The 228,644-nt window shown below is 72.6% G+C and carries 200 protein-coding genes, 6 tRNA genes, 1 other RNA gene and 1 riboswitch (1 of these 208 running past the window's edge); of the genes, 94 read left to right on the forward strand and 113 right to left on the reverse strand.

All coding sequences use genetic code 11. From position 1 onward, the window contains the following. Positions 1-110 precede the first annotated feature (110 nt). The 3 genes from ACGFT1_RS27440 to ACGFT1_RS27450 form a co-directional block, all read right to left on the reverse strand. Positions 111-995 (reverse strand): acyl-CoA thioesterase, encoded by an 885-nt coding sequence (locus ACGFT1_RS27440; protein ID WP_373911667.1) that lies wholly within the window; start codon positions 993-995, stop codon positions 111-113. Between the two features lie 36 nt (positions 996-1,031). Then, on the reverse strand, positions 1,032-2,189 hold the full coding sequence (locus tag ACGFT1_RS27445; RefSeq protein WP_356816556.1) for an acyl-CoA dehydrogenase family protein: 1,158 nt from the start codon (positions 2,187-2,189) through the stop codon (positions 1,032-1,034). Between the two features lie 267 nt (positions 2,190-2,456). Continuing rightward, positions 2,457-3,053 carry a TetR/AcrR family transcriptional regulator gene (locus tag ACGFT1_RS27450; RefSeq protein ID WP_373911668.1) on the reverse strand — a complete coding sequence of 199 codons (597 nt, stop codon included), beginning with the start codon at positions 3,051-3,053 and terminating at the stop codon, positions 2,457-2,459. 98 nt (positions 3,054-3,151) lie between these two features. Here ACGFT1_RS27450 and ACGFT1_RS27455 point away from each other — a divergent pair, with 98 nt between their 5' ends. From ACGFT1_RS27455 to ACGFT1_RS27505, 11 genes are all read left to right on the forward strand, one after another. Continuing rightward, a complete protein-coding gene (locus tag ACGFT1_RS27455; protein WP_373911669.1) occupies positions 3,152-4,768 on the forward strand; it encodes a carboxyl transferase domain-containing protein in 1,617 nt (538 codons plus the stop codon). Positions 4,769-4,779: 11 nt separating this feature from the next. Then, complete coding sequence (locus ACGFT1_RS27460) at positions 4,780-6,720, forward strand: acetyl-CoA carboxylase biotin carboxylase subunit (RefSeq protein WP_373911670.1); 1,941 nt, start codon at positions 4,780-4,782, stop codon at positions 6,718-6,720. 17 nt (positions 6,721-6,737) lie between these two features. Beyond that, positions 6,738-7,661: a hydroxymethylglutaryl-CoA lyase gene (locus ACGFT1_RS27465; RefSeq protein ID WP_373911855.1), complete on the forward strand. Its 924-nt coding sequence runs from the start codon at positions 6,738-6,740 to the stop codon at positions 7,659-7,661. 5 nt (positions 7,662-7,666) lie between these two features. Continuing rightward, the gene (locus tag ACGFT1_RS27470; protein ID WP_373911671.1) at positions 7,667-8,827 is read left to right on the forward strand and encodes an acyl-CoA dehydrogenase family protein; all 1,161 of its coding nucleotides are present in this window, start codon (positions 7,667-7,669) and stop codon (positions 8,825-8,827) included. A gap of 174 nt (positions 8,828-9,001) precedes the next feature. Further along, a complete protein-coding gene (locus tag ACGFT1_RS27475) occupies positions 9,002-10,048 on the forward strand; it encodes an ABC transporter substrate-binding protein (RefSeq protein ID WP_373911672.1) in 1,047 nt (348 codons plus the stop codon). 112 nt (positions 10,049-10,160) lie between these two features. Next, on the forward strand, positions 10,161-11,027 hold the full coding sequence (locus tag ACGFT1_RS27480; protein WP_373911673.1) for a siderophore-interacting protein: 867 nt from the start codon (positions 10,161-10,163) through the stop codon (positions 11,025-11,027). A 111-nt stretch (positions 11,028-11,138) separates the two neighbouring features. After that, entirely contained in the window at positions 11,139-12,581 is a 1,443-nt protein-coding gene (gene desA, locus ACGFT1_RS27485) for a lysine decarboxylase DesA (RefSeq protein WP_373911674.1), read from the forward strand. Further along, a complete protein-coding gene (locus ACGFT1_RS27490) occupies positions 12,565-13,845 on the forward strand; it encodes a lysine N(6)-hydroxylase/L-ornithine N(5)-oxygenase family protein (RefSeq protein WP_373911675.1) in 1,281 nt (426 codons plus the stop codon). Before desA ends, ACGFT1_RS27490 begins: the two co-directional genes overlap by 17 nt. Then, the gene (locus ACGFT1_RS27495; protein ID WP_373911676.1) at positions 13,842-14,366 is read left to right on the forward strand and encodes a GNAT family N-acetyltransferase; all 525 of its coding nucleotides are present in this window, start codon (positions 13,842-13,844) and stop codon (positions 14,364-14,366) included. Before ACGFT1_RS27490 ends, ACGFT1_RS27495 begins: the two co-directional genes overlap by 4 nt. Continuing rightward, entirely contained in the window at positions 14,363-16,132 is a 1,770-nt protein-coding gene (locus ACGFT1_RS27500; RefSeq protein ID WP_373911677.1) for an IucA/IucC family siderophore biosynthesis protein, read from the forward strand. Before ACGFT1_RS27495 ends, ACGFT1_RS27500 begins: the two co-directional genes overlap by 4 nt. Before the next feature lie 275 nt (positions 16,133-16,407). Further along, a complete protein-coding gene (locus ACGFT1_RS27505; RefSeq protein WP_373911678.1) occupies positions 16,408-18,585 on the forward strand; it encodes a BTAD domain-containing putative transcriptional regulator in 2,178 nt (725 codons plus the stop codon). 56 nt (positions 18,586-18,641) lie between these two features. Here ACGFT1_RS27505 and ACGFT1_RS27510 read toward each other — a convergent pair whose 3' ends face one another. From ACGFT1_RS27510 to ACGFT1_RS27575, 14 genes are all read right to left on the reverse strand, one after another. Beyond that, positions 18,642-19,121 carry a LysE family translocator gene (locus ACGFT1_RS27510; RefSeq protein WP_373911856.1) on the reverse strand — a complete coding sequence of 160 codons (480 nt, stop codon included), beginning with the start codon at positions 19,119-19,121 and terminating at the stop codon, positions 18,642-18,644. A 109-nt stretch (positions 19,122-19,230) separates the two neighbouring features. Continuing rightward, positions 19,231-20,505, reverse strand: coding sequence for an ATP-grasp domain-containing protein (locus ACGFT1_RS27515; protein WP_373911679.1), 1,275 nt, complete (start codon positions 20,503-20,505; stop codon positions 19,231-19,233). Beyond that, a complete protein-coding gene (locus ACGFT1_RS27520) occupies positions 20,492-21,448 on the reverse strand; it encodes an alpha/beta hydrolase (RefSeq protein WP_393734140.1) in 957 nt (318 codons plus the stop codon). Before ACGFT1_RS27520 ends, ACGFT1_RS27515 begins: the two co-directional genes overlap by 14 nt. Positions 21,449-21,517: 69 nt before the next feature. Beyond that, complete coding sequence (locus tag ACGFT1_RS27525; RefSeq protein WP_373911681.1) at positions 21,518-22,822, reverse strand: MFS transporter; 1,305 nt, start codon at positions 22,820-22,822, stop codon at positions 21,518-21,520. Further along, complete coding sequence (locus tag ACGFT1_RS27530; RefSeq protein WP_373911682.1) at positions 22,822-24,069, reverse strand: ATP-grasp domain-containing protein; 1,248 nt, start codon at positions 24,067-24,069, stop codon at positions 22,822-22,824. Before ACGFT1_RS27530 ends, ACGFT1_RS27525 begins: the two co-directional genes overlap by 1 nt. A 132-nt stretch (positions 24,070-24,201) precedes the next feature. After that, positions 24,202-24,573 (reverse strand): Rieske 2Fe-2S domain-containing protein, encoded by a 372-nt coding sequence (locus tag ACGFT1_RS27535; protein ID WP_373911683.1) that lies wholly within the window; start codon positions 24,571-24,573, stop codon positions 24,202-24,204. After that, positions 24,570-25,982: an iron-containing redox enzyme family protein gene (locus ACGFT1_RS27540; protein ID WP_373911684.1), complete on the reverse strand. Its 1,413-nt coding sequence runs from the start codon at positions 25,980-25,982 to the stop codon at positions 24,570-24,572. The genes ACGFT1_RS27535 and ACGFT1_RS27540 overlap by 4 nt, the downstream gene beginning before the upstream one ends. A gap of 70 nt (positions 25,983-26,052) precedes the next feature. Then, positions 26,053-27,138, reverse strand: coding sequence for a 50S ribosomal protein L11 methyltransferase (locus ACGFT1_RS27545; protein WP_373911685.1), 1,086 nt, complete (start codon positions 27,136-27,138; stop codon positions 26,053-26,055). A 260-nt stretch (positions 27,139-27,398) separates the two neighbouring features. Continuing rightward, positions 27,399-28,229: a 2OG-Fe(II) oxygenase gene (locus ACGFT1_RS27550; protein ID WP_373911686.1), complete on the reverse strand. Its 831-nt coding sequence runs from the start codon at positions 28,227-28,229 to the stop codon at positions 27,399-27,401. Positions 28,230-28,321: 92 nt separating this feature from the next. Then, positions 28,322-28,921, reverse strand: coding sequence for a methylated-DNA--[protein]-cysteine S-methyltransferase (locus ACGFT1_RS27555; protein WP_373911687.1), 600 nt, complete (start codon positions 28,919-28,921; stop codon positions 28,322-28,324). 42 nt (positions 28,922-28,963) lie between these two features. Then, positions 28,964-29,764, reverse strand: a complete 801-nt coding sequence (locus ACGFT1_RS27560; RefSeq protein ID WP_373911688.1) for an MGMT family protein — start codon at positions 29,762-29,764, stop codon at positions 28,964-28,966. After that, complete coding sequence (locus ACGFT1_RS27565; protein ID WP_373911689.1) at positions 29,761-30,357, reverse strand: RNA polymerase sigma factor; 597 nt, start codon at positions 30,355-30,357, stop codon at positions 29,761-29,763. Before ACGFT1_RS27565 ends, ACGFT1_RS27560 begins: the two co-directional genes overlap by 4 nt. 64 nt (positions 30,358-30,421) lie before the next feature. Further along, entirely contained in the window at positions 30,422-32,023 is a 1,602-nt protein-coding gene (locus ACGFT1_RS27570; RefSeq protein ID WP_373911690.1) for a beta-N-acetylhexosaminidase, read from the reverse strand. 347 nt (positions 32,024-32,370) lie between these two features. Then, entirely contained in the window at positions 32,371-33,936 is a 1,566-nt protein-coding gene (locus ACGFT1_RS27575; protein WP_373911857.1) for a purple acid phosphatase family protein, read from the reverse strand. Positions 33,937-34,101: 165 nt separating this feature from the next. On the opposite strand from ACGFT1_RS27575, the gene ACGFT1_RS27580 reads away from it, so the two are divergent. Both ACGFT1_RS27580 and glmS read left to right on the forward strand, forming a co-directional pair. After that, positions 34,102-34,359: a hypothetical protein gene (locus ACGFT1_RS27580; protein ID WP_373911691.1), complete on the forward strand. Its 258-nt coding sequence runs from the start codon at positions 34,102-34,104 to the stop codon at positions 34,357-34,359. Positions 34,360-34,404: 45 nt separating this feature from the next. Beyond that, complete coding sequence (gene glmS / locus ACGFT1_RS27585; RefSeq protein WP_373911692.1) at positions 34,405-36,222, forward strand: glutamine--fructose-6-phosphate transaminase (isomerizing); 1,818 nt, start codon at positions 34,405-34,407, stop codon at positions 36,220-36,222. Positions 36,223-36,479: 257 nt separating this feature from the next. Here the strand turns inward: glmS and ACGFT1_RS27590 are convergent, their stop codons facing one another. Then, positions 36,480-37,007 (reverse strand): universal stress protein, encoded by a 528-nt coding sequence (locus ACGFT1_RS27590; protein ID WP_373911693.1) that lies wholly within the window; start codon positions 37,005-37,007, stop codon positions 36,480-36,482. Positions 37,008-37,327: 320 nt separating this feature from the next. Here ACGFT1_RS27590 and ACGFT1_RS27595 point away from each other — a divergent pair, with 320 nt between their 5' ends. From ACGFT1_RS27595 to ACGFT1_RS27625, 7 genes are all read left to right on the forward strand, one after another. After that, positions 37,328-37,597 (forward strand): hypothetical protein, encoded by a 270-nt coding sequence (locus tag ACGFT1_RS27595; protein ID WP_373911694.1) that lies wholly within the window; start codon positions 37,328-37,330, stop codon positions 37,595-37,597. Between the two features lie 378 nt (positions 37,598-37,975). Further along, positions 37,976-39,196: a helix-turn-helix domain-containing protein gene (locus ACGFT1_RS27600; protein ID WP_373911695.1), complete on the forward strand. Its 1,221-nt coding sequence runs from the start codon at positions 37,976-37,978 to the stop codon at positions 39,194-39,196. A 131-nt stretch (positions 39,197-39,327) separates the two neighbouring features. Beyond that, positions 39,328-39,930, forward strand: a complete 603-nt coding sequence (gene orn / locus ACGFT1_RS27605) for an oligoribonuclease (RefSeq protein WP_373911696.1) — start codon at positions 39,328-39,330, stop codon at positions 39,928-39,930. Between the two features lie 125 nt (positions 39,931-40,055). Further along, positions 40,056-40,128 (forward strand) — tRNA-His (locus tag ACGFT1_RS27610). 381 nt (positions 40,129-40,509) lie between these two features. Continuing rightward, positions 40,510-40,713, forward strand: a complete 204-nt coding sequence (locus ACGFT1_RS27615) for a cold-shock protein (protein WP_077060004.1) — start codon at positions 40,510-40,512, stop codon at positions 40,711-40,713. 348 nt (positions 40,714-41,061) lie between these two features. After that, positions 41,062-42,540 (forward strand): DEAD/DEAH box helicase, encoded by a 1,479-nt coding sequence (locus tag ACGFT1_RS27620; RefSeq protein WP_373911697.1) that lies wholly within the window; start codon positions 41,062-41,064, stop codon positions 42,538-42,540. Positions 42,541-42,586: 46 nt separating this feature from the next. Then, on the forward strand, positions 42,587-42,916 hold the full coding sequence (locus tag ACGFT1_RS27625) for a CBS domain-containing protein (RefSeq protein WP_373911698.1): 330 nt from the start codon (positions 42,587-42,589) through the stop codon (positions 42,914-42,916). A 613-nt stretch (positions 42,917-43,529) separates the two neighbouring features. Here ACGFT1_RS27625 and ACGFT1_RS27630 read toward each other — a convergent pair. Further along, positions 43,530-44,585, reverse strand: a complete 1,056-nt coding sequence (locus ACGFT1_RS27630) for a LacI family DNA-binding transcriptional regulator (protein WP_373911699.1) — start codon at positions 44,583-44,585, stop codon at positions 43,530-43,532. 311 nt (positions 44,586-44,896) lie between these two features. Between ACGFT1_RS27630 and ACGFT1_RS27635 the strand changes: the two genes are divergently transcribed. The 4 genes from ACGFT1_RS27635 to ACGFT1_RS27650 all read left to right on the forward strand — a co-directional run bounded on the left by ACGFT1_RS27635 (position 44,897) and on the right by ACGFT1_RS27650 (position 49,687). After that, complete coding sequence (locus ACGFT1_RS27635; RefSeq protein ID WP_373911700.1) at positions 44,897-46,225, forward strand: ABC transporter substrate-binding protein; 1,329 nt, start codon at positions 44,897-44,899, stop codon at positions 46,223-46,225. Then, on the forward strand, positions 46,222-47,247 hold the full coding sequence (locus tag ACGFT1_RS27640; protein ID WP_373911701.1) for a carbohydrate ABC transporter permease: 1,026 nt from the start codon (positions 46,222-46,224) through the stop codon (positions 47,245-47,247). Before ACGFT1_RS27635 ends, ACGFT1_RS27640 begins: the two co-directional genes overlap by 4 nt. Continuing rightward, positions 47,244-48,140 carry a carbohydrate ABC transporter permease gene (locus ACGFT1_RS27645; protein WP_373911702.1) on the forward strand — a complete coding sequence of 299 codons (897 nt, stop codon included), beginning with the start codon at positions 47,244-47,246 and terminating at the stop codon, positions 48,138-48,140. Before ACGFT1_RS27640 ends, ACGFT1_RS27645 begins: the two co-directional genes overlap by 4 nt. 113 nt (positions 48,141-48,253) lie before the next feature. Next, positions 48,254-49,687, forward strand: coding sequence for a GH1 family beta-glucosidase (locus ACGFT1_RS27650; RefSeq protein WP_373911703.1), 1,434 nt, complete (start codon positions 48,254-48,256; stop codon positions 49,685-49,687). A gap of 81 nt (positions 49,688-49,768) precedes the next feature. Here ACGFT1_RS27650 and ACGFT1_RS27655 read toward each other — a convergent pair whose 3' ends face one another. From ACGFT1_RS27655 to ACGFT1_RS27665, 3 genes are all read right to left on the reverse strand, one after another. Continuing rightward, positions 49,769-51,211 carry a cellulose binding domain-containing protein gene (locus ACGFT1_RS27655; RefSeq protein ID WP_373911704.1) on the reverse strand — a complete coding sequence of 481 codons (1,443 nt, stop codon included), beginning with the start codon at positions 51,209-51,211 and terminating at the stop codon, positions 49,769-49,771. A gap of 135 nt (positions 51,212-51,346) precedes the next feature. Beyond that, positions 51,347-52,750: a sensor histidine kinase gene (locus ACGFT1_RS27660; protein WP_373911705.1), complete on the reverse strand. Its 1,404-nt coding sequence runs from the start codon at positions 52,748-52,750 to the stop codon at positions 51,347-51,349. Beyond that, positions 52,747-53,454 (reverse strand): response regulator transcription factor, encoded by a 708-nt coding sequence (locus ACGFT1_RS27665; RefSeq protein WP_373911706.1) that lies wholly within the window; start codon positions 53,452-53,454, stop codon positions 52,747-52,749. Before ACGFT1_RS27665 ends, ACGFT1_RS27660 begins: the two co-directional genes overlap by 4 nt. Before the next feature lie 98 nt (positions 53,455-53,552). Here ACGFT1_RS27665 and ACGFT1_RS27670 point away from each other — a divergent pair, with 98 nt between their 5' ends. Next, the gene (locus tag ACGFT1_RS27670; protein WP_373911707.1) at positions 53,553-54,080 is read left to right on the forward strand and encodes a hypothetical protein; all 528 of its coding nucleotides are present in this window, start codon (positions 53,553-53,555) and stop codon (positions 54,078-54,080) included. Positions 54,081-54,104: 24 nt separating this feature from the next. On the opposite strand, the gene ACGFT1_RS27675 is transcribed toward ACGFT1_RS27670, so the two are convergent. Together ACGFT1_RS27675 and ACGFT1_RS27680 are read right to left on the reverse strand one after the other, a co-directional pair. Continuing rightward, a complete protein-coding gene (locus tag ACGFT1_RS27675) occupies positions 54,105-54,974 on the reverse strand; it encodes a spermidine synthase (protein ID WP_373911708.1) in 870 nt (289 codons plus the stop codon). 34 nt (positions 54,975-55,008) lie between these two features. Next, a complete protein-coding gene (locus ACGFT1_RS27680; RefSeq protein WP_373911709.1) occupies positions 55,009-55,404 on the reverse strand; it encodes a hypothetical protein in 396 nt (131 codons plus the stop codon). A gap of 276 nt (positions 55,405-55,680) precedes the next feature. Here ACGFT1_RS27680 and ACGFT1_RS27685 point away from each other — a divergent pair, with 276 nt between their 5' ends. Next, a complete protein-coding gene (locus ACGFT1_RS27685) occupies positions 55,681-57,153 on the forward strand; it encodes a hypothetical protein (protein ID WP_373911710.1) in 1,473 nt (490 codons plus the stop codon). A 164-nt stretch (positions 57,154-57,317) separates the two neighbouring features. Here ACGFT1_RS27685 and ACGFT1_RS27690 read toward each other — a convergent pair whose 3' ends face one another. Then, on the reverse strand, positions 57,318-57,914 hold the full coding sequence (locus ACGFT1_RS27690; RefSeq protein ID WP_373911711.1) for a histidine phosphatase family protein: 597 nt from the start codon (positions 57,912-57,914) through the stop codon (positions 57,318-57,320). 239 nt (positions 57,915-58,153) lie between these two features. Here ACGFT1_RS27690 and ACGFT1_RS27695 point away from each other — a divergent pair, with 239 nt between their 5' ends. The 7 genes from ACGFT1_RS27695 (at position 58,154) to ACGFT1_RS27725 (ending at position 64,398) form a co-directional block, all read left to right on the forward strand. Then, positions 58,154-59,098, forward strand: a complete 945-nt coding sequence (locus ACGFT1_RS27695; RefSeq protein WP_373911712.1) for a phosphatase PAP2 family protein — start codon at positions 58,154-58,156, stop codon at positions 59,096-59,098. A gap of 1 nt (position 59,099) precedes the next feature. Beyond that, a complete protein-coding gene (locus ACGFT1_RS27700; RefSeq protein WP_373911858.1) occupies positions 59,100-60,182 on the forward strand; it encodes a hypothetical protein in 1,083 nt (360 codons plus the stop codon). Next, the gene (locus tag ACGFT1_RS27705; protein ID WP_373911713.1) at positions 60,173-61,762 is read left to right on the forward strand and encodes a hypothetical protein; all 1,590 of its coding nucleotides are present in this window, start codon (positions 60,173-60,175) and stop codon (positions 61,760-61,762) included. Before ACGFT1_RS27700 ends, ACGFT1_RS27705 begins: the two co-directional genes overlap by 10 nt. Beyond that, on the forward strand, positions 61,759-63,120 hold the full coding sequence (locus tag ACGFT1_RS27710) for an AAA domain-containing protein (RefSeq protein ID WP_373911714.1): 1,362 nt from the start codon (positions 61,759-61,761) through the stop codon (positions 63,118-63,120). Before ACGFT1_RS27705 ends, ACGFT1_RS27710 begins: the two co-directional genes overlap by 4 nt. Before the next feature lie 134 nt (positions 63,121-63,254). Beyond that, a complete protein-coding gene (locus ACGFT1_RS27715; protein WP_373911715.1) occupies positions 63,255-63,623 on the forward strand; it encodes a hypothetical protein in 369 nt (122 codons plus the stop codon). A gap of 135 nt (positions 63,624-63,758) precedes the next feature. Beyond that, positions 63,759-64,334, forward strand: coding sequence for a bifunctional DNA primase/polymerase (locus tag ACGFT1_RS27720; protein ID WP_373911716.1), 576 nt, complete (start codon positions 63,759-63,761; stop codon positions 64,332-64,334). Continuing rightward, positions 64,325-64,398, forward strand: a tRNA-Lys gene (locus ACGFT1_RS27725). The genes ACGFT1_RS27720 and ACGFT1_RS27725 overlap by 10 nt, the downstream gene beginning before the upstream one ends. Positions 64,399-64,472: 74 nt before the next feature. On the opposite strand, the gene ACGFT1_RS27730 is transcribed toward ACGFT1_RS27725, so the two are convergent. Next, a complete protein-coding gene (locus tag ACGFT1_RS27730) occupies positions 64,473-65,777 on the reverse strand; it encodes a M6 family metalloprotease domain-containing protein (protein ID WP_373911717.1) in 1,305 nt (434 codons plus the stop codon). A 275-nt stretch (positions 65,778-66,052) separates the two neighbouring features. On the opposite strand from ACGFT1_RS27730, the gene ACGFT1_RS27735 reads away from it, so the two are divergent. Next, complete coding sequence (locus ACGFT1_RS27735; RefSeq protein WP_373911718.1) at positions 66,053-67,858, forward strand: putative bifunctional diguanylate cyclase/phosphodiesterase; 1,806 nt, start codon at positions 66,053-66,055, stop codon at positions 67,856-67,858. Here ACGFT1_RS27735 and ACGFT1_RS27740 read toward each other — a convergent pair. Beyond that, entirely contained in the window at positions 67,837-68,934 is a 1,098-nt protein-coding gene (locus ACGFT1_RS27740; protein WP_373911719.1) for an LLM class flavin-dependent oxidoreductase, read from the reverse strand. The genes ACGFT1_RS27735 and ACGFT1_RS27740 overlap by 22 nt on opposite strands. 126 nt (positions 68,935-69,060) lie before the next feature. Next, complete coding sequence (locus ACGFT1_RS27745) at positions 69,061-69,792, reverse strand: decarboxylase (RefSeq protein WP_373911720.1); 732 nt, start codon at positions 69,790-69,792, stop codon at positions 69,061-69,063. Between the two features lie 239 nt (positions 69,793-70,031). Between ACGFT1_RS27745 and ACGFT1_RS27750 the strand changes: the two genes are divergently transcribed. The 3 genes from ACGFT1_RS27750 to ACGFT1_RS27760 all read left to right on the forward strand — a co-directional run bounded on the left by ACGFT1_RS27750 (position 70,032) and on the right by ACGFT1_RS27760 (position 72,283). Further along, positions 70,032-70,976 carry a D-2-hydroxyacid dehydrogenase gene (locus ACGFT1_RS27750; RefSeq protein WP_373911721.1) on the forward strand — a complete coding sequence of 315 codons (945 nt, stop codon included), beginning with the start codon at positions 70,032-70,034 and terminating at the stop codon, positions 70,974-70,976. A gap of 381 nt (positions 70,977-71,357) precedes the next feature. After that, on the forward strand, positions 71,358-72,110 hold the full coding sequence (locus ACGFT1_RS27755; protein WP_373911722.1) for an IclR family transcriptional regulator: 753 nt from the start codon (positions 71,358-71,360) through the stop codon (positions 72,108-72,110). Positions 72,111-72,209: 99 nt separating this feature from the next. After that, positions 72,210-72,283 (forward strand) — tRNA-Lys (locus ACGFT1_RS27760). Positions 72,284-72,346: 63 nt separating this feature from the next. Here the strand turns inward: ACGFT1_RS27760 and ACGFT1_RS27765 are convergent. The 3 genes from ACGFT1_RS27765 to ACGFT1_RS27775 form a co-directional block, all read right to left on the reverse strand. Next, entirely contained in the window at positions 72,347-72,811 is a 465-nt protein-coding gene (locus ACGFT1_RS27765) for a DUF3592 domain-containing protein (protein ID WP_373911723.1), read from the reverse strand. Positions 72,812-72,929: 118 nt separating this feature from the next. Continuing rightward, entirely contained in the window at positions 72,930-73,535 is a 606-nt protein-coding gene (locus ACGFT1_RS27770) for a lytic polysaccharide monooxygenase (protein WP_373911724.1), read from the reverse strand. A gap of 113 nt (positions 73,536-73,648) precedes the next feature. Then, positions 73,649-74,785 carry an SPFH domain-containing protein gene (locus tag ACGFT1_RS27775; protein WP_373911725.1) on the reverse strand — a complete coding sequence of 379 codons (1,137 nt, stop codon included), beginning with the start codon at positions 74,783-74,785 and terminating at the stop codon, positions 73,649-73,651. Between the two features lie 375 nt (positions 74,786-75,160). Here ACGFT1_RS27775 and ACGFT1_RS27780 point away from each other — a divergent pair. After that, positions 75,161-75,234, forward strand: a tRNA-Lys gene (locus tag ACGFT1_RS27780). 72 nt (positions 75,235-75,306) lie between these two features. After that, a complete protein-coding gene (locus ACGFT1_RS27785) occupies positions 75,307-75,996 on the forward strand; it encodes a FadR/GntR family transcriptional regulator (protein WP_373911726.1) in 690 nt (229 codons plus the stop codon). An 8-nt stretch (positions 75,997-76,004) separates the two neighbouring features. Here ACGFT1_RS27785 and ACGFT1_RS27790 read toward each other — a convergent pair whose 3' ends face one another. The 5 genes from ACGFT1_RS27790 to ACGFT1_RS27810 form a co-directional block, all read right to left on the reverse strand. Further along, complete coding sequence (locus ACGFT1_RS27790) at positions 76,005-76,676, reverse strand: class F sortase (RefSeq protein WP_373911727.1); 672 nt, start codon at positions 76,674-76,676, stop codon at positions 76,005-76,007. Positions 76,677-76,684: 8 nt separating this feature from the next. Next, complete coding sequence (locus ACGFT1_RS27795; RefSeq protein WP_373911728.1) at positions 76,685-77,239, reverse strand: hypothetical protein; 555 nt, start codon at positions 77,237-77,239, stop codon at positions 76,685-76,687. A gap of 142 nt (positions 77,240-77,381) precedes the next feature. After that, positions 77,382-78,161, reverse strand: a complete 780-nt coding sequence (locus tag ACGFT1_RS27800; RefSeq protein WP_373911729.1) for an HAD-IIA family hydrolase — start codon at positions 78,159-78,161, stop codon at positions 77,382-77,384. Between the two features lie 408 nt (positions 78,162-78,569). Then, the gene (locus tag ACGFT1_RS27805; protein ID WP_373911730.1) at positions 78,570-79,574 is read right to left on the reverse strand and encodes a hypothetical protein; all 1,005 of its coding nucleotides are present in this window, start codon (positions 79,572-79,574) and stop codon (positions 78,570-78,572) included. A 403-nt stretch (positions 79,575-79,977) separates the two neighbouring features. After that, positions 79,978-81,141: an ROK family protein gene (locus ACGFT1_RS27810; protein WP_373911731.1), complete on the reverse strand. Its 1,164-nt coding sequence runs from the start codon at positions 81,139-81,141 to the stop codon at positions 79,978-79,980. 48 nt (positions 81,142-81,189) lie between these two features. Between ACGFT1_RS27810 and ACGFT1_RS27815 the strand changes: the two genes are divergently transcribed. Further along, on the forward strand, positions 81,190-82,263 hold the full coding sequence (locus tag ACGFT1_RS27815) for a Gfo/Idh/MocA family oxidoreductase (RefSeq protein WP_373911732.1): 1,074 nt from the start codon (positions 81,190-81,192) through the stop codon (positions 82,261-82,263). Then, positions 82,263-82,748, forward strand: a complete 486-nt coding sequence (locus tag ACGFT1_RS27820) for a heme-degrading domain-containing protein (RefSeq protein ID WP_373911733.1) — start codon at positions 82,263-82,265, stop codon at positions 82,746-82,748. Before ACGFT1_RS27815 ends, ACGFT1_RS27820 begins: the two co-directional genes overlap by 1 nt. Before the next feature lie 10 nt (positions 82,749-82,758). Here the strand turns inward: ACGFT1_RS27820 and ACGFT1_RS27825 are convergent, their stop codons facing one another. From ACGFT1_RS27825 to ACGFT1_RS27835, 3 genes are all read right to left on the reverse strand, one after another. Next, positions 82,759-83,616, reverse strand: coding sequence for a fumarylacetoacetate hydrolase family protein (locus tag ACGFT1_RS27825; protein WP_373911734.1), 858 nt, complete (start codon positions 83,614-83,616; stop codon positions 82,759-82,761). 210 nt (positions 83,617-83,826) lie between these two features. Next, positions 83,827-84,537 (reverse strand): membrane protein insertase YidC, encoded by a 711-nt coding sequence (yidC, locus tag ACGFT1_RS27830; protein ID WP_373911735.1) that lies wholly within the window; start codon positions 84,535-84,537, stop codon positions 83,827-83,829. Positions 84,538-84,634: 97 nt separating this feature from the next. Next, positions 84,635-84,946, reverse strand: a complete 312-nt coding sequence (locus tag ACGFT1_RS27835; protein ID WP_373911736.1) for a DUF6412 domain-containing protein — start codon at positions 84,944-84,946, stop codon at positions 84,635-84,637. Positions 84,947-85,300: 354 nt separating this feature from the next. Here ACGFT1_RS27835 and ACGFT1_RS27840 point away from each other — a divergent pair, with 354 nt between their 5' ends. After that, the gene (locus tag ACGFT1_RS27840) at positions 85,301-86,314 is read left to right on the forward strand and encodes a hypothetical protein (RefSeq protein ID WP_373911737.1); all 1,014 of its coding nucleotides are present in this window, start codon (positions 85,301-85,303) and stop codon (positions 86,312-86,314) included. On the opposite strand, the gene ACGFT1_RS27845 is transcribed toward ACGFT1_RS27840, so the two are convergent. The 3 genes from ACGFT1_RS27845 to ACGFT1_RS27855 all read right to left on the reverse strand — a co-directional run bounded on the left by ACGFT1_RS27845 (position 86,311) and on the right by ACGFT1_RS27855 (position 89,266). Then, positions 86,311-87,360 carry a YDG/SRA domain-containing protein gene (locus tag ACGFT1_RS27845; protein WP_373911738.1) on the reverse strand — a complete coding sequence of 350 codons (1,050 nt, stop codon included), beginning with the start codon at positions 87,358-87,360 and terminating at the stop codon, positions 86,311-86,313. The genes ACGFT1_RS27840 and ACGFT1_RS27845 overlap by 4 nt on opposite strands. A gap of 667 nt (positions 87,361-88,027) precedes the next feature. Further along, positions 88,028-88,507, reverse strand: a complete 480-nt coding sequence (locus ACGFT1_RS27850) for a DUF2267 domain-containing protein (RefSeq protein ID WP_373911739.1) — start codon at positions 88,505-88,507, stop codon at positions 88,028-88,030. 333 nt (positions 88,508-88,840) lie between these two features. Then, positions 88,841-89,266: an Hsp20/alpha crystallin family protein gene (locus ACGFT1_RS27855; protein ID WP_373911859.1), complete on the reverse strand. Its 426-nt coding sequence runs from the start codon at positions 89,264-89,266 to the stop codon at positions 88,841-88,843. 185 nt (positions 89,267-89,451) lie between these two features. Here ACGFT1_RS27855 and ACGFT1_RS27860 point away from each other — a divergent pair, with 185 nt between their 5' ends. Further along, complete coding sequence (locus ACGFT1_RS27860; RefSeq protein ID WP_361990519.1) at positions 89,452-89,754, forward strand: hypothetical protein; 303 nt, start codon at positions 89,452-89,454, stop codon at positions 89,752-89,754. A gap of 66 nt (positions 89,755-89,820) precedes the next feature. Here ACGFT1_RS27860 and ACGFT1_RS27865 read toward each other — a convergent pair whose 3' ends face one another. Continuing rightward, entirely contained in the window at positions 89,821-90,777 is a 957-nt protein-coding gene (locus tag ACGFT1_RS27865) for a GlxA family transcriptional regulator (RefSeq protein WP_373911740.1), read from the reverse strand. Positions 90,778-90,929: 152 nt separating this feature from the next. Here ACGFT1_RS27865 and ACGFT1_RS27870 point away from each other — a divergent pair, with 152 nt between their 5' ends. Then, a complete protein-coding gene (locus ACGFT1_RS27870) occupies positions 90,930-91,457 on the forward strand; it encodes a hypothetical protein (RefSeq protein ID WP_373911741.1) in 528 nt (175 codons plus the stop codon). 41 nt (positions 91,458-91,498) lie between these two features. Here ACGFT1_RS27870 and ACGFT1_RS27875 read toward each other — a convergent pair whose 3' ends face one another. Next, entirely contained in the window at positions 91,499-92,974 is a 1,476-nt protein-coding gene (locus ACGFT1_RS27875) for an MFS transporter (protein ID WP_373911742.1), read from the reverse strand. A 182-nt stretch (positions 92,975-93,156) separates the two neighbouring features. After that, the gene (locus ACGFT1_RS27880; RefSeq protein ID WP_373911743.1) at positions 93,157-94,470 is read right to left on the reverse strand and encodes a DUF445 domain-containing protein; all 1,314 of its coding nucleotides are present in this window, start codon (positions 94,468-94,470) and stop codon (positions 93,157-93,159) included. A gap of 195 nt (positions 94,471-94,665) precedes the next feature. On the opposite strand from ACGFT1_RS27880, the gene ACGFT1_RS27885 reads away from it, so the two are divergent. Both ACGFT1_RS27885 and rdgB read left to right on the forward strand, forming a co-directional pair. Then, the gene (locus ACGFT1_RS27885) at positions 94,666-96,009 is read left to right on the forward strand and encodes an SGNH/GDSL hydrolase family protein (RefSeq protein WP_373911744.1); all 1,344 of its coding nucleotides are present in this window, start codon (positions 94,666-94,668) and stop codon (positions 96,007-96,009) included. A 26-nt stretch (positions 96,010-96,035) separates the two neighbouring features. Then, the gene (rdgB, locus tag ACGFT1_RS27890) at positions 96,036-96,638 is read left to right on the forward strand and encodes an RdgB/HAM1 family non-canonical purine NTP pyrophosphatase (protein WP_373911745.1); all 603 of its coding nucleotides are present in this window, start codon (positions 96,036-96,038) and stop codon (positions 96,636-96,638) included. Between the two features lie 57 nt (positions 96,639-96,695). Here the strand turns inward: rdgB and ACGFT1_RS27895 are convergent. Beyond that, positions 96,696-96,779: transfer RNA gene (locus ACGFT1_RS27895), tRNA-Leu, on the reverse strand. Between the two features lie 115 nt (positions 96,780-96,894). Continuing rightward, positions 96,895-97,362, reverse strand: a complete 468-nt coding sequence (gene bcp / locus ACGFT1_RS27900; RefSeq protein WP_356823852.1) for a thioredoxin-dependent thiol peroxidase — start codon at positions 97,360-97,362, stop codon at positions 96,895-96,897. A gap of 93 nt (positions 97,363-97,455) precedes the next feature. Between bcp and ACGFT1_RS27905 the strand changes: the two genes are divergently transcribed. The 3 genes from ACGFT1_RS27905 to ACGFT1_RS27915 all read left to right on the forward strand — a co-directional run bounded on the left by ACGFT1_RS27905 (position 97,456) and on the right by ACGFT1_RS27915 (position 98,684). Further along, on the forward strand, positions 97,456-97,785 hold the full coding sequence (locus tag ACGFT1_RS27905; protein ID WP_373911746.1) for a DUF3618 domain-containing protein: 330 nt from the start codon (positions 97,456-97,458) through the stop codon (positions 97,783-97,785). 55 nt (positions 97,786-97,840) lie between these two features. Next, a complete protein-coding gene (locus tag ACGFT1_RS27910) occupies positions 97,841-98,200 on the forward strand; it encodes a co-chaperone GroES (protein ID WP_373911747.1) in 360 nt (119 codons plus the stop codon). Positions 98,201-98,254: 54 nt separating this feature from the next. Continuing rightward, a riboswitch (guanidine-III (ykkC-III) riboswitch) is annotated at positions 98,255-98,327 on the forward strand. A 36-nt stretch (positions 98,328-98,363) separates the two neighbouring features. After that, a complete protein-coding gene (locus tag ACGFT1_RS27915; protein ID WP_373911748.1) occupies positions 98,364-98,684 on the forward strand; it encodes a multidrug efflux SMR transporter in 321 nt (106 codons plus the stop codon). Positions 98,685-98,686: 2 nt separating this feature from the next. Here the strand turns inward: ACGFT1_RS27915 and ACGFT1_RS27920 are convergent, their stop codons facing one another. Then, positions 98,687-101,488, reverse strand: a complete 2,802-nt coding sequence (locus ACGFT1_RS27920; RefSeq protein WP_373911860.1) for a transglycosylase domain-containing protein — start codon at positions 101,486-101,488, stop codon at positions 98,687-98,689. A gap of 1,121 nt (positions 101,489-102,609) precedes the next feature. Here ACGFT1_RS27920 and ACGFT1_RS27925 point away from each other — a divergent pair. The 4 genes from ACGFT1_RS27925 to ACGFT1_RS27940 are packed head-to-tail and all read left to right on the forward strand — an operon-like array spanning position 102,610 to position 106,013. Next, entirely contained in the window at positions 102,610-103,410 is an 801-nt protein-coding gene (locus ACGFT1_RS27925) for an ABC transporter permease (RefSeq protein ID WP_373911749.1), read from the forward strand. Next, positions 103,403-104,248 (forward strand): ABC transporter permease, encoded by an 846-nt coding sequence (locus ACGFT1_RS27930; protein ID WP_373911750.1) that lies wholly within the window; start codon positions 103,403-103,405, stop codon positions 104,246-104,248. The genes ACGFT1_RS27925 and ACGFT1_RS27930 overlap by 8 nt, the downstream gene beginning before the upstream one ends. 1 nt (position 104,249) lies before the next feature. Next, positions 104,250-105,212, forward strand: a complete 963-nt coding sequence (locus ACGFT1_RS27935) for an ABC transporter ATP-binding protein (protein ID WP_356947562.1) — start codon at positions 104,250-104,252, stop codon at positions 105,210-105,212. Between the two features lie 9 nt (positions 105,213-105,221). Further along, complete coding sequence (locus tag ACGFT1_RS27940) at positions 105,222-106,013, forward strand: DUF1707 domain-containing protein (protein ID WP_373911751.1); 792 nt, start codon at positions 105,222-105,224, stop codon at positions 106,011-106,013. 48 nt (positions 106,014-106,061) lie between these two features. Here ACGFT1_RS27940 and ACGFT1_RS27945 read toward each other — a convergent pair whose 3' ends face one another. Beyond that, positions 106,062-106,469 (reverse strand): hypothetical protein, encoded by a 408-nt coding sequence (locus ACGFT1_RS27945; protein ID WP_373911752.1) that lies wholly within the window; start codon positions 106,467-106,469, stop codon positions 106,062-106,064. 178 nt (positions 106,470-106,647) lie between these two features. Here ACGFT1_RS27945 and ACGFT1_RS27950 point away from each other — a divergent pair, with 178 nt between their 5' ends. Further along, positions 106,648-107,016, forward strand: a complete 369-nt coding sequence (locus ACGFT1_RS27950) for a carbohydrate-binding module family 20 domain-containing protein (RefSeq protein WP_373911753.1) — start codon at positions 106,648-106,650, stop codon at positions 107,014-107,016. A gap of 177 nt (positions 107,017-107,193) precedes the next feature. Here the strand turns inward: ACGFT1_RS27950 and rph are convergent, their stop codons facing one another. Both rph and ACGFT1_RS27960 read right to left on the reverse strand, forming a co-directional pair. Next, entirely contained in the window at positions 107,194-107,931 is a 738-nt protein-coding gene (gene rph, locus ACGFT1_RS27955; protein WP_373911754.1) for a ribonuclease PH, read from the reverse strand. Between the two features lie 92 nt (positions 107,932-108,023). Further along, positions 108,024-108,257, reverse strand: coding sequence for a PTS glucose/sucrose transporter subunit IIB (locus tag ACGFT1_RS27960; RefSeq protein WP_356823861.1), 234 nt, complete (start codon positions 108,255-108,257; stop codon positions 108,024-108,026). 186 nt (positions 108,258-108,443) lie between these two features. Between ACGFT1_RS27960 and ACGFT1_RS27965 the strand changes: the two genes are divergently transcribed. Both ACGFT1_RS27965 and ACGFT1_RS27970 read left to right on the forward strand, forming a co-directional pair. Next, the gene (locus tag ACGFT1_RS27965) at positions 108,444-109,754 is read left to right on the forward strand and encodes a PTS transporter subunit EIIC (RefSeq protein ID WP_373911755.1); all 1,311 of its coding nucleotides are present in this window, start codon (positions 108,444-108,446) and stop codon (positions 109,752-109,754) included. 182 nt (positions 109,755-109,936) lie between these two features. Next, positions 109,937-111,205 carry a PTS transporter subunit EIIC gene (locus ACGFT1_RS27970; RefSeq protein WP_373911756.1) on the forward strand — a complete coding sequence of 423 codons (1,269 nt, stop codon included), beginning with the start codon at positions 109,937-109,939 and terminating at the stop codon, positions 111,203-111,205. Positions 111,206-111,274: 69 nt separating this feature from the next. Here ACGFT1_RS27970 and ACGFT1_RS27975 read toward each other — a convergent pair whose 3' ends face one another. Beyond that, positions 111,275-112,027, reverse strand: a complete 753-nt coding sequence (locus ACGFT1_RS27975) for an MBL fold metallo-hydrolase (protein WP_373911757.1) — start codon at positions 112,025-112,027, stop codon at positions 111,275-111,277. Between the two features lie 235 nt (positions 112,028-112,262). Here ACGFT1_RS27975 and ACGFT1_RS27980 point away from each other — a divergent pair, with 235 nt between their 5' ends. Continuing rightward, complete coding sequence (locus ACGFT1_RS27980) at positions 112,263-112,721, forward strand: type II toxin-antitoxin system PemK/MazF family toxin (protein WP_373911758.1); 459 nt, start codon at positions 112,263-112,265, stop codon at positions 112,719-112,721. On the opposite strand, the gene ACGFT1_RS27985 is transcribed toward ACGFT1_RS27980, so the two are convergent. From ACGFT1_RS27985 to clpS, 8 genes are all read right to left on the reverse strand, one after another. After that, the gene (locus ACGFT1_RS27985) at positions 112,718-113,167 is read right to left on the reverse strand and encodes a hypothetical protein (protein ID WP_373911759.1); all 450 of its coding nucleotides are present in this window, start codon (positions 113,165-113,167) and stop codon (positions 112,718-112,720) included. The two genes, ACGFT1_RS27980 and ACGFT1_RS27985, sit on opposite strands and share 4 nt — an antisense overlap. A 71-nt stretch (positions 113,168-113,238) precedes the next feature. Next, on the reverse strand, positions 113,239-114,189 hold the full coding sequence (locus tag ACGFT1_RS27990; protein WP_373911760.1) for a PLP-dependent cysteine synthase family protein: 951 nt from the start codon (positions 114,187-114,189) through the stop codon (positions 113,239-113,241). A gap of 17 nt (positions 114,190-114,206) precedes the next feature. Further along, positions 114,207-114,485: a MoaD/ThiS family protein gene (locus tag ACGFT1_RS27995; protein ID WP_373911761.1), complete on the reverse strand. Its 279-nt coding sequence runs from the start codon at positions 114,483-114,485 to the stop codon at positions 114,207-114,209. Between the two features lie 119 nt (positions 114,486-114,604). Next, positions 114,605-114,700 (reverse strand): putative leader peptide, encoded by a 96-nt coding sequence (locus ACGFT1_RS28000; RefSeq protein ID WP_328363763.1) that lies wholly within the window; start codon positions 114,698-114,700, stop codon positions 114,605-114,607. A gap of 95 nt (positions 114,701-114,795) precedes the next feature. Further along, the gene (locus ACGFT1_RS28005) at positions 114,796-115,227 is read right to left on the reverse strand and encodes a Mov34/MPN/PAD-1 family protein (RefSeq protein ID WP_373911762.1); all 432 of its coding nucleotides are present in this window, start codon (positions 115,225-115,227) and stop codon (positions 114,796-114,798) included. A gap of 154 nt (positions 115,228-115,381) precedes the next feature. Then, positions 115,382-116,818: an amino acid permease gene (locus tag ACGFT1_RS28010; protein ID WP_373911763.1), complete on the reverse strand. Its 1,437-nt coding sequence runs from the start codon at positions 116,816-116,818 to the stop codon at positions 115,382-115,384. 327 nt (positions 116,819-117,145) lie between these two features. Then, positions 117,146-117,751: a DUF2017 domain-containing protein gene (locus tag ACGFT1_RS28015; RefSeq protein WP_373911764.1), complete on the reverse strand. Its 606-nt coding sequence runs from the start codon at positions 117,749-117,751 to the stop codon at positions 117,146-117,148. Between the two features lie 13 nt (positions 117,752-117,764). After that, the gene (clpS, locus tag ACGFT1_RS28020; protein WP_130436552.1) at positions 117,765-118,082 is read right to left on the reverse strand and encodes an ATP-dependent Clp protease adapter ClpS; all 318 of its coding nucleotides are present in this window, start codon (positions 118,080-118,082) and stop codon (positions 117,765-117,767) included. Between the two features lie 55 nt (positions 118,083-118,137). On the opposite strand from clpS, the gene ACGFT1_RS28025 reads away from it, so the two are divergent. Continuing rightward, positions 118,138-119,484, forward strand: coding sequence for a nicotinate phosphoribosyltransferase (locus ACGFT1_RS28025; RefSeq protein ID WP_373911765.1), 1,347 nt, complete (start codon positions 118,138-118,140; stop codon positions 119,482-119,484). Positions 119,485-119,585: 101 nt separating this feature from the next. After that, positions 119,586-120,173, forward strand: a complete 588-nt coding sequence (locus ACGFT1_RS28030; RefSeq protein WP_356823873.1) for a nicotinamidase — start codon at positions 119,586-119,588, stop codon at positions 120,171-120,173. Positions 120,174-120,187: 14 nt separating this feature from the next. On the opposite strand, the gene ACGFT1_RS28035 is transcribed toward ACGFT1_RS28030, so the two are convergent. Both ACGFT1_RS28035 and ACGFT1_RS28040 read right to left on the reverse strand, forming a co-directional pair. Then, on the reverse strand, positions 120,188-120,514 hold the full coding sequence (locus ACGFT1_RS28035; protein WP_373911766.1) for a hypothetical protein: 327 nt from the start codon (positions 120,512-120,514) through the stop codon (positions 120,188-120,190). 121 nt (positions 120,515-120,635) lie between these two features. Next, the gene (locus tag ACGFT1_RS28040; protein ID WP_373911767.1) at positions 120,636-122,993 is read right to left on the reverse strand and encodes an immune inhibitor A domain-containing protein; all 2,358 of its coding nucleotides are present in this window, start codon (positions 122,991-122,993) and stop codon (positions 120,636-120,638) included. A gap of 360 nt (positions 122,994-123,353) precedes the next feature. Between ACGFT1_RS28040 and ACGFT1_RS28045 the strand changes: the two genes are divergently transcribed. Then, positions 123,354-123,590: a hypothetical protein gene (locus ACGFT1_RS28045; RefSeq protein ID WP_373911768.1), complete on the forward strand. Its 237-nt coding sequence runs from the start codon at positions 123,354-123,356 to the stop codon at positions 123,588-123,590. Positions 123,591-123,657: 67 nt separating this feature from the next. On the opposite strand, the gene ACGFT1_RS28050 is transcribed toward ACGFT1_RS28045, so the two are convergent. Both ACGFT1_RS28050 and ACGFT1_RS28055 read right to left on the reverse strand, forming a co-directional pair. Continuing rightward, positions 123,658-124,236, reverse strand: coding sequence for an RDD family protein (locus tag ACGFT1_RS28050; RefSeq protein WP_373911769.1), 579 nt, complete (start codon positions 124,234-124,236; stop codon positions 123,658-123,660). Positions 124,237-124,311: 75 nt separating this feature from the next. Then, complete coding sequence (locus ACGFT1_RS28055; RefSeq protein ID WP_373911770.1) at positions 124,312-126,240, reverse strand: RDD family protein; 1,929 nt, start codon at positions 126,238-126,240, stop codon at positions 124,312-124,314. Positions 126,241-126,483: 243 nt separating this feature from the next. On the opposite strand from ACGFT1_RS28055, the gene ACGFT1_RS28060 reads away from it, so the two are divergent. Further along, complete coding sequence (locus ACGFT1_RS28060) at positions 126,484-126,897, forward strand: SsgA family sporulation/cell division regulator (RefSeq protein ID WP_373911771.1); 414 nt, start codon at positions 126,484-126,486, stop codon at positions 126,895-126,897. 14 nt (positions 126,898-126,911) lie between these two features. Here the strand turns inward: ACGFT1_RS28060 and ACGFT1_RS28065 are convergent, their stop codons facing one another. Next, positions 126,912-128,318 carry an FAD-binding oxidoreductase gene (locus ACGFT1_RS28065; RefSeq protein WP_373911861.1) on the reverse strand — a complete coding sequence of 469 codons (1,407 nt, stop codon included), beginning with the start codon at positions 128,316-128,318 and terminating at the stop codon, positions 126,912-126,914. A gap of 92 nt (positions 128,319-128,410) precedes the next feature. Here ACGFT1_RS28065 and ACGFT1_RS28070 point away from each other — a divergent pair, with 92 nt between their 5' ends. Then, positions 128,411-129,910 (forward strand): tetratricopeptide repeat protein, encoded by a 1,500-nt coding sequence (locus ACGFT1_RS28070; RefSeq protein WP_373911772.1) that lies wholly within the window; start codon positions 128,411-128,413, stop codon positions 129,908-129,910. Positions 129,911-129,914: 4 nt separating this feature from the next. Here ACGFT1_RS28070 and ACGFT1_RS28075 read toward each other — a convergent pair whose 3' ends face one another. Together ACGFT1_RS28075 and hppD are read right to left on the reverse strand one after the other, a co-directional pair. Continuing rightward, positions 129,915-130,763 (reverse strand): Teichoic acid biosynthesis protein C (Precursor), encoded by an 849-nt coding sequence (locus ACGFT1_RS28075; RefSeq protein WP_373911773.1) that lies wholly within the window; start codon positions 130,761-130,763, stop codon positions 129,915-129,917. Positions 130,764-130,798: 35 nt separating this feature from the next. Beyond that, positions 130,799-131,947: a 4-hydroxyphenylpyruvate dioxygenase gene (gene hppD / locus ACGFT1_RS28080; RefSeq protein WP_373911774.1), complete on the reverse strand. Its 1,149-nt coding sequence runs from the start codon at positions 131,945-131,947 to the stop codon at positions 130,799-130,801. A gap of 122 nt (positions 131,948-132,069) precedes the next feature. Here hppD and ACGFT1_RS28085 point away from each other — a divergent pair, with 122 nt between their 5' ends. Beyond that, positions 132,070-132,540: an Lrp/AsnC family transcriptional regulator gene (locus ACGFT1_RS28085; protein WP_373911775.1), complete on the forward strand. Its 471-nt coding sequence runs from the start codon at positions 132,070-132,072 to the stop codon at positions 132,538-132,540. Positions 132,541-132,646: 106 nt separating this feature from the next. Here ACGFT1_RS28085 and ACGFT1_RS28090 read toward each other — a convergent pair whose 3' ends face one another. From ACGFT1_RS28090 to ACGFT1_RS28105, 4 genes are all read right to left on the reverse strand, one after another. Beyond that, positions 132,647-133,438 (reverse strand): S16 family serine protease, encoded by a 792-nt coding sequence (locus ACGFT1_RS28090; RefSeq protein ID WP_373911776.1) that lies wholly within the window; start codon positions 133,436-133,438, stop codon positions 132,647-132,649. A 591-nt stretch (positions 133,439-134,029) separates the two neighbouring features. Beyond that, positions 134,030-134,671, reverse strand: a complete 642-nt coding sequence (locus tag ACGFT1_RS28095; RefSeq protein ID WP_121788513.1) for an IclR family transcriptional regulator — start codon at positions 134,669-134,671, stop codon at positions 134,030-134,032. A gap of 292 nt (positions 134,672-134,963) precedes the next feature. Continuing rightward, positions 134,964-136,763 (reverse strand): DEAD/DEAH box helicase, encoded by a 1,800-nt coding sequence (locus ACGFT1_RS28100; RefSeq protein ID WP_373911777.1) that lies wholly within the window; start codon positions 136,761-136,763, stop codon positions 134,964-134,966. 258 nt (positions 136,764-137,021) lie between these two features. After that, positions 137,022-138,464, reverse strand: coding sequence for an MFS transporter (locus ACGFT1_RS28105; protein ID WP_373911778.1), 1,443 nt, complete (start codon positions 138,462-138,464; stop codon positions 137,022-137,024). 177 nt (positions 138,465-138,641) lie between these two features. Here ACGFT1_RS28105 and ACGFT1_RS28110 point away from each other — a divergent pair. Next, positions 138,642-138,713, forward strand: a tRNA-Cys gene (locus ACGFT1_RS28110). Positions 138,714-138,794: 81 nt separating this feature from the next. Here the strand turns inward: ACGFT1_RS28110 and ACGFT1_RS28115 are convergent. The 13 genes from ACGFT1_RS28115 to ACGFT1_RS28175 form a co-directional block, all read right to left on the reverse strand. Further along, the gene (locus tag ACGFT1_RS28115) at positions 138,795-140,075 is read right to left on the reverse strand and encodes a tyrosine-type recombinase/integrase (protein WP_373911779.1); all 1,281 of its coding nucleotides are present in this window, start codon (positions 140,073-140,075) and stop codon (positions 138,795-138,797) included. Between the two features lie 80 nt (positions 140,076-140,155). Then, positions 140,156-140,374: an excisionase family DNA-binding protein gene (locus tag ACGFT1_RS28120; protein ID WP_373911862.1), complete on the reverse strand. Its 219-nt coding sequence runs from the start codon at positions 140,372-140,374 to the stop codon at positions 140,156-140,158. Positions 140,375-140,834: 460 nt separating this feature from the next. Beyond that, complete coding sequence (locus ACGFT1_RS28125; protein ID WP_373911780.1) at positions 140,835-142,310, reverse strand: ATP-binding protein; 1,476 nt, start codon at positions 142,308-142,310, stop codon at positions 140,835-140,837. A gap of 3 nt (positions 142,311-142,313) precedes the next feature. After that, on the reverse strand, positions 142,314-143,201 hold the full coding sequence (locus ACGFT1_RS28130) for a bifunctional DNA primase/polymerase (RefSeq protein ID WP_373911781.1): 888 nt from the start codon (positions 143,199-143,201) through the stop codon (positions 142,314-142,316). Between the two features lie 88 nt (positions 143,202-143,289). Next, positions 143,290-143,544, reverse strand: coding sequence for a hypothetical protein (locus ACGFT1_RS28135; protein ID WP_373911782.1), 255 nt, complete (start codon positions 143,542-143,544; stop codon positions 143,290-143,292). A gap of 16 nt (positions 143,545-143,560) precedes the next feature. Next, positions 143,561-144,025 carry a hypothetical protein gene (locus tag ACGFT1_RS28140; RefSeq protein WP_373911783.1) on the reverse strand — a complete coding sequence of 155 codons (465 nt, stop codon included), beginning with the start codon at positions 144,023-144,025 and terminating at the stop codon, positions 143,561-143,563. Positions 144,026-144,228: 203 nt separating this feature from the next. Further along, a complete protein-coding gene (locus ACGFT1_RS28145) occupies positions 144,229-146,358 on the reverse strand; it encodes an FtsK/SpoIIIE domain-containing protein (RefSeq protein ID WP_373911784.1) in 2,130 nt (709 codons plus the stop codon). A 152-nt stretch (positions 146,359-146,510) separates the two neighbouring features. Further along, on the reverse strand, positions 146,511-146,684 hold the full coding sequence (locus ACGFT1_RS28150) for a pRL2-8 (protein ID WP_373911785.1): 174 nt from the start codon (positions 146,682-146,684) through the stop codon (positions 146,511-146,513). 2 nt (positions 146,685-146,686) lie between these two features. Next, positions 146,687-147,004, reverse strand: coding sequence for a hypothetical protein (locus ACGFT1_RS28155; RefSeq protein WP_373911786.1), 318 nt, complete (start codon positions 147,002-147,004; stop codon positions 146,687-146,689). A 320-nt stretch (positions 147,005-147,324) separates the two neighbouring features. After that, the gene (locus tag ACGFT1_RS28160; RefSeq protein ID WP_373911787.1) at positions 147,325-148,185 is read right to left on the reverse strand and encodes a protein spdB; all 861 of its coding nucleotides are present in this window, start codon (positions 148,183-148,185) and stop codon (positions 147,325-147,327) included. Next, on the reverse strand, positions 148,182-148,781 hold the full coding sequence (locus ACGFT1_RS28165; protein WP_373911788.1) for a hypothetical protein: 600 nt from the start codon (positions 148,779-148,781) through the stop codon (positions 148,182-148,184). The genes ACGFT1_RS28160 and ACGFT1_RS28165 overlap by 4 nt, the downstream gene beginning before the upstream one ends. Continuing rightward, positions 148,778-149,047 carry a DUF6284 family protein gene (locus tag ACGFT1_RS28170; RefSeq protein WP_373911789.1) on the reverse strand — a complete coding sequence of 90 codons (270 nt, stop codon included), beginning with the start codon at positions 149,045-149,047 and terminating at the stop codon, positions 148,778-148,780. Before ACGFT1_RS28170 ends, ACGFT1_RS28165 begins: the two co-directional genes overlap by 4 nt. Before the next feature lie 119 nt (positions 149,048-149,166). Then, positions 149,167-149,526 carry a transcriptional regulator gene (locus tag ACGFT1_RS28175; RefSeq protein ID WP_373911790.1) on the reverse strand — a complete coding sequence of 120 codons (360 nt, stop codon included), beginning with the start codon at positions 149,524-149,526 and terminating at the stop codon, positions 149,167-149,169. Positions 149,527-150,019: 493 nt separating this feature from the next. Here ACGFT1_RS28175 and ACGFT1_RS28180 point away from each other — a divergent pair, with 493 nt between their 5' ends. Beyond that, complete coding sequence (locus ACGFT1_RS28180; RefSeq protein ID WP_373911791.1) at positions 150,020-150,814, forward strand: GntR family transcriptional regulator; 795 nt, start codon at positions 150,020-150,022, stop codon at positions 150,812-150,814. After that, positions 150,811-151,476 (forward strand): YdcF family protein, encoded by a 666-nt coding sequence (locus ACGFT1_RS28185; protein WP_373911792.1) that lies wholly within the window; start codon positions 150,811-150,813, stop codon positions 151,474-151,476. Before ACGFT1_RS28180 ends, ACGFT1_RS28185 begins: the two co-directional genes overlap by 4 nt. Positions 151,477-152,008: 532 nt before the next feature. Here the strand turns inward: ACGFT1_RS28185 and ACGFT1_RS28190 are convergent. After that, positions 152,009-152,650, reverse strand: coding sequence for a hypothetical protein (locus tag ACGFT1_RS28190; protein WP_373911793.1), 642 nt, complete (start codon positions 152,648-152,650; stop codon positions 152,009-152,011). Positions 152,651-155,218: 2,568 nt separating this feature from the next. Between ACGFT1_RS28190 and ACGFT1_RS28195 the strand changes: the two genes are divergently transcribed. Next, entirely contained in the window at positions 155,219-156,181 is a 963-nt protein-coding gene (locus ACGFT1_RS28195; protein ID WP_373911794.1) for a hypothetical protein, read from the forward strand. Between the two features lie 116 nt (positions 156,182-156,297). Then, on the forward strand, positions 156,298-156,441 hold the full coding sequence (locus tag ACGFT1_RS28200) for a hypothetical protein (protein ID WP_163010758.1): 144 nt from the start codon (positions 156,298-156,300) through the stop codon (positions 156,439-156,441). Positions 156,442-156,715: 274 nt separating this feature from the next. Here ACGFT1_RS28200 and ACGFT1_RS28205 read toward each other — a convergent pair whose 3' ends face one another. The 8 genes from ACGFT1_RS28205 to ACGFT1_RS28240 all read right to left on the reverse strand — a co-directional run bounded on the left by ACGFT1_RS28205 (position 156,716) and on the right by ACGFT1_RS28240 (position 166,499). Then, positions 156,716-157,873, reverse strand: a complete 1,158-nt coding sequence (locus ACGFT1_RS28205) for an SUKH-4 family immunity protein (RefSeq protein ID WP_373911795.1) — start codon at positions 157,871-157,873, stop codon at positions 156,716-156,718. Positions 157,874-158,004: 131 nt separating this feature from the next. Beyond that, entirely contained in the window at positions 158,005-158,130 is a 126-nt protein-coding gene (locus tag ACGFT1_RS28210; protein WP_373911796.1) for a hypothetical protein, read from the reverse strand. Further along, positions 158,127-160,436 (reverse strand): xanthine dehydrogenase family protein molybdopterin-binding subunit, encoded by a 2,310-nt coding sequence (locus ACGFT1_RS28215; protein WP_373911797.1) that lies wholly within the window; start codon positions 160,434-160,436, stop codon positions 158,127-158,129. Before ACGFT1_RS28215 ends, ACGFT1_RS28210 begins: the two co-directional genes overlap by 4 nt. After that, a complete protein-coding gene (locus ACGFT1_RS28220; protein ID WP_373911798.1) occupies positions 160,433-162,655 on the reverse strand; it encodes a 2Fe-2S iron-sulfur cluster-binding protein in 2,223 nt (740 codons plus the stop codon). Before ACGFT1_RS28220 ends, ACGFT1_RS28215 begins: the two co-directional genes overlap by 4 nt. Further along, a complete protein-coding gene (locus ACGFT1_RS28225; protein WP_361990652.1) occupies positions 162,652-163,545 on the reverse strand; it encodes an FAD binding domain-containing protein in 894 nt (297 codons plus the stop codon). The genes ACGFT1_RS28220 and ACGFT1_RS28225 overlap by 4 nt, the downstream gene beginning before the upstream one ends. Positions 163,546-163,769: 224 nt before the next feature. Beyond that, a complete protein-coding gene (locus ACGFT1_RS28230) occupies positions 163,770-165,407 on the reverse strand; it encodes a beta-N-acetylhexosaminidase (RefSeq protein WP_373911799.1) in 1,638 nt (545 codons plus the stop codon). Between the two features lie 196 nt (positions 165,408-165,603). After that, positions 165,604-165,897, reverse strand: a complete 294-nt coding sequence (locus ACGFT1_RS28235; protein ID WP_356823894.1) for a DUF3039 domain-containing protein — start codon at positions 165,895-165,897, stop codon at positions 165,604-165,606. A gap of 29 nt (positions 165,898-165,926) precedes the next feature. Beyond that, a complete protein-coding gene (locus ACGFT1_RS28240) occupies positions 165,927-166,499 on the reverse strand; it encodes a YqgE/AlgH family protein (RefSeq protein WP_373911800.1) in 573 nt (190 codons plus the stop codon). Positions 166,500-166,765: 266 nt separating this feature from the next. Here ACGFT1_RS28240 and murA point away from each other — a divergent pair, with 266 nt between their 5' ends. Next, entirely contained in the window at positions 166,766-168,106 is a 1,341-nt protein-coding gene (gene murA / locus ACGFT1_RS28245; protein ID WP_356823896.1) for a UDP-N-acetylglucosamine 1-carboxyvinyltransferase, read from the forward strand. A 234-nt stretch (positions 168,107-168,340) separates the two neighbouring features. Here murA and ACGFT1_RS28250 read toward each other — a convergent pair whose 3' ends face one another. From ACGFT1_RS28250 to ACGFT1_RS28275, 6 genes are all read right to left on the reverse strand, one after another. After that, positions 168,341-168,622: an HU family DNA-binding protein gene (locus ACGFT1_RS28250; protein WP_023550134.1), complete on the reverse strand. Its 282-nt coding sequence runs from the start codon at positions 168,620-168,622 to the stop codon at positions 168,341-168,343. Between the two features lie 293 nt (positions 168,623-168,915). Beyond that, a complete protein-coding gene (locus ACGFT1_RS28255) occupies positions 168,916-170,331 on the reverse strand; it encodes an NAD-dependent malic enzyme (protein WP_373911801.1) in 1,416 nt (471 codons plus the stop codon). A 374-nt stretch (positions 170,332-170,705) separates the two neighbouring features. Beyond that, positions 170,706-173,105: a UvrD-helicase domain-containing protein gene (locus ACGFT1_RS28260; RefSeq protein WP_373911802.1), complete on the reverse strand. Its 2,400-nt coding sequence runs from the start codon at positions 173,103-173,105 to the stop codon at positions 170,706-170,708. A gap of 137 nt (positions 173,106-173,242) precedes the next feature. Next, a complete protein-coding gene (locus ACGFT1_RS28265; RefSeq protein WP_373911803.1) occupies positions 173,243-174,010 on the reverse strand; it encodes an anti-sigma factor in 768 nt (255 codons plus the stop codon). Positions 174,011-174,072: 62 nt separating this feature from the next. Further along, positions 174,073-174,657: a sigma-70 family RNA polymerase sigma factor gene (locus ACGFT1_RS28270; protein ID WP_030167252.1), complete on the reverse strand. Its 585-nt coding sequence runs from the start codon at positions 174,655-174,657 to the stop codon at positions 174,073-174,075. Between the two features lie 248 nt (positions 174,658-174,905). Next, the gene (locus ACGFT1_RS28275; protein WP_373911804.1) at positions 174,906-175,499 is read right to left on the reverse strand and encodes an ABATE domain-containing protein; all 594 of its coding nucleotides are present in this window, start codon (positions 175,497-175,499) and stop codon (positions 174,906-174,908) included. A 188-nt stretch (positions 175,500-175,687) separates the two neighbouring features. On the opposite strand from ACGFT1_RS28275, the gene ACGFT1_RS28280 reads away from it, so the two are divergent. The 4 genes from ACGFT1_RS28280 to ACGFT1_RS28295 all read left to right on the forward strand — a co-directional run bounded on the left by ACGFT1_RS28280 (position 175,688) and on the right by ACGFT1_RS28295 (position 179,663). Then, entirely contained in the window at positions 175,688-176,476 is a 789-nt protein-coding gene (locus ACGFT1_RS28280; protein ID WP_373911805.1) for a putative immunity protein, read from the forward strand. 159 nt (positions 176,477-176,635) lie between these two features. Continuing rightward, positions 176,636-178,009, forward strand: coding sequence for a nitrate/nitrite transporter (locus ACGFT1_RS28285; protein WP_373911806.1), 1,374 nt, complete (start codon positions 176,636-176,638; stop codon positions 178,007-178,009). Between the two features lie 87 nt (positions 178,010-178,096). Beyond that, positions 178,097-179,248: a uroporphyrinogen-III synthase gene (locus ACGFT1_RS28290; RefSeq protein WP_373911807.1), complete on the forward strand. Its 1,152-nt coding sequence runs from the start codon at positions 178,097-178,099 to the stop codon at positions 179,246-179,248. 79 nt (positions 179,249-179,327) lie between these two features. Further along, entirely contained in the window at positions 179,328-179,663 is a 336-nt protein-coding gene (locus ACGFT1_RS28295) for a hypothetical protein (protein WP_373911863.1), read from the forward strand. A gap of 64 nt (positions 179,664-179,727) precedes the next feature. Here the strand turns inward: ACGFT1_RS28295 and ACGFT1_RS28300 are convergent, their stop codons facing one another. Next, positions 179,728-180,705: a LysR family transcriptional regulator gene (locus ACGFT1_RS28300; RefSeq protein WP_373911808.1), complete on the reverse strand. Its 978-nt coding sequence runs from the start codon at positions 180,703-180,705 to the stop codon at positions 179,728-179,730. An 83-nt stretch (positions 180,706-180,788) separates the two neighbouring features. On the opposite strand from ACGFT1_RS28300, the gene ACGFT1_RS28305 reads away from it, so the two are divergent. From ACGFT1_RS28305 to ACGFT1_RS28315, 3 genes are all read left to right on the forward strand, one after another. Then, the gene (locus ACGFT1_RS28305; protein WP_373911809.1) at positions 180,789-182,051 is read left to right on the forward strand and encodes an MFS transporter; all 1,263 of its coding nucleotides are present in this window, start codon (positions 180,789-180,791) and stop codon (positions 182,049-182,051) included. A 423-nt stretch (positions 182,052-182,474) separates the two neighbouring features. Beyond that, the gene (locus ACGFT1_RS28310) at positions 182,475-182,597 is read left to right on the forward strand and encodes a hypothetical protein (protein WP_373911810.1); all 123 of its coding nucleotides are present in this window, start codon (positions 182,475-182,477) and stop codon (positions 182,595-182,597) included. Positions 182,598-182,909: 312 nt separating this feature from the next. Further along, positions 182,910-184,292, forward strand: a complete 1,383-nt coding sequence (locus ACGFT1_RS28315; protein WP_373911811.1) for a helix-turn-helix domain-containing protein — start codon at positions 182,910-182,912, stop codon at positions 184,290-184,292. An 85-nt stretch (positions 184,293-184,377) separates the two neighbouring features. On the opposite strand, the gene ssrA is transcribed toward ACGFT1_RS28315, so the two are convergent. The 5 genes from ssrA to ftsE form a co-directional block, all read right to left on the reverse strand. Then, positions 184,378-184,746, reverse strand: a transfer-messenger RNA (tmRNA) gene (gene ssrA / locus ACGFT1_RS28320). A gap of 114 nt (positions 184,747-184,860) precedes the next feature. Further along, positions 184,861-185,403, reverse strand: coding sequence for an SsrA-binding protein SmpB (gene smpB / locus ACGFT1_RS28325; RefSeq protein ID WP_373911864.1), 543 nt, complete (start codon positions 185,401-185,403; stop codon positions 184,861-184,863). Between the two features lie 95 nt (positions 185,404-185,498). Then, entirely contained in the window at positions 185,499-186,680 is a 1,182-nt protein-coding gene (locus ACGFT1_RS28330; protein WP_373911812.1) for a S41 family peptidase, read from the reverse strand. Between the two features lie 68 nt (positions 186,681-186,748). After that, complete coding sequence (gene ftsX, locus ACGFT1_RS28335) at positions 186,749-187,666, reverse strand: permease-like cell division protein FtsX (RefSeq protein WP_373911813.1); 918 nt, start codon at positions 187,664-187,666, stop codon at positions 186,749-186,751. Positions 187,667-187,702: 36 nt separating this feature from the next. Further along, positions 187,703-188,392 (reverse strand): cell division ATP-binding protein FtsE, encoded by a 690-nt coding sequence (gene ftsE / locus ACGFT1_RS28340; RefSeq protein ID WP_121788490.1) that lies wholly within the window; start codon positions 188,390-188,392, stop codon positions 187,703-187,705. A 257-nt stretch (positions 188,393-188,649) separates the two neighbouring features. Here ftsE and ACGFT1_RS28345 point away from each other — a divergent pair, with 257 nt between their 5' ends. Further along, complete coding sequence (locus tag ACGFT1_RS28345; protein ID WP_373911814.1) at positions 188,650-188,841, forward strand: hypothetical protein; 192 nt, start codon at positions 188,650-188,652, stop codon at positions 188,839-188,841. 145 nt (positions 188,842-188,986) lie between these two features. On the opposite strand, the gene ACGFT1_RS28350 is transcribed toward ACGFT1_RS28345, so the two are convergent. The 4 genes from ACGFT1_RS28350 to ACGFT1_RS28365 form a co-directional block, all read right to left on the reverse strand. Then, on the reverse strand, positions 188,987-189,931 hold the full coding sequence (locus ACGFT1_RS28350; RefSeq protein ID WP_373911815.1) for a hypothetical protein: 945 nt from the start codon (positions 189,929-189,931) through the stop codon (positions 188,987-188,989). Between the two features lie 297 nt (positions 189,932-190,228). Continuing rightward, a complete protein-coding gene (gene prfB / locus ACGFT1_RS28355; RefSeq protein WP_373911816.1) occupies positions 190,229-191,335 on the reverse strand; it encodes a peptide chain release factor 2 in 1,107 nt (368 codons plus the stop codon). A 111-nt stretch (positions 191,336-191,446) separates the two neighbouring features. Further along, positions 191,447-192,673, reverse strand: a complete 1,227-nt coding sequence (locus ACGFT1_RS28360) for a serine/threonine-protein kinase (RefSeq protein ID WP_373911817.1) — start codon at positions 192,671-192,673, stop codon at positions 191,447-191,449. A 111-nt stretch (positions 192,674-192,784) separates the two neighbouring features. After that, on the reverse strand, positions 192,785-194,584 hold the full coding sequence (locus tag ACGFT1_RS28365; protein WP_373911818.1) for a serine/threonine-protein kinase: 1,800 nt from the start codon (positions 194,582-194,584) through the stop codon (positions 192,785-192,787). A gap of 371 nt (positions 194,585-194,955) precedes the next feature. Here ACGFT1_RS28365 and ACGFT1_RS28370 point away from each other — a divergent pair, with 371 nt between their 5' ends. The 7 genes from ACGFT1_RS28370 (at position 194,956) to ACGFT1_RS28400 (ending at position 209,562) form a co-directional block, all read left to right on the forward strand. Continuing rightward, complete coding sequence (locus ACGFT1_RS28370) at positions 194,956-198,795, forward strand: FHA domain-containing protein (RefSeq protein ID WP_373911819.1); 3,840 nt, start codon at positions 194,956-194,958, stop codon at positions 198,793-198,795. A 182-nt stretch (positions 198,796-198,977) separates the two neighbouring features. Continuing rightward, positions 198,978-200,357 carry an ABC transporter substrate-binding protein gene (locus tag ACGFT1_RS28375; RefSeq protein ID WP_373911820.1) on the forward strand — a complete coding sequence of 460 codons (1,380 nt, stop codon included), beginning with the start codon at positions 198,978-198,980 and terminating at the stop codon, positions 200,355-200,357. A 70-nt stretch (positions 200,358-200,427) separates the two neighbouring features. Further along, positions 200,428-201,708 carry a carbohydrate ABC transporter permease gene (locus ACGFT1_RS28380; RefSeq protein ID WP_373911821.1) on the forward strand — a complete coding sequence of 427 codons (1,281 nt, stop codon included), beginning with the start codon at positions 200,428-200,430 and terminating at the stop codon, positions 201,706-201,708. Continuing rightward, positions 201,705-202,616 (forward strand): carbohydrate ABC transporter permease, encoded by a 912-nt coding sequence (locus ACGFT1_RS28385; RefSeq protein WP_373911822.1) that lies wholly within the window; start codon positions 201,705-201,707, stop codon positions 202,614-202,616. The genes ACGFT1_RS28380 and ACGFT1_RS28385 overlap by 4 nt, the downstream gene beginning before the upstream one ends. Before the next feature lie 188 nt (positions 202,617-202,804). Further along, entirely contained in the window at positions 202,805-205,021 is a 2,217-nt protein-coding gene (locus ACGFT1_RS28390; protein ID WP_373911823.1) for a CDP-glycerol glycerophosphotransferase family protein, read from the forward strand. 125 nt (positions 205,022-205,146) lie between these two features. Continuing rightward, positions 205,147-207,348, forward strand: coding sequence for a CDP-glycerol glycerophosphotransferase family protein (locus ACGFT1_RS28395; protein WP_373911824.1), 2,202 nt, complete (start codon positions 205,147-205,149; stop codon positions 207,346-207,348). Between the two features lie 6 nt (positions 207,349-207,354). Next, positions 207,355-209,562, forward strand: coding sequence for a CDP-glycerol glycerophosphotransferase family protein (locus ACGFT1_RS28400; protein ID WP_373911825.1), 2,208 nt, complete (start codon positions 207,355-207,357; stop codon positions 209,560-209,562). A gap of 61 nt (positions 209,563-209,623) precedes the next feature. Here the strand turns inward: ACGFT1_RS28400 and ACGFT1_RS28405 are convergent, their stop codons facing one another. Beyond that, positions 209,624-210,037, reverse strand: a complete 414-nt coding sequence (locus ACGFT1_RS28405; RefSeq protein ID WP_373911826.1) for an organic hydroperoxide resistance protein — start codon at positions 210,035-210,037, stop codon at positions 209,624-209,626. A 122-nt stretch (positions 210,038-210,159) separates the two neighbouring features. Here ACGFT1_RS28405 and ACGFT1_RS28410 point away from each other — a divergent pair, with 122 nt between their 5' ends. Next, positions 210,160-210,636: a MarR family winged helix-turn-helix transcriptional regulator gene (locus ACGFT1_RS28410; RefSeq protein ID WP_373911827.1), complete on the forward strand. Its 477-nt coding sequence runs from the start codon at positions 210,160-210,162 to the stop codon at positions 210,634-210,636. Positions 210,637-210,747: 111 nt separating this feature from the next. Here ACGFT1_RS28410 and ACGFT1_RS28415 read toward each other — a convergent pair whose 3' ends face one another. After that, on the reverse strand, positions 210,748-212,457 hold the full coding sequence (locus tag ACGFT1_RS28415) for a glycosyltransferase family 39 protein (RefSeq protein ID WP_373911865.1): 1,710 nt from the start codon (positions 212,455-212,457) through the stop codon (positions 210,748-210,750). Positions 212,458-212,686: 229 nt separating this feature from the next. Between ACGFT1_RS28415 and ACGFT1_RS28420 the strand changes: the two genes are divergently transcribed. From ACGFT1_RS28420 to galE, 3 genes are read left to right on the forward strand one after another with little or no spacing between them, the layout of a single operon-like run. Next, complete coding sequence (locus ACGFT1_RS28420) at positions 212,687-213,958, forward strand: glycosyltransferase 87 family protein (protein WP_373911828.1); 1,272 nt, start codon at positions 212,687-212,689, stop codon at positions 213,956-213,958. Positions 213,959-214,001: 43 nt separating this feature from the next. Next, positions 214,002-215,639 (forward strand): glycosyltransferase family 2 protein, encoded by a 1,638-nt coding sequence (locus tag ACGFT1_RS28425; protein ID WP_373911829.1) that lies wholly within the window; start codon positions 214,002-214,004, stop codon positions 215,637-215,639. A gap of 17 nt (positions 215,640-215,656) precedes the next feature. Further along, positions 215,657-216,637, forward strand: coding sequence for a UDP-glucose 4-epimerase GalE (gene galE, locus ACGFT1_RS28430; protein ID WP_373911830.1), 981 nt, complete (start codon positions 215,657-215,659; stop codon positions 216,635-216,637). Between the two features lie 42 nt (positions 216,638-216,679). Here galE and ACGFT1_RS28435 read toward each other — a convergent pair whose 3' ends face one another. Next, positions 216,680-217,315 carry a TetR/AcrR family transcriptional regulator gene (locus tag ACGFT1_RS28435; RefSeq protein WP_356825925.1) on the reverse strand — a complete coding sequence of 212 codons (636 nt, stop codon included), beginning with the start codon at positions 217,313-217,315 and terminating at the stop codon, positions 216,680-216,682. Positions 217,316-217,524: 209 nt separating this feature from the next. Here ACGFT1_RS28435 and ACGFT1_RS28440 point away from each other — a divergent pair, with 209 nt between their 5' ends. From ACGFT1_RS28440 to ACGFT1_RS28465, 6 genes are all read left to right on the forward strand, one after another. Further along, positions 217,525-218,439 carry an ABC transporter permease gene (locus tag ACGFT1_RS28440; RefSeq protein ID WP_373911831.1) on the forward strand — a complete coding sequence of 305 codons (915 nt, stop codon included), beginning with the start codon at positions 217,525-217,527 and terminating at the stop codon, positions 218,437-218,439. A gap of 100 nt (positions 218,440-218,539) precedes the next feature. Then, positions 218,540-219,316: an ABC transporter ATP-binding protein gene (locus tag ACGFT1_RS28445; RefSeq protein WP_373911866.1), complete on the forward strand. Its 777-nt coding sequence runs from the start codon at positions 218,540-218,542 to the stop codon at positions 219,314-219,316. A gap of 109 nt (positions 219,317-219,425) precedes the next feature. Continuing rightward, positions 219,426-221,660, forward strand: a complete 2,235-nt coding sequence (locus ACGFT1_RS28450) for a CDP-glycerol glycerophosphotransferase family protein (protein WP_373911832.1) — start codon at positions 219,426-219,428, stop codon at positions 221,658-221,660. Beyond that, on the forward strand, positions 221,657-223,321 hold the full coding sequence (locus ACGFT1_RS28455) for a glycosyltransferase family 2 protein (protein ID WP_373911833.1): 1,665 nt from the start codon (positions 221,657-221,659) through the stop codon (positions 223,319-223,321). Before ACGFT1_RS28450 ends, ACGFT1_RS28455 begins: the two co-directional genes overlap by 4 nt. A gap of 60 nt (positions 223,322-223,381) precedes the next feature. Then, positions 223,382-224,611, forward strand: a complete 1,230-nt coding sequence (locus tag ACGFT1_RS28460) for a hypothetical protein (protein ID WP_373911834.1) — start codon at positions 223,382-223,384, stop codon at positions 224,609-224,611. A 94-nt stretch (positions 224,612-224,705) separates the two neighbouring features. Continuing rightward, positions 224,706-225,968 carry a hypothetical protein gene (locus ACGFT1_RS28465; RefSeq protein ID WP_373911835.1) on the forward strand — a complete coding sequence of 421 codons (1,263 nt, stop codon included), beginning with the start codon at positions 224,706-224,708 and terminating at the stop codon, positions 225,966-225,968. Positions 225,969-226,077: 109 nt separating this feature from the next. Here ACGFT1_RS28465 and ACGFT1_RS28470 read toward each other — a convergent pair whose 3' ends face one another. Further along, positions 226,078-228,644, reverse strand: the 3' portion of a protein-coding gene (locus ACGFT1_RS28470; protein ID WP_373911836.1) for an NAD-glutamate dehydrogenase. Its footprint extends 2,377 nt past the window's final position; the window shows 2,567 of its 4,944 coding nt (coding positions 2,378-4,944); its start codon lies beyond the right edge, outside the window — the gene reads right to left on this strand; it ends in the stop codon at positions 226,078-226,080.

The raw sequence follows: 228,644 nt of genomic DNA on the forward strand, positions 1-228,644 counted from the left end.
GGGGGGGGGGGGGGGGGGGGGGGGGGGGGGGGCCGGGGGGGGGGGGGGGGGGGGGGCCCCCGGGCGGGGGCCCCCCCCCCCCACGGCGGGTGCGGCCGGCAGGGGGCGGCTCAGCGCGGGACGCGGACGACGCCCTCCTGGATGACGGTGACGGCGAGCCGCCCGTCCTGGGTGTAGATACGGGCCTGGCCGAGACCGCGGCCGCCGTGGGCGGAGGGCGACTCCTGGTCGTACAGCAGCCACTCGTCGGCACGGAAGGGCCGGTGGAACCACATCGCGTGGTCCAGGGAGGCCCCGACGACGTCACCGACGGCCCAGCCGCCCCGGCCGTGCGCGAGCAGCACGGAATCGAGCAGGGTCATGTCGGAGACGTAGGTGGCGAGGACGACGTGCAGCAGGGGCTCGTCGAGGGCGCTGACGGCGCCGCCGAGCTTGCCGTTGGTGCGGAACCACACCTGGGAGTGCGGGTCACGAGGCTCGCCGAACCTCCCGTACGGCGGCTCGTCCACGTACCTGAGGTCGATCGCCTCGCGGGCCTCCAGGAAGCGCTCCACCACCTCGGGCGCGAGGTGGCCGTAGCCGCGCAGCCGCTCCGGGGAGGTGGGCAGGGTCGCCGGGTCGGGCGCGGGCGGCATGACGGCCTGGTGCTCCAGGCCCTCCTCGTCCGCCTGGAAGGACGCCGAGAGGTGGAAGATCGGCTTTCCGTGCTGGACGGCGACCACCCGGCGGGTGGTGAAGGACCGGCCGTCGCGGATGCGGTCCACGGTGTAGACGATCGGCGCGCCGGGGTCGCCGGGGCGCAGGAAGTAGGCGTGCAGGGAATGGGCGGGCCGGTCGGCGGGGACCGTGCGCCCCGCGGCGACCAGCGCCTGGGCCGCGACCTGCCCGCCGAAGACCCGGGGGACTACGGCGGAGCGGGAGCGGCCGCGGAAGATGTTCTCCTCGATCTGTTCGAGGTCGAGCAGATCGAGGAGATCCTGGAGTGCCTGGCTCATGGGTGTCGGTCGTACCGGCCGGCGGTTGCCCGGACCTTACAGACCCATGTCCTTGGCGATGATCGTCTTCATGATCTCGCTGGTGCCGCCGTAGATGCGGTTGACCCGGTTGTCCGCGTACAGGCGGGCGATCGGGTACTCGTTCATGTAGCCGTAGCCGCCGTGCAGCTGGAGGCAGCGGTCGATCACGCGGTGGGCGACCTCGGTGCAGAACAGCTTGGCGGAGGCGGCCTCGGCGGGGGTCAGCTCACCGGCGTCCAGGGCCTCCGTGGCGCGGTCGGCGACGGCCTCGGCGGCGTCCACCTCGGCCTGGCAGGCGGCCAGCTCGAACTTGGTGTTCTGGAAGTGGGCGACCGGCTTGCCGAAGACGGTGCGCTCCTGCACGTACTGCTTGGCGAACCGGACGGCGGCCTTGGCCTGCGCGTAGGCGCCGAAGGCGATGCCCCAGCGCTCGGAGGCCAGGTTGTGGCCGAGGTAGGAGAAGCCCTTGTTCTCCTCGCCGAGGAGGTCCTCGACCGGCACCTTGACGTCGACGAAGGCCAGCTCGGCGGTGTCGGAGGTCTTCAGGCCGAGCTTGTCGAGCTTGCGGCCGACGGAGTAGCCCTCGGACTTGGTGTCCACGGCGAACAGGGAGATGCCGTGGCGGCGGTCCTCGGCGGTCGGCGCGGCCGTACGGGCGCAGACGATCACCCTGTCGGCGTGCACGCCGCCGGTGATGAAGGTCTTGGCGCCGTTGAGGACGTAGTGCGTGCCGTCCTCGGAGAGCTTGGCGGTGGACTTCATGCCCGCGAGGTCGGAACCGGTGCCCGGCTCCGTCATCGCGATGGCCCACATCTCCTCGCCGGAGACGAACTTCGGCAGGTACCGCTTCTTCTGCTCGTCGGTGGCGAGCATCTTGATGTACGGCAGGGCGAGCAGGACGTGCACGCCGGAGCCGCCGAACTGGACGCCCGCGCGGGCCGTCTCCTCGTACATGACGGCTTCGAACTTGTGGGTGTCCAGGCCCGCGCCGCCGAACTCCTCGGGCACGCTGATGCCGAAGATGCCCAGCTCGCCCAGCTTGTAGTAGAAGTCGCGCGGCGCCTGGCCGGCGGCGAACCACTCGTCGTACACCGGGACGACCTCGGCCTCGATGAAGGAACGAAGAGTCTCCCGGAACGCCTCGTGATCCTCGTTGAACACCGTACGGCGCACGCCGCCACCGCCCTTCTTCGCGCCTGGACCGGCGCCGCTCTCGCGTACCTGGCTGCTCGCCCTCGGGCTTCCCCCGGCCGGTCTCCCCCGGCTGGGCGGCGACCCGATGGCTAAGCGCTTGCTCACTCAACCGTACCGGCCGGTAGGAAAGGTCGTCCAGGGGTTCGGCCGTAATGCTCGTCACGCGACCCGTCGCGGGCGGCCCCGGGGCGGCGGCCCCCACCCCGTCACTCCGGTGGCTCGGCCGCCGCCGCGAACGCGCCCCGCCTACTCCCCGGCCGCAGCCGCGAACGCGCCCCGCGCCATCCGGTGCAGCAGGGCCGCAGTCGTGCCCCGGCCGGGCAGTGTGCCGGCGCGGCCCAGGTGCGGGGTGGAGTTGAGCAGGCCGAAGACCGAGTGGACGGCCGAGCGGGCGGACGGCTCGGTCAGCCCCGGGTGCGCCTCGCGCACCACCTCCACCCACAGCTCCACGTACTGCCGCTGGAGCTGGCGCACCAGCTTGCGGTCGCTGTCGCGCAGCCGGTCCAGCTCGCGGTCGTGCAGGGTGATCAGGGGCCGGTCGTCCAGGGCGAAGTCGATGTGGCCCTCGACGAGCGAGTCCAGGACCCGGCTCGCGGGCACCCCGTCGGCTTCCGCCAGCCGCCGTCTGGCGCCGGTCAGCAGCTGGCCGCTGATGCCGACCAGCAGCTCGGCGAGCATCGCGTCCTTGCCCGGGAAGTGCCGGTAGAGACCGGGGCCGCTGATGCCGACCGCGGCGCCTATCTCGTCGACACCGACGCCGTGGAAGCCGCGCTCGGCGAAGAGCCGGGCGGCCTCCTTGAGGATCTGCTCGCGGCGGGTCGAGGCGTCGGTTCTGGTGACCATGCCGTCAATTCTAGACAGCGAGGTTAGCGGTCGTTAACCTTAAGGAAATGGTTAACGCTCATTAACAGGTTCGACCACCGGGTGAGGGGAACCGCAGGATGCAGGAGGCACCGGAGCTTCGGAGCGCGGCCGATCCCGCGTCGGAGGCATGGCGGGCCAACGAGGAGGGCCACCGGGCGCTGGTGGAGGAGCTGCGCGCCAAGCTGGCCGCGGCGGCGCTCGGCGGCGGCGAGAAGGCACGGGCGCGGCACACCGCGCGCGGCAAGCTGCTGCCCAGGGACCGGGTGGACACCCTGCTCGACCCGGGCTCGCCCTTCCTGGAACTGGCCCCGCTGGCGGCCGACGGGATGTACGACGGACAGGCCCCTGCGGCCGGCGTGATCGCCGGGATCGGCCGGGTCGGCGGACGCGCGTGCGTGATCGTCGCCAACGACGCCACCGTCAAGGGCGGCACGTACTACCCGATGACGGTGAAGAAGCACCTGCGCGCCCAGGAGGTGGCCCTCGACAACCGGCTGCCGTGCGTCTACCTGGTCGACTCCGGCGGCGCCTTCCTGCCGATGCAGGACGAGGTCTTCCCCGACCGGGACCACTTCGGGCGGATCTTCTACAACCAGGCGCGGCTGTCGGGCGCCGGGATCCCGCAGATCGCGGCGGTCCTCGGTTCCTGCACCGCAGGCGGCGCGTACGTCCCGGCGATGAGCGACGAGGCGGTCATCGTCCGCGGCCAGGGCACGATCTTCCTGGGCGGCCCGCCGCTGGTGAAGGCGGCCACCGGCGAGGTCGTCACGGCCGAGGAGCTGGGCGGCGGCGAGGTGCACTCCCGGATCTCCGGGGTCACCGACCACCTCGCCGAGGACGACGCGCACGCCCTGAGGATCGTCCGGAACATCGTGGCCACCCTGCCCGCCCGGCAGTCCCCGCCCTGGGAGGTGACGGCGCCCGCCGAGCCGAAGGTGGACCCGTACGGCCTGTACGGCGCCGTCCCGGTCGACTCCCGCACCCCCTACGACGTCCGCGAGATCATCGCGCGCGTGGTCGACGGCTCCCGGTTCGCCGAGTTCAAGAGCGAGTTCGGGCAGACCCTGGTCACCGGCTTCGCCCGGATCCACGGCCACCCCGTCGGGATCGTCGCCAACAACGGCATCCTGTTCTCCGAGTCCGCCCAGAAGGGCGCCCACTTCATCGAGCTGTGCGACCAGCGCGGCATCCCGCTGGTGTTCCTCCAGAACATCTCCGGCTTCATGGTCGGCAAGGACTACGAGGCGGGCGGCATCGCCAAGCACGGCGCCAAGATGGTGACGGCGGTGGCCTGCACGCGCGTGCCGAAGCTGACCGTGGTCGTCGGCGGCTCGTACGGCGCGGGCAATTACTCGATGTGCGGCCGGGCCTACTCCCCCCGCTTCCTGTGGATGTGGCCCAACGCCAAGATCTCCGTCATGGGCGGCGAGCAGGCCGCCAGCGTCCTCGCCACGGTCAAGCGCGACCAGCTGGAGGCGCGGGGCGAGGACTGGGCCGCCGAGGACGAGGAGTCCTTCAAGGCGCCGATCCGCGCGCAGTACGAGCGCCAGGGCAACGCCTACTACGCCACCGCCCGGCTCTGGGACGACGGCGTGATCGACCCGCTGGACACCCGTCAGGTCCTCGGGCTCGCCCTGACGGCCTGCGCCAACGCGCCTCTGGGAGATCCCCAGTTCGGCGTCTTCCGGATGTGAGGAGGGGAACCGTGTTCGACACAGTGCTGGTCGCCAACCGGGGCGAGATCGCCGTACGCGTGATCCGTACGCTGCGCTCGCTGGGCGTGCGCTCGGTGGCGGTCTTCTCCGACGCGGACGCCGACGCGCGGCATGTGCGGGAGGCCGACACGGCGGTACGGATCGGTCCGGCCCCGGCCGCCGAGAGCTATCTGTCGGTGGAGCGGCTCCTGGAGGCCGCCGCCCGCACCGGCGCCCGGGCCGTCCACCCGGGATACGGCTTCCTGGCGGAGAACGCGGGCTTCGCGCGCGCCTGCGAGGAGGCGGGCCTGGTCTTCATCGGCCCGCCGGCCGACGCGATCGCGCTCATGGGTGACAAGATCCGCGCCAAGGAGACGGTGCGGGCCGCCGGGGTGCCGGTGGTGCCGGGGTCGAGCGGCAGCGGGCTGTCCGATGCCGAGCTGGCCGCCGCCGCCCGCGAGATCGGCATGCCCGTGCTGCTCAAGCCGTCGGCCGGCGGCGGCGGCAAGGGCATGCGCCTGGTGCGGGACGAGAGCGCGCTGGCCGAGGAGATCGCCGCCGCCCGCCGCGAGGCGCGCGCCTCCTTCGGTGACGACACGCTGCTGGTGGAGCGGTGGGTCGACAGGCCGCGGCACATCGAGATCCAGGTGCTGGCCGACGGCCACGGCAATGTGGTGCACCTCGGCGAACGCGAGTGCTCCCTCCAGCGGCGGCACCAGAAGATCATCGAGGAGGCGCCCAGCGTGCTCCTCGACGAGCGGACCCGGTCCGCGATGGGCGAGGCGGCCGTGCAGGCGGCCCGCTCGTGCGGGTACCGGGGCGCGGGCACCGTGGAGTTCATCGTCCCCGGCAAAGACCCGGACTCGTACTACTTCATGGAGATGAACACCCGCCTCCAGGTGGAGCACCCGGTCACCGAACTCGTCACCGGGCTGGACCTCGTGGAGTGGCAGCTGCGGGTGGCGGCCGGGGAGCGGCTGGGCTTCGCGCAGGAGGACGTGCGCCTGACCGGGCACGCGGTGGAGGCCCGGATCTGCGCGGAGGACCCCGCGCGCGGCTTCCTCCCCTCCGGCGGAAGGGTGCTGCTGCTGGACGAGCCCGGCGGCGACGGCGTCCGCACCGACTCCGGGCTCAGCGAGGGCACCGAGGTCGGCAGCCTGTACGACCCGATGCTGTCCAAGGTCATCGCCTACGGCCCCGACCGCGAGACGGCGCTGCGCAGGCTGCGCGCGGCCCTCGCCGAGACGGTCACGCTGGGCGTGCAGACCAACGCGGGATTCCTGCGCCGCCTGCTGGGCCACCCGGCGGTCGTGGCCGGCGAGCTGGACACCGGGCTCGTGGAGCGGGTCGTGGACGAGCTGGTCACCACGGACGTCCCGGAGGAGGTGTACGAGGCGGCGGCGGCCGTCCGCCTGGAGGCGCTCCGGCCGCGCGCACAGGGCTGGGTGGACCCGTTCTCCGTGCCGAGCGGCTGGCGGCTCGGCGGCACCCCGAAGCCGCCCTCGTTCCCGCTGCGGGTGGCCGAACCGGTGACGTACAGCCCGCGCGGCACCCACACCGTGACCGATGACCGGGTGGCCGTCACCCTGGACGGCGTCCGGCACACCTTCCGCCGGGCCGGTGACTGGATCGGCCGGGACGGCGACGCCTGGCACGTGCGCGACCACGACCCGGTGGCCGCCTCACTGACCCGGGCCGGGCACGCGGGCGCCGACTCGCTGACCGCGCCCATGCCCGGCACGGTGACCGTGGTCAAGGTGGCCGTCGGCGACGAGGTGGCCGCCGGTCAGAGCCTGCTGGTGGTCGAGGCGATGAAGATGGAGCACGTCATCTCCGCCCCGCACGCCGGCACGGTCGCCGAGCTCGACGTCTCCCCGGGCTCGACGGTCGCCATGGACCAAGTGCTGGCCGTCATCGCCCCCCACGACGAGGAAGCGGAGGTGGCGCGGTGACCGCCGGCGCACTGCCCATGGTCGTACCGGCCCCGGACCTGCCCGCCCGGGTACGGATCCACGAGGTCGGCGCGCGGGACGGGCTGCAGAACGAGAAGACGGCCGTGCCCACCGCGGTGAAGGCCGAGTTCATCCGCCGCCTGGCCGGCGCGGGCCTGACGACCATCGAGGCGACGAGCTTCGTGCACCCCAAGTGGGTCCCCCAGCTGGCGGACGCCGAGGAACTGTATCCGCAGGTGAGCGACCTGGACGGGGTGGACCTGCCCGTCCTGGTCCCCAACCGGCGCGGCCTGGAGCGCGCGCTGGCGCTCGGCGCCCGCCGGGTCGCGGTGTTCGCCAGCGCCACCGAGTCCTTCGCGAAGGCCAACCTCAACCGCACCGTGGACGAGTCGCTGGCCGTGTTCGAGCCGGTGGTGCGGCAGGCGAAGGACGCCGGCGCGCATGTGCGCGGTTACGTGTCCATGTGCTTCGGCGACCCCTGGGAGGGCGCGGTGCCCTCGCGGCAGGCGGCCCGGGTCTGCACGGCCCTGCGGGACATGGGCTGTGACGAGCTGAGCCTGGGTGACACCATCGGGGTCGCCACCCCGGGCCAGGTCCAGGCCCTCCTCACCCTGCTGAACGAGCGGGGCGTGCCGACCCCCGCGCTCGGTGTGCACTTCCACGACACGTACGGCCAGGCGCTCGCCAACACCCTGGCCGCCCTGCGCCACGGCGTCACCACGGTCGACGCCTCCGCGGGCGGCCTCGGCGGCTGCCCGTACGCCAGGTCCGCCACCGGCAACCTCGCCACCGAGGACCTCGTCTGGATGCTGCGCGGGCTCGGCATCGAGACCGGCGTCGACCTCGGCCGTCTGACCGCCACCAGCGTGTGGATGGCCGAACAACTGGGCCGGCCCAGCCCGTCCCGTACCGTCCGCGCTCTCTCCCACAAGGACCAGTGATCAGCATGGACCACCGTCTCAGCTCCGAGCTGGAGGAACTCCGCCGAACGGTGGAGGAGTTCGCGCACGACGTGGTGGCGCCGAAGATCGGCGACTTCTACGAGCGGCACGAGTTCCCCTACGAGATCGTCCGCGAGATGGGCCGCATGGGCCTGTTCGGGCTGCCCTTCCCCGAGGAGTACGGCGGCATGGGCGGCGACTACCTCGCCCTCGGCATCGCCCTGGAGGAACTGGCCCGCGTCGACTCGTCGGTGGCCATCACCCTGGAGGCGGGCGTCTCCCTGGGTGCCATGCCGCTGCATCTCTTCGGCACCGAGGAGCAGAAGCGCCAGTGGCTGCCCCGCCTCTGCTCCGGCGAGATGCTGGGCGCGTTCGGCCTGACCGAGCCGGACGGCGGCAGCGACGCCGGTGCGACCCGCACGACGGCCCGCCTGGACCCGGACACGGACGAGTGGGTGATCAACGGCACGAAGTGCTTCATCACCAACTCGGGTACGGACATCACCGGCCTGGTGACGGTCACCGCGGTCACCGGCCGCAAGCCGGACGGCCGGCCGCGTATCTCGGCGATCATCGTCCCCGCCGGTACGCCCGGTTTCACGGTGGCCGCGCCGTACTCGAAGGTCGGCTGGAACGCATCCGACACCCGCGAACTGTCCTTCCAGGACGTCCGGGTCCCGGCCGCCAACCTGCTCGGCGAGGAGGGCCGCGGCTACGCCCAGTTCCTGCGCATCCTGGACGAGGGCCGCATCGCGATCGCGGCGCTCGCGACCGGGCTGGCGCAGGGCTGCGTGGACGAGTCGGTGAAGTACGCCAGGGAGCGGCACGCCTTCGGCCGGCCGATCGGCGCCAACCAGGCGATCCAGTTCAAGATCGCCGACATGGAGATGAAGGCGTACACCGCCCGGCTGGCCTGGCGGGACGCGGCCTCACGGCTCGTGGCGGGCGAACCCTTCAAGAAGGAGGCGGCGCTGGCCAAGCTGCACTCCTCCACGGTCGCCGTCGACAACGCCCGCGACGCCACCCAGATCCACGGCGGCTACGGCTTCATGAACGAGTACCCGGTGGCCCGCATGTGGCGCGACTCCAAGATCCTGGAGATCGGCGAGGGCACGAGCGAGGTCCAGCGCATGCTGATCGCCCGCGAACTGGGCCTGGTGAGCTGAGACAGGGGTGAGCTGAGGCAGGCGCGCACCACGCCGGGCAACTCCGGCCGGTACGCGGGCGGGACGCCGGCCGGGGTGCGGAGCGACCGCCCACTGGACGTCAGGTGAGGTTAGGCTAACCTACCTTTGACTTGTCCGGTGGGCGTCTCGCCCCGTTCGAAAGCAGTCGCACCCATGCCCCATGCCCGTGCCACCCACCTCACTCGCCGCGGTCTGCTCGCCGCGGGCGGCGCCCTCGGACTCGGTGCCGCGCTCGCGGCCTGCGGGGACGACCGGGGCAAGGACACCGGCTCCGGCAAGGGGACGACGGCCGGCGGGTCCGGCCCCTGGTCGTTCAAGGACGACCGGGGCACCACCGTGAAGCTGGACGAGATCCCGGCGAACATCGTCGCCTTCACCGGTGTCGCCGCCGCGCTGTACGACTACGGCGTCCGGGTGAAGGGCGTCTTCGGCCCGACGAGGACCAGCGGCGGCAAGCCCGACGTCCAGGCCGGCGACATGGACATCAGCAAGGTGACCGTCCTCGGCAACGCCTGGGGCCAGTTCAGCATCGAGAAGTACGCCGCCCTCGCACCGGACGTGCTCATCAGCACGATGTTCGACGGCGCCGGCACCCTCTGGTACGTCCCCGACGAGTCGAAGAAGAAGATCTCCCAGCTGGCGCCCAGCGTCGGCATCTCGGTCTACGACCGCCCGCTCACCGAGCCGCTCCGGCGGATGTGGGAGCTGGCCGGGTCACTGGGCGCGGACCTGAAGGCCGCCCGGGTGACCGCGGCGAAGAAGCGGTTCGAGGACGCCGCCGCCCGGCTGCGCGCCGCCGCCAGGGCGAAGCCCGGCATCAAGGTGATGGCCGCCAGCGCGAGCGACCAGCTGTTCTACGTGTCCGGTAGCGACCTCTCCATCGACCTGGAGTACTTCAAGTCCCTCGGGGTCGACCTCGTGGAGCCGCCGGCAAGCGCCAAGGCCAGGGGCGGCGGCTGGTACGAGTCGCTGAGCTGGGAGAACGTCGACAAGTACCGGGCCGACATCATCATGATGGACGACCGCACCTCGGCCATCCAGCCGGCCGACATCACCAAGGCCACCTGGAAGAAGCTGCCCGCCGTGAAGGCCGGCCAGGTCATCTCCCGCTCCCCGGAGCCGATCCTCTCCTACGACAAGTGCGTGCCGCTGCTCACCGGCCTCGCCGAGGCACTGGAGAAGGCCAGGAAGGTCAGCTAGGGCCCGCCGAAGGGCCCGTCCGCGTCCGGGCGAGCGCGGGCTCGTCGCGGCTCGTCGCGGTTCCCGGCGCCCCCTCCGGCTCGCCGCCTCCCCGCACCCCTCAGGAGCTTCCATGACAACGGCCGTGGCCGCCCCGTTCCGCTTCTTCGCCCTCCAGGTCGTACGGACGAGGCGGCTCGGCCCGTCCCTGGTCCGGGTGACCTTCACCGGCCCCGATCTGCACGCCTTCCGGTCCCACGGCCGGGACCAGTCCCTGTCCCTGTTCCTGCCGCACCCGGGGCAGGCCGAGCCGGTCGTCCCGCTGGAGCTGGGCGACCGCTGGTGGCAGGGCTGGCGCGAACTCCCGGACGACGTGAGGGCGGTGATGCGCTCGTACACACTGCGGGCCCTGCGGCGCGACGCCCTGGGGCAGACGGCCGAGATCGACATCGACTTCGCGCTGCACGGGGTCGGACCGGATGCCGCCGCCCCCGCCGGGCCGGCTTCCCGCTGGGCCGCGCGGGCCGCCGCCGGGGACCGGGTGCTGCTGCTCGGCCCGGCCCTCGCCGACAACCGCGCGATCCGCTTCCGTCCGCCCGGTGACACCGGCCTCGTGGTGCTGTGCGGCGACGGGACGGCCGTGCCCGCGGCGACCGCCATCCTCGAATCACTGCCCGCCGGCACCCCGGCGCGGGCCTGGCTGGAGGTGCCGCACGCCGGGGACGTCCAGGAGGTGCACACGGCGGCCGACGCGGAGATCACCTGGCTGGTGCGGGGCGACGGCACGGACGCGCCGGCCCCCACGGCCGTCGACGCCGTACGGGCCGCCGGGCTCACGGGCGCCGGCAGGCCGTACGTGTGGATCGCGGGCGAGTCCGGTCAGGTCAAGGCGCTGCGGCGGTACTTCGTCACCGAGTGCGGCGTGGACCGGCGGCGCGTCACCTTCGTCGGGTACTGGCGGCGGGGGATGACGGAGGAGCAGCTCCGCGCCGCCGAATGACCGGCCGCGGCCACGGCGCCGACCGCCGGTGAGGCACGCCCTGGCTCAGGAATTTTAGGTTAGGCTAACCTAAGTTGATCCCGACGGACCGTCCCCTCGGAGGACCCCCGCATGCGTTCCCACCTGCTCAATGGCCTCACCGCGGAGCACTACCGCCGCTCCGTGACCGAAGGAGTCGAGCGGGTGGCGGCCAAACTCGCCACCACCGGACGTCCGTTCACCGGCGTCACCGCGGACGCGCTCGCGCCCCGCATCGACGCGGTCGACCTCGACCGCCCCCTGGGCGACACCTCCGCCGCCCTGGACGAGCTGGAGGACGTCTACCTCCGGGACGCGGTCTACTTCCACCACCCCCGCTACCTCGCCCACCTCAACTGCCCCGTCGTCATCCCGGCGGTGCTCGCCGAGGCCGTGCTCAGCGCGGTCAACTCCTCCCTGGACACCTGGGACCAGTCGGCCGGCGGCACCCTCATCGAGCGCAGGCTCGTCGACTGGACGGCCGCCCGCGCCGGCCTCGGCCCGTCCGCCGACGGCGTGTTCACCTCCGGCGGCACCCAGTCCAACCTCCAGGCGCTGCTGCTGGCCCGGGAGGAGGCCAAGACCGGCAGCCCGGCGACACTGCGCGTCTTCGCCTCCGAGGCGAGCCACTTCAGCGTCAGGAAGTCCGCGAAACTCCTCGGCCTGGGGCAGGACGCCGTCGTCACGATCCCCGTCGGCCACGACAAGCGCATGCGGACGGTGGCCCTCGCGCACGAGCTGGAGCGCTGCGCGAAGGACGGCCTGGTCCCCATGGCCGTCGTCGCCACCGCCGGCACCACCGACTTCGGCTCCATCGACCCGCTGCCGGAGATCGCCGGGCTGTGCGCACAGTACGGCGTCTGGATGCACGTCGACGCCGCCTACGGCTGCGGGCTGCTCGCCTCGCTCAGGTACCGGGACCGGCTCGCCGGCATCGAGCGCGCCGACTCGGTCACCGTCGACTACCACAAATCCTTCTTCCAGCCCGTGAGTTCGTCGGCCCTTCTGGTGCGGGACGCGGCCACCCTGCGGCACGCCACCTACCACGCGGAGTACCTCAACCCGCGCCGCATGGTACAGGAACGTATCCCCAACCAGGTCGACAAGTCCCTCCAGACCACTCGCCGCTTCGACGCCCTGAAACTGTGGCTCACCCTGCGCACGATGGGCGCCGACGGCATCGGACAGCTCTTCGACGAGGTCTGCGACCTGGCACGGGAGGGCCACCGGCTGCTCGCCGCCGACCCGCGCTTCGACGTCGTCGTCGAGCCGACCCTGTCCACCCTCGTCTTCCGCTACGTCCCGGCGGCCGTCACCGACCCGGCCGCGACCGACCGGGCCAACCTGTACGCCCGCAAGGCCCTGTTCGCCTCCGGTGACGCCGTGGTCGCGGGCACCAAGGTGGCCGGCCGCCACTACCTGAAGTTCACCCTGCTCAACCCCGAGACCACGACGGCCGACATCGCCGCCGTCCTCGACTTGATCGCCGGCCATGCCGAGCAGTACCTGGGAGAGTCTCTTGACCGCGCGTCCTGAAGCCCACCGCACCCACGACTTCGTGGGCATCGGGCTCGGTCCCTTCAATCTCGGCCTCGCCTGCCTCACCGAGCCGATCGCCGAACTGGACGGCGTCTTCCTGGAGTCCAAGCCCGACTTCGAGTGGCACGCCGGCATGTTCCTGGACGGCGCCCACCTCCAGACCCCGTTCCTGTCGGACCTGGTCACCCTGGCCGATCCGACGTCGCCCTTCTCCTTCCTCAACTACCTCAAGGAGAAGGGCAGGCTGTACTCGTTCTACATCCGCGAGAACTTCTACCCGCTGCGCGTCGAGTACGACGACTACTGCCGCTGGGCCGCGCACCGGCTGAGCAGCGTGCGCTTCGGCGCGACGGTCACCGAGGTGACGTACGAGGACCAGGACGAGACGTACGTCGTGCGCACCGGGGACGGTGACACCTACCGCGCCCGGCACCTGGTCCTCGGCACCGGCACCCCGCCCCACCTCCCGGACGCCTGCCGGGACCTGGGCGGCGACTTCATCCACAACTCCCGCTACCTGCACCACAAGGCGGACCTCCAGCGCAAGAAGTCGATCACCCTGATCGGCAGCGGCCAGTCGGCGGCCGAGATCTACCACGACCTGCTCGGTGAGATCGACGTCCACGGCTACCAGCTGAACTGGGTCACCCGCTCCCCCCGCTTCTTCCCGCTCGAATACACCAAGCTCACGCTGGAGATGACCAGCCCGGAGTACGTCGACTACTTCCACGCCCTCCCCGAGGCGACCCGCTACCGCCTCACCGACGCGCACAAGGGCCTGTTCAAGGGCATCGACGGCGACCTGGTCGACGCGATCTTCGACCTGCTCTACCGCAAGAGCCTGCGCGGTCCGGTCCCCACCCGGCTGCTCACCAACTCCGCGCTCACCGGCGCCCGCCACGAGGACGGCGGGTACGTCCTGGAGCTGCGCCAGGAGGAGCAGGAGAAGGACTACGAGCTGACCAGCGAGGGCCTGATCCTGGCCACCGGCTACCGGTACACCGAACCGGAGTTCCTGCGGCCCGTCCGCCACCGGCTGCGCTACGACGGCCGGGGCAACTTCGACATCGCCCGCAACTACACCGTCGACCGCACCGGCCGGGGCGTCTTCCTTCAGAACGCCGGCGTCCACACCCACAGCATCACCAGCCCCGACCTGGGCATGGGCGCGTACCGGAACGCGTACATCATCCGTGAGCTGCTCGGCACGGAGTACTACCCGGTCGAGAAGACCATCGCCTTCCAGGAGTTCGCCGTATGACCTTCACCTTCCGTCCCGTCGCCCCCTCCAGGGACGCGGAGCTGCTGCACTCCTGGGTCACCCATCCCAAGGCGGTCTTCTGGATGATGCAGGACGCGACCGAGGCGGACGTCGAACGCGCCTACGCGGAGATCGCGGCGGACGAGCACCACCACGCGCTGCTCGGGCTGCGCGACGGCGTCCCCGCCTTCCTCATGGAGACGTACGACCCCGCGCACCGGGAACTGACCGGGCTGTACGAGCCGCGGCCCGGGGACGTCGGCATGCACTTCCTCGTGCCGGCGACCGGCACGCCCGTGCACGGGTTCACCCGGTCCGTCATCACCGCCGTGCTGGCCCGCCTCTTCCAGGACCCGGCGGTGGCCCGCGTCGTCGTCGAGCCCGACGTCCGCAACACGGCCGTGCACGCCCTGAACGCGGCCGTCGGGTTCGTACCCGAGCGGGAGATACAGAAGCCGGAGAAGAAGGCCCTGCTGAGTTTCTGCACCCGCGAACGGTTCGAGCGGGCGGTGGCCGCGTGACCCCCGCCGACGCCGTGGCCCACCTGTCCCCCGAGCGCTGGGAGAGGGCCAACCGGCTGCTGGTCCGCAAGGCGCTCGCCGAGTTCGCGCACGAGCGGCTGCTCACCCCCGAACCGGACGGCGACGCGTACACCGTGCGCAGCGACGACGGGCACACCACCTACCGGTTCACCGCCGTACGGCGGGCCCTGGACCACTGGCAGGTCGACGCCGGCTCCGTCACCCGGCACCGCGACGGGGACCGGCTGCCCCTGGCCGCGCTCGACTTCTTCCTGGAGTTCCGGCGCTCCCTGGGACTGAGTGACGAGATCCTGCCGGTCTATTTGGAGGAGATCTCCTCCACTCTCTCCAGCACCTGCTACAAACTCGCCAAGCCGCCGGTGACCTCCGCCGAGCTGGCCCGCGGCGGATTCCAGACCATCGAGACCGGGATGACCGAGGGCCACCCCTGCTTCGTCGCGAACAACGGACGGCTCGGCTTCGGCAGCCACGAGTACCTGGCGTACGCCCCCGAGACGGCGAACCCCGTCCACCTGGTGTGGCTCGCCGCCCACCGCTCGCGGGCCGCGTTCACGGCGGGCGCCGGGATCGCGTACGAGTCCTTCCTGCGCGAGGAGCTGGGCGAACCGGCGGTGCGCCGGTTCCACGCCGTCCTCACCGGCCGGGGCCTCGACCCCGCCGACTACCTGTTCCTCCCGGTCCACCCCTGGCAGTGGTGGAACAAGCTCAGCGTCACGTTCGCCGCCGAGGTGGCCCGGGACCACCTGGTGTGCCTCGGCGAAGGCGACGACGAGTACCTGGCACAGCAGTCGATCCGCACGTTCTTCAACACCAGTGACCCGCGCAAGCACTATGTGAAGACCGCCCTGTCGGTGCTCAACATGGGGTTCATGCGGGGCCTGTCGGCCGCCTACATGGAGGCGACCCCCGCCATCAACGACTGGCTGGCCCAGCTGATCGAGAACGACCCGGTGCTGAGGTCGACAGGCCTGACGATCATCCGGGAGCGGGCGGCCGTCGGCTACCGGCACCTGGAGTACGAACAGGCCACCGACCGCTACTCGCCGTACCGCAAGATGCTGGCCGCGCTGTGGCGGGAGAGCCCGGTGTCCTCGCTGCGGGACGGCGAATCCCTCGCGACCATGGCCTCCCTGCTGCACGTGGACCACCGGGGCGCCTCCTTCGCGGGCGCGCTGATCGAGCGCTCCGGCCTCGGGCCCACCGCGTGGCTGCGGCAGTACCTGCGGGCCTACTACACCCCGCTGCTGCACAGCTTCTACGCCTACGACCTGGTGTTCATGCCGCACGGCGAGAACACGATCCTGGTGCTGAAGGACGGTGCCGTACAGCGCGCGGTGTACAAGGACATCGCCGAGGAGATCGCCGTCATGGACCCGGACGCGGCCCTGCCGCCACAGGTGCGGCGGATCCGGGTGGAGGTGCCGGACGAGTTGAAGCTGCTGTCGGTCTTCACCGACGTCTTCGACTGCTTCTTCCGCTTCCTCGCCGCCCTCCTGGCCGACGAGGGCGTCCTGGCGGAGGACGGCTTCTGGCGGACGATCGCCGAGGTGACCCGCGAATACCAGGAGGCCAACCCCCAGCTGGCGGACAAGTTCGGCCAGTACGACATGTTCGCGCCCGAGTTCCCCCTGTCCTGTCTCAACCGGCTCCAGCTGCGCGACAACCGGCAGATGGTGGACCTCGCCGATCCGTCCGGCGCGCTCCAGCTGGCCGGCAGCCTGAAGAACCCCCTCGCGGGCCACTGAGGGCCGGCCGGCGGACGGGCATCCCGGAGTACGGTCCTCCGGGGTGCCCGTCAACTTCCTTTTCGGACAACAATATGTGACTTGAATTCTGCCGTGCCTCCGGGGACTTTTACCGGGTACCGAGTCGTTCACCAGAGTGTCAATTGCGGTATCCAGCCACTCGATCTACGATCATTCCCGATCGAGCGGTGCCGGGGATCAGAGATCAAAAAGTCGAGATCACCCGGGGACATTCTGATCACGAGCTGAGCCATCACTCGGCGGCGGGGGGGACCATGTCGAACCTTCGAAGTGCGGGAACGGCCACGAGCCATCGACCCCATCCGGCAGAACCGCTTCCCGTCCGCACCCAGATCCGCACGTTCCGGCAGCGCACGGGACTGACGCAGCGTCAGTTTGCCGAGCTGGCCGGGGTCGGCGTGCGGACCCTGCGGGACATCGAGAGCGGCCGGGTGGAACAGCCGCAGGAGCGAACCCTGCGCAGCCTGGCGGTCGTCCTCGGACTCGACGTCGACGACCTACGGCGTTCCATGACCAGTATGCGTAAACCCGTCGATCAGGACGGAGCGGGCCTTCGTATCGGCATTCTCGGCGCCCTGACCATCGAACGCGACGGCGTCGTCAGCGAAGTGCGCGCTTTCAAACTGCGGCGCTTATTGTCCCTGCTGGCGCTCTGCCACCCGCAGCCGGCCGGGCTCGACGAAATAGGCAGCACCCTCTGGCCGGAGGAGCCGCCGCGCTCCTACCAGAACCTCATCCACACCTACGTGAGCCAGGCGCGCGGGCTGCTGCGCCCCCCGGAGTCCGGCCCCGACGGCCAGGCCACCTCGTACCTGATCCGCACACCGACCGGCTACGCGCTGTCCCTGGGCCGCGACCAGGTCGACCTGACCCGGTTCCGGAGCCTGGCGGAGAAGGCGCGGCAGGCCCACGCCGCCGGGGAGGCCAGGGCCGCCTACGAGTTCGCCTCGCTCGCCCACCACTGCTGGCGCGGCCCGATCCTGGCGGACGAGCCGGTGCTAGCCCTGCATCCGGCGGCCACGGCCGCGGTCCGCCGGCGGATCGAGAACCTGCTGCTGTACGCGGATCTCGCCCTGCGGTTCCGGCAGCCCGAGCAGGTGGTGCCGGCGCTGCGGGCCGCCGCCGAGGACGAACCGCTGCACGAGGGACTCCAGGCGCGGCTCATGCTGGCCCTGGCCAGCTGCGGCGAGCAGTACGAGGCACTGCGGGTGTACGCCGACGTCACCCAGCGCCTCGACGGCGAACTGGGCCTCCAGCCCGGACCGGAGCTGCGCCGGGCCCATCTGCGGGTTCTCCAGCAGGAGCTGACCTGGCCCGGGAACGGGCCGCTCACCCGGCAGCCGGCGGACACCCAGCGGCCGCCCGGACCGGCGGCCCCCCATCCGCCGCCGGAGGTCAGGCCGTCGCAGCTGCCCGCGCGGACCCGGCACTTCGTCGGGCGCACCGCCCAGATCCGCGACCTGGACCAGCTGTTCCTCGCCGCCGGCGAACGGGACGGGCAGGTGCCGGCCGCCCTGGTCACCGGGCCGCCCGGCGTGGGCAAGACGGCGCTGGCACTGCGGTGGGCGCACCGGGTGCTCGACCGCTTCCCCGACGGGCAGCTCTACATCGACCTGCACGGCCACGCGCGCCGGGGTCCCCTCGACGCCCTGACGGCCCTGGCCTCGTTCCTTCGCGCCCTCGGTGTCCCGGACGGCAGCATCCCGGACACCCTGGACGAGGCGGCGAACCTGTTCCGCACCCGGCTGGCGGGCCGGAGGGTGCTGGTGGTCCTGGACAACGCCCGCGACGAGGACCAGATACGGCCCCTGATCCCCGGTGACGCGGGCTGCGCCGTGCTCGTCACCAGCCGCAACACGCTGCCCGGCCTGGTGGCCAGGGACGGGGTCCGGCGGGTCTGCGTGGACGCGCTCGACGACGAGGACGTGCTCGCCCTGCTCGGGCGGCTGCTGGGGCCCGAGCGGGTCGGGGCGGAGGCGCTGGCCGCCATGGCACTGGGCCGGTACTGCGGCGGGCTGCCGCTGATGGTGCGGATCCTCGCCACGCGTCTGGCGCAGCATCCCTGCCTCAGCATCGCGCAGTACTACGTGGAGTTGCAGGACGCCGGGCTCTTCCGCCGGCCCTCCGTCCCGGGGGACCTGCTGCTGTCCTCCGTCCAGACGGCCTTCGAGCTGTCCTACACGGCGCTCCCGGAGCCGGCGCGCCGGGTGTTCCGGCTGCTCGGCCGGTCCGACGGCAACAGCATCACCGCGTACTCCCTCGCCGACGCCGCCGGCATGACGCCCGCGGAGACGAGGTGGATCCTGTACCGCCTGGTCGACGCGAGTCTGCTGCGGGAGCACGCGCCCGGCCGGTTCAGCATGTCCCCCCCGCTGCTGCGGTACGCGCAGGCGCTGTCCGAGCAGGAGGAGGAGCGCTTCCAGAAGGTCTGAGCGGCCCGGAGCCGCCGGACCCGGGCGGGGGCCGGCTCCGGGCCGGTGGGGAGCGCTCATCCGCCGAGGGCCAGACGCACCGCGAACACGCCGAAGACGGCGGCGGTGAGCCCATTGGTCAGCCGCTGGGCCGACGCGGAGTTCAGGTGCCGGGCCAGCCGGTGCACCAGCCTCATCCAGGTCAGCAGCCATACGAGCACGAGCACGAGGTAGCAGGCGGCCAGAACCACCACTCCGGCTGTCGGGTCCACCCCGGCCGGCACGAACTGCGGCAGGAACGCCATCAGGAAGATGCCGACCTTGGGGTTGGAGCCGGTGCACAGCAGTCCCAGGGCGAAGGCCCGGCGCCTGCCGTGCGGGGGCCCGTCCGGCTGCGCCGGTTCCCCGGGGCCGGGGTCCTCGGGCCGGGGCGGGCGCAGGGCCGCGCGCAGGGCCCGGTAGGCCCAGACGAGCAGGACGGCGGCACCCGCCCAGCGGAAGGCGGTGAACAGGTCCGGGCGCGCGGCGAGCAGCGCGGCCAGGCCCAGGGCGCCCAGGGCCGCCTGGGCGGCGAGCCGGCCAGCACCAGGCGGGTGATCAGGGCCAGGTCGGGACCCGGCGCCATGATCACCACCAGTGAACTCGTCAGGAACGCGAGCGCGTTGATCACGGCTCTCCGATGACCAGCCGCTGTTCCAGGGCGCGGACGGCCCGGTAGTCCCGCTCGATCTGCTCCTCGTCCGGGTGGGCGAGGATCACGAACCCGAAGTTGAGGCTGTCGACCAGGTCCCGGGTGACGGGCACGTGGTCCCCGTCGGACAGGTTCTGCACCGAGAAGTGGTGGCTCGGCAGCGTCCGGATCTCGTCCAGGACGGCGGTGCCGCGTACCTCCCCGGAGCGGCGGGCCATGTGGAAGACGCACATCTGGTGGGTCAGCAGCTCGTAGCTCTGCGGCAGTTCGCCCCCGGTCAGCCAGCGCACCGTCCGGTCGATCTGGCTGTCGCCGGTGGCGTTGCGGTTGAACCGGGGCTGGCCGCCGCCGTGCGGGCGGGCGCCCAGCTCGATGAGGACGGGACCGTCGGCGGTGCCCATCACCTCGACATGGGCGGAGCCGAAACGGACGCCCACCGCGTCCAGTACCCCGAAGACGTACTCGGCCAGGACCGCGACGGCGGGTTCGTCCGGCGGCAGCCAGCGCATGGTGTCGTAGACGGCCATGTGCGGGCCGTTGTCGACCTTGCCGTAGGCGCAGACGTCGACGAGGGAGTGCTTGCCGTCGTGGCTGAAGGTGTCCACCACGTACTCGGTGCCGGTGACGAACTTCTGCACGAGCAGCCGGTCGTCGACCTCGCCGAACTGGTTGACCCGGCCGATCTGCCGCTCGAACACGGCCCGCCAGTCCGTGCCGCCCTGCACCTTGACGACACCGTCCGTGCTGGCGCTCTTCGGCGGCTTGATGACGAGGTCGGCGCCGGACAGGCCCTCGCGTTCCAGCCAGGCCGCCGCCTCCTCGACGTCGGAGGTGCACAGCTGAGGGATGACGGGCAGCCCGGCCGCGCGTACGGCGTCGGCCATGCGGCTCTTGTCCCGGCGGGCCTCGGCCAGCTCCGGCACGTTGCTCAGCCCGGGCAGCACCCGGGGGGCGAGCCGCTCGGCCAGTTCCACGCCGGACTCGCAGCCGGCGATGACACAGCGCGGCTCCAGCGCCCGTACCCGGCGCACGACGTCGTCCAGATCGCCTTCGTACACGATGGCGTCGGGGAAGTCCTGCGGCCGGTAGGAGGAGGCGAACGCCTCGGGCGGGCTCGGGCTGCTCAGCACGGCCGCGACCGGGACGCCCCGGCCCCGCAGCGCCTCGGTGAACAGGGCTCCCGAGGAGTAGGGGTCGACGATGACGCAGGGGCCGGGCCCCGGCCCGGCGAGCGGGTCAGTGCCGGCCATCGGCGCTCTCCTTCGCCGCCAGGGCGGAGACGGCGGCGCAGTAGCGGGCGAAGAAGTCGGCCGCGGGCTCGCTGACCCGCCGGGCGCGCACCGGGGCGTGCACCATGCCCTCCTCCCGCACATACGTCACGGGCGTGCCGTGCTCCCTGAGCAGGGCGGTGTACTTCTCCGCGTCCACGCACAGCGAGTCCATCGCGCAGCCGACGACGTAGGCCGGCGGCAGGTCGTGGAACCCGGCGCCCAGCAGCGGCGAGACGTAGGGGTCGGTGGCCTGTTCCGGCTCCGGGCAGTAGCAGGCCGTGTAGAACTCCATCTCGCCGCCGGAGAGCAGGGGGGCGTCCTCGCCGCCGTGCCGCCAGCGGGTGAAGTCCAGTACCGGGCTGATCACGGCCTGGCCGCGCAGCCGGGGGCCGCCGCGGTCGCGGGCGATCATCGACAGCACGACGGCCATGTTGGCCCCGGAACTCTCGCCGCAGATCACCGCGCCGTCCGGGTCGAGGTCGCCCAGTCCGAGCCCGGGCAGGTCGGCGAGGGTGCCGCAGAGGCCGGCGTAGCAGTCCTCCAGCGGGCCGGGGAAGGGGTTCTCCGGCGCCATGCCGAAGTCCAGGGCTATGGTCACCAGGCCGGTGCGGTCGGCCAGTTCGGCGACCAGGCTGTGGTGGCTGTGCAGCGAGCCGATGACGAAGCCGCCGCCGCGGATGTAGAAGAGCACGGCGTCGCCGGCCCGTTCGGCCGGCTCGTAGATGCGGATCCGCGCGGTGCGGCCCTCGTGCACGACGGTCGCGTCCCGGTGCCGGACCCCGTCGGGGACGGGGATGGGAAGGACCTCGGTCAGCGAGTCGTACAGGACGCGCTGCCGGTCGACGGGGTAGGTGTAGAAGTCGGGCGGCAGCGCGCCGTTCACGGTTTCCACGAACTTCTCGATGCCATCGGCGTACGCCATGCGCAGCTCGCTCACTTCCGGGGGACTGGGTGCCGGAACCCACGGCACGGACTGAAGGGGTGGGACGGGTCAGGGAGTGTCGGCGGCGACCGGTCCGGCCGGCTCGTCGGCCGGGGCGGTCCCGTCGGCCGGGGCGGTGGCGCCGGGTGCCGCGTCCGCGGGCCGTTCGCCCATGCCGAAGAGGACGGCGGCCACGGCGCCCACGGTCAGCAGCCCGGACAGCCACCACACGGAGGACGACGACGCCTGCCAGGCGGCGACGCCGAGCACGGGGCCGATGGCGTAACCGATCTGCATGGGGAACGCGGCGGCCGCGATGTAGCGGCCCCGCAGGTGCCCGGGGGCGACCTTGCCCGGCCAGGCAGAGGCCGTCGGTGTGCCGATCATCTCGCCCGACGTCCACACCACGGTCGCCACGACGTACATGGCCATGCTGGGTCCGGCCACGTACAGGTTCATCCCGACGCCGACCAGGCCGACGCCGAGGGCCACCGCGACCTTGCCGGGCAGGTGCTGCACGTACTTGGTGAACAGCAGCTCCAGGGAGATGACCATGACGGCGTTCAGCGACAGCAGGCTGGAGTAGAACGTGACGCCGTGTCCGTCGGCCTTGATCTGGAGCGGCAGCGCGGAGGTGTGCTGGATGTAGACGACGGCGTTGAGGAACAGCGCCAGCAGGAACACCATGTAGCGGGTGTCGCGCAGCACGGCGGCGTACGACCGGGTGGGGCCGTCCGCGTCGTGTCCGGCCGGGCGGGCCGCGCCCCCGGAGCGCGCCAGGATCAGGGCGAAGGCGGCGAAGACCAGCTGGGCCGTCGCCTCCAGGTAGAAGATCAGGTCGTACGAGTGGCTGATCAGCAGCGCGCCGAGCAGCGGGCCGACCGTGGTGCCCAGGTTGAACGCCATCCGGTAGACGGCGAACACCATCACGTGGTGGTCCTCGGGGGTGCGCTCCACCAGCAGCGCTGAGGAGGCCGGCCGGTACATCTGCGCCAGGAGCCCGATGACCGCGGCCACCGCGATGATCAGGGGCAGGGTGTGCAGGTGGGGCAGGCTCAGCGTGCCCAGCCCGGCGAGCGCCATGGAGCCGACGATCGTCCAGGCGTAGCCGATCCGGTCGGACGCCGTGCCGCCCACCAGCACGCCGACCACCGAGCCCACGCCGTAGGCACCGAGCGCCAGGCCCGCCTCGGTCGCGGAGAAGCCCTTCGCGGTGAGGTAGAGGACCAGGTAGATCTGGAGGAAGTTGCCGAGCCGGTTGACCAGCATGCCGACGAGCACGAGCCAGATGGGGCCCGGGATCCCCCGCAGGGTCTGCACGATCGACGGCCGGCCGGTCCTCCCGGGTTCGGACGAGGTCTTTCCGGGGCTCATCAGGGGGACTCCTCCACCGGGCGGCCCGTGAGTTCGACGATCTCCGGCGCCCGCAGCAGTGCCGCCCGCGCCTGTTCGACCGAGTCCGCGAGGGTGATGACCCGGGCGTAGCGGGAGATGTAGCCGCGCGGCGGCAGCCGCAGCACGGCTCCCGGGTCGGCCATCACGTCGGCGCTGTGGACGTCGGGCGAGAACCGGTCCTCGTGCACGGTCACCGACTCGATCTCGGTGTCCCGCTCGGGGTACAGGAAGGCGATCGCCGCGGCCCGCCGCCGGGTCGCCGTCGTCTCCGGGCGCCGGCCGGCCGCGACGTCGGCCGCGGCCAGCGCCACGTCGACGCCGGTGGCCAGCTCGCCGAGGAAGGGGATCATGTCGCCACCGAGGCGGGCGTTGACCTCCATCAGGCGCGGGCCGTCCGCGGTGAGGCGGAACTCGGTGTGGCTGACGCCGGTGTGGAAGCCGAGCGCGGCGTGGCTGGCCCGCAGCGCCTGAAGGAGCTGGGGGTCGGTCAGCAGCGGGTCGGCCGCGTCGACCTCGTGGCCGGTCTCCTCGAAGAAGGGCGCGAGCCCCACCTTCTTGCGGGCCACCGCCAGCGGGGTGCCCTCGCCCTCGAAGAAGACGGCGTCGACGCTGATCTCCGGGCCGTCGACGTACTCCTCGACGAGCACCGACACCTCGAAGACCGGAACGCCCGGGTAGGAGGCGCCGGACGCCGCCCGGTAGGCGCTCTCCACGTCACCGGGACCGTCGGCCCGGCGCACGCCCATGCCACCGGCCAGGCCCCGGGGCTTGAGGACGACCGGGAAGCCGATCTTCTCGGCCGCCTGCCGTGCCTCCTCCAGGGAACGCACGCCGATGGAGGCGGGCTGGGCGACCCCGGCCCGCTCCAGCGCCACCCGGGTGGCGTTCTTGTCGCGGCAGGCGATGACGGTCTCCGGGGAGTTGCCCGGCAGTCCGAGCGCCTGCGCCACGTGGGCGGCCGGGGTGACCAGGCCCTCGTCGTAGCAGAACACGCCGGCCACCTCGTGCTCGGCGGCCACCTGCCGGGCCGCCGCTACGAGGAGGTCGGGACGGGTGTTGTCGACCGAGGTACTGCCGACGACGTAGGGCTCCTCCCAGGTCACCTGGGCCGGCTGGAGCAGCCAGAGCGCGTAGCGCCGGCTCACCGACCGAAGGATGAATTCCCGGCTGCGCCGGGCGCTGCTGCCGATCAGCAGCAGCAACGGCTTGCCACCGTCCGTGCCCATGTTCCGCTCTCCTCGCATGTGATCACTCGTGGTCCGGTACGCGCGCCGGGGGCCGTGCCGGGCCCCCGGCGCGCGCGTACCGGCCGTCTGTAGAACACCGGCCGGCCCCGGGTCGTTGCAGTCGCCGGCAGGTCAGCCGGCGCTCACGCGCGCACGCGTGAGCGCGGGGGTCAGCGGCCGGTGCTCCAGGGTCACCCCGCCGCAGGCCGTCGGGTCCGCGGGCCAGCCCCGGGCGGGCGGGCGGTCCGGGAAGACCGCGGTGACCCGCTCGCCCACCCGTACGGCCGGGATCTCCCCGCGCATCCGGGCCACGGAGGTCTTGCGCTCGTGCCAGGGACACACGAGCCGGACACCGTCCTCGGCGACATCGGCCAGGTGCAGGGGGCCGCCGCGGTGCGGGCACTGGGCCCGCATCACGAAGCCCCGGCCGCCGACGGTCGCGTAGACGTACGGTGTCCCGGCGACGACGACGCAGTTGTCCCGCCCCGCGGCGGAGAAGGTCACGACAGGCACTTGCGGTAGTCCCCCACCGAGTGGATCTCGTACACGCACTCGTCCGACTCGATGTTGGCACCGTGCAGCCGGTTGCGCCGGATGACCACGCCCTCGCCCGCCTCCAGCGTGAGCGACGAGCCCAGGCCGCTCTCGAAGCGCATGGTGCCGGAGACGATGTGGCACAGTTCGTCGCCGTCGTGGCAGTGGGTGTTGGACAGCTCGCCGCGGGGCTCGACGATGTGCGCCACGGGCGCGTCGATCTTGCCCAGGCCCTCGAACACCGGGTCGTGCAGCTTCTTCAGCTCGGGCTGGTCGTCCATCCACGAGATCTGCTCGGAGAAGTCGAAGTCGGAGACCTCCAGGAGCACCCGGTACTCCTCGATGCCCCGCACGATCTCCGGGATGATGCCCTCGCCGTGGGCCTCCACCAGCGGCTTGATGATCTTCTCCCGAGCCATCCGGCCGTGGTGCTGGTCGATGTGGACGTGCTCGGTGAAGTAGGTGGTGTCCACCGAGTCGCCGAAGACGTCGCGCAGCAGCTGGTCGGCGCGGCGGCAGAAGTCGACCAGGGAGGACTCCGTGTAGTAGAGCGCCCCGACGTAGCGGAAGAACAGCTCGTGGTTCTTGCCCAGGTAGTGGAAGTAGTTGTTCATCAGCAGGCTGCTGTTGAGGTAGTACTGCCAGTACCGGTGCAGGTCGGACTCGAGGCCGACCGACTCCAGGGTCCGCTCGAACAGGGTGCTGTGCTTGGTGTCGTGGACGCCGTAGCCGTACTCGTCGATGACGACCTTGAACCACTCGGACTGGGCCGGGCCGTAGTAGCCGAGGACGTTGCGCATCATCGGCGAGGCCTCGGAGAGGAAGTCCGGCGCGAACTGCACCAGCCACATCCGGGCCGCCCGCTGCGGGTCGGTGGAGTTGGCGATGGCCTTCTCGGCCGGCGACTGCTCCTGGCCGCCGCTGGTGTCCAGCGAGTCCAGGTAGGCGTCCAGGCTCTCGGCGGTCCAGTTCCCGGACGTCTCCACCTCCTCGTCGAGGAAGCCGAAGGCGTAGCGCTCCAGCGCCGGCCGGATCCGCTCGCCGAGCGCGCGGTTCTCGGGGCTGTAGAACGCCCGGAAGTCCTCCTCCTTGCCCTTCAGGCCGGACTTCGGGAAGAACACGAGGTCGGCCTCGTAGATCGAGGTCAGCAGGCGCTGCACGGCCAGGCTCGAGTAGTCGAGTATGTTCTCCCGGCCCGGTATCTTGTCGTAGTCCAGATGGGGCAGGACCTGCGGCCTGAGCTGGCGGCGGTAGGGGTTGTCGTGGTTCAGCCAGTCCAGGTTGTCGTGGTAGATCGGGGCGGTGGCGTACTGCACCACCGCGTCGCGCAGCTCGGTGCCGCTCAGCTCGAACGGGACGTGCGCGGGGACGTGACTCATCGCTTGCTCCCTGGTCCTAATCGAATAAGGTTCGGCCGCCGGTGCCGCGCGGGCGCCGGCCGAGGCCGTGTCAGAGGCTCACGCGGAGCGTGAAGTCGCTCCAGCGGAGCCGGAGGGAGACCGTCTCGCCCGCCTTCGTCGGTACGGGCTTCTCCAGCGGGACCCAGCCCTGCATCCAGTGCGAGCCGGGGTTGTCCGGCGGGTTGGACAGGACGACGCCGTTGCCCATGTCCAGCTCGAACCAGACCACCAGGGCCTGTGCCTCGCCGTCGGCGGTGGCGGGCAGGGTGAGGGTGCGTTCGCCGGGCTCCAGGGCGTCGCGCGCCAGGTCGAACTCCAGCACCGGCGCCGCCTCGGACAGGAAGCGGTGGGGCCAGGTGTCCAGCCGTACCGGGAAGTGGCCACGGGTGGCGACCGTGTTCATGAGCGAGACGTCGAAACCGCCGGCCGTGGTGACCTGGTTGAGCTTCAGCACCGCCTCGCTGCTGACCAGCCTGCCGCGCAGCCGGGCCGCCGACGGCAGCATGATGCCGTTCGGAGCCAGCAGGTGCTCGCGGGCGTGGCGCACCGAGGGCAGCAGGCCCTCACCGATGAGGCCGCAGTCGACGATCTCCGACACGAGGACGTCCACCCGGCCGCCGAGGTCGCGCTCGGCGTCCAGCTCCGTGGACGGCTTGCCGAACACCGTGATCACGTCGGACAGGCCGTGCGCGTCGATGACGTTGCGGGCGATCTCGGCCAGCAGCGGGTTCATCTCGCAGGTGTACACCTTGCTCGCACCGGCGCGGGCCGCGGCCATGGCGAGCAGTCCGCTGCCGGAGCCGATGTCCAGCACGGTCGCCCCCGCGGGGATGCCCCGCTCCAGGGCGGCGACGAGCCCGTCGTTGCGCTCGGTGTCGTTCAGCATGGCGAAGTGCCAGCGTGGAACGTTCCTGCGGGCGATCTGGACGAACACGTCCGCGTCCAGGGACAGGTTCTCCGGGGGCGTACTCAACAGCGCGGACGCCTGCTCGGCGAGTGCGTTCATCTCCTGCGCGAGCGATTGCAGCAGAGCCGCGCCCAGCCGGTAGGAGGAGCCGCTCGACGGCTTGGCCCCCGCTTCCGGCCGGTCTTCCCGCTCCGCTGGGGTGTCCCGTGCCCCTTGTACGTGCTGCATGTGTGCCACTGCTCCTTACGGTGACTCGCCGGATTGACAGTGGTACGAGGCAGGTCCCGAACCCCTCCTGCCGTCGCAACAGCGACCGTACGTAACCGTGTTGTTGCGGATCTCCAGCGGCACTCCAGCCGGAGCGGCAGTTCCACGAGCGGGAGCGGCGGCGCTGACCAGCGGCGTTGCGGAGACTGCCGGTTCACTGGAGCGAGGCGGCAGAACCGGGCCGGTGCAGCGGTCGTACACGGGTTCGCCGCGGCGGCGCTTCAGCGGGCGTCGTGGAAGATCACGCCGAGCACGTGCCGCTGTCCGCTGGTGACGGCGCTGACCCCGTGCCGCAGCATCACCCGGCTCCAGCCGCGCGCCGAGCGCACCGGGCGGTGGTGCACGGCGAAGATCAGCCCCTGCCCCTGCGCCGGCCGCCGCACCAGGGGCCGGGACTGGGCGCGCGGCCGCTGCTCCACGAACACGCTCTCGCCGCCGGTGAAGTCCTCGTCCGGCCGGTCCAGCAACACCGCCACCTGGAGCGGGAACGTGAGGTCGCCGTAGACGTCCTGGTGCAGGCAGTTGTAGCCGCCCTGCCCGTAACGCAGCAGCAGGGGCGTCGGCCGGTGCTGGCCCTCGGCGGCGCAGGCCGCGACGAGGTCCTCGTGCCGGCCGGGGAACTCCGGCTCGCCGAGCCGCGCGGCCCAGGTGGTGGCGATGCGCGCCAGGGGCGGGTACAGCTCCCGGCGCAGCGCCGCCACCGGTTCGGGCAGCGGACGGGCGAAGTAGCGGTACGAGCCCTCACCGAACCGGTGCCGCGTCATCGTCACCGTGCTGCGGAACAGCCCCGGCTCGTCGAACATGTCCCGCAGCCGGGCACACTCGTCGGCGGAGAGCAGAGGCGGGGTGAGCGCGACACCCTCCGCGTCCAGTTCGGCGGCCAGGGCGGGCCAGTCGAGCCGGCGCAGTGCGGGCAGCCCATCGGCGGCGGGGGCCGGCCCGCCGAGGGCCGCCGGCTCGTCGAGGGCCGCCGGCTCGTCGAGGGCCGCCGGCTCGTCGAGGGCCGCCGGCTCGTCGAGCCCGGGCAGGGACGGGGTGTCGTAGGCGTTCACGCGCTCAGCTCTCCGGGTGCGGGAGGTCGTACGAGGGACACGGGGAAGGGGAGGTGGGCGCCGGTGACGGGGGATCTCCCGACGCCCACCGGTCAGGGGGCCGTCAGGCCGGTGGGCAGCTCTGCCGGCTCCCGCTCTCCGGTCAGGCCGTCGTGCCAGGACTCCAGGCCGAGCAGGAACTGCTTGGCCGCCAGACCGCCCGCGTACCCGGTCAGGCTGCCCGTGGAACCGACGATCCGGTGGCACGGCAGGACGACGCAGACCGGGTTGGCGCCGAGCGCCGTGCCGACCGCGCGGGCGGCCCGCGGCCGGTCGAGCGCAGCCGCCAGCTGCGCGTAGGTCGCGGTGCGCCCGTACGGCACGAACGCGTCCAGCGCCGCCACGGTCAGCCGGCTGAAGGGCGTGGCGAGCCGCAGGTCCACCGGCACGGTGAAGTCACGGCGGGCGCCGGTGAGGTAGGCGTCGAGCTGGGTCCGGGTCTCCGCCAGCACCGCGCGGGCACCCGCGTCCGCGTGTTCCTCCTCGACGGTGCGCAGCCCCGCCCTGGTGAGGCGGGCGACACCGGTCTCGGGGGTGCCGTAGCAGCACAGCACGAGGGCGTCGGCCGTGGCCGCCAGCACGAGCGGCCCCAGCGGCGTGGGATGGACCGCGACCGCCGCCGTGGTGTCGCCGGGGATGTTACTGGTTCGCACAACAACTCCGTGTGGATCGTGACCGTCGGGTTCGGATGGCCGTCATACCGCGACCGGCCGGCAGCTCTTGCAGGCGCGGTACCCGGCCCGGCCGGCTTCCCGCGCGGTACGGAACGGCACCTGGTGGGGCGGGGTGATGCGGCGGGCGTGGGCGCACGTGGGATGGCAGTAGATACGGGTCGTGTCGCTGCCGAGGAACACCACGCCGCGCCGGTGCAGTTCCGCCACCCGCAGCAGGTCGACGCCCTCCGCGGCGCGCAGCGCGTCCCCTACCGCGGGGAGGTGGCCGGCGTCGCAGGGTGTGCCGTTGTCGTACGTCACGCGGTGGCAGGGGATCAGCACCGCGGCCGGGTTGCGGGCCAGGGCGCCGACCACGCGTTCCGGTGCCACCCCGGCCTCCCTGGCGAGCCAGCCGACCGGGCGCAGCTGCCCGGCGGGGACGGCGCGGACCGCCTCCAGCACGGCCCGGTCCGCCGGGCCGAGCGGGGAGAGGTCGATGGGCAGCCGCCGGGCGCGGCCGGTCCGCAGCGCCGTGGTCACCCCCGGGAACGGCCTGGCCGACCGCAGGGCCGAACGCCGGGTCCGGGCGCGGTGCAGTTCCTCGAAGACCGTGGCGGACAGTCCGCCCGTGTCCAGCGCGGCCCCGGTCACCGCGTCCGGGCTCGCCGCCACGAAGAGACCGCCGACGGCGGTGTCGAGGCGGACATAGGTGTCGTAGATCTCGCGCGGGACGCCGGTGCGCCGCAGCACGCGCACACCGAAGTCCGCCGGTGGCTCCGTGGCGAGCCCGGCCAGGCCGGACCGTTCCGCGTCGAGGCGCGGTACCTCGCGGTCAGTCCTCATGTCGTCACCTCCTCCAGCACGGCTGTCTCCGGCTCCAGCAGCCGGCGCAGACTCTTCAGACCCCGGGACACCTGTGCTTTGGCCGTTCCGACCGCGCACCGCTGCACCTCGGCCACCTCCGTGTAGCTCAGACCCACCACATGGCGCAGCACCACGGGCGTGCGGTGGTGTTCCGGCAGTTCCAGCAGCGCCGTCACCAGCCGGCGCCGGTCGTCGGCGAGCGCGGCCCGCTCCTCCGGCCCCGGACTGCGGTCGGCCCAGGCGTCGGCGGTGTCCTCGACGGGGACCCCCGCCAGGGCGGGCCGGCGTGAACAGGTGCGCAGGTGGTTGCGCCACACGTTGGCGGCGATGGTGAGCAGCCAGGCACGCGGCCTGAGGTCCCGCCGGCGCTCGGGACCGTAGTCCTGTAAGGCCGTGTAGGCGCGCAGGAAGGCGTCCTGCCCCAGGTCGTCGGCCTCGGTGGCCGAGCCGCAGACCCGGAGCAGGAACGTGTACACCGCCCTGCCGTGGACCCTGACCAGCTCGGTGAAGCCGTCGTCGAGGTCCGCCGCCAGGAGTTCGGTCAGCTGCCGCTCGGCCTTCTCATCCATCATCCAGGAGAACACCGGCGCCGGGTGAAGGGTTGCACCCCGTTCGGGACGCGTTCTCCGCCGCCGGTCATCGCCTCGGCCAGGGCACCTGGGGCGACCTGTAGTAGGTGACGCCGAGGGCGTCCCAGCGCGGGCCCTGCGCGGCCAGCCGTGTGCGGTAGCGGTTCCAGTCGTGGGTGGCCGCCGGTGACCAGCCCAGTTCGGCGGTGCCGGCGAGCCGGGGGAAGGCCAGGTACTCGAGGTCGGCGGATTTCCGCAGCGTCTCCGACCACAGCGGGGCCTCCACACCGCGGACGGCCGCCGCGGGCACGCCCGGCAGGTAGGCACCCGGGTTCCAGTCGTAGGCCCGCCTCACCTCCACCAGGCCCGCCCAGTCCGTACCGAGCCGGGTGCTCCTCGTGTACCTCATGTCGAGGTAGGTGCGGTCGGCCGGGGACAGGATCAGGCCGGTGCCGTTCCGGGCGGCCTTCGCGACCTGCGCCTTCTCCGCCGCGCCGGTGCCGTCCAGGCCCCAGTACTGGGCGAGGGCGCCGCGGGCGGGACGGGCGCCGGTGAGCTGGTGCCAGCCGATGACCTTCTTGCCGTGGGCCGCCACCACCGGCTGGACGCGGTCCATGAACGTCATGTAGTCGGCGTGGGGGGTGGAGTGCGCCTCGTCACCGCCGATGTGCAGATAGCGGCCCGGGGTGAGGGCGGCCAGCTCCCGGACGACGTCGTCCACGAAGTCGTACGTCGCCTTCCGCGCGACGCACAGGGAGCTGAAGCCGACGGCGGTGCCGGTGTACAGCGGCGGTGCCACGCCGTCGCAGTTGAGCTTCGCGTAGGAGGCGAGGGCCGCGTTGGTGTGGCCGGGCATGTCGATCTCGGGCACGACCTCCAGGTACCGGGAGGCCGCGTACCGGACGATCTCCCGGTAGTCCGCCTTGGTGTAGGAGCCGCCCCGGCCGCCGCCGACCTGGGTGGAGCCGCCGTGGGAGGCCAGGCGCGGCCAGGAGTCGACGGCGATGCGCCAGCCCTGGTCGTCGCTGAGGTGCAGATGCAGTTCGTTGATCTTGTACAGGGCCAGCTGGTCGATGTACCGCTCGACCTGGGCGACCGTGAAGAAGTGCCGGGCGACGTCCAGCATGGCGCCCCGGTAGGGGTACCGGGGGCGGTCCCGCACGGTGCCGCCGGCCACGAGCCAGGGGCCGCTGTGCACGGTCCTGTTCTCCACGGCGGGCGGCAGCAGCTGACGCAGCGTCTGGACGCCGTGGAAGAGGCCGGCCGGGGTGCTCGCGGTGACGGTGACGCCGTCGGCGCCGCTGTGCAGCCGGTACCCCTCGGCGCCGAACTCCCCTGCGGCCAGGTGGAGTCGGACGCCGCCGCTGCCGTGGTCGGTGACCGGGAGCGGGTAGCCGGTGGAGGGCCGAAGGATGCCGGCCAGGTAGGCGCCCACACGGCGCACCTCGGCGGAGCCGTCGACGCGGATGCCGGTCGCGCGGGTGATGCGGTACGGGGTGCCGCCCGGCGCGGCCGAGGCGGGCGCCGGGACGACCCGGTCCAGGGGGACGGGGGCCACGGCCGGCGCGGCGGGGGTCGCGCCGAGGGTGAGGACACCGGCCGCGAGAAGCAGCGCGGATCCGAGAACGCGGGATGTCCGGGAGGTCGTGCCACGGTTTTTCCGACTCACATGCGCTCCCTTCGGGGGAACCCGGCCATCGGACGCGACCGGGCCCCCCACTGTCCCGCACAACGGCCGAATCGTCCCCGACGCGGCGGAAGTTGGAGCGGGACGGGACGATGCCGCCGCACCGGCGGAGGTGCCGCCGGTACGGCGGAGCCACCGCCGCGCGACGGCTACCGCTACGGCACCGGCACCGCGGCTACCCCTACGGCGCCACCGCTGCTGCGGCTGCGCGGCGGGCGACGGCCCCCGCCCACCGGACGCGCAGCCGCCCCCCGGCCGGGGAGGCGGACCCCCGACGGCCGGGCAGGCCGTGAGAACCGCCTGCCACCCGCCGCGGCGTGGCCCTTCCGCTACTTCGCCCTGCGGGACACCGTGAAGTGGTCGACGCGGTCGCCGGTCTCGGCGATGCCCGAGACCGTCAGTGTGGTCTGCCGGCCCTTCGGGGCGGGCGTGACGTCCACGCGCAGGAAGGAGTAGTCGAGGTAGCGCACCCGGGACCAGGCGACGGTCTCGTTGACCTTGCCTTCCTTGGTGTTGACGAACGAGGCCACGGAGTCGGTCTCGTGCTCGTGGCCCTCGTAGGAGTCCGGGGCGCTGAAGGCGTACAGGCTGCGGCCCGCCGCGCCGGCGGTGACGTAGACCACGCCCTCGGTCTCGGGGTAGGCGGTGCCGCCGATCGGGAGCTTCTTGGCGACCTTGCCGCCCTTGATGACGTCGGTGCGCTCGTACTGGTGGTTGTGGCCGTTGATGACGAGGTCCACGGTGTACTTCTCGAACAGCGGCACCCACTCCTGGCGCACCCCGCCCTCCGAGGCGTGCGCGGTGGAGGTGCAGTAGGCGCAGTGGTGGAAGAAGACGACGACGAAGTCGACGTCCTTCGCGGCGCGGAACTTCTTCAGCTGGCCTTCGAGCCACTTGGTCTGGGTTCCGCCGGATATACCCAGGTTCGCCGGGATCTCGAAGGAGATGTCGTTGGCGTCGAGCGAGATGACGGCCGTGTTGCCGTACACGAAGGAGTAGACGCCCGGCAGGTTCTTCTTGTCCGGCCCGTTGTCGGGGAGGCTCCAGCGGGCCTCCTCACCGCCGTAGCCGTTGGGCGAGTACCAGGCCTCCATGTCGTGGTTGCCGTAGGCGGGCATCCACGGGACCTGCTTGGCGACCGACTCGGTCTGGGCGAGGAACTGGTCCCAGGTGCGCGCGTCGAACCCGGTGTCGGTGGTCTTGCCCGCGCCGGACGGGTCGGCGTAGGCGATGTCACCGGCGTGCAGGTGGAAGGCGGGGTTCTGGCCGAGGAGGAGGGAGTTGTTGGCCAGGCCGTGGTAGCCGACGCCCTCGTCGCCGAAGGCGGTGAAGGTGAACGGCGCCTTGTGGGCGGGGGCGGTGGTGAAGGTGCCCAGGGTGCCCGCCAGGTGGGGCCGGGCCGGGTCGAAGCCCTGGTGGCCGACGCCGTAGTAGTACGTCCGGCCGGGGCGCAGGTGGGTGAGCCGGGCGTGCAGGTAGTACTGCGTGTGGTCGCCGCTCGCGCCGACGCCGGCCGGGGTGTACAGGGTGCGGACCTCGGCCTCGATCCTGCGGGAGAGGTCCCAGGGGTGGGCGCCGATGCGGATGAACGGCTTCTTGACGGCGACCGGGACCTGCCAGGAGACGGTGATCTCGGTGCGCGGGTCGTTGCCGTACGCGAGGTGGCGGCCGAAGGGGGCGACGAGCGCGCCGTCGACCGGGGTGGCGGCCGGAGCGGTGTGCCGCGTCGGCACGGCCGCCTGGGCGGTGGCGCCGGGCACGAACGCGCCGCCCGCGACGGCGCCCAGCGTGACGGCGCCGCCCCTGATCATCGAGCGCCGGGAGAAGCGGGCGCGCAGATACTCGTGCTGCTCGGCCATGCTCATGCGCTCGGCCAGCTTCTCGGGAACGCCCATGCGAGGTATGTCCATGGCGTCTGAAACTCGTCTGTCCGGGCGACGATGCGCAAGACGCAGGATGGACAGCTTGCGAACAGAGCACCATAAGAGATCCAACTGGCGTCTGCCCGGAATCGGGCACGATTCTTGCGAAAGAGACGCCGGTACTCCAGGATCTACCGGGTGCACGACGAACTCGTTGATCATCTGACGCGGTCCACGCCCCTGAGCCGGGGCGAGGCGCTGCGCGTGGTCCAGGACGTCCTCGCCTATTTCGACGAGACGACCCCCGAGTACGTCCGCCGCCGCCACCGTGAACTCCAGGCCCAGGGCCTGGTGAACACGGAGATCTTCGGCCGGATCGAGGCGGACCTGAAATACCGCGCGGTCGCGCCGCCCGAGCTGACGCTCAGGCAGTTGCGCCGCATGGTCTACGGCTGAGAACCGGCCGTACCGGACCAGCGACACCCAAGGGATATCTCTTACATGTGCGGAATTGTCGGATACATCGGGAAGCGTGACGTGGCGCCCCTCCTGCTGGAGGGCTTGCAGCGCCTGGAGTACCGCGGCTACGACTCCGCGGGCATCGTCGTCACCTCCCCGAAGACGCCCGGCCTGAAGATGGTCAAGGCCAAGGGCCGGGTGCGCGACCTGGAGGTCAAGGTCCCGGCGCGCTTCAAGGGCACCACCGGTATCGCCCACACCCGCTGGGCCACCCACGGCGCCCCCTCCGACGTGAACGCCCACCCGCACATGTCGGCCGACCACAAGGTCGCCGTCGTGCACAACGGCATCATCGACAACGCCGCCGACCTGCGCCGCAAGCTGGAGGCGGACGGCGCCGAGTTCCTCTCCGAGACCGACACCGAGGTCCTCACCCACCTGATCGCCCGCTCCCAGGCCGAGAAGCTGGAGGACAAGGTCCGCCAGGCGGTGCACCTGATCGAGGGGACGTACGGCATCGCCGTGCTGCACGCCGACTTCCCGGACCGGATCGTGGTCGCCCGCAACGGCTCCCCGGTCGTCCTCGGCATCGGCGAGAAGGAGATGTTCGTCGCCTCGGACATCGCCGCGCTGGTCACCCACACCCGGCAGATAGTGACCCTCGACGACGGCGAGATGGCCACCCTCAAGGCGGACGACTTCCGCACCTACACCACCGAGGGCACCCGCACGACGGCCGAGCCCACCACCGTGGAGTGGGAGGCCGAGTCGTACGACATGGGCGGCCACGACACGTACATGCACAAGGAGATCCACGAGCAGGCCGACGCCGTGGACCGCGTGCTGCGCGGCCGCATCGACGACCGGTTCTCCACCGTGCACCTCGGCGGGCTCAACCTGGACGCCCGCGAGGCCCGGCGGATCCGCCGCGTCAAGATCCTCGGCTGCGGCACCTCGTACCACGCGGGCATGATCGGCGCCCAGATGATCGAGGAGCTGGCCCGCATCCCCGCCGACGCCGAGCCCGCCTCCGAGTTCCGCTACCGCAACGCGGTCGTGGACCCCGACACCCTGTACGTCGCGGTGTCACAGTCCGGTGAGACGTACGACGTCCTCGCCGCCGTGCAGGAGCTGAAGCGCAAGGGCGCGCGCGTCCTCGGCGTGGTCAACGTGGTCGGTTCGGCGATCGCCCGCGAGGCCGACGGCGGCATCTACGTACACGCGGGCCCCGAGGTCTGCGTCGTCTCCACCAAGTGCTTCACCAACACCACGGTCGCGTTCGCGCTGCTCGCCCTGCACCTCGGCCGCACCCGCGACCTCTCCGTCCGCGACGGCAAGCGGATCATCGAGGGCCTGCGCCGGCTGCCGGGGCAGATCTCCGAGATCCTGGCGCAGGAGGAGGAGATCAGGAAGCTGGCGGAGAGCTACGCCGACGCCCGCTCGATGCTCTTCATCGGCCGCGTCCGGGGCTACCCGGTGGCCCGCGAGGCCTCCCTGAAGCTCAAGGAGGTCTCCTACATCCACGCCGAGGCCTACCCCGCCTCCGAGCTGAAGCACGGTCCGCTGGCCCTCATCGAGCCGGCCCTGCCCACGGTCGCCATCGTCCCCGACGACGACCTGCTGGAGAAGAACCGCGCGGCCCTGGAGGAGATCAAGGCCCGCGAGGGCAGGATCCTGGCGGTGGCCCACCGGGACCAGGAGAAGGCCGACCAGACGGTGATCGTCCCGAAGAACGAGGACGAGCTGGACCCGATCCTGATGGGCATCCCGCTCCAGCTCCTCGCCTACCACACGGCCAAGGCCCTGGGCCGGGACATCGACAAGCCGAGGAACCTCGCCAAGTCGGTCACGGTCGAGTAGGCGGCGGAACGGACCCCCACGTGTGCCACCCAGCACGTGGGGGTCCTTCCCGTGCCGCGGTCCATCGGCCGGTGGCCGTCACCCCCCGGCCGGCGGCACGCCACGGAGCGGGCGCGGGCCGGCGCCTGCCCTGCGTGAGTGTGGTGCGGTGACCGCTATATGCCCTGCGCAGGGGCGCGAACCACCTCTACGCACGAGTAGTTTCGCGCCGGCGCAAGGCAGTTGACGGTGTGTGAGGCCGTCGGGGCGCGCGACGGTCAGGGAATGACGATCACGGGCCGCCGCGCCCGCTTGGCGAGCCGCCCCGCGACGGAGCCGAAGATCCGGCCGACGATGCCGTGCGTGGAGCCCACGACGATCGCGTCCGCCTCGTACTCCCGCCCCACCTCTTCGAGTTCATGGCAGATGTCGCCGCCGCGCTCGACCAGGATCCAGGGCACCTCGGCCAGATAGTCCGCGCAGGCCAGTTCGAGCCCGAGGACCTCGGTGCGGTGGTCGGGGACGTCGACGAAGACGGGCGGCTCGCAGCCGGCCCACACGGTGGTGGGCAGCCGGTTGGCGACGTGCACGATGATCAGGCCGGAACGGGAGCGATGGGCCATGCCGATCGCGTAGGCGAGGGCGCGCTCGCTGGAGTCGGAGCCGTCGAAGCCGACGACCACTCCGTGCCGGAAGGCGGGATCGCAGGACGGGCGTGAGTCTGCCGCCGCCAGGGGATCGGCCGCCGTGGGATCGGCGACCGACCGCTTGCGGTCCGCTGGTTCGAAGAATTCGTGACCGGCCATGACTGTCTCGGCGTCGTGATCCTTTATGGGGGGACAGTGTGCGGCGGAAGTGCGGCGGAGCTGTGTCCGGGAAACATCTTCCCAAGCCCTTACCCACAAGGGTACGGCGGCAAGCCTCCTGAGCCCAGATCCCGCGCACGCTCCGTAAGCGGTCCCCGACATCCGCAGGGGTTCACCGGAGCATGCACGAGCCGCGCCCGTAACGCAATGGTCGCTGCCCCGTACAGGCGGTTCGCCCGGGGTTCACTCCCGCGCCGCCGGTGACCGACCGGCCGGACGGGCGTTGAACCGGGGTGAACCACCGCCACAGGGAGTACGAGATGCCCGCACCCCGGTCCCCTCGCGACCCGCGGTCCGCACCGGACACCGTGAGTGATGTGATCCGCTGGGCAGCCTTCAGCTGTGTGCTCGTGCCGGTGGTCCTCCTCTGGTTCGGCACCTCGCTGGCCGGCACCACGGGCACCGCACTGGGCCTCACGGCCGTCACGGCCGTCTGCCGGTGGCTGCTGCGCCGCTCCGAGCGGTGCGCCGAGCGTTGCGCCGCGCAAAGGGGCCGGCGGCACACCCGGGGACAGACACCGGTCGACTGACCTGTTTCCGTACCTTCGAGCGCTGCTTTTCAGCCAACTTCTGGATACCGCCCCAAGGGGGTCCCGAACTCCCCCCAACCCCCGTTCCACCTGCACGGAAAGGGTCCACGGGCCGCTGCGCACCCTACGCGGTTTGGCCACCGCGACAAGGCGCACTTCCCTGTGCGTCTCACGAGTGCAACGCTTCGTGATCGAATGCTTCACGCCAAGTTGCCATGTCGACAATGTGCCGCGTGGGCAACTGGTCACCGTGGTCACGCGGGAGCCAGTAAATTCGATCTTGACTGTCTTACGGCGGGGGACTCGTGCAGGACCGAGGGGAAACGTGCAGGAGCGACACGACCGAGGAGCCGCGACCACCGAGGGGGGCTTAGCAGGATGAGCCACGACTCCACTGCCGCGCCGGACGCCGCGGCCCGGAAGCTTTCCGGGCGACGACGCAAGGAGATCGTCGCGGTGCTGCTGTTCAGCGGCGGTCCCATCTTCGAGAGTTCCATACCGCTTTCGGTGTTCGGGATCGACCGCCAGGACGCCGGAGTACCGCGCTACCGCCTGCTGGTGTGTGCCGGTGAGGAAGGCCCGCTGCGGACCACAGGGGGCCTGGAACTCACCGCGCCACACGGGCTGGAGGCCATCTCACGCGCCGGAACGGTCGTCGTACCGGCCTGGCGCTCGATCACCTCACCGCCACCGGAGGACGCGCTCGACGCGCTGCGCCGGGCGCACGAGGAGGGGGCCCGCATCGTCGGCCTGTGCACGGGCGCGTTCGTGCTCGCGGCGGCCGGCCTGCTGGACGGCCGCCCGGCGACCACCCACTGGATGTACGCGCCGACGCTGGCCAAGCGCTATCCGTCCGTGCACGTCGACCCGCGGGAGCTGTTCGTCGACGACGGCGACGTCCTGACGTCGGCCGGCACGGCGGCGGGCATCGACCTGTGTCTGCACATCGTGCGGTCGGACCACGGCAACGAGGCGGCCGGCGCGCTCGCCCGGCGCCTGGTGGTCCCGCCGCGCCGCAGCGGCGGACAGGAGCGCTACCTCGACAGGTCTTTACCCGAGGAGATCGGCGCCGACCCGCTCGCGGAGGTCGTCGCCTGGGCGCTGGAACACCTCCACGAGCAGTTCGACGTGGAGACACTGGCGGCACGCGCCTATATGAGCCGCCGTACGTTCGACCGCCGGTTCCGCTCGCTCACCGGCAGCGCCCCGCTCCAGTGGCTGATCACGCAGCGGGTGCTCCAGGCCCAGCGGCTGCTGGAGACGTCGGACTACTCGGTGGACGAGGTGGCGGGCCGGTGCGGTTTCCGCTCACCGGTCGCGCTGCGCGGGCACTTCCGCCGCCAGCTCGGCTCGTCCCCCGCCGCCTACCGCGCCGCCTACCGGGCGCGCCGCCCGCAGGGCGACCGGCCGGGTGAGGCCGAGCCGGCGATGGCGCCGCCCGGCCAGCACGGATCGCCCATGGGCCTGCCCGGTCCCGGACCGATGAGCGGGGCGGCCGCCCTGCTCCACTCGGAGCGGGACGGCGGGGTGCCGATGCAGAGCCGCCGGGCGACGGCCGGCGCGGTGGGCCTGCTCCCGGGCCCGCGCAGCGGCGGCTGAGCGGGCGGCGGGAGAAAGCCGGAGCAAGGGGGACGGAGTACGACTCCGTCCCCCTTGCTCGTGCGCGTGCGCGCGAGGGCCCGCACCGACGCGGGGCATCCAAACGCCGACGTCAGCTTTAGGGTGGTCGCATGAACGATCGCATGGTGTGGATCGACTGCGAGATGACCGGCCTCTCGCTGTCGGACGACGCGCTCATCGAGGTGGCCGCCCTCGTCACCGACTCCGAGCTGAACGTACTCGGCGAGGGGGTGGACATCGTCATCCGGCCGCCGGACCGGGCACTGGAGACGATGCCGGAGGTGGTGCGTCGGATGCACACCGCGTCCGGGCTGCTCGCCGAGCTGGAGCGGGGCACGACGCCGGCCGACGCCGAGGAGCAGGTCCTCGCCTATGTCAGGGAGCACGTCAAGGAGCCCGGCAAGGCCCCGCTGTGCGGCAACTCCGTCGGCACCGACCGCGGCTTCCTGCTCCGGGACATGCCGACGCTGGAGGGCTACCTCCACTACCGGATCGTGGACGTGTCCTCGATCAAGGAGCTGGCCCGCCGCTGGTACCCGCGGGCGTACTACAACAGCCCCGAGAAGAACGGCAACCACCGGGCCCTCGCCGACATCCGCGAGTCGATCGCCGAGCTGCGCTACTACCGCGAGGCCGTCTTCGTCCCACAGCCCGGCCCGGACTCCGACACCGCGAGGGCGATCGCCGCCCGGCACGTCCTGCCCGCGCAGTAGACCTCCGGCAGCCGCCCCGGGTCCGCGTGGGCGCCCGCGCGAAAACGTGTGCGCGAGCATCCCTTCGGACCCTGTAGACTTCTTCTCGGCCGGTCGGGGAAACGACAGTTCCACCGCCGGTCATGGTGGGTGTAGCTCAGCTGGCAGAGCACCTGGTTGTGGTCCAGGATGTCGCGGGTTCAAGTCCCGTCACTCACCCTCGAAGATCAAGGGCTGACCCGGAGAACCGGGTCAGCCCTTGATCGTTTTCATGCGTTCCCGATGACGGAAGGGCCGGGTGGCCCACCCCCTCGCGCCCCTCCCGCACGACCCTCCTCCCCCTCGCGGGACATGCCCCCGGGGTGAGCGAATATCTGTAGTCGGGAAGCAAGAATTCAGCGTGATTCGAGGTCAGAATTTTTCAAACAGGCGGGTCGGGAGGGATTAGTCACCCGGCAGCACCATCACCGCCGTGCTAGTGTCCTTTCCAGTTGCAGTTGTGGTTCCCAGTAACTCCAAGCTTTCCGGAGGGGCGATCATCGCGGCGACGCGGAGTCCGCACAGTGTGGGCTCCGGGCACTGCCCCGAAGGAGATTTGACATGGCATCTGGCACCGTGAAGTGGTTCAACGCGGAAAAGGGCTTCGGCTTCATCGAGCAGGACGGTGGCGGCCCCGACGTCTTCGCCCACTACTCGAACATCGCCGCCCAGGGCTTCCGCGAGCTGCTCGAAGGCCAGAAGGTGAACTTCGACATCGCGCAGGGCCAGAAGGGCCCGACGGCGGAGAACATCGTTCCCGCCTGACACGCGCATTCGTGAGCTGGGGCCCGCACCTAGGGGTGCGGGCCCCAGCTCATGGAGTATCCGTGCACAGCCCTCCCCCGCTCCCGGCGCCTGCCCCATGTGACAGGCCCTGAACCGCGGGCTCACGCGCAGTGGGTGTGCCGATCCTGCTCCGGACACATGTTCCGTATGAGCTTCGATCCCGGCCGACGACCCCTGCCGTCACTTTTTTCTCCAGCGATCGCGGCTTTTTCTCCCGGCCGCATTCCCTTTCGCTGCTGTTTTCATTCTGGCCCGTTCTCGCGATTCTCCGTGCGGCTCTCTTCCGCGGTAATTCCTTGACACGAGCCATATCGAGGAAGGTTCCGCATGAACCGCACACGTACGTCCGAGCGCTCCCGCAACCGTTCGACCGGCGGCTCCGACCGCGCCGCCCGCTGGGGCGGTTCCGGCCGCTCCGGCAAGCCGAGCCGTTCGGGTGGCCCGGCCCGCCGGACCTCCGTGCAGGGGGAGTTCGCCCTGCCCGTGACCCAGACCCCGGCGCTGCCCGCCGTCGAGGCGTTCGCCGACCTCGACATGCCCGAGCAGCTGCTGGCCTCCCTCCGCGCCGAGGGGATGAGCGTGCCGTTCCCGATCCAGGCCGCCACCCTCCCCAACACGCTCGCCGGCCGTGACGTGCTGGGCCGCGGGCGCACCGGTTCCGGCAAGACCCTGGCGTTCGGTCTGGCCCTGCTGGCCCGGACCGCCGGGCAGCGCGCCGAGCCGCGGCAGCCGCTGGCCCTGGTCCTCGTCCCCACCCGCGAGCTGGCCCAGCAGGTCACCGACGCGCTCACCCCGTACGCCCGCTCGGTCAGGCTGCGGCTGGCCACGGTCGTCGGCGGTATGTCGATCGGCCGCCAGGCCGCCGCGCTGCGCGGCGGAGCCGAGGTCGTCGTCGCCACTCCCGGACGGTTGAAGGACCTGATCGAGCGCGGCGACTGCCGGCTGAACCAGGTCGCCATCACCGTCCTGGACGAGGCCGACCAGATGACCGACATGGGATTCATGCCCCAGGTCACCGCCCTGCTCGACCAGGTACGCCCCGAAGGGCAGCGGATGCTCTTCTCCGCCACCCTGGACCGCAACGTCGACCTGCTGGTGCGCCGCTACCTGACCGACCCGGTCGTGCACTCGGTCGACCCGTCGGCCGGTGCGGTCACGACGATGGAGCACCACGTGCTGCACGTCCACAGCGCCGACAAGCAGGCCACCACGACACAGATCGCCGCCCGCGACGGCCGCGTGATCATGTTCCTGGACACCAAGCACGCCGTCGATCGGCTGACCCAGGACCTGCTCAACAGCGGAGTGCGGGCCGCCGCGCTGCACGGCGGCAAGTCGCAGCCGCAGCGCACCCGGACGCTGACCCAGTTCAAGACCGGGCACGTCACCGTCCTCGTCGCCACGAACGTCGCCGCCCGCGGCATCCACGTCGACAACCTCGACCTCGTCGTCAATGTCGACCCGCCGACGGACCACAAGGACTACCTCCACCGCGGCGGCCGTACGGCCCGGGCGGGCGAGTCCGGCAGCGTCGTCACCCTGGTCACCCCCAACCAGCGCCGCGGCATGACGCACCTGATGTCGAACGCCGGGATCCTCCCGCACATCACCCAGGTCCGGCCCGGAGAGGCGGAGCTGAACCGCATCACCGGCGCGCAGGCCCCCTCCGGCGTGCCGGTCGTCATCACCGCGCCGGTGGCCGAGCGCCCGCAGCGCGGCACCAACTCCCGTTCCCGGCGTGGGCGCCCCTCGCAGTCGGCCCGCCGGCCCGCGCGGCGGCGGTCCACCTCGGAGACGGCTGCCTAGACAGCCTCACCAGCAGGACACCACCACCCCATCGAGGAGGCACCCCTTGGCAGCCGTCATGACGCAGCTCCACCCGGCGAGCGCGACACCCCTCGACGCGGCGGTGGCCGATGCCACGGACCCGTCCGGCCCGAAGGCGTGGGGTGACATGACCGTCGAGACGGCCCTGTCCGTCATGGCCGGCGCCCGGATCGGGTACCTGCCCGTCTGCGACGAGGACGACCTGTGCACCGGCCTGGTCACCCAGGCCCAGCTCACCGTCGTACGCGACAGCGCCACATACACGGACCGGCTCCGTCTGCGCGACATCCCCAGCGGCACCGGCACCTGCTCCTCGGCCCCCGCCGTGCCGGCCGACGCCAGGTACGCGGCGTAGCAGCAGGCCACGTCGGCGACGGATCCGTGCGGGTCTCCGGTCGCGCCGGTCGCGCGGCGCCACGGTCCGCACGCCGGGTACGCGGCCGGCGCCCGCTTCGCTGACCGCGGTACGGCTCCGGCCGTGCCGGCCCGCCGCAGGGCCACGCCTTCGCCCAGCCGGTACGCGGCACAACCGGGGCCCCGTCGATGACGGGGCCCCGCAGTGGTCTCCGGGCACGCGGATCACCACGACGGCACCGCCCGGACGCCGGGTACGCCGCTCGACGGGAGCCCGCGTCGCCGACGGCGACCCGGCCGCCCGGCACCGCCCGGCCGCCGCTCACGCACCTCGCCGGGCGCCCCGATGGCTGCGGCGCTGCGTGCCCGCACGCCGGATCCACCGGCCCCCGCGTTCGACGCCGCGGAGTACGTCGCGTCGTCGCGGCGGGCGGCCAGCGACACCCCGGCGCTCCCCGCCCCCGCCGGCGCGCCCGCCCCACCGCTGCGGGCCCGCGCCCAAAGGCTCTTCGTCCCCGGCGCTGTGAACCCGCGCCCGAGGCGGTGGGTCCCGGTGGGGACGCGTCACGAGAACGCCCACCTCGCCCCCGGCCGCCCCGCACAGCTGGTGCGCCTCATGACGACGCGCGTGTCACCAGTTCCGTCGGCAGGACCGCCTGGCGGCGGTCCAGGCCACGGGAAGCGGCCGGGCGGCGGTCGGCGATGTCCGTGAGCAGCAGATCGATCATGGCGCGGCCCATCTCCTCGATGGGCTGGCGGACGCTGGTCATGGGCGGGTCCATGTGCCGGGCGATGGCCGAGTCGTCGTAACCGACCAGGGCGATGTCGTCGGGGATGCGGCGGCCCGCCTCCCGCAGCACCTGCCGGGCGCCCGCCGCCATCACGTCCGAGCCGGCGAAGACCGCGTCCAGATCGGGGTGCCGGTCGAGCAGGACCGTCATCGCGCGCCGGCCGCCCTCCTCGGTGAAGTCGCCCGTCTCGATGAGCCGTTCGTCCGCCGCGTGGCCCGCGTCACGCAGGGCCGCGCGATAGCCGTCGACGCGCCGCTGGGCGCCGTAGACGTCCAGCCGTCCGGTGATGTGCGCGATGCGGCGGCGGCCCCGGCTCACCAGGTGCTCCACCGCCGAGCGGGCCCCGCCGTAGTTGTCCGAGTCCACCGAGGTGAGCGTCTCGCCAGCCGAGCGCGGGCCGCTGATCACGGCCGGGATCTCCAGCTGGGCCAGCAGGTCGGGGAGCGGGTCGTCGGCGTGGACCGAGACCAGCAGCACGCCGTCGACGCGGTGGGCCGCGAGGTACTGGGCGAGGCGCCGGCGCTCCCGGTCGCTGCCGGCGAATATCAGCACCAGCTGCATCTCGGTGTCGGAGAGTTCGGAGCCGACCCCGCGCAGCATGTCCGAGAAGTAGGGCTCGGCGAAGAACCGGGTCTCCGGCTCGGGGACGACGAGCGCGATGGCGTCGGTGCGGTTGGCCGCGAGGGCGCGGGCGGCGGTGTTGGGGACGTAGCCCAGTTCGGCGACGGCCGCCTCGACCGCGGCGCGGGTGGCGTCGCTGACCCGGGGCGAGCCGTTGATCACCCGGGAGACCGTGCCGCGTCCGACCCCGGCCCGGGCGGCGACCTCTTCGAGCGTGGGCCGTCCCCCGCCCCGGCCCCGCCCTCCGTGGCTTGCCATGGCTCCGCCTCTCTCGACAGCAATTCCGGTTGGCTGGAATCTAACAGTCCTGGCCAGAGCGACGAGCGGCAGCGAGCGCCCGGTGCGGCCCAGTTAACACTCCGATAACTGAACGCATCCCTCCGCGTCCGGTCCCTTGACACCCCGCTCGGAAGCGACGACTCTTCAACTCATCACTCGTGGGAGCGCTCCCACAGTACCTGACACCTACATATCCCGCACGTTCCCCGCCCGAGCCGCAGCGCGTACGAACGGGCCCGATTTCATGCAGTTGGCCGGGGGGTCGGCACGTCAGGCAACAGGAGGACGAAATGCGCACGAGCATCCGCCGGCCACATCGGCTGATGGCCCTCGCGGCCGTGGCCGCACTGACCACGGGGCTGCTGGCCGGCTGCGCCAACGACTCGGACAACGGCTCGTCGGACAACTCGGGTGGCGACGGCAGTGGCAAGGGCAAGATCGAGCTGACCATCGGGACCTTCGGCGTCTTCGGCTACAAGCAGGCCGGCCTCTACGACGAGTACACGAAGCTGCATCCGGACATCAGCATCAAGGAAAACGTCACCACCCGTACCGACGTGTACTGGCCGAAGGTGCTCACCCGCCTCCAGGCGGGCGCCGGCACCGACGACATCCAGGCCATCGAGGTCGGCAACATCACCGAGGCCGTGCAGACCCAGGCGAACAAGTTCGTCGACCTCGGCAAGGAGGTCGACAAGTCGCAGTGGCTGGACTGGAAGCTCGCGCAGGCAACCACGAAGGACGGCAGGACCATCGGGCTCGGCACCGACATCGGGCCGATGGCGATCTGCTACCGCAAGGACCTGTTCCGGAAGGCCGGGCTGGAGACGGACCGCACCAAGCTGGCCGCCCAGTGGAAGGGTGACTGGGCCAAGTACGTCGACCTGGGCAAGAAGTTCATGAAGAAGGCGCCCGACGGCGCGAAGTTCGTGGACTCCGCGTCCTCCGTCTACAACGCGGCCCTCGGCGGCGGTGCCACCCGGTACTACGACAAGGACGGCAACGTCGTCTGGGACAGGTCCGAGGGCGTGAAGAAGGCCTGGGACGCCGCGATGACGGTCGCCACCAGCGACATGTCGGCGAAGCTGAAGCAGTTCGACAAGCCGTGGGACCAGGGCTTCGCCAACGGCTCCTTCGCGAGCGTGGCCTGCCCGGCCTGGATGATGGGCTACATCGAGCAGAAGTCCGGTGACGCGGGCAAGGGCAACTGGGACGTGGCGGCGGCGCCCACCGCGGCCAACTGGGGCGGCTCCTTCCTCGGCGTGCCGACGGCGGGCAAGCACCAGAAGGAGGCCATCGCCCTGGCGAAGTGGCTGACCGCGCCCGAGCAGCAGGCGAAGGTCTTCGCCAAGCAGGCCAGCTTCCCCTCCACCCCCTCGGCCTACGCGAGCCTGAAGCCGGCCGCGGACACGACGGCGTACTTCTCGAACGCGCCGATCACGCAGATCTTCTCCGACTCGGCGAAGACGATCCCGACGCAGTACTTCGGCGTCAAGGACCAGCCCATCAACACCGCGCTGACCGACGTGGGCATCCTCCAGGTCGAGCAGAAGGGCAAGTCGCCCGAGCAGGGCTGGGACGCCGCGAGGAACGAGATCAAGGACGTGCTCGGCCAGTGAGCAGCTCCAAGCAGGCACTCGCGCATCCCGCGTCGAGCGCCGAGGCCGCGCCCGGCACCCCGCCGGGCGCGGCCCGGGGCGCTCGCGGTCGCGGCGCGCCGGCGGGCGCCGACTCCTGGCGCAGCCGGTTCTACCGCTGGGACACGAAGGCGGCGCCGTACGCCTTCGTCGCCCCCTTCTTCGTGCTCTTCGGGGCCTTCTCCCTGATACCGCTGCTCTACACGGCCTGGTACTCGCTGCACGACGTGCAGCTGTCCTCGCTGGACCACCAGACCTGGGCGGGCCTGGACAACTACCGGAACCTGCTGTCCTCGGACTTCTTCTGGAACGCCCTGAAGAACACGTTCAGCATCGGCCTGATCTCGACCGTGCCGCAGCTGCTGGCCGCGCTCGGGCTCGCGCACCTGCTGAACTACAAGCTGCGCGGCTCCACCGTGTGGCGCGTGGTGATGCTGACCCCGTACGCCACCTCGGTGGCCGCGGCGACCCTGGTGTTCACGCTGCTGTACTCGTGGGACGGCGGCATGGTCAACTGGGTCCTGCACTTCTTCGGGGTGGACCCGGTCAACTGGCGTGAGTCGGACTGGGGTTCGCAGTTCGCGGTCTCCTCGATCGTGATCTGGCGCTGGACCGGCTACAACGCGCTGATCTATCTGGCCGCCATGCAGGCCATCCCGGCCGACCTGTACGAGTCGGCGGCGATCGACGGCGCGAACCGCTGGCAGCAGTTCCGGCACGTGACGGTCCCGCAGCTGCGGCCGACGATCCTGTTCACGGTCGTCGTCTCCACCATCGGCGCGACCCAGCTCTTCGGCGAGCCGCTGCTGTTCGGCGGGGTCAGCGGCTCCAAGGGCGGCTCCGAGCACCAGTACCAGACGCTCGGTCTGTACATGTACGACCAGGGCTGGATCATCGGCAACCTCGGGAAGGCGTCCGCGATCGCCTGGTCGATGTTCCTGCTCCTGCTGATCATCGCCGCGGTCAACCTGCTGCTCACCCGACGGCTGAGGAAGTCCCAATGAGTCAACTGACCATCCCCCGGGCCGGGCGCCGGGAAGGAAAGGCGCCGCGGCAGCGCGGTCGCATGGGCGCCGGCAAGCAGCTGCACGCGGGCCCGGTGACCTACCTCGTGCTGGCCGTGTTCGCGCTGGTCTCGCTGGCCCCGCTGGTATGGACGGCGATCGCGGCCTCCCGCACCGACCGGCGGCTGGCCCAGACCCCGCCGCCGCTGTGGTTCGGCGGCAACCTGTTCCGCAACCTCCAGGCGGCCTGGGACCAGGCCGGGCTCGGCACCGCGATGCTCAACTCGGTGATCGTGGCGGGCACGATCACCGTGAGCACGGTGCTGTTCTCCACGCTGGCCGGGTTCGCCTTCGCCAAACTGCGGTTCCGGTTCTCCGGCGTACTGCTGCTGCTGACCATCGGCACGATGATGATCCCGCCGCAGCTCGCCGTCGTACCGCTGTACCTGTGGATGTCGAACCTGGGCTGGTCCAACCAGCTCCAGACGGTGATCCTGCCGAGCCTGGTGACCGCGTTCGGCACGTTCTTCATGCGGCAGTACCTGGTGCAGGCGCTGCCCACCGAGCTGATCGAGGCGGCCCGGGTGGACGGGGCGAGCAGCCTGCGGATCGTCTGGCACGTCGTCTTCCCGGCCGCACGGCCGGCGATGGCGGTGCTCGGCCTGCTGACGTTCGTGTTCGCCTGGAACGACTTCCTGTGGCCGATCATCGCCCTGACCCAGCAGAACCCGACCGTGCAGGTCGCCCTGAACTCGCTCGGCACCGGTTACGTCCCCGACCAGGCGGTGATCATGGCCGGCGCGCTGCTGGGCACGCTGCCGCTGCTGATCGCCTTCCTGCTGTTCGGCAAGCAGATCGTGGGCGGGATCATGCAGGGCGCGATCAAGGGCTGATCCGCCCGCCCGACTGTGCCCGCACGACTTCCCGGGGGCCGGGCCACCGCCGTCCCGGCCCCTTCTTCCCCCTCATCCGTCGGCCCCTTCCGACCGTAAATGGGAGCGCTTCCATGCCTGACTCCGTTCCGTCGTCCGTGACCTTCCCGCCCGCCTTCCTCTGGGGCGCAGCGACCTCGGCGTACCAGATCGAGGGGGCGGTGCGGGAGGACGGCCGCACCCCCTCGATCTGGGACACGTTCAGCCATACGCCGGGCAAGACGGCCGGCGGCGAGACGGGGGACGTCGCGGTCGACCACTACCACCGCTACCGCGACGACGTGGCGCTGATGGCGGAGCTGGGCCTGAACGCCTACCGCTTCTCCGTCTCGTGGTCCCGGGTGCAGCCGACGGGCCGCGGGCCGGCGGTCCAGCGGGGCCTGGACTTCTACCGCCGGCTGGTCGACGAGCTGCTGGCGGCCGGCATCAAGCCGGCGGTCACCCTCTACCACTGGGACCTGCCGCAGGAGCTGGAGGACGCGGGCGGCTGGCCGGAGCGGGACACCGCGTTCCGGTTCGCCGAGTACGCGCAGCTCGTCGGCGAGGCGCTCGGCGACCGGGTGGAGCAGTGGATCACCCTCAACGAGCCCTGGTGCAGCGCCTTCCTGGGCTACGCCTCCGGGGTGCACGCCCCCGGCCGCACCGACCCGGCGGCCTCCCTGCGCGCGGCACACCACCTCAACCTGGGTCACGGCCTGGCGGCCTCGGCCCTGCGGTCGGCCATGCCGGCCCGCAACCAGATCGCGATCAGTCTCAACTCCTCGGTCGTACGGCCCCTCACCCAGGACCCGGCCGACCTGGCGGCGGCCCGCCGCATCGACGACCTCGCCAACGGCGTCTTCCACGGCCCGATGCTGCACGGCGCGTACCCGGAGACGCTGCTCGCCGCGACCGCCTCGGTCACCGACTGGTCGTACGTCCTCGACGGCGACGTCCGCACGATCAACGCGCCGCTGGACGCCCTCGGCCTGAACTACTACACCCCGGCGCTGGTCTCGGCCGTCTCCGGGGACGTCAAGGGCCCCCGGGCCGACGGCCACGGGGCGAGCGACCACTCCCCCTGGCCCGCCGCCGACGACATCCTCTTCCACCAGACCCCCGGCGAACGCACGGAGATGGGCTGGACGATCGACCCGACGGGCCTGTACGACCTGCTGATGCGCTACTCGCGAGAGGCCCCCGGGCTCCCGCTCTACATCACCGAGAACGGCGCGGCCTACGACGACAAGCCCGACCCCGAGGGCCGCGTCCACGACCCCGAGCGCATCGCCTACCTCCGCGGCCACCTCGCCGAGGTGAGGCACGCCATCGCCGACGGCGCCGATGTGCGCGGCTACTTCCTGTGGTCCCTGATGGACAACTTCGAGTGGTCGTACGGCTACGGCAAGCGGTTCGGCGCGGTGTACGTGGACTACGCGACGCTGGAGCGCACCCCGAAGTCCAGCGCGCGGTGGTACGGGGAGGCGGCGCGGACTGGGACGCTGCCGTCGGTGGAGCCCCTGGCCTGAGCGTCCCGGGCGCGGCCCGTCGTGGGGGCGGGCCGCGCCCGGGGGATACCGGCCGGGGGGTGCCGGGGGGCCGGCCGGGTGCTACTTGTACGCGGCGAACGCCTTGGCGAACGCGTTCGTGTCCTGGCTGATGGAGCTGCACGTGGCGTCGGCGGTGGACTTGGGGCCGCCGGCGCACTGCTTGTCGCGGGTCGCGGACCACATGGAGAGCCAGCCGATCCCCTTGGACCTGGCGAAGTCCACCAGCTGGGTGGCGTCCTCGACCTTGAAGACCTCGGAGGAGACGTCGTTGACGCCGATCATCGGGGTGACCGCGACGGCCTTCCAGGCGGCGGAGTCGGACAGCCCCAGCACGCTCTTGATCTGGGCCTGCGTGGCGGTGGCGGCCTGCTCGGCGTAGGTGCCCATGTCGCCGCTGTACGAGGGGCCGTAGTCCATCGCCATGATGTTGACGGTGCTGACCTTGACGCCGTTGGACTTGGCGTCGGACAGCAGGTTCACGCCGTCCTGGGTGAGGCCCTCGGGCATCACCGGGAGGGTGTAGGAGACGTCCAGGCCGGGGTGCTGGGCCTGGAGCTTGGCGATGGCCTGGGCGCGGCGGGTGTTGGCCGCGGTGTTGGGCAGCGCGCCGCCCTCGACGTCGAAGTCGACCTTGGTCAGTTTGAACGCGTCGACCACCTTGCCGTACGCCGTCGCCAGCGCGTCCGCCGAGGAGCAGGTGGTGGCCAGCTCGGAGCCGGAGGCACCGCCGAAGGAGACGCGGACGTCACCGCCCTTGGCGCGCAGCGAGCCGATCTGCGCGGCCACGCCGTCGCTGTTGACGTCGGTCACGCCGCCCCACTTGGGGGTGCAGCCGCCGCCGTCGTTGACGAAGGCGAGGTTGTAGTTCTTCACGCCGGTCGCGTCGGCGGCACCGAGCAGGTCGAAGGCCGGGTAGAGGGAGGTGTCGACGTAGGGCGCGAAACCGGCGTCGGAGGTGGTGCCGGTTCCGGTGCCGCCGGTGGGAGTGGGGGTGGGGGTGGGGGCCGACGCGGTGGGGGTCGGGGTGGGGGCCGGGGTGGTCTGCGTGGGCCGGCCGCTCGGCTCGGGGGTGGCGCCGCCGTCCGCGGAACACTGGGCGTCGTCGATCCGGCAGCCCGTCGGGTCACCGCTGCCGTCGACCACGAAGCCGACGGTCACCGACTTGCCGGGGGCCAGGCCGTCGGTGTCCCACGTGGCCGGCTTCACGGTGACGTGCTGACCGGTCACGCTGGACCGGGCGTTCCACAGGGAGCCGAGCTTGGCGCCCGAGGGGAGATCGAACTCAAGCGTCCAGGTCTTCTCGGCCCGGCCGGTGGTGTTGGTGACGACGTACTGGGCGGAATACCCGGTGGACCAGTCGCTGGTCCGGGTGTAGGCGGCGTTCACCGCGGCCGCGTTGGCGGTGCCGGTGAGCAGGACCGCGCCGCCGCCGATCACCGCGGCGGCCACCAGTCCGCCTATCGCCTTGTTCCTGCCACTGATCCTGCGCCGGTGCGTGCTCATGCGCGTGCCTGCCTCTACTGCTCACGGGGGGGGTCACAGGGCTTTCCCGACCTGTGGGGATGCGGCAGCACGCTAGCGGGCCCGATTCAGACAATTGGCCTGTTCGGGGCGGTGGTTGCCGGGTTTATGGTGCGCTTAAGGAAGCGATCGGGAACGGTTAATGGTCGGGACCAGCCGGCGCGGCCGGCGCCGGCGCACCGCTCCCCGGTGGCCCCGTCCCACCGGTGCCCGCCCGTCCAGCTGGAGCCGGATCCGCACCTCGGTGCCGCCCAGGACCGAGCCGCCGATGCGGACGTCGCCACCGGTGGACTCCGCCAGCCGGCGCACGATGTCCAGGCCGAGGCCGGTCGAGCCGGCGTTCCCGGAACCCCGGCCGCGGGCCATCGCCGCCTCCGGGTCGGGTATGCCCGGGCCCGCGTCGGAGACCAGCGCGATCACCGCGTCGTCGCCGTTGTGCACGTCGACCGCGAAGGCGGTGCCCTCGGGGGTGTGCCGGAAGACGTTGCCGAGCAGTGCGTCGAGTGCGGCGGCGAGGTCGGCGCGGGCCACGGGCACGCGGACGGGCCGGTCGGCGCCGGCCACCCGCCAGGTGCGGCCCTCGTCCTCGGCCAGCGCGGACCAGAACTCCATGCGCTCCCGCACCACCGCGGCCACGTCGCATCCGGCGCCGGGTCCGGCGGGGGCCGTCCGGGGCTTGGCCTGGCGGGCCGTGCGGATGATGGTGTCGACCTCGTGCTCCAGCTGGGCGACGGCCGCCCGGGTCTGCTCGGCGGCCGGACCGGCGCCCAGGGAGGCGGCGTTGAGCCGGAGGACGGTGAGCGGGGTACGCAGCCGGTGCGAGAGGTCGGCCGCCAGCTCGCGCTCGTTGGCCAGGAGCTGGACCACCTGGTCGGCCATGGCGTTGAACGCGACGGCGGCGAGCCGCAGTTCGGTCGGTCCGTCCTCCGGCACCCGGGCGCCCAGCTTGCCCTCGCCCAGCTCGTGCGCGCCCTCGACCAGGCGCCGCGCGGGCCGCACCATGCGCACTCCGAGCCGGTCGGCGACCGCGACCGAGCCGACGATCAGCGCGAGGCCCACGGCCGCGAGCACCGCCCAGGCCGTGCCGACGCCGTTGGTCACCTCGGCCTCGGGAACGTACACCTCCACCACGGCGATCGCGCCGGAACCGAGCGCGACCGGCTGGAGCAGGACGGAGCCGCCCGGCACGGAGCCGATGGAGGCGCGGCCGAGTCTGCGCACGGCCTGGATGTCGCGGACGGCGGCGCGCTGCCGGCCGAGGTCGAGCGCGGCCCGGCCGCCGTCGGCGGGCAGGTGCACGGCCATCCCGGAGCCGGCGCCGGCCGAGGCCACCACCCGCTCCAGCTCGTCCCGGTCGGTGGTGATGGACAGGGCGGGGGCGACCGCGGCGGCCTCCCGCTCGGCGCCCGCGAAGGCCCGGTCGCGGGCCATCTCCTTGACGACCAGGCCGAGCGGCACGGCGAACGCGACCACGACCATCGTGGTGACCGCCAGGCAGACCTTGACCAGGGCCCATCTCATCGCGGCGCCTCCCCGGCCACCGGGGGTTCGAGCTTCACGCCGACCCCGCGCAGTGTGTGCAGATAGCGCGGCCGGGCCGCCGTCTCCCCCAGTTTCCGGCGCAGCCAGGACAGATGGACGTCGATGGTCTGGTCGTCGCCGTAGGACTGCTGCCAGACCTCGGCGAGGAGTTCCCGGCGGGAGACGACGACACCGGGCCGGCCGGCCAGGAAGGCGAGCAGGTCGAATTCACGGCGGGTCAGGTCGAGTGGCACGCCGTCCAGTTCGGCCCGGCGGCGCAGCGGGTCGACGGTGAGACCGCCGACGCGGAGCACATCGGAGGGCGGGGGTTCCGCGCCGGCGGAGCGGGCCCGGCGCAGCACGGCGGCCATGCGGGCCGAGAGGTGCTCGACGGAGAACGGCTTGACGAGGTAGTCGTCCGCCCCGGCGTTGAGCAGCCGGACGATCTCCGTCTCGTCGTCCCGGGCGGTGGCGATGATGACGGGCACGTCGGTGATGCCGCGCAGCATCTTCAGGGCCTCGGAGCCGTCCAGGTCGGGCAGTCCGAGGTCCAGGACGACCAGGTCGAAGCGGAGCTGGGCGACCTCGCGCAGCGCCTCCAGTGCCGTGCCGACGCTGCGCACGGTGTGTGCGGCGTCGGTCAGGTGCCGGATGAGCGCCGAGCGTACGAACTGGTCGTCCTCGACCACGAGAACACTTGCCATGCGCCGCACCGTACGCCATGCGGGAGGGACGGGCGGGTGCCTGTGGACAACCCGGTACAGGTGCGTACGGCCGTCCCCCTGGGGCAGTATGGCCCGCGATGCGCAGAGGACTCGTACACGTACTGGCGTGGCTGCTCGCGACGGGAGCGGCGGTCACGCTGTCGTGGTGGGGCGTGCACACGGTGATGGCGGGGACGGTGTACGAGCCGCCGCGGGCGCTGCCGGTCGCGGCGGCCGGCGCGGCCACCCGGCGCCCGCAGCCACCGGCCCCGGAACCGCCGGCCTCACCGACCGTCCCGCCCTCGCCGTCCGGGAGTGGGTCGTCCGGGCCGCCCGCGGCCACGCCCTCACGGACGCCGGCCCCCGCCGCCAGCGCCTCCCCCACCGTCGAGGCCTCCGTCGCCGGCCGGGTCAGGGCCTACGACACCGACGGCGGCCGGGCGGTCTTCGACCTGGGCACCTCGAGCGCGACCCTGGTGTCGGCGACCCCGGGGACCGGCTGGTCGATGCAGGTGTGGAAGACGACGGCGTGGATCCGGGTGGAGTTCGCCCGGGACGCGGACCGGGTGTCGGTGTTCTGCACCTGGCACGACGGCCCGCCACGGGTCGAGATCGGAACCTACTGACCGGCCGGCCCGGGGCGCGCGGCCCTACTGGAACACCGAGGGCGGCGGGGCCGGGGAGGCCACCGCGGCCTCGTCCGTCACGGGTACCGCGCCACCGGTGAAGTCGGTGAGCCGGGGACCGTGTTCGACCCGGGCGGAGTGCGGGTCGGAGGCGGCGCGCCGGGTGAGTTCGGCGAGCGGCAGCGGCAGGTCGGAGGCGACCAGGACGGCGTTGCCGAAGCGTTTGCCGCGCAGGACGGCCGGGTCGGCGATGAGGGCGAGTTCGCCGAACCGGGCGGCCGCGGTGGCGATCTGGCCGCGCAGGTGCGCGAGCGGCGGGCCGTCGGCCAGGTTGGCGGCGTAGACGCCGGCGGGCTTCAGCGCGCGGCGGACCTCGTCCAGGAACTCGATGGAGGTGAGGTGGGCGGGGGTGCGGGCGCCGCTGAAGACATCGGCGACGACCAGGTCGGCCCAGCCGTCCGGCACCTTGGCGAGTCCCGCGCGGGCGTCCGTCGCCCGTACCCGGATGCGGGCCTGGGGGTCGAGCGGCAGTTCGCGCCGGACCAGCTGGACCAGGCTCGCGTCCCGTTCGACGACCTGCTGGGTGGAGCGGGGCCGGGTCGCGGCGACGTACCGGGCGAGGGTGAAGGCGCCGCCGCCGAGGTGCACGGCGTGCACGGGCCTGCCGGGTGGGGCGGCGAGGTCGATGACGTGGCCGATGCGGCGCTGGTACTCGAAGGACAGGTGGGCGGGATCGTCCAGGTCGACGTGCGACTGGGGTGCCCCGTCGATCAGCAGCGTCCAGGCGCGGGCGCGGTCCGGGTCCGGTACGAGCCGCGCGAGCCCGCCGTCGACCGGTTCCTCGACGGCCGCGGCGGGGGCCGACCTGCGGCGCGTGTTCCTCGACCTGCCCATCCCCCCATCTTCGCAGCCGCCGCGGACTGCCGTGTCACCGGCGGCTGTCGGCCGCCTCGATCAGCCGGGCCGCCTCCCCGAGGGCCCGGCGCAACTCCACCGGGTCGGTGGCGAGGTCGGCCTCGCCGGGCGGCAGCAGCCAGTCCGAGCCGGCGACGGGCGGCTCGGGGGCCAGGCGCAGTCCGCGCCCGTCCGTCCCGGTGCAGGTGCTGCCCGGCACGTCCCAGCCGGCCGCCGTACCGGCCGGCACCACGAAACCGAGGGTGCCGCAGCCGTCGTCGTGCAGGACCGGCCCCACCGCGTCGCAGGCGCCGCGGCGCAGGATGTCGACCGCCTCCAGGCCCTGCCGGGCCGGTACCGTCACGACGTCGCACCCCTCCTCGGACGGCGGCGCCGACGTCCGGGGGTCCTTGCTCTGGCTGCTCTCCATGCCGGCCTCCACCACACAGCCCACTCGCGGTCCATGGACTCCAACGCGTGAGCGCGTCAACGGCTACGGCACAAGTGCGCCGCAAAGGATGGCACTTCATGGCAGATCGTGCGTGAGATGACCGTTTTGTAGCTAAACGCCGTGCGGACGGCCCCGCACAGCGGGTACGTTCAGGCCCGCCGGACCCAGGGCGTCACACGGACGCCCCGTCCCGCGGACCGCCCCCGGGCCCGGCACGGTTCGACGCTTCCACGGTTCGCACGAGAGGACCCGGTCATGACGTCGTCCACGGTGACCTCGTCACAGCCCGAACGGCCGCCCCGGCCGAACCTCGCCTTCCGGCGGCTGCGCGGCCGACGCTCACCGGCCGAGTTCGCTGCGCTGGTCCGGCGGGCGGCACGTGAGATCGGTGAGCGGGTGAGCTGTGACGCGCGCTACGTCGGCCGGGTCGAGGCGGGTGAGATCCGCTGCCCCAACTACGCGTACGAACGGGTGTTCCTGCACATGTTCCCCGGCCGCACGCTGACCGACCTCGGCTTCGCGCCCCGTTCGGCCGTCCGCGGACGGGCGGCGCGTACGGCCGGGCAGGCGCGCGCGGTGCCGGATGAGACGCGCGGTGCCTGCGGTCCGTATGACACACGGAACCCGCACGACCCGGCCGGCCCGGATCCCTCGGGCGACCCGCACGAACCGTACGAGAACGACCCCTGGAACCAAGAGGAGAGCGACGTGCTGCGTCGCGCGTTCATGACCGGCACAGGCGCCACGGTGGCCGCCGCCACGCTGGCCCCGCTCGGACTCACCACCGGTGCCGCGGCAACCGGGCGGCCGCCCGGCCGCGTCGGCATCCCCGAGGCGACCGCCCTGGAGGAGGCCGTCCGCCGCATCAGGCTGCTCGACGACCGGCACGGCGCGGACGGCCTCTACCGGCGCGCGGCGGCTCCGCTGCGCGCGGCGTACGCGCTGCTGGACGCCGGCGCGACCCGGCAGACGACCACCGACCGGCTGCACGCGGGTGCCGGGGAACTCGCCATCTCCGTGGGCTGGCTGGCCCACGACTCCGGCCGCTTCGACGACGCCCGCTCGCACTACGCCGAGGCGCTGGCCACGGCCCGCATGACCGGCGACCCGGGGCTGGAGGCGCACGCCTTCTGCAACACCGCGTTCCTGGCGCGGGACGCCGGCCGCCCCCGGGAGGCGGTCCGGGCCGCGCAGGCCGCGCAGCGCGCCGGCCGCGCCCTGGGCTCCGACCGGCTGATGTCCCTCCTCGCGCTGCGCGAGGCGGGCGGCTGGGCGGGGCTCGCCGACCGCACCGGCTGCGAGCAGGCGCTGGCCCGCGCGCAGACCCTCTTCGCGCGGGGCCGCTCGGACGCCGACCCCGAATGGATGAGCTTCTACGGCGAGGCCGAACTGGAGGGACTGGAAGCGCAGTGCTGGTCCACCCTGGGCGACTGGCGGCGGGCGTCCCGGCACGCGCGGCGCGCGGCGCGGCTCCAGGATCCGCACTTCACCCGCAACATCGCGCTCTACACCGCGGAACTGGCCGGCGACCTGGCCCACGAGGGCCGTCCCGACGAGGCCGCCGAGGCGGGGCTGCGGGTGATGGGCCTGCTGGACCAGGTCCAGTCCTCCCGCATCCGGACGATGCTGGCGGCCACGGCCCGGGCCCTGCTCCCGCACCGCCGCGCACCGGGCGTCCCGGACTTCCTGAACCGCCACGCGTCGCTGCCGCGCACCGGCCGGGCGTAGGGCACGGCCGGCGGACCGGGGAGTACGACGGACCGAGCGCACATCCGGGGCGGGCAATACGCCCTGAGGCGTACGCCACCGCGCGCTGCCCGTCCGCGGACTGCCGCGGGCACGACCGCTGCCGGGACCTGCGTCACCCGGTCCCGCTCCGGTGGTGACTGCCGTCAGGCCGCCATATGGCCCACGTCGTTCCAGGTCTCGATCGCCGGTTCGCCGTAGGCCCAGCCGAGTACGGACAGTGACGTCGGGTTCAGTCGTATCCGGGCGGCGAAATCCAGAGGCAGGCCCAGCCACCGCGCTCCGATCGAGCGCAGGATGTGCCCGTGGGCGAAGACCAGCACGTCCCGGTCGGCCGAGCGCGCCCAGGACACCACCTCGTCCGCGCGCGCGGTCACCTCGGCCAGGGACTCGCCCCCCGGGACGCCGTCCCGCCAGATCAGCCAGCCGGGCCGGACAGCCTGGATCTCGGCGGGGGTCATGCCCTCGTACGCGCCGTAGTCCCACTCCATGAGCGTGTCCCACACCGTGGCACGGTCGCCGAAACCGGCCAGTTCGCACGTCTCTCGCGCGCGGGAGAGCGGGCTGGTGCGCACCTCCGCGTCCGCCAGCCCGTCCAGCGGAGCGCGGTGCAGCCGCTCGCCGAGCAGCTTGGCCCCGCGCCGGCCCTCCTCCAGCAACGGCACGTCGGTCCTGCCGGTGTGCTTGCCGGACAGCGACCAGGCCGTCTGTCCGTGCCGGGCCAGCAGGATGCGCGGTGCCATGGGAGACCTTCCGGGACGGTGGCGCCGACACGGACGCCACGGAAAAACGTGTGCATGCGGTCCCTCCATCATCGCGCACCGTGCTCCGGCGCAACCCGGCGGGCGATCCCGGCGTCTTCGAGGGCTGGAACGGCCACCGGTGCACAAGTGGGAGCGCCCTCATGGGCGGTGTTCGGACACCGTAAAGTGGCACGGTCGCCCGCCGGGGCGCCGTACAGCAGAAGGGGGAGGGCGATCGGATGCCGCAGACCGAGACACCGGGCACCGAGGCGGCCCCGCGACCCCGGTTGCGCTGGTGGACGGAACTGCCGCTGATCGTGCTGGTCTACGCCTGCTACTCGGCCGGCCGGCTCCTCGCGCGCGGGGACGTCACCAGCGCCGTCGACCACGGACTGGCGATCCTGCGCGTCGAGAAGGCCCTGCACCTGAACGCGGAACACCCGCTGAACCGGCTGTTCACCCGGGAGACCTGGCTCGGTGTGCCGGCCGACTTCTGGTACGCCTCGCTGCACTACCTCGTCACGCCCGTCATCCTGATCTGGATGTTCCGCGCGCGTGCCCGGCACTACCGGGCCGCCCGCACCTGGCTGATGACGTCCACGTTCATGGGGCTGATCGGCTTCACGCTGCTGCCGACCTGCCCGCCCCGCCTGCTCTCCGCCGGCCACGGCTTCGTGGACACGATGGCGCAGTACAGCTCGTACGGCTGGTGGGGCGCCCAGGCCAGCGCGCCGCGCGGCATGGGCGGCATGACCAACCAGTACGCGGCGATGCCGAGCCTGCACGTGGGCTGGGCGCTGTGGTGCGGGGTGATGCTCTGGCGCCACGGCGGCTCACGCCTGACGAAGATCCTCGGCGTCGCCTACCCGCTGCTGACCGCGCTCGTGGTCATGGGCACCGCCAACCACTACCTCCTGGACGCGGTCGCGGGCGTCGCCGTGATGGGTGCCGGTCTCCTGCTGGCGCCGCGGGTGACGCGGGCCGCGGACCTGGTCCGGTCCCGCCCGTCCCGGCCCGCCCCGGTGGTCCCGGGCGCCACCGGTTCCCCGATTGTCAGTGCCGGATGCCAGACTTCCGCGGGTGAGCGAATTCCACGGCAGCGCGCGTCATCGCCCGACCTCGCGGCCGGACCGGACGTCTCCCCCACCAGCGCGGGAGAAGGGGCTCCGGCACCGGCTCGCTGAGCTGCGCGGTCCGGACGTACCGGCCAAGGCCCTGGACGCGCGCGCCCTCGCGGCGCTCGCCGCGAACCCCGGCTGCTCCCGGCGGGCGATCCTGGACGGCGCCGGGGTGGACAAGGCCCGGCTGGCGAGCGCGCTGGGCGCGCCCTCCGGCTTCGGGCAGTCGCAGTTCGCGCTGACCCGGGGCAACGCCTTCGAGGCGCGGGTGAAGGCGGACGGCGGCGCGGAACTGCTGCGGCTGGCGCACGCCCACCTCGACCCGGGTGCCGAGCCGCCCGCGGAGGCGGCCCTGCCCGACCTGGCCGCCTACGGCCCGCAGGGGCGTACGGCCCGTACGGCGCTGGCGCTGCGCGAGGCCACCCGGGCCGGCGGCTGGACGCTCCTCGACCACCCGATGCTGGCCCTGGACGTGGCGGGTTCGCTCGCGTTCGTGGAACCGGACGCGGTGGTGGTGCACCCGGACGGCAGCTGGTCGGTGGTGGAGATCAAGTCGTTCCCGATGGTGGACGGCTCCGCGGACCCGTCGAAGGTGGGCGCCGCGGCCCGGCAGGCCGCGGTGTACGTGCTCGCCCTGGAGGACGTCGCCGCCCGTATCGATCCAGCCCCCCGCGTGCGCCACCGGGTGCTGCTGGTGTGCCCCAAGGACTTCTCCAACCTGCCCGCGGGCTGTGCCGTGGACGTCCGCAAGCAGCGTGCGGTCACCGCCCGTCAGCTCGCCCGGCTGACCCGGGTCGAGGAGATCGCCGGCGCGCTGCCCGAGGGCACGTCTTTCGCGCCCGACCGGCCCGCCGAGGAGCTGACGGCGGCCGTGGAGGCGGTACCGGCGACGTACGCGCCCGAGTGCCTGTCCGCCTGCGAACTCGCCTTCCACTGCCGGGACCGCGCCCGCGAGGCCGGCGCCGTCACCCGCCTCGGCCGGCCCCTGCGGGCCGAACTGGGCGGCCTCGCCACCGTCGAGGAGGTCCTCGCGGCGGCCCGCGGCGACAGCGGCGACCCCGACGACCCGGCGGTGGCGGCCCTGCGCCGGGCGGCCCGGCTGCGCGCGGAGGCCCTGGCGGCCGCCCGGGAGGTGGCCACGTGTCCCTGATCGACACCCTCGCCCGGCTGGAGGCCGTCGGCAGCGGACGGGCGCAGCCCGCCGCGACCGTCCGGCACCGGCATCTGTCCGACCGTCCGCTGGTGTTCGTACCGCTCACGACGGCCGGTGAGACCGGCGCCCCGCTCGGCGCGCTGGTCGGCACCGACCGGGACGCGCCCCGGCTGCTGGCCGTGCCGCAGCCCCGCGACCGGGACCTGCGGTTCACCTTCCTGGCCGACCTGGCCGACGCCGTCCTGCCGTACCTGGACTCCTTCGCGGAGTCGGTGGAGCCGGCCGAGCGCACTCAGACCGATCCGGAGACCGGCAAGCGGGTCAAGGTGGAGGCCGAGCTGTGCGCGGACGCGCCCCAGCTGATCGTGCCGAGCCGCGCGGGCCTGGACTTCGTACGGCTCCTCGGCCGCTCGACGCGTTTTCGCCGCACCGCCGAGCAGGATCCGGACGCGCCCTACCCGGCGCCGCCCCGGGTGCCGCTGCTCGGACGCTGGCTGACCCACTACGGCGAGCGGTCCCGGGTGCCCGGCTCCTCCCTGCTGCTGGCCCTGACCGACCTGCTGGCCCGGCACTGGGCGACCGGCCAGTCCGGTCTGGAGGACCAGCACCTGGGCGCGCTGCTCGCCTGGATCGACCCGCCCGGGGGCGAGAGCGGCGCGGACGCCGCGCACCGGGCCGAACTGGCGCGGGACGCGGCCGGACAGCTGCGGTGCCCGCCGGCCGGCCCCGCGACCGATCCGGCGTTCGACAACAAGCTGCTGGCCCCGGCGATCGAGCGGTACGACCGCGCGCGTACGGCCCTGGCCGCCGCCCAGGACCCGCTGGAGGCCGACGACCGGCTGGCCGCGCTCACCGCGGCCGAACGGGACGTCCGCGCTCTCGTCGAGAGCCGTGTCCGGCCCACCTGGGACGCGGTGTGGCGGGGCCTGGACCTGCTGCGGGCGCTGCCCGAGGGCGCCCATGTCGAGGAGCGCTGGACGCGGGACCGCTGGTCGTTCACCGGGCACCGGGACCGGGTGCTGGCCGGGGAGCCCCCGCAGCCGCGCCGGGACGACGCGGTGACGGCGGCGAACAAGCTGGCCACGCGCGAGCGGGAGCAGGCCCGCCTGGAGGCGCAGGAGGCGCTGGACGATCCGCTGGTGATGGCGGGGCGGCGGCTGGCCGGGGAGGCGTTCGCCGGTGAGGTGACCGAGGTGGTGATGGCGTACAGCGAGAGCAGACGGCCGAGCCCGCGCCCGCTGGTGACCGTCCGCACGGAGGATCGGCCGCATCTCGGGGAACGGGCCCGGGTGTACCGCTCGGTGGGCGGCAGGCCGCAGGCGGCGGAGTTCGCCGGTGCGGAGGGCGAGGGCGTGCTGGTGCTGCGGATCCTGGACCGGATGGGGCGGGGGAAGGAGCCCGAGCCCGGGTCGGTGCCCGAGAAGGGCGACCGGGTGTGTTTCACCCTCTTCGAGCACGAGCAGCGCGGCGGCGCGAAGCTGCCCGACCCGGAGGAGACCCCGTGGACGCACGGCGGGCCGCCGGGTGAGCCCGTGGCGCAGGCGCCCGACACCGTGACCGAGGAGGACGTGCTGTGACGACCGTCGATTCCGACCCCGCGGCCGCGGCCGCCCGCGCCACCGACGCGATCCTCCACGACACGCTGCACGGCACCGAGCGCGGCGTGGTGGTCGACTCCCCGCCCGGGGCCGGCAAGTCCACGCTCGTGGTCCGCGCGGCCCTGGAGCTGGCCGGCGCGGGCCGCCCGCTGATGGTGGTCGCCCAGACGAACGCCCAGGTGGACGACCTCGTCCTGCGCCTAGCCGCGAAGGACCCGGAGCTGCCGGTCGGCCGCCTGCACAGCAGCGACAGCGACCCGTACGACCCGGCGCTGGACGCCCTGCCGAACGTCCGTACGTCCGCGAAGGCCGCCGACCTCGGCGGCCTGCCGGTGGTGCTGTCCACCGCCGCGAAGTGGGCGCACGTGACGGTGGACGAGCCGTGGCGGCACGCGATCGTCGACGAGGCGTACCAGATGCGCTCGGACTCCCTGCTCGCCGTGGCCGGCCTGTTCGAACGGGCGCTGTTCGTGGGCGACCCCGGACAGCTGGACCCGTTCTCGACCGTCGGCAGCGACCAGTGGGCGGGCCTGTCGTACGACCCGTCGGCGTCCGCGGTCACCACCCTGCTGGCGCACAACCCGGGCCTGCCCCAGCACCGCCTGCCGGTGTCCTGGCGCCTGCCGGCCTCGGCGGCCCCCCTGGTCTCACGCGCCTTCTACCCGTACACCCCGTTCCGCAGCGGCACGGACCACGGCGACCGCCGCCTCACCTTCGCGGTCCCCTCCGACGGCTCCGGCCCCGACCGGGTCATCGACGAGGCGGCGGAGACCGGCTGGGGCCTGCTGGAGCTGCCCGCCCGGCACACCCCGCGCACGGACCCGGAGGCGGTGCGGGCGGTGGCGGCGGTCGTCCGGCGCCTGCTGGACCGCGGCGGCGCGGCGGTCTCGGAGCCGCCCCCGTCCCCGCGGCCTCCGGCCGGGAGCGGCGCCACGCCGCTCACCGCCGACCGGGTCGCCGTGGGCACGGCCCACCGCGACCAGGCGGCGGCGGTCCGCGCGGCCCTGGCCGACCTCGGTGTCCAGGACGTGACCGTCGACACCGCGAACCGCCTCCAGGGCCGCGAGTACGACGTCACGGTCGTCCTGCACCCGCTCTCCGGCCGCCCCGACGCCACCGCGTTCCACCTGGAGACCGGCCGCTTGTGCGTCCTGGCCTCCCGCCACCGCCACGCGTGCATCGTGGTCTGCCGCGCCGGCGTGAGCGACCTGCTGGACGACTACCCGTCCACGGAACCGGTCCAGCTGGGCACCCTCGTGAAGTTCCCGGACGGCTGGGAGGCGAACCACGCGGTACTGGCCCACCTCGCCGAACACCGAGTGGATTGGCGCCCCTGACCGCCGCCCGCGGCGCCCGCTCGGCCGTTCGGCGGCCGTCAGTGTGCTGACGGGCCCTTGCGGGGGCGCGGGACAATGGACGGTGGCGCACCTGATGGCGGTGCCCCGCGAACCGTACGAGGAGGAGACACAACATGGCGGAGCCCACGCCGCGTCGTAACGAACCGCGGCTACGCCCCGCGCCCCTGCTCTTCGAGCCCGCGGAGGCGGCTGCCGATCCGGAGCACTTCTTCGATCTGGAGTCGATGGAGGATCCGCAGGCGCTGCTGGCGCGGTCGACGGAGCTGGCCCAGGCGTTCCGCGCGGCGGCCGACCGGGCCGTGGAGTTCCAGGCCCTCGCGGCGGCCCAGCTCGCCGACCCGCGCCGGTTCGACCGGCTGACGACGGCGGACATCGCCGAGCGGGCGGAGTGGACGGAGGACTACGCTAAGAAGATGGTGGAGTTCGGCCGGGACCTGCTGCGGGGGAACGTCGAGGGGCGGACGCCCGTCGATCCCGGGTGACCGCCCGCCGCGCCCAGCGCCCGGGTACCTCCCAGGCATATGCCAGGCGGGCAAGATACTCCTCCTCTCTGCCCCTGTCCCGTTTTTCGGCAACTCTGGAGAACCGTCCGCTCACCGCGTGTACACCTGGGTCCCATGAGCAGCGCACCGAACGTCACCCGTGTCAGTGCCGAGGGCGTCGCCTGGCTGGCCTCGGCAGGAACGTACCCGCGCAGCACCCTGGCCCTCTGGGAGGAACGTCCGAACGCCCCGGTCGTCCTGCCCTGCGGTGCCGTCTTCGACGTGGTCAGCGCGCCGGTGGCCTTCGGGCGCCGGATGCTGGACCGGCTGTGGGACGAGGGCCCGGGGTCGGGGCCCGTCGCGGTGTTCCGGGGCCGGACCCTGATGTTCACCGCCCCGGGCACGGCCCAGCGGCTGCCCTCGCTGCTGGCCTGGGAGGAGTGGGGGTCCCGGCGGACGCGGGCGGTGCCGCCGCTGCTGTGCCACGGCACCGGGGACGCGGTGACCGTGCCGGCCCCCGCCCCGGCCGGCAGCGACACCCCCGGCGCCTCCCGCTGGCTGGTCGCCCCCGACACGCGGTACCCCTGGCTGCCCGGCCCCGAGACCGTGCTCTGGGCTGCCGTCCGGGCGGCCCGGGCGGCCGTACGCATATCGATTTTTCCTCCCGCCGACCAGGATGCTAAGGTCTACGACGTCAGCAGGCGCCGCTAGCTCAGTTGGTTAGAGCAGCTGACTCTTAATCAGCGGGTCCGGGGTTCGAGTCCCTGGCGGCGCACATGACGAGGGCGGGTCACAACCGGTTGATGCCGGATGTGACCCGCCTTTCCCATTCCCGTGCCGGCCGGGGGTTCAGTCACTCATCGCCGGGGTGATCCGCACCGTCCACGCCCCCGAGGCCGTCCGGTCCTCCACCTCCACCCGCACGCCCTCCCCGGGCACGGTGAAGCTCTCCCCGAGGGCGACCGGCGCGTCGGCCAGCGGTGGATAGACCGAGTTCTCCCAGCAGGCCTCGGTGCGCGGGTGGGCGTCCACGACCTCCACCGGGCCGCCGCCGGACTCGGCGCCGGCGCGTACCCGGTACACCAGGATGCCCTGCCGGCAGGAGGCGCGGTCGTTGCCGGCCGTGCCGCGTGCCTCGAAGGCCAGGGCGCTGTCCGGGCCGGTGCGCACGACCGCCAGTTTCGCGCCGCGCCCGAGACCGAAGGCGGGGGAGCCGCCCGTGGCCGGCACCGCGACGCCCGGCCCGGCCGCGAGGGGCTCCAGGGTGAGGCGGGCCGGCGCGGTGCCGTGCACGCACACCACCTGACGCGGATCGAGCCAGCCGAGTTTCCACTTGTGCCAGGCGAAGAGGTCCGGGGCGAGTCCGAACTGGCTGCCCATCAGGTCCCAGTCGCCGACGTAGGTGTCCCAGTCGCCCTTGCCGTCGACGGGACGGTGGTAGAGGTCGGGCAGGTCGAAGACATGGCCGGTCTCGTGGGCGAGGACGAGACGGTCCGGCGGGTGTTTCTCGAACACCGTGACGACCCGGTGGATGTCGGTGCCGTCCACGTGCAGGGGCGTGTCCAGGTTCACGACTTTCGTGGCGTCGGAGTCGACGCCGGGCGCGTCGGGGTCGGCGACGAAATAGACGACCCGGTAGCGGGAGAAGTCGACCTGCTCGTCGGCCACGGCGAACGCGTCCCGCAGATAGGCGGCCCGGTCCTCGGCGCTCCAGTCCCGCCGCATGGCGTACGCCGTCGACGGACGCGGCATGCGCAGCCAGCGCGGGAGCGGATGCGGGCGCAGGGCGAACCGGCCGTAGGACGCCTGGGCGAAGAAGCGGCTGGTGGCGGGGAAGTGGTCGGCGGTCAGCTGGGCGGGGCTGGTGCGCGGGGCGGCGTCCGGGAAGGAGAGGAAGACCAGGACGGCGTCGACGGTGCCGGTGGGGCGGGTGTAGGCGGTGTTCCAGGTGTCCAGGCCCTCCGAGTGGTGGGCCTGGGTCCGGTGCAGGGCGCAGGGGGCCGTCGAGAAGGGCCCGGCGACCGACGGGCCGCTGAGGATCGAGGTCGCGGCGAGCGCCGACATCGTGGTGAACACGGCGGCGGTGCTGCGCAGCATGGGCACGGACATGACCTCCGGACGCGGTTCGGGGACCCGCACCCAGATTGCTGCCATCTGTCATGTTTTGCCGCGTTTGCCTGCACCAGAAGGGTGAGCGCCCCGCCGTCGGTCGCCGACGTGTTCCGGCGCCCGACACCTCGAAACACTCACGGAACGTCACAATCGGTCGGAGGCCTGAAGAACCCGTCCAGGTGCGGGCAGAAACGATCTGTCAGAACCTGTGTCCCGTCCGGGACACTGGACAGTGGCTGGAAGGGCGGGGGGCCAGCCTCTATGATCGGCACACTTTCCGGCACGGACAGAGATCGAGTGCACTGCGGGAGCGAGCGGTGAGCGGAACGTCCGAAGGGCCGACGCCCGCGGCAGACCTCGACCGGTCAGCCGTCACAGTCAGTGACCATGTCTCCTACCATTGTGTCTTCGCGGCGGCCCCGCTCGCCATGGCGGTCGTGGACCCCGAGGGACTCGTCGTCAGCGCCAACGCCGCCTTCGGCGACCTGATCGGCGCCGATCCGGCGACGCTCACCGGGCGGCCCGCCGCCGGCCTGGTGGGCCTGGGCTCGGACGCCCGCAGCCGGCACGCCTATCGCGAGGTACTGCGCGACGGGCAGGGCCGCCTGCGCTGCACCCGCCGGCTCAAGCACCCCGAGGGGCACGCGGTGTGGGTGCAGGTCAGCGTCACCCCGCTGGCCGGCGGCGAGCCGGGCGTGCTGCTGTCGGCAACCGACATCAGCGCCCGGCGCGAACTCAAGGCGCGCCTGCGGCACTTGGAGATGCACGACCCGGTGACCCGGCTGCCCAACCGCGCGCTGTTCTTCGAGCGGCTGACGGCCGCGCTGGAGGCGGAGTCGTACGAGCGCAGCGGTACCGGCCGGATCGGCCTGTGCTATCTGGACCTCGACGGATTCAAGGCCGTCAACGACACTCTCGGCCATCGTTTCGGCGACCGGCTCCTCGCGGCCGTCGCCGAGCGCCTGACCCGGGTCGCCGACGAGGCCGGGCGCACACGGGCCGCCACTCCCCTGGTGGCACGGCTCGGCGGTGACGAGTTCGCCCTGCTGGTGGAGGACTCCACCGGCACCGAACAGCTCGCCGATCTCGCCGAGTCGGCGCTGAGGGCGCTGGAGGAGCCCTTCGACCTGGGCGGGCAGCGGCTGTCGTCGACCGCGTCCATCGGCGTGGTCGAACGGCATGCGGCGGGGACCTCCGCGACCGGTCTGATGCAGGCGGCGGACACCACCCTGTACTGGGCGAAGGCCGACGGCAAGGGCCGCTGGACGCTGTTCGACCCCGAGCGCAACGCCCACCGAATGACCCGTCAGGCCCTGTCGTCCACACTCCGGCCCGCCGTCGAACGCGGTGAGTTCGCCCTGGAGTACCAGCCGTTGGTCGGCATGGAGGACGGGCGGCTCAGCGGGGTGGAGGCGCTGGTGCGCTGGAACCACCCGCAGTTCGGCACGCTGACGCCGAATCGGTTCATCGGACTGGCCGAGGAGGATGGTTCGATCGTGCAGCTCGGCCGGTGGGCGCTGGCCACCGCCTGCCGGCAGGCCCGCCGCTGGCAGACGGACAACCCCGGTGAGCCGCCCATCTTCGTCAGCGTGAACGTGGCGGTACGCCAGGTGTGGGACTCCGACCTGGTCGCCGACGTGGCGCAGACCCTCGCCGAGACCGGGCTCGCCCCGCACCTGCTCCAGCTGGAGCTGACCGAGTCGGCGGTGATGGGTTCGGCGGGCCGCCCGATCCAGGCGCTCCAGGCCCTCAGCGACATGGGCGTGCGCATCGCCATCGACGACTTCGGCACCGGCTACTCCAACCTCGCCTATCTCAGCCGGCTGCCGGTGTCGGTCCTGAAGCTGGACGGCTCCTTCGTGCGCGGCTTCCAGTACGAGGGCGACAAGAAGGCACTCGCCCCCAACCCCGCCGACGAGGTCATCGTGGAGGCGATGATCCAGCTGGCCCACCGCCTCGGCCTGACGGTCACCGCCGAGTGCGTGGAGACCTCCGCCCAGGCCACCCGGCTGCGCCGGATCGGCTGTGACACCGGACAGGGCTGGCTGTACTCCCGTCCGGTGCCTCCGGACCGTATCTCCGAGCTGCTTCAGGCGCAGACCTACGCGGTCGGCAACCCGTAGGCGTCGGCGATCAGTTCGTAGGAGCGCAGGCGGAGTTCGCCGCGGTGGGCGTGCGAGGTGAGCATCAGCTCGTCCGCGCCGGTGCGCTTGTGCAGGTCGTCCAGGCCGGAGCGGACCTCGTCGGCCGTGCCGTGGACGATGTTGGTCGTCCAGGAGGCGGCGAACTCCTCCTCCATCGGGCTGAACTCGTGTCGTTCGGCCTCCTCCGGGTCGGGGAACAGACCGGGGCGGCCGGTGCGCAGCCGGATCATGTTCAGCGCCATCGCCCGGGTCTGGCGGCGGGCCTCCCGCTCGTCGTCGGTGGCGAGCGCTGAGACACCGATGACGGCGTACGGCTCGGTGAGGAGCGCGGAGGGGCGGAACGTCTGCCGGTACAGGTCCAGGGCCGGGAGGGTGTTCTGCGCGGAGAAGTGGTGCGCGAAGGCGAACGGCAGGCCCAGCGTGCCGGCCAGGCGGGCGCTGAAGCCGGAGGAGCCGAGCAGCCAGACGGGCGGGCGGTGCGGGGACTGCACACCGCTGGGCGTGCTGCCCTGGACCGGGCCGGGGATCGCGTGGATGCGGCGGAAGGGGTGGCCGTCGGGGAAGTCGTCGTCCAGGAAGCGGGTCAGCTCGGCCAGTTGCTGCGGGAAGTCGTCGGCGCCCTCGTTGAGGGTGGCGGTACGGCGCAGGGCCGCGGCCGTGGCGCCGTCCGTGCCCGGGGCCCGGCCGAGGCCGAGGTCGATGCGGCCCGGCGCCATCGCCTCCAGCGTGCCGAACTGCTCGGCGATCACCAGCGGGGCGTGGTTGGGCAGCATGACGCCGCCCGAGCCGAGCCGGATGCGGTCGGTGTGGGCGGCGAGGTGGGCGAGGATCACGGCGGGCGAGGAGGAGGCCACGCCGGGCATGGAGTGGTGCTCGGCGACCCAGTACCGGTGGAAGCCGCGGGACTCCGTGAACCGGGCGAGGGCGACGCTGGTGCGCAGCGCGTCGGTGGCGGTGCTGCCCGCGCCGACGGTCACCAGGTCCAGTACGGACAGGGGGGCGGGCGCGGTTCCGTACGTCGTGCCCCGGATCTCGTCTGCCTCGGCTGCGGACACGGTGGGGGCCTCCTGTGATCGGGCGTGCTGTCAGGCGTGGCACGGCAGGCGGGTGCCGTCCAGCGGTGGCTAACAGGAGGCGGTCTCCGTTTATTCCGTGGGTGTCCCCCCGGCCGCACGCGGCCGCTACGCCTGGACCCGGGGCTCCCGGGTGAAGAGGGTCCCCAGCGACGGCGCGTTCACCCGCCGGTCCGCCAGCCTGAGCGCCTCCCACACGGTCACCTGGGTGGCCGTGAGCACCGGCTTGGACAGCGCCTTCTCCAGCAGCGGCAGGTGGGCGGCCGTGTGCAGGGCCGTGTCCGGCAGCAGCACGGCATCCGCGCCGGTGGTGTCGGCCGTGCGGGCCAGCGTCAGCACGTCCTCCTCCTCCCAGGTGGCGGCCTCCGCGGCCGTGCGGGCTCCCGAGGACCGCACCCCGGTCACTTCCAGGCCCCCGGCCCGCAGGAACCGGGCGAACAGTTCGGCCACGTCCGGCGGGTAGGTCGCGCCGACGGCGACCCGCCGGACGCCGATCTCCCGGGCCGCGTGCACGAAGGCGAGCGACGCCGACGACGCAGGCGTCCCGGCCAGCCGGGCCAGGGTCCGCACCTGTTCCTGGGCGCCCTCCCAGCCGTGCCCGAAGCTGCCGCTGGTGGACGCCCACACCACCGCCTCCACCCCGGCCAGCCGCAGCGCCGCCACTCCTTCGGCGAGCCGCCCGGCGGAGTCCGTCCCGCCCGGCGTGTCCGCGCGGCCCGTGTCCTCGCCGATGCCGGTGTGCGCCAGGTCCACCCGGATGTCGCTGCCCAGGAGCTGCTCGATGCGTGGATAGTCGTCCTCTGCCGAGTGGCCCGGGGTGAGGAGTCCGAGTGCGGTCATGTCCAGCCTTCCTGCCGTCGCGTCGGGCGGTACGGGCCGTGGGCGGGCAGCCCGCGTGCGGCGGCGCCCGGTACGGCCTCATGGTGCGGATACCCCTTCGGCGCGGTGCTGCCCACATCGCCGTCGCGGACGCGGCGGGAGCAGTGGGGACGGATGGCGCCATCGGCCGTGTTGACGACCGTGGGTCCGGGTGCGAGCGTGGGCCGTCCGCGCAGGCCAGACGCCGGGAGCCGCCCCGCATGACGCCGACCGTCCTCGTCCTCGACGCCGATCCGCCGCCCCGGCTGGGCCGTCTCACCGGCCGCGCCCGCATCGTGCACACGGACCCCGCGCACCTGGCCGAACGGCTGCCGGCCGCGGACGTGCTGCTGGTCTGGGACTTCACCTCGCACGCCGTGCGCGAGGCCTGGCCCGGTGACGGGCCCCGGCCGGGCTGGGTGCACACCGCCAGCGCGGGCGTCGACCATCTGATGTGCCCGGAACTGGCCGCGTCCGACACGGTCGTCACCAACGCGCGCGGCATCTTCGACCAGCCGGTCGCCGAGTACGTGGCGGCCCTCGTGCTGGCGGTCGCCAAGGATCTGCCGCGCACCCTGGAACTGCAACGGGAGCGGACCTGGCGGCACCGGGAGGGCCGGCGGGTGGCGGGTACGCGCGCGTGCGTGGTCGGCTCCGGCCCGATCGGCCGGGCCACCGCCCGCACGCTGAAGGCCCTGGGGGTGACGACGGCGCTGGTCGGGCGGGTGCCGCGGACCGGCGTGCACGGCCCGGCCGACCTCGACCGGCTGATCGCCCGCGCGGACTGGGTGATCGCGGCGGCCCCGCTGACCAGCCGGACGTACCGCATGTTCGACGCGCACCGGTTCGGCGTGATGCAGCCCTCGGCGTTCTTCGTGAACGTCGGCCGGGGCGGGCTGGTCGACGAGGAGGCGCTCGCCCGGGCGCTGGCCCGGCGCTGGATCGCGGGCGCGGCCCTGGACGTGTTCGCCGCCGAACCCCTGCCCCCGGACAGCCCGTTGTGGGAGCTGCCCGGTTTGATCGTGTCCCCGCACATGAGCGGGGACACGGCCGGCTGGCGCGACGAGCTGGGCGCGCAGTTCGTGGAGTCGTACGAGCGGTGGGCGGCGGGCCGGCCGCTGCCGAACGTGGTCGACAAGGCGCGCGGTTACGTACCCGGTCACTGATCCTGGGGACCACGCGGACACCCTCCGGCCGCACACAGGCGCGCTCGGGGGCATCGCGCGCAGCACGGCCATCACCCTGCTGTGCGTGACCCACGAGAGGGGTTTCGCCCGCGGCGTCCCCGGCCAGGTGCCGATGTCCGGCTCGGGCCGGGTCGTCGGGACGGGACCGCCGGAGAAGACCTCCAGCGACCCGGGCAGGCACAGCACGCGGGAGCTCCTCGTCGCGGTTCCTCCGCACCCGGCGCGGGGTGGAGGAGCCGGGTTCCGGCGGGGCGGTCGAACGCACGGACGTGATCTCACCAAGCACCTCTTCCCGGGGGGTGCCCGGCGGCTATCGTGGTGAGGATCCGCCGAACCGGATCGCGGCCGAGGGGGAGCGCCATGAGGATCGAGCCGACCACCCCGTACCACTCCGTCCAGGACGCGCTGCGCGTGCTGGAGACCGTGGCCCGGCACCCCGCCGGCGTCACCGACACCGAGCTGGCCCGCCGCACCGCGCTCGGCCCCGGGCGGCTCACCGCGCTGCTGCGCATGCTGCGCCGCGAGGGCTACGTCGAGCAGATCACCGGCGGGGCCTACGTCACCGGCGACACGCTGCGCCGGCTCACCTCGGCGCACGGCCGGGAGCGGGCTCTGCGCGACAGGCTCCAGCACACCCTGGACCGGCTGCGGGACGCGGTCGGCGCGGCCGTCTACCTCAGCCGGTACGTCGACGGCGAGGTCCGGGTCACCCAGTACGCCGCCGGGCCCGCCACCCCGGCGGTCAACGAGTGGGTGGACTTCCGCTGCTCGGCGCACGCCACCGCGGTCGGCAAGAGCCTGCTGACCCAGCTGGACCACGACGGCCGCCGCGACCACCTCTCCCGGCACCGGATGGCCCGTCTCACCTCGCACACCATCACCAGCGACAAGCTGCTGCTGTCCCGTCTGGAGTCCCAGCCGCCGACGGTGCCGGTGCTCGACCTCCAGGAGTACGCGGTCGGCACGGTCTGCGCGGCCGTCCCGATCACGGCGGGTTCCTCGGTGGGCTGTCTGGCGCTGTCGCTGCCGGTGCGGGACGCGCACCGGCTGAGGCAGGCGGCGCGGACCCTGAACCGCAGCGTGGCCCCGGTCCTGCTCTCGATGGCGCTCTGAGCGCCTCTCCGGGCGGCCCCGGGGTGGTCACCGGCACCCGGCGGGACCAGGTACTATTTTCTTCGTCGCCGGCCGCGTGAAGCGGACGGCGGGAGTCATGCGCCGCTAGCTCAGTTGGTTAGAGCAGCTGACTCTTAATCAGCGGGTCCGGGGTTCGAGTCCCTGGCGGCGCACACGGATGAGGGGCCCCTCGCGCGAGCGAGGGGCCCCTCGCCGTTTCCGGCGGCCCCCTGGGGCTACGGCATCAGGCCGTCCGACATCGTGAAGATCGAGTGGGCGAGGAACATGAAGCCGACGCAGATGGTGGCGGCCACGCCCAGGAAGACCAGCAGGCAGCCGGTGCCGGCCGCGAGCTTGCCGGGCGCGGGCGGCAGCGCGGTGGCCCGCTCGGGGGCCTCCGGCAGGTAGCGGACGGTCGTGAAGTCGCCCTCCAGGACGGTCGCGGGGCCGTCCTCCTCGGCGAAGCGGACCGTGCGTCCCTCGCGGGTGGTGAACTCGTAGACGTGGTGCAGGGTGGTGTGCACGGAGGTGTCCCCGCCACCACCGCCGGTCGTCGTGTACATCCGAAGGCAGCGCGCCTCGGCCGTCAGGCCGTTCGCCCACGTTCTGTTGATCCGCCGGGCGCGGCGCACCAGGCGGAAGGCGGCGAACGCGAAGGCGGCGAGCATCAGGCTCGGCACGGCGTAGAAGAACAGTTCCATGAGGTTCCCCCGAGGTCGGTACGCCGTTCGGGTCGGTCGGCGTGGCCGGAACCTATCCGACCGGCCGGTCCGCCGACCTCAGGGGAAGCTCAGTTTCCGGATCGTGCCCGGAGGCGGATCAGAAGGTGACGTCCGAGCAGGCGTAGAACGCGTTGCCCGTGTCGGCGACCGTCCACACCGCGAGGATGACGTGGTGACCGCTCAGCCCGGCCGGCAGGGTGCCGCTGTGGCTGAGGGTGGACGGCGGGCGCTGGCCGTTGTACGGCACCGTCAGGAACGGGGTGAGGTTGAGGTCCGAGCGGGTGAGGGCGTGGTTCTGGTTCCAGCCCGGCTTGGTGACGTAGTACCTGAAGTCGGTCGTGGCGTGCATGGCCGTGAACTGCCAGCGGAAGGTGTACGACTGACCTCCCGTCACCCTGGTGGTCGGCCACGCCGCGCCGGACGGTGTGGTGGGCGCGCTGAGCTGCGAGAACTGGCCCTGTCCCGCGTTGCAGAGCTGGCCGTCGACGGGTCCGGCGGCCGGGAAGCCCTTGGGGCCCTCGACGCTCTGCGGCTCCCACTGGATCTGGCCGCAGTTCGCCACGGTGCCGTTCTGGCAGAGCTTCTGCCTGCTGATGGGCAGATCGGTGTAGCCGTGCCCGCTGGCGCCGCCGGTGGAGAGCGCGAAGGCTCCCGCGGTCACCGCGCCCAGCACGACTGCGGACAACTTGGTCTTGGTGCGCATGCTGCCGCTCCTGGAGAACGTGGGGAGTTCGATGAGCTGGTGCAGGGTAGGTCTAGACCAAGTCTCACGATATTGCCGTTAGTTGAACATGTCCATACCAATCGGCGATTGCCCTAGACCGGTTCCCCGCGTCCCGAGCAGAACGCCACCGTCAGGTCACGGACCAGCACCTTGCGCTCGTAGTCGTCGAGTTCGACGAGCCCGCGCACGGTCAGCCGGGTGACCGTGTCCTCCACCGAGTCCACCACCGAGTTGAGCATGCTGGCCCGCTGCCGGGCGTCCAGCGCGGCGATCCGGCGCCGGTGGATCGCGGGGGCGACCTCGGGGGCGTACTCCACCCGGACCGGCCGGACCGAGAACACCTCCACGCCCACCGGCGCCGTCTCCGTCGCCACCAGCCGGGTCAGCGCGTCCCCGGCCGCCGCCACCCCGCCCCGCGTCCCGCCCGCCGGCTCCACCGGCACCCGGGCGAGCGCCGCCTCCACGCATTCGCGGAGGTACTCCTCGTGGTCATGGACGCCGAGCAGCGCCCGCGCGGTGTCCCGCACCCGCCACACCACCAGCACGACCACCCGCAGGGCCATCCCGTCGGGATCCGCCGCCGTCATCGCCTCGCTGCGCCAGTGCCGCAGCCGCACGTCCATCAGGCGCCGCCGCACCAGCGGGTTCACCCAGAGCAACCCGGTGCGCCGGACCGTCCCCCGGTAGCGGCCGAACAGGCCGAGCACCCAGGCCCGCCCGGTCCGGCACCGGGTCAGCCCGCTGAAGCCGAACGCGCCGAGCGCCCCGGCCCCGGCGTACGCCACCCACTGCGCCGGACCGAGGCCCGCGCCCGCGTACGCCGGCAGCCGCAGCGCCTGGGACACGTGCGGCGGCAGCATGCCCGCCCACCAGGTGGCGGCCAGGCAGCCGGTGAGCCCGCACACCCCGGCGAGCACCCCGGCCGCCCCGGGCAGCACCCGCGCCGGGCGCTCCACCAGAGCGGGGTCGACCTCCGGCTGGGGCCGCCCGCGCACCGGGGCCGGGTGGCGCTGGCGGGGCTGTTCGCCGGTGCCCTGCCGGCGGGCCACGACGGCCGGCCTCAACGGCACCTGCACCGGGTCGGGATCGTCCCGGAAGAGCAGATGGACGGGGATCTCGGTGGTCGCCTCGTTCTGGATGAGGCGGGCGGGCCGGGTGGCGGGACCTGCGGCGCCGCCGTCCGGATGCCCCTCGGACTCGGGCGGTGTGTGCGATGTGGTGGTACTCATGCGAGCCTCCAGCCTCCGCGCCAGATGCGTCATGAACAGGGGAAGGGGTCGTACGCGTGCGTCATACGTGGAGTGCGGGATGCGGGAGTCGGGCGAACAGGCGGCGCCGGGCGTCCGGGCCCGGGCAGCCCCGGCAGGGGTGGGGCGTGACCTGGCGGCGGGTGGCCGGGGGCGGCTGCTCGCGAACCGCGTAGCAGGTGTGCGTGTCTGGGGTGAAATGTCCGCGCGTGTGCACGTTGATCAGTTTTCCCACTGCCGGCGCGACGCGCACGTTGACGGTCCGAATGATGTACGCCGTCCCGGGGCCGGCTGCCACGCCTCCAGGGGGTGGTCGGAGCACGTCGGCGGGTCGGGTAGAGTTCTCTTCGTCAGCAGGCGCCGCTAGCTCAGTTGGTTAGAGCAGCTGACTCTTAATCAGCGGGTCCGGGGTTCGAGTCCCTGGCGGCGCACCGACCGGAACGGCCCCTCGCGCGAGCGGGGGGCCTTCCGCATGCCCCACAATGGCCGGATACCCTCTCGCCATGGCAGCCCGGGACCTTCAGGAACAGATCAAGAAACTGATCGTGGACCAGCGGCTGCCCTCGGGTGCCCCGCTGCCCACCGAGCCCGAGCTGATGCGGCTCCTCGGGGTGAGCCGGAACTCGGTGCGGGAGGCCCTGAAGGCGCTCCAGGCCGTCGGCATCGTGGAGATCCGGCACGGGTTCGGGACGTACGTCGGCGCGATGTCGTTCGCGCCGATGATCGAGGGGCTGGCCTTCCGGACCGTCGCCGGCCACCGCCGCGGCGAGGACTCCCTGCTCCAGCTGCTGGAGCTGCGCGAGGCCGTCGAGACGGGACTGGTGTCACGGCTGGCCGGGCGGCTGCCGGAGGCGGACCTCACGGCACTGGACGCGCTCGTGGACCGCATGGAGCGGGAGGCCGCCGAGGGGGCGGGCCTCGCCGCCACCGACCGCGCCTTTCACGCCACTCTCTACCGGGGGCTGGACAATGTGCTGCTGGGCGAGGTGCTGGAGGCGTTCTGGGACGCCTTCCACCGGGTGCAGCGGGACCTCGTGGACCTGCCGCAGGACCCGCGGGTGACCTGCCGCCAGCACCGGGAGATCCTCGACGCGGTGCGCTCCGGCGACTCCCTGCGCGCCGAACGTGCCATACGGGACCACTTCGGCCACATCCGCACCCGCCTGTCCCCGGTGGCCGCGGCCAACGGGTAGGCGCCGGCTCAGCGGCCGGTGCCGGTGAGATACGCGGAGACCACCACGTTCGCCGTGTAGCTGCCGGTGGCCCGGTCGAAGGAACCGCCGCAGGTGATCAGGCGCAGTTCGGCGCGGCCCGGCTTGCGGGGGCCGTAGGCCTGCCGGGCGTCGAAGTCCTCACGGGGCAGGACCCGGATGTCGTCGATGGTGAACTGGGCGACCCTGCCGTCCGCGCGGACCACCCGGACCGTGCCGCCCGCCTCGAGGGTGCTGAGCCGGTAGAAGACGGCGGGGCGGGTCCGGGTGTCGACGTGGCCGACCAGCAGGGCCACGCCCCGGGCGCCGGGTGCGGCACCCCCGCCGTACCAGCCGACCACGCCCGGCTGGGCGTAGGGCGGCGGATCCACGGCGCCCCGGGCGTCCAGGCCACGGGCCACCACCGGTGCCTGGACGCCGATCCCGGGGATGTCGACGCGCTGCGGCAGCGCGGCGCGCAGGGGGGCCGCCGGGCGCGGCAGCCGGGCCGGGCCGGCGGGACGGCCGGCGCCGAGGACGTCGCCCGTGGCGGGGCTGTCCACGCGGTGCGGCACGCCCGTCACCCCCCGCCCCCACAGCCACAGCCCGAACAGCAGCACCGCCCAGGCCAGGCCGGTGGCGAGCCGTCCGGCGTTGGTGGTGCGCCCGTGGTCGTCGCCCATGGCGGGTCTCAGCGCGTACCGCGGCTCCGGCGGGCCCGGAGCCCGACGGCGACCGCGGCGATGCCGGCGAGCGCCAGACCGGTGGCCGCCTGGGCGGTGCCGGGCCCGGAGCCGCTGGTGGCCACCGTGGCGAAGTGCGCGGTGCCGCCGCCGCCCGCGGGGACCGGGGCGACAGGGGAGGCGGCCGCGTCGGGCAGCCGGACGGTCTCCTCACGCCGGCCGTCCCCCGCCCGCGTCACCGTGATCCTGCCGGTGACCGCGTAGTCGGCGCAGGTGATGCGCACCTCGTACGCGCCGGGCTCGATGGAGGTGCGGACCCGGGTCTCACCGGTCAGGCTCCCCTGGGCACCGGCCAGCCGGGCGTCGGTGACGAAGGCGGCCGAGGCGGCGGTGCCCTGCCGGCCCGTGCAGCCGGTGACCCGCAGGGTGACGTCGGCGCCCGGCGCCGGGGAGGCGGGGGTCACGGAGACGGAGCCGCCGTCCGCCGCGACGGCGTGGGCCGCCGGGGCGAGCGCGGCCACGGCCACGATTCCGGTACAGAGTGTGAGGCGTAGTGAGCCCATCGTGAACCTCCAGTCACCAAGGAGGCTCCCCCGCGCTGGACGCCCACGCATCCCAGGGACACGCTCCGCTGCTCCGAACGGGTGACGCCGGGTTTCGGCCGGCCGGGGCGGAGCGGACGGACCGGGGGCCGCGGGCCGCTCCTCAGACGAGGTCGACGAGGTCCGCGATGGAGTCCACGACCTGGGAGGGACGGAAGGGGTAGCGGTCCACGTCGTCCGGCCGGGTCACACCGCTGAGCACCAGGAAGGTCCGCATCCCGGCCTCCAGGCCGGCGAGCACGTCGGTGTCCATACGGTCGCCGATCATCGCGGACGTCTCCGAGTGCGCGCCGATCGCGTTCAGACCGGCCCGCATCATCAGGGGGTTCGGCTTGCCCACGAAGTACGGCTTCTTGCCCGTCGCGGCGGTGATCAGCGCGGCGACCGAGCCGGTGGCGGGCAGGTCACCCTCGACGGAGGGGCCGACGTTGTCGGGGTTGGTCGCGATGAACCGGGCGCCGTTGTTGATGAGGCGGACGGCCTTCGTCAGGGCCTCGAAGGAATAGGTCCGGGTCTCGCCGAGGATCACGAAGTCGGGTTCGTGGTCGGTGAGGACATAACCGATGTCGTGCAGGGCCGTGGTCAGACCGGCCTCGCCGATGACATAGGCACTGCCGGCGGGCCGCTGGTCGTTCAGGAACTGGGCGGTCGCCAGCGCCGAGGTCCAGATGTTCTCCACCGGCACGTCCAGACCCATGCGGCGCAGCCGCGCGTGCAGGTCGCGGGCGGTGTAGATGGAGTTGTTGGTGAGCACCAGGAAAGGCCGGCCGGACTCGCGCAGCCGCTTCAGAAAGGCCTCGGCACCGGGAATCGGCACCCCCTCGTGGATCAGGACGCCGTCCATGTCGGTGAGCCATGACTCGATGGGCTTGCGGTCTGCCATGTTGAGCGTCTCCAGGCGTACGTACGGGCGAGAAGCGGGGGCGCCGGAACCACGGCGTACCGACGGCCCCAAGCCTAATCAGCATGGCGTGATCCGTACCCCGCCGATCACCGGGGGGCGGTGCTCCCCTCCGGCGACGGGGCTGCCGCGCCGGGCGACGGGGCGGCTGGCGCGGGCGACGAGGTCGCTGGCGCGGGCGCGGGCGACGGGGAGCAGGGGGGCCAAGGGCGCGTACGGCACCGTCGGGACGGAAGTCCGGCTCCGAGCAGGGGCCCGGGGCGCCTGCCGCAGCGGGCCGGCGACGGTCCTCTCGTGGCTCCGGCGTCTCGCGGGGATGCCGCACGGTCTCGCGGGGCACCATGGACACGGGGTCCCGCCGAGCGGCGACGTGGCCCGCGAGGCCGGTCCTCAGCGGCGGCGACGGCCTCGGACCAGCAGAAACGCGGCGCCGCCCGCGCCGAGCAGCGCGGCGACGGCCACGAGGAGCCCGTGGGCCAGTCCCGGCCCCGTACGCGCCAGCTCGCGCGCCCGTTCCCCGGCTTCCTCGGCCTCCCCGGCCACATGAGCCACAGCCTCTTCGGCATCCTCTGCTTCTTGCGCCGCCTGCGCCGCCTGCGTCTCCCCGGTTCCGGCGGCGGTTTCCTGCGTCTCCTGCGTCTCCCCGGTTCCCGCCGTTTCCTGCGCCTCCCCGGTTCCGGCAGTTTCCTGCGCCTCCTGCGTCTCCCGCGCCTCCTGTGCGGAGGGCGACGGTGAGGAAGGCGGGGCATCGGTGCTCTTGGGGCTGGCCGGGGCGCTGCCGGACGGGGTGGCCGTCGGCTCCCCGGTGCCCTGCGTGTCCTCCTCGTCCCCGGCGATCGAGAAGCGGTACGCGTTGGACTCCCCGACCCAGTCCCCGTCCTGACCCCGGCGCTGTACGGCGGCGGCGTTGGCCGTGACCTTCCCGGGGTGCGCGTCCGAGGTGAGCGCGAGGCGGACCCGGACGCTCACGGTGCCTCCGGGCGGCACGGTGAACCCGTCGAACCCGGCGCCGTCCAGCACGCCGACCAGTTCGTGCGCGTCGGTGCTCTCGAAGGTGACCGGCCGGACGCGGGAGCCCTCGTAGAAGTCCAGCTGGGGCTGCTCCGGCCGCAGGGCGCGCCGGTCGTCGGCCAGGACGACGACCGGGTGGATACGGGCGCAGGCGCGGGGGGTGGTGTTCGTCAGGTCGATGTACCAGGTGCCGTATCCGCCGCCCGCCTCGTAGGAGTCGGGGCCGCCGCGGATCCGGGTGGCCAGCGGGAAGGTCCGCGCGTCGGCGCCGGCGCAGGAGGGGGCCGGGTCGGCGAAAGCGGCATCCGGCGACACGGGCGCGACGACGGTGGCGGTGGCGGCGCCTGTGGCGAGGCAGAGGGACAGGGACGTGCACAGTCGCATGAACACATGAACACATGACCATGCCGGGTGAGGCGGGAGGTGCGGTGCCGACGCTCCGGGGCGGGGGTCAAGTCCGCTCGATCAGCGCAGCCGGGGGTGTGCCGACGTTTCCGCCGCGGGCGCGTGGAGGCCGGCCGGGCGTTCCCCGCGCGCGCCCCTACGGGATCGGGGCCGCCGTCAGGGACCCCCGCCGACTCCGGCCCCACCGGCTCGAGGTCCGCATACGAACTGCGCCCTCCCAGCCTCCGGCGCGCATGCAGGGCGCCTCAACCCCGACCCCGTAGGGGCGCGGGGTACTGCGCGACCAGCCACGACGCGCCCGCGCCCCGAAACGCTCCCCGGTCCACGCCCGCCGACGCCCCGGCCCATCTCACGTCCGCGCCCATGAGGCGTACGCCACCCGTCACGTTTCTCCGCGGCCGAACAGGGGGGCCAGCAGCAGTTGGGCCGCTCCCTCGGCCACCGCCCGCTCCCCGCGCGGAGCGACCCGCACCGGTACGCCCCCGGAGCGCGCTCCCTCCCGGCGGGCCCGTGCCGCCAGCACCTCGCCGACGCCCCGCTCGTACACCTCGGGCGCCCCCGCGACCGTACGGCCTCCGAGCAGCACCACGTCGATGTCCAGGAGTCCCACCAGGTTCCCGGCCGCCACCCCCAGCACGCGTGCCGCCTCGGCCACCTCCCCCCGCGCCGCGGCCCGCAGGCACAGCACCTCGACGCACCCCCGGTTGCCGCACTCGCACAGCGGGCCGTCCAGCTGGATCACCTGGTGGCCGAACTCCCCGGCCCCGGTCCGCGCCCCCCGGTGCACGCTCCCGCCGATGACCAGCCCGGCGCCGAGTCCCGTGCCGAGGTGCAGATACGCGAAGGAGCCGGCCGCGGCCCCCTCCTCGTTGCCGACCGCCAGTCCGAGCGCGGCGGCGTTGGTGTCCTTGTCCACCACCACCGGCACCTCCAGCCGCTCCGCGAGCGCGTCGCGCAGGGGGAAGCCGTCCCACTCGGGGAACCCGGTGACCCGGTGCAGCACCCCGCGGACATGGTCCAGCGGCCCGGGCAGCGCGACCCCCACCCCCAGCAATGATCCGCCTTCGGGAAGCCCTCCATCAGCGGCCGCCGGCCCGGCCGGCCTCGCCGTCACCAGTTCCTCGACGGCGCCGCACACCGCGTCCAGTACCGCCCGCGCGCCCGCCCCGAGATCCAGCGCGGTGCGGCGTTCCCCCACCACCGCCCCGTCCAGGTCGGCCAGTACCACCCGCAGCTCGTCGCGGTCGAGGTGGACGCCCACCGCGTGCCCCGCCTCCGGTACCAGCCGCAGCACGGTCCGCGGCTTGCCGCCGGTCGACGCGCGCCGTCCGGCCTCCGCGGCGAGACCCTCCTCCCGCAACCGCGCGGTGATCTTGCTGACGGCCTGCGGGGTGAGCCCGGTGCGCTCGGCGAGTTCCAGGCGGCTGATGCCCTCCGCCCCGGCGTCCCGCAGCAGCCCCAGCACCAGCGCGCCGTTGTGACTGCGCACCGCGCCCAGGTTCGCTCCCGCCGGTCCGCCGCTCCTCGTCCTGTTCACGCGACCCATTGTCCCCGCCGCTTGCACTTTGGCAACAGCGTTGCCAAAGTGGACGCCATGACTACTGCCCCCCTCCGCGTCGGCCTGATCGGCTACGGCCTCGCCGGCTCCGTCTTCCACGCCCCGCTGATCGCCGCCACCGAGGGCCTCGCCCTGGACACGGTGGTCACCTCCCAGCCGGAGCGGCGGCAGCAGGCCCGCGCCGAGTTCCCGGACGTCCGGTTCGCCACCACCCCCGACGAACTGTTCGACCGCGCCGGCGAGCTGGACCTCATCGTCGTCGCCTCCCCGAACAAGACGCACGTACCGCTGGCCACGGCCGCGCTCGAGGCGGGCCTGCCGGTGGTCGTGGACAAGCCGGTCGCCGGTACGGCGGCCGAGGCGCGCGGCCTCGCCGCCCTCGCCGACGAGCGCGGCCTGCTGCTGTCGGTCTTCCAGAACCGCCGCTGGGACAACGACTTCCTGACCCTGCGCGAGCTCCTGGCCGACGGCGAACTCGGCGACACCTGGCGCTTCGAGTCCCGTTTCGAGCGCTGGCGCCCACGGCCCAAGGGCGGCTGGCGCGAGTCCGGCGACCCCGCGGAGATCGGGGGCCTGCTCTACGACCTCGGCAGCCACGTCGTCGACCAGGCCCTGGTCCTCTTCGGCCCGGTCACCGAGGTCTACGCCGAGACGGACGTCCGCCGCCCCGGCGCCGAGACCGACGACGACACCTTCCTCGCGCTCACCCACGCGAACGGCGTCCGCTCCCACCTCTACGTCTCCGCGACGACCGCCCAGCTCGGCCCCCGTTTCCGGGTGCTCGGCTCCCGCGCGGGATACGTGAAGTACGGCCTGGACCCGCAGGAGGCGGCCCTGCGCGAGGGCAGCCGTCCCGGCACCGTGCCCGACTGGGGCGCGGAGGACGAGGCGCTGTGGGGCCGCCTCGGTTCCGGGGAGTCCCCGCTGACCGGCGGCGGCACCCCCGTGCCGACGCTCCCCGGCGACTACCCCGCCTACTACGCGGCCGTCGCCGCCGCCCTGACCGGCGCCGGCCCCAACCCGGTGACGGCCCTGGAGGCCGCCGCCGCGCTCGACGTACTGGAAGCGGCCCGCAGGTCCGCCCGCGACAAGGTGACGGTGACCCTCTGATGACCCACCCGCAGACCCCCGACCTCGCCCCGGGTCCCGAGGAGCTTCAGGCGCAGGAACGCCGCCTGGTCTTCCGGCGGTTCACCTACGACGACGCCTGGGCTCTCGGCTCGCTCCTGGTGCGGCTGGCACGGGAGCGCCGCGCGCCGGTCGCCATCGACATCCACCGCGCCGGCCAGCAGCTCTTCCACGCGGCGCTGCCGGGCTCCACGCCCGACAACGACGCCTGGATCGCCCGCAAGCGCCGGGTCGTGGAGCGCTACGGCGCCTCCTCCTACCTGGTCGGGACCCGCTTCCGAGCCAAGGGAACGACGTTCGAGGAATCGTCCCGCCTGGACCCCGACACGTACGCGGCGCACGGCGGTTCCTTCCCGGTGCGCGTCGAGGACGTGGGTGTCGTCGGCGCGGTCACGGTCTCGGGCCTGCCCCAGCTCCAGGACCATCAACTGGTGGTGGAGGCCCTGGAGGAGTTCCTGTCCGTGTGACCGCGGGGGCTCAGGCGTCCTTGAGTTCCTGCCGCTGCCGCCCGAGCCCCTCGATCTCCAGCTCCACCACGTCTCCGGCCCGCAAGTACGGCTTGGGGTCGGGCCGGCCCATGGCCACCCCCGCCGGCGTCCCCGTGCTGACGACGTCTCCGGGATACAGCGTCATGAACCGGCTGAGGTAGCGCACGACCTCGCCCACGGGGAAGATCTGTTCGGCCGTCGTACCGTCCTGCTCGACCTCCCCGTTCACCCACAGCTTCAGGGACAGCCGCTGCGGGTCCGGCACCTCGTCGGCCGTCACCAGCCACGGGCCCAAGGGGCAGAACGTCTCGCAGTTCTTGCCCTTGTCCCAGGTGCCGCCCCGCTCGATCTGGTACTCCCGCTCGGAGACGTCGTGCGCCACCGCGTACCCGGCGACGTGCGCGAGGCCCTCCTGTGCCGACTCCAGATAGCGGGCCGTACGGCCGATGACGACGGCGAGTTCGACCTCCCAGTCGGTCTTGACCGAGCCGCGCGGCACCAGCACGGTGTCGTACGGCCCGACGACCGTGTCCGGCGCCTTGAGGAACACCACCGGCTCGGGCGGCGGTTCGGCGCCGATCTCGCGGGCGTGATCGTGGTAGTTGAGCCCGATGCAGACGACCTTGCCGATGCGGCCGACCGGGGGCCCGATCCGCAGTCCGGCCGCGTCGAGCACGGGCAGCTCACCGGCCTCGGCCGCCGCCCGCACCCGGCCGAGCGCGGTGTCGTCGGCGAGGAGCGCGCCGTCGATGTCGTCCACGAGGCCCGACAGGTCCCGGAGGATCCCCCGGGCGTCGAGCAGCGCGGGGCGTTCGGCCCCTGCCGTACCGACTCGCAGCAGCTTCATGGTCACAATCTCCCTCGATCGCGGGCGCCCGGCCGGCGGGTGCAGCCGCCGGAAGGGCTGGACGATCCTCCGATCCCGCCGTCCAGTCCGCAAGACCCTGTTCACGGACTGGACCGAGGCCGCGCGTCCGGTCCGATCCGCCGCCCGGACCGTGGCCATGCCGCGCTCAGCGGGACAACGAGGGCCTGCACAGCGGGACTCGGCGCCCGTTCAGCGGGACAGCAGGGCCTGCTCCGCGGCGCTCCACGCCGTACTGGTGACCATGTACAGGGCGGCGGCGAGCGGGACGACCGCCACGGTGACGAGCGTGAAGAAGGACAGGAACGGCATCACGCGGGTGGCCGCGCCGAGCCCCGGCACCGCGCCACCCGCGCCCGCCGGTACCGGCTGCTCGGCCAGCGTCCGCCGGGTGCGCCGGTAGTTGACGGCGGCGACGGCCGCGACGACGCCGAAGAGACCGGCGTAGACCAGGCCGGCCGGGCCGAGCACCCCGCCGTCGGCCAGCGCGTCGGACCAGCGTCCGCCGAGCGGTGCCGCGAGGAGCCGGTGGCTGAGCAGGCCGTTGCTCTCACCGCCGATCGTGGAGCTGGAGAACAGGTGGTAGAGGACGAAGAAGGCGGGGAGCTGGAGCAGGCCGGGCAGCAGGCCGGAGAACGGCGAGACCTTCTCCTCGGCGTGCAGGTCCAGCACCGCCTGCTGCAGGCGCCGCGGATCGCCGGCGTGCTTCGCGCGCAGCGCGGCGACTCTCGGCTGGAGCGCGGCGCGGGCGCGCCGGCCGCGGGCGGCGGCCCGGGACAGCGGGTGGACGAGGAGCCGTACGAGCACGGTGAACAGGACGATCGCGGCGGCTGCCGCGGAGGCGTGGAAGAGCGGGGTCAGCAGGTGGGCGAGCTGTTCGACCAGGTGACTGACAACGGACATGGCTGAGCCCTCCGGGGGTCTCGTCGTGCCGGAAGTGAAGGGAGATCGGCAGGACGACCCGCGCGGGGTCACGCGCTGGCGTGCGGGAGAACGTGCCCTACGCGGCGGTCGCCGGACGGGCGGGTCCCGGCGCTCTGGGCCGCCGCCGGCCGGGCGCGTCGGGGTCACGCTGGGGCAGGAAGGCCGTACGGCGGGCCCGGTCGCGTATCGCCTCGCGGACGCGGGTGGGGAGCACGGCGGGGACTCCGCGGGCGGAGAGCAGGGCGCTCGCGGCGAGGCCGGCGGCGACGGTGGCGGTCGCGGCGAGGGCGACCGCGGTGGACAGGCCACCGGTACCGAGCAACGCGGCCTGGAGCAGCAGCAGGTGCACGAGGACGAGGGAACGCGTGACGGCAGCACGGCCGCGCATCGGCACTCCCCCTTCGACCTTCGCCCAGTGTGTCTGGTGCACCCGTTCCGGCACCAGGGCCCCAGCAGCCGCTTGGGCCGCGGCGGCGCCCCGCTCACCGGATCCGCCGGCGCGGGACCGGGTCCCGGCCCCGGCACCATGACAACGTCCGGGACCGGCGCGGAAGTTCCGCGCGGCTCCCCCTGCTCGGTGAGTGTTCTGAGCAGAGCCGAGCCGAACGGGGCTCAAAAGGTGGCGCCACCGTACGCCGGGTCCGCACATCGGCCGGAAGTCCACTCCCGGGGCAGCAGCCGGCACCCTCCACGGCCCCACCACACCTCACCTTCGTCACCGGCCGGCAGTACGGTGTCCCCCATGCGCCCCGACACGCCTGCCGAGAACGTCGACCACACCGCCGAAGCGGCACGCCTGGAGCGGACCGCCGGCCTGTACCCCGAGGACGCCGAGGTCCTCCTCCTCCGGGCGGCGGCCCACCTGGAACTGTCCGGCGACCGCCCTGCGGCGACCACCCTCTACGACCGCCTCCTGTCGTCCGACGAAGTCCTGGACAACCCCGCCCTCGTCCGCGCCCTGAAGGCGTCGAACCTGTGGGAGTACGGCCACGAGGCGGAGGCACGGGCGATCATCGAGGGCCTGCACGCGTCGGCCCCGCGCGACCCGGCACCCTGGGTGATCGTCGCGGAGGCCCTGGAGGCCCATGACGAGCTGGAAGCGGCGGAGGAGACGTTCAGCGAGGCGGCCCGCCTCCTGCTGGCGGACTCGGCCGAGCCCGCTCCCTCCACCCATCCCCTCCTCTACGGCCGCCACCGCGTCCGCCGCATGCGGGGCCTGCCGCACGACGACTGGGACGCCCTCGCCGACACCCTGCACACGTCCCCGGTCAGCCTGGACGAACTCCACGACCCGAAACGCGTGTGGTCCCTGGGCTCGGACAACCCGGCCGAACTGACAGCGGAGATCTCCCGCCTCCGGGCGGAGCTGGGCGCCTACCGCGAGGCCCTCTCCCGCCCCTTCCCGGTGGCCGTCCTCCACTGGCCGGCTCCCGAACTGGCCGAGCTGCTGGCGGCGTACCCGACCCTGACCTCCGAATACCCCTCCCACGAGACCCACCTGTCGACCATAGAGACCTCCCTGCGCGAACTCGCCTCCTCCGGCACGGCGAACCTGGGCATCGTCACCGGCACGGTCCCCTCGTACGAGGCCTTCGCCGCATCGGAGGGCGCCTCCCCGGGGGACACCACGCTCCTCCCCCAGTACGCGACGACCCTGGCAGCCCGCGGCCGAGCCATCGCCTGGCCGCCGCAGCGGGGGGCGGAGTGCTGGTGCGGGGCGGGGCCGGGGTATGCGGAGTGCCACGGGACGGACTAGCGGCTCAACCACCATTCGCGGTGGTATCGGACGTAATCCACGTGAATCGCGTGCCTTCGATGCCGCTTGAGTTTGGGTCGAACGTCGAAGCCGAATGCCCCTGCGCGCACGACAATGGACCAGTCGTCTTCGATGACGATGGCGCCTATGTCTAGACGTACGTGACAGTTGGGGCAGAGACAGAGGACGTTCGGCTCGACGTCAGGGCCCCTATGGGGCTTACCCAGGGGTCGAATGTGGGCGCCTTCGCTGTACGGCTTGCCGTTGGGGCCGAGCAGGCGAAGGCCGCACACTTGGCACTCTCCGTCATGGAGCCTTTTAACGTTCCGTATCACCGCGTCATCCCGAACGAGACGCTGCACCTGGCCCGTTCGCGTCTCGGGAAACCTTTCGGCCTGGACAGGTCCATCCTCCGCGGCTTCCTCTTCTTCCTCGGACTGATCAGCCGAGCGTTCGTCGTCTGAGCCTTCCTCAGAGGCTGCGTCCTGCCGCTCTAGCAAGGTGACGATCTGCTGTTCCAGAGAGGTTGGGTCCTGGTGCTCTTCGGGAAGGCGCTTCAGATCGAACTGACAGATTTCGATCGGTGTGCCGTTGGGTGCTGGTGACTGTGCGACGGCGGTCCGGATGTCCGTGACGACGTACAGGCCGTCGTAGCGGTAGCAATCGATGGGTGAGTACCGAGCGTCTCCCTTCCAGCCGCGAATGACCCGAACAGGATGACCGCGCTGGTAGGTCCGCTTCAACGCAGCATTGTCCGCATAATCCCAAGATTGACTACGCCGGAGCCGTGGCACCCCGTTGACCTTGTACTTGTCCACGTCGGGCGAAGCCCCTGTGTAGCGGATGCTGTCCCAGTCGTCGTGATCGTCCTCGTACCCTCCGTGCAGAACGATGGCATCCGCGACGTAGGCGCCGTCGTCGTCGACAAGTCTCGAGATGCCCCTGACGGTGTTGCTGTGCAGGTTGCTGCGCTTCACCTGCACGCGTCGGTAGAACTCCGCACCCGGAGCGATGCCCTCAATGTGACCGATCCTCTGTTCTCCCACGGCGCCATAATGAATCGGAACGATCAAACTTGTCACTCTTGATTCGCAACGTGACACAGCCAGATCAGACACCGCCAGTGGCAGGCGTGTATGAGGAAGTTGCCACCCGTCGGCTACAGCACCGCTGCACCAGATGGACTCCGCCACCTGGAAGGCAGTGGATGCGGAGGTCAACGAGGAGTCCACCCCGCACGTGCTCGCTCGCTACATCAGCGAAGCGGTGCCCATCCGGCTGAGTCAGCTGCCACACGACAGCAGGTCGACGCGCCCAACGCAGTCATCCGCTGGTTGGCATCTCACGCCCCTGATTCCGAGATGGATCAGCTGGTCGACGCCCTCACTGATGGCCCTCGGCAGCTGCGCGCGCTGGCCAAGCGGGAAGCATCAGGCGCCTACTCCATGCGCCCACTGGCCCCCCTCTCCGAGACAGCGCTGAGCGCGCATGGCTGTCCCGCCGCGAGACCGGTTTCGAGACGGCGTGCGTCGGTAGCTCAAACCTGTCGAACAGTGCGCTGCTCGACGGCCAGGAGTGGTGGGCCACTGCCGCTACCCCCAAGATGCTGGAGAAGTCCGAAGCGACCTTCGACACATACTGGGCCGAGCAGGCTAGGCGCCCAGCGACTTAGCGCCGCAGGGCGCCGCATGCCTGCGCGGCGCCCTGTGGGGGTCAGGCTGCTGCTGCCAGGTCCGCTCGGCCGAAGAGGAGGGCGTAGCCCGGGGGGAGCTGGGTCAGGACGCGGGTGGTCAGGGGCTCACCGATGTGGTCCGAGAGGACGCTCAGGACGGTGCTGACGTCCCAGCGGGCCGTCGCGGGGGTCGAGCCCTCGGTGCGGGTCGCCACCGAGTCGACGAACTCACGGGCCGTCAGGGGTTCGGTCCCGGGGACCTGGGAGGCGATCAGCCGGCCCGCCTCCAGGGGGAGGGCCTGGGCCAGGGCCACCCGCTCCTCTCCGGTGACGTGGCCGCCAAGGGCCGACAGGACGGTACGGGTGACGTGTTCCGCCTGAGTCCTCGTCGGGTACTGGCCCGCCTCACGCACCGCGTCGGTCAGTTCCCGCCAGCCGGCGTCCTCGGGCACGTCCTTGACGCGGGGGCGCAGGGACGGGGTGGGGATGGTGGTTCTCGGCTGCGGGGTTGTCACGGTCATCGTGCTGGCTCCTCCTCCGGGACGCTTCGGGGCACCGCAAGCCCGGTACCCCGTAATGCGCCGGGCATGAGCGGGAGTTCGGCCAAGGTGGGGCACGTGGCGTGATGTGCGCCATGGGGCGGCCCGGTACGCGGGCCGTGGTGGCTTGCGGGCCGTGATGGTGTGGGGGTGGTACGGCGCACCGGGCGCCGGCGGGGGGCTGCCCCGGCGGTGGCAGGCCGTGCGGTGCGCTCGTGCCGCGTGGGCAGGGGCGCGTCCCGGGCCCTGCCGGGGCCGCGGGACGCGTGGGTGTGGCCGGTGCCGGTCGCCCGGGCGGGGTTCGCCGGCCCGTCGTCAGCCGCTGAGCTGCTTCCGGCCGCCGCCCCCGCCGCTGATCTGGATGCGGCGCGGCTTGGCCTGTTCGGCCACCGGGATGCGCAGGGTGAGGACCCCGGCGTCGTACGAGGCGTCGATGCGCTCGGTGTCGAGTGTCTCGCCCAGGAACAGCTGTCGGGTGAACGTGCCCGTGGGCCGTTCGGCGACCAGCATCTCGGCGTCCTCGGGTGCGATGCCACGGCGTTCGGCGCGGACGTTGAGGACGTTGCGCTCGACGTCGAGTTCGATCGACTCGGGGTCGATGCCGGGCAGGTCGAAGTGGACGAGGAAGTCGTCGCCGGACCGGTAGGCGTCCATCGGCATCGCGGCCGGACGGGTGTTCGCCCCGAGGACCTGCTGCGCCAGCCGGTCGAATTCGCGGAACGGGTCGGTACGCATGAGCATCACGGGTCACTCCTTCCTTCGGGAACCAGGGTGCGATGCCCTACGTGTTCTTATATAACTCTCAGCCGGAAACTTGACAAGCCTCGACTCAAGTTCGGTTCGTGCGGCGTCCCGGGCGTTAGCCTCGGAGCAGACCTCGGGGCAGCAGCAGAGACACAGGAGCAGGGACACAGGAGGAGGCACTCATGGCCAGGGTTCCCAGTGCGGTCGTCGCCGCGACCGGGCTCGTCGGCGGCTACGGCGTCGCCCGCTGGACGAAGAAGCGGCAGCTGGGCGGGGTGGTCCTGGCCGTCGCGGGTGCCGCCGCGGCGCGGCAGTGGCGGCGGCAGGCGGGCGGGACGGCCGCGGGCGCGCTGACCGCCGCGTACGTCGCCGCGTTCGCCGGCTCGCATCCGCTCGCCAAGAAGGTCGGCGCCTGGCCGTCCGTCCTCGGCGTCGCCGGCGCCGTCGCCCTCACCTCCTGGGCCGTCGCCGACCGCAAGGCCTAGCAGCCGGCGGCCGGCGGCCCGGGCACGTCCGCCGCGGCCGGCTGCGCGTGCGGGCCGCCGACGACCTCACCGTGTCCCCTCCCCCGCCCGGAACGCCCGCCGGTATCCCTGGGGGCTGGTTCCCGTCACGCTGCGGAAGCGTTCGCGGAAGGTGGTGGGGGAGCCGAAGCCCGTCCGGCCGGCGATGCGTTCCACCGGGTGGTCCGTGGTCTCCAGCAGGTACTGTGCCCGCCGTACCCGCGCCCGGTGCAGCCAGCGCAGCGGTGTCGTGCCCGTCTGTTCGCGGAAGCGGCGGTTGAGGGTGCGGGCGCTCATACCCGCCCGCGCCGCGATCTCCCCCAGCGTCAGATCGCGGTCGCAGTGGTCCTCCAGCCAGGCCAGCACGGGCTCCAGGGCCGCGCCCGCCGGGGCCGGGGGCAGGTCGTGGACGATGAACTGGGCCTGGCCGCCCTCCCGTTCCAGCGGCATCACGGACATGCGGGCGGCGTGCGCGGCGGCCGCCGAGCCGAAGTCCCGGCGGATCATGTGCAGGCACATGTCGAGGGCCGCGGCGGCGCCCGCGGAGGTGAGGAACTGGCCGTTGTCGACGTAGAGGACGTCCGGGTCGACGGTCACCTCGGGGTACCGCTCGGCCAGGTGTCCGGCCGCCGACCAGTGGGTCGTCGCGCGCAGGCCGTCCAGCAGGCCCGTCGCCGCGAGCAGGAACGCGCCCACGCAGATCGACGCGATGCGGGTGCCGTGCGCCGCCGCGGCGCGCAGGGCCTCCGCGACGGCCGGCGGCAGCGCCTCCGGGGGTTCCGCGACGCCCGGCAGGATGATCGTGTCGGCCTCCGTGAGCGCGTCCAGGCCGTACGGCGCCCGCATGGTGAAGGCGCCGGCGCTCACCTCCTCCCCCACCGAGCAGACCCGCACCCGGTACGGCGTCCGGCCGTCGGGCAGCCGTGAGCGGCCGAAGGTGTCGATGGGGGCGGACAGATCGAACGGGATGACGCCGTCCAGCGCCAGTACGGCCACGGTGTGCATGGCAGGAACCTAGCCGTACGACGGATTGTCGCCGACAGTGCGGCAGCGGTGCGGCCGTGTGCCGGTCCCGGTGGCACCGCCTGGCGGGAATCCGTCGGCAGTCGGCATTTTCGCCACTCCTGCGGGATTCCCGCCGCGCCTACGGTCACTCCGTGACCAAGTTCCTCCTCGCCGTCCACGTCCTCGCCGCGATCCTCGCCGTCGGGCCGGTCGCCGTCGCCGCCAGCATGTTCCCGCCGGCCGCGCGCCGCGTCCCGGCCCTCCCCGCCACCACCGGCGACGCCGGCGTCCCGGGCACCGCCGGCGCCCCGAGGGGGACCGGTGACCCCGGCACCACCACCGGGACCGAAGCCGGCACCACCGTCCTGCGACTGCTGCACCGGATCTGCCGCGTGTACGCCCTCGTCGGCGTCGTCGTCCCGGTCTTCGGGTTCGCCACCGCCCGTGAGCTGGGCGTGCTCGGCAGCGCCTGGCTGATCGTGTCGATCGGGCTGACGGTCCTGGCCGCGGTCGTGCTGGCCGTGTTCGTGCTACCGGCCCAGTCCGCGCTCCTGGAGGGGAACGCGGACCGGGCCGGGCTGACCGTGCGGCTCGCCATGTTCACGGGGTTGTTCAACCTGCTGTGGGCGGCCGTGACGGTCCTGATGATCGTCCGGCCGGGCTCCACTACGGGCGCCTAGCAGGTCGCGGTGTCCGACGCGGCCCCGCACCCACCGGGGCGCTACGCCGCCGTTTTCGCCCGGCCGGCGACCGCGGTCAGCGGGCGGGCGACGTCCTCCAGGGAGCGGCGTTCGGCCCGTACCGCCAGGGCCGCCGCTACCAGGCCGGCCGCGCACATCAGCCCCGCGCCGATCGAGAAGGCGAGGACCGTGTCGCCGACCCGGCCGGTGCTGGTGAGGTCGGCGAAGAGCAGCGGGCCGCTGATGCCGCCGGCCGCGGTGCCGAGGGCGTAGAAGAAGGCGATCGACATCGCCCGCGTCTCCATCGGGAAGATCTCCGACACCGTGAGGTAGGCGCTGGAGGCGCCCGCGGAGGCGAAGAACAGCACCGCGCACCAGCAGGCGGTCAGGGTGACCGCGCTCAGCGAGCCCCGGTCGAACAGCCATGCCGTGCCGAACAGCAGCAGACCGGACAGGATGTACGTCGAGGAGATCATCACCCGGCGGCCGACCGTGTCGAAGAACCTGCCGAGCAGCAGCGGGCCGCAGAAGTTGCCGATGGCGATGACCGCGAAGTAGTAGCCGGTGCGGTCGGCGGGCACGTCGAAGAACTTCGTCAGGATCGCGCCGAAGCCGAAGGTGATCGCGTTGTACAGGAACGCCTGGCCGATGAAGAGGGAGAAGCCGAGGACGGCCCGCTTGCGGTACTGGCCGAAGACGGTGCGGGCGATCTCCAGGAAGGTCACGTTCTTGCGCTGGCGGATCTCCAGCTCGCCCTCGGGCCTGGGGAGCCGCTCGCCCTGCTCGGCCTCCACCCGGCGTTCGATGCCGGTGACGATGTCCTCGGCCTCCCGGTCCCGGCCGTGGATCAGCAGCCAGCGCGGACTCTCCGGGACGTGCCGTCGTACGAGCAGGATGACCAGGGCGAGGACGGTGCCCAGCGCGAAGGTCAGCCGCCAGCCGACGTCGGCGGCCAGCAGGTCGGTGTCGAGCGCGACGATGGACAGCAGGGAGCCGCCGACGGCGCCGAGCCAGAAGCTGCCGTTGATGATCAGGTCGACCCGGCCGCGGTAGTTCGCCGGGATCAGCTCGTCGATGGCGGAGTTGATCGCCGCGTACTCACCGCCGATGCCGAAGCCGGTGAGGAAGCGGAAGAGGAAGAACCACCAGGCCTCCCAGGAGACGGCCGTCAGGGCCGTCGCGGCGAGGTAGACCGCCAGCGTGATCATGAAGAGGTGCTTCCGGCCGAACCGGTCGGTCAGCCGGCCCCAGAACAGCGCCCCCACGCAGGCGCCCGCCACGTACAGCGCGGCCGCGGTACCGGTGACCTGTCCGGAGCTGATCGACAGGCCGCTGCCGGGCTCGGACAGGCGGCTGGCGATGTTGCCGACGACCGTGACCTCCAGACCGTCCAGGATCCATACGGTTCCCAGGCCGATCACGATGGTCCAGTGCCAGCGGGACCAGGGCAGCCGGTCCAGCCGGGCGGGTATGTCGGTGGTGATGGTCCGGCCTCTCTCGGCCTGCGCTGTGCTCATGGGCTCCCTCCCTCGCCGAGGACGGGATACCGGGTGCCCTGAGCCCGCCGGAACAGTCCGGTCCGGCGTTCGCCCGGGCCGGAGGGACCCCGGCCCGCCCGGACGGAAGAGCCCGGGCCCGCCGGCCGAAAGGGGACCGGCCCGCCCGGCCGGCGGGACCCGCCCCGGCCGGTCGGGCCCCGTCAGGCTCCCAGCCAGCGCGACACCGTGTAGATCAGCAGCCCGGCCAGGGAGCCCACGACCGTGCCGTTGATCCGGATGAACTGGAGGTCGCGGCCGATGTGCGCCTCGATCTTGCGGGTGGTGTGCTCGGCGTCCCAGCCCGCCACGGTGTCCGTGATCAGTGAGGTGATCTCCTTGCGGTAGGTCGTCACGACGTGCACCGCCGCGCCCTCCACCCAGCTGTCGACCTTCCCCTGCACCTTCGCCTCGGTCGCCATCCGGGTGCCCAGTGACAGCAGGGCGGCCCGGACCCGCAGCCGCAGTTCACTGCGCTCGTCGTCCGCCGCCGTCACGATCATCGACCGTACGGCCGTCCACGCGGACGCGATCAGCTCCTGCACCTCGCCCCGGCCCAGCACCTCGGTCTTGAGCCGTTCCACCCGGGTGCGCGTGTCCGTGTCGGACTGCAGGTCGGCGGCGAAGTCGGTGAGGAAGCGGTCGAGGGCGCCGCGCGCCGGATGGGAGGGCATGTCCCGCGTCTCGGTGACGAAGCGCAGCAGCTCCTTGTAGACCCGCTCGCCGACCTTGCGGTCCACGAAGCGCGGGGTCCAGCCGGGGGCGCCGCCCTCCACGGCCACCATCACGTCGTCGCGGTGCAGCACCAGCCAGTCGTGGGCGCGGTTCACCACCAGGTCGACCACGCGGCGGTGTCCGCCGTCGGCGACGACCTTCTCCAGCATCTTGCCGAGTCCGGGCGCGATCTCCCGGGCGTCCGCCCGCCGGGTGATCGCCTCGCCGACCACCGCCTGCACGTCCGAGTCCCGCAGCACGGTCAGCGCGCCGCGCAGCGCGGTGGCCAGCTCCGCCGTCACCCGGTCGGCGTGCTCCGGTTCCGCCAGCCAGGTGCCGAGCCGGCCGGCGATCCCGACCGCGTGCAGCCGCTGCCGCACGACGTCCTCGGAGAGGAAGTTCTCCCCGACGAACTCGCCCAGCGAGACGCCCAGCTGGTCCTTCTTGTTGGGGATGATCGCGGTGTGCGGGATGGGCAGGCCCAGCGGATGCCGGAAGAGGGCCGTGACCGCGAACCAGTCGGCGAGCGCGCCCACCATGCCCGCCTCGGCCGCCGCCGCCACATATCCCGTCCACGTCCCGGCTCCCGCGTGGCCGGCCACCTTCGCCAGCACGTACACCACGGCCACGAGCAGCAGCAGGCCCGCCGCCGTGAGCTTCATCCGCCGCACCCCGCGCCGGCGCTCCTCGTCGGCGGGGGTGAACGCGGTCATGGTCCGGTACGAAGCGCCCCGTCCCGTCGTTCCCGTATCGGTAGGTTCCATCAGCTCCACCCGTTCGGTGATCCCGCACACAATTGTCCCTGTCCGGCCGATTCCTGGAACGAAACCGGAGTTCCCGGCGTCTTCTGGACGGGAGTAGTGGCAGGGTCCTGTCAGATCTCCCCGGCCCGTGACGGATCATGGGCTCAGCAAGACCGGAGCCTCGGGCTCCCATCTCCCGAGGAGAACAACACAAGCATGACCAAGCGTCATGGTTATGCCGTCCTGTGCGCACTCGTGGCCCTGGTCGCGGCCCTGTCCGCCGCCATCTACGTCACCGTGGCGGCCGATGACGGCGCCCCCGGCGCCGTCCGCGGCACCCTCGCCGACAGCCGCCCGCACCGCGACAGCGCCGCCGCCCCCGCCTCCACCGGCACCTGGGTGGGCGCCTGGGCCACCGCCCCGGTCGGCGGCGAACCCGGCACCGAGGCGGCCGGCATGGCGGGCCGCTCGGTCCGCAACGTCGTCCACACGGCCACCGGTGGTACGAGTGCCCGCATCACGCTCTCCAATCTGTACGGCCAGTCACCGCTGACCCTCACCCACGCCACGATCGCGCTCTCGGCGGGGGACGGCACCGCGGCGGCCGACGCGTCGACGATGCGGCGCCTCACGTTCGACGGCGGCACCGGCGTCGTCATCCCCGCGGGCTCACAGATCGTCAGCGACGCCGTACGCCTCGCCATCCCGCGCGGCAGCGACGTCCTGGTCACCACCTACTCCCCCACTCCCTCCGGGCCGGTCACCTACCACCCCCACGCCCGTCAGACGTCCTTCGTCGCCGACGGCGAGCGCGCCGAGGACGTGACCGGCGCCCCGTACACCGAACAGACCCCGTACTGGCGGTACCTGACGGCGCTCGACGTCCTCGGCAACGAGGCCGACGGCACCGTCGTCGTCTTCGGTGACTCCATCACCGACGGCATCACCTCCACCACCGGCGCCAACCACCGCTGGCCCGACATCCTCGCCGGCCGGCTGCGCGGCGCCTTGGAGAGCGGGCGTCAACTGCCGCGCTACAGCGTCGTCAACGAGGGCATCAGCGGCAACCAGGTCCTCGCCGACGGTCTCGGGCGGCCCGCCGAGAACCAGAGCGGCCTCGGCCGCTTCGGCCGCGACACGCTCTCGCGGACCAACGCCAGGGCCGTCGTCATCGACCTCGGCGTCAACGACATCCTCCGCAACCGCGAGCTGGCCGACCCGGACCGCATCGTCACCGGCCTGCGCACCCTCGTCCGCCAGGCCCACGCCCGCGGCCTGAAGGCCGTAGGCGCCACCCTGATGCCCTTCCGCGGCCACCGCGGCTGCACCCCGGCCCGCGAGGCCGTACGGCAGCAGGTCAACGCGCGAATCCGGGCCGGCGGAGTGTACGACGCCGTCGTCGACTTCGACCGGGCCCTGCGGGATCCCTACGACCCCCGCCGACTGCGCGCCGAGTACGACTCCGGCGACCATCTGCACCCCAGCGACCTGGGCTACGCCAGGATGGCCGAGGTCTTCGACCTGAGCACGCTGCGGGGGGCGGGGCAGACGGAGCTGTGACCGGGGGGCGGGGAATACTGGCGGGCATGACCCGCTTGATCCTCGCCACCCGCAACGCCGGAAAGATCACCGAGCTGAGGGCGATCCTCGCCGAGGCAGGGCTGCCGCACGAACTGACCGGCGCGGACGCCTACCCCGGCATCCCCGACGTCAGGGAGACCGGCGTCACCTTCGCCGAGAACGCCCTGCTGAAGGCGCACGCCCTTGCCCGGGCCACCGGCCTGCCGGCCGTCGCCGACGACTCCGGCCTGTGCGTCGACGTCCTGGGCGGCGCGCCCGGCATCTTCTCCGCCCGCTGGGCCGGCCGGCACGGCGACGACCGCGCCAACCTGGACCTGCTCCTGGCCCAGCTGTCCGACATCGCCGACGAACACCGCGGCGCCCATTTCGCGTGCGCCGCCGCCCTCGCGCTGCCGGACGGCACGGAACGGGTGGTGGAGGGCCGGCTGCGGGGGGTCCTGCGGCACGCCCCCGCCGGTACGAACGGCTTCGGCTACGACCCGATCCTCCAGCCGGAGGACGAGAGCCGTACGTGCGCCGAGCTGAGCCCCGAGGAGAAGAACGCGATCAGCCACCGGGGCAAGGCGTTCCGGGCGCTGGTGCCGGTGGTCCGGGAGCTGGTGGGCTGACCACGAGAGCGCGAAGGCCCGCCCGGGGGTCCCGGGCGGGCCTTCGCCTCACACGTGTGCGGCCGGAGGGACTCGAACCCTCAAGGGATTTCTCCCACAACATCCTAAGTGTTGCGCGTAGGCCAATTCCGCCACGGCCGCGTGCACGCACATGCTACCGGTCACGGGTGCCGCGCCACGGGGGATTCCCGGCGGACGGAGAGCGGCCCGCACCGCGTCGCCGCGGTACGGGCCGTGGGGCCGCGGAGCGGGGCGGTCAGATGCCCAGGTCCTTGATGATCTTCGCTACGTGACCCGTCGCGCGGACGTTGTACAGGGCCCGCTCGACCTTGCCCCGCTCGTCGACGACCACCGTGGAACGGATGACCCCCAGGTACGTCTTGCCGTAGTTCTTCTTCTCGCCGTAGGCGCCGTAGGCCTCGGTGACCCGCTTGTCGGGGTCGGCCAGCAGGGTGATCCTCAGGGATTCCTTCTCGCGGAACTTCGCGAGCTTCGCCGGCTCGTCGGGGGAGATGCCGATGACGTCGTAGCCGGCGGCGGCCAGGACCTCCAGGTTGTCGGTGAAGTCGCAGGCCTGCTTGGTGCAGCCGGGGGTCAGGGCGGCCGGGTAGAAGTAGACGATGACCTTGCGGCCCTCGTGGTCCGACAGGGAGACGTCGTTGCCGTCGGCGTCGGGGAGGGTGAAGGCGGGGGCAACGTCCCCGGGCTGGAGTCGCTCGCTCATCGGGCCAGCCTAACCGGGGGGCCTTGCGGTGCGGTGCGGGCAGGAGCTGACAGACTGTCCGGAACAGCATCAGCAGACTTCGGAGGCCGTACGGTGGCGGAGACGTCGGACACCAGGACCCCGGCGCAGATCGAGGCGGACATCAAGCGCCGCCGTGAAGTGCTGGCGGAGACGCTCGACGAGATCGGGGTGCGGGTACACCCGAGGACGATCGTCGGGGACGCGAAGGCCAAGGTCGTCGCGAACGTCGATCACACGGTCGGACGCGCATACGTGCAGGTGAACCGGTTGGTGAGCGAGGTACGAGCGCAGTTCGTGGACGAGGAGGGGGCACCCCGGATGGAGCGGGTGGTGCCGGCCGCGCTCGTCGCCGTGGGGGTCGTGGGCCTGCTGGCCCTCACCGCCCGGCGGCGCCGGGGCTGAGGTGAGCGGCGACCCGGGCACGTACGGGCGGGGCGAGGACAGGTAGGTTCACAGCGTGAGCGCCAACAGAAACCAGCACAGCACCCCCCATCACGACAAGCTGCCCATCCGGATGCTGCACGACCGGGTTCTCGTGCGGCAGGAGACCGGTGAGGGCGAGCGGCGGTCGGGGGGCGGCATCTTGATCCCCGCCACCGCGGCGGTCGGACGGCGGCTGGCCTGGGCCGAGGTCGTCGCGGTCGGCCAGAACGTGCGGACGGTGGAGGCCGGGGACCGGGTCCTGTTCGACCCGGAGGACCGGGCGGAGGTCGAGGTGCGGGGCGTGGCGTACGTGCTCATGCGCGAGCGTGACCTGCACGCCGTCGCCGCGGACCGGTTCGAGGGGTCGGAGGACTCCACGGGCCTGTATCTCTGACTCCCCGGAGACACGGCGAAGAGGGCCGGTGACGATCGTCACCGGCCCTCTTCGCCGTGTTTTGCTATGTTCGCGAAGGAACCCGACGAGACGCGCCGTACCGGGCCGAAGGCAAAGACGACGCACCCGCGCAATCGAACGCCGCGTCTCGGAGGTGCCTGTCATGGCCTGGGTTCTGCTCGTCGTCGCCGGTCTGCTGGAGGTCGGCTGGTCGGTGGGGATGAAGTACAGCGAGGGGTTCACCCGGCTGGTTCCGAGTCTGTTCACCGGGGCCGGCATCGTCGCCAGCATGATCCTGCTGTCGTACGCCGCGAGGTCCCTGCCCATCGGCACGGCCTACGGCGTATGGGTGGGCATCGGCGCGGCCGGGGCGGCGGTGCTCGGCATGATGGTGCTCGGTGAGCCGGTCACCGCCGCCCGGGTCTTCTTCGTGTGCCTGCTGCTGGTCGCCGTGGTGGGACTGAAGGCGACCGGCGGCCACTGACGTCAGGTGCCGGGGAAGCCGCCGCCGCCCGTGTCGGTACCGGTGGCGTTGCCGCCCTGGGGGCCGCCACCGCCCGTCGCGCCACCGTCACCGCCCCCGGTGGCCGTACCACCGCCGCCGGTCGTGCCGCCGCCGGTGGGGGTGCCCCCGTCCGTGGCCGTACCACCGCCGCCGGTCGGGTCACCGCCGGTGGTGGTGGTACCCCCGCCCGTGGTCGTGCCGCCGTCCGTGGGGGTGCTGCCGGTGGTGCCGCCGTCCGTGGGGGTGCTGCCGGTGGTGCCGCCGTCGGTGGGGGTGCCACCGGTGGTTCCGCCGCCGCCCGTGCCGCCGTCCGTGGCGGTGCCGGCGGTGCCCTGGCCGGCGTCCGTGCCGGGCTGGGTCGGGGCGGTGGTGCCGGGCGCCTGCGGCTGGTCGGCTCCGGTCTGGAGCCGGAGGTCGAAGGCGCCGGCCGGCTTGCCCTTCAGCGCGTCGCGCGTGTACTGCGCCCAGATCTGGGTGGGCGGGCCGCCGCCGTTCATACGGGCCACGCCGAGGGCGCCGTACAGCGGCATGTGCTTGGCCGTCACCGGGTCCTGGCCCATGACCGACACCACGGTGGCCAGGTCGGGGGTGTATCCGGCGAACCAGGCGGCGGTGTCGCTCTCGGCGGTACCGGTCTTGCCGGCCGCCGCCCGGCCCGCGCCCTGCGCGGCGGTGGCGGTGCCGCTCTCGACCACGCTGCGCAGCACGGAGGTGGTGGTGTCGGCGGCCTCCCGGCTGACGGCCTGCCTGACCCGGCGTCCGGGCAGCTCGATCGCCGCGGTGCCGTCCTTGGTGATCTTCTGGACCAGCGTGTACGTGCCGTGCTTGCCGTGGTTGGCGAGCGTGGCGTAGGCCTCCGCCATGTCCAGGACGCTGGCGTTGGCGGTGCCGAGGGCCATCGACGGGGACGGGTAGAGGTCCGGGGTGCCGGCGGGGATGCCGAGGTCGACCGCGGTCTGCTTGACCTTGGCGGGACCCACGTCGGCGGCCATCTGCGCGTACACCGAGTTCACCGACAGGTCGGTGGCCTTGCCGACGGTGATCGGACCGTACGACTTCTGGTCCTCGTTCTCCGGGTTGTACGGCGCGCCGCTCCAGCCCTGGACGGTGCGCTTGTTGGTGCCGTCGTAGATCGTGTTCGGGGTGATCGTGCGGCCGTCCTGGGTGGTCGAGCCGTTCTCCACCGCCGCGGTGAACACGAACGGCTTGAACGTCGAGCCGACCTGGAAGTCACCGCGGGTCGCGCCGTTGGTGTACTGCTTCACGTAGTCGACGCCGCCGTACATGGCGACGACCTCACCGGTCCTGGGGTCGACGGAGGCGCCGCCGGCCCGGACGTAGGTGTCGGCCTTGCGGTTCTTCTTGTCCAGCTTCGACATCAGCTGGTCGTCGACGGCCTTGACGAAGGCGTCCTGCTTGTTCTTCTGGATGGTCGTGGTGATGCGGTAGCCGCCGGCCTGCAACTGGTCGGCCGTCACGATCTTGTTGGTGATCAGGTAGTGCCGGACCGCCTCGACGAGATAACCGCGCTGACCGGACAGGCCCGTGGAGAGTATCTGCTCCTTGGGCATGGGGAACTTCACGCCGGCGCGCTCGGAGGCGCTGAGCCAGCCCTTCTTCACCATGCCGTCCAGGACGTAGTTCCAGCGGGCGACGGCCGCCTTCTTGTTCTCGGGGTGCGCCACGACGTCGTACTCGCTGGGCGCGTTGACGAGCGCGGCGAGATAGGCGGCACGGGCCGGGTCGAGGTCGGCGGCGTCACGGCTGTAGTACGCCTGGGCGGCGGCCTGGATGCCGTAGGCGCTGCGGCCGAAGTAGCTGGTGTTGAGGTAGCCCTCGAGGATCTCGTTCTTGGACTTCTCGCGGTCCAGCTTGATCGAGATGAAGAACTCCTTGGCCTTGCGGGTGAGCGTCTGCTCCTGGCCCAGGTAGTAGTTCTTCACGTACTGCTGGGTGATCGTGGAGCCGGACTGCTTGCCCTTGCCCGTCGCGGTGTTCCAGCCCGCGCGGAGCATCGCCTTGGGGTCGACGGCGGACTCGGTGTAGAAGTCCCGGTCCTCGGCGGCCAGTACGGCGTGCTGGGCGTCCTTGGAGATCCCGGCGAGACCGACGTTCTCGCGGTTGACCTGGCTGTCGCGTGTGTCGCGGGCGATCTGGGAGCCGTCGGCGTAGAGGTAGACGTTGGCCTGCTTGGTGGCGAAGGCATTGGCCGACGGGATCTTGACCAGGGAGTAGCCGACGAAGAAGACGCCGACGAGGAGAAGCACGCCGACGACGAAGGTGCCCAGCACCATGCGCCACGTCGGCAGAAGCCGCCGCCACCCGGTCCGCCGGGGCCGCTTGCCCTTCCTGCCCTTGCCACCGCCGTTGCCCTCACCGCTGCCGCCGCCGTCGCCTCCGGCGGTCGGGCCGTCGGTGGTGGCGAGCGCGGTGGTCTCGGCCCCGGAAGAGCCGGGGCGGGCGGCGGCGCCGGCACCGGCACCGGCCGGGGACGACTGAGCGGCGGCTGAGGCGGCCGCACCGGCTGCCCCGACGGCACCGGCCGCTCGTGCGGCGCGGGCGGCCCGTGCGGCGGCCGGGGAGGACGCTGCGGCCGAAGCGGCGGCGCCGGTGCTCTTGGCGGCGGCGCCGGTGCCGGAGTCCTGGCCGGCCGGGCGGGGCACGGAGGTACGGGGAGTACGTCCGGCGGGGTCCTGCTTCGCCGGCGAGGAGGCGCCGGCCTCACCGGGCTCCCCCGGGCGAGGCGCGGCGACCCGCCGCAGCACCTGCGTGGTCTCGGCCACCGGCGCCCCACCGGCACCGGGCGCCTTGCCGGGACCTCGGGCAGGACCGGGCGCCTTGCCGGAAGCGGCAGCGGTACCGGCACTCGCGGCGGCACCGGCCGCCTTGCCGGCCGCCTCGGCGGCTCCGGGTGCCTGTCCGGACCGCGGCTGCCTGGGGCCCTTCCCGGACTGCGCCGAGGACGCGGATCCGGCGGCGGACGCCTCGGGTCCCCTGGGCGGGGTGATGCGCCGGAGCACCTGGGTGCTCTCGGCCGACTGAGCCTGCTCCGACACGGGCGCGCCCTCGGAGGCACCCGCCCCACCGGCGCGGGACCCCTTGCCGGCGGCCCCGCCGGAACCCTTGGCGGCGTCGGAGCCCGCGCCACCCGAACCGGCAGCGCCGCCAGACCCCTCGGCGCCACCGGAGCCCGCAGGGGCGCCCGTGCCCCCGGGCCTGCCGGTGTCCGCGGCCTCGGACTGTTCCGTCCGGGCCCGGGCCGCCTGGCGGGCGCGGGCCATGGAGGCCGTACGGTCCTGGGCGCCGGAGCCGGAGCCGGAGCCGGAAACGGAACGGGACGGCGAGTCCGCCGGACCGGACCCGGGGCGGGGCGTCCGGTTCGTTTCCCGGCCGGGTGCTCCCGGGGTGTCGCGGTCGGCATCGGGCCCGGGGGTGCCCGCCCGGGTGCCCTCGGCTCCGCGGGCCCCGGGACCGGCACCGCTGCCGGTGCCGGTGCCGGAGGTCGTGGGGCCGGCCGGGCCGGCCGTGGTGTGCGGGCGGCGGGCGGCGGGCTCGCGGGGCGGCCGGCTCGCGGTGTCGTCGGACCCGCTCGTCCCCCCGCGCGGCTCGCGGCGCCCCGGATTCCCGGACCCTTCAGCCGGCAGCGGCTTTTTCGGTGCCGCGCCCTCGTTCGGCTGCTGCGGCTGCGGCTCGTCGCTCATGTCGTGCACGGACTCCTGTTTCGCGTCGTACGTTCCCGTACGCCTCGTACGCCTTCTGCGCCCCCTGTTTGAAGACTCTCGCACCTGGCGTTCCGTTCCCGGATTCCGGCACGCTTCCGGCCGGATAACGCGTGGCCGACCGCCGGGGCTCCGGACTAGGCTCCTGCGCTTCGGTGTCGAGCAGTCCGGGGAGGTCGACTGACGTGGGTGCGGGACGGTTGTATGCGGCCGTCGCGGCAGGGGGCTTCAGACGGTACGCGACCTATCGGGCCGCCACTGCGGCAGGGGTGTTCACGAACACGGCCTTCGGGCTGATCCTCGTCTACACCTACCGCGCGCTGTGGGACCAGAAGCCGCACCTCGGCGGGTACGACCAGGCGCAGGTCGTCACCTATGTCTGGCTCGGCCAGGCATTCCTGTCGACGCTCGCGATCGGGGGCGGCGGCGTCGAGGAGGAGTTGATCGAGCGCATCCGTACGGGTGATGTGGTCATCGACCTGTACCGGCCGGCCGACCTCCAGCTGTGGTGGCTGGCGGCGGACCTGGGCCGGGCGTTGTTCCAGCTGGTCGGCCGGGGACTCGTCCCGTTCCTGTTCGGCGCCCTGTGCTTCCCGGTGTACCTGCCGTCCGACGCCGGCACGTGGGTGGCCTTCCTGGTCGCCGTGCTGCTCGCGATGCTGGTGGGTTTCGGCATCCGGTACCTGGTGGCGCTGAGCGCGTTCTGGCTGCTGGACGGCACCGGCGTGGGGCAGATGGCGTGGCTGCTGGGGTACTTCTGCTCGGGGATGCTGCTGCCGCTGAACGTGTTCCCGGGCGCGTTCGGCGAGGTCGTACGGGCGCTGCCGTGGTCCTCGCTGCTCCAGGCGCCGGCGGACATCCTGCTGGGGCACGGGGATCCGCTGCCCACCTATCTGTTCCAGGCGGCGTGGGCGGCGGTGCTGCTGGGCGCGGGGCGGCTGGTGCAGTCGGCGGCGACGCGCCGGGTGGTGGTGCAGGGTGGCTGAGGGGAGCCCGGCGGTGCCGGGGACGCTGGAGCGCCTGGCCGGGTGGGTGCGGGCGTACCGGCTGGTGGCGGGGATGTGGATCCGGTCGACGATGGCCTACCGCGCGTCGTTCGCCATGACCACGTTCGGGAACTTCGCGGCGACCTTCTTCGACTTCGTCACGATCATGCTGATGTTCTCCCGGGTGGACACGCTGGGCGGCTACTCGCTGCCCGAGGTGGCGTTCCTGTACGGGCTGTCCGCGACCTCGTTCGGGCTGGCGGACCTGGTGATCGGCTCGATGGACCGGCTGGGGCGGCGGGTTCGGGACGGAACGCTGGACACGCTGCTGGTGCGGCCGGCACCGGTGCTGGCGCAGGTGGCGGCCGACCGGTTCGCGCTGCGCCGGCTGGGCCGGGTGACGCAGGGGGCGCTGGTGCTGGGCTGGTCGCTGACCCGGCTGGACATCGCGTGGACGGTGCCGAAGGTGCTGCTGATGCCGGTGATCGTGGTGAGCGGCTTCGGGATCTTCGCCGCGGTGTTCGTGGCGGGGGCGGCGTTCCAGTTCCTGGCCCAGGACGCCTCGGAGGTGCAGAACGCCTTCACCTACGGCGGTACGACGCTGTTGCAGTATCCGCCGTCGGTGTTCGCGAAGGAGCTGGTGCGCGGGGTGACGTTCGTGCTGCCGCTGGCCTTCGTCAACTGGCTGCCCGCGTGCTACGTGCTGGGGCGGCCGTATCCGCTGGACCTGCCGACGTGGACCGCGTTCACCTCGCCGCTGGTGGCGGTGGGGTGCTGTGCGCTGGCCGGGCTGGCCTGGCGGGCGGGACTCCGTTCGTATCGCGGCACAGGGAGTTAGCGTGAGTGAGTTCATCGCACTGGAGAAGGTCGAGAAGGTCTTCGAGGTGCGTCGGAAGGCCGGGTTCCTCAAGCGGGAGCGGCACGAGGTGCGGGCGGTGGACTCGATCTCGTTCACCGTGGCGCGCGGGGAGATGGTCGGGTACATCGGGCCGAACGGCGCGGGCAAGTCGACCACGATCAAGATGCTGACCGGCATCCTGACGCCGAGCGCGGGGCGGCTGCGGGTGGCCGGCATCGATCCGGCGCGGGAGCGCGCGCGGCTGGCGCACCGGATCGGAGTGGTGTTCGGGCAGCGGACCACTCTGTGGTGGGACCTGCCGCTGGCCGACTCCTACCGGCTGGCGCACCGCATGTACCGCATACCGGACGCCCGTTACCGCCAGAACCTGGACCGGCTGGTGGAACTGCTGGATCTGGGTGCCCTGTTGGACGTGCCGGTGCGGCAGCTGTCGCTGGGGCAGCGGATGCGCGGGGACATCGCGGCGGCGCTGCTGCACGATCCGGAGGTGCTGTACCTGGACGAGCCGACGATCGGTCTGGACGTCGTCTCGAAGGCCAGGGTGCGGGAGTTCCTGCGGGAGGTGAACGCCGAGCGCGGTACGACGGTGCTGTTGACCACGCACGACCTCCAGGACATCGAGCAGTTGTGTTCGCGGGTGATGGTGATCGACCACGGGCGGCTGGTGTACGACGGCTCGCTCGACGGGCTGCACGAGGCCGGGGAGAGCGAACGGACGCTGGTGGTGGACCTGGAGCGGGAGCTGCCGCCGGTCGAGGTGGCGTCGGCGCGGGTGGTGCGGGTGGAGGGGCCGCGGCAGTGGCTGGCATTCCCTGCGGGGCAGTCGGCGGCGCCCCTGGTGGCGGATCTGGCGGCCCGGTACCCGCTGGTGGATCTGTCGGTGCGGGAACCGGACATCGAGGCCGTCATCGCCAGGATGTACGCGGAGAGGGCCGTCTCGTAGGGTGTCGTCATGAGCGACGACGCAGCCCCGGACCTCCGCGCGTCCGACGCCGACCGAGAGCGAGTCGCCGAGATACTGCGGGACGCCCTGGCCGAGGGGCGGCTCGCCATGGAGGAGTTCGAGGAGCGGCTGGAGGCGGCCTACACCGCGCGGACGTACGGCGAGCTGGCGCCGCTGACCCGCGATCTGCCCGGGGTCGGCACCGTGGCGCCGGCCCCGGTCTCCTTCACCAAGGCACCGGTGGGCGACGGTCGTTGGGCGCCGCGGATCACCGGGGGGCCGGCGTCCTCGACGGCGGTCGCGATCCTGTCGGGGTTCGAGCGCAAGGGCCGCTGGACGATGCCCAGACGGTTCAGCTGCTTCGCGTTCATGGGCGGCGGCGTCATCGATCTCAGGGACGCGGACTTCGCGGACCGTGAGGTCGAGATCGTCTGCGTGGCGGTCATGGGCGGCCTCCAGATCGTCGTGCCGCCGGGGGTCGAGGTCGTCGTGCGCGGGATCGGGGTGATGGGCGCCTTCGAGCATCCGGCGGACGACGGTCCGCCCGCGCCGGATGCCCCGCGGGTGGTCGTCGGCGGTTTCGCGTTCTGGGGCGGGGTCGGCGTGGAGCGCAAACTTCCGCGTGCGGAGCGGCAGCGGCTGAAGGAGCGGCGCCGCCGGGAGAAGCTGGAGCGCAGGGAGTCCCGGCACGAGCTGCGGCACGCGCGCCGCGCCGAGCGGCACGAGCTGGACCCCGCGCGCCGGGCCGGGCGCCGGGACGCGCGGCGGGAGCGGGAGCGGTATCGCGGCGGGGAGCACTGAGGCGCCCCGCACCGGCGCGAGCGCCCACGGCCCGCGCCCCTTGAGTGCCTACGACGTGCAGACCTTGGTGAGTTCGCCGGCCGCGTCGGTGACGGGGCCGACGTCGGGGGTGCGGTCGCCGTCGCGGATGGCGGCGCGGACGTTGCCGATGGCCCGGTTCAGGTCGTCCACGGCCTTGTTCACGTCGGTGTCGTCCGTCTTGGCGCCGATCTCGCGCAGGCTCTTGTCGATGGAGTCGAGCGAGGCGTCGGTCCGGGAGGGGTCGGCGGCGGCGTTCTCCACGGCCTGCTGGAGGTCGGTGACGCTGTCGGCGATGGCGTCGGCGGACTGCACGCAGTCCAGGGCCTTGTTCACGGCGTCGCAGCCGGTGGTGAGGCCGGCGGTGAGCGCGGCGGCGGCCACGGCGGCGGCGATGGCGGTCACGCGGCGCCGGCGTGCGCGTCGGCTGGCGGCCATGATGGGGTCCCCTCCCTGGTACGGCTGGACGGGCGCACGCCGATGGGTCGCGGGCCCGCACTCACAGGGACGCCGGGGAGCGCCGCCGGGTTGCCGCCGGCGTCCGGGGGTTCGGCTTGCGCGCCGGGGACGCTCCTCGACAGGACATCGGGTCCCGGCCGCCCGGCGGTCGGTGCTCATGCTCGGTGTGCTGCTCACCGGCCTGCTCGCCGGCACGGCTCCCCACACCCGGGCGACCACGGTGGGAGACGTATTCCGTCACGTTCCGCGCGCAGGCCACCCCGGAGGGCGAGACGCTCCTGGTCTCCGGCAGCGCCCCGCAGCCGGGCGGCCGGGCCCCGGCCGAGGCCGTCCCCTGGGCACCACCGCGAGCGCCTGCCCGCACTGGTCGAGCACCGTCCAGCTGCCCGCCGGCGCCACGGTGCAGTACAAGTACATCAAGCGCTCCCCCACCGGCACCTTGACGTGGGAGAGCACCCCCGACCGCACCCTGACCGGCTCCCCGGACGTGCCGGGCACCGACGACCACCGGAACGCCGTCCCGTGACCGCGGCCTTCCACCTCGCCGTCACCACCGCCCGGCGCCGGACGCCGGTTGCCACCGGGCACGCTGACGCCCCGGCACCGCGGCCGAGCGGTACGGATCAGATACCGCTCGGCCGCGGCACCCGCCAGTGTCCCCGCCCGGCCGCCGGCATCTCCCCCCACCGCCGGACGGACGCGCTCAGCTCTCCTGCGTCCGCGCCAGGGCGGTCTGCTGCAGTGCGGTCAGGTCGGCGCAGCCGGCGACGGCGAGGTCGAGCAGGGCGTCGAGTTCCGTGCGGGCGAAGGGCTGGGCCTCGGCGGTGCCCTGGACCTCGACGAAGCGGCCGTCGCCGGTGCAGACGACGTTCATGTCGGTCTCGGCGCGCACGTCCTCCTCGTAGCAGAGGTCGAGCAGCGGGACACCGTCGACGATGCCGACCGAGACGGCGCTCACGGTGCCGGTGAGCGGCTTCCGGCCGGCCTTGACGAGCTTCCTGCCCTGCGCCCAGGCGACGGCGTCGGCCAGGGCGACGTAGGCGCCGGTGATGGCCGCCGTGCGCGTGCCGCCGTCGGCCTGGAGGACGTCGCAGTCGAGGACGACGGTGTTCTCGCCGAGCGCCTTGTAGTCGATGACGGCGCGCAGGGAGCGGCCGATGAGCCGGGAGATCTCGTGGGTGCGGCCGCCGATCCTGCCCTTGACGGACTCGCGGTCGCCGCGGGTGTTGGTGGCGCGGGGCAGCATGGCGTATTCCGCGGTGACCCAGCCCTCGCCGCTGCCCTTGCGCCAGCGCGGGACGCCTTCGGTGACGGAGGCGGTGCAGAGGACCCGGGTGTCACCGAAGGAGACGAGGACGGAGCCCTCGGCGTGCTTGCTCCATCCTCGCTGGATGGTGACCGGGCGGAGCTGTTCGGGGGTACGGCCGTCGATGCGAGACATGCCGACGAGCCTATCGGCACAGGCGGAAGGGGCTCCTCCCGTATCGGGAAGAGCCCCTCGGGGTGAACGGGTTCACCGGTGAGCCGGGGTGCTCACATCATGTCTTCGATCTCCGCGGCGAGCGGGTCGGCGTCGGTGCCGATGACGACCTGGATGGCGGTGCCCATCCTGACGACACCGTGGGCACCGGCGGCCTTCAGGGCGGCCTCGTTGACGAGCTCGGGGTCGGACACCTCGGTGCGCAGCCGGGTGATGCAGCCCTCGATCTCCTCGATGTTGTCGATGCCGCCGAGGCCGGCGACGATCTTCTCAGCCTTGCTGGCCATGTTCCTTCTCCCTGATCCGAACCGCTTTGTCGCAGTAACCCACAGTTGGCCCATCTTCGCGAGCGGTCATGCCGTCCGCGCCGGATGATGGCGTTCACGACAGCGGAACCGTCCGCCGACTGGTCTACACCACCCTGGGGAAGGTCGCCAAACCGCCTCCCGGTCGGGCGCCCCGGAAAGGACGCCATGAGTGCCGAGAGCGCGGCCGGCCCCCACCGGGTCCACCTCCAACGGCTGTTCCAGGGCCTCCAGAAGATGGGGCGCAGCCTCCAGCTGCCCATCGCGGTGCTGCCGGCCGCGGGCATCCTGAACCGGCTGGGCCAGCCCGACGTCTTCGGCGACCAGGGTCTGGGCTGGACCGATGTCTCCAAGGTGATGAAGGGGGCCGGCGGCGCGCTGCTCGACGGCTCCCTGGGACTGCCGCTGCTGTTCTGCGTGGGCGTGGCGATCGGCATGGCGAAGAAGTCGGACGGCTCCACGGCGCTGGCGGCGGTGGCGGGCTTCCTCGTCTACTACAACGTGCTGCACCAGTTCCCCGAGCGGTGCCCGGGCGGCTCCACGGCGATCCCGGACGTCGGCTGCCAGGTGAGCGTCGGGTCGGGCGTCGGCGCGGTGACGCCGTACGCGTTCCAGAACCCCGGCGTGTTCGGGGGCATCGTGATGGGTCTGCTGGCGGCCTTCTTCTGGGCCCGCTACCACCGCACCCGCCTGGTGGACTGGCTGGGCTTCTTCAACGGCCGCCGCCTCGTCCCCATCGTCATGGCGTTCGTCGCGATCGGCTTCGCGGCGCTGTGCCTGTGGGTCTGGCCGCCGATCGGCGGCGCCCTGGAGAGCTTCGCGGACTGGCTGCGGGACCTGGGCGCGTGGGGCGCCGGCCTGTTCGGCCTGGCCAACCGGGCGCTGCTCGTCATCGGCCTGCACCAGTTCCTGAACGTGCCCGTCTGGTTCCAGTTCGGCACCTACACGCCACCGGGCGGCAGGCCCGTGCACGGGGACATCAACATGTTCCTGGCGGGCGATCCGCACGCCGGCCAGTTCACCACGGGCTTCTTCCCGATCATGATGTTCGCACTGCCGGCCGCCGCGCTGGCGATCACGCACTGCGCCCGGCCGGAGCGCCGCAAGGAGGTCGGCGGCCTGATGCTCTCGGTCGCGCTGACGTCGTTCGTGACGGGCATCACCGAACCCCTGGAGTACTCCTTCCTGTTCGTCGCGCCCGCGCTGTACGCCGTCCACGCGGTGCTCACCGGCGTCTCCCTGGGGGCGAGCTGGGCGCTCGGGGTGCACGACGGCTTCAGTTTCTCCGCGGGCCTGATCGACTACGTCATCAACTGGAACCTCGCGACGAAACCGTGGGCGATCATCCCGATCGGCCTGGCCTTCGCGGCCGTGTACTACGCCGTCTTCCGGTTCGCGATCACGCGCTTCGACCTGCGGACGCCGGGACGGGAACCGGCCGAGGTGGCGGAGGAGATGGACCGCGACAACGTGCGGTGAGCGGGGCGCCGGGCGGCCGGGCGGACGAGTACGCACTGTAGCGCCGCGACCGCGGATCAGTGGGTTCCTTATCCCGCGTTCATCGTGCTACAACAGGTCTACACCAGTGAGTGGTGTAGACCAGAGACGCTGCCGTCCCCCTCCTCGGTTCCCGGGCGGCGCCCTGCTTACCGGAGGAAGTTGTGACCACGGCCAGCGCCGCTCCCGCGGCCGACCAGAAGAAGAAGGGCGCCGGCGTGATGGCCGTCCTCCAGCGTATCGGGCGCAGCCTGATGCTCCCGGTGGCCGTGCTGCCGGCCGCCGCCCTGCTGGTGCGCCTCGGCAACGCCGACATGCTGGGACGCCCGTCCTTCCCGGCCTTCCTGACGAAGATCGCGTCCTTCATGGCCGCCGGCGGCAACGCCATCCTCGACAACATGGCGCTGCTGTTCGCGGTGGGCATCGCCATCGGCTTCGCGAAGAAGTCGGACGGCTCCACCGCCCTCGCCGCGGTCACCGGTTACCTCGTGTTCAAGAACGTGCTCGGCACGTTCACCGACAAGAACCTGCCGAAGGTGGCCACCGTCGTCGACGGCAAGGTCCACATGGTGAACGCCCCGGTGGACGCCAAGGTCCTCGGCGGCGTGGTGATGGGCATAGTCGTGGCCCTGCTGTACCAGCGCTTCCACCGCACCAAGCTGCCCGACTGGGCGGGCTTCTTCGGCGGCCGTCGCCTCGTCCCGATCCTGGCGGCGTTCGCCGGTCTCCTCCTCGGCATCGTCTTCGGCTACATCTGGCCGGTCCTCGGCACGGGCCTGCACAACTTCGGCGAGTGGCTGGTCGGCTCGGGCGCCGTGGGCGCGGGCATCTTCGGTGTCGCCAACCGTGCGCTGATCCCGATCGGCATGCACCACCTGCTGAACTCGTTCCCGTGGTTCCAGGCGGGCGAGTACCACGGCAAGAGCGGTGACATCGCGCGCTTCCTGGCCGGCGACCCCCACGCGGGCCAGTTCATGACCGGCTTCTTCCCGATCATGATGTTCGCCCTGCCGGCCGCCTGCCTGGCCATCGTCCACTGCGCCCGGCCCGAGCGCCGCAAGGTCGTCGGCGGCATGATGTTCTCGCTGGCGCTGACGTCCTTCGTCACCGGCGTCACCGAGCCCATCGAGTTCACCTTCATGTTCATCGCGCCGGTGCTGTACGCCATCCACGCGGTCCTCACCGGCCTCTCGCTGGGGCTGACCTGGGCGCTGGGCATGAAGGACGGCTTCGGCTTCTCGGCGGGCGTCGTCGACTTCGGCCTGAACCTGGGCATCGCCAGCAACCCGTGGGGCCTGGTCGTGGTCGGCCTGTGCTTCGCGGTCGTCTACTACGTGGTCTTCCGCTTCGCGATCACCCGGTTCGACCTGCCCACGCCGGGCCGGGAGTCCGACGAGGAACTGGCCGAACTCCAGAAGGCCGAGGGCAAGTAGCCCGGTCGGCCCGGACGACGCGCGGGGCCCCGGAACCAGGACGGTTCCGGGGCCCCGCGCACGTCACGCTCAGATGTCGTACGTCTGTCCCGGCGCCGCCAGCGCCACCGGCCCGGCGAACACCTCGCGGGCGTCCCGCAGGTTCACCAGGGGGTCGGTCCACGGCGGGATGTGGGTGAGCACCAGGCGGCGGGCGCCCGCGCGGGCCGCCGTCTCACCCGCCTCACGGCCGTTGAGGTGCAGGTCGGGAATGCTCTCCTTGCCGTGCGTGAACGCGGCCTCGCACAGGAACAGGTCGGTGTCCCGGGCCAGCTCGTCCAGCGTGGCGGTGACGCCCGTGTCGCCGGAGTACGTCAGGGACCTACCGCCGTGCTCGACCCGGATGCCGTACGCCTCCACGGGGTGGCGGACCCGCTCCGTGTGCACGGTGAACGGGCCGATCTCGAACGTGGACGGCTTGACCGTGTGGAAGTCGAAGACCTCGCTCATGGAGGAGGCGGAGGGGGTGTCCGCGTAGGCCGTGGTCAGCCGGTGCTCGGTGCCCTCGGGGCCGTAGACCGGGACCGGGCCGCACCGGCCGCCGTCATGGCGGTAGTAGCGCGCCACGAAGTAGGCGCACATGTCGATGCAGTGGTCGGCGTGCAGATGGCTGAGGAAGATCGCGTCGAGGTCGTAGAGACCGCAGTGGCGCTGGAGCTCGCCGAGGGCGCCGTTGCCCATGTCGAGAAGCAGCCGGAAGCCGTCGGCCTCGAGGAGGTAGCTCGAACAGGCCGATTCCGCGGACGGGAACGACCCCGAGCTGCCGACGACGGTGAGCTTCATGAAGCAGAAACCTCCGCTGGCGGGAACCGGTGGGCGGTACGGGAAGGCCGGTCAGGATGGGGGCTGACGGGGGGCGTGCGGTGCGTCGAGCGTAAGGCGCGCGGGCGCGGGTCGCTCCTTCGCCAGGGGCCGTTGTGGGCGAACTCACCTGTGCTGTCACCGGTTCGGCTGGACCCGGGGTGGGGGATTCACCGGAGGGCGCGCAATGTGCGGCGCGCGCCGGTAACGTCTTCGTATGGACACGTCCTGGTGGCTGGCGCTCGCGGCGGTGGTACTGCTGGCGCTGGTCGCCACGCTCGTCGACGGCTGGGGCCGCGGCCGCCGGCCGGGCGGGCGGCGGCTGCGGCCCCCGGGCCGGCCGGGCACGCGGACGACCCACGCGGCACGGCCCTCTCCCGGCGACATCTGGTGGGCGGATGTGCCCTACGAGGACCGGGCCGCGGTGAAGGACCGGCCGTGCCTGGTACTGGCCGTGCGCGGCGACCGGGCCACGGTCGCGAAGATCACCAGCAAGTACCACGACGAGCGCAGCGGGGTGATCCCGCTGCCGCCGGGCGCGGTCGGCGACGCCCGGGGCCGGCCCAGCTTCCTGGAGACCGACGAACTGCGCGAGGTCCCGGTGGGCCACTTCCGGCGCCGGGTGGGCGCGGTCGACCCGGTCCTGTGGGACCAGGTACGCCACCTCGCGGGTTAGCCCACCCGCACGGTCACCGTCCACTCCTCGATGCCTTTGCAGGAGACCCGGTCCGGGGCGGTGGGCCGGGCGCACAGCGGGCGGGACGAGGTGAGCCTCACCGTGCCGGCGGTCACCGCCCGGTACGCGGCCGTGGCGTCACCCGGCCGCAGGACGAAGCCCGCGTTGATGCCCCGCAGAGCGGTACCGCTCGCGCTGACCGGCTTCCACGGGCGGGCGCGGGTGCCGTCCAGGGTCAGGCGGAGCTCACCGCCCTCGGCCACGCAGACGGTGCGGCCGTGGTCGGCGGCCGTCAGCTCCGCGTGGCCGGTGCAGCCGCCCGCGGACCGGGTGGGGGACGGCGGCGCCGACGCCTTGCCGCCGCTCCCGGTGTCCGCCTGCCGGGAGCCGCAGCCCGCGAGGAGCAGCGCTGCCGCCGTGAGGGCGAGGGGGGTCGTACGGCGCATGGGGTCCGCCTTTCCGCCGGTGTCCGGTCTCCTGGTACGGATGTGACGTACCACCGGCGCGGTCGGATCCCCTACGCCCAGAGCTGGCCCTGGAGCGTCTCGATGGCCTCCTCCGTGGTGGCCGCCGTGTAGACGCCGGTGGAGAGGTACTTCCAGCCGCCGTCGGCCACGACGAAGACGATGTCGGCACTCTCGCCCGCCTGGACGGCCTTCCTGCCGACGCCGATCGCCGCGTGCAGGGCCGCGCCGGTGGAGACGCCCGCGAAGATGCCTTCCTGCTGGAGGAGTTCGCGGGTGCGGGTGACCGCGTCGGCGGAGCCGACGGAGAAGCGGGTGGTGAGCACGGAGGCGTCGTACAGCTCCGGGACGAAGCCCTCGTCGAGGTTCCGCAGCCCGTACACCAGGTCGTCGTAACGGGGTTCGGCGGCGACGACCTTGACGTCCGGCTTGTGCTCGCGCAGGTAGCGGCCGACGCCCATGAGGGTGCCGGTGGTGCCGAGGCCGGCCACGAAGTGGGTGATCGAGGGGAGGTCGGCGAGGATCTCCGGGCCCGTCGTGGCGTAGTGGGCACCCGCGTTGTCCGGATTGCCGTACTGGTAGAGCATCACCCAGTCGGGGTGCTCGGCGGCCAGCTCCTTGGCCACGCGTACGGCGGTGTTGGAGCCGCCGGCGGCCGGTGAGGGGATGATCTCGGCGCCCCACATGCCGAGCAGCTCCCGGCGCTCCTGCGAGGTGTTCTCCGGCATCACGCACACCATGCGGTAGCCCTTGAGCTTGGCCGCCATGGCGAGGGAGATGCCGGTGTTGCCGGAGGTGGGCTCCAGGACGGTGCAGCCCGGGGTCAGCCGGCCGTCCTTCTCCGCCTGCTCGATCATGTGCAGGGCGGGACGGTCCTTGACCGAGCCGGTGGGGTTGCGGTCCTCCAGCTTGGCCCAGATGCGGACCTCGGAGGACGGCGACAGCCGCGGCAGGCGCACCAGGGGGGTGTTGCCCACCGCGGCCAGCGGGGAGTCGTAACGCATCGCTGGTCAGCGGCCGATCAGCGCATGCCGCCGGCCACGGCCGGCAGGATCGTGACGTTGTCGCCGTCGGACAGCTTGGTGTTGATGCCGTCCAGGAAGCGGACGTCCTCGTCGTTCAGGTACACGTTGACGAAGCGGCGCAGCTGGTCGCCGTCCACGATGCGGGCCTGGATGCCCGCGTGCCGGGCCTCGAGGTCGGCGAACAGCTCGGCGAGGGTGTTCCCGCTGCCCGCCACCGCCTTCTGGCCGTCGGTGTACGTGCGGAGGATGGTGGGGATGCGGACCTCGATGGCCATGGCTCAGGGCTCCTGTCGGAAGGTGTCGGGTCGGTGGGCGCGCGGCGGCGCGGGGCGCACGGGTGGCGTACGCGGATCTGGGCGCCGCGGCCCACGGCCGTACGGCGGCAGGGCCGGCGTCAACAGATGGCGCTGGCGAGCCTGCACAGGTCGACGTGCAGCCGCGCCACGAGCAGTGTGCCCGGCGTCTTCTCGCTCACGTCGTGGAAAACCATGGGCTCATCGTATCGATTCCCGCGACGTTCCCCGGAGGGTCTTCCCACATCCCGGACGCGATTCGTCCACCTTGTGGGACGATGTGCGTCCGGAGTCACGGCGAGGGGTACGCCTCGACCACCTTGACCTCCTCCTCGGTGACCTCACCGGCGAGGATGCGGAACGAGCGGAACTGGAACTCGCCGGCGCCGTCGGTGTCGGCCGTGGAGACCAGGACGTAGTGGGCGCCGGGCTCGTTGGCGTAGGAGATGTCCGTGCGGGAGGGGTAGGCCTCGGTCGCGGTGTGGGAGTGGTAGATGATCACCGGCTCCTCGTCGCGGTCGTCCAGGTCGCGGTAGAGCTTGAGCAGGTCCTGGGAGTCGAACTCGTAGAAGGTGGGCGAGCGGGCCGCGTTGAGCATCGGGACGAACCGCTCGGGGCGGCCGGAGCCCGCCGGGCCGGCGACCACGCCGCACGCCTCGTCGGGGTGGTCCTCGCGCGCGTGGGCGACGATTCGGTCGTACAGGGCCTGGGTGATGGTCAGCATGGGGGCCAGGATAAGCAGAGGGGCCGTCCCGTACCGGGGGTCGGTACGGGACGGCCCACATGCCGGACGTCCTGAGCGGCGCCGCCGGGGGCGCCACGAGTGCTCCCGGCGGCAGGACGTCCCGGGGGGGTGTTCTCCGGGGTGCGTCGGTTCCTCAGCGCTTGCGGAAGGCCGCGGCCTCCGGGTTGCGGCGCTTGAGCACCAGGTAGGCGACGCCGAGGATCAGGGCCCACAGCGGCGCGCAGTACAGCGAGACCCGGGCGTCCTTGTCGATGCCCATCATGACGATCACCATGCCGATGAAGGCGAGCGCGAACCAGCTGGTGAACGGGGCGCCCGGCGCGCGGAACTCCGAGCGGGGCAGTTCACCGCGGTCGGACTTGGCGCGGTAGCGGATCTGGCAGAACAGGATGACGATCCACGCCCACATGCCGGAGATGGTCGCGAAGGACACCACGTAGTCGAACGCCTTGCCCGGCCACTGGTAGTTGATCCACACGCCGACCAGCATCAGCGCGGCGGAGACCGACGTGCCGACGAGCGGGGTGCCGCTGGAGGTCAGCCGGGTGAAGACCTTCGGGCCCTGGCTGTTGAGCGCGAGGTCGCGCAGCATGCGGCCGGTGGAGTACATACCGGAGTTGCAGGAGGACAGCGCCGCGGTGAGCACGACGAAGTTCACGATGCCGGCGCCGGCGGCCAGGCCCATCTTCTGGAACGCGGCCACGAACGGGCTGACACCCGGGTGGAAGGCGGTCCACGGCACGACCGACAGGATCATGATCAGCGCGCCGACGTAGAAGACGGCGATGCGCCACGGCACGGTGTTGATCGCCTTGGGCAGCACGGTCTTGGGGTCCTTGGACTCGCCCGCGGTCACACCGACCAGCTCGACGGCGAGGAAGGCGAACATGACCATCTGGAGGGTCATCAGGGTGCTGCCGACGCCGTGCGGGAAGAAGCCGCCCTCGTTCCACAGGTGGCTGACGGAGGCGGTGTCACCGGCGTCGGAGAAGCCGATCGTGAGGATGCCGGCGCAGATCAGGATCATGCCGATGATGGCGGTGACCTTGACCATGGAGAACCAGAACTCCAGCTCGCCGAAGAGCTTCACGGAGATCAGGTTGGCGCCGTACAGGACGACGGTGAAGATCAGCGCCGAGATCCACTGCGGGATGTTCCACCAGTACGTCATGTAGGCGGCGGCCGCGGTGACCTCGGTGATGCCCGTGACCACCCAGAACAGCCAGTACGTCCACCCGGTGACGAAACCGGCGAACGGGCCGATGAACTCGCGCGCGTACTCCGAGAACGAACCCGACACCGGGCGGTACATCAGCAGTTCGCCGAGTGCCCGCATGATGACGAAGATGACGAGGCCCGCGACGGCGTACGCCAGGATCAGGCTGGGGCCCGCCTTGGAGATGCCCTTGCCCGCGCCCAGGAACAGGCCCGTGCCGATGGCACCGCCGATGGCGATCATCTGGATCTGCCGGGAACCGAGCCCGCGCTGATACCCCTCGCCGCCCTCGTGATCCTCGGCCCGCGCGGCCTCATTGCCGTCGCGATGCTGGTCGACCTGCGCTGAGGTCATGTGTGGTGCGCCTTTCTCCATGCCGATCCGGGCCTTTCGTCGGCCTCGGACCGGGTCTCGATCCCCCTGGACTTCTGGAGCTGTTGCCTGGCCGACGGTCGTCGGCTCGGTGGCGCACCCGGCCGAGACATGGGTGGTCTTCGCCGGGCGGTCGTGAAGATTTATCACGCCCGCAACACTGATCACAGGGATGCGGTGTGGTGCATCACACAAGGAGAAGCGGACAAAAGGCGTTCGAACGCGTCAAAACCGGCCGCAACGGTGACGGGATCGTTATCCGGATTTGAGCGTCCTCTGAGCGAACGGTGACGCAGAGAAATGACCGGATTACGGCATAAGGGTCGTGACCAGGGTTTCCTGGAGACCACCCAGCCACAGGTAGGCCAGCACCATCGGCTTGCGCGGGTCCTCCTCCGGGAGCCGGTAGAGCAGGTCGGTGTCGTCGTCGTCGGTGATCTCCAGGCGGGCGCCGATGGCCAGCCGGAGGTCGTTGAGGGCGCCGAGCCACTGCCGGGACTCCTGCGGGGACAGCTCGAGCACCGCCCCGCCCTCGTCCACCGGGGCGAGCGCGTCCAGGGTGCGGACCACGGTCAGCGCGCTCTCCCGCTTGCCGGCGCGCAGGTCGTTCTCGGTGAAGCGGCGGAACTCCGCGGAGTGCGCCCGTCGCTCCTCGGCGTCGCCCGGTGAGGCGGGGGCATGTTCGGGATCGGTGTAGGCGTCCGGGAAGAGCCGGCGCAGCACCGGGTCCGCGGGCGGCTCGCTCGGCCCCTCGGCGAACAGCTCGGCGAGCGGGTCGTCGGGGGTGTCGGCACCGGGGCCGGGGCCGATCAGCTCCAGGAGCTGGACGGCCAGCGACCGGATGATGGAGATCTCGACGTCGTCGAGCGCGACGGCCGCGCCGCCGCCGGGGAGCGGTTCGAAGTGTCCGGGCATATGTGGTCGGTCGCTACTTCCGGTCCTGCTGAAGGGTGGCCCACAGACCGTAACCGTGCATCGCCTGCACGTCGCGTTCCATCTCCTCGCGGCTCCCGCTGGAGACGACCGCCCGGCCCTTGTGGTGGACGTCGAGCATGAGCTTGGTGGCCTTGTCCTTGGAGTAGCCGAAGTACGTCTGGAAGACGTACGTCACGTAGCTCATGAGGTTGACCGGGTCGTTGTGGACGATCGTGACCCAGGGGACGTCGGGCTCGGGTACGGCGAAGACCTCCTCCGCCGACTCGGTGCGTTCGATCTCTACGGGCGCGGGTGACGTCACAGGGCCCATGCTGCCACGGGCGCGATAAATCGTCACACTGACGAGATGGGGGTACTATCCCGTCATGAACACAGCGGACCTTGGGCTGCCGGTGGACGTTCCCTCGACGGCACTCTTCACGGACCAGTACGAGCTGACCATGCTGCGGGCCGCGCTGAAGGCCGGCACGGCCGAACGGCGCAGCGTGTTCGAGGTCTTCACCCGGCGGCTGCCGGACGGACGGCGCTACGGCGTGGTGGCCGGCACCGGGCGCGTCCTGGACGCGGTCGAGAACTTCCGCTTCGACGCCGGCGTGCTCGGCTTCCTGCGCGAGCAGGGGATCGTCGACGAGGAGACCCTGGAATGGCTCGCCGGCTACCGCTTCAGCGGCGACGTCTGGGGCTACCCCGAGGGCGAGGTCTACTTCCCGGGCTCGCCGATCATGCGCGTCGAGGGCAGCTTCGCCGAGTGCGTCCTGCTGGAGACCGTGATCCTCTCCATCCTCAACCACGACTCGGCGATCGCCGCGGCGGCCTCCCGCATGGCCTCCGCCGCCGGTGACCGCCCGCTGATCGAGATGGGTGCCCGGCGCACCCACGAGCTGGCCGCCGTGGCCGCCGCGCGGGCCGCGTACGTCGGTGGCTTCACGACCACCTCCGACCTGGCCGCGGGCTTCCGCTACGGCATCCCGACCGTGGGCACCTCGGCCCACGCCTTCACCCTCCTGCACGACCAAGAACGCGACGCCTTCCGGGCCCAGGTCGACACCCTCGGCCGCGGCACGACCCTGCTGGTGGACACCTACGACGTCACCGAGGCCGTCGGTACGGCGGTGGAGGTGGCCGGACCCGGGCTGGGCGCCGTCCGCATCGACTCCGGCGACCTGCTGCTGGTGGCCCACCGGGTGCGCCAGCAGCTGGACGAGCTGGGCGCGACCGACACCAAGATCGTCGTGACCTCCGACCTGGACGAGTACGCCATCGCCTCGCTGGCCGCCGCTCCCGTGGACGCGTACGGCGTCGGCACCCAGCTGGTCACCGGCTCCGGGCACCCGACCGCGTCCATGGTCTACAAGCTGGTCGCCCGCGCCGAGACCGCCGACCCGAAGGCGCCGCTGGTGCCGGTCGCGAAGAAGTCCACCGGCGGCAAGACCTCCGTCGGCGGACGCAAGTGGGCCGCGCGCCGCACCGACGCGGAGGGCATCGCGGAGGCCGAGGTCGTCGGCACCGGGCCGGTCCCGTCCGCCCTGGCCGGCCGCGAACTCCAGGTCCAGCTGGTCAAGGGCGGCGAGGTGATCGCCCGCGAGCCGCTCGACGTGCCGCGCGACCGCCACATCGCGGCCCGCGCGAAGCTGCCGCTCTCCGCCACCCAGCTGTCCCGGGGCGAACCCGTCCTTCCGACGGAGTACGTCCACGGGGGCTCGGGTAGCTAGGACGAAACGGCCGGGAGCGGGAGCGCCGTCCGCCCCCTCCCGCACCGGCCGGTAAGTCCCTAGTCTCAGTCACCTGCCTCCTCACTCGAAGGACACCCGCCATGCGCCGCGCCCTGATCGTCGTAGACGTCCAGAACGACTTCTGCGAGGGAGGCAGCCTCGCGGTGTCCGGCGGTGCGGACGTGGCCGCCGCCGTCACCGAGCTGATCGGCCAGGCGGCGGGCACCGGATACCGCCATGTGATCGCCACCCGTGACCACCACATCGCGCCCGGCGGCCACTTCGCGGACGACCCCGACTACGTCCGCTCCTGGCCCGCGCACTGCGTCGCGGGCACGGAGGGCGTCGGCTTTCACCCGAACTTCGCCCCCGCCGTCGCCTCCGGCGCGGTGGACGCCGTGTTCGACAAGGGGGCGTACGCGGCGGCCTACAGCGGGTTCGAGGGCACCGACGAGAACGGGGTCGCGCTCGCCGACTGGCTGCGCTCCCGGGAGATCGACGAGGTGGACGTCGTCGGCATCGCCACGGACCACTGCGTGCGCGCCACCGCGCTGGACGCCGTACGGGAGGGCTTCCGTACGCACGTGCTGCTGGACCTGACCGCGGGCGTCGCCGAGGAGACCACCACACGCGCGCTGCGGGAGCTGCGCGAGGCGGGCGTGGAACTGACCGGCAAGCCCGCCGTCTGACCGGGCGGCGGGGCTCAGGCGCGGGCGGCGGGCCGGCGCAGCAGGGCCGTGATCGGCTGCCACAGCTCCGTCACGGTGACACCGTTGTCCGCGGCCGCGCGCCATATCAGGCCGTCCGGATGGTGCAGCACCGCCGTGACCTCGTCCGGTGTGGGAGGCAGCGCGTTGCCCCGCAGGTAGACCGCCCGCAGCCCCAGGTTGCGCAGCCGGGTCAGGGCCCGTGCCCGGTTCCTGGCGTGCACCAGGACCCGCACCGCGGCCGGCACCCCGGCGGGACTCGGCAGGTTCAGTGCCACCACCACCGTGTCGTCCGGCAGCTTGCAGAAGCCTCCAGCGGCCATGCGGTCACATCCCCGTCCGGGTCGGTGTCAATAAGCGGTCCACAGGACGCACCTAAACACGACCGGCGGCAACCCGCCAAGGGGTTGCCGCCGATACGCTTGTGACCTGCGGTGATGTGGACTACTTCACCGCGGGGCCGACCTTGAGCTGGATCGTGGAGCCGTCCTTGGCCTCCTTGACGATCGTGATCTTGGTGTTGGTGTCAGTGACCTTGACGCCGCCGGTGGGGTTCGAGGCGTCGTAGTAGGTGCCGGTGTGGTCGTTGAAGACCCGGACACCCTTCGACGCCTTGATCTTCAGGGCGACGTCGGCCTTGTGCAGGGTGATGCCGTCCGTGCCGTAGAGGCTGAACGGGGAGTCGTACGCCTGGACGCGGTTGCGCAGCAGCGTGCCGTCCGCCCACTTCAGCGCCTTCGGGTGCGAGTCGACCGGCAGGATCAGACCGGTGCCCGGGTGACCGTTGGTCTCGTTCGTGTTGTTGTCCGCCTGGGAGGTGTCCCACTTCCAGACCAGCAGGCCGTTCTGGTACGGGTAGTGCTCCACCCAGTCGGGGCGCGACGCGAAGCCGAAGTTGTACGGGCCGCTCTTGAGCGTCTTGTCGTACGACACGTACTGGCGGTTCTCGGCGATGTAGTACTGGGCGTAGTTCTTGGTGAACGACGCGCCGACCCGGGAGAAGCCGGCCGCGGTCCAGCCGGCGTCCGCGGTCTCGGCGTTGTCCGAGAAGACCGGGGCGCCGTCGGCGGTCACGGTGATCTCGTCGGCCGTGAAGCCGTTCTCCGCGACACCGCCGTCGGTGGCGTAGCGGAAGCGCACGTCGATCTTCTTGCCCGCGTAGGCGTCGAGCGGGAACGACAGCTTCTTGTGCGTCTGCGAGAAGCCGGTCAGCGCCGGCTTGCCGCTGGCGTCGCGCGGGAGGGCCTGGCCGTCCGCCGTGCCGTCCAGGGCCGTCCAGTTGGCGCCGCCGTCCGTCGACACCTCGGTGTAGACGTAGTCGTAGCCCTCCTCGGTGGCCCACCAGCCGTCCAGGCTGAGGTTCGCCGACGACTTGCCGGTGAGGTCCACGGTCCGGGTCAGCGTGTTCTTCAGGTCGTTGCCGCTGCCGCTCCACCACTGGGTCGAGCCCTCGGCGGGCTGCGTGATCGTGGTGGTGACGGCCTTGTCCGGCAGGGACACCACGAGGGCCTGCTTGTCCCACGTGTTGTACTCGGCGGGGCCGAGCTTGTGCGTGGACTGCTTGCCCGCCTTGGCGCTGTCGTAGTTCAGCCAGCCCAGCTGGAGCTTGTCCCAGGCGTTCATGTCGCCCGGCAGGTCGCCGATGGACTCCTTGCCGGTGCCCAGCCAGGAGCCGGACGACATCAGGGTCCAGAAACCGGTGGAGTTGTCGCCGCCGGCGGTGTCGTACTCGTCCGGCAGGCCGAGGTCGTGGCCGTACTCGTGGGCGTAGACGCCGAGGCCGCCGTTCTCCGGCTGGATGGTGTAGTCGCCGACCCAGATGCCGGTGTCGCCGACCTGGGTGCCGCCGAGCTTGTTGCTGGTGGGGCCGGTGGCACCGGCGTCGGTGCCGAAGGCGTACCAGCGGTGCGCCCAGATGGCGTCCTTGCCCTGCGCGCCGCCGCCCGCGGACTCGTCCTCACCGGCGTGCACGATCTGGAAGTGGTCGACGTAGCCGTCGGGCTCGTTGAAGTTGCCGTCGCCGTCGTAGTCGTAGCGGTCCCACTGGTCGTACTTGGCCAGGTCCGCCTTGATGTCGGCGTCGGACTTGCCCGCCTTCTTCTGCTGGGCGACCCAGGCCTTCAGACCGTCGCTGACGACGTTCCACACGCTCGGGCAGTTGGTCTGGCCGCACGCGTTGTTGCCGTAACGGGCCTCGTTGTAGGGGACCTTGACCCAGTCGGTGACCTCACCGGAGACCGAGTAGCGGCCCGAGGACTGCTTCTCGTAGTACTTCTTCAGCGACTCGGTCTTCTTGCCGGTGCCGAAGTAGAGGTCCTGGTAGTGCTTCTGGTCGTAGTCCTTCTGCCAGGCCGTGGAGTTGTCCTTCTTGCGGTCCGGCGCGGCTATCGTGTTGTGCAGCGGGCCCGCGGTGCCTCCGTACTTGGGGTCCGTCTGGTTCCCGAACTCCACGAGGATCGTGAAGATCTTGTCGGTCTTCTCGCGGCTCAGCTCGACGTACTTGCTCCGGCCCTTGCCGCTCTTGAGCTTGACGACCTTGGAGCCGTTACGCTCCTGCGCGGTGGCCTTGCCCGATATGAGCTGCTTCAGGGCCTCCTGGCGCTGGGCGTCCTGGGTCTTGCTCAGGGGGCCGTCCAGGTCGTGCTTCTGCTGCCTCACCGGAGCCGGGTCGTGCCGGTTGGCGGCCGCGGCCGGGCGCTGCGTGCCCGCCTCCGCGACCGCGAAGGTGGCGAACGTGGCGGAGGCCGCCGCGAGCGTCACGCCGATGGCGGCCGCTCTGAACGTCCAGGATCTGCTGGTCACTTGAGTTCCTCCCCCGCGCCGCGCGCACGGACAGGGGGTTCCAGGGCATGGAGGAATCCGTGCGCGCTCGATCAACGCGTGTATCAAGTGACGACATTTGACTAGAGGTTTGACGGAAAAGACAGACCTTGACTTGAGCAGGACAAGTGCACTATGCGGAGGTGACGTTCGCTTTACGGACACGTGTCGCTCCGGCGACCGGCGCAGGAAGCCGCCCGCCCGGCGGTACCGGTGTCTCCGTGCGCCCCCCGTGCACCGGTACCGTGGGTTAGGCCACGCTTACCGGGCGTCCCGCTCGGGCATGCACGCCAAGAGAGCCCCACGGCACCCCATCCCCGAAACCGCCGAGGACCGATTGCCATGCCTCGTCCGACCGCCGCACAGCTCACCTACGGTGTCTGCACCGTGATCCTCTCGACGTTCGCCATGCTGCTGCTGTCGCAGGCCAGTTCAGGCGTCGGGATCAGCGTCATCGCGCTCGCCGCCCTGGCCCTGGGCCTGCTGGTCGCCCTGACGGCCCCCTCCCCGCGCTCCCGCCCGGCGCAGGCGCCCACCGAGACGGCACCGGCCGAGGAGCGCGTCCCCACGTCCTTCTGACCCGGCCCCGCGCTCGGCTCGCCCCCGCGGTGTCCGCGCGGTCCTTCCGGCGACCGGCCGGCCGGTCTCAACCGGTGCCGACCACCACCGTCTTGGCCGCCTTGTCGTGCAGACCCTGCTTGTACGGCCTGTCGAAGAAGCTCCATCCGCCCGCGATCGCCGTCCACAGGCAGCAACAGCAGAAGGCGAACGGCAGCCACAGCACCAGGGAGCGGATCAGCGCGGTCCGCACGGAGGGGGTGCTCCCGTTGTCCAGGTCGGCCACCCGCATGGCGAGCCACTTCTTGCCGAGGGTCTGCCCCGATCGGCTGATCATGACGGTGTCGTACAGGACGTAGAGCACGGCGAGGATGACGGCCGGGGCGACGGACCGGCCGACCTGCACGCGGTCGTTGTCGATGGAGTACACCCGCGGCCCGAAGGCCAAGGTGAGCAGCCAGACGACGACACCGACGAGGACCATGTCGATGATCCTCGCGAGCGTCCGCCGGGCGCTGTCCGCGAGCGGGGGCATACCGGCCAGGGGGTCACCGGGGTAACCGGGGCCGCCACCACCGCCGTACGGGCCGCCGCCGTACGGGGGTGTCGGGCCGCCACCGGGCGGCGGGGGCGTGGATCCGGAGCCGGAGGGCGGTTCGCTGATCATGGCCCGAGTGCACCGCGCCCCTTCCGGCTCCGCATCCGGAGGGCGGCCGTACGGACTACGGCCGTCCGTGCGGCGTCAGCCGGCGACGAACGTGTGGGCCGCCTTGTCGTGCCAGCACTGGTGCCACGGCCGGTCGAACAGGCACCACAGCATGCCCACGACACCGACGACGAGCAGCCCCGGCACGCTGAACACCAGCCAGCGCCGCAGCGCCGGGCCGAACGCCGGGGGCTCGTGCCCCTCGATGTCCCGCACCTGGAGCCCGCACACCTTCTTGCCGAGGGTGCGGCCCCAGCGGGCGGTGGGCAGCACCTCGTACAGGACTCCGGCGAGGAGCAGGACGGCGAGGACGATACCGAGGCTGGTGCCCGTCGTGCCGTCGAGCAGCCAGACGGTGACGGTACGGCCGGACAGCCGGGCCGCGTCGATCTTCTCCTGCACGTGGTCCGCGGCCCGCAGGCCGAGCGGCACCGCGGCGGCGGCCGTCACGGCTCCCAGCACCAGCAGGTCGATCAGCCGGGCCGCGAACCGCTTGCCCAGTCCGGCGGGCCGCGCGGCTGCCTGACGGCGGGCGGCGGCCTGGAACACGTCCTCCACCGGCGGCTTCCACGGCGCCGGCGGCTGCTCGTCCCCGCCCCCTGCCAGCTGGTGCACCTGCTGCGCCCAGGACGACTGACCGCCGCCGGCGCCGCTGGTCAGCGGGGTGGCCGGGGCGCCGGGCTGCTGGGGCACGGGCGGGGTGGCGGCGGGCGCGGCCGGGCCCGGCCGCGCGTTGTGCCGGGCCTCGGTCGCCGGTGCGGCGGTGGTGCGGGCGGCGGCGGCCTTTCCGGCGCCGAAGCCGTGATTGCCGGCCGCGGGCGAGGAGGCGGGGGGCGTCGGCGTGGGCGCGCCGACCGGGCCCTGGGTACCGAAACCGGCCGGACCGGCGTCCGGGCCGCTGGACGCGCCGCCCTCCGCCCCGGCCGGACCGGACGGTAGCGGGCGGAAGGTCATGGTGCCGTCGTCCGTGCGGGCCGCCGGGCCGGGGATCGGGCGCCGGAAGAGGAAGGTGCCGGGATCCGGGGCCTCGTCCTCCGGCGGAGGCACCGTCGCGGCGCCGTCGGTACGGGAGCCGACCCGGCCATCGGCCGGCCCGGCCGGAACCCGGGGATCCACCCCCCAGCCGTCGGCCCGCCCGGCGTCGTCGTGGATGCCGGGGTGCCCGGACTGACTGGGGAGGCTCGGGTGGGCGGTGTGACCGGCGTGGCCGGACTGACTGGGGAGGCCCGGGAGGCCGGGGTGGTGAGCGTGGCCGGACTGAGCCGGGAAGCCGGAGTGGTTGGACTGACTGGGCAGGCCGGGGAGGCCCGAGTGGCCGGGGTGGGCAGTGGAGTCGAACTGACCGGGGAGGCCAGGGTGGTCAGGGGGGCCGAACTGGCCCGGGAGGCCCGGATGGTCAGGGGGGCCGAACTGGCCCGGGAGGCCCGGCTGGCCGTGGTGGCCGGACTGGGCCGATCCGTCCGGTTGTCCGCTCCCGCCCCACTGCTCCCCCGGCCGGGAAACGCCGGTCGCCCCCGGCGCCCCACCCGACGCACCAGCCGCTCCGGGCCCGGCGGACCCACCGGTGTCACCGAACTCACCGGGCTCACCGGTACCGCCGAACGCGGCCGCCCCGTTCGATGCGCCCGGGTCGGCCGGCCGGCCCCACCGCGCGACCTGCGCGTCCTGTCCGTCGTCCGTGCGGGGCCACGGGTCGGCGGCACCGGTCGGGCCGGGGTGCGGCTGCGGTACGGGGTCGGCCGGGTCCTCGTCGAAGAAGTGGGGGCCCGTCTCCTCGACGGACGGGGCCGCGGGGCGGATGCCGGCCGGCGGGATGAGCGGTTCGCCGTCCCGCGGCGCCGGGCGGCTGGTGCCGGGCACCCAGGAGGCGCCGTTCCAGTACCGGACGTAGCCGGGGATGGACGGGTCCGGGTAGTAGCCCTCGCGGGGCCTGTCGTCACCTGCGGCCGGGGTTGGGGCGCTCATGTCCGTCGTCCCGTATCTGCTCGGGGGTGGGGTGGGAGCCTCCACATCTACCAGACCCGAGCACCCCCCACCGCCACTCCCGCATGACCCACTCCTTCCGGGCAACGCCGTGCCCGTCCCCCGGACACCGCGCCGAGAACTCCCCCGAACCCGCGTAATGACCCGGCCCCCGCCGCCTCTCCCCCGGTACGAACCGGGTCCGAGCGGCCCCGAAAAGACAACACCCGGAGAGGAACCCAGGTCATGCGTCACACCATGGTGGAACGGGAGCTGGAGCTGAGACTCATGCTGTCGCCGGAACGGAGCATCCCGGTCCCGGCCCGGCTGGAGTACCGCTCCGACGACCCCTACGCCGTCCACGCCACCTTCCACATCGACTCCGAGCACCCGGTCAGCTGGACGTTCGCCCGCGAGCTGCTGGTGGAGGGGGTGTTCCGGCCGTGCGGGGACGGGGACGTACGGGTGTGGCCCGCGAAGGCGGACGGGCACCGGGTCGTCCTGCTGGCACTGCGTTCACCGGACGGCGACGCGCTGCTGCGGGCGCCGGTCCCCCAGGTGTCGGCGTGGTTGGAGCGGACGCTGCGGGTGGTGCCGCCGGGGACGGAGGGTGGCCGGCTGGGCATCGACGGCGCGCTCGGCGAGCTGTTCGCCCGGTGACCCCGGCCCGGCGGTCAGAAGAGCTTGCCGGGGTTGAGGATGCCGAGCGGGTCGAAGACCTGTTTCACCGCCCGCTGCATCTCCACCCCGACGGGGCCGATCTCGCGGGCCAGCCACTCCTTCTTCAGCACGCCGACGCCGTGTTCGCCGGTGATGGTGCCGCCCAGCCGCAGGCCCAGGGCCATGATCTCGTCGAAGGACTCGCGGGCCCGCCGGGACTCGTCGGGGTCGCCGGCGTCGAAGCAGACGGTGGGGTGGGTGTTGCCGTCACCGGCGTGCGCGCAGAGGCCGATGGTGAGGCCGTACGCGGCGGCGATCCGCTCGACGCCCTCCAGCATGGCGCCGAGCCGGGAGCGGGGCACGCACACGTCGTCGATCATCGTCGTGCCCTTGACCGCCTCCAGCGCGGTCAGCGCGAGCCGCCGGGCCTGGAGCAGCAGTTCGGACTCGGCGGCGTCCTCGGCGGGGACGACCTGGGTGGCGCCGGCCGCCTCGCACAGGGCGCCGACGGCGGCCAGGTCGGCGGCGGGGTCCGGGGTGTCGAAGGCGGCCAGCAGCAGCGCCTCGGTGGTCTCCGGCAGGCCCATGCGGGCGAAGGCGTTGACGGCCTTGACGGTCGTACGGTCCATCAGTTCGAGGAGGGAAGGGACGTGACCGCCCGCCATGATGCGGCAGACGGCGTCGCAGGCGGCGGCCGCGGAGGGGAACTCCGCGGCCAGGACGAGCTGCCGTGGCGGCCGGGGCTTCAGGGCGAGGACGGCGCGGACCACGATGCCGAGGGAGCCCTCGGAGCCGACGAAGAGGCGGGTCAGGTCGTAGCCGGCGACGCCCTTGGCGGTGCGGCGGCCGGTGGACAGCAGGCGGCCGTCGGCGAGGACGACGTCCAGGCCGAGGACGTACTCGGCGGTCACGCCGTACTTCACGCAGCACAGCCCGCCGGAGGCCGTGCCGATGTTGCCGCCGATGGTGCACGTCTCCCAGCTGGAGGGGTCCGGCGGGTAGTACAGGCCATGTTCCTCCACCGCGCGCGACAGGACCGCGTTGACCACACCGGCCTCGACCACGGCGATCCGGTCGACGGGGCTGATCTCCAGGACGCGGTCCATCTTCGTGAGGGAGAGCACGATGCAGCCGTCGGTGGCGTTGGCGCCGCCGGACAGGCCGGTGCGGGCGCCCTGGGGGACGACCGGGACGCGCAGCTCGGTGGCGGTGCGCATGACGTGCCGCACTTCCTCGACCGTGCGCGGCAGTACGACGACGGCGGGGGCGCCGGCCGGGCAGAAGCTCGCCATGTCGTGGGAGTAGGAGGCGGTGACCTCGGGGTCGGTCAGGACGGCCTCGGGCGGCAGGCCGGCCAGGAGCCGGTCGGTGAGAGTGCTCGTCTCCGCGTCGTGCGTCGCTTCGATACGGCTCATGATCACAGGTTCGCACTCGCGGCCATCGGTGTGAACCCCGTCCGCGCCGCCCTTGGGCCACCCGGATGTGTTCGTCATATTGACGCACAGTAGGCCTTGTGAACGACCGACTGTGCGAGCCGGGTACGTCCCTGCCGGCCGGGCCGCCGCGCCGTTTCCGGCGGACGCTGGGGCGGGTACTGGTCGCCACCCTCGCGGGCGCTGCCGCCGCGGGCGTGGTGCTGATGCCGCTGCCGCAGGAGCCGCGGCCCGCCGTGCCGCCCGCCGCGGGGCCGCCCCCGCAGGCGCCGGCGCTGACGGCGGTGACCTACGGGGTGCCCGCCGCGCTGCCCGGCCTGACGGCGCTCGTGGCCCGGCAGGAGCAGCGGGTGCGGGCGCGGCCGCTGGACGCGCGGGCCTGGGCGGTGCTCGGGGCGGCGTACGCGGAGCGGGGCCGCCGGACGGGTGACGCGGCTGACTATCCGCGGGCCGACCGGGCGCTGCGGACCTCGCTGGAGGTGCGCGGCACGCGGAACACCGAGGCGCTGGACGGGCTGGCCGCGCTGGCGCTGGCCCGCCGGGACTTCCCGGCCGCGAAACGGTACGGCGAGCAGGCGCTGAAGGCGGCGCCCGAGCGGTGGTCGGCGTATCCGCCGCTGATCGACGCGTACACCGGGCTCGGCGACCACAAGGCGGCCCAGCAGGCCCTGGACAAGCTGCTGGGGCTGCGCACCGGTGCTCAGGCACGGCCGGCGGTGATGGCGCGGGCCGCGGCCGTGTACCGGGACCGGGGCTGGCGCGAGGACGCGGTGGCCCAGCTGACCGACGCGGCGGCCGCCGCCCGCACCCCGGCCGAGCGGGCGGCGTGGCTGACCGGGGTGGGTCAGCTGGCCTGGGAGCGCGGGGACCTGCCGGACGCGCTGCGGCACTTCGAGGCCGCGCTGCGCCTGGACCCGGAGCAGCCGGCGGCGCCGGCCGGGCGGGCCCGGACGCTGGCCGCGCTGGGGCGTACCACGGAGTCGCTGAGTGAGTACCGCGCCACCCTCGCCCGGCATCCGGACCCGGCGGTCCTGCTGGAGCTGGGCGAACTGTACGAGTCGCGGGGGCAGGAGCGGCTCGCCGCGGAGCAGTACGCGCGGTTGCGGACGGCGGTGGGGCGGGCGATGGCGGGCGGGGTCGACGAGGAGCTGCTGATCGGGCGGTTCGAGGCGGACCACGGGGACGCACCGGACGCCGTGGAGCGGTTGCGGGACGAGTGGCGGCGGCAGCCGGGGACCGAGGTGGCCGACGCGCTGGGCTGGGCGTTGCACCGGGCCGGGGAGGATTCGGAGGCGCTGGTCCACGCGACCGCGGCGACGGACAAGACCAAGGGCGGCGGGGTGCGCAGCGCGCTGTACGCGTTCCACCGGGGCATGATCGAGGGCGAGCTGGATCTGTACGGGCCCGCGCGGCGGCATCTCGAGGAGGCGCTGCGGATCAATCCGTACTTCTCGCCCCTGGGCGTGCCGGCCGCCCGGGCGGCACTGCGGACACTGGGCGAGCCCCCGCCCGGCGAACCCCCCGGCGGGGAGGGCGTGGAGGGCGGGGAAGGGGAGGAGGGCGGGGCGCCGCGCCGGTGAGGAATCACTTGTAGTAGATCGAGAACCTGCGTGCGCCTTCGTGCCCCGACGCGAACCCCAGGTACAGGCGCGGGGTGCCGGTGTCGCGGACGGCGAGGCCCTCCGGCTCGCGGTGGTCGAGGGAGTACGCCGCCTCGGTGCGGTGGCGGGCGAGGAGTTCGCCGGTGCGGATGTCCAGGCAGGACAGGTGGGTGTCGCCGTGGCCGGCGGACGGGTTGGTGCGCGGGTCGTACGCGGATCCCGCGAGCTGGTACAGGTGGTCGCCGTGCAGGGCGTACCCCTGGAAGGGGGCGGCCGGGTCGGGGTGGGCGCCGGTCTGGGGGAGGTCGGCGAGCGGGGAGCCGTAGTCTCGGGCCGTGAAGGCGGCCAGGTCCCAGACGCGGTAGCGGGGGGTGCCGCGCAGGCGGTAGCGGACGGCCAGGCGGCCGGTGGCCGGGCAGACCGTGGGCTGGTTGCCGTGCGAGCCCTCGACCGGGTGGCGGATCCGGACGTCCCCGGCCGTGCGGGTGGCCCCGTTCGCGAACCGGAAGCGGGTGACGCCCCGGCCGTAACCGCCGGCGGCGTCCGCCTCGGTCCAGAGCCACACCGCGCCGTCGGTGTCGTGCTGGACGCCCATGCTCACGCCGTGCCCGAAGCCCCTGAGGTACATGTGGCCCAGGCGCCGTCCCTGGAGGTCGAGGCGGTTGAGGCACAGGTCGCCGGCGTCCCGGCCGCCCCGGGTGAGCTGGAGGACGTAGAGGTGGTGGTGGACCTCATCGAAGGCGAACGACTGGAGGACCGTGGGTTCGCGCAGCGTGTCCTTCTGCCGCAGCCAGCGGACGGCCGGTGCGGCGAGGTCGATGCGTTCCTCCACGGTCCCCCCTGGACGGCCCGGCGGGGACCCGGCGGTTACAGGTTGCCCCGCTTGTCCTGCTCGCGTTCGATCGCCTCGAACAGTGCCTTGAAGTTGCCCTTGCCGAAGCCCATCGAACCGTGCCGCTCGATGAGTTCGAAGAAGACGGTCGGCCGGTCCTGCACGGGCTTGGTGAAGATCTGGAGCAGGTAGCCGTCCTCGTCGCGGTCGGCCAGGATCTTCAGCTCGCGCAGGGTGTCGACGGGCACGCGGGTGTCGCCGACCCACTCGCCGAGGGTGTCGTAGTAGGAGTCGGGGGTGTCGAGGAACTCGACGCCGGCCGCGCGCATGGTGCGGACCGTCTGCACGATGTCGTTGGTGTTGAGCGCGATGTGCTGGACGCCGGCGCCGCCGTAGAACTCCAGGTACTCGTCGATCTGCGACTTCTTCTTGGCGATCGCGGGCTCGTTGATCGGGAACTTCACCTTCAGGGTGCCGTCCGCGACGACCTTCGACATCAGCGCGCTGTACTCGGTGGCGATGTCGTCGCCCACGAACTCCTTCATGTTCGTGAAGCCCATGACCGTGTTGTAGAACCGCACCCACTCGTTCATCCGGCCGAGTTCGACGTTGCCGACGCAGTGGTCGACGGCCTGGAAGGTGCGCTGGGCGGGCGGCTCGACGAGCGGCGCGGCGGCGGTGTAGCCGGGCAGGTAGGGGCCGTCGTAGCCGGTGCGCTCGACCAGGGTGTGGCGGGTCTCGCCGTAGGTGGCGATCGCGGCGAGAACGACCGTGCCGTGCTCGTCCTTCACCTCGTACGGCTCGGCGACCGAGCGGGCGCCGTGCTCGATGGCGTAGGCGTGGGCACGGCGGGCGTCGGGGACCTCGATGGCCAGGTCGACGACGCCGTCGCCGTGCTCGGCCACGTGCTGCGCGAGGAAGCGGCCCCAATCGGTGACCGGCTTGATCACCGAGGTGAGGACGAAGCGGGCGGAGCCGTTCTCCAGCACGTAGCTCGCGGTCTCGCGGCTGCCGTTCTCCGGCCCCGAGTAGGCGACCAGCCGCATGCCGAAGGCGGTGGAGTAGTAGTGCGCCGCCTGCTTGGCGTTGCCCACGGCGAAGACGACCGCGTCCATTCCCTTGACCGGGAAGGGGTCGTCCTGCCGGGCGGTCGTCTCGGGAGTGTGGTCTGTGGTCTGCGTCATAGCGGAAGAGTCGCGCTGCTCTGCAAGCTGCGCAATAGTTCGCGTCCTCACTGGGCAATCAGACCAGTGGTACGCCCGTTCCGGCGGACTTTCTGTACAGGCTGACCATCTCGGGGGGTCCCGTGGCGATCGATCATCTGGACGGCCGCATCATCGTGCTGCTCGCCGAGGAGCCGCGCATCGGGGTGCTGGAGATGTCCCGGCGGCTGGGCGTCGCCCGGGGCACGGTGCAGGCGCGCCTGGACCGGCTCCAGTCGAACGGAGTCATCCGCGGATTCGGCCCCCAGGTGGACCCGGCGGCCCTCGGCTACCCGGTCACCGCGTTCGCCACCCTGGAGATCCGCCAGGGTCAAGGCGCCGACGTACGGGCCCACTTGGCGAGCGTGCCGGAGGTGCTCGAGCTGCTGACCACCACCGGCAACGGGGACATGCTGTGCCGGCTGGTGGCGCGCTCGAACGCCGATCTCCAGCGGGTGATCGACCGCGTCGTCGGCTTCGACGGCATTGTCCGGGCGTCCACGACGATCGTCATGGAGAACCCCGTTCCGCTGCGGATCATCCCGCTGGTCGAGCAGGCGGCCCTCGGTGAGTGAGCCGGCGGGGCGTGCCACGGGCGGACGAGCGTACGGCCCGTCCGTCGCCGGGGCGGCCACCGAGCCGGAGGACCGCACCACGACGTGGGGCCCTTCCGGTGGGGGTCTAGCAGCTCGGGACGGTGCCCTTGCCCTTCTCCAGGGCCACCAGGGAGTCGACCGCGCCCTTCAGCGTGGTCACCGGGACCAGCCGCAGGCCCTTGGGCAGCTCCGGCCCGGCGTCGGCGCACTCCGCCCTCGGCACCAGGAAGACGGTGGCCCCGTCCCGGCGCGCGGCCCGCGTCTTCAGGGCCACCCCGCCGACCGCGCCGACCTTGCCGTCGGCGTCGATCGTGCCCGTACCGGCGATCGTGCGGCCCCCCGTGAGGTCACCGCCGCCGCCGTCACCGTCCAGCTTGTCGACGATGCCCAGGGTGAACAGCAGCCCCGCACTGGGCCCGCCCACGTCGGCGAGCTCGAGCGAGACCCTGACCTTGTCGGCGCGCAGGTGCAGGTACTTCAGCGCCGCCCGGGCCGCCGCGTCCTGGGACTGCCGCATCTGTGCCGCGTTGTGCTTCTCGATCTCCTTGACGGTGTCACCGCTCGGATAGACCGAGCCGCGCGGCATGACGGCCCGGTCGGTGCGGAACCAGTTGCCGAGCACGTCGGCGAGGGACACGCGGGCGTCCGGGCCGGTCGCCTCGATCGTGGTCATGCGCAGCTGCCCGCTGGTCCTGCGGGTCGCCGCACCGGAGACGGTGATCACCGGGGTGCCCTTGTTCTCGCCGAGCACGTTCGCCGTCATGCCGGGCTGCGCCACCGAGAACGGCAGCGGCGCGAACACGGCCGTGGCGATCAGGGCCACGACGGGCAGCGCGCAGACGGTGAGGGCCTGGGGGCGTGTGAGGCGTGAGAGCACGGAGTCAATCTAACGTGCGTCCCGGCCCCACCCGCGCGGCCCGAACCACGCGGGCACGCGCTGGGGCGGCACCGCCAGGCCCGGCCGGAGCCGACCGGCACGCGGTCGGGGTGGTGCGGGGTCGGGGGGGGCGGGGACCGGTGCGGGGTTCGGGGGCGGGGACCGGTGCGGGGTCCGGGGGCTGGCGCGGCCCGGCAGGCACCGGCACGCGGCCCTGGGGCGGGACCGGCGCACGATCGAGGGGGCGGGACCGGCACGTGATCCGGAGGCGGGACCGGCGCACGATCGGGCGGGGCGGGACCGACACGTGATCCGGGGGGCGGGACCGGCACGTGATCCGGAGGCGGGACGGGCGCACGGTCCGGGGGCGGGACCGGCACGTGATCCGCAGGCGGGACCGGCACGTGATCCGGAGGCGGGACCGGCACGTGATCCGGAGGCGGGACCGGCGCACGGTCCGGGGGCGGGACCGCTGCGCGGTCCCGGGGATGGCGCACGGTCCCGGGGCCGACACCGGCCCGGCGGGCACCGACGCGCGGCGCGGCAGGCGCTGGCGCCCGGCCCGGGAGGCGGCCGGCGCTCGGCCCAGCTTCAGCGCAGGGCTTCAGCGACCTCGCGCGCCGCCTCCACCACCCGCGGTCCCACCCGCTCCGGCACGGAGTCCGTCAGCATCACCACACCCACGCTGCCCTCGACCCCGGTGACCCCGACCAGCGGCGCCGCGGCCCCGCTCGCCCCCGCCTCCAGCTCACCGTGCGTGAGCGTGTAACCGGGATCGGCGGACGGCGACTGCCGTGCGGCGAGGATCGCCCGGCCGGCCGCGCCCCGGTCAAGGGGGTGACGGAACCCGGCCCGGTAGGCCACGTGGTAGTCCGTCCACGTCGGCTCGACCACCGCCACGGCCAGCGCCTCGGAGCCGTCCACCAGGGTGAGGTGCGCGGTCGCCCCTATGTCCTCGGCGAGCGAGCGCAGCGCGGGCAGCGCTGCCTCCCGTACCAGCGGATGCACCTGCCGGCCCAGTCGCAGCACCCCGAGCCCGACGCGGGCCCGGCCGCCCAGGTCACGCCGTACCAGCGCGTGCTGTTCCAGCGTGGCCAGCAACCGGTAGACCACGGTCCGGTTCACGCCCAGTTTGGTGGACAGCTCGGTGACGGTCAGTCCGTGGTCGGTGTCGGCGAGCAGTTTGAGGACGCGCAGTCCCCGGTCGAGCGTCTGAGAGGTCTCCGCGGTCACGACGCCCACTCCTTTGGTGGTGAGGCCGGCGGCCCCTGAGCGGCGTATGCGTCGTCGAGTCCCGTCGGCGACGCGCTTCAGAGGCCGCCGATCGGCAGGACGGCCCGGCGGCTGGCGGGCCGAGTCGCTTCACGGCTGCGCTCCGCGGCGGCGCTGCCACGGGGCGTGTGCGTAGCGGGACAGTAGCGAAGCCGGTTCGCTGAGCGGAAGACTTCGTCCAGAATCCGGGCAGACCCGGATCCGGCCTGCCTGCATTCGTCCGGATACGCACGGCCCCCGACGTGGGAGGACGTCACCGCATCCGCGTGGCCCACTCCTGCACCTTCGCGATGCGCTGCCGCAACTGCCCCGCGGTCGCCTCCGCGCTCGGCGGTCCCCCGCACACCCGCCGCAGCTCGGTGTGGATCACACCGTGCGGCTTGCCGCTCTGGTGCACGTACGCGCCGACCATCGTGTTGAGCTGTTTGCGCAGCTCCATCAGCTCCTTGTGCGTGACCACCGGCCGCCGCTCGGCCGGCACCTCCAGCAGGTCCGCCTCGGTGTCCGGCTTCTTCCGGCTGTGCGCGATCTGCCGGGCCTGCCGCTTCTGGAGCAGCATCTGCACCTGGTCCGGCTCCAGCAGTCCGGGAATGCCGAGGTAGTCCTGCTCCTCCTCGCTGCCGGGGTGGGCCTGCATGCCGAACTCGGCGCCGTCGTACAGCACCCGGTCGAAGACGGCGTCGGACTCCAGCGCCTCGAAGGGCAGCATGTCCTGCTCGCCGGTGTCCTCGTCCTCCTGCTTGTTCGCCTCCTCCATCTCCTTCTCGGATTCGGCGTACGGGTCCTCCTCGCCCTCCTTCTTCGGCTTGTCGAGGGCGTGGTCCCGTTCCTTCTCCATCTCGTTGGCGAAGGTCAGCAGGTCGGGCACGGTCGGCAGGAACACGGAGGCCGTCTCGCCGCGCCGCCGGGACCGCACGAAGCGCCCGACGGCCTGCGCGAAGAACAGCGGGGTGGAGATCGTGGTGGCGTACACCCCGACCGCGAGCCGCGGCACGTCGACGCCCTCGGACACCATGCGTACGGCGACCATCCACCGGTCGTCGCCGTCACTGAACTCGTCGATCCGCTTCGAGGCGCCGACGTCGTCGGAGAGGACGAGCGTCGCCTTCGTACCGGTGATCTCCCGGATCAGCTTGGCGTACGCGCGCGCGGAGTCCTGGTCGGAGGCGATGACGAGCGCGCCCGCGTCCGGGATCGCCTTGCGGACCTCGGTCAGCCGCCGGTCGGCGGCGCGCAGCACGCTCGGCATCCAGTCGCCGCGCGGGTCGAGGGCGGTACGCCAGGCCTGGCTGACCGCGTCCTTGGTCATCGGCTCACCGAGCCGGGCGGCGACCTCGTCACCGGCCTTCGTACGCCAGCGCATGTTGCCGCTGTAGGAGAGGAAGATGACCGGCCGGACAACCCCGTCGGAGAGGGCGGAGCCGTATCCGTACGTGTAGTCCGCGGCGGATCGCCGGATCCCGTCCAGGCCCTCCTCGTACGTCACGAAGGGGATGGGGTTGGTGTCGGACCGGAACGGCGTACCCGTCAGCGCCAGCCGGCGGGTGGCGGGCTCGAACGCCTCCAGACAGGCCTCGCCCCACGACTTGCTGTCGCCGGCGTGGTGGATCTCGTCCAGGATGACGAGGGTCTTGCGCTGCTCGGCGCGGTTGCGGTGCAGCATCGGGCGGACACCGACACCGGCGTAGGTGACGGCGACCCCGTCGTACTCCCGGCCGAGGGGACCCGCGCTGTACTCGGGATCCAGCTTGATCCCCACCCGCGCCGCGGCCTCCGCCCACTGCTTCTTCAGATGCTCGGTGGGCGCGACGACGGTCACCTGCTGCACGACGTGGTGGTGCAGCAGCCAGGAGGCGAGGGTCAGCGCGAAGGTGGTCTTGCCGGCGCCGGGCGTGGCGACGGCGAGGAAGTCACGCGGCTGCTCCTGGAGGTACTTCTCCATCGCCCCCTGCTGCCAGGCGCGCAGCTTGCCGGCGGTACCCCAGGGGGCCCGGCCCGGGAACGCGGGCGACAGGTGGTGGGAGTGGGCGGAGGAAGCGGCGGTGGTAGTCACGGTCTCCGGCAATGAGGTCGAATCGAGGGGGCCGCGCGCGGTGGGTGACGGGCGGGCGGCTCGGCTACGTAGGACAACCGGGCCACCCTACCGGCGCCGCCGGGCCGGCCACGCCCGGACGAGGCCCGGCCGGCCCCGGGTGGGACCCACGTCACAGCGGCACGGTCACCGCGCACCGTCCGCTCCCCGCCGGACGGTACGCCGCTGACCAGGGCATACGTCACGCCCGGCCCGCCCACCGGCTCCCGCCCCGCACCCTCACCGCTGCCGCACGCGGCGCGTCACCCACGCCCCCGCCAGCGCGACCACCGCCGTCGGCAGGAAGACGGACGCGAAGGCGGCGGGATGACCGGCGCCGGCCGCCGTCGCCGTGGAGGTGGTGGCCGCCGTGCTGCCGCCGCCCAGGGCCGCGAAGGCCGCGCCGGTCGCGGCCAGCAGGACGACGTTCGACAGCGCGTCGGAGATCTGGAGGGCGGCCGAGTTCGCGCCGGCCTCCTCCGGGGCGGACAGCTGGAGCAGCAGCACGCTCGTGGAGGAGATCACCAACCCCATCCCGAAGCAGCCCACCCCCCAGGCGGCGGCGACCGTCCACACGGGCACGGAGTGCACCAGCACGCTCGGGGCGGTCACGATCGCGGCGGCGACCATCACCATCCCCGCGGTCATCAGCCGCTCCCGGTACGGCGCGGCGCTCGGCCGCGACTGCACGAACGAGCCCAGCGCCCACGTCACGCCACCCGCCGCCAGCGAGAAACCGGCCAGCGTCGGCGACAGCCCGCGCTGGGTGACGAGCATCAGCGGCACGAAGGACTCGGCAGCGATGAACGACCCGGCGGACAGCCCGCGCAGCAGCACCACGGAGGGCAGGCCGCGGGCCGCCCGGCAGGTGCCGCGGGGAAGCAGGCCGCGGACGGCGGGCACCAGCAGCGCGGCACCGGCCAGCCCCGGGACCACCGACAGGGGGCGCAGGTCCTGGGCGGCGTACTGGAGCAGCCCGGCGCCCAGGGAGATGCCCAGGGCGAGTCGGATGCGCCGCCGGTCGAAGCCGCCCGCCCCGGTCTCCTCGTCGACCGGGCCGGACGCCCGCCGCCGTATCTGCGGCAGGGCGAGCGCGAGGGGGAACACGACGAGCGCGGGGATGCCGAGGAACACCCAGCGCCAGCCGAGGTGCTCGGTGACGGCGCCGGAGGCGAGGGGGCCGACGATGGACGGCACGACCCAGCCGGCCGCGAAGGCCGCCATGATCGCGGGCCGCAACCGGTCGGGATAGGCGCGGCCGACCACGACGTACAGGGCCACGATGACCAGTCCGCCGCCCAGCCCCTGGACGGCCCGTCCCGCGATGAACACCCACATCACCCGGGCCGTCCCGGCGACGACCAGGCCCGCCGCGAACGCGCCGATACCCGCGGTGAGCGGCCCCAGGGGGCCACGCCGGTCGGACCACTGTCCCGCGAGGACCATCCCGAACAGGCTGGTCGTGAAGTACCCGGAGAAGGCGAACGCGTACAACGCCACGCCGTCGAGTTCCCGCGCCGCGACGGGCATCGCGGTGCCCACGGCTGTCGCCTCGAACGCGATGAGCACGACGACGGACACGATCCCGACACTGAGCGCCCGGTAGGCCCGGCCGAGCACGCCGTCGTCGCGCCCGGCGGGTGGTCCGAGGACAGCGGGGTCACGGGATTCGAGGGCGCTCATGGAGGCCAGGGTAAGGCCCATGACAGACCGTCGCCCCTGTCAGGAGCCCGACCCTCCCTCCGCCCTTGGTCCTAGGCCCCGAACCCGCTCATGAACGCCGTATGGCAGTCCCGTTGCGGCCCGCCCACCCCTCTTGAGCCCCGCCCGGCCATCCCCGTACGTTCGTCCCACGAACACGGCCGTGTGCCCGAGTGGTTCAGGGACTCGCCTGCAAAGCGAGTTACGCGGGTTCGATTCCCGCCACGGCCTCTACGTATATGAGCAGGAAAGACGGAAGGGCGGCACCCACGCGGGGTACCGCCCTTCCGGCCGTTCGTCTCAGTTCCCGTCTCAGTTGGCCGGCACGAGGGCGCCGGCCGCACCATCGTCGCCATCGTCCGGCCGGTCCGTCTCGGGCTTCCAAATCAAACCGTCCACCTGTCGCGCGACGTCGACCCGTACGGCGTCCACCATGTGCTGGTACCGGGCGGCCATAGCGGTGGTCGACCACCCCATGAGGCCCATGACGGCACGCTCGGGGACTCCGAGAATGAGCAGGACCGTGGCGGCCGTGTGGCGAGCATCGTGCAGCCGCCCGTCCCTGACGTTCGCTTCTGTCAGCAGAGCCTTCCAGTCGGCCCAGTCCCGGCGGTGGGAGGGGCTACGACCGTGTTCGTCAGGGAACACCAATCCGTTCTCCTCCCACCGCTTCCCGGCCGCCGCCCGCTCCTCTCCCTGCGCCTTGAGGTGAGCACGAAGCAGGTCAACGAGCTGTTCGGGAAGACCGACAGCGCGGCGGCCGGCGCGGGATTTGGTGGTGGACAGCTCGGGGTTCGTGCGGCGCCTCTGGGGGCAGTACCCGGCCGCCTTGCGTCCGCAGGGGTCCGCGCATCCGTGGGCGTACTGCGGGCGGTGACGGCTACGGCGGACCACCAGGAACCCAGCGTCAAGGTCCACGTCCTCCCACCTCAGAGCGAGCACTTCCCCTTGCCGCAGTCCGAGCGCTAGAGCGACAGCCCAGCGAGCGGAGTTGCGGCGCTGGTCGGCGGCCTTGAGCAGTCGCTTGACCTCTTGGACGGTGTAGGGCTCCACCTCGTACTCGCCCGTCTTCGGCGGTTTGGCCAACTGAACGGGGTTCTTGCCGAGATGCCCCCGCCGTACGGCCTCGTTGAGGGCGGTACGGAAGGTGCGGTGCACCTGGTGAGCAGTCGCGGCCTTGCTGCCGTTGGCCTGCATCTTCGCGTAGAACGTCTCGATGTGCTCAGGCTTGAGCCTGTCGAGACGGTGCGCCCCCAAACCGGGGATCAGATGCTTCCGCACGGCGACGCGGTATCCAACCATCGTGTTGTCGTTGACCACCAGCGGGGCGATGTTCTCGACCCAGTGAGTGAGCCACGTCTTGACGGTCCACGGGCGGCCCGCCTTCCTGATGGCCTTCGCGTCGCGCTGTCGCTCCAACTCACGGACTGCGGCGGTCACCTCAGCGCGGGTCTTGCGTTCGACGTGGCGGCGGTCCGGCTTGCCATCGTCACAGATTCCGACGGTTACGCGGCCGTGCCACTTACCGTCACTGCCCTGGTAGATAGAGCTACGGCCGTTGGGCTGGCGGGTGCGCTTCTTGTCTTCCGCCACGGGCGGACTCCTCAGGTAGGGGTGGTTGGAAACGACCGGAGCGCCACCCCTGGTGGGGTGACGCTCCGGCGGAGGGTGAGTCAGGCTGCCGGCCGCTCAGCGCGGCGGCGGGCGAGGTAGGCGGCCGGAGCGTCGGCGGGGACGCGACGGAGTCCGCCGACCATCAGGGACTCCAGCTCACCGCTGCGGATGAGGGCGAAGCAGGTGGTGCGACCGACACGGAGGCAGCGGGCAGCCTCTTCGACGGTCAGGAGAACGGGGGCCAGGTCCCTGGTCTCAGCCGGTCGGGCGATTTCCATGCTGGCGATACTCACGCGAGATCTCCTCGGGGCGGGGTGGCCTGTGCTGTCCGAAGCGGGGATTTCTGCGTCATCGCGTCACCTGCGTCAATCAGGCTTCTGACGTGCGGATTCCGGTGACGCAGCGGGACGGCCCCTGCGTCACCGATGACACGGGCGCACGTCACGGGGTGACGCTGATGACGCGGGATGACGCAGGATTCGCCGTCTGCGTCACCGCTGTCGCCGCAGGTCAGCGGCCGTCTGTCGGGCCTGTGGTGACGCAGTGACGCAGATCTTCCCTACTTAGGAAAAGAAAGGGGTGGTGTCTGTGGTCGTACGTCCTTGCTCAGGGCTTGAAGAACGAGCCGCTTCGCGGCGCGACCTGTGCAGGGCGGCTGTCGCCGCCGAACGGCAAGAGGAGCACCCCCACCCCCGGGCGGGCGTGCTCCTCTTGCTTGTCCGCCTGTCCGGCGGGCGGTCAGAACGCGGTCTGCTGCTCGGGCGGCGGGGGCGGGGCCTGGCGGCTGAGTTCGATGTAGCGGGCGGCGCTGGTGCGGCCCCAGTCGACCAGGACGCCCCGCGCGGCCAGGGTGGGCTGGATGCGCCTGAGCCGGTCGGAGAGCACCTTGCCGGTGGTGGGCCAGCCCTTGGGCAGGGGGCGGCACTCCTCGCCGCTGTAGAGGGCGGTCAGGGCGTGCAGCCACTCCGCCGACGTCATCCGCACCTCTTCGCCCGGGGTGAGTTCGCCGGCGTGCTTGAGGACCGTCTGTGCCAGGAGATCACCCTCGATCACGTCGTCGTTGAGGTCGTCCAGGCTGGCCCGGTATGCCTCCAGCGTCCCGAAGCCGGTGGCCGTGTCGAGCTGCGCGCACAGGTGGGCGAAGTCGGCCATCCGCAGATCCGTCGGCGTCTCGGCCTGCACCGCGCGGACCTTCACGGTCAGGTCGAGCAGGGAGCCGAGGACGACGGGCAGGATCTCGGCGTACTCCGCCCACAGCTCCGCTTCGGTGCGCCGCACCCGGGGGCGTTCCAGGCGCAGGGTGAGGAGCCGTTCGGCCAGGTCGGGGCGGATCACGCCGACGTCGATGCCGGTCAGCAGCATCGGGCGGCGGTAGCGGGAGCGGACGACGTCGCCGTCGGTGAACAGTGCGCGCTTGATGCTCTCGGCCCCGGTGATGACGCAGCACATCAGGTCGGACAGGTCCGGGGGCAGGTGGGAGAGGTTGTCCAGGGCGGTGATCCATCCGGCCGCGACCGCCGTGATCATGTTCTCCTCGTCCTTGGGCGCCCTGCGCAGGTCGCCGGTCATGCCCTCGATGATCCGCACGAGCATCCGCCCGCCGGTGGACTTGCCGGCGCCCTGCGGGCCGGTGAGGAACGGAGCGGGGACGGGCACGGACGGCTCCAGGCAGCCGATGAGCCACGCGATGGCCAGGGCCTCGGTCCTGGCGTCGGCGAAGTTGCACAGCCGCATCAGCAGGTCGATGCCCTTGCCGTTGGTGTCCTTGGCGGGCAGGGGGAGTTCCCCGGTGAGCTGGGTGCGGCGCCAGCACACCTCTTCGGGGTCGGGGACGCGGATGTCCCACCCGGTGGGGTGGATGCGGACGGACCGGCCGTCGTCGCGGCCGAGGTCGAGCCACGTGGCGCCGTCGAAGCCGGGGGCCACGCGGATGTGGGTGGGCTGTACCTGCTCGGTGAGGGCGAGTGCCTCGATCAAGTCCAACGCCTCCTTGAGGGCTGTTCCGTTGAAGACGCCGACCCCGTCACGGAAGAGGCCGACCATGAGTTCCTGCCGGTGGCTCCCGGTCGTTCCCTGGGAGCGGATCGGGCGGGCCACGGGGTGGCCGGTGCGCTGCGCGTACACGGTGCCGTCGGCGGTGCGGAAGTACCGGAAGTGGGATTGGGCGTAGTCGGTGATGACCTCGCGGGCGGGGTTCTTCTCGTCGTCCGACATGGGTCACAGTCCCAACGCGGTGCGGGCGTTGGTCCACGCGTAGGTGCAGTGCCGCGGGGACTCGCCCTTGGCCTGCGCGGCGGTGAACAGCCGCGTGATGTGCGTGTCGGTGAGGCAGCCGCACCGGCCGTGGGTGGACAGCACCGCGAGGAACGCCCGGTACACGGTGGCGTGGATCGCGCCGCGGGCCTCCGTGATGCGCTGCTCCGCCATGGCGATGCCGCGTTCCAGGAAGACGGGCGTGCGGTGCGGGCACTGCCCGCCGCCGGACCGTGCGGGCACGGCAACGGGGCGGGGAGCCGGTCGGGCGGCGGGCGGCTCCTTCACGGCCAGCGCGCGGACGACGTCGGGGAGGTCGGCCAGCGTGCCAATGCCGGGCCCTAGGTAACGGGCGTAGGACATGGTCGACTTGATGTCGACGCCGGGACGCACGCCGTTGTGTGACGTCATGGCGCCCCGGTAGAGCCAGTGCTCACCCCGCGTCGTCAGCACGCGGCGCGTGGCGGGCAGGGTGGCGCCGGCCCAGTCGACGGCCGCCCTGTCGTCCAAGTCGACCACGGTCAGCCCGGCGCCGCCGGGGTGGTAGGCAACGGTGACGGCACGCCGCCACGCAGCCGACCAGAGCGGGGACGTGAGGACCGCCGGGTCGGTGGTGGCGCCGGCCCAGGCGTGGCAGACGTCGGGGCACCGGCACGGGCCCGCGCTCTTCATGTTCGGCCGGCCACCACACGCGTTCTTCGCGCACCGCTGGCAGTTGCCGAACGGCGCCTTCCCCGCGCGCAAGGGCAGCACGGGCACGCCGGCGGCGGCGAGGGCCAGTGCGGTCCGCAGGGGGTCCGGAACGGCGTCCGGGCCGTGGGGCACTCGCCGGATCAGGGCCGGTTGCGTCATGCTGGGAAACCTCCACATGTCACGTGATGGCGGGTGGACAAGAGCGGCCCCGACTTCTTGCCGGAATGGGGGGCCGCTCTTGGCGTAGCTAAAAGGGCGGTTCGTCGCTGTAGCCGGCCGGTGTGCGGCGCGGCCAGCGCGGCAGGGGCAGCAGGTTCACGGCCCACTGCGACCAGCACCGGCAGGGCTCCCACTCGGTGCCCGCGTACTCGCCGAAGGAGTCGCCGTAGTCGTGTCGGATCCCGCCCTCTCCCCGGCACTTCGGGCAGTCCGGGCGCGGGGTGTCGGCGAGGGTGAGCGCCCGCCGGGGGCAAGAGGTGACCTTGATGCGGAGTCGGATCACGGGGGTTGTCTCCTTGTCAGCCGTGGAAGTGGTTGCGCTTGATCACGGCCTTGCGGATGTTCACGGTGGTGCCGCCCCGGTGACCGCTCCCGCTGAAGACCTGGACGGCGATCCAGCCGCCGAAGATGACGGCCGCGAGGATGACGAGCTGGGTGACCAACGCGGTCAGGGCCGCGATGAACGTGGTCAGCAGCAGCAGCCCGCCGGACACCGCGAGGAACCCGACACCTCCGACGGCGACGTTGACCGCCGCACGGGAGACGGCCGGCTTCGTGGCGACCGGAGCGGACTGGTCGGCGTCGATGGCGTAGCCGGTGATGACGCGGCCGTCCGGGAGGACGATGCTCGTCACCGCCGGGACCGTGCCCGGTTGGACGGGAACGACCGGCGTCGGGCGCACCACGGTGGGCGGGAGCGGGATGGTCTGGTGAACTTCCACGACCTGCCGTGCGGGTACAGGGGGCGTCCTGTGGAGGTACATGCGGAATTCCTTCCGTTGCTTGGCCGGGGAGGCAGGGGCACCCCCTTGCGGGTGCCGTGCGGAGGGTTTTTCGGGAGTCGACGCAGGTAGATTCCCCACCTCCCCGAAACGATGTTTTCGCTGATCAACGTGGGGGAGGTGGCCCGGGGAGCGGGTTGGGGAGTTCTCCCCGCCTCCCCGGACCGGAGGACCTTTCCTCCCCGCTACTCGACGGCGGAAGTGGAACCGTTCGCGTCGCGGTTGGTGAGCGCCCGGAGGACGTGGTCGCGGTGGATGACCATGACTCCGTGGGACTTCTTCGGCTCCTCGCCGTGCTCCTCCAACAGGCTCTTGAGCCGGTCGTTGGTCCACTGGTCGCCGTAGGCGTTCGGGTCCAGGGCGTGCAGCCGCTTGAGGACCTCGTTGGTCCGCAGCCGGGGCGCGTCGCCGATGACGGAAGCGACGTCGGCGAGCGCGTCGCGCTCCTCGTCCTGGTCGACCACGCGCAGGGTGGTGACACCGTCGCGCAGGGCCTTGGCCCGTGCGGCGACCTTGGCGGCCGGCTCCTCGTCGATGAAGTGGGTGCGCACCGTGATGGACGCCTGCCCGGCAGGGATCGTGATGCCGTCGGAGGCGACGACCAGGGTGCCCTTGTCCAGGCCCTGGCGCAGCAGGTGCGGGGCGGCGCCGCCGTTCACGGCCTTGTCGCCCAGCGCCATCCGGGCCTGTGCCTCCGTGCCCAGCACGAGGGACGCGCGGGTGTGGGCGCCCTCGCGGACCAGCTTGGGAAGGTTCTGGTCGGTGGGGTCCTGGGTGCCCTGCCACATCAGCACGTCGACCGCACGGCCCTGGTTGTGGATTTTGCGGACGGCCATGAAGTACCGGGACGTGGCCTTGGAGCCGCCGTAAGGCCGCTTGTCGTCGCCGACGACCGGGCACATGAACGCCAACTGGGCTTCGTCCACCAGCACGATCAGCGGCGGGAACACGACACTCGGGTCACGGCGGCGCTCCTCGATCCGCCGGTTCATCTCCTCCACCGCGTCCTCGACCATTTCGGTCGCCTGGATGACGTGGTCATCGGAGGGGCCCTCGATCAACACCTGCGCGATGCCGTCGAACATGGCCCAGTCGCCGATGCCCTTCAGGTCGGCGATCCAGAACTGCACGGAGCGGTCCAGGGCCAGCCAGAGGGCGAGCGCGCGCAGGGATGCGGTCTTGCCCTGGTTGGACAGGCCCGTGACCAGCAGGTGCCGCTGGTACAGGCTGATCGCGGCGGCGTCCCCGCGCAGGTCCTGCCCCCACGGAGCTTTGCCCTTCTTGTAGTCGGCGGTGAGCGTCTCGTCGGTGACCAGCGGGGACGGGCCGATCGGCTCGTCCAGCGCGCCGGAGTCGGCGATCCACAGACGGACCGTGCGGGCCGCCTCCGGGATCGTGACGAACACCTCGTGTTCGTGCCGGGTCAGGTTCTCGGCGAGCTTGCGACGACGCTGCTGCACCTCGTTCGTCGCCACTCCGGAGGGCAGGGTGACATCCACCTCGACGCCGCATCCGGCGATCCGGATCGGGCCCAGCATGCTGGCGCCGCCGTCGCCCATCTCCTTGATGGCGCGTGCCAGGGCGGGGACGCCGAGGTCGCGCAGGGCCTTTACGACAATCGACGGGGTGATGGGCTCACCCTCACCAGTCCGGGCGTTGGCGGGCAGGGCCCAGGCGGGTGCGGCTTTCTGGTGGGCGCCGACCGACCACAGGGCCAGCAGGGCCAGGAAGGGGCCGATGGTGAGGGCCGGTCCCCACACCACCCGCACGATGGTGATCAGCAGGTTGATGAACTTGACGACCGCCATGAGCGGGGTGACGACGTCGGTGGCGTCCTTCGTGGCCACGGCCATGGCGATGCCGAGCAGGACCAGGCCGCCGACGCTCATGCCGGCAGTGACGGCCGCGCCCTTGGCCGCGTCCAGCGGGGAGTGCAGCAGGTCCATGCGGCGGCGGTGGCGGGCCTCGCGGAAGCGCTGCCCGCGTTCCTCCCACTCGGCAGCCGCCTCCAGGTTCCCGGCGGCTTCCGCGGTGCGGAGCATGCGTTCGTAGCGGGCGGCGGTCCGGCCGTCCCACGCGCGGCGGGTCACGATCCGCGCGCCGCCGTAGAGGTAGAGGGAGTGCCGGGCCACCGCGCGACCGGTGCTGCGGGTGGTCTCGTGCGTGAGGGCCGTGCGGACGGCCCGGCCCGATCGCACCCACAACGGCACGATGGGCGCGGCGGGCGGGTCGGGGACCACGGTCAGGGTGGTAACCGGGGTTGGGTCGGGTTCGGGGTCGGGGGTTTTGTGCAGGTGAACGACGGTGCCGCTCATGGCGGTACTCCTGACTGCCCCCACGGGATGGGGGCGAAAGTGGCGGGGGTGTGCGGGCCCGGGGCTCGATCCCCCCGGAGGGGAGAGCCACCGGACTCGCACACGGCAGTGGAGGGACGCGGGTGATGCGACGGCGCGGAGCAGGCGCGCGGTCACCACCAGCGGGATGCCTTCTTGGGCACGAGGTAGGGGCAGCCGTTGCGCATGTGGTCGACGCACTCCGGGCAGTCCTCGCGCGGGCCGAGGTGGCGGTGTGCGTTGCGGGAGTCGTAGGCGTGCCGCCAGCACTGCGGGCACTCGCCGGGAGGCGTCTCGGGGACGGCCATGGTCACCACCACCCGCCGGACTTCTTCGCGGCCTTGGCCTTGGCGGTCTCGGTCACGAGCCGGGCCCGCTCGCTCTGCAACGCGGTGATCTCGGCGGTCAGCCGGGTCTGCGCGGACTGCCAGGCGGTCTCGATCTGCCGTTCCGCACGGCCGGGGCTGTTGCCCCGCACGATCCGGTACGAGCCGCCGGCCACCGCGCCCAGGACGGCGCGGCGCTCACGGCCGTCCAGGGGCCACATCTCGCGGTTCATGACCGCTTCCAGCTTGCGCTGGGTCTGCTGGATCGCCTTGTCCAGGCGACGGGTATCGGGCTTGCCCATGTCAGACCCTCCTCGGGGGCTGATTGGTGGGATGCGACGGGCGCAGCGGCCTTTGAGCGGACGCGTTAGGGTCGCCCGCATGGGTGGGGGACATCGGGCGCACGGCGCCCAAGAAGCCAAAGGCCGCACGTGTCTGAAGTGCGGGGAGCCGCTGCCGGAGAGCCGACGGTGGATACCCCGCCTGTTCTGCTCGCGCCGGCATGCGGCGGAGGCCGCGTTCACGGCCCTGCTGGTCGTGTTGGCGATCGTGCGTGCACTGCGCTGGTGGGGGATCTTGGGCTGAACCGAGCCGCGCTCCGCCGGGAACCGGCAGCACCGCGTCACGCCACCCGCTTCCACGCGGCGCGGAGGCGGACCTCGGAGGCGGAGTGGCCGGCCGCACGGAAACGGGTCGCCATCTCCCGGTAGGACAGGGCGGGAGTCCGGCTGTGCCGAATCTCGTCCACCAACGCCTCAAGGGCCGCATCGGTCAGTTGCGGACCGGCCTCCAGAGCAGAGGCCGCAACCGGCTCGGTGGGACCCCAGACGGGCAGCTCCCAGCACGGTGTGACGCCGGGCGTGACGGGGGCCGTCACGCTGGCCAGGGCCCTGCCGGTGTCCTCGCCCCGGCGTGCGGCCTCCAGCGTCGACCAGGCGCCGGCGAGGGTCTCGGCGGTCTTGGCCTGGACGTGTGCGACGCGGGCCCCGGCCCCCGTCACGGCCGTCAATCGGGTCTCCTCGGTGGTCGCCTGCGCCCGCAGCCGAGCACGGGCCACGGCCGCCTCATCCCGCGCTTCCTGCTGGATACCCCGGATCGCTCCCAGCGCGGACGCGGTGAGCGCGGTGCGCTCCCACAGCCCGTGCACCAGCCACAGGGCCTTGGCTGCGACCGGCAGCCACGCCACCGCCAGCCACGCCCCGGTGGACTGGTCGACGGTGAGAGCGTGGGCGATGAGGACGCCGGTCGCCAGCGCGCCGAAGCACCATCCGACGGCGGTCACCGCACGGCTGTGGTCGCCCTGCGCGGCCAGCCGCCGTTCGTAGGCGAGGGTGGCCAACCACCCGCCGTCGATCCCGAGACCGACGACCAGGGCGACGGGCCACGGCATCGCCCCACCCAGCCACATCACGACCACGGCCAGAGTCAGCACCATCGAGACGGCCGTCATCGCGACGGCCGGCAGTACCGTCTTCGCGTTCATGTCGTCGCCGTCCCTTCGGCCGGGTTGGTCATGCCGGTCAGGGCGGCGATGACCTCACCGTCCAGGGCGGTGTTCTCGTTCATGGCGTGCGCCACGATGCGGATCTCACGCCACAGGTAGGTGACCTTGCGCCGGGCCATTCCCCGCACCATCCCCCACGACTTACCTCCCTCGGGGACGCGAGAGCGACCGAGACGGGCGCCGGCCTGGGCGAGGGTGTCGATGGCCTGCTCACGGTCGTGGACGGCGGCACAGGCGGCGGCCCGCTCCGGCGTCCACAACCCGTAGACCATGAGGTACTGCACCTGCGCGATCTGCCCGGCCGCACACATCGCGGCGAACTGCCACGCCGGGACGTCCTCGGCCTGCCACACGGTGTTGCCGGTCAGGCCCCACGTGCCGGGCTCCGGCTCCCACGCCATGACCTCGGACCGGATGACACCCATGCCGTAGGCCAGGGCCACGACGGCGTGACCGGCCTCGTGGAAGGCCATGCCCAACCGCGTCTCCTCGTAGGGCAGCGGCATCCGCAGCGCCGGCTTCGGGTGGCCCCGGTGGTCGTTGAGGAACTCGGGGGCGGGGGCGGCGGTCCTCATGCGGCACCCCCGGGCAGGCTCGCCGTGCCCGTGCGGTTGGTGAGCGCCGCCCGCTCGGCCAGCACCCGGCGGCGGGCCCGACGGGTACGGCGCTCGTCCAGCTCGGACGGGGTGCGGTCCAGGGTGATGATCTGCGCGTCGATCAGATCAACGTCCGCCAGGATCAGCGGCATCTCCTGCTCGATAGCGTCCAGTTCCGCGGCCGTCGGCTCCAGCCAGTCGGTGAACGCGGTAACAGCGTCCTGAACAGTGACGATGTGGTTCATGGGTCGTGGTCTCCCTAGCAGGTGGAAACGGCCCGAACAGCGCCCCCGGAGTTCCAGCTCTGGGGGCGCGCGCCGTTTGAAGGGGGGAAGGGCCGCGCCGGGCGGCGCGGCGTGGAAGGTCAGACGGTGGTGATGACCAGCGCGGCGACCAGCAGGCACAGGTAGTGGAAGGACTGGTCCAGCGCGTATGCGCCGGTGCCGATGTGCGGGTTGTCGTCACGGCCGGCGCGCGGGGCACCGAGCCGGTAGAACTCGGCCCTACCGGTGATGCGGGCCCGCCACGCGAGCGTGGTCCGGCGGTCCGCCCACCAGTGCGAGACCGCGTCGACCACCAGGCCGGCAATGACACCGAGCACCGGCAGCCGCAGGCCCAGCAGCCAGGCGACCGGCAGCAAGACCACGACCTTGGTCGCGGTCAGGGTGGCGACGTACTGGGCGTCCGCGATCCGGCCGACCCAACCGGGCCGGCCCTTCGTCACGGACTGGTGCGAGGACTGAACCCAGTGGTCACCCACACTGTGAGCGACGTACAGGGCCACTAACACGGCAGCGAAGTCGGCAGCGCTCTGATTCACAGTTGATCCACTCCTCGAACGAGTTGGGTGAAGCGATTCCGGCTCCCCACCACCCCGCCCGTACAGCCCAAGGCGCCGGACGGGCGGGGGAGGCAACCGGCCGCAGTCATGTGCTGCGGAGAGGTCGAGTAGCGCTTTACCTCACACGGAGATCCCGTGTGGCCGCCTACTTGGCCGAGGAGAGGCGGCGTAATCCCCATTCAGTTGTCAAAGAACGACCGCTTCCTTTGAGCCCGTTTCACGGGGCCCTCCGGGCGTTCCCACGCAGCTCAAACGACGACAAACTCTCGCTGTCCTAGGACTGCGTAGCTCCTGGGAAGACAATGACGCACAGTCCTGGGACTGTCAACAGTCCTGGGACTGTGTTTCACTGGTCGACGTCGACAGGAGGTTCTGCATGGCGCCGAAGTGGCGGGAGATTGCGGACCGGATCGCAGAGAAGATTCGGTCTGGCGAATACGCGCCGGGTGAGCAGTTGCCGCAGATCAGGGACTTGGTGGAGGCCGGTGAGGGCTCCAAGTCCACTGTGCACGCGGCCTACAAGGCGCTGGAAGCCGAGGGACTGGTGACATCCTCCCGCGGGCACGGCACGGTCGTTCGTGACCGGCCGCCGCTCAAGCGGCTCGGGATCGAGCGGTACGACAAAGCCAAGTGGAGGGACGGCGACGAAGTGGCCTTCATCGCCGACCGGGTGGCGTCCGGCCGCTCCTATCGGCGTAACGAGCAGACTCAGACGGTTAGCAAGGTTCCGGCGCCGCCAGCAGCGGCGGCAGCGCACGGCTTGCCCGAAGGGGCCGATGTCTACGCTCGCGCACGGTTGGTCAAGGAAGGAACACAGCCCACACATACCCTGACCAGCTACTACCGCCCAGAACACGTTGAGGGAACCCGCATCGTCGACCCCACTCCGGGCCCTGCCGGCAAGGGTGGCGGGTTCCGCGTTCTGTACGACGCGGGGTACGAGATCGACCACATGCGAGAGACGCTGTTCGCCCGGGTGCCGACGGCTGACGAAGTGCAGCTCTTGCAGCTCGCCCCCGGGGAGTGGGTCGTAGAGCTGCACCGAACGACGTTTACGGCCGACGGCACGGTGGTCGAGTTCGCGCTTGGCGTGCACGCGGCTACGCGCTTCTCGTGGACGTATGACTTCGAGGTGCCCGACTCGGCGATGGAAGGCGGAGCAGAGAAGTGATCTCGCAGCAGTCTTGGGCGGACGCGCGATGCCTCTGGGACTTTCAGCAGATGGGCCACGAGGTCCGCCCATGTTCGGTCGCCATCGGTCTAGGCAGTCATGATCTCGGGGTCGCCGACACCACGGCGGCCCTGTATCGCGACGGCATGGTGCCGCTGATCGTTTTCACAGGAGCGACCAGCCGGACCACCCGTGAGCGGATGCCGCGCGGCGAAGCAGAGCACTACCGGGAACGGGCCGTGGAACTTGGTGTGCCGGCCGACGTCATTCTCGTAGAACAGCACGCCCGGAACACCGGAGAGAACATCACGTTCTCGCGTGCGCTGCTTGCTGACCGCGGCGTCGCCATCTCGTCCGTCCTGCTCGTCAGCAAGCCCTACGAGGAGCGGCGTGCGTACGCAACGGCGCGGAAACTGTGGCCCGATGTGGGGTGGGTCTGCGCTTCGACGCCGATGAGTTTCACGGAGTACACCGCTTCCATCGGCGACGAGCGTCTAGTGATCGACATGTTGGTCGGGGCACAGCAACGGCTCATGATCTACCCGGACGAAGGATTCATGATCCGTCAGGAGATTCCAGCGGACGTTGAGACGGCGTATCGCCGTCTCGTTGCCGACGGCTTCACGAGCCGTCTCATTCCGACCGCCGCAGCACGCGACTGAGGGGCCCCTGCGGCCAACCCGTAGCCCGGAACCGTCGTGCTATGTCCGAGGGCAAGCAAAGGCTCCTGACGGGTGGCCCCTTGCCGCAGCGGCCGCCGTTGAAAGCTGTCGTGCTCCCCGTGCGGTACAACCTTCTCCACTTCATCAAGGCCCGCGCACGGCGCGGGCGCGCGCCGCCTCTGCGGCGCGGCCTGCCTCCTGTCTGCGCCCCGGCTGGCCGCGCCCGGCGGCGCGCTCGGCGGCTGCGGGCATGAAGTGGGGGAACACCCTCTGTGGCTGGGGCGGTCGGCTCCACGGCTTTAGGCAGCCACTTTGGGGCGAGCCTCTAAGATCATGGCCCCAACGTCGTGCTTTAACGGGCAGGTCCACAGACTGCCCGACTCGCCGGAAGCTTATGGGGCCATGATCACTCGCCCCAAAGCAGCTCCAGCCCAAAGCCGTTCCGCCAACCTCATCACGGACCTAAGCCACCTCTGGGGCTGTGTGGGCGGGTTCGAATCCTGTCGGGGGTCTCGTTGAAGATCAGCAGAAGTCACACCACGGGGGCGTCGCCGTCTAGCCACTCCGACGTGGAAATCGCCTTGACCAGGCCAGATATCACAACATCTCGTTGGATCTCGCCAAGGCCCTGGGAGATGCTGTTTGCGACCAGGTACCTCTGCATTCGATCCAGTCGCAAATGAAAAGAGTTAAGTTGTTCGGCGGTGCTACTATACAGCCAGAAGTTTAGTCCGGCTACCGCTTCGACAAGTCCGCCACCGGTGGCGCTGATGAGGGGTGCTGTCAGTTGCGAAGACCCGAGTGAAAATCCGATCGCGACCAGAAAAAATAGAAGCCCGACGCTTCCGGCGACAACGGCGGCATTAAAGCTACGCTTCGCTTGCGACAAGACATTCTCGTAGTAGAGATTTGTCAACTTAAGCTGTGATCCCGCAACCTCTTGGATGTTGGCCGGATCTGCCCGTGAGACATCGACCAAGGCGCTGCCGAAGTCAACCTCCGGAGTAATGATGTCCACCACTGCGGGAAGTCTCCCCAGCTCCCGCTGAAGCGTCTTTTTGAGTTCAGGATCCGCTAGTGCATCGACCATCGAAGCGGCGAATAATGCCTCTCCCCCCTCTCGGGTGGAATAGCTGCTGTAAATCACACCAACGAGTTTGTCTTCGACAAGCACACCCGCGCCACCCAATCCTTCCGTGGTTACTACGAGAGGGCTTCGGGGGTAGACAGCTAGACCGGGTGTTTGGAGGAGGGTCGCTGGGTCCACCGTACCGCGAATATAGAAAGATCCAAATGCGTCACCGTAAGAGAACCCCACGAAACTTGCGTCCCGAACCTGGTCGCCTCCGAGGCGTCCTATTGTAATTGGATCAAGCCCTGGACTGCCCTGGTCAGGGATTCGTAGGAGTGCCAAGGGGAAGTGTTCATTGGCGTTGAGAGTGCTTTTCCAGATCACCTCACACGAGACGAAATTATCAGAGCTAAGAGGGCGCAGTTCGAATGGCTGATCGGTGTCCTCTGCGAGATACTTCGTTGTGACATAAAGGTTGGATCCCAGCAAGAAGGCCAGACCGCGATCATGGCCCCCCGAACGCAGAATCGCAGTTCGCTCCTGACTCAAGATCACGCTAGCTCCCATTCCTGTCCAGTACCAAGACGGTCGAGCCTTCACGCTATCGGGCACTATGTCTCCAGTCAGCCCTTTTAAGGGAAGAGACTGCTGGTCAATGGAGCCAGCTCGCAGCGCGTGCCATAGCTGTGACGATCAACAGCGGTTCGTCCCGGCTGAGATATGCCGGTCACCTGCAAGCTTTCCCAGACCGGGGCGACCTGCCACTAGGCCACATCAGGGCCGCTCACCACGGCCTGCCCGCATCTTCTAAGCGCCGGGCCTGGGCCGTCCCTGGGCCGTCCGAGGTCGACCAACGCTGACAGTCAGCGCCCACGGGTGACCACCCCCACCCCGCTCTGGCCTGGGCCCCCGCGGATGATCTGCGACACTGGACGTGTTATGCCTGCACCCGGAGAACTAACAGTGGTTCGGCAGCAACAGGCACCCGCGCGCTAGGCCGTCGTCCGCTACTTCAAAAGTTTTACTTCGGCGGTGTACTTCGAGCAGTACACAGGTGGAGCCTCGATGACCATGACGCGGCCCGCGTTGTCGGGGTACGCATCCTGCATGGTGCCCAACACTGACTTCGGGCTATCGCCGGAGTCGAGCAGAGTGCACACGAGCCGCCCTTGCACACCGAGATCATCCTCGGCAACTGGTTCTAGGTTTGGCACCTGTGCCTTGACGGCGGCAGCGTAACGGGAATCCTGATTAACGGTCGGATTCGTGGCTTCAGATGAAGATGATGAGGGGGAGGAGCTTGCACCCTCTCCGCTTGGCGGAGAAGCTGACAAGCCGCATGCCTCTCGACTGGCTGCCACCGTAAACCAAACAGGTTCCTTACCGGCGTCCTGCTTGCACACGATCCAGGAGTCGTACTTAGAGTCGCTGCGGAGGTTCGACCTGGTGTCTTGGAAGCCGAACACAGTACCCGTTCCGCTGAGTGCGTCCTGAGTGTCTCCCTTCGTGCGACCGACGAAATTAGCAACTGCTGGAGTGGCATCGGTGGATTCCGTATGCCCCTTCTGGTCGCTACCGGATGACCCTGTAGTGCAACCCGTGAGTCCGGCGATCAGAACGGCGCATGTTGCGACGAGGTGATTACGCACTGTTATTCCCCGAGGTGATCGTCAAGCTGGTAACCGGCACGGTAGCGGACGGTGCGAAGGCTGGGGGCTGGTTGCGTCAACTCCCCCTGGCCGCCCAGATGAGAAGGGCTGAACAGAGCGCGGTCGGTGCGATGCCGTAGCACTGCCCGGGTGACAGTGACGGCCACGACGATGGACGACAGCAGTGTCCGGCAGTCCTGAGCAGGTACCAGCAGGGCCGCATCAGAGTCGCCCGCCAAGGTGGGCCTCTTCTAAGCGTCGGGCCATAGTGTGGTGACGCATAGGCGCCCGTGCCAAACGCGTGCCAGATCGTGCGGGGAACCACGGGGATTGGCGGACACAACGGCGCTGCTCAACCAGGATTCTGGTCACTTCACCGCAGGTCAGCTAGGCATCCGGTACGGGAACACCCGAGCTTCCCAAGCTCATGGGCCGTCTCAGTTTCCGTCTCATTCATGGCCGTACGCAGCCGTCCGGCACCGTTCACCCTGCACCGATGGGCACAGCGTCCGTACAGGAATGGACGCCGGCGAACGGGCCTGGATCAGGCTCTGACCAGCTTGGACAAACCTGCAAAGCGAGTTACGCGGGTTCGATCCCCGCCACGGCCTCTGACTGCCTGACCGGGCGCAGGAACGGGCGGCTTCCCTCCGGGGTGCCGCCCGTCTGCTCGTCCGTCTCGGATTCCGGTTCGGTCGGAGCACAACGCCCTGCCGCGGGGGCAGCGAGCTGGCCCTGGCAACCCGAAGGCAGTGGGCACTTGTCGTAGCTCCGGCCCGGCAGACACCTGTGAGCCGTGGAGCGCCCGGACTGAGGGCCCCCTGCACCGAACTCCAGCCTGCGCACGAGGCCCGCCGTAGGAGAAATCGCTCGCGAACGAGTGTGCTAATCGGATAACTTTCCTCCGATCGGCCGACGTCGCGCCTGACCAGCGCTGGTTGACGGGCGGCCGGACCACGGAGGGGAAAACAACTTGAAGAGGACAACTGCCCGTCGTTTCGTACGAACGGGCGCTACAGCCTTGCTCGCTGCCACGGTGATGGCCGGCACCGTCGCCGGCGCGTCGGCGGCCGACGGTTCACCGGCCACACCCGCGGAGTCGGCACCGCGCATCGTCAGTGCGGCCCAGTACACCGAGGAAGGCGGCGCGGACCCGCAGTCCATGGCGCCTGTCGGTGAGGTGTCACCCGCCCAGGGCGACAGCGTGCAGGAACTCACCAACCTGTTGGCCAGGACAACCGGGCTCGACCTTTTGCAGGCGCCCGCAGTCGCGGACTACGACAAGGTCGGTCAGTCGCTCACGTTCAGCCTCGGAGACGAGAATGTCGTGCGCCCGCTCAACATCACCCGCCTGACCGTCCACGGAGACGTGCCGTCGTCGGTGCTCTCCTCCGATGGCGACACGACGCAGACCACTACGCTGCCCAGCGGCAGTCAGCTGTTCACCGCTGTGGGCAATGACGGCGTGAGGATCAGCACTCTCTCCCGGGACGGCCGACTCACCCAGTGGGAAGCTCCGGCCATCTCGGCGGAGCACACCTACAGCACCGAGGACTTGGTGCGCTGGGCCACCGCGGTTGACGAGCAGAATGTCCCGGCCTCGCACTCCCCGACTTCGGTCGTCACTCGGGCAGCCAAACCTCACTGCCAGTTGATCCACAGCAACGCGCCCTATCTGCACGGGGGTTACACGCACATCCAGGCTGACGCTCAGATGCTGTGCAACCAGCGAGGTAAAGGCAACTTCGAAGCCTCGCTGCGCCAGTACCAGGGGCTCGGCATCTGGAAGACCAAGGACGTCCGGGGATACACGAACACGCAGGGTCAGAACTTCTCGCTCCTCCTGCACTACGACTGCTCACGACTCACCACCAGTGGGTGGGTCTACCGCGAGGACATCGGTAACGCGACCCTGCGCAACGGCAACGGCTACTGGGGAGACCACAACGTCTGGTCCAAAACAGCCACGATCCACTGCGCATAGAACACCCTCCCCCAGCGGCTATCGTGGGTGCACGGGGACACAGGCCAGGCGCGCTCCGATGGATGGGGAAACGGGTGCAGAACGGGCAACACCGCCCTGATTCAGCGGATCTCGTCGTGGCCGGATGCGGATGGCTGCTCATCGTGGCCGTGATCTCCCTGCCCGGCCTCCTGCTGAAAGACGGACCGCTGACCGCATACATGGCCACTGTGGGCGGACTGATCGGCTTCCTCTGGGCGCGCAAGAGGCTGCACCGCTGACGGGCCTTGCTCCCTGACCAGAGGCACCCTGGGCAAGCCGGACCTTCCGGCTTGCCCAGAGCTGCAGTCACTCAGTCGCCAGGGTGCCATCCAGGCCTCCGAATCCGTCTCGGTCTCCAGATCAGGCCATGGCCGCTGTTGACCACCCATGAGACCCATGACAGCCCGCTCGGGGAACTGAGCGCCAGCTGACGCGTGTGCCGACAGCGTCACGCGCAACGGCAGGGGGGTGGGGCGAGTGGGCGGATGCGACCGACGCACGGGACCCGCGGGTTCAGAACACCCCGCTCGTCTCGTCCCGGAAGAGGTCCGTCCAGTAGTGCCAGGTGGTGGACGGCAGGGTGCCGGTGGGGTCCAGGGTGTTGAGGGTCTCGATCATGGCGGCGGCCAGGTGGTCGTAGGCGCGGGTCGCCAGTTCGTGGCCGAGGTGGGCGTCGATGGTGCGCTCGTGGTGGACGAGCCACAGGGTGAACGCCAGGGTGGAGACGTCGGTGTTGAGGGGGTGGAGCGTCGCCTCGGGTTCGTCGAAGGTGAGGACCGCACCCGTGCGCCCGTCGACCAGCAGGCTGGTCTGCTCCGGCAGGCAGCCGAGGCGGATCAGGTGGTCGCAGTGGGCCGGGAGCCGGTCCGCCGGGTGACCGGCGCACTCCTGTACGACGTACTCCCGCAGCGTCGGCAGCGGCACGTCCGTGTCGGCGTGGAAGAAGACCGCCTCCTCCGGCAGCCCCGTCCCGCGCAGGAAGCGGCGCGTCGGTTCGTGCGTGAGCGTCGCCGGGAAGTCGACCTCCTCGAAGCGGGCCACCCTGCCGTGCCCGAACTGCTGGTCCAGCAGGCGCGCGGGGAGGTCGAGGGTGAGGCCCGAGGCCGTGCCGGGGCCGGCGACGAGGGAGAGGGGACGGATCAGTGCCGCCGCCTTCCAGTACGGCGGGACCTCGCCGCCCGTGCCCTCCTGGAACAGGGCGAGGAGACTGCGGGAGGCCTCGGTCGCCGTCTCGGGGCCGTACCGTCCCGCCAGGGCGGCGAACCGGCCGCGCAGGCCCGCGAGTTCCTCGGTGACCGCGGCGAAGCGCAGCAGCGTGTGCAGGGAGGGCGCGAAGGGGCAGGGGGCGGACGGGGCGACGAGGTGGGCCGTCGTCAGCTCGCCCGTGACACCGTCGAGCAGGATCGACTCGCGTGGCATGCCGGCCGGGGTGAGCAGTTCGCCTATGACCAGGCGGCCGCGCAGCTCCTCCGCCAGACCGAGGGGGCCCTCCGTGGCGTCGGCGAGCGTGCGCAGGCCGTATGTACGCAGCGGGGAGAAGGTCAGCGGGCCGGTGTCCGCGGGCAGGCCGGGACCGGTGAGCAGGCCGCGCGTCGGTGCGTGGGTGACGTAGCGGTCCAGTTCCGCCTCGGTCAGTGTGATCGCCGGCATCCCGGCCTCGGTCGTGCTCATCGCTCCCCCGCGATCTCCCCCGTGCGTGACAGGCGTGCGTACCACGTCGTACGCGGCCCCCGGTCAGGTGCCCCGACTGCCGCGCACACTACGCCGCCCCACTGACAACGGCCCTCACCAGGAAGGACGTCTCAGGTCAGGTAGATCCCGCCCAGCACGACGGCCACGGCCGCCGCGGCGAACAGCAGGATCCAGAGGATCAGCTTGCCCGCGCTGGGCGGGGGTTCGTAGCGGGGCTCCCGGCCGGGAGTGCTCACCGGTCGGCCACCACGGCCGCCTGGGGGCGGATGGGGAGGCGGTTGACGGGACGGCCGGTGGCCGCGCGGACGGCGGAGGCGATCGCCGCCGGGGCCGTCACCACCGGGACCGCGCTGACCGACTTGGCACCGAAGGGGGCGACGACGTCCCGTTCCTCGACCAGTGTGACGATGCGGATGTCCGGGGCGTCGAGGGCGGTCGGCAGGGCGTAGCCGGTCAGGTCGGGGTGGCGGACCAGGCCGCGCGGGGTGCGCAGGTTCTCGGTGAGCGCGATACCGACGCCCTGGGTCACGCCGGCCTCGATCCGGGCCGTCAGCTGGGCCGGGTTGAGGATCCTGCCGACGTCCTGGGCCACCGCCAGCTCCACCACCCGGACCGAGCCCAGCTCGATGTCGACGTCGACCACCGCGCGGATCGCGCAGAAGGCGAGCCCGACGAAGGCGTCGCCCTGGCCGGCGGCGTTCAGCGGCTCGGTGGGGTGCGGGCGGCACTGGGCCGTCGCCCACAGCTCCTTGCCGTCCAGCGCCTCGGTGACCGTCGTGGACAGCACACCGTCGTACGAAGTGATCTTGCCGTCGGTGATCTGGAGCAGCTCGGTGGACATGCCGAACTTGTGGGCGAGGGGCTGGAGCAGCTGGGTGCGGACCATCTTCGCCGCCCGCTCCACCGCACCGCCCGACACCCAGGTGTGCCGGCTCCGGCAGCCCGCGCCGGCCGGCGGCTGGTCGGTGTCGACCGGGGCGACGTGGACCTCCTCGATGCCGAGGGTCTCCTGCACGATCTGCCGGGCGAGGGTGGTGAACCCCTGGCCGGTCTCCACGGCCGCGCACAGCACGGTCGCGATGCCGTCGTGGACCTTGACCGTCGCCGTGGACACCTCGTCGGCGCCCTCCGCGCCCAGCATGTGCACCATGCCCAGGCCGTAGCCGACGCCCCGGCGCACCGCGCCGGGCTCGCCGGCGCCCTCGGGGCCGCCGGGCAGCAGCCAGTCCTCCTCGGGCATGTCCTTGGGCAGGGCGGGCAGCGGGGCGTCGCGGACGGCCTGGAGGAGTTCGGCGACCGGCGCGGGGCAGGTCACGGTCTGCCCGATCGGCAGGACGTCACCGGTGGCGAGGACGTTGCGCAGGCGCAGCTCGGCCGCGTCCAGGCCGAGTTTCTTCGCGAGCTTGTCCATCTGCGCCTCGTAGGCGGCGCACACCTGGAGGGCGCCCTCGCCGCGCACGTGACCGGAGGGCGGGTTGTTGGTGCGGACGGCCCAGCCCTCGATGAAGGCGTTCGGCACGACGTACGGGCCGCACGCGAAGGAGACGGCGGCGGCCAGCGCCTCCGCGGAGGTGTCGGCGTACGCGCCCGCGTCGAGCAGGATCTGCGCCTCGACCTTGACCAGCCGGCCCTCGGCGTCGGCGTGGTGGCGGTAGCGCAGCAGGGTGGGGTGGCGGTGGGCGTGGCCGAGGAAGGACTCCTCGCGCGTGGCGGTGAGTTTCACCGGGCAGCCGGTGCGGAGCGCGAGCAGGCCGAGCGGGAGCTGGAAGCCCTGGTCCTCGCGGTCCGCCGTGGCGCCGGGCACTCCTGTCACGACGATCTTCACCCGGTCGGGGGGCAGGCCGTAGCACGCGGCGGCCGTGTTGCGGTCGGTGTGCGGGTCGGTGGAGGCCAGGTACAGCTCCACGCCGCCGTCGGGGCGGGGCACGGCGAGGCCGGCCTCGGCGCCGATGGGGGCCGGGTCCTGGCGGCCGATGCGGTACAGGCCCTCGACCACGATCTCGCCGGCCGCCTCCGGGTCCCCGTGGTGCAGCGGGATGTGCCGGATCAGGTTGCCGTCGGGGTGCAGCGGCTCGGCCTCGAAAGCCTGTTCCGGGTCGGTGACCGGGTCCAGCACCTCGTACTCGACGATGACGGCGGCGGCGGCCATCCGCGCGGTGTCCGGGTGGTCGGCGGCGACCGCGGCGATGGGCTCGCCGTGGTGGCGTACGACCTCGGAGGCGAACACGGGCCGGTCGGGCGTGCCCCGGCCGTGGCGGGGCGTGCCGGGCACGTCCTCGTGGGTGATGACGGCGCGGACGCCGGGCATCTCACGCGCGTGAGTGGTGTCGATGGACACGATGCGCGCGTGCGCGTGCGGGGAGCGCAGCACGGCCGCCCACAGCAGGCCCTCGGCCCACAGGTCGGCCGCGTAGGGGAAGGTGCCCTCGGTCTTCGCGCGGGCGTCGGCGTGCGGCAGGGAGACGCCGAGGCCGTGCGGCGACGGCTCGGCTTCGGGAACGGGTTCCGCCGCGGTGGTCGCGATGCCGGCCTCGTTGCTCACGCCTGGCCTCCGTCCTGCCCGTAGTGCTGGTCCTGCGGTCCGGGCGCACCGTACGCGCCCGGGGTGTCGCCGTACGCGTCCGGGGTGTCGCCGTACGCGTCCTGCGTGTCGCCGTAGCCGTCGGGGGTGGTGTCGAACGCGGGCGGCGCGTGGGGCGCGCGCGGCGTGCCGAACACTCCCGGCGCCTCGAACGCCGACGGGTGGACGCCGCCGGAGCCGGGGCCCGCCTGGTGCGGGATGCGTGCCTCGTCCCCGTCCGTGCCGGGGCCGGCCTGGGACGCCTCGCGCTCGGCGACGACCTCCTGGACGGCCTCCAGCACGCCGCGGTAGCCGGAGCAGCGGCACAGGTTGCCGCACAGGGCCTGCCGCGTCTCCAGTTCGGTGGGCGCCGGGTTGCCCTCCAGCAGGTCGTGCAGGGTCATCGCGATGCCGGGCACGCAGAAACCGCACTGCACGGCACCGCAGCGGGCGAGGGCGCGCTGGACGTCGGAGGGCTGCCCGTCGGCGGCCAGGCCCTCGACCGTACGGACCTCGCTGCCGGCCGCGGTGACCGCCGGGACCAGGCACGAGGCCACGAGCCGGCCGTCGACCTGCACGTTGCACGCCCCGCACTCGCCCTGGGAGCAGCCGTCCTTGGCACCGGCGAGGCCGAGCCGTTCGCGCAGCACGTACAGCAGCGACTCGCCGATCCAGGCGTCGGTGACCGGGCGGTCGGCGCCGTTGACGCGCAGCACGAAGGAGGCCAGGGGGTGGTCGTCGTGCGGCGGGAGGGGTACGGCGGCCGGTTCCCCGGTGTCGTCGGTGGCGGCGTCCTGGTCGTCCGGTACGCCCTGGGCGTGCGTGGCCTCCTGGGCGTCCGTGGTCCCTTGGGCGTCCGTGGCCTCTTGGGCGTCCTGGGCGGAGTCCTCGGGGCCGGCCGGGGCGGGCGCGTCGGCGGCGGGCCGCGGTGTCGCGGCGTCGTCCGCGTCCGCCGGGTGCGGCTCCGCGGGGGCGTCCGGGTCCAGGGGGGCGCCCATGGCCGCCGCTGTCACGGGCCGCGGGGCGGCCGCCGGGTCCGCGGGCTCCCCGTGGCCCGCCGGAGCGTCACCGGGGCGTTCAGCGGCCTCCGCGAGGCCGTGGGCCTCCGTCTCCGCCCCGGGGGCGGCAGTGGACCGTGCGTGCGGGTCGTCGTCCACACCGGCGTCCGCCGGGCCGGTCTCGGCCGGAGCGCCGTCCGGGTGGCCGCCGTCGCGGTGACCGCCGTCCCCACGGGCACCGTCCACGTGAGCGTTCCCGGCGTGGCCGGACTCCTCGGGACCGGGGCCGGCACGACCGGTGTCGCCGTGGTCGAATTCCTCGGACCCGCTTCCGGCGCGAGGGGCGCCGGCGGGACCGAAGTCGTCGTGACCGGCCCCCTCCCGGCCTTCCTCCACATGACCGGCCGGGCCCTGCCCGTACCCGTCCTGCCGGACATGCCCGTCCTGCCGGACGTATCCGTTCTCGGGGACGTACCCGTCCTCGGGAACGTATCCGTCCTCCCGCACGAACCCGTCCTCCGGGACGTACCCGTCCTCCCGCGCGAACCCGTCCTCCGGGACGTACGCCTCCGGCGCGTGCGCCGTCGCGGCGGCCGCCGGGTGGGTGCCGGCGTGGCCGGGCGGGCCGGGGTGGCCGGGGGCCGCCGGCTGGGCCGGGGGGCCGTCCCAGGGGTGGCCCGCGCCGTCCGTCGCCCAGGGCGCGGGCGCGCCGCCGGGCAGGGTGGCCGGCGGGGTGCCGCCCCACTGCTCGACCAGCGAGGACGTCGTGAACTCGCCCGACTCGTCCGGCAGGTCGCCGCCCGCGACGGGGATGGACCACTGCCCGGTGACGTCGTGCCCCGGGGCGGCCGGTGCCGCGGGCTCCTCGAAGGTCCAGTGCTGGGTGGCACCGGGCCGGTACGTGAAGCGGTCGTCCGTGGCCTGCGGCGGGGCCGGCGCGGCGTTCGGGTCGGGCCAGTGGGCGCCGCCCTCGGGCGCGGGCCAGTCGTCCGGGGTGCCGTCGGCGTGCCTGGCCGCGATCCGCGGCGGCACGTAGCCGTGTCCCGGCGCGGCCAGCGGGCTGTCGCCGGACAGCAGGGCGTCGATGCCGCCCTCGGGGAGCCTGACGAAGGCGGTGGCGCCGTCGTCGTAGTCGCCCTGGGGCAGCGGGTCCCAGCGGCCGCCGCTGCGGGGCGCGTCCTCTCCGTGCTGGTCGTCGGTCACGACAGCGCCCTCCCCAGTGCTCGTCGGGCCAGCGCGGCGACGGTGCGCCGCAGGTGCAGTACGGCGGGCGGAAGCGGGGTCACCGAGCCGTCGGGCTCGGGCACCGGGTCGGGGATGCAGGCCGCGGCGACGTACTCGCCGAAGGCCCGCAGGGCCTCCGGGACGAGGGCGCGGTCGTTGTCCCAGTCGATGAGCTGCGCGACCCACTGCTCGGCCTCCAGCGGCCGCAGCGGCATCGGCGCTATGGCCCCGACGGCGCAGCGCACGCCGCGCCGGGCGGGGTCGAGGACGAGGGCGACGGAGGCCAGCGCGCGGCCCGGGCCGGTGCGTCCGGTGGCCTTCACGAAGACCTGCGGGGCGTGCAGCAGCGGCACGCGCACGTAGCCGATGAGTTCGCCGCCGCGCAGCAGCTCCATGCCGGCGAGCAGGTGCGACACCGGGATCTCCCGGCGCGCTCCGCCCGGGCCCGCGATGATCAGGGTCGCTTCCAGGGCGGCGAGCACCGGCAGGGCGTCCCCGGTGGGGGCGGCCGTGGCGATGTTGCCGCCCAGGGTGCCCGCGTTGCGGATGTGCGGCGGACCCGCGGCGCGCGCCGCGGCGGCGAGCGCCGGGATCAGGGCCGCGAAGTCGGGGCGGCCCATGCGGGCGTGGGTGAGGCCCGCGCCGAGCAGGGCGTGGCCGTCCTGGTACTGCCAGCCGCGGATCTCGCTGATCCGGCCGAGGCCCACCAGGGCGGCGGGCCTGAGCTGGCCGGAGTTGACGGCGGCCATCAGGTCGGTGCCGCCCGCGACGGGGACGGCGGCGGGCAGGGCGGCGAGGGCCGCCACGGCCTCGTCCAGTGTCGTGGGCAGCGTGACGGCCTGCGCCGCCTGCGGTGCGTGCGTGGTCAAACCGGCTGCCCCTTCCCGCTGCCCCACCTGGTCCCGCCTGTGCTGCCGTACGGTACGTGCTGACAGGGCGGACGACGCAACTCTGGCACATCTTCGCAAGGCTCGAACGCGGGGGTCCACTAGGAGGCATTCGCCCATCTCACCGGGGAGATGGTCCGGTTTCGCACGGCATCACCGGTGCGCGCGGATTGCCACTCTTCGGTGATGCTGCCAGGGTTTTTCCGTTACCTGTTCGGGGGCGGTCCCTCGATCGGGCGGCCGGGCACGCCGGGGCGCCGCTGCCACGGCCGCGGCCCGGCGGGTGGCCGGTAGCCGACACCGAGCGCGTCGAGCCGCCGGTAGTGGGCGGTCATCCGGCGGTCGAAGTCCGCGTAGTCCCGGTCCGCCGGGGCGGGCAGCCGGCTCCAGGCGACCTCGGCGAACGCCGCGAGCCGGGGAAACGCCTGGTAGTCCACGCGGGCGGAGTCCTCCAACGCCTCGGTCCAGACGTTGGCCTGAGTGCCCAGCACGTGCCGGGCCTCCTGACCGGTGAGCCCGGCCGGCACGGGCTCGAAGCGGTAGACGTCCTCCAGGGTGCGCACGAAGCCGAGCGGCACCGGCTCGTCCGCGCCGGGGGCCTGCCGGTGGTCCAGGTACACGTACTGCTCCGGGCACATGACCACGTCGTGACCGGCCCGGGCGGCGGCGGCCCCGCCCGCGTAGCCCCGCCAGGAGGAGACCGCCGCGCCCGGCGCGAGGCCGCCCTCCAGGATCTCGTCCCAGCCGATGAGGCGGCGTCCGCGCGCGGCGAGCCAGGCGTCGAAGTGCCCGATGAACCAGGACTGCAACCCGGCCTCGCCGTCGAGGCCGAGATCCGCGATGCGGGTCTTGGCGGTCACGGACTCGGCCCACTGCTCCTTGGGGCACTCGTCGCCGCCGATGTGGACGAACTCCGAGAAGCCGGCGGCGTCCGCGGGGAACAGCTCCAGGACCTCCTCGAGGACGCCCTCGTAGAAGCGCAGGGTGGTGTCGGTGGGGGCCAGTACGTTGGCGGAGATGCCCCAGGTGTCCCAGACGGCGAGGGCGGTGGTGTCGACGACGTCGGTGTTGCCGAGTTCGGGATAGGCGGCGATGGCGGCCTGCGAGTGGCCCGGTACGTCGATCTCGGGGACGACGGCGATGTGCCGCTCGGCGGCGTAGGCGACGATCTCCCGGATGTCGTCCTGGCTGTAGTAACCCCCGTGCGGTTTCTCCTCCCAGAGCGGTGAGGCGCGGTGGCCGAACTTCGTCCGTGGCCGCCAGGAGGCTTTTTCGGTCAGTTTCGGATAGCGCTTGATCTCGATGCGCCAGCCTTGGTCGTCCGTCAGGTGCAGGTGCAGGACGTTGAGTTTGTGCGCGGCCATCAGGTCCAGGTAGCGCAGCACGCCGTCCTTGGGCATGAAGTGCCGGGCGACGTCGAGGAGGAGGCCGCGCCAGCGGAACCGGGGGGCGTCCTCGACGGTCCCGCAGGGGACACGGAGGGCCGCGTCCGGCCGTACGGGGGCGCGCCGGAAGGCGTCGGGGCCGAGCAGCTGACGCAGCGTCTGGGCGCCCCAGAACACCCCGGCGGGTCCGCCGCCGCGGATCTCGACACCTCGGCCGGCGCCGATGACGAGCCGATATGCCTCGGGTTCCAGGGTGCCGTCCACGAGCAGCCGCAGGCCGTCGGGAGCGTCCCGGGGGCCGGGGCGCAGCGGCAGGCCCAGGGCGGCGCCGAGCGTCGCGCGCAGCCAGCGTTCGGTGCGTTCCGTGCCCGGACCGGCCCACAGTGCTGTGGCGGGGCCGAGCGGCACGCCGCTGCCCGCCGGTTCCTCGACGGCGCACGGCGCCGGAATCAGTTCCACGACCTCAACCCCTCACCCACGGCACGTTGCACCCTGCGCAACGGCGGTTTCTCTGCGCACAACGCACCGAAGGCTAGGGACTGCGGCGGCACCCCCACAAGAGGTCTGGACCAGTCGGGTGCGCGGAAACGCGGAGATCCCCGGGACGCGCCTCACGCGCGCCCCGGGGATCTCATCGCTCACCTGCCGGCCGGGCCTACTTGTCGCCGCCCTTGCCGCCCTTGCCCTTGTCGTCGCCGCCGCTGCCCATGGACTCGTAGATCTCCTTGCACATGGGACACACGGGGTACTTCTTCGGGTCGCGGCCGGGCACCCACACCTTGCCGCACAGCGCCACGACGGGGGTGCCGTCGAGGGCGCTCGCCATGATCTTGTCCTTCTGGACGTAGTGGGCGAAGCGCTCGTGGTCACCGTCGCCGTGGGACACCTGTGGCGTCGGCTCTACGAGGGTCCCCGTACCAGTCCCGCGCTCGGGCTCGAGAGTGCTCATACCGCCCAGGGTACTGAAGCTCACACGCATCAGTTGAGCGAAGGGTCGTCCGGATACGTGGCCACCATCGCCAGCTCGTTGCGTTGCCGGCGCAGCACCTCGCGCCACAGCCGCTCCGGGGCCGGCGAGGACACATCGCCCGGCTCGGACTCCACGACGTACCAGGCGCCCTCCACCAGCTCGTCCTCCAGCTGACCCGGGCCCCAGCCCGCGTAGCCGGCGAAGATGCGCAGCGAGCCGACCGCGGAGGCGAGCAGTTCCGGCGGGGCCTCCAGGTCGACCAGCCCGATCGCGCCGTGCACCCGCCGCCAGCCCAGTGGGGCGCCGTCGCCGTCCGCCTCGCCGGGGATCACCGCGATGCCGAGCGCCGAGTCCAGCGAGACGGGGCCGCCCTGGAAGACGACGCCGGGCTCGCCGGCGAGGCCGGCCCAGCCCTCCAGGATGTCGCCCACGTCCACCGGTGTGGGGCGGTTGAGGACGACACCGAGGGAGCCCTCCTCGTCGTGGTCGAGAAGGAGCACCACCGCACGGTCGAAGTTCGGGTCCGCCAGGGCGGGCGTGGCCACGAGCAGCCGCCCTGTGAGCGAGGACACCTCGGTCATGCCAGACATGATCCCGCATCTTCCCCTCGCATGGGGAGCCCATGAGGTGGACGCAGCTCAGGGCACGGGGAGCCGCCGCGGCGCGTACGGCATCCCGGTGACCCCTCGTGCCCGCGGGGGAACCGTTCGTGTTGTGACACGCCCATGACGCGACTGGGCGGTCCTCGGGCTTACGGGCGAGGGGTGATCGGCGATTACCCTGTCTTCCCGGCCCCTGCGCACAGTGATCGGCCGGCCCCTGACCAACTCATCGGAACGCGAGATTCATGACCGTCAACGACGATGTCCTGCTTGTCCACGGCGGAACCCCGCTGGAGGGCGAGATCCGTGTCCGCGGTGCGAAGAACCTCGTGCCGAAGGCCATGGTCGCCGCCCTGCTGGGCAGTGAGCCGAGCCGATTGCGCAATGTTCCGGACATCCGTGACGTGCGGGTCGTCCGCGGCCTGCTCCAGCTGCACGGGGTGACGGTCCGCCCGGGTGAGGAGCCCGGTGAGCTGGTGCTCGACCCGACGCGCGTCGAGAGCGCCAACGTGGCCGACATCGACGCCCACGCGGGTTCCAGCCGTATCCCGATCCTCTTCTGCGGCCCGCTGCTGCACCGTCTCGGCCACGCGTTCATCCCGGGCCTGGGCGGCTGCGACATCGGCGGCCGGCCCATCGACTTCCACTTCGACGTGCTGCGGCAGTTCGGCGCGACCATCGAGAAGCGGGCGGACGGGCAGTACCTGGAGGCGCCGCAGCGGCTGCGCGGCACCAAGATCCGGCTGCCGTACCCGTCGGTCGGCGCGACCGAGCAGGTGCTGCTGACGGCCGTGCTCGCCGAGGGCGTCACGGAGCTGTCCAACGCGGCCGTCGAGCCGGAGATCGAGGACCTCATCTGCGTGTTGCAGAAGATGGGCGCGATCATCGCGATGGACACCGACCGGACGATCCGCATCACCGGGGTGGACAAGCTCGGCGGTTACGACCACCGTGCCCTCGCCGACCGGCTGGAGGCCGCGTCCTGGGCGTCGGCGGCGCTCGCGACCAACGGCAACATCTACGTCCGCGGCGCCCAGCAGCGCTCGATGATGACGTTCCTGAACACCTACCGCAAGGTGGGCGGTGCCTTCCGGATCGACGACGAGGGCATCCGGTTCTGGCACCCCGGCGGCCAGCTGAAGTCCATCGCCCTGGAGACGGACGTGCACCCCGGCTTCCAGACGGACTGGCAGCAGCCGCTGGTGGTGGCCCTCACCCAGGCCACGGGCCTGTCGATCATCCACGAGACGGTCTACGAGTCCCGCCTCGGCTTCACCTCCGCCCTGAACCAGATGGGCGCGCACATCCAGCTCTACCGCGAGTGCCTGGGCGGCTCGAACTGCCGTTTCGGCCAGCGCAACTTCCTGCATTCCGCGGTCGTGTCCGGCCCCACCCGCCTCCAGGGCGCCGACCTGGTCATCCCCGACCTGCGCGGCGGTTTCTCGTACCTGATCGCGGCCCTGGCCGCCGAGGGCACCTCCCGGGTCCACGGCATCGACCTCATCAACCGCGGCTACGAGAACTTCATGGAGAAGCTCGTCGAGCTCGGCGCGAAGGTCGAGCTGCCGGGCAAGGCCCTCGGCTAGGGGCTTTCGTCCGGATCGGGCCGGCCCCCGCGGGCCCGGCATGATCCGGACGAGGGACCCCAGGTCCCACGGACGGCGAAAGGGCGGCACCCTCGATGGGAGGGAGCCGCCCTTTTCGGCGTCTTCGGCTGAGGCGCCCCGGAGGGGCGCGGGGAACTGCGCGACGAGCCAGATCGGACCCGCAGTCGCCCACGACACTCACGTGGGAGGGCGCTCAGAGCGGAGCGCTTACGCTTACTTGCCCTTGGCGGCTTCCTTGAGCTTGCTGCCCGCGGTCACCTTCACGCTGTAGCCGGCCGGGATGTTGATGGGCTCGCCGGTCTGCGGGTTCCGCGCGGTGCGAGCGGCACGGTGGGTGCGCTCGAAGGTCAGGAAGCCGGGGATGGTGACCTTCTCGTCGCCCTTGGCGACGATCTCGCCGACAGTCTCGGCGAACGCGGCCAGCACGGCGTCGGCGTCCTTGCGGGTCACCTCGGCGCGGTCGGCCAGCGCGGCCACCAGCTCACTGCGGTTCATGTTGTTACTCCCGTGTATTTCTTGCCGTTGGGGTGTGCCACGCGGCGCCGTCGCCCGAGGCACTGCGATGCCGATGCGCTCGCGCCCAGGGACGCATCCTGCCCCTACCTGCGGCGGGAAAGCCAATCCGGCACCCGTAGGAGTCGTGAGAACACCCTGGGGAGTCACACGAAAAGCGCCTGCTCGGCCGTCACCCTAGAGTGCGTGCGGCATCGGCCGGTTCCACGACGCGCCGGTGCGGGGGGCCGCCGTGGTGATGCTCACAGCCCCGCGCACCGAGCCGCACGCCGTGTCTAGACCGTCGCGCCGGCCGCCTTGGCGGCCTCGCGGACCGCGCCGGCGACGGCGCCCGCGACCTTGTCGTTGAAGACGCTCGGGACGATGTAGTTCGGGTTCAGCTCGTCCTCGCTGACGACGTCGGCCAGCGCCTTCGCGGCGGCCAGCATCATCTCGGTGTTCACCGTACGGGACTGCGCGTCCAGCAGGCCGCGGAAGACGCCCGGGAAGACGAGCACGTTGTTGATCTGGTTGGGGAAGTCGGAGCGGCCGGTGGCCACGACGGCGGCCGTCTGGCGGGCGATCGCGGGCTCCACCTCGGGGTCCGGGTTCGCGAGCGCGAACACGATGGCGCCGTCGGCCATGGCGGCCACGTCGTCGCCGTCCAGGACGTTCGGGGCGGAGACGCCGATGAAGACGTCGGCGCCGCGCACGGCCTCCTTCAGGGTGCCGGTGAGGCCCTCGGGGTTGGTGTTGTCGGCGATCCAGCGCAGCGGCGAGTCGGCGGGGGCGTCCACCAGGTCCTCGCGGCCCGCGTGGACGACGCCGTGGATGTCGGCGACGACGGCGTTCTTCACGCCGGCGGCGATCAGCAGCTTGAGGATCGCCGTGCCGGCCGCGCCGGCGCCGGACATGACCACCCGGATGCTCTCGACGGCCTTCTCCGTGACGCGCAGCGCGTTGGTCAGGGCGGCGAGGACGACGATGGCGGTGCCGTGCTGGTCGTCGTGGAAGACGGGGATGTCCAGGGCCTCGCGCAGCCGGGCCTCGATCTCGAAGCAGCGGGGGGCGGAGATGTCCTCGAGATTGATGCCGGCGAAGCCGGGGGCGATCGCCTTGACGATCTGCACGATGGCGTCGGTGTCCTGGGTGTCCAGGCAGATCGGCCAGGCGTCGATGCCGGCGAAGCGCTTGAAGAGGGCCGCCTTGCCCTCCATGACGGGCAGCGCGGCCTTGGGGCCGATGTTGCCGAGGCCGAGCACGGCGGAGCCGTCCGTCACGACCGCAACGGAGTTGCGCTTGATGGTGAGGCGGCGGGCGTCCTCTGGGTTCTCGGCGATGGCCATGCAGACGCGGGCCACACCGGGCGTGTAGACCATGGAGAGGTCGTCACGGTTGCGGATGGGGTGCTTCGACGCCATCTCGATCTTGCCGCCGAGGTGCATGAGGAACGTACGGTCCGAGACCTTGCCCAGCGTGACGCCCTCGATGCCGCGCAGCTTCCCGACGATCTCCTCCGCGTGGGCCGTCGAGGTGGCCGCGATGGTGACGTCGATACGGAGCTTCTCGTGACCGGACGCGGTGACGTCGAGGCCGGTCACCGAGCCTCCGGAGGACTCCACGGCGTTGGTGAGCTGCGAGACGGCAGTTCCGCTCGCGGGCACCTCCAGCCGGATCGTCATCGAGTAGGAGACGCTGGGCGCCGTTGCCATGGCCGACTTCCTCTGCTTTCACCGTGTCGCTAGTTGTGCCGTCCGATCGTCGCACCTACCGGTCAGTACGTGGTAGTCGCCCGGGATTGCGGACGTTGTGTTCACGGGACCGATCGACGGCTGCCTGTTTCCGGAAAATTACTTCCACCATACGAGAGTCGATCGGACAAAGAAAGAGGCCCACGTCACGAAAGTGACGTGGGCCTCCCACGTTGACGACACCGACCCGCCATGCTCGCCTCGCGGCAAGTGGTCGCTCGTAGCGACGAAGGTTGGGCCCGGGGGCTTGGATCGGGCCGGTGTCACGTCAAGGCTAACAAACAGTTGCCCGGGACCATTCCTGCTGCGCCGAGTTCACCGGAAAACCTTTCCCCTCAGTCCCTGAGGAGGTCCGGGACCCCCGCTCCGTCCGGCTCGTCGCGCTCCCCGGACACCACCGTCAGCTGCTGGGTGGCCCGGGTCAGCGCCACGTACAGCACGCGCAGTCCCGCCGGCGACTCGTCGGCGATCTCCGCGGGCGAGACGACCACCGTCGCGTCGTACTCCAGGCCCTTGGCCTCCAGGCTGCCCAGCGCCACCACCCGGTCGCCGAGCCCGGCCAGCCAGCGCCGGGCCTCCTCGCGCCGGTTCATCGCGACGACCACGCCCACCGTGCCGTCCACCAGCCCGAGCAGCCGCTCGGCCTCGGCCCGCACGGTCCGCTCCAGACAGTCGCGTACGACGGTGTAGCGGGGCTCGACGCCGGTGGACCGCACGGCGGTCGGCGCCTCGGAACCCGGCATGGCCAGGGCCAGCACCCTGGCCGCCAGCTCCGCGATCTCCGCCGGGTTGCGGTAGTTCACGGTGAGCTGGAAACGGCGCCGGGGCCGGGTGCCCAGGGCCTCGTCGCGGGCCTCGGCCGCCTCGTCCGGGTCGGACCAGGACGACTGCGCCGGATCCCCGACCACCGTCCAGGTCGCGTGCCGGCCGCGGCGGCCGACCATGCGCCACTGCATCGGCGTGAGGTCCTGTGCCTCGTCCACGATGACGTGCGCGTACTCGGTGCGCTCCTGCGCCAGGCGCTCGGCCCGCTCCCACTGCGACTCCGCACGCACCGGCATCAGCTCCTCCAGGCCGGTGAGCTGGTCCAGCGGGTCCGGCTCGCGCTTCCTGCGCGGCCGGGCCGGCGCGCCGAGGATCGCCTGGAGCTCGTCGAGCAGGGCGATGTCGTGCACCGAGTGGCCGTCGCGCCGCAGGGCGCGGGCGACCTTGCGGACCTCGCCGGGGTTGAGGATCCGCCGGGCCCAGCGGCCGAGCCGCTTCTCGTCGGCCATGGCGGCGAGCACGGCCTGGGGGGTCAGCTCGGGCCACCAGGCGTCGAGGAAGCCGAGGAAGCTGTCCTCCGTGCTGACGTCCTCGTCGAAGGAGGAGCGCAGTTCGGCGGCCAGTTCGGGGTCGGCATGCCGGCCGGCGGCGCCGGATCTCGCCCACAGGGCGTCCAGGAGCAGTCTGCGGGCGCGCGGGCGGAGCAGGTTGACGGGCGCGGTGCCGCCGAGGACGGTACGGCGGATGCGGTCCAGCTCGCCGGCCTCCAGCTCGATACGGCGCCCGAAGGCGACCACCCGCAGACGGGTGGGCGGACCGCCGGCCGGCCGCGCCCCGGCGCTCCCGGCGCCGTCGGCGTCGCCGGCGTCGCCGGCGTCGTCGTCCAGGGCGAGCTGCCCCGCCGGAGCGCCGGACCCCAGTTCCAGGGCGCCCCGGGCCGCCTTCCGCAGCACCTTCAGCATCCGGTACGAGCCCTTGGCGCGGGCCACGGCCGGGGAGTCGTACAGCGTGGCCTCCGAGCCGTCGACCAGCGAGCCGATCGCGCGGACGGCGACCTGGCCCTCCTCGCCGAGCGAGGGCAGCACGCCCTCGGTGTAGGCGACGAGCAGCGGGGTCGGCGAGACGATCAGGATGCCGCCCGCGTACCGGCGCCGGTCCTGGTAGAGCAGGTAGGCGGCGCGGTGCAGGGCGACGGCGGTCTTCCCGGTGCCCGGCCCGCCCTCGACGTAGGTGACCGAGGCGGCGGGGGCACGGATGACCAGGTCCTGCTCGGCCTGGATGGAGGAGACGATGTCCCGCATGGTGTGGCCGCGGGCCTGGCCGAGGGCGGCCATGAGGGCGCCGTCCCCGATGACCGGCAGCTCGTCACCGCCCAGGTAGGCCGTCAGCTCCGGGCGCATGAGGTCGTCCTCGACCCCCAGCACCCGGCGCCCCCTGGACCGGATGACCCGGCGCCGCACGACCCGTCCCGGCTCCACCGGGGTGGCCCGGTAGAAGGGCGCGGCGGCGGGCGCGCGCCAGTCGATGACCAGCGGGGAGTAGTCCGCGTCCAGCACACCGATGCGCCCGATGTGCAGGGTCTCGGCGATGTCGGCGGTGCTGTCCTCGCGCACCGCGCCCTCGGCGGGCTCCACCGCGGTGTACGCGCCGTCGGGCCCCTTCTTCCCGTCCCTGCCGCGCAGCAGGTCGATGCGGCCGAAGAGGAAGTCCTCGAACTCGTTGTTGAGCCGGTTGAGATGGACACCGGCCCGGAACACCTGCGCGTCGCGCTCGGCGAGCGCGCCGGGCGTGCCGACCTGGCCCCGCTGGGCCGCGTCGTGCATCAGGAACTCGGCCTCGTGGATCTTCTCCTCGAGCCGCCGGTACACCCGGTCCAGGTGTTCCTGTTCGACGCTGATCTCCCGGTCGCGGACGGAATCACGTGCGTCCTGTACCGAGCCGACCGCGGACTGCTGAACCTGAGCGGCCACCGGGCCCCCTTCTGACGTGCTGGGCAGCCGTCAACCGTACGCGAAGGGAGCGGGCGCAGGCTACGGCACGTCGGTCCGGCGCCCCCGGATCACCCGGGAACGCCGGAAAGAAGGGGCTCACCGAGCCCGCCGCACGCCTACGCGTCGACCTGTACGAGCTTCTTGCCCTCGAAGGTCACGATCTCGAAGTGGTCGATCTCGTTCGGCTGGAAGGCCGCGGCCCCGCCGATGTAGAGCGGCTTCTTGGACTCCTCGGTCTTCGCGCCCGGGATGCCGTACCCCCAGTTCGGGACCGACCACGACGACATGGTCACGCGCTGCCCGTTCTTGGCGACGAGCACCAGGGAGCACTTCAGCGGGCCCTTGACGTTCTTCAGCTCCAGGACCGCCTGGGTGCCCCAGTCCTTGCGGGCCATGCCGACGGTCGCGCTGACCGAGGTCGACGGGTCCGTGGCCGACTTCTTGTCGGACATGGTCTCGAAGGCCGCCTGGGCGGGCGTCGCGGTGACCTGCCGGCCACCGTCCGAGCCGCCGTTCACGGCCACGGCGGCCAGCGGTCCGGCGATGATCAGCGCGGCGGCCGCCGCGACCATGTAGAAGCTGCGCCGGCGCTTGTGGGCACGCCGCTCGGCGACCTCGTCCACCAGCTTCTCCGCCAGCCGCGGGCTGGGCCGGGCGGACAGCGACTCACCGATCGCGGGCGTGCTGCCGGAGCCGGGCAGGTCCGCGAGCGCGGCCAGCATCGGTTCCATCCCGGCCAGCTCGTCGAGCTGCTGGGCGCACCACTCGCAGCCGGCGAGATGCGCCTCGAAAGCGGTTGCCTCGGCGTCGTCGAGAATCCCGAGGGCGTAGGCGCCGACGGTCTCGTGCTCGCTCGGCACCGAGGATCCCTGCCTGGGGTTCATGGGGCCAGACATACCCGGACCACCCGGTCCGAATCCTGGCATTCCCCCGTAGCCGTTGCTCATCACGCCGTCACCCCCCGCTCCTCCAGTGCCAGCTTCATCGACCGCAGGGCGTAGAACACCCGGGAGCGGACCGTGCCGCTCGGAATGCCCAATGTCTCGGCCGCCTCGTTGACCGTACGCCCCTTGAAGTACGTCTCGACGAGGACCTCCCGGTGGGCCGGGGTCAGGTCGTCGAGCGCGTCCGACAACGTCATCAGCCACAGCGCCTTGTCGATCTCGTCCTCCGCGGGGATGACCTCCAGCGGCGACGGATCGACCTCCTGCGGCCGGGCCTGCCGGCTGCGATGGCCGTCGATGACGATGCGGCGCGCGACCGTCACCAGCCAGGGGCGTACCGAACCGGTCGCCCGATTGAGCTGACCGGCGTTCTTCCAGGCACGGATGAGCGTCTCCTGCACGACGTCCTCGGCACGCTGCCGATCGCCGGCGACCAGTCGCAGGACATACGCGAGGAGAGGTCCGGCGTGCTCCCGGTACAGGGCACGCATCAACTCCTCGTCAGGTTCCGAGGGCTGTGAGGACATGCGATGTCGGGCCCTCGATCCACGTTCATTGGCCACGGCCGCATCCTTGCGCACGCCCACCTCCGGTGTCCGGGGGTTCCCCCAGTCGGTCGCTCGCCCACCCGTACGGACAGGGGCGGCCCGGTGTTCAAACCGGAGTGACAGATTTCTCCGGAGTGACGTGACGAGCGGGACATGGGTGCACATTCCCACCGGCCGATCTTTACATTTACGACACATCGCCGAAGCGGCCCGACAATGCCCGTGTAGACGGCAACTAAAACCCGGTGTTGCGCAAATCACTCCAGGTCCGGGGCGGGTCCGAGCCCTCAGGTCCGCGCCGGCGCCGTCCGCCGCCGGTGCCGGGCCACCCGCTCCCGGTTCCCGCACACCTCGCTGGAGCACCAGCGGCGACGGCGCCCACGGGAGGTGTCGAGGTACACGAGGGAGCAGTTGTCCCCCTCGCACTCGCGCACGGCGGCTCTCGCCACGGGGTCGGTGAGCAGCTCGACGGCGTCCCGGGCCACGACGGCGAGCAGCGCGGCGCAGCCGGGCGGCGCGGCCAGCTCGCGTACCAGGTCGCCGTCCGCCCCCCGTACGGCGACGACGACCGGGACCGCGGCCCCGGCGGCCTCGTTCACCCGCCGCAGCGCACGCCCGTACGACGCCGTGCCCCCGGCCTGCGGCTCGCGCACCAACGTGCCTATGCAGCCGCGCAGTTCCCGGAACCCGGCCGGCCAGGAGGCGTCGGCGTGGTCCAGCGCCGTACCGGCGGGCACGATCCCCACGCCGGTGATCCACGCGCACAACGGGCCCGTACCGTCCAGCCGTTCGACCGGATGCGTGGTGGCGAGGAGGTCCAGACACACCCGCCCGGCGTCGAACCGCAGCTCGTACGGGGGCGTGGCGCCACCGAGTGCCATGTGCCAGTCACCGCCTAGGCAGGAACCGCGCGGAGCCATGCGCGAGCATGCTGGGGGACCGTTCCGTCCCCTCCTCACACAGTGCCCGCCCGCGGGGGGCGCCGGAACCCCCCGCGCCCGGTTCGCGTCACCACCGGCGCCCCGATCCGTCCTGGCCCCGGCCGGGCGGGCCGAGGCAGGATCGGGCCATGCCCACGGAACCGAACGGACCGGCCGCGATCGAGCTGAGCGCGCGCGAGCTGCGGGAGATCACGGGTTACGCCGCGGACTGCGCGCTCGGCGTCCTGGCGCTCTTCGAGGAGAGCGTCCCCGGCGATCCGCGTCCTCGCGAGGCCATCGACGCGGCCCGCGCCTTCGCGGCGGGCGGCCGGCGCACGGCGGCCCTGCGGCGAAGCGCGTGGGCGGCGTACCGGGCGGCGCGGGAGGCCGCCTCGCCGGCGGCGGCCGAGGCGGCACGGGCGGCGAGCCACGCGGCCGGCGCCGCTTTCCTGCACCCCAGGGCAAGCGCTCACCAGATCCGGCACGTACTGGGCGCGGCGGCGCACGCCGTCCGGGCGGAAGAACTGGCAGCCACGCACGCCCCGAGCACCCGCGCCGCCGGGGAGCCGACAGCCACGATCGGCCCCGCCACACGCGTCGGCGCCGGGAAGCCGGTGGCCACGGACAGCCCGAACGCCCGCATCGGCACCGCAAAGGCCGCAACCGCTGACGGCCGGAACGCACGTGCCGGGGAACCGGGGACCCCGGACGCCCGCGCCGCGGAACCGGCGGACGCCGACCGCCCGAACGCCTGCGCCGCGGAACCGGTGGTCACGGACGACAGCCCTGACGCACACGCCGCGGACGGTCGGGGTTCGGTGGGCCGGGGGGTGCCCGGCGCCGTCGCCGCGGTGCTCGCCCGGTTGCCCGCCGCGCCGGCCGGCGGGGGTCGTGTGGGCGAGATCATGCGCGACCTCGACGCCGCGCTCCGCGGCTGAGGGCGCCCGGGCCGGCCGCCTCACCGGCCACCGGGCGGGCGCGTGAGAGCAACGTTCCCTTCCGGTCACCCACAGCCACAGGCCGGAAACCCGGCTTCCCTACCTTCGGGCTCAGTCAGTGGTCGGCAGACCGAGCAGCCGGAGCACCGTGGAGGCGCGATGACAACCCCAGCCCCAACCCGTCGCAGTGGCCGCTGGATCGAGCGCTGGGATCCGGAGGACGAGGGATTCTGGGCGGCGACCGGGGAGCGGATCGCCCGCCGTAACCTGTGGTTCTCCGTGCTCTGCGAGCACATCGGGTTCTCCGTGTGGACCCTGTGGTCGGTGCTGGTGCTGTTCATGGGGCCCGAGTACGGGCTCACCCCCGCCGACAAGTTCCTGCTGACCTCGGTGGTCACCCTGGTCGGCGCGGTCGCCCGCGTGCCGTACACCTTCGCCGTCGCCGTCTTCGGCGGCCGGAACTGGACGGTGATCTCGGCCGCCCTGCTGCTCGTCCCGACGGTCGCCGCGTTCTGGGTGATGCAGCCGGGGACGTCCTTCTCCACGTTCCTCCTGGTGGGCCTGCTGACCGGCATCGGCGGCGGCAACTTCGCCTCCTCGATGACCAACATCAACGCCTTCTTCCCGCTCCGGAAGAAGGGCTGGGCGCTGGGTCTGAACGCCGGCGGCGGCAACATCGGCGTGCCCGTCATCCAGCTCGTGGCGCTCGCCGTCATCGGCGCGAGCGGCGGCCCGCGTGTGCTGCTGGGGATCTACATCCCGCTGATCGTCGTGGCCGCCGTGCTCGCCGCGCTGTTCATGGACAACCTGGCGTCGGTGCGCAACGACACCGGCGCGGCCAGGGACGCCGCGAAGGACGCCCACACCTGGATCATGGCGTTCCTGTACGTCGGCACGTTCGGCTCGTTCATCGGCTACAGCTTCGCGTTCGGTCAGGTGCTGACGATCCAGTTCGGCCGGACCCCGCTCCAGGCGGCGTACCTCACCTTCGTCGGCCCGCTGCTCGGCTCCCTCGTCCGGCCGGTCGGCGGCCGGCTCGCCGACCGGTACGGCGGCGCCCGCATCACCCTGTGGAACTACGTCGGCATGGCCGCGGCCACCGCCGTCCTCGTGGCCGCCAGCATGCGGCAGTCGCTGCCGCTGTTCGTGTCCGTGTTCGTCGTCCTGTTCGTGCTCAGCGGCCTCGGGAACGGGTCGACGTACAAGATGATCCCGGGCATCTTCCAGGCCAAGGCCCTGGCCCAGGGCCTGGAGGGCGAGGCGGCCGTCGCCGAGGGCCGGCGGCTGTCCGGCGCCTCCATGGGCCTGATCGGCGCGGTCGGCGCGCTCGGCGGAGTCGGCATCAACCTCGCCTTCCGGCAGTCCTTCCTCTCCTCCGGCTCCGGCACCGGCGCCTTCGTCGCCTTCCTCGTCTTCTACGGCGCCTGCTTCGCGCTCACCTGGGCCGTATACCTTCGTGGTACGGCCGGGCAGGTTCCGGCGACGGCGGCGGCTTCACCGGAGAAGGCCCAGCTCGGCTATGCCGAGGTGTGACGTAACACCGGCGACATGGAGCCGAACCGAGCCCGTCACGCACCGTTGACAGGCTCGGTCGGCGTGCCGGTCAGCTAGGAGAGCCCCATGGACGACGAAGAGCAGCATTCCGAGCACGGTCCCCTCGCCGGGTTCACCGTGGGCGTCACCGCCGCCCGCCGCGCCGACGAGCTGGGCGCCCTGCTCCGGCGGCGCGGCGCCGCCGTCGTGCACGCCCCCGCGCTGCGGATCGTGCCGCTCGCCGACGACGGCGAACTGCTCGCCGCCACGAAGGAGATCATCGGCCACGCGCCGGACGTGGTGGTGGCCACCACCGCGATCGGCTTCCGCGGCTGGGTCGAGGCCGCCGACGGCTGGGGCCTGGGCGAACAGCTCCTCGGCCGGCTGCGCGGGGTACGGCTGCTGGCCCGCGGCCCCAAGGTCAAGGGCGCCATCCGGGCGGCCGGCCTCACGGAGGAGTGGTCGCCCTCCTCGGAATCCCTGGCCGAGGTGCTCGACCGCCTCCTGGAGGAGGGCGTCGACGGGCACCGGGTCGCCGTGCAGCTGCACGGCGAGCCGCTGCCCGGCTTCGTGGAGTCGCTGCGCGCCGCGGGCGCGGACGTGGTCCCGGTCCCGGTGTACCGCTGGATGCCCCCCGAGGACATCAGCCCCCTGGACCGCCTCCTGGACGCGGCCGTCACCCGCGGTGTGGACGCCCTGACCTTCACCAGCGCCCCGGCCGCGGCCTCCCTCCTCTCCCGCGCGCAGGAACGCGGCCTGCTGGACGAGTTGCTGGCGGCCCTGGTCCACGACGTCCTGCCGGTGTGTGTGGGACCGGTCACCGCGATCCCCCTCCAGGCCCACGGCGTGGACACGGTGCAGCCGGAGCGCTTCCGCCTCGGCCCCCTCGTCCAGCTGCTGTGCCAGGAACTCCCCGCCCGTGCCCGCGCCTTGCCCGTGGCCGGCCACCGGGTGGAGATCCGCGGCCACGCGGTCCTGGTCGACGGCGGCCTGCGGCCCGTACCCCCGGCCGGCATGTCCCTGCTACGTGCCCTGGCCCGCCGCCCCGGCTGGGTCGTCTCGCGCGCCGACCTGCTGCGCGCGCTGCCCGGCACGGGCCGCGACGAACACGCCGTGGAGACGGCGATGGCCCGCCTGCGCACGGCCCTGGGCGCGCCGAAGCTGATCCAGACGGTGGTGAAACGGGGCTACCGCCTGGCACTGGACCCGGCGGCGGACGCGAAGTACGCGGACGCCTAGGTCCGGAGATCGAGATCCGGGCTCCGGAGGCTCTGGAACTCCTCAAGTGGCTTGGGGAGCGCGGCCCGTCGCCCGCACCATGATCCGCATGATGGGATTCGACAGGAAACACGACTGCGTGCCGGTCATCCGGGACTCGGACATCGTCATCGCGGCTCTGCGGGAGGCGTTGGCCGGGGCGCCGTCCGAGGAACGCCCGGGACTGGAACGCGCGCTCGCCGCCGTCGCCGCCACCGCCGATGCCACCGAGGGGCAGGTGCGCGCCCGCTGGGTCCGCGCCCGGCTGGCCGACGCCGGCTTCACCGGCGACATCGCCTCGATCGCCGCGCTGAAGGCGCTGCGCCGGGCCGAGCCGCAGCTGAGCCTGCTGGCGGCGGTCCAGTTCCAGAAGCAGGCGGTGGCCCACCCGGAGTAGGACGGCCCGCGAGCACTCCCACGTCCGGCCCGCGGACCGTCCGAGGTGCGGGGTGCGGGGCGCGTCAGGGGCGGGCGTTCATCACGTCCTCGTCGGCGGCGGGGACCCAGCCGTCGCCGGGACGCCACAGCCAGCCCTCGGATCGGGCGATCTCGGCCCCCGCCCGGCGCAGCGCGGCCAGTCCGGGATGCGCCAGCCCCCTGCGCCAGACCAGGGAGACGGGCGACAGCGGGACGGGGCCGACCAGGGGCCGCCGTACCGTGCCGGGCATGGGCGGGAAGTCCAGGACGGCCAGCACCGGGGCGCGGGTCTTGGCCATGATCCGCCCGAACTCCTCGTCGCCGACGGCCAGCGGGAGGGGCGGGGCGAGCCGGATCCCCCGGCCCTCGAAGAGCTGCCGGGCCAGGTCGGTCCACTCCCGGGTGCGCGGGTTCCCGGCACCGGCGTAGACCGCCTCCCCGGCCAGCGCGCCCACCGGCACCCGGGGCAGCGCGGCCAGCGGGTGATCGCCGGGCAGGACGACGGCCATCGGCTCCCACCGCACCGGCTGCTGCTCCAGGCCGGCCCGCAGCGCCGGGTCCAGCCCCGCGAACCGGCCGAAGGACACGTCCAGCCGGCCGGCCAGCAGATCGGTGGCGGCGCCGGTGAGGCCGCTCTCGTAGCGGGCCATCAGCTCGCAGTCGGGGGCGAGTTCCCGGGCCCGGTGCAGCACCCGGCGGCCGGTGACCAGGCCGGGACTGTTGAGGTCGACGAGCAGCGGGCGGGCCTGGCCGGGGGCGAACGCGGCCAGCAGGTCGTCCTGGGCGGCGAGGACGCGGCGCGCGAGCGGCAGCAGGCGCTCGCCGTCCGCGGTCAGCGTGACCTGCCGGGTGGTCCGCACGAACAGCTCGGCGCCCAGCTCCCGTTCCAGCCGCCGTACGTCCCGGCTGAGCGCCTGCTGGGCGACGTACAGGCGGGCCGCGGCCCGGGTGAAGTGCAGTTCCTCGGCGACGGCGACGAAGGAACGCAGCAGGCGCGGGTCTGCGGGAACGGGGGCTGGCATGGGCGGAACCTACAACGCCGGTGCGTGAATCGGCACCCGGAAGGTGTTGGACCGGTGATCCGCTCCGGGGCGACCGTGATGGCATGCCGCGACAGACCACCACCGACGGCCGGATACGCCGGGAGGACCCGCCGCTCACCGGTTACCGCCGTCTCCTCGCCCTCCCCGGCGCCCGCGCCTTCACCGCCGGGAACCTGCTCGCCCGCCTTCCCATGGGCATGTTCAGCGTGAGCGCGGTCGTGATGATCGCCGGTTCCCGGGGCTCGTACGCCCTCGCCGGCGCCGTCACCGCCACCGGTCTCGCGGCGACCGGGCTGGCCGGACCCTGGCTCGCCCGGCTCGTCGACCGGTACGGGCAGGCCCGTATCGCGCTGCCGGCCACGCTCGCCTCCGTGCTCGGCAGCCTCGCCCTGTTGCTGTGCGTCCGCTGCGGCGCCCCCGACTGGACCCTGTTCGCCGCCTACGCCGGCACCGCGGCCACCCCGAACATCGGCGGCCTGTCCCGCGCCCGCTGGGCCCATCTGCTGCGCGACGAACCGGACGCGCTGCACACCGCGAACTCCTTCGAACAGGCCGCCGACGAACTGTGCTTCATGCTCGGCCCGGTGCTTGCCTCCTTCTTGACCGGCACGTTCTTCCCGGAGGCGGGCACGCTCGCCGGGGCGGCGCTGCTCCTCACCGGCATGCTGGTGTTCACCGCGCAGCGGGCGACCGAGCCGCCGCCGGTGGGCCGGTCCAGGGCACCGTCCCCGCTGCGCAGCCCGGGTATCGCGCCGCTGCTGGCCTGCTTCACGGCCACCGGCACGGTGTTCGGTGCGATGGAGGTCGTCACGATCGCGTACGCCGACGCGCAGGGGCATCGCGCGGCGGCCGGTGCCGTGCTCGCGCTCCAGGCGGCGGGGTCGTGCGGGGCGGGGCTGGTGTACGGGGCACGGAAGCCGGCCGTGCCGCGGCTGACCCGGTGCCTGGCGGTCATGGCCGTGCTGATGGTCCTGCCGTGGTCGGCCGCCGCGTTCACCGGTTCGCTGCCGGTGCTGGCGGGGGCGCTGCTGCCGGCGGGCATGGCGACCGCGCCGACCATGGTGACGGCGATGACGCTGGTGCAGCGGCGCACCCCGGCCGACCGCCTCAACGAGGGCATGAGCCTGATGGTGACCGGGCTGCTCACGGGTGTCGCCTGCGGTTCGGCCGCGGGCGGCTGGGCGGCGGAACACCTGTCCCCCGTCCCGGCGTTCGCCGTGCCGGCCGCGGCGGCCACGCTGGCGCTGATCGCCGGCGTGGGCGCGGACGCGGCGGGCCGGCTCACGAGCCGTGACAAGGGCTTGGACCGGCGGACGCTCACCTGAGCCTGGATGTACGGTCGGCGACCTGAAGTAAGCACATCGTTACGGATGTGACCGATCCCACATGATGGCCGCTCTTCTCCAACCGGAAACACCGGCAACTCGGAGTCGCTGTCGCCACAGTCCCCACCGGCGAGAGCGCCCCGGGCCACCCGTAGCGGCTGTGAACTGCGACAACTGTGAACGACCGACGAGACCTACCGGCGAGTCGGCCGGCCACCCCGCCGTCGGGCGGGACGGTCAGACAAGTAATTGATCGTCAAGTAGACATTTACGAAGGGAGTTGGGGTCCGACGCGCCCACAACTGGGCCTGTATCGCGCGCGTGACCCGGTAGGCTCATCCCAACATCGTCTCTCGCGGCGCACTTCGCGATCGGCTCGTCCGATCGGGGCCGATCGCCCCGCGACCGAGAGGAGGTGTGCGCGTGGAGGACCCGCCCAATGGCGGCGGGCGTGACAACCGGAAGACCGCCCGGAGGATCTTCGGCTGGCTGGCGCTCCAGGCACTGGGTGCCTGGCTGCGACACCAGCTGGAAAACATCTTCTGACGGCGGAAGGCCCCCTGCGCCAACAGGGGACCTTCGGGGTCTCGCTCCCACACGCCGGCCCTGTGCCCCCGCCAACGGCGTGTACACCGTGGGGGCCAGGGCCACTTTCACCACCGAGCTACGTGGACCACAGGGACAACCTGCGGCCGACGTCGTCCAACCTCGCGCATTTCGGCGCGCGCATCCACCGGTTCAGCCGCCTAAAAGCAAAGCGGCCCAGGTGAGTTGCGCCCGCCGCCTGACGATGTGAAACGGTCGTGGCGCGGAAATGGTACCCCTAAAGTGGTCCTCCCGAGGAGGATGAGCACGCTCATGGCACGGGGTCTGGCCGATTTCAGCCCATCGGAGCTGCGCGCGCTCCGCATGAACATCTACGCGCGTCCCGGCGCGGTCGCCCTGACGGCGGAGGAGCTGGCACGGGAGGTCGGCACCACCAAGGCGCAGATCCTCGCCTACGAGAACGGGCACCGAGTGCCAGATCCGCCCCGGGTACGCGCCCTCGCCCGGGCGCTGGGCACCCACCCCTCCACGCTGATGAACCACCAGCGCCACGCGTCCTGGGACATCGCCGACGTGCGGCGCGCCTGCGGTCTGCGGGCCCGGGACGTGGTGGAGCAGCTCGGGGTGTCGCCCAAGAACTACCGGCGGTTCGAGAACGAGGGCATCGTGCCCAGCCGGCGGCCCCGGTTCCTGGACCAGGTCGCGGCCCTGTTCGCGATATCGCGGGCCACCCTGGAGCGAGCCGTCAACCGCACCCCGGCGGTCCGCCTGCGCCAGGAGCGGGCCGCGGAGCTGATCGGGGCCCTCGCCGAGCGGTACGTGCCCACCCCGGGGCCGTGGAAGGGACCGGCGCCCGACGACCCGGACCTGATCGAGCTGGCCACCGCCTACGGCCGGCCCGTGCAGCGCACCCGACGCGTCCTGACCTTCGAGCTGGGCGAGCTGCGGCAGACGCACGTACGGGCTGAGCGGGAACGGGTCGTCGCCGACTTCGACACCGACCGGGACCGGCAGGCCAATGCCCAGCTGGCCCTCGCCCGCTGGAACCACGTCTACGCCCGGGAGCTGGGCCGCATAGCCCCCCGGCTGGAACAGTTCCACCGCAACGCCCAGCCGTCCACCTACTGGCAGGTGCTGGTGGACCTGTTCAACGTGGAGGCGTACGCGTCCCGCGCGGAGGGCGGCCTGTGGGCGGTGACCAGGTTGCTGGCCGCCGACGCCACGCGCCTGCCGCCGCACCTGGTCGAGCAGCGGCAGATCGAGGGCGTGTGGGTCTGCCGGCTCACGGCGGCCGGACTGGGCCACCTCCACACCTTCGCCGGGCTGTACGCGGCCCTGTACCCGGGCGTCCGCCGGCCGCTGCGCGTCACCCCCCGCTCCGGCGGGTCCCGCGGCCGGCTGTCACCGGGTACCGAGACCTTCTCCGTGCCGCAGCACGGCGAGCGCCTGGTCGTGCCGCAGCCCGCGCTGGAGGCGTTCCGGGGCGTGGCGGAGCGCACCAAGTCGCTCGTCACAGTGGAACTCAGCCCCCGGCTGCGGCTCAGCGTCGGGACGCACTTCATGACCGTCGTCCCCGTCGAGGGCGAGCTGCCGGGACCGGGAATCCTCGGCGAGAGGGTGGGCGACGGCGGGGCCGGGGAAGAGGACGGGGACGGGGACGGGGACGGGCGCTGGGAGGAGACGCCGCCGGCCTGAGCGGGCCGGGCATGACGAAGGCCCCGCCGCTCGTGCGGCGGGGCCTTCGCCCACATGGGAACAGGGAGGCCCGGGGGCCTTCCGATCGTGGAGATGGCGGGAATCGAACCCGCGTCCAACGGTGCGGAATCAGGGCTTCTCCGTGTGCAGTCCGCTACGTTTTTCTCGGCCCCGGAGATCACGCGGACAAGTCTCCGACGGGCTCAGTCACTGTTTGGTTTCCCTCTTCACCCCGTGACCGGGATCAAGGTTTAGTTCCCTAGCTGATGCCAGGATCCGGGTCGGGAACAGCCCCGGGCTGACACTTCGCGAATCGCTACTTAGGCAGCGAGGGCGAAGGAATCGCGCTTGGTGTTGGCGATTATTTTTTGCGACATATGGTTTACGAGATCATTGCCGCTTCCTCGACACGCTTCCCCTGCTTCGACAGCCGCTGTCGAAACCGATCATCCCCATGTTGTTTTTTCAATCCCCTCCGTGGAGGGGTTCGCGCACCCTCTGTGGAGTGCACCGCCATCGTACGTGACCAACGCCCGGCGATGCCAGCCCATTCCCGGCGGTCGGCCGGCTAGACGCCGCGCTGCCTGCGCTTCGCCGCCGCGATCGCCCGCTCCGACTCCCGCCGGTCCTGCTGCTCTCGCAGCGTCTGCCGCTTGTCGTACTCCTTCTTGCCCCGTGCGAGAGCGATCTCGGCCTTCGCCCGGCCGTCCTTGAAGTAGATCGCGAGCGGCACGATCGTGTGTCCCGTCTCCTGGGACTTCGACTCCAGCTTGTCGATCTCCTCGCGGTGCAGGAGCAGCTTGCGCTTGCGGCGCGCGGAGTGGTTGGTCCAGCTGCCCTGGTGATACTCGGGGATGTGGGCGTTGTGGAGCCACGCCTCACCCCCGTCGACCTGGACGAAGCCGTCGGTCAGTGAGCTTCGTCCTTCGCGCAGGGACTTGACCTCCGTGCCCATGAGCACGATCCCGGCCTCGAAGGTGTCGATGATCGCGTAGTCGTGCCGGGCCTTCTTGTTCTGGGCGACGATCTTGCGCTTGCCGCCCTTCTCGCCGTCCCTGACCTTGGCGGACCCGCCGCCCTGCTTGGGCTGGGACTCCTTCGGTACGTACATTCCCTTGCTCATAGTGCCGCCCATTTTCGCACCACACAGGGGGTGTGAGTACAGCCGATTACCCGTGGCCACGCGGCCCGGGCCACCCCGCGCGGCTACGACGGGTCGCCCAGGCCCGTGAGGACCGTCTCCGCCCGCCCTAGGGCCTCCGGGCCCGCCTCCAGGTCCGGGGTGATGCCCCGGCCGTCGACGGCGTGTCCCGAGGGGGTGCGGTAGTGGCCGACGGTCAGCTCGGCCACCGAGCCGTCGGGCAGCTCGGTCGGCATCTGCACGGAGCCCTTGCCGAAGGTGCGGGAGCCGATCACCACCGCGCGGCCCCGGTCCTGGAGGGCGCCGGTGAGCAGCTCGGCCGCGCTCATGGTGCCGCCGTCGACGAGGACGACCAGGGGCCGGGCGGTGTCGCCGCCGGCGCGGGCGTGCAGGGCCCGCTGGATGCCGTCGACGTCGTACGTGGCGACCAGGCCGCCCTCCAGGAAACCGGAGGCGGTGTCCACCGCCTCGGCGACCAGGCCGCCGGAGTTGCCCCGCAGGTCGAGGATGATCCCGCCGTCGGCCGGGGCGGCGCGCAGGGCCTCACGGACCTTGTCGGCGGAGCCCTTGGTGAACGCGGCGATCCTGACGACGGTGACCCCGCCGGGCAGCCGGCGCGCGGTCACGGAGCGGGTGGACAGCCGGGCCCGGTGCAGGGACTCGGTCCACGCGCGCGTGCCCCGCCGCAGGCCGAGCCTGACCGTCGTACCGGCCGGGGCGTCCTGGGCGTGCGCGGCCGGGGCGTCCCCGCGCAGCAGGGAGACCACCTCGGTGACCGGCCGGCCGTCGACCCTGCTGCCGTCGACGCTGCACAGCCGGTCGCCGGCGCGGATCCCGGCGTCGGAGGCGGGCGAGCCGGGCTGCACCCCGGTCACCTCGATCCGGCCGTCGGGCTCTCGCCGCGCCGACAGCCCGACACCGGTGTAGCGGCCGTCGAGGGCCTCCTGGAACTCCTCGTACTCGCCCTCTGAGTAGACCGCGCCCCACCGGTCCCCGCTGCGGCTCACGGCGCGTTCGGCGGCCTCCATCGGGGACTTGCCGTCGGCCATCGCCTCGGCGGCGGCCCGCTGGACGGCCTCGTGCCGGGTGGCCGGGCCCGCCGGCCAGGCGGCGGGCCGGTGCCCGGAACCGGGTTCGGGGAAGGACCCGGTGGCGGCGCCGGCGGCCAGTACGCCGGTGAAGACCAATGCCAGGGCGGCCCCGCGGCGCCTGCGGCGGGGCTGACAGAACGGGTCACGGCCTGACATGGCGGTGAGTCTAGGACAACGCGAGGGGCCGTACGGGCGGATGCCCGTACGGCCCCTCTTGGCATGCGTCACACCTTCAGGTACTTGCGCAGGGCGAAGAACGCCGCGAGTGACGGCATCAGCACGCTGGTCGCGAGGATCAGCGGCAGCTTGGTCAACACCGCGTCCCAGCCGACGAAGTTGATGAGCGTGAGCTTGTGGGACAGGTCCATGCCGTGGTCGATGGTGAAGTACCGGCCGACCACGAGGCCCACACAGGCGAGGCCGCCGCCGATGAGGCCGGCGACCGCGGCCTCGGCGATGAAGGGCGCCTGGATGTAGAAGCCCGAGGCGCCCACCAGGCGCATGATGCCGGTCTCGCGCCGACGGCTGAACGCGGAGACACGCACGGTGTTGACGATCAGCAGCAGGGCGACGATCAGCATCATCGCCATCACCCCGAGCGCGCCGCGGTTCATCAGGTTGAGCAGCTGGAAGAGGTTGTCCAGGATGCCCTTCTGGTCCTGCACCGACTGCACGCCGTCCCGCCCGTTGAACGCGGTGGCGATCACCTGGTACTTCTGCGGGTCCCTGAGCTTGATCCGGTACGACTCCTGCATCTGGTCCGGCGTCAGCGAGCCGGCCAGCGGGGAGTTGCCGAACTGCTCCTTGTAGTGCTTGTACGCCTCGTCCTGCGACTCGTGGGTCACGTTCTCGACGACGGGCATCTTCTTCAGGTCCACGAGGATCTGCTTCTTCTGGTCCTCGGTGACGGCGCCCTTGGCGCAGTGCACGTCGTTCTCCGCGTCGTGCTTGTTGCACAGGAAGATCGAGACGTTGACCTTGTCGTACCAGTAGCCCTTCATGGTGCTGACCTGGTCGCTCATCAGCAGCGAGCCGCCGAACAGGGCCAGGGAGAGGGCGACGGAGACGATGACGGCGAAGGTCATCGTCAGGTTGCGGCGGAGACCGACACCGATCTCCGACAGGACGAACTGGGCGCGCATGGCGGGTTCTTCAGGCCTTTCGGGAACTGGGGGCGGTCAGTGCTGGTAGCCGTAGACGCCGCGGGCCTGGTCGCGGACGAGGCGGCCCTTCTCCAGCTCGATGACGCGCTTGCGCATCTGGTCCACGATGTTCTGGTCGTGCGTCGCCATGATGACGGTGGTGCCCGTCCGGTTGATCCGGTCGAGCAGCTTCATGATGCCGACGGAGGTCTGCGGGTCGAGGTTGCCGGTGGGTTCGTCGGCGATCAGCAGCTTCGGCCGGTTGACGAACGCGCGCGCGATGGCCACGCGCTGCTGCTCACCGCCGGACAGCTCGCCCGGTCTGCGGTCCTCCTTGCCGCCGAGCCCGACGAGGTCGAGGACCTGCGGCACGGATTTGCGGATCTCGCCGCGTGACTTGCCGATGACCTCCTGCGCGAAGGCCACGTTCTCCGCGACCGTCTTGTTGGGCAGCAGACGGAAGTCCTGGAAGACCGTGCCCAGCTGGCGGCGCATCTGCGGCACCTTCCAGTTGGACAGGCGCGCGAGGTCCTTGCCCAGCACGTGCACCTGGCCGTGGCTGCACCGCTCCTCGCGCAGGACGAGCCGCAGGAAGGTCGACTTCCCGGAGCCGGAGGACCCCACGAGGAAGACGAACTCGCCCTTCTCCACCTCCAGGGAGACATCCCTGAGTGCGGGGTGGGTCTGCTTGGGGTAGACCTTGGAGACGTTGTCGAATCGGATCACGGATGCACCACGGGTCGCCGGGGGTAGATGAGCGTGACCATACGCGAACCCGGTGTGCAAGTGCAGTCGCAGGCTGAGGTTGGGCAAGAGATGTACGTTTTTGTACCGGCTGCCCGCCCGCGCCCCTTCCCCGCGCTGCTTCCCGGGGCCCCGCGCACGCGGCGCGGGAACCTGGCACAGTGGATGGGGAACGAAGGGAACGTATCCGTTCCCGTGAGCGTTGTACATGTGATGGCCGGTGCAAGGAGGGCGAGCGCATGACGTACGACCGGTTGGTGTGCGCGAATTGTGCGGCGCCCGTGAGCGAGGGCCGGTGCCCGGTGTGCCGTGCCAACCGCGAGCGTCTCCAGCAGGAGGGCTTCCTCGCGGGGCTGAACCCGACGGCGCTGATCGCGCTGCTGGCGGTGCTCATCGCCGCGGTGGCGCTGCTGGCCCACCAGACCGCCTAGGAAGCCCGCAACAGGCGCCCGGCGGGGGCGCGGGCGCGGGGAGACGCCGGAGGACGCGGAAGCGCCGTAAGGCCCGGAGCGCCTGGCTCCGGGCCCTTACGTGCGTGCCGTGCCGTGCGTGCGGTGGGTGACCGCGCGGCTACGGTCAGGCGGTGGCGCCGCCCCGGCCGCTCACCAGACGCGGCAGGACGCGGAAGCCGATACCACCGGCGATCATCGTCGCGGCGCCGACGAGCAGGAACGCGGTCTGACCGGCACCGGTCTCGGCGAGCTGCTTGTCACCGCCCTGGGCCGTGGTGTCGGAGCCGGTGTCGGTGAGGGTCGCGGAGCCCTCGTCCTGCGGGACGTCGTGGTTGCCGCCGTCGGGGATGGTGTGGTTGCCGCCGGTGCCGCTCCCGCCGTCGCCGGAGCCGCCGGTGCTGCCGGAGTCGCCCGTGCCACCGGTGCTGCCCGAGCCACCGGAGGTGCCGCTGTCGCCGCCGGAGGTGCCGCCGGTGCCGGAACCGCCGGTGCCGTTGCCGCCGTCGGTACCGGTGGAACCGCCGTCGGTGGAACCACCCGTGGTCGAACCGCCCGTGGTCGAACCGCCCGTGGTCGAACCGCCGGTGGTGACGGTGCCGCCGTCGGTCGAGCCACCGGTGGTGACGGTGCCGCCATCGGTCGAACCGCCGTCGGTGCTGCCGCCGTCGGTGCTGCCGCCATCGGCGGTCCCACCGGTGGTGACGGTGCCGCCGGTGGTGACGGTGCCGCCGTCGGTCGAACCGCCGTCGGCCGCACCACCGTCGGTCGTGCCACCGTCGGTGGTCCCACCGGTGGTGACGGTGCCGCCGTCGGTCGAACCGCCGTCGGTCGTTCCGCCGTCGGTCGTGCCGCCGTCGGTGCAGATGCCGATCGGGCAGCCGCCGTCGGTCTCGCCGTCGGCCGAGCCGCCGTCGGTGGCGCCGACGCCGCTCACCCCCAGGCTGATCGGGCCCGCCTGGACATCGAGGTCCAGAGCGGACGCCGCGCCGGCGGCGGTCAGCGACGCACCGGCCGCGATCACGGCGCCGGCGGCTATCCGCGCGACCCGGATCCGCGTCTTCTTCGTCATGTGGTTGCTACCCCCAGTAGCTGATCGTCAGTGAGGCGGCGTGTGGGGCAGGCCGTGATCGACGGAGGCAGCCGGTGACGAAGACCGCGTCAACTCATCCCCCCGGTTCACATGCGCCCCAGACTGTACGCATGCCGCGGCTCACCCTTCCGATTTTTCAAAGCAACGTCAAGGCCGTTGCGGGCGCAATGTCCAACGGGGCGGCGTTTGAGGGGAGATGGCGCCTGTGAGTGTGATGTAAAACCCAGACAAAAGACAACTGCCGCCCCGGGGGCGGCAGTTGTCATGTCGACAAACTTACTTCTCCTGCTGCTTGCGCCAGCGAATGCCGGCCTCCAGGAAGCCGTCGATCTCACCGTTGAACACGGCCTCGGGATTGCCCACCTCGTGCTCGGTGCGCAGGTCCTTGACCATCTGGTACGGGTGCAGCACGTACGAACGCATCTGGTTGCCCCAGGAGTTGCCACCGTCGCCCTTGAGGGCGTTCATCTTCTCCTGCTCCTCCTGGCGGCGCCGCTCCAGCAGCTTGGCCTGGAGGACGTTCATCGCGGTCGCCTTGTTCTGGATCTGCGACCGCTCGTTCTGGCAGGAGACCACGATGCCGGTGGGCAGGTGGGTGAGCCGCACCGCGGAGTCGGTGGTGTTCACGCCCTGACCGCCGGGGCCGGAGGAGCGGTAGACGTCCACCCGCAGTTCGGACTCGTCGATCTCGATGTGGTCGGTCTGCTCGACCACCGGAAGGATCTCGACGCCCGCGAAGGAGGTCTGGCGGCGGCCCTGGTTGTCGTACGGCGAGATGCGCACGAGGCGGTGCGTGCCCTGCTCGACGGAGAGCGTGCCGTAGGCGTACGGCGCCTGCACGGCGAAGGTGGTCGACTTGATGCCGGCCTCCTCCGCGTACGACGTCTCGTAGATCTCGGTCTTGTAGCCGCGCTGCTCGGCCCAGCGCAGGTACATGCGCTGGAGCTTCTCGGCGAAGTCGGCGGCGTCGACGCCACCGGCCTCGGCACGGATGTTGACGAGTGCCTCGCGGGCGTCGTACTCGCCGGACAGGAGGGTACGGACCTCCATCTCGTCCAGCGCCTTGCGCACCGAGATCAGCTCGGACTCGGCCTCGGCCCGGGTGTCCGGGTCGTCCTCCTCCTCGGCCATCTCGAAGAGGACCGCGAGGTCGTCGATCCGGCCGCGCAGCGCCTCCGCCTTCCTCACCTCTGCCTGGAGGTGGGAGAGCTTGCTGGTGACCTTCTGCGCCTCGTCCGGGTTGTCCCACAGGGACGGGGCCGCCGCCTGCTCCTCGAGCACGGCGATTTGTGCCCTCATCGTATCGAGGTCCAGGACGGCCTCGATCGACTCCATGGTCGAGGAGAGGGACTTCAGCTCTTCGGATACATCGACGACTGCCACGCCTCCAGCGTAACGGCTGCGGCAAGCGGTCCCGCCCGCCTCCCGGCCGACCGGGGCGGGAGGCGGGCGGGGCGCAGCGCATGGGGGGCCGCTCGCGGGACACCCGGCAGGTCAGGGGGCCGACGTGCTGTGGGAGGGCCGGGGCGGCGGGTCGTCCCCGTCGGCCGAGGCCAGCCACACGCCGACGCCCGCGACCGCCGCCAGGACCACTCCGGCCACGCCCAGCGTGATCCGGCGCCGGCGCACGGCGGCGCGGTGCCGTGCCGAACCCGGCCGGGGCGCGCCGGCGGCCCTGGGGACGCGTGCGGTCCCGTGGGCCCCGCCGGCCAGCTCGTCCGGCGCGGGCACCCGCATAGAGGTGTGCGTGTCGCGGTTGGAGTCCGGCCTGGCGCCGGGAACCAGGGGCACGGCGCCCTTGCGCCGCACCGGCTCGGGCGCACCCGGGGACGCCGGCACCGGCTCCGCCGCCTCCTCCTCGGCCGGATCCGGCTCGTCCACGTCCAGCGGCGGTATCCCGGCCAGCGTCGGCAGCTGCTCGCGCAGCCGGGCCGCGAGCTCCGAGGCGCGCAGCCGGGAGGCGGGCGCCTTGGCGAGGCACTGCACCAGCAGCTGCCACAGCTCCTCGGGGATGCCGGGCAGGGGTACGACGGTCTCGGTGACGTGCCGCCGCAGGACCGCGCCCGGATGTCCGCCGCCGAAGGGCGTGAAACCGGCCAGCAGCTCGTACAGGACGGTCGCGAGCGCGTAGATGTCCACTGCGGCCCGGGGCGGCAGGCCCTCGACGATCTCGGGGGCGAGGTAGTCCGGCGTACCGATGATCTTCGTGGCGCGGGTCCGCTTCGGCGAGTCGATCAGCTTGGCGACGCCGAAGTCGGTGAGCAGGGCGGGGTGGGCGCCACCCGGCCCCAGCGGGCCCTGCATGTCGAGCAGGACGTTCTCCGGCTTGACGTCCCGGTGCACGATCCCGGCCGCGTGGGCCGCCGCCAGGGCATCGGCGACGTCCGCGACGATCGCCACGGCCGCCTCGGGAGCGAGCCGCCGCTCCCGCTCCAGGCGGGTGCGCAGGTCGGTGCCGCGCACGAGGTCCATGACCAGGGCCAGGTCGTTGCCGTCGACCACGAGGTCCCGCACGGTGACGATGTGCGGGTGTTCCAGGCCGAGCAGCGCGGTCCGCTCCTGGACGAAGCGTCCTACCAGCTCCTGGTCGGAGGCGAGGTCCTCACGCAGCAGCTTGACGGCGACGGGGCCTTCCGGTCCCTCGCCCAGCCACACCGTGCCGGCGCTGCCCCGCCCCAGGATCTGGTGGGCGGTGTACCGGCTGCCGATCTTCCGTGCCAAGACTGCTCCTACAGACGCGTGTTGTCGTTAAAACTACGCGTCCGGCGAGCCAACCTTCACCGCGGAGACGGAAATCACCCGGCAGATGTCGACAAATCTCCAGACCGGCGATCAGTTTCCGCTGCCGGACGAGCCGCTCAGGTCCTTCACCCAGCCGCTCGCCGTGCTGATCCAGTCGCTCAGCTGATGCCAGTACCCCTTGCCCTGGCCGATCCAGGTGTGCAGGGGGGTCAGCTCCCACACCAGCCAGCTCGCCACCACCAGGATGACGATCGTGAACAGGCAGCCCTTCAGGCAGCCGAGCCCGGGGATCTTCATCGGGTTGGCGCCGCGCTGCCGCGGCGCCCGGGGCTCCCGCGCGGGCCGCTGCGGCTCGGGCCGGGCCGGCGGCGCGTACTGCTGGGGCTGCTGGGGCTGCGGCGTGGCGTACCGCTGGGGCTGCTGCTGCGGGTAGCCGTACCCGGCGCCCTGCCCGCCCGGTCCGCCCTGTCCGCGCTGCCGGCCGCGCGGCTGCGGCTGCTGCGGGCGGGCCTGCGGGGCCGGGCGCGGCTGCTGCTGGGGCCGGGCCACCTGGCGCTGGGGGCGGCGGCGCAGCGGGTCCTCGTCCGGGCCGAGGTACTGGATCTGTGTCTGGTCGTTGCGGTCGCGGGCGGCCCGCAGCTGCGTCTGCCAGGGATGCGGCTGCTCGGGCTGCCCCTGCTGACCTTGCTGACCTTGCTGACCTTGCTGACCTTGCTGACCTTGCTGACCTTGCTGACCGTAAGGGTCCTGCCCGCCGTACTGGCCCTGCCCGCCCGGGGGGACGGGCGGCAGGACGGCCGTCGGGTCCGCGGCGCCGGTGCTCGGCAGCACGGCGGTGGGATCGGCGGCGCCCGCCGGACCGCCGGTGTGCGGCAGCACGCTGGTCGCGCCGTTCGGGTCGTACGCCCCCTGCGGCCCGTTCGCCGGCAGGACCTGGGTGGCGTCGGCGGCGCCGGGCACCCCCGGGACGGCGGCCGGCGCCGGATCGGGGGCCAGCAGCGCGCCGACACCCTCGGCGGCGGCGATCTGCGCGGCGTTCGCGTGCACACCGACACCCTCGGAGACGACCCGCAGCCCGCGCGCGAGGTTCTCCGCGCTGGGCCGCTCGTCGGGGTTCTTGCGCAGGCAGCGCTCGATGACCGTCCACAGCGGGTCGGGGACGGTGGACGGGCGGCGCGGCTCGGCGCTCAGGTGCTGGTGCAGCACCTCCAGCGCGGTGCCGCCGCCGAACGGCGGACGGCCGGTGACCAGCTCGTACAGCAAGATGCCGGCGCCGTAGACATCGACGGCCGAGGTCTGCGGGCGGCCCTCGGCGGACTCCGGCGCCACGTACGCGGGCGTGCCGACGAACTCGTGGGTACGGGTCAGGCCCGGGGAGTCGGCGAGGCGGGCGATGCCGAAGTCCGTCAGCATCGGGTGCATCTGCCCGTCGTACTGCTTGAGCAGGACGTTCGCGGGCTTCAGATCACGGTGGACCACCCCGTCGGCGTGGCTCGCGGCGAGCGCGTCGGCGATCTGCGCCGTCAGCAGCGCGGCGGCGACCGGCGTGAAGGGGCCGTTCTCACGCAGGTAGCGGTGCAGGTCGGGGCCGTCGACGAGGTCCATGACGAGGGCCAGCAGGTCGCCCTCGACGACCAGGTCGCGGACCCGGACGATGTTCGGGTGGGTGAGCCGGAGCAGGACGGAGCGCTCACGCAGGAAGCGCATCACGATGTCCGGATCGCTCGCCAGCTCCTCCTTGAGGACCTTGATCGCGACGGTCTCGCCGGGCTGGCCGGGCACGGCCGCCTCGGCGCCCGCGGTCTCGCGCTGGCGGGCACGCCAGACGGTGCCTGTGGCGCCGCGTCCGAGCGGCTCCTCAAGCAGGTACTTGCTGCCGACTGGCCGCACGTCACGCGCTCCCTGCTGATTGCTGCGGCTCGCTGTCGCTCGCCTGCGTTCCGGTGTCCCGGACCACTGTAGTGCGGCCCCTCAAGGCACTACGTACGCGTTCCCGGGCATGTTCGAAGGAAAGACGCTGGGTCCGGTCCGGTGGTTGCCAGAGGTGGACGTGACCGATCTCAACTGATCACGGGCGGGATGCCGGTCAGGCACTTTTGGGGGCAGAGCCGACCAATCAAGATCACTTCTCACCGGGTCCGGGGCGCGTTGTCAGCGGCAGGTGCGAGGATGCCTCCAGCAGTTACTGGCCGACGTGCTCGTGCGGGGTGGGGGGAAGTCCGCGCTCGCGCAGACCCGCGCAGAAGGGACCGCTGACGCCGATGCAGATCCGGCTGACCGTCGTAGATCCGCTGGGCCCTTCCCCGCAGCGGGGCCGCGCCGCGAGTCGTGACGTGCTGGTCACGGCGCCCGTGGGCACGGAGCTGGCCGCGGTCGCCTCGGCGCTGGCCGGGGCGGTCACCGGGGAGAGCGGCCCCGGCGCCGGCCGCGACGGCGGCAGCGCCGCCGTCGTCCTCTACGCGGGCACCGAGCGGCTGGACCCGCGCCGCGCCACCCTCGGCGAGCCCCCGCTGGTCGACGGCGCCGTGCTGTCCCTCGGCGCGCCGGCCGTGCCCGAGCCGCATCCCGAGCCGGCCGACGCCCCCACCCAGCTGCACGTGGTCGCCGGACCCGACGCGGGCGGGGTCCATCTGCTGCACGGCGGCCGGATCACCGTCGGCCGCTCCGCCGAGGCGGACGTCCCGCTGGACGACCCCGACGTCTCCCGCCTGCACTGCGCGGTCACCGTCGGCGCGGACGGCCGCGTCTCGGTCGCCGACCTCGGCTCCACGAACGGTACGTCGCTCGACGGGGTCCGGGTGGGGGAACAACCGGTGCGGGTTCCCGCCGGGGGGTTGCTGCGGGTCGGGGAGTCCGCGTTGCGGCTCGCTCCGTCGGGGGGAACGGGGGGGCCGGCTCCCGCGGCCCGGGTTGCCGCGGTGCCTGACGGGGAGGGGTGCGTGCGGGTGGCCGTGGGCGGGGGGCCCACGGGTGGTGTCGGTGGGGGCCTCTCGCCGTCGGCGGGTGCGGGTGGCCCTGGTGAGGGAGTCCCGCCGTCGGCGGGTGCGGGTGGCCCTGGTGGAGGAGTCCCGCCGTCGGCCGGTGCGGTTCCGAGCGCCGACGCGGGTGGCTTCGGCGGGGTGGCCTCCCCGTCGGCGGGCGCGGGTGCGGCTGCGCGGGCCGGGGGGTCCGGTGCCGGTGGCTCGCCCTCGTTCGGCGCGGGTGCGGGTGCCGGGGTCCCGCCTTCGGGCGGTGGCGGGGTCGGCGGGGTCGGTGCGGGCACGTCATCGCCGGCCGGCGGGACCCGTAGGGGCGCGTCATCTCCGGGCGGCGGGACCGGTGCGGGCGCGTCGGCCCTCTCGGGTGCCGGTGGGCCCGGTGCAGGCGTGTCGTCCGCGGCGGGGACGGGTCGTGGCGGGAGTCCGGGCCCGGCCGGTGGGAGCGGTGCCGGGGCGTCGGGGCACGCGGGCGGTGCGGGGGGCTCCTCGGCCGGTGGCACGCATCACGGGTACGGGTACGGGGGCGGGGAGCCGGCCGGGACCGGGTCCCGCGGGGGCCGTCCGGGCGGGGACGGCGGGGACACCCACGCCGGGCGGTTCGGTGTCGGCGGACCCGGTGGCCCGGACGGGGCCCCGTACGGCGGCACGGCCGCGCCGGCCGGCCGGCGGCGCGGCCTCGGCGCCTGGGCGCGACGCCTTGCCGGTGGGCGCGCTGAGCAGCCGGACGGCCGGGAGGCGTACGCCGGTACGGCCGCCGGCCCGGGCAGGGCCGAGCCGGCCGGTGTCCCGCAGCGGCCGGAGACGTGGCCGGACCCGGCCGCCCTGCTGCTGACCGCACTCGGCCCCGGCCCCCGGCTGTGGGAGCGCGGGCCGGGTCATCCCGAAGCGCTGACCGTGCGGCTCGGCACGGCCGACCGGAGGGCGCCCGACGGCTCGGGCCTGCTGCCCGCGGTGCCGGTGACCGCCGCGCTGCGTGAGGCGGGGGCGCTCGGGCTGGCCGGTCCCCGCCCCCGGCTGTCCGGCCTGGCCCGCGCGGTGCTGGCCCAGCTCGCCGCCCTGCACTCCCCCGATCTCCTGGAGATCGTGCTGATCAGCGCCGACCGGTCCCGTCCGGTGGCGGACCGTACGGCCGAGTGGGCCTGGCTGGGCTGGCTCCCGCATGTCCGGCCGGGCCACGGGCAGGACTGCCGCCTGCTGCTGGCCTACGACCGCGAGCAGGCGGCGGCCCGCACGGAGGAGCTGCTGCGCCGGGTGGAGGACCACGCGGCGTCGGGCCGGACCGCCGCCCACCCCGGCCCCGCGCGCCCCACGGCCGCCGCGGCGTCCGGCACCCCGGGAGGGAGCACGCCGTACGGCACGCCCGGCGACCCGCACGGCATGTCCATACCGCCCACGGGGACCGCACCCGGCGCTTCCCCCCGTACTCCCGCCCCCGCGTCACAGGGCACCGGCGCCCGGCGCCCGTCCTGGGCCCAGGACGGGGCCGGGCCGGCCGGCGTCGGTGGGTTCCCGGGGCCGTACACCGTCGTCGTCGTGGACGGTGATCCCGGCGGTTCGGCGCTGCGGGACGCCCTCGCGCGGCTGGCCACGGCCGGGCCGCGGGCCGGGATACACGTGGTGTGTCTCGCCGAGACCGAGCCCGCCTCGCCCGCCTCCCCGGTGACCAGCACGTACGAGGACGCCTGCGCGGTGACGCCGACGTTCCGGCACTGCGGTGCCGTGGCCCTGCTCGGCGGGGACGTCGCCGCCGCGCTGCACCTGCTGCGGGTCGCGCCGAGCGGACCCGTCGGCCCGGGCACGCTCGCCGGGGTCGACGCCGTCTCCGCCGCCTGGGCGGAGCGGTTCGCGCGGGCGCTGGCGCCGCTGCGGCCGGACGGCCCGGCCGGTGAGGGACACGCGCGCGTGGCCGTACCGCTGCCGCAGTCGGCCCGGCTGCTGGACGAGCTGGGGCTGGCCCGGGCCACCCCGGCGTCCCTGATGGCGCGCTGGGCGGACGCCGCCGACGACACCGGTTCGCCGGGCGGACGGGCGCGGGCGGTGCTGGGTGCCGGTCCGCACGGGCCGGTCGGCGCGGACCTGGTGACCGACGGACCGCACCTGCTGGTCGAGGGACCGGACGGCAGCGGCCGTACCGAGCTGCTGCGGGCCGTGGTGGCCTCGCTGGCCGCCGCCGAGCGGCCGGACCGGCTGGCGGTGGTCCTGCTCGACGGCCGGGACGGGGTCGGCACCGGCGCGGGGCGCGGCGAGGGCCTGCGGGTCTGCACCGACATACCGCACGTCACCACGCACCTCATCGCCAACGACCCCGTGCGCATGCGGGAGTTCGCGCAGGCGCTGGCCGCCGAGCTGAAGCGGCGGGCGGAGCTGCTGGGCCGTACGGACTTCGCGCAGTGGCACACGGGCCGGGAGGTGTCGGGCCGGCTGGTCACCCAGCGGGCGCCGGTCCGCGCGGACGCCGCACCGCGCGCGTCGGCCCACCAGGACGCCGCCGTGTACCGGGCGTCCGCCGCCGCGCAGCGCGGTCCGGCCGCCGGAGACATCGAGAGCCCGCCCAGCTCCACGCTGCGGCTGCGGCCCGGTGCGGCGGCGCGACGGCGGGCCGGGGTGGTGGCACTGCCCCGGCTGGTGGTGGTCGTGGACGACCTGGACGCGCTGGTGGCTCCCCCGCTCGGTTCGCCGGGCCGGCCCGCCGCCGGGTCGGTGATGCGGGCGCTGGAGGCCGTGGCCCGGGACGGCGAGCGGCTCGGTGTGCACCTGGTGGCAGCGGCCGGGACCGGTGGCCGTACCGCGGAGTCGGAACCGGCGCGCCGGGCGGTCCTGCGGGTCACGCTGGACGCGCCGCTGGCGGGGCCGGAGCAGCCGGCGCCGGGGCGGGGCACGGTGGTGTACGCGGACGGGCGGGCCGTCGGTTTCCAGGGCGGCCGGGTGACGGGCCGAATCCCGCGGACGGCGACGCAGCGGCCGACGGTGGTCCCGCTGGACTGGCAGCGCATGGGCGATCCGCCGGCCCGCCGTCCGGTGCGGGAGCTGGGCAACGGCCCGACGGACCTGGCCCTGCTGGCGAGCGCGGTGGAGCGGGCGGCCCGGGAGGTGGGGGCGGCGGAGGTGCCCTCGCTGCTGTAGCCGGAAGCGTGGCGCATGCGTCCCTGGTCACGAGCGGGTCACGATGAGCGGGGCGACCGGGCAGGCGCTCTTGCCCGCCCGGAGCGGCCCGGCGTACACCGGAGCGCACGGGACAGTCTTATGACGTTCAAGAGCCGTTCCTGGACACCGACGTTCAACGGAGAACGACGAACGGGGCATCGATGCGCAGCAAGAGCAGCACCGTCCGGATCCACAGGCCCGCCACCGCGCTCGCCGCACTGCTCGCGGGAGCCCTGGCGCTCACCGCGTGTTCCAGCAGTGACAACGACAAGAAGGGCAGCGGGGAGAAGACCGGCTCGGCCACCGGTTCCACCGTCACCCTGCCGAAGCTGGACGGCGCGAATCTGGAGATCGCCGCCGTCTGGACCGGCCAGGAGCAGAAGAACTTCAAGCGGGTCCTGGCCGAGTTCGAGAAGCGGACGGGCGCGAGGGTGACCTTCGTGCCCGCGCAGGACCCGATCATCAACTTCCTCGGTTCCAAGATCGCGGGCGGTCAGCCGCCGGACGTGGCGATGCTGCCGCAGCCCGGGGCGATCAAGCAGGCCGTGCAGAAGGGCTGGGCCAAGCCGCTGGGAGCGGAGGCCGCGCAGGAGCTGCGGAAGAACTACTCCCAGGGCTGGCAGGACATCGGCTCGGTCGGCGGCAAGCCGTACGGCGTCTACTACAAGGCCGCCAACAAGTCACTGATCTGGTACAACTCCACCGCCTTCGGCAACGCGGGCGCCAAGGAGCCCAAGACCTGGCAGGACCTGCTGACCGCCTCGCGCGCGGTGTACGACTCGGGGGTCACGCCGTTCTCGGTGGCGGGCGCGGACGGCTGGCCGCTGACCGACTGGTTCGAGAACGTCTATCTGTCCCAGGCGGGCCCGGAGAAGTACGACCAGCTCGCCCAGCACAAGATCAAGTGGACGGACCCGTCCGTGAAGCGGGCGCTGACCACCCTCGCCCAGATCTGGGGCAAGAAGGACTACCTGGCGGGCGGCCAGAACGGCGCACTCCAGACGGAGTTCCCCCAGTCGGTCACCCAGACGTTCACCGGCGGCGACCAGCCGAAGTCGGCGATGGTCTACGAGGGTGACTTCGTGCAGGTCAACATCGGTGAGACCAAGGCGAAGGTGGGCACGGACGCGAAGGTGTTCCCGTTCCCGGCCGTCGGCTCCACGGCGCCCGTGGTCTCCGGCGGCGACGCGGCGGTGATCCTGAAGGATTCCAAGGCGGCCCAGGCGCTGGCCACCTTCCTCGCCTCGCCGGACGCGGCCACGATCCAGGCGAAGCTCGGCGGTTACCTCTCCCCGAACAAGAGCGTGCCGGTGTCGGCGTACCCGAACCCGGTGCAGCAGAAGATCGCCAAGGCGCTGATCGCCTCCGGTGACGACTTCCGCTTCGACATGTCCGACCAGGCCCCGCAGGCCTTCGGCGGCACCCCCGGCAAGGGCGAGTGGAAGGACCTCCAGGACTTCCTGAAGAACCCGGCCGATGTCGCGGGCGCCCAGGCGCGGCTGGAGAAGGACGCGGCGGCGGCGTACGGAACCGGGAGCTGATCCGGCGATGGCGTCGGCAGCGGCGGCCGGGGCCCCACCGGGCCCCGCCGCGCCCCGCGGTCGCAGAGGCGTGACCGGCACCCGCAGGGCCGTGGCAGCTCTGTTCCTGCTGCCCGCCCTGGTGCTGCTGGGCGCGCTCGTGGTCTACCCGATCGGGTACTCGGTCGTCCGGAGCTTCTTCGACTCCTCCGGCGACCGCTTCACGGGTGTGGACAACTACCGGACCCTGTTCACCGACGACGGCATCCGTACGGCGCTGAAGAACAACGTGATCTGGGTGGTGTTCGCGCCGACGGTCTCCACCGCGCTGGGGCTGATCTTCGCGGTGCTGACCGAGCGGATCCGCTGGGGCACGGCGTTCAAGCTGGTCGTCTTCATGCCGATGGCGATCTCGATGCTGGCCGCCGGGATCATCTTCCGGCTGGTGTACGACCAGGACCCGGACAAGGGCGTCGCCAACGCCGTGTGGGTGGGCGTGCACGACACGTTCGCGCAGTCGTCGGCGTTCCCCAAGGCCCACCCGGGGCGCGAGTCGCCGCTCGTCGCGGAGGGCGGCGGGTTCGTCACGAAGGACGCCGTCCACGCCGGGCGGCCGGTCGTCCTGCCGCTCGTCGGTGTCGCGCCGGACCAGATGCCGGACGGCGCGAAGAAGGCCGCCGCCGCGACGGCGGAGCCGGGCAGGATCACCGGCACCACCTGGCAGGACTTCACCCGAGGCAAGGGTGTGGGCCGGCTGGGCGCGCCGGACCCGGGTGAGCTGGGGTACGCGGGGATGCGCGTGGAGGCGGTGAAGGGCGGCAAGGTGGTCGCCACCGCGCGGGCGTCCGGCGACGGCACGTTCACCCTGCCGGCGTCGGCCGACGGGGCCCGGCTGCGGCTGCCCGCGGACAACTTCCGGGAGCCGTACGGCGGGGTCGGGTGGCTCGGCCCGGCGCTGGTGACCCCGGCGATCATCGGGTCGTACGTGTGGATGTGGGCCGGCTTCGCGATGGTGCTGATCGCGGCCGGACTCGCGGGCGTGCCCCGGGAGCTGCTGGAGGCGGCGCGGGTCGACGGCGCCAACGAGTGGCAGGTGTTCCGCAGGGTCACCGTGCCGCTGCTGGCCCCGGTCCTGGCGGTGGTCACCGTCACGCTGATGATCAACGTGCTCAAGGTGTTCGACCTGGTGTTCATCATCGCGCCGGGCTCCTCGCAGGACGACGCGAACGTGCTGGCGCTCGAGCTGTACCGCAAGGGCTTCGCGGAGGGGCGGCCGGGCGTGGCCAGTGCGATCGCGGTGTTCCTGCTGCTGCTGGTGATCCCGGTGATGCTGTTCAACATGCGCAGGCTGAGGCGGGAGGTACGGCGATGACGGCGACCGCCGACAGCATCGGGAAGACGGCCCGCGCGGGGGCGCCGGTGACGGCCCGCCGGTCGCTCGGCGGGAGGATCGCGGAGAAACTGAGCGGCGGGCTCGTCCAGGCGTTCCTGGTCGTGGTGGGCCTGTTCTGGCTGGTGCCGACCATCGGCCTGCTCATCTCCTCGCTGCGCACCCCGGAGGACATGAGCGCGAGCGGCTGGTGGACGGTGCTCAGCAAGCCGTCCCAGCTGACCGTGGACAGCTACCGGAAGCTGCTGGAGAACGGTGACATCACGCACTCGCTGGTGAACACCGTGCTGATCACGGTCCCGGCGACCCTGCTGGTCGTCGCGATCGGCGCGCTGGCCGGGTACGCGTTCGCCTGGATGGAGTTCCCGGGCCGCGACTGGTGGTTCCTGGGCGTGGTGAGCCTGCTGGTGGTGCCCGTGCAGGTGGCGCTGATCCCGATCGCCGAACTGTTCGGCAGGATCGGGCTGTTCGGGACGATCTTCGGGGTGATCCTGTTCCACACCGGGTTCGGTCTTCCGTTCGCGGTGTTCCTGCTGCGGAACTTCTTCGCGGAGATCCCGCGGGAGCTGCTGGAGGCGGCGCGGCTGGACGGCGCGGGTGAACTGCGCCTGTTCGCGCGGGTCGTGCTGCCGCTGGGCGGCCCGGCCATCGCCTCGCTGGGCATCTTCCAGTTCCTGTGGGTGTGGAACGACATGCTGGTGGCGCTGGTGTTCACCAAGTCGGGGACCCAGCCCATCACGGTCGCCCTCCAGACGCAGGTACGGCAGTTCGGGAACAACATCGACGTGCTGGCGCCCGGCGCCTTCCTGTCGATGGTGATCCCGCTGGCCGTGTTCTTCGCGTTCCAGCGGCAGTTCGTGTCCGGGGTGATGGCCGGGGCGGTCAAGTAACCGCCGGACTCGGGCATCGTGGCGGGGGCGGGCCGGCAACGGCCCGCCCCTTCACGGGTTTTCGGAGGCAGCTCCACCGGGCGGCACCTCGGCCCGGTGTAGCCCGAATGCCGTACGCGCCGTAACCAAGTCACCCCGTCGGGCGTTGCCGGGCAGAACGCCCGCGCCGTCCGACCCATGGATGCCCCTTGCCCAGGTTCAGTGTCATCGTCCCCGCGTACAAGGTCCAGGCGTACCTCTCCGAGTGCCTGGACTCGGTGCTCTCGCAGTCCTTCCCCGATCTGGAACTGATCGCCGTGGACGACTGCTCACCCGACGCCTGCGGCGCGATCATCGACGACTACGCGGCCCGGGACGCGCGCGTGAAACCCGTACACCTGGCCGCCAACCAGGGCCTGGGCGAGGCGCGCAACGCGGGCATGGCCCAGGCGGCCGGCGACTACCTGGTGTTCCTGGACAGCGACGACACCCTCACCCCGGACGCACTGCGGGCGGTCGCCGGCCGGCTCAAGGAGACCGGTGACCCGGACGTCCTGGTGTTCGACTACGCGCGCACGTACTGGGACGGCCGGACGGTGCGCAACCAGCTCGCCGGGCGGCTCACCGAGCAGGGACCGGCACCGTTCCGCCTGGCGGACCGGCCGGGGCTGCTCGGAGTGCTGATGGTGGCGTGGAACAAGGCGTACCGGAGGGAGTACGTCGCGCGGCACGGCTTCCGGTTCCCGCCGGGCTATTACGAGGACACCCCGTGGACCTTCCCGGTGCTGATGACCGCGGGGTCGCTCGCCACCCTGGACCGGGTGTGCGTGCACTACCGCCAGCGGCGGCAGGGCAGCATCCTCGGCACCACGAGCCACAAGCACTTCGACCTGTTCGAGCAGTACGACCGGGTGTTCGCGTATGTCGACGAGCATCCGGAACTGGCCTGCTGGAAACCGGAGTTGTACCGCCGGATGCTCGACCACCACGCCGTGGTGTTCAGCAGGCGCGGCCGGCTGCCGCGCGGCAGCCACGGCGCGTACCTGCGCCGGGCCCGCGCCCAGTGCCGACGCCACCGGGTGCCCGGCGTGCGGCTGGAGCCGCGGCACGCCCTGGTCCGCTTCGGGCTGCACCGCACCTTCCGGGCGCTGCGGCTGGCCGCAGCCCTGCGCCGGCGCGCGAGACGGGCCGCGGGGAGGTCGGCCCGCGGGCTGCGCACCGCCGCGCTCCGGCTGCACTACCGCGTCCAGCTGTGCCTGCCGCTGCGTGCCGACCGGGCGGTGTTCACCGCGCACGAGGGGTACGGCGGTGACCCGGCCGCGCTGGAGGCGGCCTTCCGCGTACACGCCCCGCAGGTGCGGACCGCGTGGCTGGTCCGTCCCGGGCAGGAGCGGGCGGCCCCACCGGGTCCGCGCCCGCTGAGGCCCGGCACGGCCGCCTGCTGGACGGCGCTGGCCCGCTCCCGGTACCTGGTCGGCGACGCCGGCTTCGACGCGCGGATGCGGAAGCGGCCAGGACAGGTCTTCGTGCAGACCGGGCGGGGCACCCCGCTGGCCCACACCGGCCTGGACCTGCTGGAGCGTCCGGCGGCGGCCCGCGGCACGGACTTCGCGGAGCTGCTGCGAGGCGTCGACCAGTGGGACCACGTCCTGTCCGGCAACCGGCACACCACCCTGACCTGGGAGCGGACGCACCCGGGCCGCTACACCACGCTGGAGTACGGCCTGCCCCGCAACGACGTCCTCCAGCGGGCGACGGCCGCGGACGTGGCCGGGCTGCGGGCGACGCTGGGCGTCCCGGAGGAGGCGGTCGCGATCCTGTACGCGCCCGCCCGCCGCGCACACCTGCGCACCCAGTGCCCGCCGCTCGACCTGGAGCGGCTGCTGCTCCGGCTGGGCCCGCGCTTCGTGGTCCTTGCCCGCACCCACCTCCCCGTCCGGGGCAACGGCATCATCGACGTCTCCGGCCACCCGGACCCGGCCGGCCTGTGCCTGGCCTCGGACGCGCTGCTCACCGACCACGCACCGGTCATGTTCGACTACGCCAACCTCGACCGGCCGATCGTGCTGCACACCCCGGACCGGGAGGCGTACGAGGCGGTGCACGGCACCTACCTCGACCTGGGGACCTGCCCGCCCGGTCCGGTGGCGCGGAGCGACGACGAGCTGACCGACGTCTTCGCCACCGGGCTGTGGTGCGGCACGCGCGCGGCGGGGCTGCGGGCGGTGTTCCGGGAGCGGTTCTGCCCGTGGGACGACGGGCGCGCCGCCGAGCGGGTCGTACGGCGGGTGGTGCTGGGCGAGACGGACCTGCCGCCGGTGGTGCCGCCCGGGGAGCGCACTCCGGCGCCGGCGGGCGGCGCGCACGTCCCGGCGGTCACCGCGGCACGACCTTCCGGCCCCCTGCCCGTCACCGAGAGCCACTGAACACCGTTGGTCCCTCCGGGAGTTCCCATGCCCCTCGGCTCGACGCGGCCCACCCCGAGCCGGCCGTCCACCTGGCGTCCGGCGGGCCGGCCCGGCCGCGTCCGCACGACGACAGAAAGATCAGAATGCCCCGCTTCAGCATCATCGTCCCCTCCCACGGGGTCGCCGGCCGGCTGTCCCAGGCGCTGGACTCGGTCCTCGGCCAGTCCTTCGGCGACCTCCAGCTGATCCCCGTCTGCGACGGCCCCGGCGCCCCGGCCGCCACGGTCTGCACCGGGTACGCCGGGCGGGACTCCCGGGTCACGCCGGTCCACTCGCCGCCGTCCGACGGCCTGGGCGGGGCGCGCAACGCCGGGATGCGGGCGGCGACCGGCACGTACCTGCTGTTCCTGGACGGCGACGACCTGCTGCTGCCGGGCGCTCTCACGGCACTGGACGCCCGGCTGACCGGGACCGGCGATGTGGACGTGCTCTACGCCGGGCACGAGCGCGTCCCCTGGTGGGAGGGCGAGCCCACCGACCCGGCCGCCCCCCTGCTCGCCAAGGCCCCGGAGGGCGCCTTCGCCCCCGCCGGGCTGCCCGAGCTGACCGGCGTGCAGCTGCCCGCGTGGAGCGCCGCCTACCGCCGCGACTTCCTCGTCGAGCGGGACCTCGCCTTCCCCGACAGCCACTTCACCGACCTCGGCTGGGGCGGGCTGGTCACCCTCGCCGCCGAGCGGATCGCGGTGCTGCGCCAGGCCGTCGTACGGCACCGGCTGCGCCGCCAGGGCAGCCGGCTCAACCTGCCCGGCCCGCACCAGCACGCCCTGCTGGACCAGGTGGAACGGGTCCTGGTGGTGGCGGCCGAGCGCGGCCTGCCCGCCGAACGCACGGGCCCGCTGTTCGACCAGCTGTTCGCGGTGGTGCTGAAGACGGCGTCCCGGCCGGAACGGCTGCCCTCCGGGCACCGGGCGTTCTTCCGGCGCGCGGCCCGCCTGCACCGGCGGCACCGGCCGGCCGGCCACCGCACACCGGGCGGCAGCCTCGGCGTGCAGCACCGGCTGCTGGCCGCGGGGGCGTACAGCGCGTTCCGCGCCCTGCGCGGCGCCAACCAGGTGGCCGCCCGCACCGCCGAGGCACTGCCCCGCCCGCACATGCCGCTCACCCGGCTGCGCTACGCCCGCGATCTGCGCCGCCCGCTCGACCCGAACCTCGTCGTGTACTGCGCCTACTGGGGCCGCGGCTACGCGTGCAATCCGGCCGCGATCCACGCCAAGGCCCGCGAACTGGCCCCGCACCTGCGCTCGGTGTTCCTGGTCGAGGCCGGCCAGGAGCACACGCTGCCCGAGGACGTGGAGTACGCGGTGATCGGCTCCCGCCGCTACTGGGAGGTGCTGGCCCGCGCGACGTACCTGGTGAACAACGCCAACTTCGCCGAGGGCGTCGTCAAACGGCCGGGCAGCGTGCACCTCCAGACCCAGCACGGCACCCCCTTGAAGACGATGGGCGTGGACCAGTCGGCGTATCCGGTGGTGGCCGCGCAGTCCGGCAGCTTCGCGAAGCTGCTGGGCCGGGTGGACCGCTGGGACTTCAACCTGTCGTCCAACCGCCACTCGACCCGGATGTGGGAGCGCGCCTTCCCCGGCTCCTACGAGCATCTGGAGTACGGCTATCCGCGCAACGACGTCTACTGCACGGCGACCGCCGACGACGTGGCGCGGATCCGGCGGGACCTGGGCGTCCCGGAGGGCCGCACGGCCGTGCTGTACGCGCCGACCCACCGCGACCACCACAGCGGCTTCGCGCCCGGCCTGGATGTGGAGGCGTTCTGCGAGGCGGCCGGCGAGGACGTCGTCGTCCTGCTACGCGCGCACTACTTCTACGACCGGGGCCGCTCCCGGGGCTCGGGGCGGATCATCGACGTGACCGCGCACCGCTCCGCAGAGGACGTCTGCCTGGCCGCGGACGCGCTGATCACCGACTACTCGTCGATCATGTTCGACTATGCCAACCTCGACCGGCCGATCGTCGTGTACGCCGACGACTGGGACGTCTACCGGGAGACCCGGGGCGTCTACTTCGACCTGATGGCCGAGCCGCCCGGCGCGGTCGCCCGGACCCCCGACGAACTGGCCGCCGTCTTCCGTGACGGCTCGTACGCGGGCCCGGAGGCCGGGGCGCTGCGGGCCGCGTTCCGTGAGCGGTTCTGCGAGTTCGACGACGGGCGGGCCGCCGAACGGGTCGTCCGGCGGGTGCTGCTCGGTGAACCGCCCCACGCGGTGCCGCCCGTGGTCCCGCTCGCGGAACGCGTCCCCGCCCCCGCCGCCGCGACCCTCGTGAGGAGCTGACCCGCCGTGCCCCGCTTCAGTGTGATCGTGCCCTGTTACCGCGTACAGGCGTTCCTGCCCGAGTGCCTGGACTCGGTACTCCAGCAGTCCTACGGCGACTTCGAGCTGATCGCCGTGGACGACTGCTCCCCGGACGGCTGCGGCGCGATCCTGGACGAGTACGCCGCGCGCGACCCGCGGGTGACGGTGCTGCACCTGCCCGAGAACGCCGGCCTCGGCCGCGCCCGCAACGCGGGGATCCCGCACGCCACCGGCGACTACCTGTTCTTCCTGGACAGCGACGACACCCTCACCCCGGGCGCGCTGGAGTCCATCGCCGACCGGCTCGCGGAGTCCGCCGACCCGGACGTGCTCGTCTTCGACTACGCGCGCACGTACTGGTGGGGCGGCACCCGGCGCAACGTCCTCTCGCACATCCTCACCGAGGCCGGGGCGGAACCCTTCACGGCGGCCGCGCGCCCGGAGATCCTGGACCTGCTGATGGTGGTGTGGAACAAGGTCTACCGGCGCGAGTTCGTCGCCGAGAACGGCTTCGCCTTCCCGCCCGGCTACTACGAGGACACCCCCTGGACGTTCCCGGTCCTGCTCAGCGCCCGCCGGATCGCCGCGCTGGACCGGATCTGCCTGAACTACCGGCAGCGGCGGCAGGGCAACATCCTGTCCACCACCAGCCGCAAGCACTTCGACATCCACGACCAGTACGAACGGGTCTTCGCCTTCGTCGGGCAGCGCCCGGAGCTGGCCGGCTGGCGGCCGTACCTGCACCGCAAGATGGGCGAGCACTGCCTGGACATCCTCGCCAAACCCGACCGGCTGCCGCCCGCCGACAAGGCCGAGTTCTTCCGGCGCACGGCGGAGCTGTTCCGCCGTCACCGGCCGGAGGGTGCCCGGGTGGACGGCGAGGTCGCCGTGCTGGAGGGCTCCTGGACCGGGTACCGGCTGCGGCGGCAGACGGCGCGGGCCGGCCGGGAGGCGGCACGGCGGGCGGTCCAGGTGCGCCGGGCGGCCGGCGTCCGGGCCCGCGCCGGCTGGGCGTCGCTGCACGCCCGCCGGCCGCTCGACCCGCACCTCGTGGTCTACTCGGCGTCCTCGCACCAGGGCCTGCTCGGCGACCCGGCGGCCGTCTACGCCGCCGCCCGCGAGATCGCCCCGCAGCTGCGCGGCGTGTGGGTGGTGCGGGACGCGGAGACGGCGGCGAGGCTGCCGGCCGGCGTGGAGCACGTGATCATGGGCTCCCGGCGCTATCTTGAGGTCACCGCGCGCGCCGCCTTCTTCGTCAACGACGTGAACTGGCCCGGCTCCCTGGCCAAGCGGCCCGGCAGCGTGCACATCCACACCCACCAGAGCACCCCGCTGAAGTACCTGGGCGCCGACCTGCTGGACAGGCCGGGTGCCCGGCTCGGCTTCGACGTGCCGCAGATGCTGCGCCGGGCCGACCGCTGGGACTACAGCCTGGTCGCCAACCGGCACTCCGAACTGGTCTGGGAACGGGCCTTCCCCTGCCACTTCACCTCGGTGCGCACCGGCAGCCCGCGCAACGACGTCCTGGTGAAAGGCGGCACCGGCGACTTCCGCGAGCGGCACGGCATCCCGGCCGACCACACGGTCGTGCTGTACGCGCCGACCCGCCGGGACTACCGCCGCAGCGGCTACGTCGACCGCGTCGACCTGGCCCGGTTCGCGGCCGACCTCGGGGAGGGCCACACACTCGTCGTGCGGCTGCATCCGTCCCTGGCGAACGGCCCGGCGCGGGGCCTGGGCCTCACCGAGCTGGACCGGCGCGGCATCGTGGTCGACGCGACCGGTGAACTCCCTGTGGCGGACGTGCTGCTCGCCGCGGACGTGCTGGTCACCGACTACTCGGGGGTGATGTTCGACTACGCCAACCTCGACCGGCCGATCGTGGTGCACGCCGACGACCGGCCCGCGTACACCGCGAGCCGGGGCACCTACCTCGACATCACCGCCGAGCCCCCGGGCCACGTCTCGTCCTCCTACCACGAGCTGGCCGGGTTGTTCTCCTCGGGCGCGTGGCGGGACGAGGAGTCGGCTCGGCTGCGGGCGGGGTTCCGGGCCCGGTTCTGCGAGTTCGACGACGGGCGGGCGGCCGAACGGGTCGTACGGACCCTGCTGCTGGGCGAGCCGGTGCCGGACGCGGAGTCCGCGCGGATCCCGGGGCAGGCGGCGGCCCCGGACACGCTGGCGTCGGCCTGACCGGCGCGCGCGGAGGGGGCCGGTCCCGGCCGGGACCGGCCCCCTCCGCGGGACGGCGTGCCTACTCGATGACGAGCTCGACGTCGATGTTGCCGCGGGTCGCGTTGGAGTACGGGCAGACCTGGTGGGCGCTCTCGACCAGCTTGCGGCCGGTCGCCCCGTCCACGGTGCCGGGCAGTTCGACGCGCAGGGTGACCTTCAGGCCGAAGCCCTCACCCTGCTTGCCTATGCCGACCTCGGCGGTCACCGAGGCGTCGCTGACGTCGACCTTGGCCTGGCGTCCGACGAGTCCGAGCGCGCTGCCGAAGCAGGCGGCGTAACCGGCGGCGAAGAGCTGCTCCGGGTTGGTGCCCTGGCCGTTGCCGCCCAGCTCCGCCGGCATGGCGAGGGCGAGGTCGATCCTGCCGTCGGAGGAGACGGCGCGGCCCTCGCGGCCGTGGGTTGCGGTGGCGACAGCGGTGTAGAGCGCGTCCATGGAAGACCATCCCTCTCGATGTGGGGTGTGTTGCCGGATCCCCGGGGATCGCGACAACCCCAAGTAGAGCACACAATTAAATTGTCCACAACCAAATGGCCCGCAAGAGCTATCCTGGACCCATGACCACCACGCCCGACGCCGACGACTGGCTCCGCCTCGACCGCCAGATCTGCTTCTCGCTGCACGCCGCGTCCCGCGCCTTCAACGGCGTCTACCGCGTGATCCTCAAGGACCTCGGGCTCACCTACCCGCAGTACCTCGTCCTCCTGGTGCTCTGGGAACGGGACGACCTGCCGGTCAAGGCGCTCGGCGAGCAGCTGCGCCTCGACTCGGGCACGCTGTCCCCGCTGGTCAAGCGGCTGGAGGGAGCGGGGCTCGTCCGGCGCGAGCGCAGCGCCGAGGACGAGCGTTCGGTGCGGGTCAGGCTCACCGGCGAGGGCGCGGCCCTGCGCGAGCGGGCCCTGGAGGTGCCGCGCCGCATCATGACGGCGACCGGCTTCGACCTGACGGAGATCGCCGGCCTGCGCGCCCGCCTGGACCAGCTCACCACCGCCCTGGACGCGGCGGCCCGGGCGGAGTCCCGCGACACCCCCTGACAGCAGCCCCCCGGGGGCCGGTGCCGGGGCGGCACGCCGGCAGGGGCGGCGGGGCGAACGCCGAGCGCAGCCCCGGCGCGCGCCGGCCGGGGCGCTGGGGCGCACGCCGGCCTAGGCGCCGGAGTGCACGCCAGCAGACGTGGCGGGGCGAACGCCGAGCGCAGTCCCCGGGCGAGCGCCGGCCGGGCCCCCCGGGAGCGCGCCGAACGGAGCCCCGGGGTCCGCGCCGGCCGGGGTGGCGGGGCGCGCACCGGTCGGAGTCCCGGGGCGCGCGCCGGCCGGGCTCCCGGGGCCCGCGCCGGTCGGAGTCCCGGGACCCACACCGGCCCGGCTCCCGGGGCCCGCGCCGGCCCGGCTCCCTGAGCCCGCGCCGGTCGGGCGGACGTAGAGCCGCACGGTCAGCAGGCCCCGTACGGACTCCCGGTCTCCGGTGAACTCCTGCCACAGCACGGTCAGTTTGGTCCGCTCCGTGGGATCGCGCGGGATCCAGCGGCCGGCGAGCAGCCGCCGGTCCGCCACCACCCACACCCGGTCCAGCCGCGCCAGCCTGCGGCGCAGCTCACCGGGCCCGGCCTCCCGTCCGTACAGGGTGCCCGACCCGGCCGCCCCCGCCACGAGTGCCGGGTCCCGCGTCCCCCGGAACGCCCGTGGATAGGTGAGCGCCGCGTTCCGCGTCTGCGCCGGCAGGAACAGCACCGGCTCGCCGGGGCCCACTTCGCGCGCGGCCACCCGGGAGACGGCGGCGAGGTCGTCGGGCCGGCGGGCGGGATCACGGTCCTGCTGGAGGAGGGGGAACTGGTGGACCAGGGACAGGGCGACGGCCAGGACGCCGGCGAGGGTGAGCAGCCGGGGCCGCACGGCCGGGACACGGGGCGGCGCGGGCCCGCGCCGGCCCGGCCGCGGGCGTTCCAGCGCCCCCGCCAGCCGCTCGGCCCCCGCGGCCACCACCAGCGGCGCCCCCGACAGGGCGTACAGCACGTACCGGTCGACGTACAGCGGTGAGAGCTGTGAGGCCAGCATCAGCAGGGCCGGCGGCACCACGGCCACCGGCAGCGCCACGCCCGCGCAGGTCAGTCCGCCCCGCCGCCCCGCCAGTCCGGCCAGCCCGAGCAGGGCCAGCCCGAGGCACACCCAGTAGACCCCGTCGGCCGGCCCGAGGAACCCGCGCAGCAGCCCTCCCGCCGTTCCCGCCGTGGGCGGCCGCAGCCACGCCAGCTGCGCCGCCTGTCCGCGCGACACCACCACCATCGGCAGCAGCGCGAGGCCCACCGCACCGGCCGCGCCCCCGAACCGCCGCCACGTCCGCGCTCCGGCCCGGGCGAGGGCCAGCGACACCGCGTGCGCGAGCGGCAGCAGGACCGCGAACTCGTGCAGCCAGCAGGTCAGTCCGAGGACGACGCCGTACGGCCACCACGAGCCGCCCTGCACGGCCCGGACGAACAGCAGCGTCGCGCAGGTAGCACCGGCCGCGACGAGCGCGTAGGAGCGGCCCTCCTGGGCGTAGTGGCCGGCCATCGGGGCGACCGCGTAGAGCAGGCCGGCCCACAGGCCGACCCGTGGCCGGGCCAGCCGGCAGCCGAGCGCGGCCACCAGGCCCGCCGTGACGGCCGCAGCGCACACCGACGGCAGCCGCAGGACGACCTCGCCGGGGTGCACGGCGAGGACCGCGTGCATGATCAGGTAGTACAGGCCGTGCACCGCGTCCACGCCGTGCAGCAGCCGCCAGATCTGCGGTACCGTGCGGCGCCCGACCTGGAAGCTGACGGCCTCGTCGCGCCACATGCCGCCCCGGTCGAGCCCCCACAGGCCGAGCGCCGCCATCACCAGCGCGGGCACCCCCACCGCGGCGGCGCGGGCCAGCCGGTCCCGGGAACGTCCGGGCACCCCGCGGAGCGCGTGGCCCGTCGCGCCGGCCGCCCGACGCGACTGCGGTTGCACAGGAAGCCCGACGTTCACCATGGCCCGATCTTTTGCGATTAGCCAACCTTTGTAGGTTATTGACGGCGTATCGGCATGGATACCCCATCCGCTCGGCTTAGGCTCCCATGTGATGAACCGTCTCCGTGTCACCCCCGGCCCGGTCCTCGCCCTCACCGCCCTGTGGCTCGCCACCCGTGCCCTCATGCTGTGGCTGCTCACGCACAGCACCTCCCCGCTGCTGGGCGGGGGCTCGGTGGCCAGGGAGGTGTGGCGGCTGTACCACCACTGGTACGGCGTCCTCGCGCACGGCTCCTTCCCCGTGCACGACACGCTGTGGCAGTACCCGCCCGGCGCGGGCGCGGTGCTGCTGGCACCGGGCCTGCTGCCGGGGCTGACGTACTTCCAGGCGTTCGTGCTGCTGACGCTGGCCGTGGACGCGGTGACCGCGGCGGCGCTGGTCCGCGCGGGCGCCCGGCCCGGGCGCAGCCTGCTCGGCGCGGCCATGTGGACCGGCGGACTGCCGCTGCTGCTGCAGCTGCCGCTCGCCCGGTACGACGCCGCCGTCACCGCCCTGGCCGTGCTGTCCCTGCTGGCGTCGGCACGATCCCCACGCGCGGGAGGGGTGTTCGGGGCCCTGGGCGCGCTGGTGAAGGTGTGGCCGGCGCTGGTGCTGCTGGGCACGCCCCGCGGGCGGCCCACCCGTACGGCGTGGACGTGGGCGGCGGCGACCGGAGCCGTGTGCTTCGGGCTGCTCGCGGCCTTCCTCGCCCACCCGCTGTCCTTCCTGCGGGAGCAGAGCGGCCGGGGTGTGCAGATCGAGTCGCTCGGCGGCACGGCGCTCAACCTGGCCCGGCACGCCGGCTGGCCGGGCCGCACCCGCTACCGGTACGGCGCCATCGAACTCACCGGCCCGCACGTGCACGCCGTCGCCACGGCCTCGCTCGCGCTCACCGCGCTCGCGTTCGCGCTGCTGCTGCTGTGGCGGCTGCGGGCGCGGCACTGGAGCGAGGCCACGCCGTACGACGCGGCGCTGAGCGCGGTGCTGCTGTTCACGGTCACCAGCCGGGTCATCAGCCCCCAGTACATGATCTGGCTGATCGGGCTCGCCGCCGTGTGCCTGACCTCGCGCCGCACCGGCCAGCGGCCGGTGGCGGTGCTGATCCTGGCGGCGTCCGCGCTGAGCACCGTCGTGTTCCCCATGTGCTACCGGGAGGTGATCGACGGCACCTGGGCCGGGTGCCTGCTGATGCTGGCCCGCAACGGGCTGCTGGCCGCCGCCGCCGTGCTGTCCTTCGTGCGGCTGTGGCGGGACGCGCGGCCAGCCGCCGGGGAGCCCGTGCCGCCGGTGGAGACCCGGCCCGGTTCCGACCGCCTTCCCGTCCGGGCGTTCAGCGCGCCGTAACGGGATAATGGGGGCATTCCCGCACGTCCGGCCCGTGGACCTGATGTCCCCCGAATCGCGAGACCCGCACCCGGCGCCCCAGGCCGCCGTCGTCGTCATCGGCTACGACGACCGCGCCCATGTGGCCGGTGCCGTGCGCTCGGCCCTGGCCCAGGGGCCCGCCGTCGCCGAGGTCATCGCCGTGGACGACGGCTCCACCGACGGCAGCGCCGGGCTGCTCGCCCGGCTGGCCGGCCGGGAGCCGCGGCTGCGGGTGGTGCGCCGGGAGGTGAACAGCGGCGGCTGCGGCAGCCCGCGCAACGCCGGGATCGACGCGGTGACGGCGCCGTACGTGATGTTCCTGGACAGCGACGACGTACTGCCGCCCGGTGCGGTGGACGCGCTGCTCGCGGCGGCGACCGAGGCGCACGCCGAGGTCGCGAGCGGGCTGTGTGTGCGCCGGGAACAGCCGTCGGGGCGCGAACGGCCGTGGCAGGCGTTCCTCTACCGGGCGCACCGCGTCCTCGACCGCCCCGACCGGTTCCCCCGGCTGGTCCACGACACCCTGTGCGTGAACAAGCTGTACCGCACCGGCTTCCTGCGCGACCACGGCATCCGCTTCCCCGAGGGCCGCTTCCGCTACGAGGACTTCGTCTTCACCGCGCGCGTGCTGGCCGCGAGCCCACGCGTGGTGCTCGTACCGGACCGGGTGTACGTGTGGCAGGTGCGCCGGTCGGCCGGGCGGCTGTCCCTCTCGCTGGACCGGGAGCGCGTCGAGAACTGGGCGGCGCGCGTCGAAGCGTGCGCGCTGGCGTACGACATCCTGCTGGGCGCCGGGCAGGACGAGCTGGCCCGGGCGGCACGCGCCAAGTTCCTCGACCACGACCTGCGCATGTACGTGCGCGAGCTGGGCCTGCGCGACGCGGACCACCGGCGCGCGTGGTGGACGCTCACCCGGCAGTACCTGGCGCGCTACGGGGACGCCGACCGGGAGCCGAACCCCGTCGCCCCCGGCTGGCTGCTGGCGCGGGTCGTGCTGGCGTCCCCCGAACCCCGCGACCTGCCCCGTCTGCGTGAACTCGCCGCCCGCCCGGCGCGCCTGCTCCCGCCTTACGCCCGCACCGCCGACGGCGTCCCGGTCTGGTCCCTCGACCTTCCCCAGGTGTCCCTGGGCCCGCTCCTGACCTGCCCCGTCCCCGTGCTCCCCCTCGCGGTGGACGCGGAGCTGCGCCCGCGCGCGCGTGCCTCGCCGCTGCGTCTGCGGCTGCACGAGCTGTACGGCAGGGTGGCCGGGGCGGCCCCGGTCGAGGTGGACGTGGTGTGGCACGAGCGCGAGGACGGCCGCACGCGCGGGCGCACGACGGCCGCGTTCACGCCCTGCGGGCCCGCCGTCTGGTCGGCCGAGGTGCCCGTCGACCTGGCGGGGCTCGGCTCCGGCGTCTGGGACCTGCGCCTGACCCTCCGTTTCGCGGGCGGCGGGCGGCGGACGGTCACGGCGCACGCCCGGACGGGCGCCGGCCGACTGCGCCGGCGCGCCGTACCGAGCGCCGCCCACGGCGTACTCCTGGCGCACCCGTACGCCACGCACTCCGGCGCACTCGCACTGCGCTTGGCGAGCGGTGCGCGCGGCGTACTCGCCGTGGCCCGCGGCCGGCTCCGCCGCCGCCTGCTTCACTGGGACCCGGGCCAACCGACGAGCTGACGAGGGGACGGCCGCACATGACCTGGCTGATCACCGGCGGTGCCGGATACATCGGGGCGCACGTCGTCCGGGCGATGACCGAGGCGGGCGAGCGCGCGGTCGTCTACGACGACCTGTCCACAGGGCTCGCCGAGCGGGTACCGGACGAGGTGCCGCTGGTGCGCGGCTCCACCCTGGACGGGGAGCTGCTGGCCCGCACCCTCGCCGGGCACGAGATCACGGGCGTCGTGCATCTGGCGGCGAAGAAACAGGTCGGCGAGTCGGTGGACCGGCCGCTGGAGTACTACCGGGAGAACGTCGAGGGCCTGCGCGTCCTCCTGGCGGCGGTGACGGCGGCGGACGTCCCCTCCTTCGTCTTCTCCTCCTCCGCGGCCGTCTACGGCATGCCCGACGTCGACCTGGTCACGGAGGAGACGCCCTGCCGCCCGCTGTCCCCCTACGGCGAGACGAAGCTGGCCGGCGAGTGGCTGGTGCGCGCCACGGGCCGGGCGACCGGCCTCGCCACCGCCTCGCTGCGCTACTTCAACGTGGCGGGCGCGGCCACGCCCGAACTGGCCGACACCAGCGTGTCCAATCTGGTCCCGATGGTCTTCGAGCGGCTCACCGAGGGCGCACGGCCCCGTATCTTCGGCGACGACTACCCGACCCCCGACGGCACCTGCGTCCGCGACTACATCCACGTGGCCGACCTGGCCGAGGCCCACGTGACCGTGGCGCGCGCCCTCGCCTCCGCGCCGGGCACCGGCCTGACGCTCAACATCGGGCGCGGCGAGGGGGTCTCCGTCCGGGAGATGATCGACCGCGTCAACGCGGTCACCGGCTACGACCGCCCCCCGGCCGTCACCGCCCGCCGCCCCGGCGACCCCGCCCGCGTGGTCGCCTCCGCCGCCCGCATCGCCGCGGAGCTGGGCTGGCAGGCCAAGTACGACGTCCAGGACATGATCACCTCCGCGTGGGAGGGCTGGGTCCGCAGCCATCCGGAGGCGGCGCGCTCGTAGGGGCACGGCTCCCCGGCCCGGGCGCGCCGGCCGGGGCGGGGGTCACAGCGCCCTGAGCGCCGCCGCGGTGGCCCGTGCCAGCTTCGCCAGATAGCCCTTGGGGGGCTTCGGGGAGCGGATCACGACCGAGCGCCAGTACAGGGGGCCGGAGATCAGGTCGAGGGCGAGGTCGGGATCGACGCCGGCGCGCAGTTCGCCGCGTTGCGCCGCCGCCGCCACGATCCTGCTGGCCACACCCTCCTGGCCGTCCCGCAGCGCTTTCTGGAAGGCCTCGGCGAGGTCGGGGTTGCGGGCGGCCTCGGCCTGGAGGTCGGGGATGACCTGGGAGGCGACGGGGTGCCGCAGGGCGCGGGAGGTGACCTCGTACAGCAGGTGGAGGTCGCCCTCCAGGGAGCCGGTGTCGGGGACCGGGAAGCCGGTCACCGCCATGGCCGAGACGACGTCCAGGACCAGGTGGAGCTTGGAACGCCAGCGACGGTACACCGCCGTCTTGCCCACGCCCGCCCGCCGCGCGATGCCCTCGATGGACATGCGCGCGTACCCGGCCGCCGCCAGTTCCTCGAAGACGGCCGCGCGGATGGCCTCGGTCACGTCCTCGCGGAGGACGGCGGCCCCGGCGGGGGCCCGGCGGCGCGGACGTGCCGGCGGCTCGTCAGCGGGCACGGCGTTCGTCGTCATGGCGCACAGCATAGGCCGTAGCGACGAAACGGTTGCGTTCCGACGTGGATTGGGCCTACGCTCGCGTTGCGACGATACGGTCCCGTCCCGACGTAAAGAACGTAAAGAGAAACGCGGGGAAACGCCGGGCGACGGGACACGGACGCGGCGACCCCGGCGGCAGCCGGACGCAGCAGCCCCCTCCCCCCTCCCGAGCGAAAGCAGCGGATGTGAGCCAGGTCCTCCACACACCGCCCCCCACCCGGGCCCGGACCGACGACGACCTCGCGGCCCTGGCCGCCCGGCACGGCCTGTCGGTCAGCGGTGCCCGCCCCACCCTGCCGGAGTACGTCCGCCAGCTGTGGGCGCGGCGCCACTTCATCGGCGCGTTCGCCACCGCCAAGCTCACCGCGCAGTACAGCCAGGCGAAGCTCGGCCAGGTGTGGCAGGTCATGAACCCGCTGCTGAACGCGGCGGTCTACTACTTCATCTTCGGTGTCCTGCTGAACACCAAGCAGCACGTGCCCGACTACGTGCCCTTCCTGGTCACGGGCGTGTTCATCTGGACCTTCACGCAGAGTTCGATCATGGCGGGCACCCGGGCGATCTCCGGCAACCTCGGCCTGGTCCGCGCCCTGCACTTCCCGCGCGCCGCGCTGCCGATCTCCTTCGCGCTCCAGCAGCTGCAGCAGCTGCTGTTCTCGATGGCCGCGCTGGTCGTCATCCTGCTCTGCTTCGGCGTACCGGTCTCCGCCTCCTGGCTGCTGGCGGTCCCGGCACTCGTCCTCCAGTTCACGTTCAACGCCGGCGTCTCGATGATCGTGGCCCGGATGGGCGCCAAGACGCCGGACATCGCCCAGCTGATGCCCTTCCTGCTGCGTACGTGGATGTACGTGTCCGGCGTGATGTGGAGCATCGACAAGATCACCAAGCATGACCACCTGCCGCACATCGTGACCGTCCTGCTCCAGATCAACCCGGCCGCCGTCTACATCGACCTGATGCGGTTCGCGCTGATCGACAGCTTCCACGCGAAGTCCCTGCCCCCGCACGTGTGGGCGGCGGCCACGGGCTGGGCGCTGCTCGCCGGCATCGGCGGCTTCATCTACTTCTGGAAGGCTGAGGAGACGTACGGCCGTGGTTGAGCAGACCCCCGGGACGACCGGCACCACCGAGACCACCGCGACCACCGCGACCACCGGGGCGGACGGGAAGGTTCCCACCGTCGTCGCCGACCGCGTCGACATCGTCTACCGGGTCAACGGCACCGGCGCGGGGCGCGGTTCCGCCACCGCCGCCCTGAATCGCATCCTGCGCCGCCGGCAGACCGAGCAGGCGGCCGGTGTGCGCCGGGTGCACGCGGTGCGCAAGGTGTCGTTCGTCGCGTACAAGGGCGAGGCGATCGGGCTCATCGGCACCAACGGTTCGGGCAAGTCCACCCTGCTCAAGGCGGTCGCCGGGCTGCTGCCGGTGGAGAACGGCCAGATCTTCACCGACGGCCAGCCCTCCCTGCTCGGCGTCAACGCGGCCCTGATGAACGACCTCACCGGCGAGCGCAACGTCCATCTCGGCGGCCTCGCCATGGGCATGTCCCGGGAGCAGGTCAAGGAGCGCTACCAGGACATCGTCGACTTCTCCGGGATCAACGAGAAGGGCGACTTCATCACCCTGCCGATGCGCACGTACTCCTCCGGCATGGCCGCCCGGCTGCGGTTCTCCATCGCCGCCGCCAAGGACCACGACGTCCTGCTGATCGACGAGGCGCTGGCCACCGGCGACCGCTCCTTCCAGAAGCGCTCCGAGCAGCGGATCCGCGAGCTGCGGCAGCACGCGGGCACGGTGTTCCTGGTCAGCCACAACAACAAGTCCATCCGTGACACCTGCGAACGGGTCCTGTGGCTGGAGCGCGGCGAGCTGCGCATGGACGGGCCGACGGAGGAGGTCATGAAGGAGTACGAGGCCTTCACCGGCGAGAAGAAGCCGGCCGCCAAACCGGCTGCCAAACCGGCCGCCAAGAGCTGACCGACCCCGGACGGACTCCTTCGCCGGGCACATTTATCCCTTTCATCTGTTTAATGACAGTGTTATGGAGGGTGTGCCCGGAGACATCAAGCCGAAGGAGTCCACTGCGATGCCCCAGCTGAGCGTGATCGTCTACGGGCCGAACACCCAGGGGCATCTGACCGAACTCCTCGACTCGCTGGAGGCCCACCCGCTCACCGACGCCGAGGTGATCGTCGCCGCGGTCGGCGCGTGGGCGCGGGAGACGGCCGAGCGCCATGCCCCGGACACGGTCACCGTCGCCCTGCCGGAGGGCACCGGTGACGCGGCGGCCCGGGCGGCCGGCGCCGCCCGCGCGTCCGGCCGCTGGCTGCACTTCGTGCACGCCAAGGACGGCCTGCCCGCCGGCGCGCCCCGCCTGATCGCCGAGCGGACCGCCGAACTGGACGCCACCGGTGCCGCCACCGGCGCTCCCGGTGAGCCGGACGCCCCCGTCGACGTGCTGCTCTTCGACCACGTCACCACCACCTGGCAGACCGCCGCCACCCCCTCCCGGGACGGCCGCCACCTCGCCGCGGTCGGCCGGGCCCCCTTGCCCCTGGCCGGAGCCCCCCATCTGCTGCGCCTCACCCCGCTGCTCGGCGACCGCGCGCTGCGCACCGCGTTCTGGCGGGCGCACGAGGAGCGGCTCACCACGGACGACGAGCCGCGCGCCGCCCACGCGGCCCTGCTGTACGCCGGCCGTGTCGCCTGCTTGAACCAGGCGGCGTACGAGAACCGGGTGCTGCGCCCCGAGAGCCTGCCGCCGCGCGCCCCCGAGGACCGGCTCGCGCTCATCGACCGCTACGAGTCCCTGCTCCCGCTCGCCGGCGAACGCCGGGCCGTCCGCACGGTGCTGTACGACCTGATGGTGCGTGACCTGCTGCGCGCCTTCGCCCGCGAGGACCTGCCCGACCCCGTGGCCCGCGAGTTCTTCCGGCGTGCCTCCCTGGCGGCGCTCCGCTGGCGCCCCGAGGGCCATCAGCGGCCGGAGGGCCTGGAGGGCGTGCGGCACGCGCTGCTGGAGGAGGGCGCGTACCACCGGTACCGGGCGTTCCAGGCCGCCAACCGCACCCGCCGCGCGGCCCGCAAGGCCGTACGGACGCACAAGCGGCGGCTGGGCGCGAAGATCCGCGGACACCAGTACCGCCGCGCCCTGAACCACCCGCTGCGCCCCGACCTCGCCGTGTTCGCCGCGTACTGGGACCGCGGGGTCGCGTGCAACCCGGCCGCCATCGCCGCGAAGCTCGCCGAACTCGCCCCGCACATCCACCCGGTGTGGGTGGTGACCGGCCAGAACGCGGCCCTGCTGCCGCCCGGCACCGACCACGTCGTGCCCGGCACCCGCCGCTACTGGGAGACCCTGGCCACCGCCACGTATCTGACGAACAACGTCAACTTCCCCAACGCGGTCGTCAAACACCCCGGCCAGATCCACCTGCAGACCCACCACGGCACCCCGCTCAAGCGCATGGGCCTGGACCAGATGGACCATCCGGCCGCCGCGAAGGGGCTGGACTTCGCCGCCCTGCTCGCCCGGATCGACAGGTGGGACTACAGCGTCAGCGCCAACAGCCATTCCACCCGCATGTGGGAGCGCGCCTACCCGGCCCGCTACACGTCCCTGGACCACGGCTATCCGCGCAACGACGTCTACTACACGGCCACGGCGGCCGACGTGCGCGCGGCCCGCGCCCGCCTCGGCATCGCACCCGGCACCACGGCCGTCCTGTACGCCCCCACGCACCGCGACTACGAGGCCGGTTTCACCCCCCGCCTGGACCTCGCCGCCCTCGCCGACCGCCTCGGCGACGACACGGTCCTGCTCGTGCGCGCCCATTACTTCTACGGCGGCGCGGCCTCCCCGCTGACCGGCCTGCGCCGCTCCGGCCGGATCATCGACGTCTCCTCCTACGACCCCGTCGAGGAACTGTGCCTGGCCGCCGACGCGCTGGTCACGGACTACTCCTCGATCATGTTCGACTACGCCAACCTGGACCGCCCCATCGTGATCCACGCCGACGACTGGGAGACGTACCGGACCACCAGGGGCGTCTACTTCGACCTGACGGCCGAACACCCCGGCCAGGTCGCCCGCACCCAGGAGGAACTGACCGAGATCTTCGCCTCCGGTGCCTGGCGCGACGAGAGCGCGGCGAAGGCGCGGGCGGCGTTCCGGCGCCGCTTCTGCGAGTACGACGACGGACGCGCCGCCGAACGGGTCGTACGGCGGGTGTTCCTGGGCGAACCGGAGGAGTCGCTGCCGCCGGTGCTGCCGCTCGAGGACCGCACGCCCGCCCCGACCCCCGAGGAGGCCACGGCATGACCCGCCCCGACGTCACGGTCACGGTCATCGTCCACAACGACGCCGCCCGCCTCCCCCGCGCGGTCGAGTCGGTGCGCGCGCAGACCCACCCCGCCATCGAGATCGTCATCAGCGACGACCACTCCGAGGACGACACCCCGGACGTGGCCCGTCAGCTGGCGGCCCGCGACCACCGCATCCGCTACCTCCGCCTGCCCCGCAACAGCGGCGGGTGCAGCGCCCCGCGCAACCGGGCCGTGGAGATCGCCCGGGCGCCGTACCTGATGTTCCTGGACAGCGACGACGAGCTCCCGCCCCGGTCGGTCGAGTCGCTGCTCGCGGCCCACCGCGAACGTGAGGTCGACTTCACCATGGGCGCGGTCCGCCGGGTCCGGGTGGACACCGGCCAGGAGTCGACGTGGATGCCGCACCTGGTCGCCGAGCGCCGCACGGTGGAGGGCATCGCGGCGGACCCGCGGCTGTTCTTCGAGCACCTGTCGACCGGCAAGATGTACGCCCGCTCCTTCCTGGACCGCCACCGGCTCCGCTTCCCCGAGGGCATCCACTACGAGGACCAGCTGTTCTCGGCGCAGGCGTACTGCCTGGCGAAGGCGTTCACGATCATCCCCGACCCGGTGTACGTGTGGTACATCGAGCCGTTCGCCGACGCGGCCTCCGCCTCCATCTCCAACCAGCGGCACCGGATCTCCAACGTCCGCGACCGGGTCCACGTCCAGCACCTCATCGACGACTTCCTGGTGAGCAGCGGGCACGCCGGGCTGCGGGCGGACAAGGACTACAAGTTCCTCAAGCACGACTTCCGGATGTACGCCGGCGACCTGCCCTACCGTGACGAGGAGTGGCTGGCGGCCTTCGCCGGCCTCGTGAACCCCTACCTGGACACGCTGGCCCCCGAGGCGTACGCCCGGCTGCCCCGCGCCGAGCGGGTGGTGCTGGAGCTGCTGCGCGACGGCCGCCTGCCCGAGGTGCGGCTGGCGGCGCGCGGGCTGGGGCACGGGGTGGCGCCGAGGCGGGTCACGGCCGACGCGGCGGGCCGTCCGTACTGGGGCGGCACCGTCCCCGCCACCGACCGCGCCCGCCGTGAACTGGACGTCTCCGAGCTGGAGCTGGAGACCCGGCCCTTCCCCACGGCCCAGTTCCGCCACGAGATCACGGCACTGGCTCCCGGCCCCGGGGCGTCCTTGGCCCTCACCGTGCGCACCTACGACCCCGGACTGCGCCTCCCGGTCGGCCCGCAGCGGGCCTGCCTGGTGCTCTCCCCCGGCGGGCACCGCATGACGGTCCCCTTCCGCCTGGACCCGGTCCGGCCCGGCGTGTTCGAAGGCGGCGTCCGCCTCGACCTGGCCTCCGCCCGGCTGCCCCTGCCCGGCTTCGAGGGCGTACGGCACCCGCTGGTCCGCCTGGACCAGCAGGGCCTGTCCCACACCGGCCTGCTGCTGGCTCCGCTGGACTTCCCCACGCACCGGATCCGCGTGCCCTACCGCTCCGGGGCGACCCCGCACGAGATCGTCCTCGAACCGGAAGGCCGCAACCCCGGCCGCCTCCAGCTGCGCTGGCGCCCGGTCGGGGTGACGGCGCGGGTCGTCGGGCCGGTGGTACGGCACGTGGCCCGGCCGCGGATCCGCGGCGCCGCCCGGCTGGTGGCGAGCCTGCTGAGGTGAGACGGGCGCAGGGCACCGTTGCGCCGAGCCGTACCCACACCGCACCCCCGTGGAGTCACCATGGCCCAGCTGGTCCCTCCGTCGGCCCTCACCTCCGGCCGGCCGTCCGGTGGCGCGCGCGGCGGTCTACGGGCCCGGTTGCGCGAGGCGCTGCGCCGGCAACCCGTGCGCGTCACGTTCGTCCCGCGCGAGACCTGGTGTGCCGTCGCCCTCCAGCTGGCGCTGTCCCTCCTCGGGTTCGCCGTCCTGCTGCTGCTGAACCGGCATCTCGGCCACGGGGTGACGGGCGTGTTCCGCCGCTGGGACGCGGCCCACTACCTGTCCGTGGCCGCGCACGGCTACCCCGACCGGCTCCCCTTCCGGGCCGACGGAGTGCCCGGCTACAGCACACTCGCCTTCTTCCCCCTGTTCCCCGGCCTCATCCTCGCCGTGCACGCGGTGACCGGGCTGACGTTCGCCCACGCCGGTGTGCTGGTCTCCTGGGTGGCCGGGGCGATCGCGGCGAGCGGGGCGCACACCCTGGCGCGGGCCGTCGTCGGCCACCGCGCCGCCCTCGTCTGCGTGGGACTGTGGGCGTGTTCGCCGTACGCGTTCGTGCTCTGGATCCCTTACTCCGAGGCCGTGTTCACCGCTGTGCTGATGTGGGCGCTCGTGGCCCTGGTCGCCCGCAGGTGGGTGGCGGCGGGGCTCCTGTGCGCGCTGGCCGGGACGGTCCGTCCCACCGCCTCGGTGCTGGTCGCGGTCACCGCCCTGACGGGGCTGGCGGCGCTGGCCGGCCGCCGTGACGGCCTGCGGCCCCTGGCCGCGACGGTGCTGGCCCCGCTGGGCCTGGTGGGGAGCTGGCTGTACCTCGGCAGCAGGATCGGCTCGGTCACGGGCTGGTTCGAGGCGCAGCGGGCCTGGGGCCAGTCCTTCGACCTCGGCCGGGGCACCCTCCACTTCCTGCGCCACGCGGCCGGCGAGCACTCGCCCGACATGCGGTACGTGGCCGTGCTGACGACGATCGCCGCCGTCGCCGTCGGGACCGTCGCCCTGGCGCTGGACCGGCGGGTGCCCTGGCCCCTGGTGTTCCTCGTGGCGGGCGCCTGGCTGCTGATGATCGGTGTGAACGGCGCGCCGTACTCCAAGCCCCGCTTCATGCTGCCGTTCCTGCCCGTCCTGCTGCTGCTCCCGGCGCCCGCCCTGGCCAGGGCCCGGCGGGAGGTGCGCTGGCTGGTGTACGGGAGCGGCGCGGTGTTCGCCGGCTGGTACGGGGCCGGGCTGCTCGCGCTGTTCCGGCCGGCCCCCTGATGTCCGGTACACCGGGAAAGCCCCGCTATATGCTGGATCGCCGTGTTCGGCCCTGACGCATCCTGCTCCCGCACCGACCGGACTGGAGAGACCCTTGGACGGCGCAAAGGCTCACCTCGCCCGCGTGCGGGCGCTGCCCCTGCTCGCCGCCGTGGTCCTCCTCGTCCTGCACGTCTTCGCCTATCCGGCGACCCGGTTCTCCAACGACTCCTACCGCTACGCCCGCGAGGCCTACCGGTTCCTCGGCGACTCCCCCCGGCAGGCACGGCAGAAGGCGGTCGCCGCCTACTGCGCCGACACCGCCCGGCTCGTCCACCGCAACCGGCTGCTGGACCAGCGCAAGTTCCGCGAGCCGGGACGGGAGGCGGCGTACCGGCACACCTGCGAGACGAAGTACCGCGACGGCCTCGCCCCCACCAGCCCGAAGTACGAGCGCATCTTCCGCACCCGGCCCGGTTACCCGCTGATGGCCGCGCCGCTGGTGGCGCTGCTCGGCGCCAAGGCGGGCCTGACCGCGGTGGCGCTCGCCTTCACCACGGCCGCCGGATGGCTCGTGTACCTGCTGCTGCGCGCGCTGCGCTCCCCGCCGCCGGCCGCCGTTCTTGGCCAGGTCCTGTACTACGTCACGCCGCTCGCGCAGTGGGGCGGGCGTCCCCTGTCCGAAGGACCGGTGATCGCCCTGATGACGGCCCTGCTGCTCGCCGCGGTCTGGCTGCTGCGCGGCCGGGTCACGCGGGGCGCGCTGCTCTTCGCCGGCGCCTTCGCCCTCGGGTCCGCCGTCAAGTACTCCAGTTTCCTGATCGTGGGGCTGTTCCTGGCGGCCGCCGCGTACGCGGTCCTCGTGCTGGTCCGGCGCGCACGGCATCGCGGCACCTGGGTGCTGGCCGGGCTCTCGACGGCCGGCACGGTGGCCGTGCTCGCCGTCAGCAGGGCGTTCGGGCTGCCGGGCATGACCGACTCGTTGCAGGACATGTTCACCCTGCACTGGACCTATCCCGAGGTCGCCGGCCCCTGGCGGTCCCTGCTCCGGCTCGACACCTCCTACTGGTGGCAGTGGCTCCAGCGGGAGGCCCTCGCCCCGCTGCTGCTCACCCTCCTCGCGGCCGGCGCGTGGGGGCTGTGGAAACGCTCGGTGCCGGTGGCCCTGTGCGTCCTCGCGACGGGCCTGACCGGATTCGCGACCATGGCCGCGCACCCGCTGGCCGTGGAACAGGACCGGCTCTACGTCCAGATCTGGCTCGTCCCCGTGATCGGCCTGCCCCTCGCCCTGGAACGGCTGTGGCGGCTGGGGGGCACGGCACCCGCCGCGCCCGGCGGCGACCGGACCGCCGGGGAACCCGCCGGCTGCGCCACCTGACCCCCGCGCCCGGGGCCAGGGGCCCTGCGCCCGGAGCCCCGGGGCCCGGCGGGAAACGGGAGGGCGCCCCGGGCCGTCACCGGCCGGGGGCGCCCTCACCGCCGTACGGCTACGAGTGCGTCCGCAGCAGCGTCCGCATCGTGCGCATCGCCACCGACAGGTTGGCGAGGTCGAAGGAGTCCGAGCTGCGGATCTCCTCCAGGGTGGTGCGGGCACGGCCCAGGATCGCGGTGTTCTTCTGCTCCCACGCCGTGAAGCGCTGCTCCGGCGTCGAGGTGCCGTCACCCGCCGCGAGGACGTCCGCGGTGAGCGCCGCGTGGGCCGCGTACAGGTCCTCGCGGATGGAGGCACGGGCCATGGACTGCCAGCGGTCGGCGCGGGGCAGCTCGATGATGCGGTCCATCAGCTGCGTGATGCCGAGCCGGTCGGCGAGGTCGTAGTAGATCTCGGCGACGTCCAGCGGTTCCTTGCCCATGCGGTCGGCCACCGAGACGATGTCCAGCGCCGGGAAGGCGGAGGAGAAACCGGCCACCCGGGTGGCGAGTTCGTCCGGGACACCGGCCTCGGACAGCTCGTCGTACACGTGCTGGTACCACTCCAGGTCCGCGCCGCGCAGCAACTTCGGTAGCTCCTGCCAGACCCGCTCGACCCGCTCGGCGAAGAACTCCACCGTCTCGGCGAGCTGGAGCGGCTGCGGCCGGTTGTTGAGCAGCCAGCGGGTACCGCGCTCGATCAGACGCCGCGAGTGCAGCCGGATCCTGGTCTGGACGCCGGCCTCGACCCGGTTGTCCAGGGCCTCCACCTCGTCCCACACCGCCGCCGAGCTGAAGATCCTGCGGGCCGCGGTCTGGGCGCGCACGATCTCCTCGAGCGAGGCGCCGGTCTCCTCGCGCAAACGGTGCAGATACGTCGTACCGCCCGTGTTGACCGTGTCGTTGACCAGCACGGTCGTGGTGATCTCTCGGCGCAGCGGGTGGTTGGCGATCGCGTCGGCGAAGCGCTCGCGCAGGGCCGTCGGGAAGTACGCGTGCAGCAGGCCGCGCAGGTACGGGTCGTCCGGCAGCGACGTGTGCAGCAGCTCCTCGGCGACCGTGATCTTCGTGTACGCCAGCACCACGGCCGTCTCCGGGCCGGTCAGGCCCTGGCCCTGGCCGAGGCGCTCACGGATCTGGCGGTCGGTGGGCAGGAACTCCAGCGCCCGGTCCAGGTGGCCCTCGCGCACCAGGTGGCGGATGAACCGCTGCTGGGCGTGGAGCATGTCCTTGGCCTGTGACAGGGCGTTGGCGAGGGCGGTGTTCTGCGCGTAGTTGTTGCGCAGCACCAGGGCGCCGACCTCGTCGGTCATCTCGGCGAGCAGCTTGTTGCGCTGCTTGACGGTCATGTCGCCGTCCGTGACCAGGCTGTTCAGCAGGATCTTGATGTTCACCTCGTGGTCGGAGGTGTCCACGCCGGCGCTGTTGTCGATCGCGTCGGTGTTGATCCGGCCGCCGTGCAGGGCGAACTCGATGCGGCCGAGCTGGGTCAGGCCCAGGTTGCCGCCCTCACCGACGACCTTGACGCGCAGGTCGGCGCCGTCGACGCGGATGGCGTCGTTGGCCTTGTCGCCGACGTCGGCGTTGGACTCCGCCGACGACTTCACGTAGGTGCCGATGCCGCCGTTCCACAGCAGGTCCACCGGCGCCCGCAGGATCGTCTTCATCAGGTCGGCCGGGGTCATCTTGGAGATCTTCTCCTCGATGCCCAGGGCCTGCCGGATGTGGCTGTTGAGGGTGATCGACTTGGCGCTGCGCGGGAAGATCCCGCCGCCGGCCGACAGCAGCTTGGTGTCGTAGTCGGCCCAGCTGGAGCGGGGCAGCTCGAACAGGCGGCGGCGCTCGGCGTAGGAGACGGCCGCGTCCGGGACGGGGTCGATGAAGATGTGCCGGTGGTCGAAGGCGGCGACCAGGCGGATGTGCTCGCTCAGCAGCATGCCGTTGCCGAACACGTCACCGGACATGTCACCGATGCCGACGACCGTGAAGTCCTCGGACTGCGTGTCCACGCCCAGCTCGCGGAAGTGCCGCTTCACGGACTCCCAGGCGCCGCGCGCGGTGATGCCCATGCCCTTGTGGTCGTACCCGGCCGAACCGCCGGAGGCGAAGGCGTCACCGAGCCAGAAGTTGTACGTCTCGGCGACCTGGTTGGCGATGTCCGAGAACGTCGCGGTGCCCTTGTCGGCCGCGACCACCAGATAGGTGTCGTCCCCGTCGTGCCGGACCACGTCCTGCGGCGGCACGACCTCACCGGCGACCATGTTGTCGGTGATGTCGAGCAGCGCCGAGATGAACGTCTTGTAGCTGGCGATGCCCTCGGCGAGCCACGCGTCCCGGTCCTCGGCCGGGTCGGGCAGCTGCTTGGCGACGAAGCCGCCCTTGGCACCCACCGGCACGATGACGGTGTTCTTCACCATCTGCGCCTTGACCAGGCCGAGGATCTCCGTCCGGAAGTCCTCACGCCGGTCGGACCAGCGCAGCCCACCGCGCGCGACCTTGCCGAACCGCAGGTGCACGCCCTCCACACGCGGCGAGTACACCCAGATCTCGTACGCCGGGCGGGGCGCGGGCAGGTCCGGGATGGCCTGCGGGTCGAACTTCATGGACACGTACGCGTGCGGCTCGCCGCCGAGCGCCTGCTGGA

Origin of the sequence: Streptomyces sp. Y20, from assembly GCF_043195475.1 — a bacterium.
In the GTDB taxonomy this organism is placed as follows: Bacteria; Actinomycetota; Actinomycetes; order Streptomycetales; family Streptomycetaceae; genus Streptomyces.

Coding starts and splice junctions, on each gene's coding strand:
- ACGFT1_RS28255 (WP_373911801.1), bottom strand. CDS start 170,331: ATGGCAACGGCGCCCAGCGTCTCCTACTCGATGACGATCCGGCTGGAG.
- ACGFT1_RS27820 (WP_373911733.1), top strand. CDS start 82,263: ATGACCCACCCGCAGACCCCCGACCTCGCCCCGGGTCCCGAGGAGCTT.
- ACGFT1_RS27990 (WP_373911760.1), bottom strand. CDS start 114,189: ATGCGTTACGACTCCCCGCTGGCCGCGGTGGGCAACACCCCCCTGGTG.
- ACGFT1_RS27655 (WP_373911704.1), bottom strand. CDS start 51,211: ATGAGCACGCACCGGCGCAGGATCAGTGGCAGGAACAAGGCGATAGGC.
- ACGFT1_RS28425 (WP_373911829.1), top strand. CDS start 214,002: ATGTCCCCCGAATCGCGAGACCCGCACCCGGCGCCCCAGGCCGCCGTC.
- ACGFT1_RS28005 (WP_373911762.1), bottom strand. CDS start 115,227: ATGCTGACCATCACCCAGGCCCTGTACGACCGAATCGTCGCCCACGCG.
- ACGFT1_RS28205 (WP_373911795.1), bottom strand. CDS start 157,873: ATGAGCACGACCGAGGCCGGGATGCCGGCGATCACACTGACCGAGGCG.
- ACGFT1_RS28455 (WP_373911833.1), top strand. CDS start 221,657: ATGACCCGCCCCGACGTCACGGTCACGGTCATCGTCCACAACGACGCC.
- ACGFT1_RS28130 (WP_373911781.1), bottom strand. CDS start 143,201: ATGACGCAACCGGCCCTGATCCGGCGAGTGCCCCACGGCCCGGACGCC.
- ACGFT1_RS27660 (WP_373911705.1), bottom strand. CDS start 52,750: ATGAGATGGGCCCTGGTCAAGGTCTGCCTGGCGGTCACCACGATGGTC.
- ACGFT1_RS27980 (WP_373911758.1), top strand. CDS start 112,263: ATGGACACGTCCTGGTGGCTGGCGCTCGCGGCGGTGGTACTGCTGGCG.
- ACGFT1_RS27880 (WP_373911743.1), bottom strand. CDS start 94,470: ATGGAACCTACCGATACGGGAACGACGGGACGGGGCGCTTCGTACCGG.
- ACGFT1_RS28395 (WP_373911824.1), top strand. CDS start 205,147: ATGCCCCGCTTCAGCATCATCGTCCCCTCCCACGGGGTCGCCGGCCGG.
- ACGFT1_RS27810 (WP_373911731.1), bottom strand. CDS start 81,141: ATGGGTCGCGTGAACAGGACGAGGAGCGGCGGACCGGCGGGAGCGAAC.
- ACGFT1_RS27575 (WP_373911857.1), bottom strand. CDS start 33,936: ATGGGCGTTCCCGAGAAGCTGGCCGAGCGCATGAGCATGGCCGAGCAG.
- ACGFT1_RS27685 (WP_373911710.1), top strand. CDS start 55,681: ATGACGTCGTCCACGGTGACCTCGTCACAGCCCGAACGGCCGCCCCGG.
- ACGFT1_RS28025 (WP_373911765.1), top strand. CDS start 118,138: ATGAACACAGCGGACCTTGGGCTGCCGGTGGACGTTCCCTCGACGGCA.
- ACGFT1_RS27620 (WP_373911697.1), top strand. CDS start 41,062: ATGAACCGCACACGTACGTCCGAGCGCTCCCGCAACCGTTCGACCGGC.
- ACGFT1_RS28035 (WP_373911766.1), bottom strand. CDS start 120,514: ATGGCCGCTGGAGGCTTCTGCAAGCTGCCGGACGACACGGTGGTGGTG.
- ACGFT1_RS27985 (WP_373911759.1), bottom strand. CDS start 113,167: ATGCGCCGTACGACCCCCCTCGCCCTCACGGCGGCAGCGCTGCTCCTC.
- ACGFT1_RS27675 (WP_373911708.1), bottom strand. CDS start 54,974: ATGGGCAGGTCGAGGAACACGCGCCGCAGGTCGGCCCCCGCCGCGGCC.
- ACGFT1_RS27450 (WP_373911668.1), bottom strand. CDS start 3,053: ATGGTCACCAGAACCGACGCCTCGACCCGCCGCGAGCAGATCCTCAAG.
- ACGFT1_RS28150 (WP_373911785.1), bottom strand. CDS start 146,684: ATGGCCGTCCCCGAGACGCCTCCCGGCGAGTGCCCGCAGTGCTGGCGG.
- ACGFT1_RS27645 (WP_373911702.1), top strand. CDS start 47,244: ATGAGTCAACTGACCATCCCCCGGGCCGGGCGCCGGGAAGGAAAGGCG.
- ACGFT1_RS28105 (WP_373911778.1), bottom strand. CDS start 138,464: ATGAGCGCCCTCGAATCCCGTGACCCCGCTGTCCTCGGACCACCCGCC.
- ACGFT1_RS27850 (WP_373911739.1), bottom strand. CDS start 88,507: ATGACCGTGACAACCCCGCAGCCGAGAACCACCATCCCCACCCCGTCC.
- ACGFT1_RS27975 (WP_373911757.1), bottom strand. CDS start 112,027: ATGAAGCTCACCGTCGTCGGCAGCTCGGGGTCGTTCCCGTCCGCGGAA.
- ACGFT1_RS28055 (WP_373911770.1), bottom strand. CDS start 126,240: ATGAGCGCCCCAACCCCGGCCGCAGGTGACGACAGGCCCCGCGAGGGC.
- ACGFT1_RS28415 (WP_373911865.1), bottom strand. CDS start 212,457: ATGGCGGCGCTCGGCCTGTGGGGGCTCGACCGGGGCGGCATGTGGCGC.
- ACGFT1_RS27770 (WP_373911724.1), bottom strand. CDS start 73,535: ATGCGCACCAAGACCAAGTTGTCCGCAGTCGTGCTGGGCGCGGTGACC.
- ACGFT1_RS27720 (WP_373911716.1), top strand. CDS start 63,759: ATGAGCAGCGCACCGAACGTCACCCGTGTCAGTGCCGAGGGCGTCGCC.
- ACGFT1_RS28435 (WP_356825925.1), bottom strand. CDS start 217,315: ATGACGACGAACGCCGTGCCCGCTGACGAGCCGCCGGCACGTCCGCGC.
- ACGFT1_RS27795 (WP_373911728.1), bottom strand. CDS start 77,239: ATGGGCTCACTACGCCTCACACTCTGTACCGGAATCGTGGCCGTGGCC.
- ACGFT1_RS27945 (WP_373911752.1), bottom strand. CDS start 106,469: ATGGCCGCCAGCCGACGCGCACGCCGGCGCCGCGTGACCGCCATCGCC.
- ACGFT1_RS28460 (WP_373911834.1), top strand. CDS start 223,382: ATGGCCCAGCTGGTCCCTCCGTCGGCCCTCACCTCCGGCCGGCCGTCC.
- ACGFT1_RS27755 (WP_373911722.1), top strand. CDS start 71,358: ATGAGGATCGAGCCGACCACCCCGTACCACTCCGTCCAGGACGCGCTG.
- ACGFT1_RS27855 (WP_373911859.1), bottom strand. CDS start 89,266: ATGCTCATGCGTACCGACCCGTTCCGCGAATTCGACCGGCTGGCGCAG.
- rdgB (WP_373911745.1), top strand. CDS start 96,036: ATGACCCGCTTGATCCTCGCCACCCGCAACGCCGGAAAGATCACCGAG.
- ACGFT1_RS27455 (WP_373911669.1), top strand. CDS start 3,152: ATGCAGGAGGCACCGGAGCTTCGGAGCGCGGCCGATCCCGCGTCGGAG.
- ACGFT1_RS28250 (WP_023550134.1), bottom strand. CDS start 168,622: ATGAACCGCAGTGAGCTGGTGGCCGCGCTGGCCGACCGCGCCGAGGTG.
- orn (WP_373911696.1), top strand. CDS start 39,328: ATGAACGATCGCATGGTGTGGATCGACTGCGAGATGACCGGCCTCTCG.
- ACGFT1_RS28140 (WP_373911783.1), bottom strand. CDS start 144,025: ATGTACCTCCACAGGACGCCCCCTGTACCCGCACGGCAGGTCGTGGAA.
- ACGFT1_RS28015 (WP_373911764.1), bottom strand. CDS start 117,751: ATGCCCGGACACTTCGAACCGCTCCCCGGCGGCGGCGCGGCCGTCGCG.
- clpS (WP_130436552.1), bottom strand. CDS start 118,082: ATGGGCCCTGTGACGTCACCCGCGCCCGTAGAGATCGAACGCACCGAG.
- ACGFT1_RS27530 (WP_373911682.1), bottom strand. CDS start 24,069: ATGGGCACGGACGGTGGCAAGCCGTTGCTGCTGCTGATCGGCAGCAGC.
- ACGFT1_RS27480 (WP_373911673.1), top strand. CDS start 10,161: ATGACAACGGCCGTGGCCGCCCCGTTCCGCTTCTTCGCCCTCCAGGTC.
- ACGFT1_RS27785 (WP_373911726.1), top strand. CDS start 75,307: ATGGCAGCCCGGGACCTTCAGGAACAGATCAAGAAACTGATCGTGGAC.
- ACGFT1_RS27540 (WP_373911684.1), bottom strand. CDS start 25,982: ATGAGTCACGTCCCCGCGCACGTCCCGTTCGAGCTGAGCGGCACCGAG.
- ACGFT1_RS27525 (WP_373911681.1), bottom strand. CDS start 22,822: ATGAGCCCCGGAAAGACCTCGTCCGAACCCGGGAGGACCGGCCGGCCG.
- ACGFT1_RS28420 (WP_373911828.1), top strand. CDS start 212,687: ATGAACCGTCTCCGTGTCACCCCCGGCCCGGTCCTCGCCCTCACCGCC.
- ACGFT1_RS27885 (WP_373911744.1), top strand. CDS start 94,666: ATGACCAAGCGTCATGGTTATGCCGTCCTGTGCGCACTCGTGGCCCTG.
- ACGFT1_RS28405 (WP_373911826.1), bottom strand. CDS start 210,037: ATGGACGCGCTCTACACCGCTGTCGCCACCGCAACCCACGGCCGCGAG.
- ACGFT1_RS28165 (WP_373911788.1), bottom strand. CDS start 148,781: ATGAGGACCGCCGCCCCCGCCCCCGAGTTCCTCAACGACCACCGGGGC.
- ACGFT1_RS27670 (WP_373911707.1), top strand. CDS start 53,553: ATGCGCAGAGGACTCGTACACGTACTGGCGTGGCTGCTCGCGACGGGA.
- ACGFT1_RS27595 (WP_373911694.1), top strand. CDS start 37,328: ATGCCCGCACCCCGGTCCCCTCGCGACCCGCGGTCCGCACCGGACACC.
- ACGFT1_RS27835 (WP_373911736.1), bottom strand. CDS start 84,946: ATGCGCGGCCGTGCTGCCGTCACGCGTTCCCTCGTCCTCGTGCACCTG.
- ACGFT1_RS27690 (WP_373911711.1), bottom strand. CDS start 57,914: ATGGCACCGCGCATCCTGCTGGCCCGGCACGGACAGACGGCCTGGTCG.
- glmS (WP_373911692.1), top strand. CDS start 34,405: ATGTGCGGAATTGTCGGATACATCGGGAAGCGTGACGTGGCGCCCCTC.
- ACGFT1_RS27695 (WP_373911712.1), top strand. CDS start 58,154: ATGCCGCAGACCGAGACACCGGGCACCGAGGCGGCCCCGCGACCCCGG.
- ACGFT1_RS28045 (WP_373911768.1), top strand. CDS start 123,354: ATGCCTCGTCCGACCGCCGCACAGCTCACCTACGGTGTCTGCACCGTG.
- ACGFT1_RS27825 (WP_373911734.1), bottom strand. CDS start 83,616: ATGAAGCTGCTGCGAGTCGGTACGGCAGGGGCCGAACGCCCCGCGCTG.
- ACGFT1_RS27440 (WP_373911667.1), bottom strand. CDS start 995: ATGAGCCAGGCACTCCAGGATCTCCTCGATCTGCTCGACCTCGAACAG.
- ACGFT1_RS28160 (WP_373911787.1), bottom strand. CDS start 148,185: ATGAACGCGAAGACGGTACTGCCGGCCGTCGCGATGACGGCCGTCTCG.
- ACGFT1_RS28125 (WP_373911780.1), bottom strand. CDS start 142,310: ATGTCGGACGACGAGAAGAACCCCGCCCGCGAGGTCATCACCGACTAC.
- ACGFT1_RS27960 (WP_356823861.1), bottom strand. CDS start 108,257: ATGGCCAGCAAGGCTGAGAAGATCGTCGCCGGCCTCGGCGGCATCGAC.
- ACGFT1_RS27915 (WP_373911748.1), top strand. CDS start 98,364: ATGGCCTGGGTTCTGCTCGTCGTCGCCGGTCTGCTGGAGGTCGGCTGG.
- rph (WP_373911754.1), bottom strand. CDS start 107,931: ATGTCTCGCATCGACGGCCGTACCCCCGAACAGCTCCGCCCGGTCACC.
- desA (WP_373911674.1), top strand. CDS start 11,139: ATGCGTTCCCACCTGCTCAATGGCCTCACCGCGGAGCACTACCGCCGC.
- ACGFT1_RS28370 (WP_373911819.1), top strand. CDS start 194,956: ATGCAGATCCGGCTGACCGTCGTAGATCCGCTGGGCCCTTCCCCGCAG.
- ACGFT1_RS27520 (WP_393734140.1), bottom strand. CDS start 21,448: ATGGCGTACGCCGATGGCATCGAGAAGTTCGTGGAAACCGTGAACGGC.
- ACGFT1_RS27750 (WP_373911721.1), top strand. CDS start 70,032: ATGACGCCGACCGTCCTCGTCCTCGACGCCGATCCGCCGCCCCGGCTG.
- ACGFT1_RS28155 (WP_373911786.1), bottom strand. CDS start 147,004: ATGGGCAAGCCCGATACCCGTCGCCTGGACAAGGCGATCCAGCAGACC.
- ACGFT1_RS27475 (WP_373911672.1), top strand. CDS start 9,002: ATGCCCCATGCCCGTGCCACCCACCTCACTCGCCGCGGTCTGCTCGCC.
- ACGFT1_RS27565 (WP_373911689.1), bottom strand. CDS start 30,357: ATGATGGATGAGAAGGCCGAGCGGCAGCTGACCGAACTCCTGGCGGCG.
- ACGFT1_RS28450 (WP_373911832.1), top strand. CDS start 219,426: ATGCCCCAGCTGAGCGTGATCGTCTACGGGCCGAACACCCAGGGGCAT.
- ACGFT1_RS27545 (WP_373911685.1), bottom strand. CDS start 27,138: ATGCAGCACGTACAAGGGGCACGGGACACCCCAGCGGAGCGGGAAGAC.
- ACGFT1_RS28385 (WP_373911822.1), top strand. CDS start 201,705: ATGACGGCGACCGCCGACAGCATCGGGAAGACGGCCCGCGCGGGGGCG.
- ACGFT1_RS27815 (WP_373911732.1), top strand. CDS start 81,190: ATGACTACTGCCCCCCTCCGCGTCGGCCTGATCGGCTACGGCCTCGCC.
- ACGFT1_RS27560 (WP_373911688.1), bottom strand. CDS start 29,764: ATGAGGACTGACCGCGAGGTACCGCGCCTCGACGCGGAACGGTCCGGC.
- ACGFT1_RS27745 (WP_373911720.1), bottom strand. CDS start 69,792: ATGACCGCACTCGGACTCCTCACCCCGGGCCACTCGGCAGAGGACGAC.
- hppD (WP_373911774.1), bottom strand. CDS start 131,947: ATGACGCAGACCACAGACCACACTCCCGAGACGACCGCCCGGCAGGAC.
- ACGFT1_RS28170 (WP_373911789.1), bottom strand. CDS start 149,047: ATGAACCACATCGTCACTGTTCAGGACGCTGTTACCGCGTTCACCGAC.
- ACGFT1_RS27840 (WP_373911737.1), top strand. CDS start 85,301: ATGCGCCCCGACACGCCTGCCGAGAACGTCGACCACACCGCCGAAGCG.
- ACGFT1_RS27965 (WP_373911755.1), top strand. CDS start 108,444: ATGAGTGCCGAGAGCGCGGCCGGCCCCCACCGGGTCCACCTCCAACGG.
- ACGFT1_RS28275 (WP_373911804.1), bottom strand. CDS start 175,499: ATGGCACTCGGTGGCGCCACGCCCCCGTACGAGCTGCGGTTCGACGCC.
- ACGFT1_RS28180 (WP_373911791.1), top strand. CDS start 150,020: ATGGCGCCGAAGTGGCGGGAGATTGCGGACCGGATCGCAGAGAAGATT.
- ACGFT1_RS27950 (WP_373911753.1), top strand. CDS start 106,648: ATGCTCGGTGTGCTGCTCACCGGCCTGCTCGCCGGCACGGCTCCCCAC.
- ACGFT1_RS28120 (WP_373911862.1), bottom strand. CDS start 140,374: ATGGAAATCGCCCGACCGGCTGAGACCAGGGACCTGGCCCCCGTTCTC.
- ACGFT1_RS27775 (WP_373911725.1), bottom strand. CDS start 74,785: ATGAGTACCACCACATCGCACACACCGCCCGAGTCCGAGGGGCATCCG.
- ACGFT1_RS27765 (WP_373911723.1), bottom strand. CDS start 72,811: ATGGAACTGTTCTTCTACGCCGTGCCGAGCCTGATGCTCGCCGCCTTC.
- ACGFT1_RS27995 (WP_373911761.1), bottom strand. CDS start 114,485: ATGGCCATCGAGGTCCGCATCCCCACCATCCTCCGCACGTACACCGAC.
- ACGFT1_RS28000 (WP_328363763.1), bottom strand. CDS start 114,700: ATGGTTTTCCACGACGTGAGCGAGAAGACGCCGGGCACACTGCTCGTG.
- ACGFT1_RS28350 (WP_373911815.1), bottom strand. CDS start 189,931: ATGACGAAGAAGACGCGGATCCGGGTCGCGCGGATAGCCGCCGGCGCC.
- ACGFT1_RS28240 (WP_373911800.1), bottom strand. CDS start 166,499: ATGACCGAGGTGTCCTCGCTCACAGGGCGGCTGCTCGTGGCCACGCCC.
- ACGFT1_RS28315 (WP_373911811.1), top strand. CDS start 182,910: ATGGCACGGGGTCTGGCCGATTTCAGCCCATCGGAGCTGCGCGCGCTC.
- ACGFT1_RS27665 (WP_373911706.1), bottom strand. CDS start 53,454: ATGGCAAGTGTTCTCGTGGTCGAGGACGACCAGTTCGTACGCTCGGCG.
- murA (WP_356823896.1), top strand. CDS start 166,766: ATGACCGTCAACGACGATGTCCTGCTTGTCCACGGCGGAACCCCGCTG.
- ACGFT1_RS28300 (WP_373911808.1), bottom strand. CDS start 180,705: ATGCCAGCCCCCGTTCCCGCAGACCCGCGCCTGCTGCGTTCCTTCGTC.
- ACGFT1_RS27515 (WP_373911679.1), bottom strand. CDS start 20,505: ATGGCCGGCACTGACCCGCTCGCCGGGCCGGGGCCCGGCCCCTGCGTC.
- ACGFT1_RS28410 (WP_373911827.1), top strand. CDS start 210,160: ATGACCACCACGCCCGACGCCGACGACTGGCTCCGCCTCGACCGCCAG.
- ACGFT1_RS28295 (WP_373911863.1), top strand. CDS start 179,328: ATGATCCGCATGATGGGATTCGACAGGAAACACGACTGCGTGCCGGTC.
- ACGFT1_RS27590 (WP_373911693.1), bottom strand. CDS start 37,007: ATGGCCGGTCACGAATTCTTCGAACCAGCGGACCGCAAGCGGTCGGTC.
- bcp (WP_356823852.1), bottom strand. CDS start 97,362: ATGAGCGAGCGACTCCAGCCCGGGGACGTTGCCCCCGCCTTCACCCTC.
- ACGFT1_RS27680 (WP_373911709.1), bottom strand. CDS start 55,404: ATGGAGAGCAGCCAGAGCAAGGACCCCCGGACGTCGGCGCCGCCGTCC.
- ACGFT1_RS27865 (WP_373911740.1), bottom strand. CDS start 90,777: ATGCACACCGTGGCCGTACTGGCGCTGGACGGCGTCATCCCGTTCGAT.
- ACGFT1_RS28145 (WP_373911784.1), bottom strand. CDS start 146,358: ATGAGCGGCACCGTCGTTCACCTGCACAAAACCCCCGACCCCGAACCC.
- ACGFT1_RS27650 (WP_373911703.1), top strand. CDS start 48,254: ATGCCTGACTCCGTTCCGTCGTCCGTGACCTTCCCGCCCGCCTTCCTC.
- yidC (WP_373911735.1), bottom strand. CDS start 84,537: ATGTCCGTTGTCAGTCACCTGGTCGAACAGCTCGCCCACCTGCTGACC.
- ACGFT1_RS28330 (WP_373911812.1), bottom strand. CDS start 186,680: ATGTCAGGCCGTGACCCGTTCTGTCAGCCCCGCCGCAGGCGCCGCGGG.
- ACGFT1_RS28375 (WP_373911820.1), top strand. CDS start 198,978: ATGCGCAGCAAGAGCAGCACCGTCCGGATCCACAGGCCCGCCACCGCG.
- ACGFT1_RS28290 (WP_373911807.1), top strand. CDS start 178,097: ATGGACGACGAAGAGCAGCATTCCGAGCACGGTCCCCTCGCCGGGTTC.
- ACGFT1_RS27730 (WP_373911717.1), bottom strand. CDS start 65,777: ATGGCAGCAATCTGGGTGCGGGTCCCCGAACCGCGTCCGGAGGTCATG.
- ACGFT1_RS28345 (WP_373911814.1), top strand. CDS start 188,650: ATGACGTACGACCGGTTGGTGTGCGCGAATTGTGCGGCGCCCGTGAGC.
- ACGFT1_RS27495 (WP_373911676.1), top strand. CDS start 13,842: ATGACCTTCACCTTCCGTCCCGTCGCCCCCTCCAGGGACGCGGAGCTG.
- ACGFT1_RS28305 (WP_373911809.1), top strand. CDS start 180,789: ATGCCGCGACAGACCACCACCGACGGCCGGATACGCCGGGAGGACCCG.
- ACGFT1_RS27805 (WP_373911730.1), bottom strand. CDS start 79,574: ATGCGACTGTGCACGTCCCTGTCCCTCTGCCTCGCCACAGGCGCCGCC.
- ACGFT1_RS28010 (WP_373911763.1), bottom strand. CDS start 116,818: ATGACCTCAGCGCAGGTCGACCAGCATCGCGACGGCAATGAGGCCGCG.
- ACGFT1_RS27630 (WP_373911699.1), bottom strand. CDS start 44,585: ATGGCAAGCCACGGAGGGCGGGGCCGGGGCGGGGGACGGCCCACGCTC.
- smpB (WP_373911864.1), bottom strand. CDS start 185,403: ATGTACGTACCGAAGGAGTCCCAGCCCAAGCAGGGCGGCGGGTCCGCC.
- ACGFT1_RS27615 (WP_077060004.1), top strand. CDS start 40,510: ATGGCATCTGGCACCGTGAAGTGGTTCAACGCGGAAAAGGGCTTCGGC.
- ACGFT1_RS27465 (WP_373911855.1), top strand. CDS start 6,738: ATGGTCGTACCGGCCCCGGACCTGCCCGCCCGGGTACGGATCCACGAG.
- ftsX (WP_373911813.1), bottom strand. CDS start 187,666: ATGCGCGCCCAGTTCGTCCTGTCGGAGATCGGTGTCGGTCTCCGCCGC.
- ACGFT1_RS27635 (WP_373911700.1), top strand. CDS start 44,897: ATGCGCACGAGCATCCGCCGGCCACATCGGCTGATGGCCCTCGCGGCC.
- ACGFT1_RS27940 (WP_373911751.1), top strand. CDS start 105,222: ATGAGCGACGACGCAGCCCCGGACCTCCGCGCGTCCGACGCCGACCGA.
- ACGFT1_RS28280 (WP_373911805.1), top strand. CDS start 175,688: ATGCCCACGGAACCGAACGGACCGGCCGCGATCGAGCTGAGCGCGCGC.
- ACGFT1_RS27715 (WP_373911715.1), top strand. CDS start 63,255: ATGGCGGAGCCCACGCCGCGTCGTAACGAACCGCGGCTACGCCCCGCG.
- ACGFT1_RS27470 (WP_373911671.1), top strand. CDS start 7,667: ATGGACCACCGTCTCAGCTCCGAGCTGGAGGAACTCCGCCGAACGGTG.
- ACGFT1_RS27600 (WP_373911695.1), top strand. CDS start 37,976: ATGAGCCACGACTCCACTGCCGCGCCGGACGCCGCGGCCCGGAAGCTT.
- ACGFT1_RS28235 (WP_356823894.1), bottom strand. CDS start 165,897: ATGAGCACTCTCGAGCCCGAGCGCGGGACTGGTACGGGGACCCTCGTA.
- ACGFT1_RS28285 (WP_373911806.1), top strand. CDS start 176,636: ATGACAACCCCAGCCCCAACCCGTCGCAGTGGCCGCTGGATCGAGCGC.
- ACGFT1_RS28030 (WP_356823873.1), top strand. CDS start 119,586: ATGCGCCGCGCCCTGATCGTCGTAGACGTCCAGAACGACTTCTGCGAG.
- ACGFT1_RS27860 (WP_361990519.1), top strand. CDS start 89,452: ATGGCCAGGGTTCCCAGTGCGGTCGTCGCCGCGACCGGGCTCGTCGGC.
- ACGFT1_RS28050 (WP_373911769.1), bottom strand. CDS start 124,236: ATGATCAGCGAACCGCCCTCCGGCTCCGGATCCACGCCCCCGCCGCCC.
- ACGFT1_RS27790 (WP_373911727.1), bottom strand. CDS start 76,676: ATGGGCGACGACCACGGGCGCACCACCAACGCCGGACGGCTCGCCACC.
- ACGFT1_RS28265 (WP_373911803.1), bottom strand. CDS start 174,010: ATGAACCCCAGGCAGGGATCCTCGGTGCCGAGCGAGCACGAGACCGTC.
- galE (WP_373911830.1), top strand. CDS start 215,657: ATGACCTGGCTGATCACCGGCGGTGCCGGATACATCGGGGCGCACGTC.
- ACGFT1_RS27505 (WP_373911678.1), top strand. CDS start 16,408: ATGTCGAACCTTCGAAGTGCGGGAACGGCCACGAGCCATCGACCCCAT.
- ACGFT1_RS28060 (WP_373911771.1), top strand. CDS start 126,484: ATGCGTCACACCATGGTGGAACGGGAGCTGGAGCTGAGACTCATGCTG.
- ACGFT1_RS27800 (WP_373911729.1), bottom strand. CDS start 78,161: ATGGCAGACCGCAAGCCCATCGAGTCATGGCTCACCGACATGGACGGC.
- ACGFT1_RS27875 (WP_373911742.1), bottom strand. CDS start 92,974: ATGAGCACAGCGCAGGCCGAGAGAGGCCGGACCATCACCACCGACATA.